The organism is Gilliamella sp. LMG 34359, assembly GCF_984569085.1.
The window spans coordinates 1,268,771-1,499,456 of the sequence record NZ_OZ474906.1 but is presented as its reverse complement, the minus strand read 5'-3'; the positions used below and the strand labels follow the sequence as shown (position 1 = coordinate 1,499,456).

Below are 230,686 nucleotides of genomic sequence, written 5' to 3'. Positions count from 1 at the left end.
ACAAGCGATCCGCTTATAATTTTGTTCAATGAGATAATTGGTGGCTAAAGTAGCACCATATAGAGAATTATCCTTTATCATGTCACAGTGGTCACTAAATGATGCCCAGTCCACCATAACTATGGCAAGTTTAGGATATTTAGTAAATATCTGTTGTGGGATTGGTTGGGTTTCAGTACACATTGTTAGTAAACCATCAACACGTTTTTGCAATAAATGTTCAATATTAGTTAGCATTCGTTGATGGTCACCTTCGGTATGACAGAGTATCAAATTATAACCGAGCCTATAACAGCATCGCTCAACGCCCTGCACTACTTCGGAGAAGAAAGGGTTATTACTTGTTGTGACTACCATACCGATAGTAAATGTTTTATTACTTTTTAAACTTCGAGCAATGGCTGATGGTGTATAATCAAGTTGTTTAATTGCCAATTCCACTTTTTCGCGAACAGCAGGACTAACATAGCGGTCATTATTAATCACATGAGAGACTGTTGATGTCGATACCTTCGCGAAATTAGCGACATCCTTCATAGTTGCCAAGTTGAATCTACCTATTTACTTTGTTGTTATTTACATTGTAGTTATGTACATTGTTGTTCAAGAAACTCTTCTACTTCATTTCGAAATGGTACTGCTGTTTGAGCGCCCGGTTTCGTTACTGATAATGCACCAGCTGCATGGGCATATATAACCGCTTGTTCTAAGGTTTTACCTTCTAATAACCCGGTAACTAGCATACCATTGAAGGTATCCCCGGCACCAATAGTATCAATTGCTTTGACTTTAAATCCAGCAATGATTGTCCCTCGCTGTGCCGAGCTTACCCAGGCACCTTTACTGCCTAAAGTAATAATAACCGTTTCGATACCTTTGTTATGTAAAATCATCGCCGCTTGCTCGGCATCTTGCTCCGTTAAGACTTTAATACCGGTTAAGTATTCAGCTTCTGTTTCATTAGGGGTAATAATATCAATGTGTTTCAGTAAATCATCTGATAATGTTTGCGCAGGCGCTGGATTTAAGATGACTTGCGTCTGATGTTGTTTAGCCAATTTTGCAGCTTGTTCAATTGTTGGCAACGGTGTTTCCAGTTGCATTAAAATGGCATCAGCACTGATAATATCTTCTTTATATTTGAGTAAATACTCTGTTGTAACTTGTGCATTCGCACCGGCATGGATAGCAATTTGATTTTCACCTTGCGCATTCACTAAAATCAAAGCGACCCCAGTATTTTGCCCATCAATACAAGCTACTGAACAGGTATTAATATTATCGTTGTTAAGCTGTTGTTTAATTTTGTTACCTAGTTCATCATTTCCGACCGCGGCAATAAACTGAATATTGGCACCCAATCGACCAGCTGCAACAGCTTGATTGGCTCCTTTACCACCAAAAGAAATTTTATAATTGGATCCTGATAATGTTTCACCCGGTTTCGGAAACTTAGGAACATTTAATATATGATCAACATTAACACTACCTAATACAATCAATTTTTTGCGTTTCATTTATCTCATTCCTAATTAAGTAGGACGCTTAGCACGTCCTAATCTAATCTATTTACTAATTAATTTTAACTCTACAGGGATACTTGGACTAACTTTTTCACCTTTTATAACTTTATCGGCAATTTCGATCCCAATTGCGCCAATTTTTTCAGGTTGTTGTGCCACAGTTGCTGCTAATTTACCGCGTTCTACAGATTTGATGCCATCATCGGTACCATCGAACCCTACGACCATAATATCAGTTCGACCAGCGGTTTGAATCGCTCGCATTGCCCCTAATGCCATTTCATCATTTTCTGCAAAAACAGCTTGAACAGCAGGATAAGCCGTCAATAAATTTTGCATAACGTTCATACCTTTAGCTCGGTCAAAATCCGCAGGTTGTGCTGTTAATATGGTAAAATTATTTTCTTGTTGTGACTGATTAAATCCTTCACCTCTTTCACGTGAAGCTGAAGTACCAACAATTCCTTGTAGTTGAATGACTTTTGCTTGTTTACCTAACTGACTAACAATAAAATCACCGGCCATTTTACCACCAGCCACATTGTCTGATGCTATATGACTAACCACCTCACCTTTAACTGAACCACGGTCAAGGGTAATAACGGGAATATTTGCCTTGTTAGCCGCTAAAACAGCGTTACCAACGGCTTCCGAGTCTGTCGGATTAATTAAAATAATCTTGGTACCTTTAACAATTGTATCTTCAACATTTGCCAACTCTTTGGCGGGATTATTTTGGGAATCTAACACTACTAAATCGTAACCTAGTTCATTAGCTTTTTTTACCGCTCCCTCTTTTAAAGTAACAAAAAATGGATTGTTTAGCGTGGATATTACTAAAGCAATATTCTCTTTTGCCGAAGCATGAAAGACAAATAAAAAACTTATTAATATAGCAATGTACTTATTTAATCTCATAACTTTCTCCTAGTTACTTTTGTTTAAAAAATTACTTATTAGTTTTTTTATCGACTAAAACCGCGAGTAATATAACTACCCCTTTGACTATCATTTGATAATAAGCATCGACCCCTAACATATTTAAGCCATTATTCAAAAAGCCTAGAATTAACGCTCCAATTAGGGTTCCGATAATTTTACCGCGCCCTCCTGACATACTGGTGCCGCCAAGCACTACAGCAGCAATTGCATCCATCTCGTAGCCGGTTCCGGCTGTAGGTTGAGCTGAGGACAACCTTGAAACCTCAATCGTACTGGCAACAGCACACAGCAAACCACTCATTGCATAAACAATAATTTTTACTTTATCAACATTGATACCTGATAATTGTGTTGCGGATTCATTACCACCAAGAGCATAAATATAGCGACCTAAACGGGTATATTTCAATAAATACCATGCTGCGGCAAACACAATAATCATAATGATAATTGGCACAGGAATACCGAATACTCGACCAAATGCGATCCATTCAAACATTTCGGAATTATCATTAGTACCGGTCGAAATTGGACTTCCTTTGGTATATACCTGTGTTGCACCACGTAGGATTAACATCATCACTAATGTTGCAATAAAAGCTTGAAGCTTTCCTTTCGCAATAATGACGCCTGAAAAGGCCCCCAATATTGCACTTAAAATTAAAGCAGCACATATAGCAATAAATGGGGAAATGTCGGCACCAATCATCGATGCCGTCACTGCACCGGCGAGTGCAAATATCGAGCCAACAGCAAGATCAATACCGGATGTTAAAATGACTAAGGTCATTCCAACCGCAATAATGGCGTTGATTGACGTTTGCTGCAAAATATTAAAAATATTATTTAACGTGAAAAAATTATCACTTAAACAAGAAACGATTAGGATTAATACTAGTAACGTTATTAATGACTTCTGCTCAACTAATACGTTTTTGAGCGTTTTATTTTGCAGCATCAGATTTCTCCTGTATTTTTTCCTACGGCAGCCGCCATAAGTTTTTCTTGTGTTGCTTCATTAATAGTAAAATCGCCGGTTATTTTTCCCTCATAAATAACCAAAATACGGTCACTCATGCCAAGAATTTCGGGCATGTCAGATGAAACTAAGATGACACTTAACCCTTGTTGTTTGAATTGATTGATAAGTTGATAAATTTCCTTTTTAGCGCCAACATCAACGCCTCTGGTCGGTTCATCGAGAATTAATATGCTTGGACGAGTCATTAATCCTTTAGCAATAGCGACTTTTTGTTGATTACCACCTGATAATAGCCCTATAGTTTGATTAATTGATGGAGTTTTAATATTGAATAATCCCACATAGTCATCAACCGCTTGTCGTTCATTTTTTAGTTTTAATTGTTTAAATTGATTGACAAAATAACCAAGTGAATTGAGTGTCATATTATCTTTAACTGACATGCCTAAAATTAATCCATCTCTTTTACGATCTTCAGAGATATAAACAATGCCGTTCATTAAACCATCTTTTGGCGAATGCGTTTTAATCGCTTTGCCATTTAAAGTTATTGTTCCTGATTTAGCGGGATTTGCGCCATAAATCATCTTCATCAACTCAGTACGTCCTGCCCCCATAAGACCAGAGATACCTAATATTTCACCGGCATGAAGAGAAAAACTAACATCATTTACACCATCACCAATAAGATGATTAACCTGTAACGTGATACCTCCTCGTTCCATCGCGATGCGTGGATATTGTTCTTCAAGTTTACGACCAACCATCATCTCAATTAAACTATCTTCATCCAATTGCGAAATCATCTTTTCACCTACAAATTGACCATCACGTAATACGGTCACTGCATCGCAAATTTCAAAGATCTCTTTTAGGCGATGAGAGATATAGACAATGCCACAATTTTGTTTTTTAAGTTTATTAATGACTTCAAATAATGAAGCGGTTTCTGTATCGGTGAGAGCATCGGTTGGTTCATCCATAATGATAACTTTGGAATCAAAACTTAACACTTTAGCAATTTCAACCATTTGCTGTTCACCAATCGATAATTCACTAATCAATCTTCGACTGTTATAGTTCAAATGCAATTGTGCTAATAATTTATCGGCTTCAGCATAGGTCTTTTGCCAATCAATACAGCCAAATTTGTTGGTAAATTCTCGACCTAAAAAGATATTTTCGGCGATGGATAATTGCGGTATTAAATTCAATTCTTGGTGAATTATACCTATTCCCGCTAATTGTGAAGCTTTGGGGCCATTGAAGTTAACTTTATTACCTTGATAAATAATTTCACCAGTATCTTTTGTATATATTCCAGTGAGTACTTTCATTAACGTAGATTTACCTGCGCCATTTTCACCAATTAAAGCCATAACTTGACCGGCTTTAACGGTCAAATTAGCACCTGAAAGCGCTTTAACGCCGGGAAAAGATTTAGATATATCGGTAAGCTGTAACAAAATATCACTCATAAAATTCCCATTATTTTAATTTTTTTAAAAAATTACGCCCGACTGTAGAATAATATTCGCATAAGGTGAGCATTCACCGGTTCTAATTACCGCTTTGCATTCACCGGTTTGATGTTTTAACATTTCGTGAGTGACATATTCGATATCAATTTTTTTTTGTTGTGATTCTTCAATTTTTTTAATCTGCCTTAATATTTTTCTATTTATCTCTGGATTATGTTTAAGAATCTCTTCTGCCAAGAGGACTTTTTCAATTTGCATTGATTCAGATACAGATTCTAAAACTTGCATGAATGATGGCACGCCAAAAGTCAACGCCAGATCGATTCTTTCAACATTTTCAGGGATGGGTAAACCTGCATCACCTATAGCAATTTGATCGGTATGTCCCATTTTGGCTAAGGTTTGAACTATTACTGAATTGAACAACTTACTTTTAAACATAATGCTATCCTTAGAATAATAATGAAATTGTTCATCGAAACGTTTCGATGGCGGCATAATTTATCGAAAATTGAAGCATAATGTATCGAAACTAAATGAATTGCAATGGATAAAATATAAACTTGTGATCCGGATCAACATAATTGTTCATTATTAAAATTATAGAAATAAAAAGAGAGATTTTATTACTCACTATCTAATGGAAAAATAGATTGATAATGAACTTTTGCTAAAAGTTTGCTAAAATAGATTGATTTTAAATTATTTAATCTGGAGAATTTTATGGCAGGTCATAGTAAATGGGCCAATACCAAACATCGTAAAGCAGCTCAAGATGCTAAGCGCGGTAAAATCTTTACCAAAATTATTCGCGAACTTGTAACCGCAGCTAAACTTGGTGGTGGCGATCCAGCGTCTAACCCTCGTCTACGGGCTGCAATGGACAAAGCTTTATCTAACAATATGACTCGAGATACCATGAATAGAGCGATTGCTCGTGGTGTTGGCGGTGAAGATGATACTAATATGGAAACTATCATCTATGAAGGTTATGGACCAGCCGGTACTGCAGTAATGGTAGAGTGCTTGAGTGATAATCGTAACCGCACAGTTTCAGAAGTGCGCCACGCGTTTACCAAAACCGGTGGCAACCTAGGTACTGATGGCTCAGTTTCTTATCTATTCACCAAAAAAGGCGTGATCTCATACCCTACTGGAACAGACGAAGACCAAGTTATGGATGCCGCACTTGAAGCAGGTGCTGATGATGTTGTGACTTATGATGATGGTGCAATTGATGTGTTCACAACACCAGAATCGTTTGGTGAAGTTAAAGATGCTCTCGATGCGGCAGGTTTAGTCGCTGAATCAGCTGAAGTGTCAATGATTCCTGCAACTAAAGTTGATTTGGATATTGACTCTGCACCAAAACTACTACGTCTTATCGATATGCTTGAAGATTGTGATGATGTTCAAGAAGTCTATCATAACGGAGAAGTTTCAGACGAAGTTGCAGCTGCACTCTAATGACTATCATTCTGGGTATTGACCCAGGCTCTCGTTTGACGGGTTACGGCGTAATTCGTCAAACTGGACGACAATTGACTTATCTTGGCAGTGGTTGTATCCGTACGGCTGTCGATGACTTACCAACGCGTTTAAAACGTGTCTACGCTGGCGTTAGCGAAATTATTCTACAATTTCAACCCGATATGTTTGCTATAGAACAAGTGTTTATGGCTCGTAATGCTGATTCGGCTTTAAAATTAGGTCAAGCACGCGGTTCTGCTATCGTAGCTGCCGTTAATAATGATTTACCGGTTTTTGAATATGCCGCCCGCTTAGTTAAGCAAAGTGTAGTTGGCACTGGTGCAGCTGACAAAAAACAAGTTCAACACATGGTTAAGCTACTACTGAAACTACCTGCCAGTCCCCAAGCTGATGCGGCTGATGCACTAGCTATAGCAATTACGCATGCGCATATGAGTCAACAATTAATCAAATCGCATCGGTAAGTACTGACTTGATTAAAAAACACCTCTATCAAAACTTATTTATTTAACCCATCCTATTTCATCAATTTAAAACATAATCAAATAAAAAAACTGACTAATTATCAATACAACCTGTAATTAATATTTACATAAAATAGCACCAATATCATTGGTACTGTTAATTGATATCATTTAATCATAGTTAACTATTCATCGATTAGTTTTCTGTTTTACCAGTATAATTACTCGGTAGTACGACTTTATTCTTATCGTTAGTCAACAATTTAGTAATAAACAAGAAGAATAATGGAATATAGAATATCGCCAAGAATGTGGCCGTTAACCTACCACCAATTACTCTGGTTCCTACCGCATTTCAAAAATAAAACTAATTATTATTAAAAACTACAATTTAAAATTTGCATAAAAAAAGCACCAATACTCTTGGTACTGTTAATTGATATTATTTAATCGTAGTTAACTATTCATCGATTAGTCTTCTGTTTTACCAGTATAATTACTCGGTAGTACGACTTTATTCTTATGTTTAGTAAACAATTTAGTAATAAACAAGAAGAATAATGGAATATAGAATATTGCCAAGAATGTGACCGTTAACCTACCACCAATTACCTCGGTTACTACCGCGTTTCAAAAATAAAAACTAATTATTATTAAAAACTACAATTTAAAATTTGCATAAAAAAAAGCACCAATACTCTTGGTACTGTTAATTGATATTATTTAATCATAGTTAACTATTTATCGATTAGTCTTCTGTTTTACCAGTATAGTTACTCGGTAGTACGACTTTATTCTTATGTTTAGTAAATAATTTAGTAATAAACAAGAAGAATAATGGAATATAGAATATTGCCAAGAATGTGGCCGTTAACCTACCACCAATTACTCTGGTTCCTATCTCATTTTAAAAGTCAGACTAATTCTCAATAAAACCTGTAATTAAAATTTGCATAAAAAAAGCACCAATACTCTTGGTACTGTTAATTGATATTATTTAATCGTAGTTAACTATTCATCGATTAGTCTTCTGTTTTACCAGTATAATTACTCGGTAGTACGACTTTATTCTTATGTTTAGTAAACAATTTAGTAATAAACAAGAAGAATAATGGAATATAGAATATTGCCAAGAATGTGGCCGTTAACCTACCACCAATTACTCTGGTTCCTACCGCATTTCAAAAATAAAACTAATTATTATTAAAAACTACAATTTAAAATTTGCATAAAAAAAGCACCAATACTCTTGGTGCTTTTAATTGATATTATTTAATCGTAGTTAACTATTCATCGATTAGTCTTCTGTTTTACCAGTATAATTACTCGGTAGTACGACTTTATTCTTATGTTTAGTAAATAATTTAGTAATAAACAAGAAGAATAATGGAACATAGAATATCGCCAAGAATGTGGCCGTTAACATACCACCGATTACCCCAGTTCCTACCGCATTCTGACTTACAGAACCGGCACCACTACTTGTCGCGAGTGGGTATACACCAAGAATAAAGGCAAATGATGTCATTAAAATTGGACGTAAACGTAGGCGACAAGCTTCTAATGTTGCATCGATTAATGATTTACCTTCTTTTTCTAATGCATCTTTAGCAAATTCTACAATCAGAATAGCATTCTTAGCCGATAGCCCCATGGTGGTTAATAGACCAACGATAAAGTAAATATCGTTATCAAGACCTCTAATCATTGTCGCATATACGGTACCAATAATACCTAATGGGATCACGAATAAGATCGAAATAGGTACCGTCCAACTTTCATATAGAGCAGCCAATGACAAGAACACCACAATTAGAGAAATAATATAAAGTGTTGTTGTTTGTGAACCAGTTTGACGTTCTTGGTAAGAAATATCTGTCCAGTCAAAGGAGAAACCTTTAGGTAAATTTTTAGATAATTCTTCCATTATTGCCATAGCTTGACCAGAACTCATACCCGGCGCAGCTGAACCACTGATACCCATCGCTGCTACACCATCGTAACGAACCAATGATGGTGAACCGTAACTTTTCGTTGTGGTAGCAAACGCATCATAAGGAACCATCTCACCTTTTTGATTTTTTACATGCCAGAAACTAAAGTCATCAGGTAACATTCTATAAGCCGCATCAGATTGTAAATAGACCTTTTTAACACGGTTGTTATACACAAAGTCATCAATATAGGCAGAACCTAATGCAGTTGAAAGTACAGTATTAACACTACTTACAGCAACACCAAGCGCTTGAGCGGTTTCGAAATCCACATTAATTTTATATTGTGGTACATCTAACATACTACCTGGGCGAACTTGTTGTAAGTTTGGATTTTGTGCAGCTTGTCCCAACAGTTGGAAAAATGCCCCCATCAAAGCATCATGTCCAAGACCTGCGGTATCTTTTAACATGTAAGAGAAACCATTAGCCATACCTAGTGACGGTACTGCTGGTACATTAGTAATAATGACGCGGCCTTCAGTTATCGTTGATGCAAATCCAAAACCACTACCCACCAAAGCATCCACTTTTTGATCTGGACGTTTACGCTCATCCCAATCTTTTAATCGGATAAAGCCAAGCCCCATGTTTTGACCACGACCAACCATACTGAAACCAGCAACAGTAAAGATCTCCTTCACTGAATCAGCTTTCTCATTCATATAAAATTGAGAGGTTTTGTTCAAAACACTCATGGTTTGTTCTAATGTCGATCCGGGTGGTAACTCAACCATTACAATTAATACACCCTGATCTTCATTTGGTAAGAAACCAGTTGGTAAACGATTAAAGCCAAAGATTAAGCAAACAACAATCAAACCATAGCAAACAAATGAAATAAGTGGATAACGAATAAATTTAATCACACCTTTTTCATAGGCATGCAGGCTTTTGTTATATAAATTATTGAACTTATTAAAGAACCATTTAGTCCCAATTGAAAGCCAACTAAATGGTGGAACACTTTCAAGTTTTTCACCAATTGTGGTTTTTTTAATTTTGCTTTTAGATGGTGCTTTCAAGATTTGCGCACAAAGTGCTGGTGTTAACACAATTGCCATCAGCACGGACAAAGCCATCGACGTTACAATTGTGATTGAAAATTGACGATAGATTCCCCCTGCTGCACCGCCATAGAATGCCATTGGAACGAATACCGCGGAAAGCACCACAGCTATACCAACTAACGCCGAGGTGATCTGCTCCATCGACTTAACTGTTGCATCATACGGGGATAACCCTTCATCATGCATAATACGTTCAACGTTCTCAATTACCACGATGGCATCATCGACCAGAAGACCGATAGCCAGTACCATAGCAAACATCGATAACGTATTAATGGTAAATCCACAAATATATAAAACCGCAAATGTACCTAACAATACTACTGGTACCGTAATAGTTGGGATAAGTGTAGAACGTAGATTTTGTAAAAAGACATACATAACGATAACAACCAAAATGATTGCTTCGATTAAAGTATGTACCACGTTGTTAATCGATAATTTAACAAATGGTGTTGTATCATAAGGATAGGCAAATTTAATATCTTCAGGGAAAATCTGAGATAACTCTTGAATTTTTTGGTCAACTTTAGCTGATGTGTCCAGTTGGTTGGCACCAGTTGCTAAATAAATACCTAAACCTGCTGATGGTTTACCATCATAGCGTGAAAGAAAGTTGTAGTCAGCAGCACCAATTTCAACATTAGCCACATCTTTTAATAAAATATTGGAACCATCAGTATTAACCCGTAGCAAAATATTTTGAAATTGTTCCGGTGTTTTTAAACGTGATTGAGCAGTGATGGTTGCGTTAAGCTCTTGCCCCTCTGTTGCTGGTAAAGCACCAAGTTGCCCCGCAGTAACCTGCGCATTTTGCGCTTGAATAGCGCCAATAATCTCTTCGATAGATAGATTAAAATAGTTCAGTTTATTGGGATCTAACCAAATACGCATTGCATATTCAGAACCAAATAACTGGGTATCGCCTACCCCTTGAACACGACGGATCTGATCTTGTACCGTTGAATAAATAAAGTCAGCAATATCCGCTTGCGTTTTTTGTGGGTTTGTAGAATAGAAACCGATAACTTTTAAGAAGTTAGTATTATTCTTAGCAACCGACACACCATTTTTTTGCACACTTTCAGGTAGACGTGATTTAATACTCTCTACTTTATTTAAGACTTGTACTTGAGCAAAATCTGGGCTGGTACCAGGTGCAAAAGTCAATGTTGTTTGGACCACACCTTGAGCACTACTGGTTGACTTCATATAAATCAAATTATCTAAACCAGTTAAGTTTTGCTCGATTAATTGCGTAACAGTGTTTTCAATGGTTTGCGCATCAGCACCTGGGTAAACAGCAGAAACAGTAACAGCAGGCGGCGCGATATCAGGATACTGTTCTACAGCGAGTAGCTTAATACATAAGGCTCCCCCCAGCATCATCATGATAGCAATTACCCATGCAAAAACAGGTCTATCAATAAAAAACTTAGCCATAATTAAACCTACCCCTGTTTTATTTCACACTGTTTTTAACGAGATTATCTAACTGCTCTTGAGTTAGTATAGTTGGTTCATTTATTGCTTGAGCTTTCATAGGTTTACCCATTTCTACCGCGGTTAAATTAAGTAGACCAGTTACAATAACTTCTTCACCGATATCAATCCCACTAGTTACCACCCAGTAACCACTTACACCCGTATAAACTTTTATATCTTGACGATAATCAACTGTACCATCTGGTAGTAAAATTTTAGCTGTATATTGACCTTTTTGGTTACTAGTAATGCCTTGTTGCGGAACTAACACCGCATTTTTAATCGTACCTAATGTCAATTGAGGTTTTACAAACATACCTGGTAAGATTTTACCTTCACTATTGGAAAATTGAGAACGTAATGTCACAGTACCAGTAGTCTCATTAACAGTCATATCTGAAAATTTGATACTACCAGGTAGCGCATATTTAGAACCATCATTAAAAAAGAGTTCAACATTATCACCTTTAGCCGGCTCATAAATAATATTTTCATCTTGAAGATATTTATTATAACGAGTAGCCGCTTCGGTCATATCAACATAAATTGGATCAAGTTGTTGTACTAAAGCTAATGGTGTAGCTTGCCCTGCTGATACTAACGCCCCTTCCGTCACACTTGATTTACCGATATAACCATCAATTGGCGAATAGACTTTAGTATAATCCAAGTTAACTTTAGCCGCATGTTCTGCGGCTTGAGCAACTAAAACACTTGCTTCAGCTTGTTTGGCATCAGCCGCCGCTTTATCGTATTCTTGTTGGCTAATGGATTTTGTATTTAATAGACCGGCGTAACGTTTTAAGGTAAGTTGCGCAATATTAGCATTAGCTTTAGCGCTAGCGACACTAGCCGTCGCACTGTCATAATTAGCTTGATAAATGGCAGGATCAATTTGGTAAAGTGATTGACCAGCTTTAACATTCGAGCTTTCTTCAAATTCACGCTTTAATACAATCCCACTAACTTGTGGCCTTATTTCAGCTATTTGTGAGGCAATAACCCGTCCCGGTAGATTTATTTTAAGAGTATAATTTAAAGGTTCAACTTTAAAAACAGTTACCTTCGGTAATTGGCCACTACCATCTTGGGACTGATTATCACAGCTTGTTAACAACAATAGACCAGTTAATGCCATTGGCAGCGTAAATAATAGCTTATTAAATCTCATATAAAAAAGACCTCGGTAACTTGATAATTATTTTTTTAATAAAAAACAATGAATATTATTCAAAAGTGATCGGGGATTTTACAAAAAATATGCATAGATTGTAAGTATCTTAACGTCTTAATAGCACAGAGTTCTAAAAATTTGATAACTTATCGATGATAAAACAAGAATAATAAAAAAATTAGATTGAGAATTATGATTATTCGCAGAAATAAAGTAATATATGCGCTGTAATTGTTAGTGCTGTAATAAATGAGTACGGATTTAGCTTACGAATAAAAAGTAAAAAATTTTATTGTGGTATTTTTTTAACTTTTTTTTTCAGTTATATTATTGAATAATTTAAATCTATATTTAATTTAATTCTGAGATGGGTATTATGGATAATTTACGTACTGTTTTAATTGTTGTTGCGTCCTTGGTCATTATTGCATTATTGATTCATGGGCTCTGGATCAATAAAAAGGAACGTTCTTCTTTATTTAAGTCAGGTAAAAAAGATAATTTGACACCAAATACTCAGCAATTTGAAGACATCTACAGCGATGAGGATGAAGATGATGTGATTTTGCTTCCGCCTAGAAGTAAAACCAATCAGACCACTACTAATAATCCTAGCGAGAAAGTAGTCGTTATGGAAGAAGAGCAAATACCTCGTCAAGAAGATTTGTTTTCAAATGACGATAATGCGACTAACGAGCCAACTATCAATTTTCAACCGGATATATTATCTGATGAGATTGTAACCCCAAAAATCGAGAATAACGTTAGCGAAGCATCCAAATCGACGCAATCACGCGCTGATAAGCCGAGCGAAAAACAAGAAAAATTTAACAAAGAAGATAATGAAGAGCAGGAGACTGATATTATTATCTTAAATGTAACTGGTATAAATAATAAATCATTACAAGGTGATGTACTGTTAGCTAGTATCATGCAATCAGGATTCCAATTTGGCGATATGCGGATTTTCCACCGTCATGTTGATCCAGCCGGTAATGGTCCAGTATTATTTAGTTTAGCCAATATGGTTACCCCTGGTTACTTGGATCCTGAAACCATGCATGAATTTACCACACCGGGGGTGTCAATATTTATGGTTGCGCCAACTCACGGTAATAATCAACAAAATTTTAAACTTATGTTACAAACGGCACAGCGCATAGCTGACGATGTCAATGGTGTAGTTCTTGATGATGAACATCACATGATGACACCACAAAAAATCAATAGCTATAAAGAACGTATTAAAAAAGTTTGTAATGAAATTTAATCCTGAAAACACATTTTTAAGTTATTCCACTAATTAAAGTTAGTGGAATAGCGATGTTATATTGTTTTACCAACAATTTTAACAACATCTATTGTACTAAATCTAGTTACGTACTATTTTATTGCTAATTCTAAAACTTACGTTTTAATTTAAGAGTTAAAAATCATGCCAAATACACATTTAGCAAATCAATCTGAATCTCAACAAAATATAGCAGAACAGATCGCTACTTTACGCAATCTGATAAGACATCATGAATATTGTTATTATGTGCTTGATGCACCAGAAATCCCCGACGTGGAATATGATAAATTAATAAAACAACTACAAAGTCTAGAACACGATCATCCTGAACTCATCACATCAGACTCACCAACACAACGTGTGGGTGGCGTACCATTATCGCAATTTGCTTCGGTCAAACATGAATTACCGATGCTATCACTCGATAATGTTTTTGATGAATTGAGTTTTAACGCTTTCAACAAAAGAGTAAAAGATCGCTTACACCTTAGTGACAGCCAATCGGTTGATTACTGCTGCGAGTTAAAACTTGATGGCTTGGCTGTAAGTTTATTATATGAAAATGGACGATTTATTCGAGCTGCAACGCGTGGCGATGGTACCACTGGAGAAGATATTACCGCGAACGTGAAAACCATAAAAACCATTCCATTGGTATTACAAGGTGAAAACATCCCTACTCGGTTAGAAGTACGTGGTGAAGTCTTTATGACACATAAAGGTTTTGCCAAATTGAATGCTGAAGCAGAAAAACGCAACGAAAGAACTTTCGCTAACCCGCGTAATGCTGCCGCCGGCTCATTAAGACAATTAGATCCTAAAATCACCGCCAAAAGGTCACTCTCTTTCTACTGTTATGGTGTGGGTATTAATGAAGGTACAACCCTACCAGATAATCACTATGACCGTTTAATGCAATTTAAAGCTTGGGGCTTACCGGTAAGTGACAAAGTTCAAATTCGTCAAGGTGCTCAAGAAGCTCTCGCCTATTTTCATGAAATTGGTGAGCAACGAATGTCTCTCGGTTTTGATATCGATGGCGTGGTAATTAAAGTCAACAGTATTGCTCAACAAGAGGAACTGGGTTTCGTTGCTCGAGCACCGCGTTGGGCCACCGCATTTAAATTTCCCGCACAAGAAGAGGTAACCAAGCTCAACAAAGTCGACTTTCAGGTCGGGCGAACTGGAGCCATCACGCCAGTAGCGAGATTAGAGCCAGTTTCTGTCGCCGGTGTGATCGTTAGCAATGCGACATTACATAACAGTGATGAAATCGTCCGCTTAGGTATTCGTGAAGGTGATTATGTAACCGTACGCCGAGCCGGAGATGTAATTCCGCAAATTGTCGCGGTTATTCAAGATCGTCGGCCTGCTGACAGCAAAGAGATCATCTTCCCAACTCATTGCCCTATCTGTGGTTCGCTTATTGTCCGAGATGAAGGCGAAGCGATCTCCCGTTGTGCTGGCGGATTGATTTGTCCAGCACAACGTAAAGAAGCCTTAAAACACTTTGTATCTCGCCGAGCAATGAATGTTGATGGTTTAGGTGATAAACTAATTGAACAACTCGTTGATAAAGATTATGTCAAAACACCAGCTGATCTTTATAAACTCACTTTACCAATGCTATGCTCATTAGATAAAGTTGGGGAAAAATTAGCTAATAATTTAATTAATGCTTTACAACAATCAAAAAGCACCAGCTTAAATCGCTTTATTTTCGCACTTGGCATACCAAATGTAGGCGAAGTTACCGCCGAAAATCTAGTTAACCAATTAGGCAGTTTATCGGCCATCGAAAACGCCTCATTAGAACAGCTTCAAACTGTAAATGATGTTGGTGAAGTAATTGCTGAAAGTATTGTCGACTTCTTTCAAGAACCGCATAATCGCGACGTCATTGAGCAACTAACCAGTGCAGAAATCGGTATACACTGGCCAGATGTCGAAATACAAGCGTTAACGATCGACTCACCATTTACTGGTAAAACCGTAGTATTAACCGGAACATTATCACAACTAACCCGTGATGAAGCTAAAGATAAATTAAAAAAACTTGGTGCGAAAGTCACTGGTAGCGTTTCTAAAAAAACTGACTTAGTGATAGCTGGTGAAGCCGCAGGTTCAAAGCTAACCAAAGCAGAAGAACTTGGAATAAAAGTTATTGATGAACAAGAAATGATAGACTTATTAAATCAATGAATAAAAAATAGTGGAATAAATCAAGCTAATTAATCAAAAAAGCTTGATCACAAACTAAGGAGAATATTATGCCTTTATTAGACAGTTTCAAAGTCGATCATACTAAAATGAAAGCCCCTTTTGTGCGAATTGCTAAAACCATGGCAACGCCTAAAGGTGATGACATTACTGTATTTGATCTTCGCTTTACCATCCCTAATAAAGCACTTTTACCTGAAAAAGGGATTCACACATTAGAACACCTATTTGCCGGCTTTATGCGTGACCACTTAAACAGTGATAAAGTTGAAATTATTGATATTTCACCAATGGGATGCCGCACCGGTTTCTATATGAGCTTAATTGGTAAACCTAACGAATCATTAGTCGTTGATGCTTGGTTAAAATCGATGCATGATGTGCTAAATGTAAGATCACAATCAGAAATTCCTGAATTGAATGAGTACCAATGCGGAACCTACACTATGCACTCATTAGATGAAGCCAAAGCCATTGCCGAAAAAATCATCCAATCAGGTATTGGCATTTGCCATAATCAAGACATTGCATTAACGGATGCACAACTTGCCAACATTAATCACTAGGAGAAATTTATGCCGAATGTAGTTATCGACTTCTTAGAAGGACGTACCATCGAACAAAAACGTGAAATGGCTAAACGAGTAACCGCAGCAATTGTCGAAACACTTAACTGCAAACCAGAAGCGGTACAAATTATTATGCACGAAGTCTCTAAAGACCAAATTGCTAATGGTGGTGTGCTCCGTTGCGATAAAGATTAATTAAATCAATATATAAAAATCAACCTCAATATTAACTATTGAGGTTGAATAATTTAAATCGTGCCAATCAAAAAACTAGTGATTGCCAGGGTGCAAATGCAATAAATGCCCTAATTTATTTGCTTTAGTCGCTAAATAGTGCTCATTATTGGCATTCTCGCCTACTTCCAAAGGAACGCGCTCGGTAACTTTAATGCCTGCTTGCTCAAGTACTTTTATTTTTTCAGGGTTATTAGTCAATAATCGAATTTGTGAAACCCCAAGTAACGTCAACATATCTGCACATAAAGTAAAATCACGTTCATCAGGCGCAAAACCTAGTTGCTCATTGGCTTCAACTGTATCTAAACCTTGATCTTGAAGGGCATAAGCTCTGATCTTATTTAATAATCCAATATTACGTCCTTCTTGACGATGATAAATTAAAATCCCTTTTCCTTCTTTAGCGATTTGCTTTAATGCGGCTTCTAATTGAAAGCCACAATCACAACGCAAACTAAATAATGCATCGCCAGTTAAACATTCTGAATGTACACGGGTCAAAATTGATGTTTGATCATTAACATCTCCAAACACTAATGCCACATGATCCTTACCTGTTGCAATTTCTTCAAAACCAACAATAGTAAAACATCCCCATGGTGTTGGCAGTTTGGCTTGTGCAACACGTTTTAATTGCATTATTATCTCCAAATTCAGTAATAACATGGAAGATTTTATAAAAATAAATCGTGCTTCCATGTTAAAATAAGTCAAATTTTACGCTTAATTGAGTTTCTAAATGGGGTTAGTAATAAAAAAAACAATAGCGGTATTAATAATATTTCTAATTATACCGTTATCTGTAACAGCCGTAAATTGGCAGTGGCAGCCGACGTCAATAAATAGTACATCTGAATATTTTTTTTGGTTAACTGAAACAGCTAGCTTTCCTTGGGCGATCATCACATCGAGTTTGTTGTTTCTATTATTTTGTTTACTATTAGCCAATAAAACTAAAAAAATGGTCTCATTATTATTATTAATTTTAGTCAGTGCGATGTTAGGAGGACAGATTATTAAAAGCCTGATCAAACAACAGACTGCTGAATCAAGACCATACGTTTTATGGCTAGCTAAAGAATATCATTTTAATGATAAACAATTTTATTCACAAACAAGAGCAGAACGAAAAGCCACTATTGAACAATTACTTGCTAATTCAAACACTATTCCAACTTGGTTGGCTCAACATTGGCAAAACGAAACAGGTTACGCTTTTCCTTCTGGACATACATTATTTGCAACAACTTGGGCTTTTTTAGCAATAGCATTATTTGGCTTTAGACGACATTTGATTATTACTGTAACTATGGTTATTTGGGCGTTATTTATTGAAACCAGTCGATTATTACTTGGTATGCACACAGCCTATGATTTAATACTTGGAATAGTGCTAGCGTGGGGAATTTCATTAATCTGCTGTTTTTATGCTAAAAAATGGCATATAGTAGTCAGATAATTTTATAAGCGATGAGTTTTATAAAAAAGTTTTTGGTTAGCAAGACATTTTGAATAAAATAATAAGGTTTAAATTATGAAATTAGTCATATCAATTTTTTTGATAGTTCTCCTATTAGCCATATCGATGACAATAGGCTCAGCTAATAATCAAATAGTAACATTTAACTATTTAATTGCTAAAACCGAGGTTAAGTTGTCGGTATTACTTGCTATTTTATTTGGTTCAGGCTTTTTAGTTGGTTGGGTATTAACAGGTATATTTTTTTTAAAGTCAAAATTCAAACACTCTTCAACTAAACGAAAACTAGATAAATTACAAAAGAAATATGATGAAGATATCGCTAATCATCAAAAAACAAATTTAACCAATACCAATTAAAAATAGGTAATTATGTTTGAATTGTTATTTCTGTTACTCCCGATAGCCGCCGCATATGGTTGGTACATGGGGGATAGAAATGCCAAACAAAAATATTTAAATCAATCAAATCGACTATCTCGGGAATATGTAGATGGTCTGAACTTTCTTTTGTCTAACCAAAAAGATAAAGCGGTTGATCTCTTTCTTGATATGCTTAAAGAAGATGACGGTACACTAGAAGCACATTTAACTCTAGGCAATCTGTTCCGTTCACGCGGTGAAGTTGACCGTGCAATACGTATTCACCAAGCATTAATGGAAAGTCCATCATTGACCTTTGAACAAAGACTTTTAGCCATTCAACAACTTGGTCGAGATTACATGTCTGCAGGATTTTATGACCGTGCAGAAGAGATGTTTTTACAGCTAATCGACGAAGAAGACTTTCAACAATATGCCTTACAACAACTGATAATCATCTATCAATCAACCAGTGAATGGAACAATGCGATTAATGCGGCGAGCAGATTGGTCAAACTTGGCAAAGTTAACTATAAAATCGAGATTGCCCAATTTTATTGTGAACTTGCTGCCATCGCTATCAATAATAATGATTTAGATCAAGCTTATAACTTATTAAAAAAATCTGCGGCTGCTGATAATAACTGTGCTCGAACATCGTTAATGCTAGGACGAGTACTTATGTCGCAAGATAAATGCGAACAAGCAATTGAATGTTTTGAAAGAATCTTATACCAAGACAAAGCTTTCATTGGTGAAGCATTACCACTGTTAAAAGCCTGTTACGCAAAACTTAACCAGCCACAACAATTTAAGCAATTTCTCGAAATTTGTGTCCAACAAGATACCGGAAATGTTGCCGAACTGATGCTTGCAGATATGGTTGAAAAAGATAATGGACTTGATGCGGCGCAATATTATCTTTATCGTGAATTACTAAAACACCCTAATCTAAAAGGGTTTTATCGCTTAATGGATTACCATGTTGCCGATGCCGAACAGGGAAAAGCCAAAGAAAGTTTATTACTACTTCGCAATATGGTCGGTGAACAGATAAAATCGGTTCCCAATTACCGTTGCCAAAAATGTGGATTTACGGTTAATACCCTCTACTGGTTGTGTCCGGGCTGTCGCTCATGGTCAACCATAAAACCAGTTCGTGATTTCGAACATCATTGAAATAATTAAAAAGAGTTAAATATGTTTCTAATTGATTCACACTGTCATTTAAACAGTTTGGACTATACGAATAAAACGCTTGATAGCGTTCTGCAACAAGCACTACACAACGATGTAAAACATTGTCTAAGTGTTGCCACTACATTGTCAGATTATGAGTCGATGAAAACAATGTTAACACCATATAAAAAACAGTGCTCATTTTCTTGTGGGATCCATCCGCTTAATTTGGATGATGAACCCTATGATGCTGACCGTTTTGTTCGCCTTGCTCAAGAAGACAATGTTGTCGCGCTTGGAGAAACCGGTCTTGATTATTACTATCAGCAAGACAACATCGAGTTACAACAAGCCAACTTTATCGAACATATAAAATTAGGCAAACAATTAAAAAAACCGATCATTGTTCACACCCGTAACGCCAAAGAAGATACACTTAAACTTTTAAAAGAAGAGCAGGCTTATTCCGGCGTGTTACATTGCTTCACCGAAGACATTGATACGGCTAACGCATTATTAGATATCGGTTTTTATATCTCATTTTCAGGCATTACCACCTTCAAAAATGCGGAATCTTTACGTGAAGTAGCCAGATTTGTACCTTTAGATCGTATCCTAATTGAAACTGACTCGCCTTATTTAGCGCCAGTCCCTTATCGTGGAAAAGAAAACCAACCAGCTTATGTTCGCGAAGTGGCCAACTACTTAGCCACATTAAAAGGCGTCTCTTTGGAGACCATTGCACAACAAACGACAACCAACTTTTGTCAATTATTTAATTTACAAGGGGCATTTAATGAGTAACAAATTAACCATCGATTGGGATGATTTTTTAAACAATTATTGGCAAAAAAAACCCGTCATTTTACGCGATGCTTTTAGCAATTTTATCGACCCTATCTCCCCTGAAGAACTGGCTGGTCTTGCCATGGAAGAGGAAATTGAAAGCCGAATCGTTACCAACAAAAATGGGATATGGGATGCTAACTACGGACCATTTATTGATTACAGCCACTTAGGTGAGGAAAATTGGAGTCTTCTTGTACAAGCAGTGGACCATTGGCACGAACAAGCAGCAACCTTAGTGGAACCATTTAAATGTATCCCTCAATGGCAGTTTGAAGACCTTATGATCTCCTACGCTACTCAGGGAGCTGGCGTTGGGCCACATATTGATAATTATGATGTATTTATTATCCAAGGCAAAGGTTGTCGTCGATGGCAAGTTGGCGATCGTAATCCTAATTACAAACAGTTTAGTGCCCACAAAGCGCTACTGCATGTAGAAGATTATCTGCCAATTATCGATGAAGAAATCACCGCTGGTGATATTTTATATATTCCAATCGGCTTTCCACATAATGGCGTATCAATTGGTGAATCGCTTAGTTATTCTGTTGGTTTTAGAACCCAAACATCACAAGAACTACTTAGTGGCTTTGCTGATTATGTAATCGATAACTTACCTAATGGCATCTTCTATCAAGACCCTGACTTAAAGTTACCTAGCGATCCGTATCGAATCCAACCATACGAACTTGAAAAGCTAAAAGGGCAAATGATCGACCTCATTAAAAACCCCGCCCTATTCAATGATTGGTTTGGCAAACACATCACCATGCCGATGCATGAGCTCAACATCATCCCTGTCGATCCTGCTTATGACTTAGATGAATTTGAAGAGATATTGCAATCTGGAGCAGAACTATATCGTGTGCCAAGCATACGTATTGTAAAAATAGACGATACCGCATACATCAATGGTAATAAAATACCATTACCAATGGAAACCATCGATCTTTTATGTGAATCGGAAGTACTTTACTACGAACAATTGCAAGATGAACAAACCCTAAACGTCATGCTAGAATTCGTTAATCTGGGTTATTGGTATTTTGACGAAGAGTAACATTTTACACCAAGATTATTAAGTAAAAATTCGAGGGTAAATTGTTCCGATCTGCTGGAATTATCGGCTAATTTGTCTCAAAAATGAGATATTTACCAAAATTAGCCGAATAATTTTGCCAAATCGACAAAAAATAAAATAAAACCGGCCAATTTCGCCTTTTCATTTGGATTTTTCTCACTTTTAAGTATATACTTGCCCCCGCTCCAAACTCCCCCTTAATTTAACAATTTGAAGAAATTTGTTAAATAAGAAACGCTGATCCACTATAAATGACTTGAGGTAAACATGAACATTGACGTGACCAAGCAAAACGAACAAATCACCCCCTACCAAAAACGTACCCTATTTGCATCAACCGTAGGTTATGCATTAGATGGCTTAGATATGATGATTTTAGGTGTCTGTTTCAGTCTAATTGCCACCAGTTTTAATCTAACCAAAGCCGATCTTGGCACTTTAACTTCAGCCACATTGTTAGGTGCCGTATTAGGTGGAATATTTTTTGGTATCCTTGCCGATAAATATGGTCGAGTTAGAGTATTTTCATGGACAATTTTAATCTTCTCATTATTCACGGGTTTTTGTGCAATTTCACCCAACTATGAGTGCTTCCTTATTTTTCGTTTTCTAAGTGGACTTGGCCTAGGTGGTGAATTTGGTATCGGCATGACGCTAGTTTCAGAAAGCTGGCCCAAACATAAACGCTCACGAGCAACCTCAATTGTGGCACTAGGCTTCCAAGTTGGTATAATTCTTGCGGCATTAACGGTTAATTTTATTGGTGAAGTACATGGATGGCGTTGGGCGTTTGCCATGGGCGTATTACCCGCGTTGTTTGTGGCATGGACACGTAAAGGATTAAAAGAACCCGAAATTTGGCAGAATCTAAAAGATCAGAATCAAAATAACATCGCCATTAGCAAACTTTTTAAAAACCCAAGAATCACTGCTACCACTATCGGTTTAACCATTGCCTGTGCCGTACAGAATTTTGGCTTTTATGGCATAATGGTTTGGATGCCAAATATGATTGCCTCTGAATATCATCTACCTTTCAAAAATACCATGTTTTGGACTATCTCAACCACTATCGGCATGTCATTAGGGATCTTAATTTTTGGTTGGCTATGTGACAAATTTGGTCGCCGTCCTTCTTACATCGTATTTTTATTAGTCTCAGCCGTTTCAATATGGTTCTATTTTCAACAAAAAGAGGTCGCCATTCTAATTATTTTTGGATCAGTGATTGGCTTTTTTGTTAACGGTATGATGGGTGGATATGGCGCTTTACTGGCTGAACACTATAGCACTGATGCGCGCTCAAGTGCTGAAAATATCATCTTCAACGTCGGTCGTGGGATTGCCGGCATATCGCAAGTGTTGATTGCGTATTTAGCAACTATATACTCAATCAGCTATGCATTAGCATTACTATCAGGAGCATACCTACTATCGGCAGCAGCCTTTATATTCTTAATTCCAGAAACTAAAGGCAAAGCACTAGAATAACCATAAAAAAACAGGGCTAATTGCCCTGTTTCTTCTTTTTATTTGCCACGGTTTAATTAATCATTACAATCAGCTGGTTTTAATGGAATACTAAAAACTATTTCATCGCCAATATAATAATTGTGAACTGCACCGGCTGGAAAAGCCGCTTTAAAATAATCTAATGAATCATTGTTTTTTAGACAATATAATTGCTTAAGTGCATCTCCAGTCATTTGTTTACTTACATCAACATCCATCTCATCTTTAGCGACATCCATCACATATTTATAGATAATCGCATCTCCCTCTTTATGAATATCCACTACAGTGGAAGTTGCATCAACTTTTTTCGGCAATTGACTTTTTGCTTCATTGATAATCAAATCTTGAGTTTTACTCAAATCAGGTCGGCTAGCGGCTGTAGCATCTGAAGCTTGAGTAGCCGGAGTAGAGGATGTTGAAGACTCAGTTTCTGTTTTACCTTTTGAATTATCACAGCCGAATAATGCCGCACCCATTAATACTAATGCTGAAATTTTTAACCCTTTCATACTAATTCCTTTTTATATAATTTATTAACAACCCAATTAACTTAATAACGGATAAAATTGTAAAGTATTTAACTAAAAAACACACTTATATTTTAGCAAGATAAAAGCAATTAAACTAATGTAATTATCGATAAAAAGGGCTTATAAAAGCCCTTTGTAAAATCATATTTAATGCAGATTAATTGATGTGCATACCACCAGTGACACCATACACTTCGGCAGTAGTATAACTAGATTCTTCTGATGCTAAATGCACATATACGCCAGCTAGTTCTACCGGTTGCCCCGCACGTTTTAATGGAGTTTGTTTACCAAACTCTGGAATCACTTCACTTGGTTGACCACCACAAATTTGTAATGGTGTCCATACTGGACCTGGTGCTACACAATTAACACGAATACCTTTACTACCTAATTGCGCAGCTAAGCCACGAGTGAACGCGATAATCGCCGTTTTGGTTGAAGCATAATCCAATAAGTTACCACTTGGTTGGTAAGCTTGCACCGAAGAAGTGGTAATAATCGTCGAACCTGGTTTTAAATAACCCAATGCCGCTTTGGTTACCCAAAATAGTGAAAACACATTGATTTCAAAGGTTTTGATGATTTGTTCCGTAGTCAATTGCATAATATCTTCTACTGCGGTTTGCTTACCGGCTACTAAGGTTAGATTATCAAGTCCACCTAATTTTTTATGGGCTTCCTCGATTAATTTTTTACAAAATGGCTCAGAACTCAAATCACCAGGAATCAACACCGCCTTTCGTCCTACAGACTCAATCACTTTAGCTACATCTTCAGCATCTTTCTGTTCTGCCGGTAAATAGTTAATTGCAACATCTGCGCCCTCTTTAGCATAAGCAATAGCCGCTGCACGACCTATACCAGAATCACCACCAGTAACCAACATTTTTCGACCTTCTAAACGTTGATGGCCTTGATAACTCTTTTCACCACAATCTGGTACGGGTTTCATCTCATATTGTAAACCAGGAGGATTTTGTTTTTGTTTAGGAAACTTGTCATGATGATATTTAGTTGTGGGATTATAGGTTTGCTTACTCATAATTTTCTCCTAAGTTAAACATGCATTTGAAAACAAATTCAATATAACTTAAATAAAATCAATTAATAATCACAAAATCCTATTGTCGAGTATATTTTATATCTTTAAAATATTTAATTAATTCAATTAATTATATCACTTTTAAAAAATTAAAATCATTGACAACTGAGAAAACAGAAACTTCCTTGAATGGCTTAGCGAGGACAGATACAACAAATGCTAAAACCATAATGGGTGAAAATTTAACATCGAAAGTAGTGTAGCAAATAAATAGATATTAAGCTAGCAATGCTAGCTTAATAATAACTATCTGTTAATTTTGCAATCAGTAGGGATCTTGAGAAGTAAAAGCTTTTGGCCTTCGATATAAAAAATAAATTCGACACCCTCACTAAAATATTTCTTCACGTTTTTCATTTGAGCATTATCTTGGCAATAAATTTCAGTAATAGCTTTACCAATTTTTTTTATATTTTCACTTGTCAGCAAATCCTCTTTAGTTATTCCTTTAACTGCCGTTTTATAAACGAGGACATTACCATCTGTCTCAATATCAAACCAAATTAGATTATCATTAAATTTAATAGGTAATATTTGCTTAAGTATACTGATGGCAGCTTTTTTTTCATCATCTAAATCATAAGGTTTATTATTCTTTAAAGTATTAAATTTTTCATCATCAGCTTCATCGATAAGTTGAAGTAACTTACCTGTTTCTTCAGCTCCAATATTCTCCACAAGCCTATCAATTTTATTTTTTTCTAAGGGGGAGTTATCACAACCAAATTGGAACATAGCCAACACAATAAAACAAATAATCTTCCGCATTCCTAATCCTTAGTTAGCCTATATCTTATAACTATTGTGATAAGTGATCATTTTATCAATTATTATGATTGTCAATCTCAGATAGTTATTTAACTCGACAATCCGTTGGTGTTAATTCAACCACAACAATCTCTTTATTATCAATAAAATAGTGGTAATTAGCTCCATCTGGAAATGCCGTTTTCAACTGTTGCATCTCCTCAGTATTTTCACAATAAGCATTAAAAAGTGCTTGGTGAATTGTATCTAGGGTACTGGGTAACAACAAAGTATGCTCTGGGGTATTTTTAACATCATATTGGTAATTGATGATATTTCGCTCCTTATCCTTATCAACACCAATTAGAGTGGTTAATTCATCAACTTCGATGGGTAACGCTTTCTTCATTGGTTCAATCATCGAATTTTGCACCGCCGTAAGGGAATCATTACTCTTAACCACAGTATTTTTTTTGTTATTATCGCAACTAAATACTAAAAAAATCACCACAAAAAACACAAACGATTTAAATATTTTCATAATGATATCTCTTATTAGTTAATAAAAAATAATTTTCAAAACTTAATTAAATAACGTTGAAGTATTGCTAGGGATAATGTGTGATATTTATACACTAACCTTTCTCAAAATGCCAAAACAATCATTTTTACCCGCTCAAAATCTCATTTGCACAATTTTTTTAACTAAGATAAAAACAAATCGCTGAAGTTTTACAAAAACAACAAAAAAATAGTTGCACTTTTTTTTAAAACGAGTATTTTGGATAAATATTTTAGAAATTGACAAAAAAATTACACAAACATTATGAATTTTTCACTCATCGTCGTCCTCATTAACATTATTGTCAGCGTGGTCATTATTCCTACGCGGGGGCGTCTTTTGAGTTAAATATATGGTTATCATATTTCAAAACCCCCGCCCCAAAAAAGCGGGGGTTTTTTTATGAACAATTTTGACATTAACAATGCATGAGCAAAAGTAAAAAGTGAGGAATGAATGTTAGGAACACAGTGGATAGTAAAAACCTTAAAAGAAAAAGGCATTACCACCGTTTTTGGATATCCTGGTGGTCAAATTATGCCTCTATACGATGCCCTTTATGATGGTGGAATTGAACACGTACTCTGTCGTCATGAACAAGGCGCAGCTATGGCAGCCATTGGTTATGCCCGTGCCACAGGTAAAATCGGCGTTTGTATTGCCACATCAGGTCCCGGCGCAACCAATATCATCACCGGCCTTGCTGATGCATTAATTGACTCCGTACCGGTTATCGCGCTTACCGGACAAGTTCCAACTACACTTATTGGCACAGATGCCTTTCAAGAAGTTGATGTTTTAGGATTATCCTTAGCATGCACTAAGCATAGCTATTTGATTAATGATGCCACCCAGTTACCAAATACCTTACAAGAGGCCTTCAATTTAGCTAATTCGGGCAGGCCGGGACCAATATTAATCGATATCCCGAAAGACATCCAGCTTGCCGACCATGATTACCAAACCTATTTAACGCCATCAACAATAAAAACGCCTTCTGATAACGCTCAATTATATCCAATCTCACTTGACGAGATAAAACAAGCCCAGCAAATGATAAGCCAAGCCCAAAAACCGATACTTTATATTGGTGGCGGAGTTGGACTTTCTGGAGCAATCAACGAGCTGCGTGAGTTTATGGCACTAACCCAAATTCCTAGCGTATCTACCTTAAAAGGACTTGGTGTTGCTGATTTAAACAACCCTTACTATTTAGGGCTCATCGGTATGCATGGTGCCAAAGCGGCCAACTTAGCCGTACAAGAGTGTGACTTACTTATTGCCTTAGGGGTAAGATTTGACGACCGTGTAACCGGCAAACTTAACGAATTTGCTAAACATGCCAAAGTTATCCATGTTGATATTGATCAGTCTGAAATCAACAAATTACGCCAAACTCACTTAGGTTTACAAGGTGATATTAAACACGTTTTACCTTTGTTAAACCAAACCGTATCTATCGCTGATTGGCATAACAAAATAAAACAACTCAAAGCCCAACATCCAACACGTTACGATCATCCGGGAGAGGCCATTTACGCGCCAGCACTACTAAAACGCATTTCTGAGCGTAAACCGGCTAACACGGTGATTACCACCGATGTGGGTCAACACCAAATGTGGACAGCACAGCACATGTCATTTACCCATCCACAGAACTTTATTACTTCAAGTGGGCTTGGAACTATGGGCTTTGGTTTACCGGCTGCTGTCGGCGCCCAAATGTCTAGACCCAATGACATGGTAATTTGCGTATCAGGTGACGGATCGTTCATGATGAACGTACAGGAACTAACTACCATCAAACGTAAAAAACTACCGGTCAAAATTGTCCTCATCGACAACCAACGCCTAGGCATGGTAAGACAATGGCAAGAACTATTTTTTAATGAAAGATATAGCGAAACTAACTTATCGGATAACCCAGACTTTTTAATGTTAGCCAAAGCATTTGATATTCCTGGGCAAACCATCAGTAAAAAAGCGGAAATCGAACCAGCACTCGATAACCTATTCAATTCATCTGGCGCTTATCTACTGCACGTTTGTATTGATGAGCTTGAAAACGTATGGCCACTTGTTCCACCGGGTGCCGCTAACGAAAACATGTTAGATAAAAGTAACAAGGAGTAAGTGATGAATCAAAAAGCGACACACCAATTTACCATAACCGCCAATGATAGATTGGGTTCACTTGAACGTATTTTACGCGTTGTTCGTCATCGCGGTGGTCATATTGAGCAAATGCAGATGCAATCAATTGATAATCAGTTGTTCACCTTAACACTAACATTAACTACCGAACGGACGTTATCGTCATTACAAAACCAAATAACTAAATTGGAAGATGTAATATCGTTAGAATAAGTGTCACTATATTCTTTGGTGAAACAACAAGTTAAATTAAAAAAGTAACAATATTAGCAGTTAAACAAACAGTAAAGTGATGTATAATGCTTTACATTAAATTGATAAAAGCAAAATACATGCTTAACAAAGTTAAATTTAAGAGGAAAACAAAAAATGGGTACTACAGCAAAATCTGATTATATTTGGTTAAATGGTGAAATGATTCCATGGGCAGATGCGAAAATTCACGTTATGTCACATGCACTACATTATGGTACTTCAGTATTTGAAGGTGTTCGTTGCTACGAAACGCACAAAGGCCCAGCCATTTTTCGTCATAAAGAACACGCCCAACGCCTATTAAACTCAGCCAAAATTTATCGTTTTCCTGTCCCTTATTCTCTTGAAGAGATCATGGAAGCAACTCGTCAGGTAATCAAAAAAAATAACCTAAAAAGCGCCTACATCCGTCCATTAGTCTTTATTGGTGATGTTGGCATGGGCGTTATTCCACCAGCCGGTTACCAAACCGATGTTATGATTGCCGCATTCCCGTGGGGGGCTTACCTTGGTGAAGACGCCTTAGAACAAGGTATTGATGCTATGGTATCATCATGGAACCGTTTTGCGCCTAACACTATTCCTGCGGCAGCTAAAGCCGGTGGTAACTATCTGTCATCACTACTCATTGGATCAGAAGCGCGCGCTAATGGCTTCCAAGAAGGGATTGCCTTAGACGTTAACGGTCAGCTTTCTGAAGGTTCAGGTGAAAACCTATTTATCGTTAAAGATGGCATATTATTTACCCCATTACTATCATCATCAGCACTACCGGGGATCACCCGTGATGCTATCATCACCCTTGCACATGATTTAGGCATTGAAGTACGTGAACAAACACTTTCTCGTGAATCACTATACCTTGCAGACGAAGTGTTTATGACAGGTACCGCTGCCGAAATCACGCCAGTACGTAGTGTTGACCGTATCCAAGTTGGTATTGGTCGTTGTGGCCCAATTACCAAAAAAATCCAACAAACATTCTTCGGATTGTTTGATGGCAAAACTGAAGACAAATACGGTTGGTTAGATCCAGTTAAATAAGTAAACCAAACACCGCTGAACTAATCAGCGGTGTGGTAATTATTTAACAATTATTATTCATCGAAAACTCAAATAGGTGCCGAAAGAAATCGGTCGCTTGCATTAAAAAACTTGGGAGCAATAAATGCCTAGATATCGTTCAGCAACCTCGGTTGAAGGTCGCAACATGGCGGGTGCCCGCGCCTTATGGCGTGCAACAGGCGTAAAAAATGAAGACTTTGGTAAACCCATCATTGCGGTGGTTAATTCATTCACCCAATTTGTACCGGGACATGTTCATTTAAAAGATATTGGTCAACTGGTAGCAAAAGAAATTGAAGCCTGCGGTGGCATTGCCAAAGAATTTAATACCATTGCTGTCGATGATGGTATCGCCATGGGACATGGCGGTATGCTTTACTCACTACCATCTCGAGAGCTTATCGCCGACTCAGTAGAATACATGGTTAATGCCCACTGTGCCGACGCTATGATCTGCATCTCAAACTGTGACAAAATCACGCCCGGCATGTTAATGGCCTCACTGCGTTTAAACATTCCAACCGTATTTGTATCAGGCGGGCCGATGGAAGCTGGCAAAACCAAACTATCTGATCAAATCATCAAACTTGACCTAGTCGATGCCATGATCCAAAGTGCCAACCCAAATGTCAGCGATGCCGATAGTGAGGCAATTGAACAATCTGCTTGCCCAACTTGTGGATCATGCTCTGGCATGTTTACCGCTAATTCAATGAACTGTTTAACCGAAGCATTAGGTTTATCCTTACCGGGTAACGGTTCACTCATTGCGACGCATAAACAGCGCGAACAACTCTTTTTAAATGCTGCTAAACGTATTGTTGAAATTACCAAACGCTATTACGAACATGGTGATGAATCCTACTTACCGCGCTCTATCGCAACCAAAGCAGCTTATGAAAATGCCATGTCGCTTGATATCGCTATGGGAGGTTCAACCAACACGGTATTACACTTACTTGCCACTGCTCAGGAAGGTGAAATCGACTTTACCATGTCAGATATTGACCGATTATCTCGTAAAGTCCCTCACCTATGTAAAGTGGCACCTAGTACTGCCATTTACCATATGGAAGATGTGCACCGCGCAGGTGGTGTAGTCTCAATTTTGTCAGAGTTAGACAAAGCAGGATTACTCAATCGCAACGTCCATAACGTGCTTGGTCTTAACTTACAAGAAACTTTTGCTAAATATGACATCACCCAAACCACTGATGAAAGCGTCAAAAAAATGTATCGCAGTGGCCCTGCAGGCATTCGCACCACTAAAGCGTTCTCACAAGATTGCTATTGGGATACGCTGGATGATGATCGGCAAAACGGCTGTATCCGCGACAAAGCTCATGCTTATAGCCAAGATGGTGGATTAGCAACCTTATACGGTAACGTAGCTGAGGATGGCGCTATTGTAAAAACGGCTGGCGTTGCTGAGGAAAACTTAGTCTTCCGCGGTCCGGCCAAAGTCTATGAAAGCCAAGAAGATGCCGTTGATGCAATCTTAGGCGGTAGAGTAGTTAAAGGTGATGTGGTGGTTATCATTTATGAAGGACCAAAAGGCGGCCCTGGCATGCAAGAAATGCTCTATCCAACAAGTTATCTAAAATCAATGGGACTTGGCAAAGCTTGTGCATTAATTACCGATGGTCGATTCTCTGGTGGTTCATCAGGCTTATCTATTGGTCACATCTCGCCCGAAGCTGCTAACGGTGGCGTGATTGGTTTAGTTCGTGATGGTGATATTGTTGATATCGACATCCCAAATCGAAAACTAAACATCATGGTACCGGAGGATGAATTAGAACGTCGCCGCGTGGCAGAACTAACTCGCGGTGATAAAGCCTTTACGCCGCATAACCGTGACCGTTATGTCTCATATGCCCTAAAAGCTTACGCAAGCTTAGCAACCAGTGCCGACAAAGGTGCGGTACGTGATAAAAGTAAATTAGGTGGTTAATGTGAATAATAACAAACTAACCGGCGCTGATTATTTAAAAGCTACCCTATGCAGCGCTGTATACGATGTCGCTCAAGTGACACCACTTGAACATATGGAAAAAATCTCATCTCGGCTAAAAAACCAAGTATTTGTTAAGCGAGAAGATCGCCAGCTCGTTCACAGTTTCAAAATTCGTGGCGCACAAGCCATGATTGCCAGCCTTACCCCGGAAGAACGCCAATGCGGTGTCATTGCCGCATCAGCTGGTAACCATGCCCAAGGTGTGGCATTTTCAGCAACAAAATTAGGCATTAAATCGCTAATTGTTATGCCATTAAATACCGCCGATATCAAAGTCGAAGCGGTAAAAGGCTTTGGTGGTGAAGTCCTGCTTTACGGCGCCAACTTCGACGAAGCCAAAGCCAAAGCAATGGAGCTGGCCAAACAGCAAAACCGCATCTTTATTCCCCCTTTCGATCACCCACTAGTTATCGCCGGTCAAGGCAGTATCGCTATGGAACTGCTGCAACAAAATGCCAAACTTGACCGCATTTTTGTGCCTGTCGGTGGTGGAGGACTTGCCGCGGGCGTTGCCGTACTAATCAAACAAATCATGCCATCAATCAAGGTGATTGCAGTTGAACCAGAAGAAGCAGCCTGCTTAAAAGCGGCATTAGTGGCTGGTCACCCAGTTGATTTAGAGCGAGTCGGCTTATTTGCCGAAGGCGTGGCAGTAAAACGTATTGGTGATGAGACATTTAGGCTCTGTCAACAATATATCGACGACATAATCACGGTGGATAGTGACGAAATTTGCGCCGCCGTTAAAGATCTATTTGACGATGTACGCGCCATTGCCGAACCTTCAGGCGCCGTGGCCTTAGCGGGAATGAAAAAATATGTTGAACAACACAACATTAGTGGCGAAAACTTAGCCCATATTCTATCTGGCGCTAACTTAAATTTTCATAATTTGCGTTATATATCAGAACGTTGTGAATTGGGCGAAAAACGCGAGGTGCTCTTAGCTGTCACCATTCCTGAACAGAAAGGCAGCTTTCTCAAGTTCTGCCAATTGCTCGGTGGTCGCGCGGTAACCGAATTTAACTACCGTTACCACGATGACAAATCAGCTTGCGTGTTTGTTGGCGTTAAAATTGCCAAGAGCAATGAGAAAGAAGAAATCATGCAAGAACTCACTGCTGCCAGTTACCAAGTTGTCGACTTAACAGACGACGAAATGGCTAAACTGCACGTGCGTTATATGATTGGCGGCAAACCATGCAAACCTATTGAAGAACAAGTTTATAGCTTTGAATTCCCTGAATCACAAGGTGCACTTCTCAAGTTCTTACAAACATTAGGTACTAACTGGAATATCTCAATGTTCCACTATCGTAGTCACGGCACCGATTATGGTCGTGTGCTAGCTGCCTTTGAAATTGACAAAGCCAGTCATAGCACCTTTACTAAACACCTAACCGAGTTAGATTACGGTTTTCATAACGAAACGGAGAATCCTTCGCTTAAGTTGTTTTTAACCGCTAAATAATTCAATTGCCTCTAAAAAATTAGAGGCAATTTTCCGCAATATTTTATCTTTCAAGGAGCTTACTATATCTTTATATTATAATAAATATAATTGATTTTTTATTTATTTGATTTATTTAACCATTTAATTTAATTAAAATATCCAGCCAGCATACATTCAACTTCTTCTTTTGATTTTACTTCCATAATATCAAATAATTTTTTATCGCTCTCTGTGGCTGTTCTAATTCGAGTGTCATTTAACCATAATTCATTATCAACTATTCTACGGGCTAAAGTTTGGCTACTTAATTTATTTTCTTTTAACCCAATAGTAAGCCATTGTTCATTTTTGATAGGAGCAAGAGATGTATAAATTAATTTCAAAAATTGATTTGAAAATTCAGGCGCTAATGGAATTTTGCTGATAAAACGAGTGGGTTTATAATAAATACCTAATAAAATTAAGTTATGAAAAATATCAGAAATATAAACCACTTGTGCAGGAATATACAATTTATTTCGAGTTGGTATGGCAATAACCTTACCTAAAAGATTTTGATTGATACTATTCTTTTTGTGGATTGTTTTTTTCTTTAGCTCAACTGAATCCAATCCTATATATTCTACTATACCTTCACCTGTATATACATTCATACGCGTTTTTGAAATGATGATACTCTGTTTTCCAGATTGCCCCGGAATGTGCAATATAAAAATATTTTCTTTTTTATTATCCAATAGAATATCTAATGCCATGTATTGATATAGCTCATGAGGAAATATATATTTCTCTAGTTCTTTAATTGTTATTAAGCGAGCTTTTTCTTGTAAAACATCTAAATTTATCTTTTTCATTTATTAAACGGCCTCCACCTCGGGCTTATCAAGTCACTATCTTTATTAAACATACTTCGATGTCCATATGGATCAGAAAGTCCGCTCTTTTTATTTCTAAAAAATTGGATAATCACTCTATCACCTTGGGACGATATCAAAGAACCATCGGGATGTACATGGCTAGACCAACGCCAACCTTGTTCACCAAGCACTTTCGCTTTATTTATATCTATCGGAATACTGGTAGCATTTCCTCGAACAATTAATCTACGCCCACCTGTGGTAAACATTGCAAACTCTTCCCCTGTTGCGGCACTAAGTGCGACTAAATCATTTTGTCCAAAAAGGCTTTTTTTAACAATAGTGCTTGAACCATAGCTAGGGAGCTCAGCTAAAACTGTTGCTTGAGGAGGGCTTAAACTTTCCACTCCCATCGCAATTGCTCGATAGTTTTGATTTGGAGTAGATATGATAACACCATCAGATAAACCTTTAATTAATCCTAATGGGTCAGACCATTTTACAGGGTTACCACACACATACTGATAGAGGTTCCATCCCCCCGCCAGCTTTATCGGGTCTTGGGTTATATACCGCCCGACAAAGGGGTCGTAATAACGATTTAGGTTGTAGTGTAAACCTGTCTCTTCATCGTAATATTGTCCCTGAAAGCGCAGCGGGTTATCAGGGATAGCTCGATGGCCAACTTCATGGTAGGTTTCATCAATAATTTGTCCATAGCCATTATACTGGCATTCATATAATGTTTCACCAAATCCATCCGTTAACCCTATCGGCGTGCCGAGTTGGTCATTTTGGTACCAGTAGAGTTGGTTTTTGCCTTGTTGGGCATTGCCCTGTACTAACGCCAGTGGCCGGAAGGAGTCGAGCTCATAGAGGTAACTTTGCCAGTGCTTGTCATTGTCGGTTTCGGCAATCAGTTTATGACCTTGCCAGATAAATTCCGTGGTTTTGCCATTTACCGTTTTACTGGTACGGCGGTTAAACGGGTCATAGCTGTAGGTAATAGTTTGACCACTGGGTTTAATCACCTTGATTAGACGATGTCGGCAATCATACTCATAATGCGTCACCAGACTTTGGTTTTTACCACGCTTTTCGGCAATTAAATTACCAAAACGGTCATACTCAAAATGTTTATCACTAAAAAACAGTAGCCGATTGCCACGATTCACTTTCGCTTCAAGCTGCGCTAAAGATTGTTTCTCACTGATTTTATTGCCGGTGGTATCATAACTAAACAGCTCTACTTTTTCCGCATGATGCTCTTCGCGATTCGCTTGGGGATAGCTGACCGTTTGCAGTTGACCTAACTTATCATAACGGTAATGGTGGGCTTGATTACCGTTGATTTGGGCTAGCTGACCATCGGGCTCATATTGGTACTGCTGTTGCCAGACCGGCAGCGGGGTATCATTGAGTTCAACATCAAAACCACGGTAGATTTGGTGTGACGCAAGCTGGCCGAGTTCATCATAGTGATAACGGTTAATTAAGCCATTACCCTGACGCCGCTCGCGCTCTCGTCCAGCTGAGTCATAAAACATGCCTATTAAGGATTGACCCTCTAGCGTCATTCCTCGTAGCTGACCGTTACGGTGATGGTATTCCAACCACTGCCCATCGGGCAGTTTGGTAATTTATGTTCACTTGCGGGTATAAAACATAACCATTACCGTTTGGAATCTGTTGATAGATTCCAAGCGTTATAGCCAAACTGGTAACGCTATGTTTTTTTAAACTATTTTCCGGTTAAATCGCAACTCACACTTTAATTATTAAAAAGAAAATAGATCATATCGGCAACCATTTTTACGAGTAAACCCAAATTGTTTCTTTATAGGGAACATTTGCGCTGAACCCGGGACTTTATCAAAATTTTCTTTTAAATAACGATATAATACTCCTATTTTCTTTTTCTCTTCCGCGGTTAATTCATCGATTAAATCTTCATTTTCAGTCAAAAAAAAGGATTTCTCTTTTCGAATAGTATAAAAACAACCAATATTGTTAAATAAACTCTAGGCATCTAGAACATCTTCCTTAAGTGAACTTAAGTATAATCTAAAATATTTGACCAACAGTTGATAGGGATGTGCTTTATTTTCAAGATAGGACATCATTCCGGTAAAATTAAGTATCTCATTATGATATCCCATATTACCCTCCTCCGGCGAAAAATAGTCACCTTCTCCTTTAAAATAGGCAGTAATTTCATTATTGTTTACTGCTTGTTCAAATTTACCCATTATTATAGCTCCTCCCATTTTTCAAAGTATTTTAATAATTTTTCAATCGAGCCGTTATGTATAAGCTTATGCGACCCCTTTAAAATGGCTTCTCTAATACCACCACTGGTCCAGCCACCCGGTAACCATTTGTCATTAGCCCCAACTTCTTTACCGGTGGACATTCCAAACTTAAAGCGAATATCGTTTAGTTTAATATGAACGACATATATTCGCGAGTTTTTAATCTGCTCTGCATCTAATCCTAATCGTTCGCACAATATTCGCCTATCATTACCGGCTGCTCGGTATTCAGCAAGGATTTTTTCCATATCCGATCTTAAAGCCACAAACTTATCTGGTGCTAAAGTTCTGTGTCCCTTTTCAAAATCTTTAATAAGCCATCTCTCAACCACAATAAAACTGGCACCCTCTTCCTCAAATAAAGCCAGATGTGCATCTACATATTCTTTTGACAAGTATTCAAGGACATTATCTGGTCGTTGATCTTTTTCTAACCCAGCAATTTCCCTAGCTTTTTTCTCGCTTAATGGATTTTGGTTGCCACACCCCGGTATATTTTTAAACCCAAGCGGATCTACCCAATTGACCGGATTAGGGCAGTATTGATAAAAATTGAGACCACCAATCAGCTTTATCGGGTCTTGGGTTATATACCGCCCGACAAAGGGGTCGTAGTAACGATTTAGGTTGTAGTGTAGACCTGTCTCTTCATCGTAGTATTGTCCCTGAAAGCGCAGCGGGTTATCAGGGATAGTACGATTGCCAACTTCATGGTAGGTTTCATCAATAATTTGCCCATAGCCATTATACTGGCATTCATATAATGTTTCACCAAATCCATCCGTTGACCCTATCGGCGTGCCGAGTTGGTCGTTTTGGTACCAGTAGAGTTGGGTTTTGCCTTGTTGGGCATGGCCTTGTACTAACGCCAGTGGCCGGAAGGAGTCGAGCTCATAGAGGTAACTTTGCCAGTGCTTGTCATTGTCGGTTTCGGCAATCAGTTTATGACCTTGCCAGATAAATTCCGTGGTTTTACCATTTACCGTTTTACTGGTTCGGCGGTTAAACGGGTCATAGCTGTAGGTAATGGTTTGACCACTGGGTTTAATCACCTTGATTAGACGATGTCGGCAATCATACTCATAATGCGTCACCAGACTTTGGTTTTTACCACGCTTTTCGGTAATTAAATTACCAAAACGGTCATACTCAAAATGTTTATCACTAAAAAACAGTAGCCGATTACCACGGTTCACTTTTGCTTCAAGCTGCGCTAAAGATTGTTTCTCACTGATTTTATTGCCGGTGGTATCATAACTAAACAGCTCTACTTTTTCCGCATGATGCTCTTCGCGATTCGCTTGCGGGTAGCTGACCGTTTGCAGTTGACCTAACTTATCATAACGGTAATGGCGGGCTTGATTACCGTTGATTTGGGCAAGCTGACCATCGGGCTCATATTGGTACTGCTGTTGCCAGACCAGCAGCGGGGTATCATTGAGTTCAACATCAAAACCGCGGTAGATTTGGTGTGACGCCAGCTGGCCGAGTTCATCATAGTGATAACGGTTAATTAAGCCATTACCCTGACGCCGCTCGCGCTCTCGTCCAGCTGAGTCATAAAACATGCCAATTAAGGATTGCCCCTCTAGCGTCATTCCTCGTAGCTGACCGTTACGGTGATGGTATTCCAACCACTGCCCATCGGGCAGTTGGGTAATTTATGTTCACTTGCGGGTATATAACATAAGCATTACCGTTTGGAATTTGTAATTAGATTCAATACATTATAGCTAAAGCGGTAACGCTATGTTTTTTTTAAACTATTCTCCGGTTAAATAGCAACTCACAACTTAACCATTAAAAAGTTAAAAGTCATAAAGAAAAAAGATCATATGGAAAACCATTTGCTTTTACTATTTTTATCTGCTCATCAAATGGTCTCATATTGGCTGAATCAGGGACTTTATCAAAGTTATCTTTTAAATAACGACATAATACCCCAATTTTCTTTTTCTCTTCCGCTGTTAATTGATCGATTAAGTAATCATTTGGAGTCAAAAAAAAGGAGTTATCGCTTCGAAGAGCATAAAAACAATTAATATTTTTAAATAAACTCCAAGCATCTAGAGCATCTTCCTTAAGTGAACTTAAGTATAATTTAAAATATTTGACCAACTCTTGATAGGGATTTACTCTTTTTTCAAGATAGAACATCATTCCCATAAAATTCATGATATAACTATGAGATGCCTTATACCTTTCCTCTGGCGTAAAATAGTCACCTTCACCTTTAAAATAAGCACTAATTTCATTATTATTTACTGCTTGTTCAAAATCCCCCTTCATGGGAACTCCTTTTTTAAAAAAAGCTGAAATAGCAAAAAAATCACTGTTTATTTTTTTCTTCAATTGATTAAATTTTGCATTGAGGAGTATCATTTCTTCAAAATCCTCCCGCCCAATAAAGAACTCAGCAAAGCCACGCGCCCCTGCTTGGATTGAGTAATAACCATCTCTTGCAGATTCAATAAAATATTCAGCTGAACTTGTATCTTCAATTGCTGATGATATATCTGCAATTGTACGATTAATTGCATATAACCAAGTATCATTTTGTTCAGCAATTAAAATATTTCGAAGTTTAATAAAATCATCTAATAAGGTATTTAATAATAGTGATAACATTCTATTCTCCTTAAGGTAATGGTATTTCCGCTAATACTTTCCGCTCAGGTATTTCCCAAGGTGTGCGTATAAATATTTGCTCGATATTTGGATTACCTAAATAAAATCCTACTTGATAGAGCTTTACCATGGTTATTAAAATTATCAGGATAGATTTGTCCTTATTGTCCTTTTATTTTTATCGTATTTTCCTTTTTTCAGAATAGTTTATCCCTTAAAAAAACTGTACGAATTAGCATAGCCTATCTAGCCTATTTAGCGAGTTTTTACTCCTCCATCACCTTGCAACCTTTAGATATATGGTAAATATTTTTCAGTTTAATTTTATAAGTTTTGTTTCTCTAACAAATCAAAACAATCTTGAGCGTTAAATGGTTGCGTTAAATCTAATGCCATCACAGAATCTATATATTCTTGTGGTGGTTTATAATAATGATCCCTTATATAATGGAGGATAAGACCTGGTGACGCATAATATTGATTATTCACTTGTGATGGAATTAATAATTCGCAAAATCCTAGAGGTAGTTCCATAAGTGCATTCCTCTTCTTATCTACATAAGGTTGTAAAATAGATTCTTTACATAATTTACAAGGAGAATTGCATCTTATCCTATTAAATTTATAATCATAATAATCATCGTTAATTATAATTTCTGTGAGTTTTTCAATGAATTCTGGTTCTGTATCGCCCATTTCATAAAAATGTTCATAAGAAAGCCAACCAATATTGATAATCATTTCTAGCGGTTTGTTCACATAGTAATTATAGTATGTATGATCTTTAAAATACATATCGTCAAAATTGTAACTAAAATGTGTTTGATCTTTAAAATACATATTTTTCACCTCTTATAACTTGTGGATGCTACCCACTGGTACACGGCATTAAACTAAATAGAAAGAGCCTACTTATACTCCGTGCATGCAGCCCATTGGACACACCCCATATTAGGTTTGAGTAAAACTCTCAACTCCGTGGGCTGTGCTACAACCATTGAATTTCTATAAATTATCAATCCTCGAGGAACATCTAAAATATAATTAGGTATTTTTTCCCCAGGTAACCACATTCTCATTCCTTCTATATCAGATTGTATAACAGGTCTAATTTCAGCTAATTTTATTAAACCTTCCCAATCACCTATTTCTATTAACCGACCTGTGATGTCTGCTATTTTAATACCTTCTCTCGGTAAAGTAATCATTGTTCCTTCAGGCACAATAATTTCGCCAGTACCAAATCGATAATATCCATGTCCAGCAAAAGCAGTTCCTGTTCCCCCTTCTAATATTTCTTTTGCGTAATATTGACCGGAATCACTATTAAGCCCTCTAATATAACCTAATGGGTCAATCCAGTTAATCGGATTTCCATTTACATAAGCGTAAAAATTGAGACCACCAATCAGCTTTATTGGGTCTTGGGTTATATACCGCCCGACAAAGGGGTCGTAGTAACGATTTAGGTTGTAGTGTAGACCTGTCTCTTCATCGTAATATTGTCCCTGAAAACGCAGCGGGTTATCAGGAATAGCTCGATTGCCAACTTCATGGTAGGTTTCATCAATAATTTGCCCATAGCCATTATACTGGCATTCATATAATGTTTCACCAAATCCATCGGTTAACCCTATCGGCGTGCCGAGTTGGTCGTTTTGGTACCAGTAGAGTTGGGTTTTGCCTTGTTGGGCATTGCCCTGTACTAACGCCAATGGCCGGAAGGAGTCCTGCTCATAGAGGTAACTTTGCCAGTGCTTGTCATTGTCGGTTTCGGCAATCAGTTTATGACCTTGCCAGATAAATTCCGTGGTTTTGCCATTAACCGTTTTACTGGTACGGCGGTTAAACGGGTCATAGCTGTAGGTAATGGTCTGACCACTGGGTTTAATCACCTTGATTAGACGATGTCGGCAATCATACTCATAATGCGTCACCAGACTTTGGTTTTTACCGCGCTTTTCGGCAATTAAATTACCAAAACGGTCATACTCAAAATGTTTATCACTAAAAAACAGTAGCCGATTGCCACGGTTCACTTTCGCTTCAAGTTGTGCTAAAGATTGTTTCTCACTGATTTTATTGCCGGTGGTATCATAACTAAACAGCTCTACTTTTTCCGCATGATGCTGTTCGCGATTCGCTTGGGGATAGCTAACCGTTTGCAGTTGACCTAACTTATCATAACGGTAATGGCGGGCTTGATTACCGTTGATTTGGGCAAGCTGACCATCAGGCTCATATTGGTACTGCTGTTGCCAGACCGGCAGCGGGGTATCATTGAGTTCAACATCAAAACCACGGTAGATTTGGTGTGACGCGAGCTGGCCGAGTTCATCATAGTGATAACGGTTAATTAAGCCATTACCCTGACGCCGTTCGCGCTCTCGTCCGGCTGAGTCATAAAACATGCCGATTAAGGATTGCCCGTCCAGCGTCATTCCTCGTAGCTGACCGTTACGGTGATGGTATTCCAACCACTGCCCATCGGGGAGTTTGGTGCCGTCGAGCAAACCACTGGTTTTATCATAGCGGTGACGAATCGTTGCCCAGTTTTGATGTTCCGCCGTCATCTGACCATCAAGGTTATATTCCCAAACCAGTATATTTTGACCGTCTTTAACTTTAATCAACTGACCATATGCATCATATTCATACTGCTCAATAACGCCGTCAGCAAAAATTCGCCGAACCAAGCGACCCGTGATATCACGCTGGTACTGTGTCACCAAAGGCTCCGCATCCGGCGTGTTACCATATTCCCTTTTTTCGATAATACGCCCGGCGTTGTCATAATGATAGGTGGTTCTAATGCCATCAAAGCCTATCTCTTCACTTAGCTGCCCGGTCGGGGTATAGTTTAAGTGATACACTTCACCTTTTTGGTTCTCAATCTCACTCATCTGTACGTGAACATTGTCATAGCGAAATTTGAGCCGCTCACCATTAGGTAAGCGTTTTTCCGTTACTAAGTGCAGCGGTGAGGCATACTCATATTCCGTCACCTTGCCCGATTCATCCTTAAACCAAGTCACTTTGCCATAAGCATTATAGCGATATTCCCGCGTAGTCTTGTTCGGGTAGGTCAGTTGGGTAACTTGCCCCAAACTGTCATAGGTGTAGCTTATCGTCTGGTTTTGCCCATCACTGATGGCCGTTATTCGCCCTTGGGCATCATAGGTATAATACTCAATGCGGCCATCCGGATAGGTGGTTTGTGTTCGTTGACCGGCATCATCCCATGCTTGAGTTAATTTAGTACCATCCGGGTAGATAATCGCAATACACTGTCCATCTTCATTGTACTGATATTGCGTCTTTTTCCCTTCTGGCGTAATTTCTTCTATGCGGTCTCCATAACCATTGTAGCGAAACTTCCAATTGCGGTTGCCTTGTATAATCTCACTGATTTGCTCATCCCACCAGTAATAGTAGGTCGATTGCCCGTCGGGGGTGTTAACTTCAGTCAGATTATTAAATTCATTATAGACATAATGGGTCTGACCGCCGAGCGCATCGGTTTTTACGGTCATTTGACCGTTGTCATTATACTCGTAGGTGGTCGTGTCACCATTGGCATTGGTTTCACTAATGAGTTTACCTTGTTGATTATGAATGTAGATTAAGGTCGTGCCATCTGACTGGTAAACGGTCGATTTACGCTGCTGGGTATCCCATTCGTAACGACTTTCAATACCATTAAAGTTGGTGATTTGACGATGACAAACCGCCGATTTCCCTTCACCTTGCCACTGCCAGCTAAATATCGCGCCTCCCGCCAGTTGACGCTGAACAATAAGATGCCCTTCCCCATAACGATAATGCTCGGTTTGATTTAATGCATTACTTGCCGCTATCAGCTCTTGCTGTTCATTGTACTGATAATGCATAATTGGGCGTAGCAGTTGCCATTCCTGTATTGCTGACTGGCGAGTAAACTCACTTACCTCAGTGATAAGTGAAGGGGTTTGCGCTGAGTAAGTCAGTGCTATCCGCTTTAAGCCACCAGCCAGCTCAAGGGCTATCAGTTTACCCTCTGTATCGTAAATCACGGTATGCTCATGACCATATTTATCACTGATAGCCACCAGTTTGGCTGTGCTGGCGGTAGCCGAGTCTCGCTTAAAGTGATAAATACCAAACTCACTGCTAACCAGATAGTGATTCGGTTTTCGACCTAAATAGAGTGCCGCTTCGGATAATAAGTTGACAATCGCCGGCGCTGACTCGGTAGGTTGTGGGAAGCTAATAAGATTGTTTTCGTGGTTTTGCCAAATAACGCGGTCATCCGCGGTAAAGGTTAACGTATGGCAAAGGCTATGACTCCAACCATAACCCAGACCACAATTGAACTCCACCGCACTGGTTCGGTAAAGCCGCTGCCAAACAAAAGGGAACTGGCTAAATAGGGTATCATCAACTAAGGTTAATAGCTCTTCACCGGTTAACATTGATACCGGATCGAGGTTTTTTCTATGTTCTTTTCCTGTTGTATTTTTTTTTCCATTTTGCGTTTTTGGCGGGGTATTTTTTATATTTTTATTGTTGTTTAATGTAAGGATGTTTTCATCTTTGCCAGCATTCGTCACTACGTTAACTGATTTCTTACTTTCATTTTTAACAACCGTTTTTAATCCGGTCGCTTCAGCTGTTGTACCGCCTACCTTTGTCACTGAAGTTTTTAGCTGTTTTTTATTAAAAAACTGGATAAAACGTTCAGGAAGCGAACCAATTATTTCCGCAGTAGTTGCTTTTGCAACCGAAGTTTTGGTTGATATAAAACTCTTGCCTTTTTCCAGTAAATTAGCGGTGGTTCGACTGATTGTTGAAGAAGAGGTTCGTAAAACGCTTGCAGCAATAGGGATAGCTTTTCCCATTACATAGCATTCGGCAAAAAACTGCGCCACATCAACGGCAAAATCAAAAAAATCTTTACCCAATAAATAAGCTTTATCTTTTGGCGACTGTATTTCATACCAATACTCAAGGGCGGCCGTGATAATATACAGATATACTTCATCTTGAACAAAAAAATAGACGTCTTTTATTTCGTTTTCTGTTTTGGGGGGTTCTGATGGCTCTTGAGTTTGGAATAATGACTGACACGATTCCAATAATTTCTTACCGGCAGCTTGCGCAAGAAATGGATTTGTTGGGGTAAGTAGTGAAGCATATATTGCCCCGTGGTCAATCATGAAATCCCATCCATCGATGACGGACTCTATACTTTCACCGGTTTTTTCTACCGCGCGATCCGCAACCCCCTCAAAAAAATCACCACCGACTGCCGTTGCTAATGGGATTTCCTCTGATATGGGATTATCGTAAATTCGTTGAGTGGCTTCAGCCATAGCTTTATCAAAGATTTGCCACCGTTGCTCATGGACATTGTCCCATTCGGATTCTAAAAATTCAGATAAATGTTGAATAATACGTTTATAACCATTTAGCCACTCATCAACTTGTTGTTGATTTGTAAAGGGGTCCATACGAATATAATAACGCTTGCCGGGTTGACAGCCATCAATAACTGCCCGGCCGTTATCATCCAATTCAAATGGGATTGCATTTTCTTCATCGGGAAAATATTCAGTATGGGACATGTTATTTGCGCCCCATTTATTCGGAACGATTTTGGCTAATTGTGGTATAAGTTGCCCTTTCAAGTTACCGACTTTAATAAATCGTTTACCGTCAGGCTGTTGGGCTGCCTCTACAGGGGCATCGGAAAATACAGAGGTTGAGAGTTCAAATCCATATTGAATAATAATCTGTTTATTTAAAGGACACTGCGCGGTTACTCCATTTTTATCCTTATATTCTTCTTGTGGATATCTCCAGGGGGTAAGCCCCTTCCTATTTCCTCCGCCCTTTCTTCCATGGTTTTACTGAGCTTATCATTTAATGCTAATATTTGAATGCTGCTTGCCACACCACTTTCTTGTAACTTCTTTTTATATTTAGCGTGAGCAGAGTAGTCGATATCGTCTAAAATACGAGAGAAACGCGCTAAGACAGACTGTAAAACTTCTTGTTTTCGATTCTTTTTATCCATATTTTACATCCCTGTGAGGTATTGTGTTTTTATAATGTGTATTTAATTAGCTGTTGAACCGCTTTACTTACGCCGTTTTCACCCTTTTCAATAACAAGATGCGATAATAGATGTACTAGCTTTTTATGTATAATCTCCTCATCAAATTGAAAATAGTAAGTTGGATACTCTTCCTGCAAACATTGAATAATATTACCAATTAAAGGCGTCTTATTTTTTTGTGATAGATAATCGATAAGTTCAGCCGGCACTTGCCACCAAGGGGAAACTTGCGCCTCTGCCTGTAGTGGAACAAAAACAGTAAAAGGTTCACCATTGATCCAGTAAAAGGCAAACGCCGGTAATACCTCAGCCCAACTATCGGCCATAAAACGGATTTGTTCAGCCAAATAGGTACCATCCCAGTAGCGAAAAAAGACCGTTTCACCATCCGGCATAATCACTTGGGTTAAACTGCGCAGATGAGCACAAATCGATTCAAAGGGCAAATGTGAACGTGCCAACCACCCCCAATTCTGATATTCAGTTTGGCTGACCCAATTTAAAAACGGACTATTTTCATCAAGTTGGACAATCATTGGCATCACACTATGCCAATTAGTATAGGGCGTACCGGTATAAAGCCCATAAGGAGTTTGCGAGCCATCAGTCACATAATAGTTTTTCACTGACTGCGCATCACTGACATTCGATAACACAGCGTAAAGCGGCATCTTTGCCATGGCTGTTATTTGACTCCAGTCTGATAGTGCAAGCTTAGTCATCTTGACCCCTTAATCAACACCGATAATCGATAATGTTATTGACTTGATTATAGGGGCTTTAAAACCGTAAGGCAATTATATGATTGGTCTAATAGCGAATGAAATTTAAGCTAATTCATCGCATAAATATTGAACAACAAATGCAAATATAGCTGTTTGAGGATATCAAACGTCACCCTCTAGGATAATACCGTTGCTGAAGCGACATTTAAGACAATAAAAACTGAATTTATCAAAAATAAGATATTCACCAATACGAATGAACTACGACAACGTTTTTCTGCTTATGCATATTGGTAAAACAACAATCGGCGGCATTCATCATTAGGTTATTTGACGCCGATGGCATTTAATAAACAGTTACCCCTTAATTTTGTTGTATGAAAAAGTGTGGACATTCCATTAATAACCTTCTTAATACAACAACTATTAAAAATAAAGAATAATAGAAAATTGTTATGATTTAAATTCATTTCGGATTTTATAAAATAGGTTATCTTTTGGAAAAAAAATCAGGGAGTTTATATCATCAATCGATGTTTATTGAATAAAAATATTTACTGAAAAAATATCATTCCTCAAACATTAACCCGCCCAATTAGAGCGGATGGTTCATGCTAACGTTTGAAAATCACTTTTTATCGCTCACTTCGTTAAACCATTGTCAGTTAAAGGCAATTATTCTATAGCTAACTAACTCGATTTTTCCTATCCTAAACACCCGCACCAAAGGATTAAGAGCTAAGAAATAATATAGCTAAGGATAAACACAAGTCATGTTGAGGTCGTATTGTATGGATATGGAATTTCTATCAGCCACTCTACCAGTCCAATAAATGCTATGCAGTTGACCATTTGTTGCCGTATAATAATCATAGTATTCGACAAAGCCAGTATCACTGTATTTGGCGACGGCACCCCACTCCGTGAAGAGCCCTGCACCAATATGACGCTGGAAATAATTACCGGGTGAAGATGGTGTGGCACCCAAATCGTCAAAATTAGCATTAGTTAAATCCTTAACCTCTGGCATACGATAACCAATACTAGTACACAAAGATGGTATTTTAGAAGGACTGTACTTTGTAGTACCCCCATTCACGAACCACTGCTTTAACACAAAACCATACTTGAGGACTTCATTATTATTTTTGTCACGACCTATTAATTCAAATACCTGAGGCAAAGAAGGTTTAGGGATATTTACCGGGTTTTCTAAACTCCATTGCGATTCTTTCACGGATGGACCCGTTAGTGTGACTCGAACACTTTTCCTTGTTGAATTGGTCATCGTCGCCTTAATAACACTATTTGGTGAAACCGCCTCCCACTTTAAAGGGTAAAGAGCACCACCTATATCTAAATCAAAATATAAATTATTAGCACCCGTTGTAGGGAAATTTGAACCATAAGACGATGACGTAAATGACTGCGGAAAAAAACCATTTAAACGATCCCACATGGGAGAACCTTCATATATACCTGAGTTAAAAAACATATCAGGTCTAACATAACAAATCACTGTCTTTACCTTAGGATTAATATAATAAATTGCTACACTCTTACCAAAACGACTTTCATTAGGCACACCATAACGTGTTTTTAATGAGCCTTCAGTATTAGATAATGTTAATTTGTAAGGTGCTTTACAGGGATCTAGTACCGTGTTGCGAGTAACTGCTTCACCATTTCTATCAACAATGGATAAATTTAAACTGCCAGTGGCGGAGATACCATTAATACCCTGACCATCACCATCATCATCACCCCAAAAATTGAAGGGGGGACCAATAATTAAACTTAAGTCAATAGAATCAGTGTTTGTTGGTATTAACATATTGATATCCGCAAAACTCTGACCCAATTCAGGTAACGTAAGAGGATCGTCTAAACTTGAACTATTGGTTTCGGGGGTAAATTTATCTCCATTAGAAAAGGATATCTCAAGCAGGCCTTTGGTGTTTTTCGCTTGAGTACGACCACCGTCGAAGGTCAAATATGGCGCTCGGCCATTAATGACACTTAAAGTGCTTGCCGTTAACGCATGACTTGAATAGGTAGTTATTAACAACAAACAAAAAAGTGATCTTAAAAGGATTTGTCGGGAAAAAAGGGAGCGATATAAAAATCGCCACGCAAAAAATTGCAAAATTCTGTGCAATTTTGATAAAAAATAGATTGGAGCAAAAAATAAAAGTTGGGCGCTTAACTTAACCGAATTTAAATTATAGGTTGTCCAGATTGGGTGTTGGGTGTTGGGTGTTGAAAATTATAATCCATTTCGACGCTCCTGTCAAATAACTTTATGTTTAATTTACATTTTATGACTTTGAGCGACTACACTATCGCCGCTAACTTCCTTTAATGTATTAAGATAGTATAAAGATCAAAAAAAATCCCCGCAACCTATTTTCTTCGTCTATTTGTTAACTTTCGTAAAGAGGATCACTAAAGGCGCTAAAATCGCATCGCCTAAAAGTTATTCTAACTAAAAATACACTCGCTACCTATCCTTATAAACTTAAACGTATTGACGATAAAAAGTTTTGTTTTAGGTAAAAATAGTCGTTTTTATACATTTATACTCGATATTTTGAATTTTTATATCGGATTTTGAACTGTAAAAAATGTTTCCTAAACCTTTTAAGTGTTTTGTTTAATTATTCGACTCAATGCAGTTTTAGTAATTTAATATATAAAATGATAAATTTTGCCAAAAAACACTTTCCTCACATATTTTTAGCCCCAAAAAATATACCTCAAACATAAATCCGCCCAATTAGAGCGGATGGTTCATGCTAACGATTGAAAATCACTTTTTATCGCTCACTTCGTTGACTCATTGTCATTTAAAGGCAATTATTCTATAGCTAACTAACTCGATTTTTCCTATCCTCAACACCTGCACCCAAGGATTAAGAACCAAAAGCTAAGGATAGACGCAAACCCCGTAGCTTTCAGTTCTCCACCCCTTCACCTCACCTGTATGCGCTACAACGATAAAATTCGTTGGATCACTTGTCCAATAGTAATAGTTGACGAAGTTGCCACCCACGTAAGAAGCGGGAATGGACCACTCTGAGAAGAACCCGGCTCCAATGGTACGCTGAAGATGATTGCCCGATGACGAAGGTGTAGCACCTAAATTATTATAATTAGCATTAGTTAAATCTTTAATTTTAGCCAAACGATAACCAATATTAGTACACCAAGATGACATACTAGCATAAGTGTACATTCTATTACCGCGATTTACGAACCACTGCTTTAACACAAAACCATACTTAAGGACTTCATTATTATTACTGTCAAGACCGATTAACTCAATTACCTGAGGCAAAGATGGTTTATCGATATTACCTGGGTTATCTAAACTCCATTGCGACTCTTTTGCGACTGGACCAGTTAATGTGATCCGAACACTATCCCGTTTTGAATTGGTCATCGTTACCTTAATATCACCATTAGCTGAAACCGCCTTCCACATTAAAGGCTGAGCTACACCGCCTATATCTAAATCAAAATATAGATTATTAGCTCCCGTTGTAGGGAAATTTAAACCATAAGACGATGGCGTAACTGACTGGGGAAGAAAACCATTACGAGGGTCCCATATGGAAGCTGGACCTGCATATTTACCTGATGAAAAATTAGCACTCATGATAGGTCTAACAAAACAAATCTCTGGTACTGACTTAGGATTAATATAATAAGTGACATTACTCGCACTAAAACGACTTTCATTAGGCACACCATAACGTGTTTTTAATGAACCACTAGTATTAGATAAGGTTAATTTATAAGGTCCTTTACATATCTCTAACTTCGTGTTGCGAGCAACTGGCTGATTATCTCTATCAACAATGGATAAGCTTAAACTACCGGTAGCAGTAATACCATTAATCCCTTGACCATCACCATCATCATCCCCCCAATAATTATAAGGAGGACCAATAAGTGAACTTAATGCAATAGAGTCTGTGTTCGTTGGTACCAACATATCGATATCCACAAAACTCTGACCTGCAACAGGTAAAACGATAGGATTGTTTTTTGAATTAGGGAATGAGGGAGTAAATGAGCTACCATCAGAAAGAGATATCTCGAGCAGACCATTGGTGTTTTTCGCTTGGGTACGACCACCATCGAAGGTTAAATAAGGCGCATTGCCATTAATTATATTCATTGTTTTAGCAGTTAAGGCAAGGCTAGAATAGGAAGTTATTAACAACAAACAAAAAATTGATCTTAAAAGGATTCGCCGGGAAAAAAGGAAGCGATATAAAAATCGCCGCGCAAAAAATTGCAAAATTCCGTGCAATTTCGACAAAAGATAGATTAGAGCAAAAAATAAAAGTTGGACGCTTAACTTAGCCGAATTTAAATTATAGGTTGTCCAGGTTGGGTGTTGGGTGTTGGGTGTTTTAAATTATAATCCATTTCGACGATCCTGTCAAATAACTTTATGTTTAATTTACATTTTATGACTTTGGGCGACTAAACTATAGCCTCTAACTTCCTTTAAAATATTAGAATAGTATAAAGATGTAAAAAAATCCCCGCAACCTATTTTCTTCGTCTATTTGTTAACTTTCGTAAAGAACTAATTAACAGATGTAATAAACCATATGCTTTTTTTGCTTATGCTATTGCAAAAGAGACATCAACTTTTTGAGATGATGCTATTGAGGATATTTAAGAAACGAAATTTTTACTTGATTTTGTTAAAGTCAATTTATCCATATATAGAGATATGGCGTGATATCTATTTGAATGCCTTCATTGTTCAAAAAAGCGATTACATATTGTTCTAATTTAATTTATAACTTGCTGAGTTGGCTAACCTTATTTTGTTCGCATAGATAGAATATAAAACCCTCATACGAGGGTTTTATTATTTTGTTAGATGTTAGTTTTTATTTTTCTAACTTCATTCTATTATTTAAATCTTCATAAATGATTGATACACCATTATCAAATGCAGATGATACTGAGACATCGGATAATTTAAATGTATTCTCTTTTCCTGCTAATAGTGTGTAAGTCGATATGGTTACTGGTTTGTCATTTAGGTAAACTGAATGTGCCACAATATCAACATTTGAGCTAGTGTCATTTTTTAATTTTACTGTCACAGATGATTGTATTTTAGACATACCAGCCTTGCTAGCTTTATCGATTTTAGATTTTAAGCCTGGAGACATTTTTATCACTAAGCCACCACCAAAATCAGCATTAGCTAATTGGATATCACCGGTAAACTCTTTTCCTCCGACAGTTATAGGAATTTCAAATAATGCTTTTGAGTCCATATTCTCTCTATAACATTCAACATATTTGGCATCACTAAATACGTCAGTTATCCCTTTTTTCGCTTCAATTAAGCTGGATGATTCATTGCGTGAATCTTTATAATCAGTACACGAAGTTACTTCAACAATTAATTTTGATTGGATGGTTTTCGCGGTATCACTATTTATGTCGCTTAAATTAACAGTTGGGGCTAGTTCTACTTTACAACCAGATAATAAAACGACTGACATTAGCGAAATGAGTACTTTTTTCATGTATTACTTCCTTTTATTAAAAAAAATTTTGTTAGAATTATTATATTTTATCTGCAATATTTCAAGTTAACATTATAACGAACAAAAATAATTTATAAGATAATAAATATAACCAAAAGGCAAATAGCAGTTAAGTTTAGTAACTATTGAATTGTTTTTTATAACTGTTTATTCAATCGTAAACATAGTATTTCAATATGATGAAAATAGAGATAAAAAGATTGGTAAAATGTCTGAAAGATTATCACTTTTCAAATTAATCGGTTTTGCTATACTCCATTCTATTTTAGTAACACTTAATTACTGATTTTATGAAACTCCCACTAACCAAGGCAAATTAGAACAAAAGGTGAACAATGATTAAACTTGCAATAATTGGCACCAATTGGATAACTGAAAAGTTTATCGATGCCGCATTGAAATCAAAACAATATCAACTGGTTGCGGTATATTCGCGAGATCTAACTAAAGCTCAAGTATTTGCTGATAAATATCGGGCAAAGATGGTGTTTGATGATTTAACACAATTAGCCAGTGATCGAAATGTCGATGTAATATATATTGCCAGCCCAAATTCATTGCACTTTTCACAAGCTAAATTAATGCTGGAACACGGTAAAGATGTAATTTGTGAAAAACCGTTAACCTCGAATTATCAACAAACTCAAGCGTTGATTAAGATAGCTAAACAAAATCAATGTATTATTTTTGAAGCGTTGAAAACTTTTTATGTACCCAATTATGAATTAATCAAAAGTTATCTTCCCCAATTAGGTAAGTTGCGTAAAGCGCTATTAAATTACTGCCAGTATTCGTCTCGATATGATGGTTATTTAAATGGCCATAATCCCAATACGTTTAATCCTGAGTTTTCTAATGGCTCTTTAATGGATATTGGTGTATACCCACTCAATTTTGGACTTGGTTTGTGGGGAAAACCAAATCAGTTTTATGCCACATCGAGCTTATTGCCGTCTGGTGTTGATGCGCATGGTAGTGTGCTTTGTAATTATGAGGATTTTGATGTGATCATTTGGCATTCAAAGGTAACCAATTCTTATATTCCTAGCGAAATTCAAGGCGAAGATGGTGCGTTGGTTATTGATCATCTTTCGGTATGCGAACAAGTCACCTATTATCCTCGTCAAGGTGAAAAACAAATTATTAGTATCCAACAACAAGGCAATGAGATGTATTACGAGGCGCTTGAGTTTGCCAAGCTTTATCAACAACGAAAAATTGATCATAAAGGTTTGGAGTATACTTTACTATCATCATTCATGTTAACTGAAATAAGGAAACAAATCGGCGTACAATATCCCGCTGATGATTTTTAATGGCAAATAAGATGAAAAAATTTACACTACTTTTAGGCTTTAGCTTATTGCTCAGTTTTTATTCCTATGCTGAACTCAATAGCAACCCAGTTCAATATAATCAGCGTCAGCATTTCGAAAACTTTAACGATTTCTATCAAAGTTTGCCTGTTTTAAATATGCCTTTTGATACCCATAATCTAGCTAAAGGACAATATGTAGATAGCCGATTTTTTCATTTTGCTGATGATGATTTTCGCTACTATGATAAGCCTGTCGTTGCAGAGCAATCCTACTTTACTTTGCAAGACTTAACCGCTGTTGGTCGTTTTACCATCGAGAATACTCGATTTATTCTTTACCATTTTACTTTTGATAGTTTAGGCGAAGGTTTTTATGAGGATTTATATTTACTTAATGCATTTAATCAAGATGGTGAGTATTTAGACGAGTTGATACTTTCGGCACATACCGGTCATGAAGATCATATATTTGACTATTCGGCCTTAGTTTTCGACAATTTGTTTAATGTGCATATCGCAGCTCATTATGAGCTAAATTATATGATTGAGGTGGTCGATAATGTTTATCATGCAGAATCCAACGCCAATATCACCTATCAATTTAGCGATAACCAATTTCAACGCAAACAACACCAACCAGATTGTGGAAAGCTAAATTTAAACAACGATTTAGCTAAGCTCACTAAACAACAATTTGCTATGGCTGAGGATATTGTCGCGTTAGATGATTATTTAGCTTGTTATCCTATTTCAGAAAATCTAAAAATTTATAAAGAGTTAGCATTTTATCTTGAAAAGGGTAATCCAGGTTTTTTCAATTCATCCGAATTTAAAAAATGGGATAATGTGCTTAAAACGATTAAGCAAGATTAACAATGATGAAATATGAACAAAGGCGTTTAAAAAAAACGCTTTCCTCATGTTTTCGGGAAAAGCTATGGAAATAGTTATACCAATTAATACAGAAAAAGATTTTCAATAAGCTCCAGCGTTAATTGAACCTTTTTTGATAAAGCGTATACATAAGTCAGTCCAGAGTCTGATTTTTTTAGAAACTATGGCATTATTGATTGAAAAATAGCAAAGTGAGCACTATCCAATTATATTAGCTGATCTTATTGAGGCCATAAAATTAAGCATGAAACAACAAGAATTAACTGCTAAGAATTTAGCTATGCAATTAATCAACCTAAGCAAATTTATTAAATTTTAAATGGCAAACGTCAACTAACAATGATAAAAAATCTAAATGGTATTGTTAATCTTCCACATGAAAGCTTAATTAAATGATAAAGATTTAAATGAAATTGGGCGTAATCAATTAACAATAATCAGTTTGAAAACGCCCACTAATCATAATTAGTTAGGTAAATCAGATATTAATATGTTCAATATAACCCTTCACAATATTAATACTGTTTGTAAATAGTTCTTTTTCGTTATCGTTAAAGTCGAGTTCAATGACTTTTTTAATACCATGTTGATCAAGGATTGCAGGAACACCAATGGCGACATTTTTATAACCGTATTCGCCATCTAACACACAGCTTAGTGCTAAAGCCCGGTGGCTGTTGGTGAAGATGTGTTGGCAGATTTCAGTAATAGTACTGGCTATGCCGTATTCGGTGCAATGTTTATATTTGACGATTTCGAAGCCTTTGTTTTTGGCTTTTAGCCCAATGTCATTGAAATCAATTTTTTTGCTTTCTAAATCGTTAAGATTGATACCGTAAACCGAGGAGTGAGACCAAACAGGGAATTGCGAATCACCATGTTCGCCAACAATAAATGCATCAATACTTTGTGGACCAATATCCATCTGTTCTCCTAATAGTCGACGTAGACGAACAGTATCCAACCAGACACCAGTCCCAATAACCCGATGACGAGGTAGGCCAGATAATTTCCAGACTTGGTAAGTAATGGCATCACATGGGTTTGTGGCGATTAAGAATATCCCTTTAAATCCGCTTTTCATCATGTTGGGAACAATGCTCGCCATGATTTTAGAGGTGCCGGCCAATTCTTCTGCCCTACTTTTCTGCGCCAATCCCGAGGTAACAGTAATAATCGCAATATCAATATCAGCACAGTCCGTTGATTCGCGCAAGCTGACCTTTATCATGTTTTGTCGATAGGCTGCGGCATCAAGTAAATCTTGCGCATGGCCGTAAGCTAGATCTTTGTTAAGGTCGACCAGTGCGATCTCTTCACAAAAACCACGATTTACCAATGTATAAGCTGTGGTTGAACCAACATTACCTACCCCAATAATCATCACTTTACGTAGTTTCATAATTAATCCTACCTATTTAAGTTGTCAAATTATAGATATCTCTAACAATGTCATTGATTACCTCTCATCATATACCTTTATCCAACATAAACCACAATTGCCTAACTGTTCATATAAGTATCTATATAAATCTTTTAACAATCATTAATTATAATAATGTTAGCGAATATTTTTTGAGCGGTTAGTGTTTATATGTTAGACTTTTTGATTAACTAAGGAAAGAAGGAACAAATCAATGAAGAAAAGAGTACTTATAGGACTATCCCTAGCTACCCCCCTAGCAGTTAACGCGCTGAATTTACAAGGCACACAAACTTTTACTGATGAAGTCAATATTCCAGCTACCCATGATTTTGAAACTTTTGAGAATAAGATTACATCGGGCATAAATATAACTTCTGGAAGTAATACTGTTTTTGAAAAAAACGTATCACTTAACCTCTCTAGAGATCAATTATCGGAAGATGATAATTTTCTTATTAGCGGAATTCAAGGGTTAATATCACCGACTATAACGGCACCATCATCTACCATCTTTGAACAAGATCTCAATATCAAAATGAAAAGTGAAGATGTGTATGCAATATATTTAGCTGATAAAAATATGACCGTAATAATTAATGGGAAAGCAAACTTGAGCGTTGATAGTAGATATTCTGATGATGATGAGACTATTTTCGTAACGGGCGGAAAACTTGTATTTAATGGTGAAACGCATATAGATAATAATTTTGATGCTATCTACTTAGCAGGAGAAGGAACAAATATAATATTTAATGGTGATTCTTACATAAATGGTAACATTGAATCTTATGGAGATGCATTATTAGAAATCAAAAATAAATCCATAATAAAAGGCGATATATGGGCTGATTTTGGTGGAAAGGTAATTCTTGATTTAGCTGCCGGATCTAAAATTGTTGGTGCAGTTATAGCTGATATCCCTGATACTCTTCTTTACCCTAATCAAGATACCACCGGAATTATAAAAATGAATCTCGCCAAAGGCTCTTCTTGGGAAATTATAGGCGATTATTCTTATATTACTGAACTATCAGGTCAAGGAAATATTACCTTCACTAATTTTACCAGAAGTAATAACTTTGGTGAGCTAGTAATTGAGAATTTAAAAGGGGCTTCGACGTTTAATTTACGCACCGATATTGCTTCACATCAAAGTGATAAAATTATTATCTCAAAATCATCTGACACTAACCGAACTGTCTCAGCAGAAGGCACCCATACGATAAACTTAATCAATAATGGTTCTGCGCAAACTACTGGTAATGAAAAGTTAACTTTAGTTGAAATCGATGACAATGCAACAAATACCGCTGAATTTAAAACTAATCATGATATTGAGCTTGGTGGTTATCAATATAGTTTAAATAAAGATGGGAAAGATTATGTGCTAACTGCTAAGCCAATTACTTCATCAGCTATGGCCAGTGCTGGATTTCTAAATGCCAATTATTTAATGAACTATGTTGAAACTCAAACCCTTTTAAAACGTTTAGGTGATATGCGCACTAGTGGTGAATTTGGGGATGTTTGGTTACGAGGTTTTACTGGTAAGTTAGATTCGTTTTCTGGCGGTAAATTAAGCAAATTTGACATGAGTTACCATGGTTTCCAATTTGGTGCAGATAAACAGCTATCTGAAAATTCACCTTTGGTTATTGGGGCTTTTGTCGGGCAAACTTATGGCAATCCTGATTATAAAAATGGTGATGGGTCATTACGTTCATTTAACACCGGGATATATGCAACCTATTTAGATAACAGTGGTTTTTATATTGACAGTGTAGTCAAATATGATCGACAAAAAAATCACTTTAAAGTTAAAGATACCGCTAATAATCGCATTCAAGGTACAGGACATTCTAATGGGCTTGGCTTATCCATGGAATTAGGTCAAAAATTCAAAATTAATGATTTTTATATCGAACCACAAACACAAATCTCTTACAGCCATCAAAATGGTAATTCAATTAATGCATCGAATGGACTTAAAGTTAAATTAGGTAATTACAATTCATTAATTGGCCGAGCATCAGCACTTTTGGGCTATGAATTTAATTCAGATGAAAATAGTATCAATATTTATGCTAAAACCGGAATAGTTAGAGAGTTTGATGGCGATACCTACTATAAACTAAATAACCATAAAGAAAGCCACTCATTCAAAGGTAATTGGTGGAATAATGGTGTTGGCATAAACGCTAATTTCAACCAAAAACATAATATCTATGTGGATCTAGAAAGTTCTCCGGGTAATAAATTTGATTTATTACAGGTTAATGGTGGCTACCGCTATTCTTTCTAATTTATGATTTTATTTAAATCTATTATATCAATCACACGCATATTAATTAAGCGTGTGATTTTTCAGTAATCAGTAAAGTAAACACTCAAGTGACTTTTAATCTAATATGATTTAAAAAATTAACATAAAATTTTTTTAATAATTATTATTCAGCAACCATAATTACTAATACTAGTAACACCTTTCAATATGCTAGGCTGTTTTAGAGTATATAAAAAAGGAAATAGAAAAAGAAAAGGAAAAGGAAAAGGAAAGAGATGAAAAAGAAGAAATTAATTATATTATTATCCCTAGCAATGCCATTAACGGTTAACGCTTTAAAATTACAAGGCTCACAAACTTTTACTGATGAAGTCAATATTCCAATAACTCATGATTTTGAATACTCTGGAACTGAAGTTATATCTGGTATAAGTATAACTCCTGGCAGTAACACCATTTTCAAAAAAAATGTCACAATAAATATATCAAGAGACGATATTCATAATATCGAAAGTGATTTAACTATTGATGGTCTTCGAGCTTTTAATGGTATAGGACCTCAGTCATCTGCAGTTTTTGATGGTGACCTCAACATTAATGTAAAAGGTGAAAACATTGATGCTATTTTTTTACACGATAAAAATTCAACAGTTATCATTAATGGGAAAACATTCTTAAATGTTGATGATCCTGAGGATATTTATGATTCCGGAGCTATTTTTGTATCAGAAGGGAATTTAATATTAAATGGTGAATCAATTATTAACGGTGATATTAATGTTGTTCATCAGGGAATAGTAAAAATAAATAATAAATCGATAATAAAAAGCGATATATTCACAGAATTTGGTGGTACAGTTATTTTAGACCTAGCTGCTGGCTCTAAAATTATCGGTGAGGTTTCAGCATTTGGTGATCCAGATGATCCCGACTACCCTAGTCAAGATACCACCGGAATTATAAAAATGAATCTCGCCAAAGGTTCCTCTTGGGAACTTGAGGGTGACGATTCTTATTTAACTGAACTATCCGGTCAAGGAAATATTACCTTCACTAGTTTTACCAGAAGTAATAACTTTGGTGAGCTAGTAATTGAGAATTTAAAAGGGGCTTCGACGTTTAATTTACGCACCGATATTGCTTCACAACAAAGTGATAAAATTATTATCTCAAAATCATCTGACACTAACCGAACTGTCTCAGCAGAAGGCACCCATACGATAAACTTAATCAATAATGGTTCTGCACAAACTACTGGTAATGAAAAGTTAACTTTAGTTGAAATCGATGACAATGCAACAAATACCGCTGAATTTAAAACTAATCATGATGTTGAGCTTGGTGGTTATCAATATAGTTTAAATAAAGATGGGAAAGATTATGTGCTAACTGCTAAGCCGATTACTTCATCAGCTATGGCTAGTGCTGGTTTTCTTAATGCCAATTATTTAATGAACTATGTTGAAACTCAAACCCTTTTAAAACGTTTAGGTGATATGCGCACTAGTGGTAAGTTTGGGGATGTTTGGTTACGAGGTTTTACTGGTAAGTTAGATTCGTTTTCTGGCGGTAAATTAAGCAAATTTGATATGAGTTACCATGGTTTCCAATTTGGTGCAGATAAACAACTATCTGAAAATTCACCTTTGGTTATTGGGGCTTTTGTCGGGCAAACTTATGGTAATCCTGATTATAAAAATGGTGATGGGTCATTACGTTCATTTAACACCGGGATATATGGAACTTATTTAGATAACAGTGGTTTTTATATTGACGGTGTAGTCAAATATGATCGGCAAAAAAATCACTTTAAAGTTAAAGATACCGCTAATAATCGCATTCAAGGTACAGGACACTCTAATGGACTTGGCTTATCCATGGAATTAGGTCAAAAATTCAAAATTAATGATTTTTATATCGAACCACAAACGCAATTCTCTTACAGTCATCAAAATGGTAATTCAATTAATGCATCGAATGGACTTAAAGTTAAATTAGGTAATTACAATTCATTAATTGGCCGAGCATCAGCACTTTTGGGCTATGAATTTAATTCAGATGAAAATAGTATCAATATTTATGCTAAAACCGGTATCGTTAGAGAGTTTGATGGCGATACCTACTATAAACTAAATAACCATAAAGAAAGCCACTCATTTAAAGGTAATTGGTGGAATAATGGTGTTGGCATAAACGCTAATTTCAACCAAAAACATAATATCTATTTGGATTTAGAAAGTTCTCCGGGTAATAAATTTGATTTATTACAGGTTAATGGTGGATATCGTTACTCTTTTTAATTCATTATTTAGCTTAAATTTTTATCTATTCATCCCACGTTGATTATTTGGCGTGGGAATTTCCAATTATCTCGCCTTTGACACTACATTAACTATCATTCTAATAGATGTATCTATCTACGTTTTTTTTGTATTTTTATTTAATATTGAGTAATAAAAAATTTGACTTTTATTTTATTAATGATAATAATTCTCATTAACATTTAAAACATGATTTTGCATTTTTAAGTATTAGGGAGTGATCAAAAAAGCGATTTCACACATTTTTGATCGTTTTATCTATAACTTATCTTCTGTGTCCGATTAAGTTCGAGCAGATAGTATACAATAAGGACCCATCAATGAAATTCAATTTTTTTAAAAGCCGTAAAACATTATTAAATGCGATTTTAACATCGCTGTTGATTTTGACTGGCTTAGCCAACTCAGCATCGGCTGATGAGAAAAAATTTAAAGTGGTTACCACATTTACCGTTATTCAAGATATAGCTCAAAATGTAGCTGGCGATGCTGCGGTTGTTGAATCAATTACTAAAGTCGGCGCTGAAATTCATGAGTACGATCCTACTCCGCAAGATATTACTAAAGCCCTTTCTGCTGATTTGGTGTTGTGGAATGGTTTGAATTTAGAGCTGTGGTTTGAACGTTTTTTTGAGGATGTCAAAAATGTGCCTTCCGTTGTTGTGACAGAAGGTATTGATCCTATGCCAATTCAAGAAGGTAGTTATAAAGGTAATCCCAATCCACATGCTTGGATGTCACCAACCCTTGCTTTGACTTATGTTGAAAATATTCGTGCCGCTTTGGTTAAATATGATCCAAAAAATGCCGAGATTTATAATAAGAATGCCGCAGAATATGTGGCGAAAATTAAGGCTCTTGATGCTCCACTACGTGAGCGTCTAGCGAAGATCCCCGAATCACAACGTTGGTTAGTCACTAGTGAGGGGGCATTTAGTTATTTAGCCCGTGATTATAATCTTAAAGAAGCATATCTATGGCCAATTAATGCCGAGCAACAAGGAACACCTAAGCAAGTTAAAAATCTTATTGATTTAGTCCGAGCGAATAATATCCCTGTGTTATTTAGTGAAAGTACTATTTCCGATAAGCCTGCTAAGCAAGTAAGTAAAGAAACCGGCGCTAAATATGGTGGTGTGCTTTATGTCGATTCACTCTCGACCAAAGATGGTCCAGTTCCAACTTATATCGATTTATTAAAAGTAACGGTTGAAACAATCGCTAAAGGATTCGAAAAATAATGACACAAATTTGCTTAAATGTTGATGATATTACCGTGACTTATAATAATGGTCACACTGCGATTCATGATGCTAGTTTTCGGCTAAATGGTGGCACAATCTGTGCGCTGGTAGGCGTTAATGGTAGTGGAAAATCAACACTATTTAAAAGCATTATGGGGATGATAAAACCTACTAAAGGTCAGGTGACATTTAATAATATCTCGGTAAAACAGGCATTAAAGCAAAATATTATTGCTTATGTTCCGCAAACCGAGGAGGTCGATTGGGATTTTCCAGTTTTGGTATCGGATGTAGTGATGATGGGTCGTTATGGTCATATGTCTTTTTTACGAATACCGAGTAAAGAAGACAAGAGACAGGTCGATTTAGCACTAGACCGAGTCAATATGTTGGATTTTAAACATCGCCAGATTGGTCAACTTTCTGGCGGTCAAAAAAAGCGGGTCTTTTTGGCAAGAGCTTTAGCTCAACAAGGTAAGGTTTTATTGTTAGATGAGCCATTTACCGGCGTTGACGTTAAAACCGAAAATGCCATTATCGATCTGCTTAAAGCTCTGCGAGATGAAGGTCATTTGATTTTAGTTTCTACCCACAATTTAGGTAGTGTGCCTGAATTTTGTGATCAAGTGGTATTAATCAACCAAACAGTGTTAGCTTTTGGCGAAACCAAAACCACCTTTACACCACAAAATCTAATGACAACGTTTGGTGGTGCACTACGTTATTTAAGTTTATCTGGCGAACAATTGCACCAAGATGAAGATCCTCGCAAAATGTCAATTTTAACCGATGATGAACGTGCCGCAGTATTTTATGGTGAAGGCAGTGATAATTCTGCTCATCAGGATTTACTTGTCGAACCAACGGTTATTGAAACTAAAGGGCAACACTAATGGAACTACTTCTTGAACCATTTACCTATGGCTTTATGTTAAAAGCCATTTGGGTAAGTAGTATTGTTGGTGCCGCATGTGCATTTTTATCGGCATTTTTGATGTTAAAAGGTTGGTCATTAATGGGCGATGCCCTTTCGCACTCTGTCGTGCCGGGTGTGGCCGGTGCTTATGCGCTCGGTTTGCCTTATTCGGTCGGTGCTTTTTTTACTGGATTGTTAGCTGCTTTGTCAATAACGATTGTACGTGCTTTTACTCGCTTAAAAGAAGATGCCATTATTGGGTTTATCTTTTCAACCTTTTTTGCTATTGGACTTTTAATTATTTCCCTAAACCCAACCTCCATTAATGCTCAAACCATTATTTTTGGTAACATTTTGGGAATTGATGATAGTGATATGTGGCAAGTGCAAATCATTATTTTGGTTTCGTTTATTTTGCTTCTCTTTTTTTGGAAAGATCTGTTAGTGGTATTTTTTGACGAAATCCATGCTCGTTCCATCGGCTTAAGGCCATTAGCGTTAAAGATCCTATTTTTTACCATTCTAAGTGCCTGTACTGTGGCAGCATTGCAAACCGTCGGCGCAATCTTAGTTATTGCGATGGTAGTAACCCCAGGCGCAACCGCTTACCTACTTACCGATAGGTTTTCACGGTTATTAATTATTTCGGTAATTATTGGTGCGCTAACCAGTGCCATTGGCGCCTGGATTAGTTACTTTTTAAATGGCGAAACCGGTGGCGTGATAGTGACACTACAAACATTAGTCTTTTTAACCGCCTTCTTATTTGCACCTAAACAAGGTTTGCTTTCCAACCGCCGCCGAATTAGACAAGCAAGACGAGGGGGATCTCTATGACAGTATTATGGGAACTTATCTATCATCCCTTAACCATTCCTTTTGTTCAACGGGCTATTTTGGCCGCTTTAGCTACTGGAATTGTTTGTGCCCTGCTGTCATGCTTTTTAGTATTGAAAGGCTGGTCATTGATGGGAGATGCTATTTCTCACGCCGTATTACCAGGAATTGTACTCGCTTATTTGGCCGGTATCCCACTGATAATAGGTGCGTTTACTTCCGGATTATTTTGTTCTGTCGCTACCGGATACATTAAGGAAAATAGTCGAATAAAAGAGGATACCGTAATGGGAATTGTCTTTTCAGGGATGTTTGCCTTTGGTTTGGTACTATTTTCTAAAGTTGAAACATCACAACATTTGAACCATATTTTATTCGGTAGCGTATTAGGAACAAGTTATCAAGAATTAATACAAATCATCGCCATTGCGAGTATTGTTTCGATTTTAGTTATTATTAAACGACGCGATCTGATGTTGTACTGTTTTGATGCGGTGCAAGCGAAAGTGGTTGGTTTGCCTGTTAAATTATTACATTATGGTTTATTGAGTATATTGGCGTTAACCATTGTTGGCTCACTAAAAGCCGCTGGTGTTATCTTAGTTATTGCAATGCTAATCGCCCCAGGTATTACTGCATTTTTGTTAACCAAACGTTTTGAGAAGATGTTAGTGATTGCGGTGATTGTATCAGCTTTTTCGACGGTAACCGGTACATTAATCAGTTTTCATTTAGATGCCTCAACCAGTGCTTGTATTGTAATTTTACAGGCGTTTATCTTTGTTATGGCTCAGTTTTATCGAGTCTATGTTAATCATAAAGTAAGGCATTAATTGAGCTAGTGTAAATGCTTTGCATTATTCTACATTTACACTAGTTATTATGGCTTAACTATTCATCATCCAAATATTTGCCGGCATCAGCATAATTATCAAACCGTGAGAATTGACCTTGGAATTTTAAGCGTACTTTGCCTATTGGACCATTACGCTGTTTACCTAAAATGATTTCAGCAATACCTTTATGTTCCGATGCTTCGTTATAAACTTCATCACGATAGATAAACATAATCACGTCAGCATCTTGTTCAATAGATCCAGATTCACGTAAGTCTGAGTTAACCGGCCGTTTATCAGCGCGTTGCTCTAAGCTACGGTTAAGCTGTGATAGAGCTACGACGGGGATTTGTAACTCTTTCGCTAAAGCTTTTAATGAACGTGAAATTTCCGCAATCTCAAGCGTTCGGTTCTCGGATATATTTGGCACTCGCATTAGCTGTAAGTAATCGACCATGATCATACTTAAACCTTTATGTTCACGGTAGATTCGTCTTGCGCGTGAACGCAACTCCATAGGTGTTAATCCGGATGAGTCATCGATATAGATATTTTTCTTCTCAAGAAGTAGTCCCATGGTGCTCGATATTCTTGCCCAATCATCATCTTGCAATTGACCAGTACGAATACGAGTTTGGTCAACGCGTGACAACGACGCTAACATACGCATCATAATCTGTTCAGATGGCATCTCTAAACTAAAGATAAGAACTGGTTTTTCTTGCATCATAGCTGCGTTTTCGCAGAGATTCATCGCAAAAGTGGTTTTCCCCATAGATGGACGAGCCGCAATGATAATTAAATCTGAACGCTGTAAACCTGCGGTTTTTTTATCTAAATCAAGAAAGCCGGTTGATACTCCAGTCACCCCATCATGTGGGCGTTGGAATAACTCTTCAATTTTTGCCACAGTTGCTTCTAGCACCTCGGTGATATTTTTCGGGCCTTCACCTTGCGTAGTACGACTTTCGGCAATTTGGAAAATTTTACTTTCTGCCAAATCTAAAATTTCGGTGCTATCTCGACCTTCGGTTGAGTAACAGTTGTCAGCTATTTCATTTGAAGCGCTAATCAGTTCACGCAATATCGCTTGTTGACGAATGATATCCGTATACGCCACCACATTAATGGCGCTAGGGGTGTTTTTGGAAAGCTCTGCTAAATAAGCAAATCCGCCGACATCGACTAGTAGGTCTTTACTTTCTAAGCTTTCGGAAAGTGTGATCAAATCAATCGGCGTACCACGACTGACTAGGGTATGCATTTCTGAAAAGATAAGTTGATGATGACGAGAATAAAAATCACGGTCAGTAATCATTTCAGCAACAACATCCCAACGCTGATTATCTAGCATTAGGCTGCCTAGTACAGCCTGCTCGGCCTCGATAGAGTGAGGCGGCAATTTAATATTTTGTACTTTTGATTTTTTTACGTCTTGATTTTTCAGTTCTTTATTTGAATCATCAGTATTCATTGCATTCATCTTTTTATTTAAATTAATTTAATCGTTAGCTAATTGGCTTACTGTATAAATAATGGTCCTAAAGCACATTTAGGAATTTGATATTCTAATGGATAATCCACCTGAACCAAATATAAACCTTCTGGTTTTGCTGTTGCTGCCGCTTGAGTACGGTCTTTAGCTTTTAATAGCTCATCGATCCACTGCGGTGGTTGATTGCCAGCACCAACCTCTAGCAAACTCCCGACAATATTACGCACCATATGGTGAACAAAGGCATTGGCTTTAATATCGACAATAACATATTCGCCCTGTCTTGTAACTGCAATGTGATGAATATTACGCCAAGGTGTCCGTGATTGACACTGCGCCGCTCTAAACGATGAAAAGTCATTTTCACCTAATAAATATTGTGCTGCTTGATGCATGAGTTGTTCATTTAATGGCAGATAATAGTGTGATACCCCTTTAGCTAAAATCGCCGGCCGATAACGGTGGTTATAAATCACATATCGATAACGGCGAGCTGTTGCGCTAAATCTAGCATGAAAACTATCATCAACACTTTTTGCCCAGCGTACAGCGATATTGTCAGGAAGATGGGAATTGACACCCATTGTCCATGCACCTTGTGCACGCTGAGCAGTGGTTTCAAAATGAATAACTTGCCCTGTTGCATGGACGCCGGCATCAGTTCTTCCGGCGCAAAATACCGTTATGGTTTCATTGGCGATCACTGATAAGGCGGATTCTAATCTTTGTTGGATAGAGTCAACGTGCTGTTGACGTTGCCAACCAAAATAGCCACTGCCATCATACTCGATACCTAATGCAATCTTACAGGTAGTCATTAATTAAGATCTCAAGCGTCTCGATTAACATTAGTCCACCTAAGTAACGGATATTATCCGCCACTGACCAAAATTGAATTTGCTCATAATTGCCATAGCTGTGTCGTAAATTAGCCAGCTTAATGGTTAAGTTGTTTTCAGCTTCGGGGTTTACTTCGGTTACTGGGGTTGGTAAATCTTCACTTTTCACTTCTACCCCAAATTCACTAAAACGAGCCATATCTAATTCAATTGGTAAGCTGCTGGAAACATTCACCGCTTGAGCCAATCCGTAAAATACCGGCACAATAACTGATTCAATAGAGATAGGTAAATCATAATTACTTATCACTTTACGAATTTGGTTAATCTGCGAATGCTCCCCTAAACTTCGGTGATCAGACTCATGAGAAATTGGTAATAGATTAAAAGCCAATTGATTGTCAAACAGCTCATTATCAACTGGCATACCATTAAGTAACCGAGCACTTTGTCCTGCAAGTTCATCAATACCTGGTTTGCCATATAGTGATGATGGAATAAAGCTACTTACATGTAGATTAGTTACCAATTGGATATCAGCTAATGACGCCACACAGCGCAATAATTGAGATACCGTTGGACTAGCTACAGCAATGATGTTTTCATTGCGATATTCGGTCAATACACTGTTATTTACTTTAGGCACAATTAATGGAATATGATCTTGATCAGCAAAAAAGCCACTAGCATCGATAACAATACAACCTGCTTGTGCGGCTGTTTGAGCATATTTTTCGCTGGTTTTACTGCCAGCAACAAAAAAGGCAAAATGGCATTGGCTCCAATCCATTTGTTGACTATCAATCACGGTTAAATTTTTACCCGCAAAGCGTACAACTTCACCGGCGCTGTTGTCGCTACCGACTAAATAGAGATTTTCAATTTCAATAGTTTTTGAGTTATTTAATAACTCAATTAGCGCAGAACCCACTTGTCCTGTCGCACCAACAATGGCGATATTCCATGCAGACATATAATAAACCCGAATTAAAAAATTTAGTGGCAATTATACCACTTTATTGTTAAAGATTTTTGAAAAAAGATATTTTCTAAAATTTGGAATCTTGCTCGAAAAATTGAATTTTTATTAATTACAACTTCGACAATTCTCGCTAAAGTAATTTTATCGATTATTTAATTTTATTGATGATTATGACAAAAACATCATTATCGGTCATAGCCCGAAAGGCGAAGGTTTCAATTGCTACTGTATCAAGAGTATTAAGAACACCAAACTTAACCGCGCCACAAACTCAACTTCTAGTTTACCAAGCGATGAAGGCTTTAAATGTTGATATATCAAAAAATTTAAAAGACTACCAATTAGTTCATCAAAGCAATAAAATTTTAATTATTGATAACCAGCTCATCTCTAAAAGTCTGATTAATTTTGGTATTGAACAAGTGTTACATGAAACTGGATTTCAATGGTTTTATTGGCAATTTTCTTATCATGCCAAAAATGATATTTATCATTTAATTCAATATATTAAACAAAATTGCTTTATTGGTATTATAATTATCAATCAAGCACCCTACTTCAGCCAGTTGTATAATTATAAAAAATCATTACCACCAATCATATTTGTTAATCACTTTAAGAATAACTTTTCGTGTGTTCATTTCGATCACCTGACCATTGGTTTTCAAACCACTCAGCATTTGATTGATCAAGGGCATAATAAAATCGCCATTTTTGTTAATAGCGATAAAAATGCCAACTCCTCCCTTTTTTTACAGGGCTATCAACAGGCATTGCAACGCATTAATATGCCAATCGATACTGATTATATCATTCAAGGTTGCCTAACCTATGAACATGGGCGTGAAGCCGTTAGGAGTTTACTTCAAAGCAATAAGCCACCATCAGCGATTATTTTTGAGGACCTAAGTAGCCTATCTTGTTTTGATTGCGATAGCTATCATGCACAAAATTATTTGTCGAGTTATCGCTCACTTTTTGGGGCATTACACCAAGCTAAAGAGAGTCAATCACAACTGCTACATCCGCTTGCAATTACTTATATTAGCTATTCCAATGATCTTCAATATAATGAGTTAGATCGGCTAAGTAGAGTCAATAAACCTTTATACCAAATGGGTTGTAAATCAGCCCAGTTATTATGTCAAATTCTTAAACAAGATATGACATCATTATCACAATGTCATATTATCGATACCGAAATGTTTTTTGTTAAATAATCGTCTATTTTTTATATCAGATAACCTATTAGTTAGGAGATTGATATCAATCTTTTTGGCGATAATTTATTGAGGATTTGGCTTCCTGCACCAATAAATTGTTGCTCCATATAAATTCTCACTAATGTTTCAACGGGTACAGAGCTTTCAACAGTAACGGTTCTGCCTAATAAGATATCTTTCCCTTGGCTTTCACTCAATACCACTTTTCGGCTCGCTTGTAATGGGCTATCGACAGGCATAAGTAATGGTTCTTTTTCACTGATATTTTGTAACTCATCTAGGCTGATCATTTTATCGACGGGATAATTTGATACCTGCAAGCGTCTTAAATAGATCACATGCGCACCACAGCCAAGTAATTCACCTAAATCATCGATAATGGTTCGAATATAAGTCCCTTTTGAGCAATGGATCTCTAAAGTTAACTCCTGTTTAGCAAAATCGTATTGGATAAACTGATTTTCGTAAACGCTAATCGGTCTGGCTTCTCGCTCAATGACAATACCTTGGCGAGCGTACTCATAAAGTGGTTTGCCCTGATATTTTAAAGCCGAAAAGATGGTAGGCACTTGTAAAATATCACCGCGAAAATGGCTTAAGGCCTCATCGATTTGTGTCTGAGTGACATTGACCGGTTTAGTGCAGATTACTTGACCATCAGCATCAGATGTATCAGTTCGTTGACCCAATTTAGCGATCACGCGATAACGTTTATCAGAATCTAATAAGTATTGTGAAAACTTAGTCGCTTCACCAAAACAGATCGGCAACATTCCGGTTGCTAATGGATCGAGCGCACCAGTGTGTCCTGCTTTTTTAGCATTGAATATTCTTTTCACTTTTTGTAAGGCATCGTTTGATGTCATGCCTTGGGGCTTGTCTAATAACAAAACGCCGTGAACATCACGGCGAGTTTTCTTTATATTCATCATTAATATTTAATCTGAAATGGATCATACTCCTCAATATTTTTTACAACATTGAGTAGTTTTTAGTTATTAATCTTTATGACGCTCGTTGTCTTGTTTGATAACATCCGAGACTAAACTCGACATCTGCATGCCTTTAACCAGCGACTCATCATAGAAGAATTTAATTTCAGGAATAATTCGTAAACGCATCGCCTTACCAATTAGTGTACGAATATACCCTTTTGCATCATTTAAGACATTCAATCCTTGCTCGATAACTTGCGGATCATCATCATTTAAAAACGTCACAAATACTTTTGCGTAAGAGAGGTCACGTGAGATATCTACACCGGAAACAGTTACCATGCCTAAACGTGGATCTTTGATTTCGCGCTGTAAAATAATCGCAATCTCTTTTTGTAATTCATGTCCCACGCGAGATGATCGATTAAATGCTTTTGCCATATCTATTTTCCTTAAAATATGTTTAAGCAAGGCTTAAAAAACCTTGCTTATCACATGTTAACCTATTAATTAACCAATTAATTAAATAGTACGCTTGATTTCGACAGTTTCAAAGACTTCAATAGTATCGCCAACGCGAACATCATTGTAGTTACGAACACCAATACCACACTCCATGCCGTTACGAACTTCGTTAACATCATCTTTGAAGCGACGTAATGATTCAAGTTCGCCTTCATAAATAACCACGTTATCACGTAATACACGAATTGGGTTATGACGTTTAACCACGCCTTCGGTTACCATACAACCAGCGATTGCGCCAAATTTAGGTGATTTAAATACATCACGAACTTCAGCAAGACCAATAATTTCTTGCTTGTATTCTGGAGCAAGCATACCACTCATGGCTTGTTTGACTTCGTCAATTAGGTCATAAATAACCGAATAGTAACGGAGATCTAAGTTTTCTGCTTCGACAACTTTACGCGCTGACGCATCGGCACGAACGTTAAAACCTAGAATGATTGCGTTAGATGCGGCTGCAAGTGATGCATCCGTTTCGGTAATACCACCTACGCCTGAACCAATGATTTTAACTTTAACTTCATCTGTTGATAGTTTAAGTAATGAATCACAAATCGCTTCAACCGAACCTTGTACGTCAGCTTTAAGAACGATATTAAGTTCAGATACGTCACCTTCCGTCATGTTAGTAAACATGTTTTCCAGTTTCGCTTTCTGTTGACGAGCAAGTTTAACATCACGGAATTTACCTTGACGATATAAGGCAACTTCACGGGCTTTCTTTTCATCTCGAACAACAGTGGCTTCATCACCTGCTGACGGTACGCCAGAAAGACCTAAAATTTCCACCGGAATTGAAGGACCTGCTTCAGTCACTTCTTTACCTAATTCGTTACGCATTGCACGAATACGGCCATATTCAAATCCACACAGTACGATATCGCCTTTGCGTAAAGTACCTGATTGAACCAGTACAGTCGCAACCGGACCACGTCCTTTATCAAGGAAGGATTCGATAACCACCCCACTGGCCATACCTGATTCATAAGCTGTAAGTTCAAGGACTTCTGCTTGTAATAGAATTGCTTCAAGTAGTTGGTCAATACCGGTACCTGCTTTCGCTGAAACATGAACGAACTGAGTGTCACCGCCCCAATCTTCTGACATTACGCCATATTGAGCGAGTTCACCTTTAACACGTTCTGGATCGGCTTCTGGTTTATCAATTTTGTTTACCGCAACAACAATTGGCACATTTGCGGCTTTCGCATGTTGAATCGCTTCGATGGTTTGTGGCATCACACCATCATCAGCAGCAACCACTAATACCACGATATCGGTGGCTTTAGCACCACGAGCACGCATTGAGGTAAACGCGGCATGACCCGGAGTATCTAAGAAAGTGATTTCACCGCTAGCAGTTTTAACGTGGTAAGCACCGATGTGCTGAGTAATACCACCTGCTTCGCCTGACGCCACTTTTGCTTTACGAATATAGTCAAGTAATGAGGTTTTACCATGGTCAACGTGTCCCATGATGGTTACAACTGGCGCACGAGAAACTTTTTCCGCACCGGTATCACGGTCACTCATTAATGATTCTTCAAGTTCGTTTTCACGACGAAGTACCACTTTGTGTCCCATTTCTTCAGCAACAAGTTGCGCAGTTTCTTGATCGATAACCTGATTGATGGTTGCCATGGCACCCATTTTCATCATAGTTTTAATCACTTCTGAACCTTTTACTGCCATTTTATTAGCTAGTTCAGCAACTGTGATGGTTTCACCAATAACCACATCGCGATTGATAGCTTGAACTGGTTTTGTGAAGCTTTGTTGTAAAGAACTTTTGCCTTTCTTCTTGTGATTACCACGAGTAACGGCACGAGCTTCTTCACGCTCAGCTTTACCTTCTGATAACTTGCTCGATTTCTTCTGTTTAGTTTGTTTATTACCGCGTCCACGACCACGACCACCTTCAACTTCACGATCGGTATCATCTTCAGCAGCACGAGCATATTTAGAAGTAGTGACATGATAATCGTCATCGTCACTATTATCTGTCTCTTCGCTGTCGCTATATTGTTCAGCAAGTTTACGCGCTTCTTCTGCCATACGTTTGGCATCTTCTTCAAGTTTACGACGGTTTTCTTCTTCCGCTTTACGCTTGATTTCGTTTGCTTCTGCTTCTAAGCGTGCTTTTTCATCTTGTGCTTTTTTGACTTTTGGATCAACAGCTTGTTCCTGAGCAGTTTTAACTTTCTGTTCCTGTATACGTTTTTTAGCTTCAGCTTCAGCCTCAGCTTTAGCTTCTTCTTCACGTTTCTTTTGTTCTTCAGCCGCTAATTTTGCTTTTTCTTCAGCTTCTTTACGCGCTTTTAATTCAGCTTCTTGCTTGGCTTTTTGTTCCGCTTCAAGACGTGCTTTTTCTAACTCAGCGGGATCTTGTTTAACAATCGTACGTTTTTTACGAACTTCAACTTTGATTTCTTTACTCTTACCACCACCGCTAGACACATTGAGTGTTGAATGTGTTTTACGTTGCAAAGTTAATTTTGTTGGGCCTTGCTGAGGTTTTAAATGCGCAAGCAAAGCTTCTTTTTCCTTTTGGGTCACAGTGTCAGATGCAGTTTTTTTCATACCAGCATCAGCAAACTGTTGCAAAAGTGTTTGCACTGGTGTCTTTATTTCTTGAGCCAGTGTTTCGATTGATACTTTGGTCATGTATTACTTTCCCTCAATTATTCATTTGCAAACCAACAAATATTACGGGCAGCCATAATAAAATCGCCAGCTTGTGTGCTTGTTAAACCTTCAATATCTGCAAGGTCATCTGTACCTTGTTCAGCTAAATCTTCTAAAGAGACTATATCATGCTGCGCTAATTGATAGGCTAATTCTTGTGTCATACCTGGTAGATCTAAAAGATCTTGTTCAGGTTGTTTGTTACCACTTTGAGCAAGAGCAATTGTTGTTAATGCATCTTTTGCTCGATTTCTTAATGCTTCAACCAATTCTTCATCAAGTTCTTCAATTTCAAGTAACTCATCAACTGGTACATAAGCAAGTTCTTCCAGTGAAGTAAAGCCTTCTTCGACTAAAAGTTGTGCAAGTTCTTCTTCAATATCTAGATATTTCATTAGATTATTGATGGCTGCAAAAGATTCCGCTTGATGTTTTTCTTGTAAATCTTCAGTACTCATTACGTTTAACGTCCAACCAGTAAGTTGCGATGCTAAACGGATATTTTGGCCATTACGCCCTATAGCTTGCGGTAAGGTATCGGCATTAACGGCAACATCCATAGTGTGTTTGTCTTCATCAACCACGATAGATACTACATCGGCTGGCGCCATCGCATTAATGACATATTGGGCTGGATTATCATCCCATAAAACGATATCAATACGTTCACCACCAAATTCATTCGAAACCGCTTGTACCCGCGCGCCGCGCATACCAACACAGGCACCAACCGGGTCAATACGACGGTCGTTACTGCTAACGGCAATTTTAGCGCGAGAACCTGGGTCACGAGCAACACCTTTGATGTCGATCATCTCTTCACCGATTTCTGGCACTTCAATGCGGAATAGTTCTTCCATCATTTCAGGATTGGAACGACTAACACAGAGTTGCGCTGGTTTATTATCTTGTTCAACAAGATATAAAATGCCGCGCACACGGTCACCAATGCGAAAGTTTTCACGTGGTAACATATCGTGACGAGACATCATCGCATCAGCGTTATTGCCTAAATCAAGGATAACGCTATCACGATTGGTCTTTTTAACAATACCGGTTACGATATCACCAATTCGGTTTCTAAACATGTCAATAACCATAGCACGCTCAGCTTCACGAACTTTTTGTACAATAACTTGTTTAGCCGTTTGCGTCGTGATACGGTCGAATGCGACTGACTCAATTTGTTCTTCAACATAATCACCTATTTTTACATCTGGATCTTCAAACTTTGCTGCTTCCAGTGTGATTTCTTTAGTAGGTTGAGTCACTTCATTAACCACTAACCAACGACGGAAGGTATCATAATCTCCGGTTTTGTGGTCAATTTTTACGGTAACATCAATATCAACAGTATGTTTCTTTTTAGTTGCCGTTGCTAACGCGTTTTCTAGCGCTTCGAAAATCTTATCTCGGGTAAGTGCTTTTTCATTTGATACCGCTTCTACAACAGCTAAAATTTCTTTATTCATCCTTTTACACCCGTACTCTATTTAAGGTTAAAATTAGGTACAATGTTTGCCTTTTGAATATTGCTAAAGGCAAACACTTCATCACTACCATCGACGATTAAAGTAATCATTTCATTATCGATGGCTTTAATCTGTCCTTTCCACTTGCGGCGATTGGCAACCGGAATACGCAAACTGATTGTGACTTCTTCACCAACAAAACGTTGATAATGTTCAAGCGTAAACAAAGGCCGATCCATACCTGGTGACGAAACCTCAAGATTATAAGCATCTTTGATAGGGTCTTCTACATCAAGTACCGCACTAATTTGTCGACTAACATCAGCACAATCATCAACGGTAATACCATTTTCGCTATCAATATATACGCGCAAAACAGGGTAACGACCACGAATGTATTCAATCCCAACTAGTTCAAAACCAAGGGCATTAACAGGCTCTCGAATGATATCGGTCAATTGCTGTTCTAAATTAGCCAAACAAACCTCCACTGCAGAAAATAAAAAAGGGCATAAAGCCCAACATTCCTTTTAAACTCGCGTTTAAATCATAACATATAAAAAAACCTCGACAAGCGAGGCTACATTTAAAACATAATATAATGAAGCCACTTGATTCGAACTTTCAGACAATAAAAATGGGATAGATTAATATGAATGAAAATTTAAGTGGTTGCGGGGGCTGGATTTGAACCAACGACCTTCGGGTTATGAGCCCGACGAGCTACCAAGCTGCTCCACCCCGCGATAGATGGCTGAAGATTATACTGCCTTTTGTAAAAATTGCAACCGAAAATCATAGCATAATTAACAAAAAAACCTTAAAGTTATTGAAAACTAAATTGCTATAATTGTGAATTGTAGACAATCAAGATTAATCTTTAGTTGCGATTAATATGTGTTCAATTGGTCATTTTTCAAGTGAATTAATCCGCTTAATACATATAGCGGATTAATCATTTGGTAAAGTTATTTTGGCGTTGCTGCTTTCATGGTTTTCACAAATGCGGCTAATTCGCTCAGCATTTTTTCTGGATTATCAAGATTGTTCTCAATAATTTTAACTGTTGCTGAACCGGCAATAGCCCCTGCTGCACCTGATTTAATCGCTTCACTGACCTGAGCCGGTTCTGAGATACCAAACCCTTGAATTGCTGGTGGAGCCTTAAATTCAGTCAATTTTTCGAGTAAATGTGTAAGTGGTTTATTAGCTCGATTTTCCGTACCAGTTACCCCTGCTCGCGATACTAAATAAGTATAACCCTTACCATGTTTAGCAATATTTTTGATCACATCATCGTCAGCATTAGGGGGGCAGATGAATATTGGCGCAATACCATGTTGTTCGGCGGCACCAGTAAATTCTTCCGCATATTCAACCGGTAAATCAGCAATTAATACCGAATCCACCCCAGCTTTGGCGCATTTAGCATAGAAGTTATCAATACCATTTTTAAAAACTAAATTAGCATAGATTAATAATCCGATTGGCACATCAGGATTGTTTGTGCGAATTTTGCTTAAGATTTCAAAGCATTTTTCAACATTGATGCCACCATTAAAAGCTCGAATATTGGCGTTTTGTATAGTTGGACCATCTGCCATCGGATCGGAAAAAGGAATGCCTAATTCTAACGCGTCAGCTCCGGCGTCAATCATGGTTTGAATAATTTGGTATGAAAGTTGGGGGTTAGGATCGCCAACAGGAACAAAAGGAACAAATGCACCTCGTTCTTCGACTGTTAAGCGGTCAAACAGTTTTTGATAACGACTCATTCTATTTCTCCTTTTGCTTTTAATACATCGTAAACCGTAAAGATATCTTTATCACCACGACCAGATAGATTGACAATTAGTAGTTGCTCTTTGTTTGGATTTTCTTTAATCATTTTCAGTGCATATGCTAATGCATGTGATGATTCTAAAGCAGGGATGATCCCTTCATGACGTGATAAAGCTTGAAATGCTTCAAGGGCTTCGTCATCAGTGGCAGAGACATATTCTGCTCGCCCAATACTATCTAAATATGCATGTTGTGGGCCTACCGCTGGAAAATCAAGCCCTGCGGAAATCGAATAAGACTCTTCAATTTGCCCTTCGTCGGTTTGCATCATTGGGGTTTTCATACCAAAGTAGATGCCTAGTTTGCCATGTTTAAGTGATGCGCCATGTTCACCACTTTCAATACCATGCCCACCTGGCTCAACACCAATTAATCTGACTGATTTATCATCAATAAAATTAGCAAACATACCAATAGCGTTTGAACCACCACCAACACAAGCAATAACGGCATCTGGTAATCGCCCTTCTTTTTCCAAAATTTGTTGTTTTGCTTCACGGCTAATCATTTGTTGGAATTCACGCACAATAGTCGGGAATGGGTGCGGACCAGCAGCCGTACCTAACATATAGTGTGCGGTTTGGTAACTACCAGACCAATCGCGTAGTGCTTCGTTACAAGCATCTTTTAACGTGGCTGAACCTGTTTCCACCGGAATAACGGTGGCGCCCATCAGTCGCATTCTAAATACATTCGGTGCTTGACGTTTAACATCTTTGGCTCCCATGTAGATTCGGCATTTTAAGCCTAATAATGCACAAGCTAACGCCGAAGCAACACCGTGCTGACCAGCACCCGTTTCGGCAATAATTTCGGTTTTTCCCATTCTTTTAGCCAGCAGCGCTTGGCCTAATACTTGGTTTGTTTTATGCGCACCACCGTGAACTAAATCTTCGCGTTTTAAATAAAGTTTGGTTTTGGTCCCAGCAGTGAGATTTTTACATAGTGTTAAGGCTGTTGGACGACCTGCATAGTTAACCAAAAGATCGTTAAATTCTTTTTGGAAACTCGGATCGTGTATCGCCGATATAAAAGCATCCTCAAGTTGTTCAAGCACTGGCATTAAAATTTGCGGTACATATTGACCGCCAAATTTGCCAAAATAAGGATTTAATTTAGACATAACCATTCCTTCAATATAATTAGTTAAATTTGTTCAAATACTGCTGTAATTTTTTGTTTATCTTTAATGCCGGGTGAAACTTCAACGCCCGAGTTAAGGTCAACACCTATGACATCGGTAGCGAGTGCTTCTCTAACATTTTGCGGATTGATACCACCAGCTAAAATGACGTTACTTAAATCTTTGCCACGTAATAGCGACCAATTAAAACTTTTACCTGTTCCACCGGCGCCATTATCAAATATATACCTTGATACCAATGGATTATCATGATTTGGAATACTATCGCCGATACTTAATGCTTTCCAGATTTGACAGGCTGCCGGCAATTGTTGGCGAAGTGTTTGAATATAATTATCATCCTCATGACCATGCAATTGCACCGCATAAAGTGATAGTTGTTTAGCTATATCACAAACATCTTTAATATCACTATTTTTAAATACACCGACCCAATTGAGCGGAGCTGCTGCTATAACACTACGTGCTTTAGTTGCTGTGATATATCTTGGTGAATTTGGCACAAAGATTAATCCCCCATAAACCGCCCCCGCTTGATAAACGGTGATAGCATCCTGCGCTCTGGTTAAACCACACACTTTATTTTCTCCTAGCATCACTTTACGGATAGCTAAGGTTAAGTTTGGTTCAGACATTAACGCACTACCAATTAAAAAACCGTTAGCATAATGGCTAAGTTCTTTAACTTGATTATGGGTATAAATCCCCGATTCACTGATAATAATCCGATCATCAGGAATAGATTTAGATAATATTTTTACCCGATTTAAATCAACTGATAAATCACGTAAATTACGGTTATTAATACCGATAACTTTAGCACCAAGATGAATGGCTCGCTCAACTTCTTGTTCCGTACTGGCTTCAGTCAAAATTCCCATATTAAGTTGATGAGCAATTTGGCTAAGATGGCGATACTCATCATCATTTACCACCGATAACATTAATAAGATAGCATCCGCCTGATAATATCGCGCTAAGTAAATTTGATATTCATCGATAATAAAATCTTTGCAAAGTACCGGTTGAGTAACTTCATTTCGCACCATTGGTAAAAATTCAAAGCTACCTTGAAAATATTTTTCATCGGTTAAAACTGAAATTGCCGAGGCATAGTCTTTATAAACTTTAGCAATCTTTGCTGGATCAAAATCATCACGAATTAAGCCTTTTGATGGCGATGCTTTTTTACACTCTAAGATAAATACCGTTTTCGGTTGATTTAATGCTTGATAAAAATCACGATCACTCGGTACAACTTTGCTTTTAAAGTTAGCCAGTGGATTTTTAGCTTGCTGTTCAGCCAGCCATAGTTGTTTATCTGCAATAATCTTTTTTAACACTGTTGCCATTTCAACATTTTCGGTTAATGCTGCAATTGCCATTTTATTCTCCACTTATTATCTTGCTGCTAACTTCTGTAAAAGCTCATAGGCTTTGCCACTATGCATCAATTCAATTGCGCGTTGGGCATTTTGTTTTAAATCTGCCTCACCAAATAGACTGATCAACATCGCCACATTTGCGGCAATCGCTGCTTCATGGGCGGGTTTACCCTGTCCTTGTAAAATCGCTAGCAATAAATCGCGATTCATTTCCGGCGTACCACCTTCAATATCTTTTAAGGTGTATTGTTGTAAACCAAAATCTTGTGGTGTCAGGGTGAAATAGCGAATTTCGCCGTTTTTTACTTCTGCAACTTGGGTTTCGCCATGAATCGCGACTTCATCCATACCTGCACCGTGTACCACATAAGCATGAGTATAATTTAACATTTTTAATGTTTCTGCAATCGGTTTTATCAAATCAGGGTGATAAACACCGAGTAAAATACGTTTTGGTCGAGATGGATTAATCAACGGCCCAAGAACATTAAAAATTGTTCGTGTTTTTAATTGCTGACGCACTGGAGCAGCATGACGGAAACCTGAATGATACTGCTGAGCGAACAAGAAGCACACCCCTAATTCATCAAGCGCTTTTCTCGATGCTTCCGCTGACATATTGAGTTTAATACCTAACGCGGATAACACGTCTGATGATCCTGATTTGCTTGATACACCACGATTACCATGCTTGGCCACTTTATACCCTAAAGCTGCAGTAACAAAGGCACTGGCTGTTGAGATATTGATACTGTTAGTACCATCACCACCGGTACCGACAATGTCGGTAAAATCATAATCAGGAACTTCAAAAGCATCGGCATTTTCAAGTAAGGCTTGCGCCGCACCGGCGATTTCATCTGGTTTTTCGCCTCGCACTTTCATACTTATAATCGCAGTTGCCAGCACTGTTGGTTCGATTTTACCTTGAATTATAAGATTAAACAGTATTTTACTCTCTTCTTGAGATAATACCTGTCCTAAATACAATTTATTTAAAATCGGTTGGATATTATATTCTTGCTTATCGACAATTGCCTCTTGTTTTGCTTGCGGTTGTTTTTGAACTGGATTAAGTGCCCATTCAATAGTTTGCTCTAATAATTTTACCCCTTGAATGGTTAAAATCGATTCAGGATGAAATTGAAAACCACAAACCCGATCTTCATCATTACGTACCGCCATAACGATATTATTACACATAGCATTAACGGTTAATGTTTTTGGAATGTTTTCACCTTTTAATGAGTGATAGCGTGCCACCGGTAATGGATTGGGTAAACTTTTAAACATCGCTTGCTCATCATGTTCAATTAATGAGGCTTTACCATGTAAGATATCACCTGCGGGTACAATCATACCACCATAAGATTCGACAATCGCTTGATGTCCAAGGCAGATACCGATGATCGGTAATTTTCCTTTTAAACGTTTAAGTAGTTCCGGCATTGAACCTGCTTCACTTGGCGCTCCCGGCCCTGGGGATAACATTAAAATAGGATTTTGCATTTGTGATAATTTTTCAATGATCACATCGGCTGGAATAGTGTTGCGATAAATTGTCACGTTATGTTGATTATGACGTAACTGATCAACCAAGTTATAAGTAAACGAATCAACATTATCAATAAATAAGATATTAGCCATTAGAATACACCTTCTACATTATGCGCTGCCATAATCGCGCGAACAACAGCACGAGCTTTGTTACGTGATTCATCCGATTCTTCTTGTGGTTCTGAATCTAAAACCACCCCACATCCGGCTTGTACGGTTGCTATACCGTCTTCCACATAGGCACTGCGGATGACGATACAGGTATCAAGATCACCATTAGCAGTAAAATACCCAACAGCCCCACCATAACTTCCTCGTTTTATCTTTTCCGATTCAGCAATTAACTGCATTGCTCTAACTTTTGGTGCGCCAGTTAATGTCCCCATATTCATGGTGGCTTGATAAGCATGCAAGGCATCAAGATCTTGCCTTAACTGACCAACGATTCGCGAAACCAAATGCATAACATAGGAATAACGATCCACTTTTAATAACTCTTTGGTATATCGGCTTCCCGGTTGACAGATTCGGGCTAAATCATTGCGAGCTAAATCAACCAACATTAAATGTTCAGCTAGCTCTTTTTTATCGGTACGCATTTCTAACTCTAATCTACTATCAAGATCATAATCAATTTCGCCATTGGCAGTTAAACCACGAGGACGGGTACCGGCGATAGGATAAATTTCTACTTGATTATTGGCTTTGTTATATTTAAGTGCACTTTCAGGTGAAGCACCAAATAGGGTAAAATCCTTATCTTGCATATAAAACATATACGGACTAGGGTTATTATTTTTTAAAACTTGATAAGCAGATAATGGCTCTGGACAAGGTAATGAAAAACGTCTTGATGGAACCGCTTGAAAGATTTCACCTTGTTGAATCGCATCTTGCATTTTCTTCACCATGGTATTGAAATCTTCATCACTTTTATTGCAAGCGACCTGTATTTCAGGCAATGATTGCGTTTTAATTGGTTGCAAAGGCTGATTGAGTTTATTGTGTAATTCGACCAATCGCTGATTTAAACGGTTAATTTCATTAGGACAAGAAGTAAACGCAGTTGCTTTTAATAATGAGACACGATCTTTGTGATTAATTTCTAGTAACGTTTCGGCCAGATAAAAGCGAAAATCTTGACAACGTTGTTCGGTTGGTAAAATCGGTAAATGTTCAAAACCCGTCACCAAATCATAGGCAAATAATCCACCAACAAAAACAGCATCAGTACTGGCATCTTGAGAAATATTGACGATATTTAATAGAGTTCTTAAAGCATCAAATATCGATAAAGACTTTAAGCGAGAATCTTCATCTTGCAAACTGTCAATCGGTGGAAAAACTAATTTAAGATTATTTTCATCTAATTGGATTTTGCTAACGTTATCGGGAAAAGCTTGTTGCAATAAAGGGAGTAATTTTTGACCGTTACTGGTTAACGCTTGAAAAATCACTTCGTTATTTAGTGCCGAAATCGTCAAAGCACTATCAACGATCATCACACTTTTTATGCCCTGTTTATTATCAATTTCGGCAGATTCAAGCAACAATGTTGCCGTTTTGTTATCACAAAGTTGATAAAATACCCGAGTCGGATCCTGATAATAACCAATGGTCTTGATTATCTGTGTTAATGTAGGCTTATTCATTGTTGACTCTCTTTTATAAAATTATTTTTTATCTTTTTTTAAACTAAAAAAACCCGCACTGAGCGGGTCTTGTGAAAATAGGACATCATCACATCACCCGCAAAAAGTGATGCGCCACCAACCAAAGTGAATGAATTGACAAGTAATCAGATTTAAAAATTGTATTTTCATAATGTTATTGGTATAAATAAATTTTGTACTATTAAACTAGTTCAATGATGCAATGTCAAGTGAATATTTTATGTTCGATAAATAAAAACAATTTTTACAAAAAAAAGCGCGTTGATTAAAGCGCGCTTTTTATGGTTAACGTAATGGCATTTCCGATTGAACTACTTTAATCGGCTTGTTTCTAGTATTAGATTGAGAGGTTCTTACATGGTTGGTGATCCACAATTTATGATGAGGTTGACATTGAGGACCTAAGTAGATCTTTTCAATATAATCTTCTATTTTGCCATAATTAACAAATAGACTATTAGCATAAGCATAATTGGTCGGTGCTTGTATTAGATCATCGGCAATATTGGTAATATAAATCATCCGACACTCATCTTCATCCTCAAAGGCAGCATGCTTGACTAAACATGAGATAGGCATCAATGCTAAAGCAATCAATTGATCTAAATTAGTTATTCTTTTTATCATCTCCTTAAGCTCAGAATTTTTTAATAAATTAACAATCTCTTCGATTTCTTCGGTTTTTTCTATTATTTCCTTTTGCTCAAGATTTTCACAATTTTTTAATAAAAAAATAATTTCTTCGGTTTTTTCTATTATCTCTTTTGGCTCAGGATTTTTAGAATTTTTTAATGAAAAAACAATTTTTTCGATTTTTTCTATTATCTCTTTCGGCTTAGGATTTTTAGGATTATTTAATGAATAAACAATTTCTTCAATTTTTTCTATTATCTCCTTTTGCTGAGGATTTTCAGGATTTTTTAATAAATAAACAATTTTTTCAATTTGATGTAATTTTTCTCTAATTGCATCTATTTTATCTTTTTCTTCTTTTTCTTCTTTTTCTTCTTTTTCTTTCAGAGAGTTTAAATAATTATTCCATTTCGCATCAATATTTTCAGCTGAATCATTTTGATGTTCTAAATAAAAGGAGTACTTGTTACGTTTAGCAATACTAATGTAGTCATTTTTAGGATCAAAGTAGAGACAACGGAATAATGGCAAAAAACCAACAGAAGAGATAATATTTTTTTCAGCAACAGCTTCAGAATTTTTTTGGACTGAATTATCTTTTAAATCATTTATCCCCATAGTTGCAACTATTTTTTTATCTAAAACATTTTGTTGCGTACTTAAACTTTCATATTTGAATAAAGAATTAATACCCTCGGAGTTAATAGTTCGCTTAATATTTTTACCAAAAAATCCCTGATTAAAAACCACACTGATACTTGAACCGACAATATTGTTTTCATTACCATAAAGCCTAAATTGATTTAAAGAATTATGATTAAATGAAAAACTAGCTAAAAAAGTTTTGATTTCATCATTGTTTTCTATATTTACACCTAACCAATCAGTTAAAACTTGGTTTTCTGTCGGGTCATTCATAAAATCAACCACATTTAAACGAAAGTCACTTGGTTTATTTTTTAACAGATTAAATACCACTTCTGGTTTGGTATAATGAGCCACCTGCCGTTCAAATACTTGTCCATCTTTATTTTCAGATTCAATTAAATTAAACTTAACAAGTAATTCCTTTTGTATCTCAATGGTTAATTTTCTAATTTTACTAATTTTGATAACCAAGTCATTTCGTTGTTCCTCTTCAATTATTGATAAATTTTTATTGCTAATCACCGATAACATCATTTGAGCAATAATATAATTTTCAAATGAATCATCTAAATAATCCACATTTTGATAATATTCTTCCGCTGATTTTAATTTATTATTGGTTTTGTTAAAGAAAACATTATCACCTAATCTAAGTTGTGCAAAAGCATATACCATTGAATCATCTTGCTTTTCAATATTTAAATAATAGCGCTCTGCCTGCTCAAGGTTATTTCTTTCTTTTTCGTAAATAACACCTAAATAAAATTGCGCTAGAGCGTATACCCCTGGATTTTCTTCCCTTTCAACCTTTAAGTAATAATGTTCTGCTTGTTCAAAATTTTTATGTTCATATTGGTAAATAACACCTAAATAAAATTGCGCTAGAGCGTATACCCCTGGATTTTCTTCCCTTTCAACCTTTAAGTAATAATGTTCTGCTTGTTCAAAATTTTTATGTTCATATTGGTAAATAACACCTAAATTCAATTGAGCACCAGCGTATATCTTTCGATTATCATCCTTTTCAACCTTTAAGTAATATTGTTCTGCTTGTTTAAAATTTTTATATTCATCTTGGTAAATAATACCTAAATGCAATTGGGTTCGAGCATATAACTCTGGATTTTCTTCCTTTTCAACCTTTAAGTAATATTGTTCTGCTTGTTCAAAATTTTTATATTCATATTGATAAATAATACCTAAACGCAATTGGGCTCGAGCGTATATCTTTGGATTAAACTCCTTTTCAACCTTTAAGTAATATTGCTCTGCCTGTTTAAAATTTTTATATTCATCTTGGTAAATAATACCTAAATTCAATTGCGCTTGAGCATATAACTCTGGATTTTCTTCCTTTTCAACCTCTAAGTAATATTGTTCTGCCTGTTTAAAATTTTTATATTGATATTGGTAAATAATACCAAAATTCAATTGGGTACCAGCGTATATCTTTGGATTATCTTCCTTTTCAACCATTAAGTAATATTGTTCTGCCTGTTTAAAATTTTTATATTGATATTGGTAAATAATACCTAAATTCAATTGGGCACCTGCGTATATCTTTGGATTATCTTCCTTTTCAACCTTTAAGTAATATTGTTCTGCTTGTTTAAAATTTTTATATTGATATTGGTAAATAATACCTAAATGCAATTGGGCACCAGCGTATATCTTTGGATTAAACTCCTTTTCAATCTTTAAGTAATATTGTTCTGCCTGTTTAAAATTTTTATATTCATTTTGGTAAATAATACCTAAATACAATTGAGCTTGAGCATATGACTCTAGATTAACTTCCTTTTCAACCTTTAAGTAATATTGTTCTGCCTGTTTAAAATTTTTATATTCATCTTGGTAAATACTACCTAAATTCAATTGCGCTTGAGCATATAACTCTGGATTTTCTTCCTTTTCAACCTCTAAGTAATATTGTTCTGCCTGTTTAAAATTTTTATATTGATATTGGTAAATAACACCTAAATAAAATTGCGCTAGAGCGTATACCCCTGGATTTTCTTCCCTTTCAACCTTTAAGTAATAATGTTCTGCTTGTTCAAAATTTTTATGTTCATATTGGTAAATAACACCTAAATTCAATTGAGCACCAGCGTATATCTTTCGATTATCATCCTTTTCAACCTTTAAGTAATATTGTTCTGCCTGTTTAAAATTTTTATATTCATCTTGGTAAATACTACCTAAATACAATTGGGCTTGAGCATATACTTCTGGATTATCTTTCTTTTCAACCTTTAAGTAATATTGTTCTGCCTGTTTAAAATTTTTATATTCATATTGGTAAATAATACCTAAATGCAATTGGGCTCGAGCATATACCTTTGGATTATCCTCCTTTTTAATATTAAAAAAATGTTCAATCGCTTTTTGCCAATCTTTTTTATATTTGTAATAAATTTCACCCAATTCATACTGAGCCAGTGCATATTCTTCATCACCATCTTGACCATCATGCCGAGTGATTTTTTTGAGTTGCTCAATTCGTTGTTCGATTTTTGATCCTGTTTTTTGTTGTTCCATTTCAATCCCTTTTTTCATTATTTTTATCTTCAATTAATAGTAGTTAAGGTATTGCACTGTTAATAATATATGGTTATTTTTTGAGTTATTTGATTTTATCAACAGTTAAATAAAATACGAAAATATTTTGTTAATAGATGTTATTTTTAATAACTTTGTTATCAATTTGTTTACGTCCACAAATTGAGTGAATATAAGAAGCTATTTTAATTTCATATAGTTATATCAATTAATAGTTTGTCAAATTACCTCATACCGATTAAAATAATCTTTACATTTAAATTCACAATAAAAATTAGAGATTTTGATTTATGCCTATATTTTATATTCTTATCGGAGTAGTGGTTTTACTCGCCTTAGTCACCGTTTATAAAACCATTACGATTGTTCCTCAAGGTTTTCAATACACTATCGAACGTTTTGGTAAATACACCCACACCCTTGAACCTGGTTTAAATATTATTGTTCCTTTTATGGATGGCGTGGGTCGTAAAATTAATATGATGGAACAAGTACTTGATATTCCATCGCAAGAGGTCATCTCTAAGGATAATGCCAATGTGCAAATTGATGCGGTTTGCTTTATTCAAGTACAAGAAGCAGCAAGAGCCGCTTATCAAGTTAATCAACTTGAACGTGCCGTCATTAACCTAATGATGACAAACATTCGTACCGTACTTGGTAGTATGGAGCTTGATGAGATGTTATCACAACGTGATCATATCAACTCTAAACTGCTTGGTATTGTTGATGATGCAACTAGCCCATGGGGAATTAAAATTACCCGTATCGAAATTCGTGACGTTCGTCCACCAGCAGAACTTATTGCTGCCATGAATGCGCAAATGAAAGCCGAACGTAACAAACGTGCGGAAATTCTTGAAGCTGAAGGTATCCGTCAAGCTGCTATTTTACGTTCTGAAGGTGAAAAACAATCAGAAATTTTAAAAGCAGAAGGTGAAAAACAAGCTGCATTTTTACAAGCGGAAGCGCGTGAACGTGCTGCCGAAGCGGAAGCAAAAGCAACGCAAATGGTTTCTGAAGCGATTGCCGCCGGTAATATTAATGCGATCAACTACTTTGTTGCCCAAAAATATACTGAAGCCTTACAACAGATTGGCGCATCAGAAAACAGTAAAGTTGTGATGATGCCTCTTGATGCCTCTAGCCTTATGGGTAGCATTGGCGGTATTGCTGAATTAATTAAAAATTCTAAGTAATTTGTTTAAGCGAAGTAGATCTTGCTAACTACTCTTTTTATTAGTTAGCAAGATATTGCAAATATATTTTAATGAATAATAGGTAACAACCAATGACTGATTTTTTAACGGTTATTTATGACTATCCTCACTGGGTTTTTATTGCTTTAGGCGGTATTTTACTGATTATTGAATTATTAGGAACTGCTGGATATGGGCTTTGGAGTGGAATTGCAGCCATCGTTGTTGGTTTAATTGCTTGGGTGATACCTTTATCTTGGCCAATTTTATGGATTTTGTTCTCTATTTTTACGCTAATATCCGCTTATCTTTGGTGGTTATGGTTGAAAAAAAGAGGTCAAGATAGAGCAAGTAAGATAGCCATTAACCAACCTCAACAAGAATTAATCGGAACTAAAACTTTTATTACCGATGCCATTATTAATGGTTCTGGACGCGTAAAAATCAAAGACGGTACATGGTCAGCAAAATGTAATCAAGATCTAGAAGTAGGTCATCCCGTTGAAGTTGTGGCAGTCGATGGCATAATACTAACAGTAAAACCCCTCAATAAATAAATGAATTAATAATAAAATACGAGTCAATGACTCGTATTTTATTATTATAAAAATTAATCAATTATATAATTCTTTTTATAGCAAATTAATTTTGATTCTTATCAGTATAAAATCCTTTTGCTTAATTAAGCATTAATAGAAAATTCAAAATGCTTATAACAGTCATTATTCGATTATTAAAAAACTATTGTAAAATCAAACTATAATAATGCATACACTAATTCGATGGATTAGGATTAATACCAATTACTTGCCAATTGTGATTTGATTCATCGGTAATCTTGCCTTTCTTCACATCAGTAATATATTTAATGGTCATGTTACGAATGGTGCCTTCTTCATCACCTAAAGCGGTACGAGAATTCCAAATTGGTTCGACTCTGCGCCCTTCTAAAGGACCACCTTTTTTCACCAACATTTCATAACGATAAGCATTCATACCTAGTTTGAGTTTCATATTATCAGTAATAACTTTACCATTTAATAGGGTTAGATTTTTGATTCGATTTCCTACTGGCTCACTTAAATCAATAATATATTTAACACCACCAAACATATCATAAGTCATATATTTAGATGCACCACGAACAGGATCATATTGATAATTTTTATCAGTTGGTTGTACTTGCGCAAAATATGCCGCTGACCACTCCATATAATCTTTAAGATCCTTGCCGGTAACTTCAAAAATAGAGGTTTCACCGGCTGTATATTGATAATTGTTAGCAATATCTTTGCGAGCGATTGGCCCTTTATTTAATATCGCTTTTTTATTATCAACTAAAACAGCGGTCACATCGGCACCACTGTAATACAGTTGTACAGAATTAAGTAAATTAGTTAAACCACTTTCTTGCAAATAAACTGCAGGTATACCATGTATTATCTCCTGCGGTACCAGATCTTGCTCTGTTTCACCAATAACTTGATTTGAAATTTCTCTTAATTGTTGATGATAAGGCGAATAAATTTTTTCGATTTCAGGATCGGCTGGATAAGCTTTTACTGGCAATGTTTGCGATTTTTTCGCTACTAATGTTTTTTTATTGCCATCCATATCAAATTTAAGATCAACCACCGATACTACCGTACCATAGCGATGAGGCTCAGTAATAACAACATTATTAATAACTTTTTCACTAATATTTTGATGATTATGCCCGGCAATAATTACATCGAGTTCAGGTAACTGCTCAGCCACATCGGCAACGCCAGTACCAGGTTTATTGTTTTCATTATCTAACCCCATGTGGGTAACTAAAACAATGGCATCAACTGATTGTTGTTTGAGATTGGCAATTTGCTTTTTTATTTCCGGTATTGGCATAGTAAATTCCATTTGATTTACGTAGCCTGTTTTATTCTCATATTCTGGAACAAAAGGGGTAGTTGCCCCAATAAAGCCAATCTTAACACCTTCTTTTTCAATAATGGTGGTGGCGGGTAAATAAGGTTTACCGGAATCTTTATAATAAATATTAGCCGCTAAAGATTGACCTTTAAATTGAGAAATTACTTTATCGACAATCGGCATACCGAAATTAAATTCATGATTACCAAGTACCATAATGTCATAATGCATAGCATTTAATGCGGCAATCGCGGGATGATCTTTCACATTATAAAATCGTTCAATTTGATTATCTTGAATAATATCGCCAGCATCAACCATAATGACATTAGCATGCTGAGAACGATACTCCTTTAAAAATGAAGATATCTGCGCGTAAGACCCAGAAGAGTCTGCTTTATCTGTTCCATAATCCCATGGTAACATTCGACCATGCACATCTGATGTGGCTAAAATAGAGACAGCAATTTCTTTTGCATCACTCTGAAAAACACAACCTAATACCAATAAACTACTTAACAAAGCACGGTTTTTACTAATTAACATCCTTATATCCTTTCACTATTATGAAAAATTAACATCCTAATTAATCTAAATCATTTTGATAAAAACAGTTTATTATTCTAAATTATTATTTTTCAATTAAAAACTTTTATTAAAATACTAGATAGTTAATCAGGGATAAAAAAGACCCAACTATAATTACTTTTGTTGGGCAAAATATAAGGAATTAGGAAGTTTTTGTTATAAATTGCAGAATGTTATTTTCATTTAACATTCTGCTTATTGTGATTAATGTGACATGGTTGTTTTAACGCCGCCTTCAGGAATAGGTACATAAGCGGTTTCTTTATCGGTTCTTTGTTTATTATTACGCACTTTAAGTGCAGTTTTAATACCAAAGAAGATAATGCTATACACAACCACTAAGAACAAGATACTTAAACCAGCATTAGTGTAATTATTAATAACAATGTGGTGCATATTATCTATCTGTTTTGCAGTTAGTTCGCTACCTTCGGCAATTCGACGATTATACTCATTAGCCAAATAGAAGAACCCTTCTAAATTTGGATCGTTGCTGAAAAGTTTAAGTGCTAATGCCCAAGTAGTACAAATCAATAACCAAACTGCCGGTATAACGGTTACCCAAATATATTGAGCTCGTTTCATCTTAATTAATACCACAGTTGCTAATACTAACGCTACAGCTGCTAACATTTGGTTGGAAATACCAAATAATGGCCATAAGCTCTTAACACCACCTAATGGGTCTACCACACCTTGGTAAAGTAGATATCCCCATAAACCAACACATCCTAAAGTACCAATAAAGCCAGCAACAAGTGAATCGGTTTTTTTCAAGAATGGTACAAAGTTGCCTAATAAATCTTGCAACATGAAACGTCCAGAACGGGTTCCTGCATCAAGCGCAGTTAAAATAAATAGCGCTTCAAATAAGATACCAAAGTGATACCAAAAGCCCATATTTGCCCCAGGAAGAATTTGATGGAACACATGTGCAATACCAACTGCTAAGGTTGGTGCGCCACCGGCACGATTTAATACTGATGGTTCGCCAATATCTTTGGCGGTTTGTAAAATTTGCTCGGGTGAAATCACAAATCCCCACGAACTCACTGTTGCAGCCGCATGAGCTGTCACATCTTGTAGTTGGGTCATAATCATTGCGGCATCGTCAGTACCTAATTTATGTAAATCAGGCATGGTAATTCCTAACGCCGCCGGTGGCGTATTCATGGCAAAATATAAACCTGGCTCAATAATAGATGCCGCAACTAACGCCATTATAGCCACGAAAGATTCCATTAACATGGCACCATAACCGATAAAACGCGCATCGGTTTCATTAGCAAGTAATTTTGGCGTTGTACCTGATGAAATCAAGGCATGGAAACCAGAAACCGCGCCACAAGCAATAGTAATAAATAAGAATGGGAATAAAGCCCCTTTCCAAACAGGACCTGTGCCATCAACATATTTTGTTACATCTGGCATTTTTAGGTCAGGATTTAAAATAACAATACCGATAGCTAAACCAACGATTACCCCAATTTTTAGGAAAGTGGCTAGATAATCGCGTGGAGCGAGAATTAACCATACCGGCAACATCGCAGAAACTAACGCATAACCAACTAAAGTGAAAGTAATCGTGGTTGCTTTGAAAGTTAATGCTGGTCCCCAATATGGGTCATGAGCAATCACACCACCAAACCAGATAGATAAAACTAGTAATACAATCCCAATTATTGAAACTTCTAAAACACGACCCGGTCTTAAGTATCGCATATAAATCCCCATAAATAAGGCGATTGGCACGGTCGAACAGACTGTAAATACACCCCATGGGCTTTCAGCTAATGCTTTAACAACAATCAAAGCTAATACAGCTAAAATAATTAACATGATTAAGAAACAACCAAACAACGCAATTGTTCCCGGAATTGGCCCCATTTCTTCTTTAATCATTTCACCTAAAGATGAACCATTGCGGCGTGATGATAAAAAGAGCACCATAAAATCTTGTACTGCTCCAGCTAATACCACACCGGCTAATAACCAAAGTGTGCCGGGCAAATAACCTACTTGGGCGGCAAGTACTGGACCTACAAGCGGTCCTGCTCCCGCTATTGCGGCAAAATGGTGGCCAAATAATACATATTTATTGGTTGGCACAAAATTTAAACCATCATTGTTAATCACAGCAGGTGTCGCCCGTGTTGGATCTAACTGCATTACTTTATTGGCGATATACAAACTATAATATCGATAAGCAACTAGATAGACAGACACCGCAGCGGCAATAATCCACAATGCACTAATGTGTTCACCTCGGCGTAGTGCTATGACTGCTAAACAGCATGCACCAACGATGGCCAAAATGACCCAAGGTATATGCTTAAGTATTCTATTATTCATAATAATTCTCTTTATCGCTTTAACATTAATATCATCTTTCTACTTTTCTATCTTTTTAACTTGGTTATTGAGTTACAAAGATAGAAGAAATTGATAGATCTTAACTGCAAATTGTTTTTGAATTTGGTTGTCTTTAATCATGAGATAAAGCTTACTTTATGCTCAAGGATATAGTAATTTTTTAGTTAATTTAATGATATGTGAAATTTGGTTATAGGTTCAAACCACTATATGAGCGGTTAAAAATGGTTGGTGAACGGTATCGTCGAGAAAGTATTCAATAAAATAGTTATAGCCCTAATATCTCTTTAAGCGATTTTAAATAGCGACGACTTACAGGAACAGCTACATCATTATTTAAAATAATATCAACACTACCTGCTTCATTAAAACGAATCTCTTTTAACTTTTTTAAATTGACTAAATATTGTCGATGACAACGAATAAGGGAGGTTTTATCTTCTAATGTCTTTAACGTCAGTTCTGTGAAATATTCACTGTTATCTTGATTAAAAACATAAATACCACTAACTTTAGATGAAATATAAAAAACATCGTCATTGGAGAGCAAATAAATTCGATTATGACCAATACAAGGTATATATTTTAACTGTTGATCGACACCTGCTAATTGGTTTATATCAGCAGCAGGACATTTTTTATGTAAACGATATAATGTTTTATTTAATCTATCTTGTTCAATCGGTTTTAATAGATAATCAAAAGCTTGTTCTTCAAATGCTTTAACGGCAAATTCACTATAGGCAGTTAAAAATACAATATGTGGCATAGTTTGCGGATCTAGCATTGATAACATTTCAAAACCATTTATTTTCGGCATTTGGATATCTAGAAACACAACATCTGGTGCTAATCGATGAATTTCACGAATAGCATCCATGGCATTATTACACTCTGCGACAATATTAATTTGCTCATCCTTATCTAGCAAACAACGTAAATTTTCGCGAGCGAGTAATTCATCATCAACAATAATCACATTTAACATTAAACCACAACATCCTTAATTAAAGGTAAAGATAACATTACTTTAGTGTATTCATCAGGTTTACAGGTTATCTTTATACCATAGTTTTCGCCATAGCGAATCTTAATTCGCTTATCTACTAAATTAAGACCAAGTCCTTTATTATCTTTTTTATTTTCTCGATAATTACCCGCATTATCAATAACCTCTAAAATTAAAATTTGATCATCTGCATGGGCTCTAATGGTTACCTCGCCTTGACTAATTAATTGTGATGTTCCATGTTTAATGGCATTTTCAACAATTGGTTGTAATGAAAATGCGGGTAATTGCGTATCTTCGAGTTGCTGAGGAATATCAAAATTTATACTTAACTGCTCCATAAAACGCATTTTTTCGATCTGTAGGTAGGCATTGACATGCTCCATTTCATCTTTCAGCGTTACTATTTCGTCGGTACGTTTTAAGTTTTTACGAAAAAAGGTTGATAAGTTTTGCACTAATTGTGATGCTTGTTCTTTATCACGCCTAATGATAGCCAATAAAGTATTTAAAGCATTGAATAAGAAGTGGGGATTAACTTGGGCATGTAATAGTTTTATCTCAGTTTTCGATAATAACTGTTTGTAGTACTCGTTTTGACCCGCAAGTATTTGAGCGGATAGTAAGCTAGCAATGCCTTCACCTAATGTTCTATTGATTGAACTAAATAGCGTATTTTTAGCTTCATAGAGTTTAATAGTGCCAACTACATTATTATTCTCACCCCGCAGCGGTATAACTAAAGTTGCCCCTAAACGACAATTTTTATTGATTGAACATTGATAAGGTTGATGTATACCGTCAAGATATTTAACATCGTTTTGTTCAATCGCTTCTAAAGTAATATTTGAAGTAATTTTCGTACCTGGTAAGTGATGATCGTCACCAACCCCAATAAAAGCAAGAATTTTTTCCCGATCGGTTATTGATACAGCGCCGATATCTAATTCTTGATAAATAATTTCTGCAACTTTAGTACTATTTGTCTGATTAAAGCCTTCGCGCAATAGACCTTCGGTACTCACGGCAATTTTAAGCGCTTTGGCGGAAAAAGCTGAGGTATAGCGTTCAAAGATCGCCCTTCTGTCTAGTAAAATTCGCATAAACATGGCAGCACCAATACTATTAGCCACTATCATCGGTGCAGCAATACTACCTACTGCATGTAAAACCACATCAAAAGGTCTGGATATTAATAAGACTTGAATCATTTCTAACGATTCAACCAGAACACCTAATACTCCCACTAAGAATGGATTATAGACTAAGTCAATTCTACCTTTTTTCATTAAGGTATAATGGAATAATCCACTAATTAAACCAGTCAAAATAGTTGATATCATACAACTTTCAGCGGTAATACCTCCTAAGGTATAACGATGAATACCACCAGTTAAGCCAACTAAAAGTCCTACTACCGGACCACCTAGCAACCCACCTAAAATGGCTCCAATAGCACGAGTATTGGCAATAGTGTCTTCAATATGTAAACCAAAATAGCTACCCATAATGCAGAATAATGAAAAAATAAGGTAACAGACTAATTTATGAGGTAAATGGATGGTAACTTGCATTAAGGGAATGACAATCGGAGTTTTGCTTAATAGATAAGCAATAACCAAATACACGCACATCTGTTGTAAAAGCTGTAAAACCAGATCAAACTCAAACATAACTATAACCACGACACCAAACCGTCGAGCCAAATCGACGGAGGCTGCTAACTTTAATTATCCAGTAAAATAAATGATTGCTTACTCTTAGTTGTGGAATCTGAGCCGACAAACACATTAAATTTCCCGGGCTCGGCAACATATTGCATTTTATCATTCCAGAATTTTAATTGGTCATATTGAATAACAAATTTCACTTGGCCTTTTTCGTGAGGTTTAAGTGATATTGATTCAAATCCAATTAACTCTTTTACCGGTCGACTTACTGATGCGGTAACATCTTGCAAGTATAACTGAACAACTTGTGAACCCTGTTTTTCGCCAATATTTTCGACATTGGCAATAACTTCGATTTCGCCATTTGCTGACATTTCATTTTTGGATAATGAAAAATCTATAGCAAAATCAGTATAACTAAGGCCATAACCAAATGGAAATAATGGCTCATTAGGGCTATCAAAATAAGATGTAGTGTATTTACCCATATTAACGGTACCATGTGGTCGACCGGTTTTTAAATGGCTATAGTAAACTGGGATTTGACCAACATTATCAGGGAAAGACATCGGTAATTTACCTGATGGGTTGTAATCTCCAAATAAAACATCGGCAACCGCATTGCCCCCCTCAGTACCTAGGAACCAAGTTTCTAGCATGGCATCAGCTTGTTGATATTCCTCTTTTACGGTAAGAGGACGGCCATTCATTAGTGCAATAATTAGTGGTTTACCGGTCGCTTTTAATGCCTTAATTAACCGTTTTTGGCTAGCAGGTAAATTCAGATCGGTACGGCTTGATGATTCATGTGCCATGCCTTGAGCTTCACCAACAAATAGGACAACAGCATCCGACTGTTTAGCTTGAGCAACGGCTTCAGTAATCATCTCCTCTGGTGGTCTTTGATCAAATTTGTTCATCTCGCCATATAAATTTAAAAATTTATATAGATTAGGATCATCCGAGATATTAGCACCCCATGCATAGCTAACTAATTTGGGATTAACAACCGCATTTTTAATTCCTTCCAACGGTGTTACCGCTAAATTAGCACGACCAGCACCTGACCAACTGCCCAAGATGTCACGTTTTGAATCAGCTAATGGTCCTATCACGGCAATTTTTTTATTTTTATCTAATGGCAGAATGTTATTATCATTTTTTAACAATACGATACTACGACGAGCAACATCTCTAGCCGCAACCCGATGTAGGCGATCATTGGCAAACATGGCTTCAATAGCAAAATTAGGATCTAAATTTCGATGCGGATTTTTAAATAATCCCATATCATATTTGAGCTCTAACACATGGCGACAAGCTTGGTTGACCTGCTCCTCTGCAATGGCACCTTCATTAACTAATTCTGGTAAAAACTGTAAAAAATACTCATCGTTCATACTGATATCAATACCCGCTTGGATTGCAAGACGAACGGCATCTTTAGCATCTTTTGCCACACCATGATTAATCAATTCACGAATAGCGCCGTGATCACTCACCACTACACCATCAAAGTGCCACTGGTTACGTAATACATCAGTTAATAACCAATGATTAGCCGTAGCTGGAATACCATTAACACTAACAAGCGCAACCATAACTGCTCGGCTACCAGCATCCACCGCGGCTTTGTAAGGTACTAGATACTCTTGGAACATTTTTCGTTCACTCATATCTGTACTGTTATATTCACGACCGGCTTCAACCGCGCCATAAAGCGCAAAATGTTTAACGGTTGTCACTAATGATTTTTTATCCTCTAGTGACTGTTTTTGCATTTTTTCGACAAAAATCCGCCCGGCTTCCGACGCTAAATAAGGATCTTCGCCAAAACCTTCCGATACTCGCCCCCACCGCGGATCGCGGGTAATATCAACCATTGGTGCCCAAGTCACATTAAGTCCATCAGATGTTGCTTCATCAGCTGATACTTCAGCCGTTTTAGCAATAGCATTACGATCCCAAGTGGCGGCAATGCCTAAATTAATCGGGAAGACAGTGCGATGGCCGTGAACAATATCAAAACCAAAATAAACGGGAATTTTGTTGGGCGATTTTAATGCTCTTTCTTGCATCCGCGAGAGATCCGGCTCAACTACAGTATTAAAAATGCCACCGATTTCCCCCGCTTCAATTTGATCGAGAACTTTGTCTAGCGTTAAAGCACCACCCACGCTAATTAGCCTCAGTTGCCCCACTTTTTCTTTAATGGTCATTTTTGACATCAAGTCATCAATAAACACTTTTTTTTCTTCATTATTGGGATTTTGTGCTAATAAAGGATATGAAAAAATAGAAAAAACGAAAAATAAAATTAATTTTTTCATCATAATGAGTAATTTTATAGTTAAGAGGATAGATAACTCGATAGCATAACGTATTTAATTAAAAAAATCCTGTTCTTTAAAAATAACCAGCCGAAATATAAAGTCTAAAGCATTTATTCTTAAAAAAAGATCTGAAAAAAGTACGTTTCTAAAGTTATTTGGTGATTGATTGAGAAGAGAGATAAAAATTGCCGAGCAAAGTTTTTCAAATTTTGTTTTCAACACTTTGTTTTTAACACAATGTTTTTAACAGAATGTCTTTAATACTATGTCTTCAAGACAATATTTTTAAAACCATGTCAGCAATAATAATGAATAGCAAAATAGATTAGTCACGGAAATTAGTAAATTGGAAAGGTTGTCCTAATTCACCATTTTTAACTAATGCCATGGTCGCTTGTAAATCATCGCGTGACTTACCAGTGACACGAACCTGCTCGCCTTGTACTTGCGCTTGCACTTTAAGTTTACTATCTTTAATTAGTTTAACTATCTTTTTAGCTAACTCTTTATCGATACCTTGTTTTAGTTTGACAGTAATGCTATAAAATTTTCCGCTATGTTCCATCTCTTCTGGAATCTCTAGCGCACCGCCATCAATACCACGTTTAGCCAGCTTATCGCGTAAAATATCTAATAGCTGTTGGACTTGGAAATCAGATTGGCTAGTTGCCTTGATGGTTTCATTTTTTTCATTGAGTTCAAAAGATGCTTCGACATTTTTAAAATCCCAACGAGTTGCCAATTCACGAGTCGCATTATCGACACCGTTTTTTACTTCTGGCATTTGAATTTCTGACACAATATCAAAAGAAGGCATAAATTTTCCTCTTCTAATCGTTATAAGTATTAATTATTCTAAACAACTCTTTTAGTGGCCGCCACAATATTTACGGCGGCTTTATAATTAAGATTAATCGATAGTACGAAGTAATTCGTTAATGCCAACTTTACCTAAAGTTTTGGCATCTACTTTTTTAACAATTACTGCACAATAGAGGCTGTATTTGACATCTTTAGTTGGTAAGTTACCTGACACCACAACCGAACCTGCTGGTACACGACCGTAATGAACTTCGCCAGTTGCTCGATCATAAATCTTAGTACTTTGACCAATAAATACGCCCATTGAGATGACACTGCCTTCTTCGACAATCACACCCTCAACGATTTCACTACGTGCGCCAATAAAGCAGTTATCTTCGATAATTGTTGGGTTCGCTTGTAGTGGCTCTAATACACCACCGATACCAACACCGCCAGATAAATGAACATTTTTACCAATTTGTGCACATGAGCCAACAGTTACCCATGTATCAACCATGGTACCTTCATCAACATAAGCACCAATATTCACGTAAGATGGCATTAACACTGTATTACGTGCAACGTAAGCACCTTTACGTGCAATCGCAGATGGAACGACGCGGAAGCCTTCTTGTTGGAAGCGGGCTTGATCATAATCAGCAAATTTTAATGGCACTTTGTCATAATAATTGGTTGCACCACCATCTATAAGTTGGTTTTCATTAATACGGAAAGAGAGTAACACAGCTTTTTTTAACCATTGATGAGTCACCCAATCGCCATTAATCTTTTCTGCGACACGCATTTTACCGCTGTCTAATAAAGCGATACATTGATTAATTGCATCACGTGTTACTGTATCAACATTTGAAGGTGTAATTTCAGCACGACGTTCAAATGCTGCCTCAATAATAGTTTGTAATTGTTGCATTTCTCGTTTCCTTTAACTTTAAGTCCGTTAGCAAATTTAATTGGGCAAACAGTATAATATAATATGCGGTTATTTTTAAGAGGTTTATCGTATTATTGCAATTTCTCAAAAACGTTAAATTATTTGGAATAACTTTCACAAAAGCTGAGCAAAATTTAACACACCGTTTTATTTGAAGATAGAGTTTAAGCCTCTTTAAATTTTATAACAAAAAATAATGCAAAACGGTGGATTTTCTTTACTAGAACTTTTATTGGTGATCTGTATTGCCGCTATTTTAGCTTCAATCGGTATACAGCATTGGAAAGATTTACAACTGCGTAATGAACTCTTCACCACCACTAAACAATTAGCCTATTTTTTGGAAGAAGTTCAAACCAAAGCTTACCATGCCAACGAAAACGTTCACGTCTATTATTTTTTAACACCTTGGTGTTTGAGTATCAGTAAAGGCGAAAAACCGGCCACTTGCCAAGAAGGTACCGCCTATTTTATGAAGCCCAACAATTCCGTTGAATTAAGTGATTTAACTGATAAAAAAGCTATTTCCTTTTGGGGCAGGAAAAATATGGCACAAACAGGTACAATCGAATTACACAACGCTATTGGTACCACGCAAATTATCATTTCATATCGTGGACGAATTCGATTTTGTAAGAAGAATAGTTATTTGCCTGGACTACCACAATGTTGAAACAAAATGGATTTTCGCTATTTGAAATGTTGTTAAGTATTAGCATTTCTAGCCTCATTTTCATTGGCACCTCGACATTTTACAGTAAGTTACAATCCGTTTTGCTTCAACAAAATCTTAATATTCATCTCCAAAAAAATATTCACCAAGGAGTGGCTAGTATCGCTAAAGATTTAAAACGTGCGGGATTTATCGCCAATCAACCAGAAAAAATGAAGAAGCTAGCCATTGAAATTAATACTTTCGCTAATTGTTACATTTTCCGCTATGACAGCGAAATTCGTAATGATTGGGTTTATGATCGTCTCAATCCGACTAACTCGGATATCTTCGTCTATCGTTTTTATAAAAATAATCTGGAATATAAGGTAGGTGCAGCTAATTGTGAAGGAAGCAATTGGGAAAAAATATTCGATCCTAACGACATCAAAATAACCCAATTTTCGGTCAAACAACAGAGCAATCATTTTGAGGTAACTATTAGTGCTGAATTGAAAAATAACAATAAAATTAAATATCAAACGGTAACCATTATCAAAAATGAAAATCCACTGTAATCAGACCGCAGCACCGAACGCTGGCTTTAGCACACTGTTGATGGTAATCATCTTAACTATTGTCGGACTACTATTATTAACTGGTTTTCAGGCAACAATTGATTCGTTAAAAAAGAGTTATTTGATTGAAATTCAACACTATCGTCAGTTTAATCAAGCAAGCTCAAGTTTAAGTTGGGCAACTCAGCAGATTTGGCAACTTCCGACCGAAGAGTGGCAATGCTTATCTGATGCGCAATATCATTTAACAGCATGTATAAAAAAATCACGATTAAAAGTAGATAACTATACCTTAGTACGCGCCCAAGCTGATGACTATTATCTTTATATGCTAACGCATTTTGAAGATAACCAACTTATTGTTGAAAAGGGACATTGGTTAGATTATTGTCCTGAAAAGAAGATGATTGATTGTGAATAATAGAATGATAAAGCGCAAAAATAACGCTGGTTTTAGTTTAATTGAAGTTATGTTGTCTTGCTTGCTGTTTGCCATCATTATGCTAGGCTTTAGTGGTTATTTAACCGCAATTATTAGTCAACACCACTATTTCCAAAAACAGTTTAAAGCGGAGCAAATTGCCTTTGCTTTACTTGATAGTTATCCTCATACTGTACCGCAAATCATACCGAATAATTGGCAATATCAAGTTTATAGCCAACCTTATGGTAGGTCTTGTCAGATAGTTTTTGTTAGCGTCACCCCTATTCATCACAAAACGATTAAACAACAACGTTTTTTATGTGATTAATATTCATCTCCAAAAATAAATCGCGCTGTTTATTGTCTATTTTTTTATTCCACGCCACTGCAATATCCCATACCGTTTGCGCTAAATCTAGCGTGATGAGTTTCATGCCTTTAGGTGATAATGGCTATGCATGTTGGTTGATTAAATTTGCCAAACAATCCAACTTATTTTTTAACATTATTGCTTATTGAATCCGACAATTTTTAGTTTTAATTGAGGAAATAAAAATCAGCAACCATCAATTAAGCAATGGTGGTACTAATTAATTTTATTGTTGAAATAACTATAATCAGTCAGCTAACCAATGATATAAATGTTGCAATACTTGCTCTGTTTTTTCTGCATGAACATTATGACCAGCACCTGCTACTGTTTCAATTTGTGCATTAGGAAATTGACTAAAAATGGCAGGATAATCATTATCAGTAATATAGTTAGAGTTTCCCCCACGAATAAATAAAGTAGGTATATCACAAGCTGAAATGGGGTGCCAATCGCAAATATTGTCATATTGTTGGATAATGACATTAGCATTAAATAACCAACGTTGGTGTTTAAAGGATTTAAGCAAAAAAGAAATTATTGCTGGAGTTAAATCACATTGTTGCATAACTTCAGCAATCTGTTCTTTATCGATTAATCCTTGATTAATACATTGGGTTAACGCGTTAATAACAGGCATATTAGCAATTTGACTATAGGTAATCGGCGCAATATCAATGGCACAGATTTTAGCAATTTGTTGTGGAATTAATTGGCTTAGTTGCAAAGCAACTTTCCCCCCCATCGAATGACCAATCAAGACGATATTTGCTAATTGTAGATCATGGCATAACTCGGCAACATCCTCAGCCATAGCTTGATAGTTCATTATATTTGACCAAGGTGATTGCCCATGATTGCGCAAATCAATCTGAATAGTCTGATAATTAATCGACAGATCTTTAGCTAACATATTTAAGTTATCTAAGCTGCCAAATAGCCCATGTAATAACAAAATTGCTTGGTTATCGCCTTGTATTTTGTAATGTAATTTCATAATGTCACTTATTTTTATGGTAATTTAGATTAATAGAAAGTCATTGATCAACAATTCAATAACCCCAACAAGCATAACTATGATAGAATTTAGTCTAAATTTTTCAATTAATATTAAGACCTATGTTTCAAAATAACCCACTATTAGCCCAACTTAAAAAAGAATTATACGAACAAAAACCGCGTGTTGAAGGTATCGTTCGAGCACATGAAAAAGGTTTTGGTTTCCTTGATGTTGATAATAAAACCAATTATTTCATTCCGGTTGCAAAAATGAAGCTGTTATGCAATGGTGATAAAGTATCCGGAACCATCATCACGAATAATGATAAAGAGTTCTTTGAACCTGAAATATTAATTGAAAGTAGTTTACAAAAATTTATTGGAAAAATCGGTTTTTTAGATCGCGCCATGGTCATTTATCCAGAAAATATGCCAACAAATTTTGCCATACGCTGTAAAGTTAATCCGCAAGTTGCACAAAAATTAAAAGAAGGTGATTGGGTTGTTGCTACATTGCAATCACATCCATTAGAAAAAGATAAAAATCATTTTTCTGCTGAAGTAACCAAATTTATCGCCAGTTCTGATTCAATTTATCAATTATGGCTCAAAACTTTGGCGCGTTACGATTTAGAAGATAAAGCGCCTCAAGAGGATGCTTTCACAATATCAGAGTCTGAACAGGAAAATCGTCAAGCGTTAACTGATGTACCATTTTTCACGGTTGATAATGAAAATACCGAAGATATGGATGATGCTATTGCCATTTCCCAAGATGAGATCGGTAACTATCAGCTAATGATCGCCATCGCCGACCCTACAGCGTATATTCCTCAAGATAGTGAAGTCGATAACATCGCTAAAATTCGAAACTTTACCACTTACCTACCAGATTTTAATATTCCTATGTTATCAACACAGTTGGCGGACAATCTATGTTCATTAAAAGCCAATGAAAAACGACCAGCCATGGTTTGTAAAATTAACATTGATAAAAATGGTCAATTTGCTAATGATGATATTAGTTTCACTCCGGCGTGGATTGAATCGAAAGCTAAACTTGCTTACAACAATGTTTCTGATTTCTTAGAAGGTCGAAGTGATTTAAATATCGATGACGCCACGATAAAAAAACAACTTAGATTACTATCAGAACTGGCAAAAGCACGTATAAATTGGCGACAACAAAATGCGTTAGTATTTAAAGCCAATAATGATTATCGATTCGTACTAGATGATAATCGCCAAGTAAAAAATATCATTAAAGAATTACGTGGTATTGGTAATAATATTGTTGAAGAAGTGATGATTATTGCCAATTTAGCTCTAACTATGTATTTGCAAGAAAAAGTAGGCTCGGGGGTGTTTAATACCCATTCAGGTTTTGATAGCAAATACATTGAACAGATCTTAAAAATATTAGCCGATAATGGCATCACTGATTTCGACAAAGAATCACTAATGACATTTGCAGGATATGTCAAATTACGTCGATTAATTGATGATAATGACTTCCTATCGACAAGGTTAAGAAAATTCCAAACTCCAGCGGATTTTTCATTAACGCCAGAACCACACTTTGGCTTAGGATTTACAGCTTATGCAACCTGGACATCACCAATTCGCAAATATGGTGATATGATAAACCATCGTTTACTCAAAGCATCACTAAAAGGGCAAACAATAACGGCACCAACTAACGAGCAATTAAAAAGTATGTCAGATAGACGTAAAAAATTACGCTTAGCTGAACGCGATATTGCTGAAAATCTTTACAGTCAATACTTATCAGATAAGCAAGATCAGACATTTGCAGCGGAAATTGTTGATATCAATCGTGGCGGTGCGCGGGTTCGCTTAACTGATATTGGCGCATTTGCTTTTTTACCACTGTCAATGATTCACAAGGTTCGTGATCAAGTAAACGCCTATCCTGAAGATGGGCTAATTAAAATAAATGATGAGATCGCCTATAAACTCGCAGATGCAATCACTGTCGCAATCTATCAAGTTAAAACTGAAAATCAATCAGTAATTGTTAAATTGAGTGAAACAAACAGCTAATTATTGAAGCAATTTAACGATTTCAAAACTACCGTTTTTACCTCTGATTCTTATCAGGGGTAAAGTATCATCTCTTAATGTTTTTTTTAACATTTAACCTCTTTTTTTTATTAATGATTTCTGTTATCTTGCACCGCTAAAAATTAAAATCAGATTAACCTACTATTGGAAAAGGAAAAATGATGTCTATTCATGGTCACGAAGTGTTAGAAATGATGGATGGAAAAGATTATACCGAATCATCTTTACTCGATGCTATCCATAAAAAATTTGGTACTGATGCTCGATTTCATACCTGTTCTCAATCTGATATGAATGCCGAACAGCTTATTGCCTTTTTAAAAGCTAAAGGAAAATTTAAACCAGCTCTAACCAATGATTCACAACTTACTGTCGACACTCGCAAAATATGTCGGCATTAATGACAAAAAATAAAAGGAATCTTTAGTGCTTTTTTACAAAATGAATATAATCATCTAGTGTTTTTTAAAAGAATAAGAGTATATAATTTCACAAAGTTACGTCACTTAAAAAGTGATAAGTTGCTCATCCTGAAATTACAACTCAAGAATAAGTTCATGGAATTTGATATATGAAAATAGCTAATTTCTTTACATGTGCCATTGTTTCTATTCTTGTTGCAGGCTGTGTAAAAAACAATATGTCTTCAACTAATAGCAAAACTGATATGGATCAGTTAACAAATTTAAAACAGCAAACGGAACAAAATAATCCTTTTGTTGTAGATGCAAAAAAGCAATTACTCCAGCTAGTTGGTGACAAACACTTTGATAGCTATTTAATCAAACACGGGATTTTGGACTGTAAAGATAATAGTAACCAATCTTCCTGTGTGTTAAAATTTTATCTTAACGAATTCTATAAGTTAAAATATGACATTCAGCTCAAAAAAGTAATTGATGAGTACAAAGCCGAACATAATCAAGAGTTGGAAAAAATTACGCCAACTGATGGGAATATTAACAGTTACTGTCAGTGGTCAGCGGATTTTGTTGCCGCAACCTATACTGATGATAACGATAATATAACCAAACGTTATCAACCATTATTTAAAATGTCAGCACAAGATTTGACTGACTTAAAAACCAAAATTCTAAAAGATAATTATTCTCATTTTTTAATTGATGAAAATCCAACGATTCTTCAAGAAATGAAGGCTGATTATATCGAAAAATGCTTAAGCAACCCTAAAGACAATATTATCAATTACTTTAAAATTTTTAGATAATATCCTACTCAAGTGAGTCTTTTATGTACAATTTAACCCCTGTTAGTCGATTTAGTAAAACATTAACTTGCAAGATTATTTGCATCGCATCTCTATCTTGCTTAAGTTTTTCTTCATGGGCTTTTACTTTCAACGATGTCGTGACCAAAGCAGAAAAACTATCAAAAAAAGCTTACGTCCAACCATCTAAAAATCTGCCTAGTGAGTTATCGTCACTGCAATTTGCCGATTATCAAAAAATTTACTTCAAACATGATAAAGCGTATTGGAACGATCGTAAAAGTCGTTTCAAACTCGAATTTTATCATGAAGGCATGTATTTTGACGTGCCAGTTAAAATTAATGAGATTGTTAATAATCAAGTTAATGAAATTAAATATAATCCAGATTACTTTGATTTAAGTCAAATTCATTTAGAAAATTTAGATACTAAAAAACTTGGCTTTGCTGGATTTAAAGTACATTATCCAATTAATAACCCCATGAAAACCGATGACGAAATATTTACGGCATTAGGTGGCAGTTACTTCCGTGCAGTTGGTAAAGATCAACGCTATGGTCTTTCAGCCCGTGGACTTGCGATTGATACTGGTGAGATGTCAGGTGAAGAGTTTCCGCGTTTTAAAGAGTATTGGATTGAACGACCTGAGCCAAATCAAAAACATTTAGTGATTTATGCCTTACTTGATTCTAAGAGTGTAACTGGGGCTTATAAAATTACTTTGGTTCCGAGTATTGATACCACGGTTACTGTTGAAGGGAAAGTATTCTTTCGTGATTCAGTCAAAAAAGTCGGCGTTGCACCATTAACTAGTATGTTCTTATTTGGTCCTAATCAACCATCGCCGATTTTAAACTATCGTCCGGCAATGCATGATTCGAATGGACTCTCGATTGTAGCTAATAACGAGTGGATTTGGCGACCATTAAATAATCCTAAGCGCTTATCTTTCTCATCCTATAGCTTAGATAACCCAAAAGCTTTTGGCTTAATTCAGCGTGACAAAGGTTTTGATGATTATCAAGATCTTGATGATCACTACGAACAACGCCCTAGCGTTTGGGTGGAAATATTAAATAATTGGCACAAAGGCCGGGTTGAACTCGTTGAGATCCCAACTGCTGACGAAACCAATGACAATATTGTTGCGTTCTGGGTTCCAGAGAAACAATATAAAGCTGGTGATAAGCTTGATTTCAAATATCGATTACACTATTCATTAAACGAAAAACAACGCTATCCAAAAAATGTTGCTTTAGCAGAAAGTACTCGTTTATCGTTAGGTGACATCAAACAAGCAAACTTGATTCGCAAACTTGATGGCTCTAATGCTTATGTAATTGATTTTGTCGGCCCAAATTTATCGGATAAAAAACCGGTTAAAGTTATATCTAGTATTACCAACGGTTCAATTGTTAGTAGTGATCTACAATACAATTCTGTAACTCAAGGTTGGCGAGTGATTGTGCGCTTCAATGTTGAAGATAATAAAAAAACGACCGACATTCGTATTCAATTAGCATCATTAACCGGTGAGATCTTGTCCGAAACTTGGAGCGGGCAATTTCCTGCTCAATAATGACAATACCAACATATAATATGAAAAAAGATTATTTTGAAAATCTATCTGACGCCGAAAGTTGGCGTCAGCAATCGGGAAACAATGACTTGCCAACGGATGATATTGAATTTCTAAAATATCGACTCAATCAAGTTGGCAAAACAGAGGATTTTGACGATGAAAGACGACAACAACCAACTTATCCAAAAGTCGAACGTGTTTCTATCCAACCACAAAACTGGAATGAACGTTATAAGGCAAAATTTAAACCCGGTCTGAATATCATCGCAACTATTCGTCGTTTAATTATGTTTGTACTTATTGCCGTACAAACTTATTATGGCACAAGTTACTTAGCAACATTATTACCTTATCAAAGCTGGGAAAAAATTAATTTTATGGCAAATTGGGATATCAACCCCGAACTCGCCATTTACAGTATTATTCCTTATATTATACAAGGTTTTATTATTGCCTTATTTGCTATCCTCTTCAGTTGGATTTCTATCGGTTTCTGGACCAGTGTCATGGGTCTGATTTTAGCAGTGATTAAAAAAGATCGCTTTACAATTGCCATTCCTAACGATCCGGTTAAGCATATCGATACTAAACACCGTACCGCATTAGTCATGCCTATTTGTAATGAGGATGTCTCTCGAGTGTTTGCTGGTCTTGAAGCAACTTATGAATCACTGGTTGAAACAGGCAATGCTCAATACTGCGATTTTTTTATTCTTAGTGATACTAACGACCCCGATCTTTATGTCAATGAATTAAAAGCTTGGGCTGAATTTAACGCCAAGAAAGCTGACAACGGTTGTAATATCTTTTATCGTCATCGTAAACGCCGCGTAAAACGTAAAAGCGGTAATATCGATGACTTTTGCCGTCGTTGGGGACATCAATATGAATATATGATGATTCTTGATGCTGATAGTATTATGACTGGTGATTGTATCTTAAAAATGATTGCCATGATGGAGATGAATCCAACAGCGGGGATCTTACAGTCGCCACCGAAATCGGTCAGAATGACAACTTTATACGGCCGTATTCAACAATTTGCCAATCAAGTTTACAGTGATATTTTTTGCTCAGGCACACACTTCTGGCAATTAAGTGAAGCCCAATATTGGGGCCATAATGCTATGATTCGTTTAAAACCCTTTATCGAACACTGTATTTTATCACCATTGCAAAAGCGTAAAGGGCCTCTGCACATCTTATCGCACGATCTGGTCGAAGCAACCTTAATGCGCCGAGCTGGTTATGGGGTATGGATTGCCTACGATATGCATGGCAGTTATGAAGAGCTACCGGGTAATATGATAGAAGATCTCAAACGTGATAATCGCTGGTGTATGGGTAATTTGATTAATCTTCGATTGATTTTCAAAAGTGGTATTACTTTAACCCATAGAGTGATGTTTTTTACCAGCGGAATGGCCTATATTTCATCATTATTGTGGTTAATCTTCTTGTTTTTCTCCACACTGTTATTATTAGTGTTTAATATTTCCGAACCGCAATACTTCTTCCAACCTAATCAATTTTATCCAACCTGGCCAAGGTGGGACGAACAATTAGCTATTCAGCTGCTTTCTACCACAATGGTATTACTCTTTGCCCCCAAACTGTTTAGTTACGGTATTATAATCGCTCGAACTGGTGCTAAAGACGTCGGGGGGATATTCAAATTAACCTTATCGATTCTGATCGAAATGGTATGGTCGATGATTCTTGCCCCAATCCGCATGATCTTCCACAGTAAATTTGTGATTAAAGCTTGGCTTGGTAGCAAAATTCAATGGAAGTCCCCGGCAAGGAATGATGATGCCTTAACTTGGGGTGAATCATTTTACTTTTGTTGGCCATTATCAATATTAGGAATTATCTGGTTATGTGTGATTATTTGGTTAAATCCCCAATTTACCTATTGGTATATAGCAATATTAATCCCATTAATCATTTCGCCATTAGTGATTCGTGTCTCTGGCTTATCAAGTATTGGTATGCAAGCCAAAAAAGCGGGACTATTCTTAACACCTGAGGAAACCCATCCGTCACGAGCGGTAAAACTAACCGGTGATTATTTAGTCCGAACTGAAGCCGCTTTTGTTGAACATGGTTTTATTATGGCACTTGTCGATCCTATTTATAATGCATTAGCCTGTGCATTATCGACTTCTCGTCATCTAAGCAACTCAAAAAATCAACAGTTGCGCGAACAGCTTATTAACCATTATCAACAAGTTGATCTAGAAAAAATCAATAAAGAACAACAATTAGCGATTTTAGAAGATCCATTTATTCTTGCTGCCCTTCATCGCCATATCTGGCGTCAGCAAGAAAAATACGACAAACTGTTCACATTATGGCAAAATGAATGCCAGTAATAAGAGATAGGGCTAGATGCCCTATTTCTTCCTTTAGTAATTAATCGAATTCCATGGATATTGTTATGACTTGGCAACCTACTGCATCAATTAATAATTTACTTAAGCGCGCTAAAATTGTATCTAAAGTAAGACAGTTTTTCGCAGATCGCTGTATATTAGAAGTCGAGACGCCAACTTTAAGCCAATATGCAGTAACAGATGTTCATCTTAGTTCATTTCATACCTTGTTTTTAAAACCTGGTGAAACCGATGAGCAACAAGGGCAAAAAATGTCACTAATCACCAGTCCGGAATATCATATGAAGCGTTTATTAGCAGCTGGTAGTGGTCCTATTTACCAGATCTGTAAATGTTTTCGTAATCATGAAGAAGTAAGCCGATATCATAATCCTGAATTTACTATGCTTGAATGGTATCGTATTCAATTTGATATGATGCAAATGATCAACGAAGTCGATGATTTATTGCAAACTGTTCTTGATTGTGAACCGGCGGAACGCATCTCTTACCAAAAAGCATTTCAACGTCATCTTAATATCGATCCATTAGAAGCTGATCATGCCACCTTAGTTGAGGCGATAAAACAACTGAATATCGAACTCAATAGCGACGATTATGATCGCGACACCTTATTACAGTGTCTATTTAGTTTTGGTGTCGAACCACATATTGGTCAAGAGAAACCGATTGCGGTTTATAACTTCCCTGCCTCACAAGCGGCTTTAGCGGCGATCAGTCCTGAAGATCACCGTGTGGCAAGCCGTTTTGAATTTTACTATAAAGGCGTTGAACTAGCTAATGGCTTTAAAGAACTAACCAATCCACAAGAACAAAAAATGCGTTTCGAACAAAATAATATCGATCGGGCAAATCAAAATTTACCACCACAAAACATTGATATTGAATTAATCGCCGCAATGGAAGCCGGTTTACCAGATTGTGCTGGCGTTGCCGTTGGTCTTGACCGTTTAATTATGTTGGCACTTGATGCCATGAATTTAGATGATGTGATTTCATTCACTTTTGAAAGGGCTTAATAATGCTAGGAAGTTTAGGCTTAAGTGAATGGCTAGCGATAATGATTGCCATAATCGCCGGCATTTTATTAATTGCTATGCTAAAAGCGCAATTTAAAGCGAGTAATATACAGGCCTTATTTGATGTACAAATTAATCAAAAAAAGCAAGAAAATCAAAATTTATTAATCGAAATATCGCAATTAAAACAAGAGTTAAATCAATACCAACAGCAAAATGTCGCCCAAAATATCAAAATTAGTGAATTAAAAACTCGCTTAGAGGAGATCATTAATGCCGCTCACGAAAAACAGACAGTTTTAGAACAAAGTGAGCAGCGATTAACCACACAATTTGAAAATTTAGCTAATCGAATTTTTGAACACAGTGGCAAAAGAATTGAGCAACAAAATAAACAAAGTTTAGAATTTTTACTCTCGCCACTTAAACAACAATTAGAAGGTTTTAAAAAGCAAGTTCAGGACAGTTTTGGACAAGAAGCCAAAGAGCGACATACCCTAACCCATGAAATTCGAAACTTACAACAGCTCAATGAGCTAATGACAAAAGAGGCCAACAACTTAACCAATGCCTTAAAAGGTAATAACAAAACCCAAGGCAATTGGGGAGAGTTTATTCTTAGTCAAATTTTAGATAATTCCGGATTACGTCAAGGTTATGAATATCACACCCAAGTTAATCTGACTAATGAAGATAATCGCCGTTTGCAACCAGATGTAATTGTACATTTACCACAAGGTGGGGATGTGGTCATTGACTCCAAAGTTACCTTAGTGGCTTATGAACGTTATTTTAATAGTGATGATGAAGAGACCAAAAGCAGAGCCATTTCAGAGCATTTAATTGCCGTGCGTAATCACTTAAGGCAACTTAGCCAAAAAGATTACCATAAGCTAAATGGTATTCAATCATTAGATTATGTTTTAATGTTTATTCCTGTCGAACCGGCGTTTTTATCCGCCATCGATCAAGATCCATCATTGATTAATGATGCATTAAAAAACAATATAATGATTGTTAGCCCAACCACACTATTGGTTGCCTTACGAACCATTCATAATTTATGGCGTTTTGAATACCAGAATCGGAATGCAGAACTTATAGCCGATAGAGCCAGTAAATTATATGATAAAGTTCGCGGTTTTATCGAAGATATGGAAAATCTGGGGAACTGTTTGGATAAAGCCCAACAGACTTATCAAAACTCAATGAACAAACTCGCTAAGGGACGTGGTAACGTTATTGGTCAAATAGAACGCTTTAGAGAATTAGGAATTGAAGTAAAAAAACCGATTAATCCCGATATCGCTCAGCTATCCGTTGATGAACTTGAAAGTGAACCAGAAGAGAACCATTCTTCTACCGAAATTCAATAAATTAACCATTAATTTGCAGATAACAGGTGTTAGTTAAATTAATCATTTAGTTTAAACATAGTTCAAACATAGTTTAAATAGCTTAATTCACCAGCATAAAAAATACGTGTATACTCATTTAACACAAGAAGGAGTACGATATGACAAAAAAACAAGATAAAGAAACCAGTTTTGAAGAAACTATCAAACAACTTGAAGCGATTGTCACTCAACTTGAAAATGGCGATTTACCATTAGATGAAGCATTAAATGAGTTCGAAAAAGGCATCAAATTAGCTCGTTCTGGTCAAAAACAGCTTAATGAAGCCGAACAACGTATCCAAATTTTATTGTCTGAAAATAGTGATGCCCAATTATCTGAATTTGCCATTGATAACAATGAATAGCTTAAAACCATTACAAGAACGCATTGATAACTACTTAGCAACGTATATATCGCAGTTTTCGCCATCTAATTTGCAACAAGCAATGAGCTACAGCCTGCTTGCTGGCGGCAAACGAATACGCCCTATACTGGTCTATTTAACTGGGCAAATGTTCAATTGTCCTTTAATGAAACTTGATTCAGTAGCCGCGGCTATTGAATCAATGCATACTTATTCGTTAATTCATGATGATTTACCGGCAATGGATAATGATAATCTAAGACGAGGAAAACCAACTTGCCACATACAATTTGGCCAAGCAGAGGCTATCCTCGCCGGTGATGCCTTACAATCATTAGCGTTTAGCTTATTATCCGAAAACCAGCATATTGACAACCAAAGTAAAATTAAAATGGTTAGTGAACTGGCAAGAGCCAGTGGCATTGCCGGTATGTGTTTGGGACAATCACTTGACTTACAAGCAGAGCAGCAAAAAGTCACGTTAGAGCATTTACAAAATATCCACAACCATAAAACTGGTGCTTTAATTCAAGCGGCAGTTCGGCTCGGTGCTTATGCCTGTGGAGAGGAAGCTAAACCTTATTACCAAAACTTAGACAACTATGCCCAAGCGATTGGACTAGCATTTCAGATACAAGATGACATCTTAGATGTCATTGGTGAACAAGAATTGATGGGTAAACCGCAAGGCTCCGATATGGCGCAAGAAAAAAGTACTTATCCAGCATTGGTTGGATTACAAAACGCAATCGAAATGACCCAGAAGTTATATCAACAAGCTATCGATAGCCTAACGCAAATACCTTATAATAACCAACCATTAAAAGACCTTGCTGGTTTTATAATTAATCGGAATAGTTAACTTAATAACTAGATGGTAAAAATGAATTTAGACAAATTTCCTCTATTAAAGCAAATCAATTCACCAGCGGATCTTCGGCGCTATCCGCTGTCACAATTGTCAGCAATTAGTCAGGAATTACGACAATTTTTATTAGACAGTGTCAGTCAATCTAGCGGCCATTTAGCATCAGGTCTTGGTGTGGTTGAATTAACCGTGGCGTTACATTACGTCTATCAAACGCCATTTGACAAAATTATCTGGGACGTAGGTCACCAAGCTTACCCACATAAAATTTTAACTGGTCGACGCGATCAGATGTTAACTATTCGCCAAAAAGGGGGATTACACCCTTTTCCGCACCGCAATGAAAGCGAATATGATGTCTTAACTACTGGGCACTCCTCAACCTCAATCAGTGTCGCACTGGGTATAGCTATTGCTGAACAAAAAAAACAATCAGGCCAAAAAGTTGCCGCCATTATTGGTGATGGTGCATTAACTGCTGGCATGGCCTTTGAGGCAATGAACCATGCTGGGCACATCAAACCTGACATGCTAGTTATCGTTAATGACAACGATATGTCCATTTCGGAAAACACCGGTGCTCTTAATCAACATTTAGCACAAATATTATCAAGTAAGGCCTACACCTCACTTCGAGAAAGCGGTAAAAAAGTGCTTTCCAATATTCCACCGTTAAAAGAGTTATTCAAAAAAACCGAAGAGCATCTTAAAGGTCTGGTTACCCCCGCTATTTTATTTGAAGAATTAGGCTTTAACTATATTGGTCCAGTTGATGGACATGATGTTGGAACATTAGTTGCTACCCTACAAAAAGTTAGACAACTGAAGGGGCCACAATTACTACATGTTATCACCCAAAAAGGTAAAGGTTATGCGCCTGCCGAACAAAACCCTACCTTATGGCATGGTGTACCAAAATTTAATCCGAATGAAGGGGTATTACCTAAGGCCAATAAAATTGCCCCAACCTATTCCAAAATATTTGGTGATTGGCTGTGTGAGATAGCCGAACATGATAAACGTTTAATGGCAATTACTCCTGCCATGGGCGAAGGCTCTGGTATGACTGAATTTGCAAAACGCTATCCCAATCAATTTTTCGATGTGGCCATTGCCGAGCAACATGCCGTGACGTTAGCGGCTGGTTTTGCCATTAGTGGATTAAAGCCAGTAGTTGCTATCTATTCGACCTTCTTGCAACGGGCATATGATCAAGTTATCCATGATATTGCCATCCAAAACCTACCTGTTCTAATCGCTATCGATCGTGCAGGTATTGTCGGGGCAGACGGCGAAACCCACCAAGGCGCATTCGATTTAAGCTTCTTACGCTGTATCCCAAACTTGGTCATCATGACACCAAGTGACGAAAACGAATGCCGACAAATGCTCTATACCGGTTATTTGCACAATGGACCAACAGCAGTACGCTATCCACGCGGGGAAGGCATTGGTGCACACTTAGCGCCATTAACAGCCATACCGTTAGGACAAGCCAAACTTTGCCGTACCGGTGAAAGCATTGCTTTACTCAATTTTGGCACATTACTGCCAGAAGTTTTACACGCGGCCGAACAAATCAATGCTACAGTGATAGATATGCGTTTTGTTAAACCGCTTGACGAAAAAGTCCTTTTGCACATTAGCCAAAGCCATAATATACTTGTCACCATCGAAGAAAATAGTATCAAAGGTGGAGCTGGAAGCGCCGTCAATGAATTTTTGTTATCGAAAAAAATAAAATGTGATATTTTAAATATCGGATTGCCTGATGTTTTTATCCCACAAGGCTCGCAACAAGAGATGCGCGACGAACTCGGGTTAAACGCTAAACATATTATTGACAAAATTAACAAATTTAGAAAATTATAGGTTAAATATGGAAAATCAAGCTGTCACTGTTCAGATTTTTGGGCGAACGTTAAAGTTTAATTGCCCAGTCGAGGAAGTTGACGCACTTACAAATGCGGCAAAAGATTTAGATGCGCGCTTAATAAAATTACGTGAAAAATCACCTCAAATTGGTAGCGATCAACTTATCATGACTGCTGCACTAAATTTGTCTTACGAACTAACTAAAGAAAAAGAAAAGAGCGACGAATTTGCCAATCGATTAAAGATGCTACAACAGTTACTAGATTCTGCTTTAAATATCAACAGTTCGTCTGATTTAATGTAAATAATCAACAAATGCTATTGTATGATTTTTAAAATTTTGTATTATAGTAAACATCTCTGAGATGTTCGCGATATGGGTTAGTCCCCTGAGCCGATAATCTTTAATTTAGAATGGTATGCTTTTTAATTGGTGTGTATGCCTAATTGATTTAGGAAACCTAAAAATTAAAACATGCTGTTCACCTTGAACTTCGGGTTCAAGGGTTACGACCCTAACGACATCTTGGAGTCTTTCATCCCGCTTTCTTTCAAAAGAAAAACCATGAATATTCGGCAATCAATCCGTCAAAAAAGACGTGAATTATCACTAGCACAACGCAATAACGCGCAAACCATTATCTATCAAAAAATCAAAAACCATCCAGCCGTAAACCAAGCGCAACATATTGCGATATTTTTATCATTTGATGGTGAAGTCGATACCAAACCGATTATTGAATATCTATGGCAACAAAACAAATCAGTCTATTTACCGATACCGATCGCTGAACAGCAACTACTCTTTTTAAATTACTCGCCGAAGACTCCATTGATAAAAAATAAATTCGGCATTTTACAGCCGGCAATCGATGAAACAAGTAGCATAACGATAGAGCAACTTGATATTGTCTTTACCCCACTGGTGGCATTTGACGAACGCGGTTATCGCATGGGGATGGGTGGCGGCTATTATGACCGAGCATTAGCCAATTACCAAAAGCAGCAAATCTTACCAATTGGATTGGCTTTTGCCTGCCAAAAAGTGGCAAAACTCGATAATCAACCTTGGGACATTAAGCTACCTGAAATTATTTATGCTTAAAGGCTAAAGGTAATTCGTCCTCTATATTTCATTAGGTGATAATCTTTTTCAATTTATTCAATAAGTCAGCATAATTTACTTTGCTAAAATCATCTACATTCACTTCAAACAATATCCCTAATACAAATTTACTATATTGTCTATCATGGCAAATTTGATAAAACTTTTCTTTGGTTATCAAATCATCGGCAAGATTACGATCAGCTAATTCGTCACCATAATGATAGTGGGTCATAATATGCGATAAATGACGTTCTAAAGAGCGATCACGCTTATATCGGCGTTGCCAAAGAATATCAAAATTAGCCACCAAGCGAATGGTTATTACCTGATAATGGTAGCGATTAGCAAAATCGTTTAACTGATTTTTTTGCTTATCGCTAAATGGATATTCCGAAATAATGATCTTCTTGCCAGCGTCCATATACCACTGCAACACCCCGTAATAAAAATGCCAAACTTTTTGTTCTAAGGCATTTTTCTCAGCAAGCGAATTAAACCCCACCGAGTCGGCATACAACTCCTTTGCTTCATCGGGCGTCAACAGCAAACTGTTGGTGAATTGTCGCTGCAATAGATGGATCAAATATGTTTTTCCGGTACAAGGACAACCAGCAAGTAAGATCAGATATTTTGGCATGTAAGATTACCTTAGTTAATACGTTGGTTAACATTGAGAAACAAACTCATTTTATGTTTGACAATATCTTTAACTGCTTGATTAGCAGGAATCACATTATGCCTTAGCGACTTATTAACTTCAGTTTGAGCAAACTGATCTTTAGCTACTTGTGTCCAATTAACTAATAACTCTGTACCAACATTGAATTTACGAATGCCGTTGTTAATCAGCTCAGGGTAATCTTCCTCCTTTACACCGGTACCACCGTGAATAACCAATGGAATATCAACCATTGCATGAATCTCTTTAAGTAACGGGATGTTGACTTCAGTTTTCGATTTAAACTGACCATGATTAGTCCCGATTGCTACCGCTAAAGCATCAATCCCCGTGGCCTGTACAAAGGCCAAAGCATCACTAGGCCGAGTGTAAACTTTATCGTTAACTTCAACGTGAATGCCCTCCTCGGTGCCACCAATAGTACCAAGCTCGCCTTCTACCGACACACCTCGAGCATGGGCATATTCAACCACAGCTCGAGTTTTTAGTATATTCTCTTTAAACGGTAAGGATGAGCCGTCAAACATAACCGAGGTAAATCCACTATCAATCGCCTGTTTGATATCATCAAAATTTTTAGCATGATCAAGGTGCAAAACCGCATCGACAATTTCTTCATCAGCGATGGCTTTTATGGTATTGACCAAGACTTTAAAACCAATATAACGAGCGGTATCAACACTTGTCTGGATAATAATCGGTGCGCCAACCTCTTTCGCTGCTCGAAGCATGTCGGGTAGCATTTCTAAATTATGTGTGTTAAATGCGCCAACAGTAAAATTCAGTTTTGTCGCTAATTCGGTTACTGCCTTAAGTGTAGTGTACATAACTTTTTCCTTTAATTTCGTTGAATTGTAGCTAGTTTGGCAATATTGCGCATTTCATCCATTTTATTCATCCAAAAATCGATGTCGGCAATAGATCCTGATTTTGCTGCCTCTGCACGTTTATGGTTATACAAACTCATTAGGATTTTATATCCTTCACCAATTGATCTCTTTTGTTGCATGCTGGTTTCTAAATACTCTATAGCCAAATCAGCGCGCCCTAACTGGTTATACAGTATTCCTATCTGTTCATTACAACTGGCCAACAATTGAACATCATCGGTATGAGTAAGTTGTTGTTTGCGCTCATTAATCTGATATTCAATTTGCGCAATCTCATCAGCTGCAAGCTCTCTTGGAGCTGATGGTTCTACTTGAACAGGTGGTTTATTCTTTTTAAAAAAGCTAAACATGGTCACCTCTTAATTAAAAATTCTTCAATAATGGGCTCAAAATCCAAGCATAAAGCAAGGCCACCGTAACGGTATCCACATCAGTCGCCGTGGCATTAACAAATCCCATTTGATTAAAAATAGTGACTAACAGCGCGGGTAATAAAGTGATAAATATCCCATGGGCTATTCCACCAATTAAAGCACCACGACGTCCACCTACGGCATTACCAAAGATCCCCGCGGTACCACCAGCAAAAAAGTTAGTTAGCATGCCAGGAAGAATCATCGCTAGGCCAAAGAAAGGTAAAGTTAACATCGCGATTACCGTACCAATGGTGGTCGTAATAAAACCAAGAATAACGGCATTAGGGCTATAGGGAAAAAACACTGGACAATCAAGCGCAGGTATTGCATTAGGAACAATCTTCATGGCGATCCCTCTAAAAGCTGGCACGATTTCACCCAGTAATAACCTAACCCCAGCTAATAACACATAAATACCAACCACGAATATGATTGCTTGAGTAAATGCATAAATGATATAGTTTTGACCGCCAGATAGTGTCGAAGCATATTCTTCGCCCGCAAAAAGCACGGTGATAATATATAAAGGCAGCATCACCACCATAACTGATAAATAGGTATCTTGTAAAAACTCAAACGATTTTGGTAATTTCATATCTTCGATTGAGCGTTTATTTTCTCCTTTTTCACCAACAACATAAGCAACACCCGCCTCGAACAGATAACCAATAGTACAAAAATGTCCAAGTGCGATATCATTCGAACCGGTAACTTTACGAATAATAGGTTGGGCAATCGCTGGCATAAAGACGGCAAAAAGTGCACCAATAACACCACCGACTAAAATCAAGCTCACACCTGAAAGACCTGCGAAACTACCGAATACGGTTGTCATGGTTGCCATCCAAAGGATAGCCTGACCAGTTAAAAAGATATATTTAAAACGGGTAAAACGGGCAATTAAAATATTAAAAATAAATATCATTAAAAAGGTTAAGGCAATATCTCTACCCAAACCTAATTGATTCATGGCTTGACCATTGATTGCCTCAATGGAAGGAATAATGCCTTGCATCTCAAAGCCAGCTGTAAAAATTTGACCAAAATAACTCAAACTACCAACAATAATACTTGAACCAGCATTGAGCACCTGAAAACCAAGTAGGGTTTTTAGCGTTCCTGATATGGTTTGCCCTACCGATTTTTTTTGCAGAATAAGACCAAGCATAGCAATTAAACTAATTGTGATAGATGCTTGAGTTAGAATATTATCAATAATGAAGTTAATTACGTTCATAATGCTCTCCTTTTTGCTAATTAAAGCAATCCTTTCTCTTGCAAGACCGGACTTAATTTTTCATCAATTTCTGACTTCGAAACGATATTTTTTAGGTACACAATCGAGGTGTGGTCACTGATATTAAATTTGGCAAATTGCGAACGGAAATTTTCTGCGGTAATAATAATGTCGACATTCATCGACGCGGCAGAAGAAATATCCGTATGATCTAATTTGGCATCAATACCTTTAGCTTTTAGTACATCTTCAGTTGCCATTTGGGCAGCAAAACTACTACCAAGACCGGCACCACAAACAAATAAAATAGATAACTGACTCATCGGGGATCCTCCTATAGCTTATTAAGTTAAAGCTGGGGTTGGTTCATTAAATAAAATCGCTTTAAATTGCGAGACACAATCACACATTAATAAGCGATCAAGCTTACTTTCATCATTAATCAGTTCGATCAAACTGCGCATAATATTGAGGTGAGAAAAAGAATCGATAGCCGCCAGACAAAATATAATCTTAACTGGCCCCATATCCTGATTACCAAAATCGACAGGATCACGCATGGTCATCACACTAAGTCCTAATTGATTAACACCATCTTCAGGCCTAGCATGCGCTAAAGCCAAATTTTTGCCGATAACGATATACGGACCATATTGTTCAAGCGAGCTAATCATGGCATCGACATAATTTTTTGAAATATAGTTTTTCTGCAAAAGCGGTTGAGCAACAAAAGTGATAGCTTGCTGCCAATTAGAGCAAGTTTGTTGCAATATAATGTCATCATCGGTAAGAATATCTTTCAACATAGGTTGGATTTTCCTTTTATTGATTTTAAGATTATTAATAGCTAAACACTTCTCCAATTGGTTATAAATCGGTGCAGACACCACTCCGCCACTCTCTTCAATTAAATTCACTAAAGCATAAAAAAGATCAGTGGCATCAGTGCAGTGATTAACCATACGTTGGTGATCACGGTTTTTAGCTAAAAAATCTGTAATGATAGAGTGATTTTTTTCTTTTAATATGGGTTCTAACACCAAAACAGGATGTTCATAATGTGATAATGGAAAAGTCGAAAAAATCAAATCGAAATCAAGTTGCTGCAATAAATGCTGATCATTACGAGCCAAAATAGCCAAAATCTCGATATTGAAAAATTCTTTGAGCGATTGAGCTAAAAGATTAGAGGTCGCAATACCGTGATCACAAATGACCACCGCTTTAAAATAGTAACTTCGTTCTTGGTTGATCTCACTGGCGAAAGCAGAAAAATGAATGGTTAAAAAAGCAACTTCGTCTTCAGATACTTTATTGCTTAAAGTGGTCTCAAGATTTAGGATAAATTGTGCAATAGCCGAATAGATAACACCATAGTTCTGTTTAATATTATCTAATAACGGATTAATAATATGGATATTATTGCTCACCCGTGCGATTAACCCGGCTAAATGCTTACATAAATTTTCATATAACTGTTCTTGTTTAATAGAAAACGGAATTTGTGTCTTTTCCTCAACATAATTGACCAATTTAATCGCCAATAATTGTGCATTTAACCAATCGATAGAATTATTGATATCCTTAGTATTAAAGGTCTCTAACATATAAATGATATATTGCTGTTCTTGACGACTAACTTGTAAAGCTGCGTGCTGACAAACCAACCGAATAAATTGATTAATACTGCCGGAATCATTATGAATAAAATCAGATCGAATCTTAGTGAGATGGTGATGTTGTTGATTACGAATAACCCAAATTGCAGTAAAAATAACAATTTGCTGTTTATAAATTTCATCATGGACTTGGCTCATTGTTTGTTCAGCAAGCTCAAATAATTTATTAATCAACATTTGCGGAATGTAACTAAATAACAACTGTTGAATTAAATTTAACTCTTTTAATGGCTGCTCATAATTGAGATTACTGGCATATTGATTTATCACCTCATACATCATCAAACGAATTGAACGTTCTAATCCAACTAATTGCATTCCTAATTTAGGTTGACTCACCAACTCAATATCATATTTTTTTAAACGCAATTTAAGTTTACGAATATCTTCGTCTAACACACTTTTAGAAACATAATAACTACTCTCTTTTTGGCTTAAAATGGTTGGTGTAACTGAAAAAGCAATAGCTAACAATAGATCAAATTGACGTTCTTCTTTGCTTAAAATGGGGGAAACGGGTAATTGTTGTAAGGCAATCTTAACTAATTGCTTTTGTTCATTAGTACCCTTGATAATAAAACCTTTATTACGGATCGAGGAGATAAGCGGCAACGCTCTTTTATGTAAAAAATCATTTATTTCTCGTATCTCATTTCGCATTGTGCGAGTACTTATCTGAAACTCTTCCGACAATGTATCAATAGTTAATGGATAATCAATAGATATGAATTTTCTAAATACTGCAATTGTTCTTGTTCGCATAAAACCATTCACCTATTTACTTCATAAATTTAGTATAAGTGAGTGATAGTGACATACCTAGTTGGTATTTTTGCAAATAATCATTGCAAAAATTAATTATGGATTAGGTAGTTAAAGTTGAGATGGCGGTGTTTTTTTAAACAATAAGGTGATTTAAAGGCAGGAGAATATATCAATAACGGCATACTAACTATGCCATACGGAAGGCAAATCTATGGCAAAAGAATCAAAAAATTATGCATTTGCCACTAAATAAAATTGAATAAATGATAGGCTAAATCATTTTTTCTTTTTCAAAATCACCGCCATCAAAGGACGGTGACAATGATAGATTGTCGCCGGCTTTAACATAATCAACTCTGCCAAAGGTATCGTCCAATCAGGAATGACGGTATTTTCTAAGTGATCAGGATCGATCGTATTATCAATATCAAATAGCTGGGTATTAGCGAATAACGCCTCTTTTTTGGCAATATCGACATCATCACTGTCGCTAAGCATGTTGCAGTTATCTAATATCTCTTGAGCAAATTGTTCTGGCCAATCTTCGGCAAAATGCTTTAATTTAGCTAAGCTTGAAATATGTCTTAACATGTCTCGGAACAACAATAAATAGACCATTTGAACGTTGCGACCTGACAAGTTAGCCAACTGTTCATCGGATAACGTAGTATTGATAACACTTGGACCCCATTTAAAAAATAGCGTAGCTATGTAGAATTTAACGATCCGTTTAATTGGCGCGTATTTTGCTTTAACTAACTTATCAATTTCACGAGATAATTGCATAGTCGGATAACCGACATGATTACGTCCATTCAAATCTCGCTCTGAAAGCGTTGGCTCACTCTGTTTTTTCTTGCCTGATGAAAGTTTTTTCAATAATCCTAACATGTTATAACTCTTACTATCTATTTTTTTGTCTAACTATTTCAAATAAACAAACGCCAGTGGCAACCGACACATTAAGCGAAGAAACAATCCCCGCCATTGGTATACTCACCAACTCATCACAATGCTCTTTGGTTAATCGACGCATACCCTCACCTTCTGCGCCCATTACTAATGCCAGTGGCAAGGCTTTTGAATTTTCATAAAAATCGGTTTGATAAAGTGTACTTGTCGCTTCGCCAGCGGTGCCCACAATCCAAACTTGATATTCATCTTGTAACATCCGCATAGTCCGAGCCAGATTTGTCACTCTAACAACGGGTACACTCTCAGCCGCACCACATGCGACTTTCTGGGCAGTTGAATTAAGTGGTGCTGAGCGATCTTTAGGTACAATAATAAAACTCACGCCTGCAGCGTCAGCTGTGCGAATACACGCACCTAAATTATGCGGATCGGTCACGCCATCTAAAATTAAAATAACCGGATTTGGCTGATGTTCCATCAATAATGGGATATCATTTTCCTGATAACCACGGTTTGGTTTAACCATTGCCAAAATACCTTGATGCACGCCATTTCTGGTTTTTTCATCTAAGTACTGTCTATTGGTCACTTTCACCGCTAAACCCAACTGTTCTAACTCATGAACAAGGGCATTTAGGCGCTTATCTTCTCGGCCTTTAGCGATAAAAACTTCAATAATTCTTTCAGGCGCACGCGTTAACAAAGCTTCAATCGCATGGATACCGTAAACTGTTTCACTCATCTATTTTTTACTCTTTTTTCTCTTATTGCTGGCGGTCGACGCAGATTTAGATGTTTTTTTAGCCGTAGCTTTAGCATCTTTAGGCTTACTGCGTTTTTTTGTTTTTGCCTTTACCGCCTCGCTCGCTTTTTTCTTTTGGCTTTCAGCTCGACTCTTACTTTTGCGTTTTACTGGTAAATCAGCTTCAATATCGGCTTTTTTCGCCTTATCTTTTGCTGTTTTACCTTGACGTTGTGACTTATTATCACTGTCTACCAATGAAAAATCAATTTTACGTTCTTCAGGATTAACATTTTCGACCTTTACTTGAACTTTATCACCCAAACGATATGTAAAGCGAGTATTTTCACCAATTAAACGATTACGCGACGCGTCATAAATATAATAATCATTTTCTAGCGACGAAACATGTACCAGACCATCAATAAACAGATCATCTAATCGAACAAAAAAGCCGAAGTTAACCACACTCGAAATAGTTCCATTAAACACCTCGCCAACATGATCTTGCATATAATCACATTTTAACCAGTCAACCACATCACGAACGGCTTCATCCGCACGGCGCTCAGTCATCGAACAGTGCTCACCAAAATAGAGCATCTCACTAGTGGAATAACGGTGCCCACCGGTTTTACTGGTTTTGTGCTGCTGATCAGCTAACACCCATTTGATCGCGCGATGTAATAACAAATCCGGATAACGACGAATTGGCGAGGTAAAATGTGCATACTCCTCAAGTGCTAGCCCAAAGTGTCCGCGATTTTCAGGATCGTAAATCGCTTGCTTCATCGATCGTAAAATCACCGTCTGCAACATCTCATGGTCAGGCCTTGCTTCAACTTCAACCATTAACATAGCAATATCTTTTGGTTTGGGATTATTACCGCCACCGAGAGATAAACCGAGTTCACTTAAAATACTGCGTAAATTGTTCATGCGATCTTCATCCGGTCTGTCATGTACACGAAATAGCGAAGGAATCTCAGCATTAATTACCAATTTTGCTGCTGCAACATTGGCTAAAATCATACACTCTTCAATAATCTTATGTGCATCGTTTCGCTGCACTAACTCAATGCTCTCAATACGTTTATCCGCATTAAAGATGAATTTTGGCTCTTCCGATTCAAAACCAATGGCACCACGAGCAATTCGGGCATTATCTAACACTTTGTAAAGCCCATAAAGATTTTCAAGATGAGGAACCAACTCATGATAATGTTCACGCAACTCTTTATCGCCCTCTAAAATTTTGGCTACTTTGGTATAAGTTAATCGGGCATGTGAATTCATCACCGCTTCATAGAATTGATAACCAGTTAGACGTCCTTTATTCGACACGGTCATTTCACACACCAAACACAAGCGATCCACTTGCGGATTGAGTGAACAAAGACCATTGGATAACACTTCCGGCAGCATCGGGATCACCCGCGATGGGAAATAGACCGAAGTCCCTCGCAAACAAGCCTCTTTATCTAACCCTTTAGTCGGTCGCACATAATAACTCACATCAGCTATCGCCACCCATAAACGGTAACCACCACCGCGATTCTTTTGGCAATAGACCGCATCATCAAAGTCACGCGCATCTTCACCATCAATGGTTACTAACGGCAACTCGCGTAGATCTTTACGGCCTTTTTTGGCGCTTTCTGGCACTTGTTCACTAAATTTGCTGGCCTCCTTTTCAACCAATTTAGGAAATTCATAAGGGATTTCATGATTACGTAATGAAATATCGATAGCTAAATTGGTTCCCATAATTTCGCCAAGTACTTCCTTAATCACGCCGACCGCTTTTTGACGTCGTTCAGGTCGTTGCTGTAATTCAACCACTACCACCGAGCCCATTCTGACAGTACGATTTGGTTTACCTGCGATCAAAATATCAAAATTCAAGCGACTGTCATCTGGCACCACAAAGCCAACGCCTTGCTCAATAAAATAACGACCAACAATTTGATTAGTGCGGGGTTCTAAAATCCGCACCACGCGCGCTTCGGTCTTACCTCGGTATTGACTGTTGATTGGCTGAGCCAATATAACATCACCTTGTAAAACCTTTTTCATCTGCTCATGTGACAAGAAATAGTCTTCCGGCTTACCTTCAACTCGCAGAAAACCATAGCCATCACGATGTGCAATCACACTACCCTTAACCATATCGAATTTTTCTGGCAAGGCATAGCATTTACGCCGGGTATACACGACCTGACCATCACGTTCCATTGCCCGCAATCTGCGATGTAAAGCCTCTTTTTGCTCATCAGATTTGATTGATACGGCATTAGCTATTTTCTCTAAGCTGGCTGGTTTTGCTTCTTGGGTAAGATAATCCAAAATCAGTTCACGGCTGGCGATCGGCGAGTCATATTTTTGTGCCTCACGATCGTAAAATGGATCTTTTATCATATGGAGCGTCCTGTGATCGAATGTTGAGTTTAGGATAACATAGAGTTGTTTAACTTAAAATCTACATCCCTCCAATTATTAACAATATACATATTATTTTAATTACACTACAATCTTAAATTTATGATTTTCGGAAATTAACTAATTAACATTTTGGTTAAATAATTAGTAATTGTAAATTCAACTAATCAATTGGTTCATTACATGAAGTATATTCTTATTTTTATTACTTTCATTTGGTTAAATAGCTATTTATCAACAGCTATCGCTGCTAATAATCCAAAATCGGTTAATCTCGAACAAAAAAATCAATCATCAGATCCGTATAGCAATAAAAGCAAAATATCTAATACCACAATTAAGAAGATTAAACCCTTAATTAAAGATTGGCTCGATTATTATCACTTAGATATAGCAAATTTTTATACTGGAAATAAAACTTCTTGGCCATTTGATAAAAATTATCAGGGCATTTATACCAAAAGTTTTGAAACTGCTAGTGATGATGTTTACATACCACAAATATATGACTATTCACCTAGTAAACAAAAATATATCAGCTTTTTAGATATTTATCCTGAAACACAATCTGATAAATATATTTTTTATGGCAACTCGGATTGCCAAGAAATTTATTTAATCGATCGTAAAAATAAAACTAAAAGAATCGTGCTTTGGTTAGGTCTGACACAATTTTTAGAAGCCATTTTTTGGCTAGATGAAGATCATTTTATTGCTGTTGGCTATCAAGAAGGTGAGTCTAACGACAGGTACTTTATGTATATATTTAGTCCTGATGATAAAATGGCTGACTATTATTTTGACGCAAAATCAGAAAAACTTAAACCAGATTATTTTTATCAAAACTTAAACAGAAGAGGCGTAATAATTGATTAATAATATTTATAATTTTTTTACGCTATTTCATAAAAACAGATAACTTTAGCAAAATTTCAGACAAACTAAATCAAATTTATTACAAGGAATGCAATTTATTATATCCATATAGCTACCCGACTCATCAGGTAATTTGATGTAAGTAGCATTTAATAAACCATTACAGAGTAGTATTGTTGTATTAAAAAATGTCGATATACCTAATTGACTTAATTAACTCTTTGAATTTTTTATTAAATAAAATCTCATGGCGGTATGGATTTATTAATTGTATTTATAAAAAATATTGAAAATACTTATTTCAAAGGATGTTTAAGAATGTCTATATCAACGATACTTGATAAAGACTTATTCTATAGTTAGAGCAACAATGGCGATTGATATCATTGTTAAATTCTTTAAATCTGATGATATTCACTTCGCTGTTAGCACTTAATTTTCCTAGATTGAGGTTTAAATATTAAAAAATATTACTAACTAAGGAGTTACACAAACAGCTGAAGTTCTTGTTGTACTTTTAGGATACCAACCAATGAAGCCAGATTTTTGATCTACATCAAACTGATAGCTATCGTTGTCAGGGTGAACTTCTTTTACCCAATAATAATAAACGTATTTAAATTCAGCATCATTGTAATTGCTCATAGAACCCCATTCAGTGAATAATCCTGCGCCAATCTGACGTTGATAATTGATACCCGTTGACCAAGGTGTAGCACCCGCGATTTCGTCACGTTTTGCGTTAGTTAAATCTTTTACTCCAGGCATACGGTAACCAATATTTTCACACCACAATTCGTGATCTCCAGGAGTAGCCACACCATTACCACGGCTAACAAACCATTGCTTTAACTTAAATCCATACTTGACGATATCTTTACCGCTATTATCTCTACCAACCAACTCGAACGTCTGAGGTAATATAGGTCTAGATATTGTTTTGATATTGCTTGGATTTCTAGAATGCCATTGTTGAGGTTCTGCGAAAGGACCGGTTAATGTAACTTTAACCTTTGTTCCTGTAGAATCCGGCATCATAGTAGCGGTAATACCACTACGAGTAACAGGAGCCCAATTCAACGGACCACTACCGACTATAATTAAATCAAAATATAAATTATTAGCTCCTGTTGTAGGAAAATTCAAACCATAAGATGACAGATTAGTTGACTGAGTAATAAAACCTTTCTTATCAGCCCATATCGTAGAAGGCCCACGGAAGTCGGGTGTAACATAATTACCGGCGACAATTATTGTTTCATCATTTGAACTATGCTCTATGCTAGGTTTGGCAAAGCAGACCTTTGGAATGAGTTTAGGATTTACATGGTAAGTTACATTACTCGCATTGAAATAACTACTTTTGGGAACACCATAACCAGTACTTAATGTGCCATCCGAACTGGTTAATGTGATTTTATAAGGTGCCTTACAAATATCAAGAACTGCAGTTCGAGATACGGGTTGGTTATCTTTATCGGTTATCTTTAGATTTAAATTACCTGTAACTATAATACCATCACTACCCTGACCATCGCCATCATCATCTCCCCAAAAATTATTAGGCGAACCGATAAGCAAATTTAATGCGATTGAATTATCATCGATTGGCACTAACATACCAATATCAGCAAAACTTTCACCACTATTTGGCAACTCAATGGGGTTGGTTAATGAATTATGTGTTGCCGGGGTAAATTTAGTTCCATCAGACAAGGTTATCCAAAGCAAACTATCAGTATCCGTCACTCGTGTATGACCACCATCAAAGGTTAAATAGGGGGCATTACCATGAATGATATTTGATGTTTTAGCGGTTAACGCTTGACTAGAACAACAAGCCAATAACAGTGAAATAAGCCATATTACTAGAAAAATCTGCCGGAATAACCAAGATCTGTGAAATGATTTTAGCAAAGTGCTTAAAATTTGTTGAAAAAATAGACTAAGGTGAAATAGTAAATATCGATGGTAAAAATTTGACGATTTTAGATTATTGGTTGGGCAGGTTGCGTGTTGCGTGTTGCGTGTTGAAAATTATAATGCATTTCGACATTCCTGTCAATTAAATTTATGTTTTATTTGAATTTATTTTTTATTTCATTGCTTTCTAACTGATTTTCCTTCAGCAGGTAAAATTATAATAGCTCAAAAGATCGATGCAATATATTTTTGCGTTTAAATTGTTAACTTTTGTAAAAATGATCCTTAGTTGTACTTTATACTTTTGATATTAAAAGGGAAATCACCGATTATAGACCGCTAAATTACCAATTAAAATTTGATTTTCGGTTAGATACAGCCAATTTTGTTATTAAAATCACCCTGTTGAGTATCGTTAATTACCTTCATTTAACCCGGCATAAGTAGCTGCAGACCTCTCGGTTTTATTGCATAGTGCATAGAGCCAAACCGTTTAAACCATCCAACTCTACCGATTTGAATGCTCTTTTGTCTACAACTGTTTTCTTATTGCCCTACGTTATTTTTTCTCTCTCAACTATCATACAACAAATAGGATTGTATACTCATCGCCAAACACAGATTACACCGTAACCAGAATGAGGTAAATTGTCACTGACATATCCATTTTCCGAATTCACCCAGAATACTTTTCCTGATGCTTCAATTAACCAATAATCATAGGTTGAGAAATTAGCAGCAGTGTAATATTTCGTAAAGCCCCACTCCGAGAAAAAGCCAGCACCAATTATACGCTTGAAATAATTACCAGATGATAGCGGTTGTGCACCTTCAATATTTTTGCATTGAACAGTTCCGTATGGGCCTTTACAGGTTGAATTAGTAAGATCTTTTACCTGTGGCATAAGATAACCAATTTTTCCACACCAGTCTTTTGCTACACTAGGATCTTTAGTATATTCTTCACCACGATTAACAAACCATCTCTTTAAATTAAAGCCGTACTTGATTACTGCATTTCCATTACGATCTTTACCGATTAACTCAAACATCTGTGGTAATATCGGCTTAGCGATATTATCTGGTGATGCTGATTTATGTTGTTCTGGTGTAGCGGCTGGCCCCTTTAGTGTGATACGAACAAGTGAACCATTAGCATCAGGAGTTATCTCTGCTGTAATACCACCATGTTCGATCTTTTCCTCCCATATCAGAGGTCCTGCTCCACCTATATCTAAATCAAAGTATAAATTGTTAGCACCAGTAGTTGGAAAATTTTGTTCATAGCTTGACTGAGGAATAAAACCCTTTTTTGTATCCCATATATCAGGGGGACCGGCTGAATCAAAAATCCCTCCCCAATCTATCTCTTTACCACTTCCAAAATGGAGATTTAGCTTAATAAAACAAATTAATGGCTGTTGCCCTTTAGGATTAATATAATACGTCTGATTAGTAGCACTAATAACACTACTATTAGGAAAACCATACTGTGTGCTTAATTTTCCTTCTGTAGTACTTAGCGTAACTCTATAAGGTGCTTTACAAATATCGAGAACTTCATTACGAGATATCGGTTGATTATCTTTATCGGTAATAGTTAAATTTAAATTACCAGTAAGTGAAATACCATTATTCCCCAGACCATCGCCATCATTATCGCCCCAAAAATTATTAGTTGAGCCGATAAGCGAATTTAATGCTATTGAATTACTGTCGGTTGGCACTAACATACCGATATCAGCAAAACTTTGACCACTATTTGGCAGCTCAATGGGTTTGATTGAGGAATTATTATTTGCTGGAGTAAATTTAGTTCCATCAGACAAAGTTATCCAAAGAAAACCTTCCGAGCTAGTTTCTGAAGTAAGACCGCCATCAAAGGTTAAATAAGGGGCATTTCCATGAATGATATTCGATGTTTTAGCGGTTAACGCTTGACTAGAACAACAAGCCAATAACAGTGAAATAAGCCATATTACTAGAAAAATCTGCCGGAATAACCAAGATCTGTGAAATGATTTTAGCGAAGCGCTTAAAATTTGTTGAAAAAATAGACTAAAGTGAAATAGTGAATCTTCATAACCAAAAATAAAGGGTCTTAGATTATTGGTTGGGCAGGTTGCGTGTTGCGTGTTGCGTGTTGAAAATTATAATGCATTTCGACATTCCTGTCAATTAAATTTATGTTTTATATGAATTTATTTTTTATTTCGTTGCTTTCTAACTGATTTCCTTCAGCAGGTAAAATTATAATAGCTCAAAAGATCGACGCAATATATTTTAGCGTTTAAATTGTTAACTTTTGTAAAAGTGCTCTTTAGGTATATTTAACTTACTGATATTAAAAATAAAAGTGATCGATTATCCCCTTGCAAATTTCCTGCTAAAATTTGATTCTCGGTTGGATTTAGCCAATTTTGTTATTAAAATCAAACTATTAATTAACATTAATCGCTTATTAGCAAAAATACCACGCATATTCGGTCAAACTTTCGGCATAAATAATGAGTTATTGGTTTTGGGGGTTAATGTTGTTCCGTCTGATAAAGTTATCTAAAGTAAACTTTTAATATTATGCATATGTGTCATGAGCAAAGATTCCATATGATGCTCGACCATAAATTAAATTTGCTAAGAAAATTCTGTAAGGTGAAAACAGAAACTTTAATTACTGAAATTAAGGACGGGAATTTAGATCATCACTTGAACAGTTATTGAAAATTGATTGAATTACCATATTACAATTCGACATCCTTGTCGATTAACCACACGATTTATTGGGTTTTTGTTCTGATAGGTTTTTTATAACCTAATCGTCCTTTAGAACAATAAAAATTATAATAATTAGAAAAAACTAAGCAATGGTTTATAGCATTTAAATTGTTAATTTTTGTAAATTTATTTGTTTGGACGACTGTTTAAAAAACTTATTTGTTAATTTTTTAGCCATTAAAATAGTTTTTTCCAAAAAATTTCTTCAAAAAAAGAACTCTGCACTGCATTTCACCCCAAAATTTCATATAGAAAAATTAACAAAATTAAAGTATTGAATAGCTATTTTGCTCTAGCCAATTACTTGCATTTTTTATTTAACCTCATAACCAAGAAATGAAAATGAAAACTAAGCCTAAGGTAAGGAACAAAAAACATAAAAATCGCTAGATGCATCATACTTATAAAAGTCCCCACCATATGGATACACAATGAATTGATCACTACCAACTGAATCACTAGTCCAATAAAAATAGTCATTTCCAATACCTGCGTTAGGATAAAATACCATGTGACCCCATTCAGTAAAAAAACCAGCACCGATGCGACGCTGGTAATAATTACCAACTGATGATGGTGTAGCTCCAACCGCTCCTTCACAACGAGGCCCACTCCATGCCCCCGTACATGCAGCATTAGTTAAATCTTTTACCTCAGGCATGCGATATCCAATATCACGACACCACAATGCCTGATTTATAGCTGTATCTTTTTTGCTACCACGATTGACAAACCATTGTTTTAATGTAAATCCATATTTGACAACAGCGTTACCATTCCCATCTTTACCGACTAACTCAAAGAGTTGAGGTAATTCAGGTTTAACGATGTTATTGGATCCACTAACCCCCCATTGTGAAGGCGTTGCAACCGGACCAGTTAGGGTTACTCTCACACTAGTACCGGTAGAATTCGGTTCAAGCGTAGCGGTAATTCCCCCATGTTCAATCTGCTCTGGCCATATCAAAGATTGCGCACCACCTATATCTAAATCAAAATATAAATTATTGGCGCCTGTAGTTGGAAAATTTAGATGATAAGAGGATGGATTAGTAGACTGGGGAATAAACCCTTTATTAGAATTCCAAATTGAAACTGGACCACGAAAATCTATACCATTAATTTCAGTATTTGAACCGTATATTAGGTTAGGTTTAGCAAAGCAGACCTTTGGATGTTCATTAGGATTAACATAGTAAGTTGTACTACTAGCACTAAAACTACTACTATTAGGAATCCCATAACGGGTGCGTAATGTACCGTCTGTACTCATTAAAGTTACTTTATAAGGCGCATCACATATTGTTAAGACTTCATTACGTGCTACCTCATTGCCATTTTTATCAACAATAGATAGATTTAAACTACCGGTAGCCGTTATCCCATTAACACCCTGACCATCGCCATCATCATCACCCCAAAAATTATTAGGTGAACCGATAAGCGAATTTAATGCTATAGAATTACTGTCTGTTGGCACTAACATAGCGATATCAGCAAAACTTTGACCACTATATGGCAACTCAATGGGTTTGATTGACGAATTATTATTTGCTGGAGTAAATTTAATCCCATTGGATAAAGTTATCCAAAGAAAACCTTCCGAGCTAGTTACTGAAGTCAGACCACCATCAAAGGTTAAATAGGGAGCATTACCATGAATAATATTTGATGTCTTAGCGGTTAACGCTTGACTACGGCAGGTAGTCAATAACAGTGAAATAAGCCATACCACTAAAAAGATTTGCCGGAATAACCAAGAGCTATAGAATGATTTTAGCGAAGCGCTTAAAATTTGTTGAAAAAATAGACTAAGGTGAAATAGTAAATATCGATGGCAAAAATTAGACGGCTTTAGATTATTGGTTGGGCAGGTTGCGTGTTGCGTGTTGCGTGTTGAAAATTATAATGCATTTTGACATTCCCGTCAATTAAGTTTATGTTTTATTTGGATTTATTTTTTATTTTGTTGCTTTCTAACTGATTTTCCTTCAGCGGGTAAAATTATAATAGCTCAAAAGATCGACGCAATATATTTTAGCGTCTAAATTGTTAACTTTTGTAAAATTCCCATAAAATAACATTTAAAAGCAATCATCTAACAATGCTGACAAGCAAATTTTAAACATTAAAAATGTTTGTTAACAATTGATTTAGGTTGAAGGTAACAGATATTATCGTTTTAAAGTGCTTTTTTCATTTTTTACAATGTTACCGTAGGGATATTAATAATGTTCGCCTGCGAACAGTTTGATGTTATTTTGATTAAAAAAACGGACTGTTATAGTCCGTTTCCTTGTCTAAAGAATAATCTCTCCATGCCTTTTACGACGTTTTTTGACAGTTTTTCGGTTAGTTTTTGTTTACGTTGATAGCTAACCGCAATGATTTTATGGGTGTCTAAATACGATAAGATAAAGTCATCACTGGTACTAATTTCATCGACCAGTCCCTTTTCTTTGGCTTGAGTTGCAAACCAGTGTTCGCCAGTAGCCACCTGTTCTATATCGATATTTGGTCGATACTCTTTTACAAAGTCTTTAAATAATAGATGCGTCTCTTCGAGTTCTTGTTTGAATTTTTGACGACCTTCGTCGGTGTTTTCACCAAACATAGTTAGGGTTCGTTTATATTCTCCCGCTGTTTGTAATTCAATATCAACATCGTGTTTTTTTAGTAATCGGTTAAAGTTAGGGATTTGCGCAACTACACCAATTGAACCGACAATTGCAAACGGCGCTGCAACAATTTTGCTAGCGGTACAGGCCATCATATAGCCACCGCTGGCTGCAACTTTGTCAACCACTGCTGTAAATGGAATATTGCGTGTTCTAAAACGTAATAATTGTGAAGCTGCAAGTCCATAACCATGCACTACCCCTCCTGGGCTTTCAAGTTTTACTACCACTTGATCTTCTGGTTTGATGATGGCGAGTACGGCCGTGATCTCTTGACGTAGCTCTTCAACTTCGTGGGCATCCATACTACCGTTAAATGATAGAACAAATAATTTCGGTTTAGCATCTGATGATTTAGCATTTTCATCAGAGCTGTCTTTCTTTTTAGCAGCTTGTTTAGCTTGTTTTTTTTCGAGTTTTTTTTGTTTTTTAAGTTCTTTATTAAACTGTTTGGCTTCAACTTCATCCATGCTTGACATAAGCATGTCATCTTTGACTTGTTCATACTCTTGACTAATATCTTTTACTGATAAACGTCCAGCGATCGTTGATGATTTTCGCCGTTGACTTAAAATAAAAATTAATACCACTAAAATAGCAATAACAACAGTTGCTGTTTCAGCCAAGAAGAGAGAATACTGTGAAAACCAGTTCATTTAACTAATATCCTTAAGTTGAAAATTTTTGCTATTATAACAAGATAATTAACGATTGTGCCGAAAATCAATAAAGATTAAATTGTTGCTTTATTCGGCATTTTAAATTCTTTATACTGACAACCTAATTTTTTGCAATACGAGAATGAAAATGCCCTTACGCCCAATAACTGAAATCGCTGAAAAATGTAATATTCCTGAACAATACGTACTTCCTTACGGCAAACATGTCGCCAAAATCGACTTATCAATTCTTAACGACAAGCAAAATAGAGCGGATGGTAAATTAGTTTTAGTTACCGCTATTACGCCAACTCCGTTAGGTGAAGGTAAAACAGTTAATACCATTGGTCTGAGTGAAGGTCTTAACTATTTAGGTAAATCTGCTATCGCCTGTATTCGTCAACCTAGCTTAGGACCTGTTTTTGGGGTTAAAGGTGGTGCTGCCGGTGGCGGGCAAGCCGAAGTTTTGCCGATGGAAACATTAAATCTTCATCTTACTGGTGATATTCATGCGATTACCGCTGCCCACGATTTAGCGTCTGCGGCATTAGATTCTCGTCTTTATCATGAAGAGCGCCTTGGTGATGAATTTACAACTCAAACTGGTTTACCACGTTTAAACATCGATGTTAATCGTATTGTTTGGAAACGCGTTATCGATCACAATGATCGCGCTCTGCGTAATATTACTGTCGGTGTTGGCGGTGGCGTCAATGGTATAGAACGCCGTGACGGATTTGAGATCACCGCTGCCTCTGAACTGATGGCAATATTGGCATTGGCATCCGATTTACATGATATGCGAACACGTATTGGTCGTATTACTTTAGCCTATAATACCCAGGGTGAGCCCATTACCGCCGAGCAACTTGAAGTGGCAGGTGCCATGACGGTATTGCTTAAAAATGCCATCAATCCAAACTTGATGCAAACCGTTGAGAACACTCCTGTGTTGATTCATGCCGGACCATTTGCAAATATTGCCCATGGGAACTCATCGGTTATCGCTGACCGCATTGCTTTGCAATTAGCTGACTATGTGATAACCGAAGCCGGATTCGGATCTGACATGGGTATGGAAAAATTCTTTAACATTAAATATCGACAAGCTGGCGTTAAAGCATCCTGTGTGGTTTTAGTCGCAACTGTACGTAGCTTAAAATCCAATAGCGGTAAATATAATATCAAACCAGGGCAAACCATTCCTAAAGAGATCTCAGAGTCTAATGTGGAATTACTAGAAATTGGTGCAGCTAATTTAGCGTGGCATATCAATAATGCTAAAAGTTATGGTTTGCAAGTGATTGTTGCAATCAATCGATTCCCACATGATAGTGAAGAAGAATTAGCATTTTTACAAAAATACGCGATTGAACATGGTGCATTTGCCTGTGAAGTCAGTGAAGTATTTACTCAAGGCGGTAAAGGCGCAGAAAAACTGGCTAAACATGTGATTAAAGCGTGTGATATGCCAAGTGAAATCAAGTTACCTTATCCCGACAGTATGTCATTAATGGATAAGATTCAAACTATGGTAAAAAAATATGGTGCCAATAAAGCCAATTTATCGGAAACTGCGCTTAAAAACATCAAGGAAATTGAAGCGTTAAAGCTCGATCATCTACCACTTTGTATTGCGAAAACACCGATGTCGATTAGTGCCGATGCAAATTTAAAAAATGTACCGACAGACTTTGATGTCGACATCAGCCATTTAGCAATTTCGGCAGGTGCTGGTTTTATTCGTGTTTATGCCGGCAATGTAATGACTATGCCTGGGCTCGGTACCAATCCAGCTTATCGTCATATTGATATTGACAAAGATGGTAATATTGTTGGTTTAAGTTAATTCAAAATTGATTATGCAATATAAAGCCTTTATTGATGAAGAAAATTGTATTGGTTGTGGTAAATGTATTCGCGTTTGCCCTACTGATGCTATTGTTGGTAGCAAACAGGTGCTACATACGATATTACCGCAGTTCTGCACCTCTTGTAGTAATTGTATTAATACCTGTCCAACTGACTGTATTACCTTAACGACCCTTGGCGTTGCCCTAAGTGAGCAAGAAGAGTTATTGTTAACCGAGAAGAAACAACAACGCTTAAGCCGTAATCAGTTAGTTCCACCTACTATTTTATTTCCTAGGTCGATGTCGACAAGTAGTGCGACTACACAGAAAGATCGCAAACAATCGATTGCCGACGCCATCGCCCGAGTTAAAGCCAGAAAAAACCTCGCTAATTAGTGAAGTGACCCCATAAAGTTGGACACTTTTATTAAGCGGCTTATAAGGCCTGATTTCGATATTCAACCGGAGTCAGGCCTTTTAATTTGGCTTTAATCCGTTTGGTGTTGTAGTATTCTATATATTCTTCTATTTTTTCAATCGATCCAAACCACTATTTTCTTCATCTATTTCTTATTTATCCGAACCTAGAAATACATTGGATAATTTAGATATTTACATTTGTTTGCATAATCGGATTAATGTAATTATACTTAAACTATTGCTGCGATATTATCTGTAATGGTATTGACAAATTAGCTGGTTAGAAAACGGATGGATATATTATGGAACCTAATATACAAGAAGCAGTAGCCGTACTAAAAAAATTTATTATCGCAATGAATAAATGGGAAGTATATTATCATGCTATAACTATGGAATACGTTGACAAAGGTGAATATGAAAAGTTAGAACCTTTGGACGCCAAAAAGGGAGAGGAACTTGATGCAATATTTAATACTTATTGTACCTTAAGAGAGCGGAAATATGGTAGGCAAGCTGCGTTAAATACTAGATATCCAGCAGAATATTCTCCCGATGAAGAAATACTGGCAACTGAGGTGTTGAACAAAAATAAAATTGCCATTGAAACCCAAGATCATTCCATCTTGCAATATCGCTATCGTTATACGCTTCACTATAAAAATAAAGAGTGGCGTATCGATAAAAAAGAAGTCTATAGAGACGAAGACGATAAATGGGAAAGATGGATGTTGTAGGTGAGATGTTGTAGGAGATGTTAAATTAAGACATGACGGTTTTAATTTGCAGTAAGTTTTTAAGTCGCAGTTTTAAAATTTTCTGATAAAAAGTAACCGATAACCGCTAATACATAACAGAAGTTGATCGTAAGGGAGTAGAAATGAGCACAATTTCGCTTACTGAGTGGGTTGCGATAACAGCAAGATCTCAAATGCCACTTTATGCTGTTTTATCCAATGTTAGTGATGCCCAAGCTATTAAAAATTATTACCTTCATGATGGTTCGCAAACACCTTATGGACTCTATTCTCAAACACCTTATGAAAATTGGTTTTCGGTCATGCCAATGTTGGTAAGACTTGATGAAAATAGTCCTTTTCTAAAATGGATAGCCGAAACAGAACATAAAGACTGGGGCTGGCTTGCTCGTTCTCATTTACCATTTGAATCGATTTGTTGTCATTTACGCTCGTTGACTCAAGTGATTATGCCAGTCAATGAAGAAACGGTTTTTTTCCGTTATTGGGATGGAAGTTACCTCTCAATTATGCTTGATTACTTTGTCGATAGTTGGCAAGAGATCCTCCCGGCGTTTGCGTTTTATTGGATTAATAATCAACACTATGTAGTTGATATTCCAGTAGAACAACAAGCTCAACAAACCCCTTGGTGGCGGATACCGCAAGAGTTAATAAATACAATAATGAAAGATAATCCAACAACAATAATAACTAATTTATTGTTATGGTTAAAAGAAACCTATCCATCATATTATGAAACTTTGCCGGAAATTCTAATTAAGCAGCGAATATTAGCCTTATGGCAATCGCAATCAGCTAAATATAACGTTATTGATAATCTCATCATAAACAACTTAAAAACAAAATTAGTCGAAGAACTAGAGTTAGTTACCAATCCATTTGAAGAACTGGAGAGTGAATTTTTTAGTTAGTTTTGAATAAAAGGATATTAGCATGTTAACACCAATTGAATTTATTGAAGATGAACTAGAGTTATTTAAAAATAAGCAAATTATCACGACAGAATATAAGCAGTTTTTAGAAAAAGGTTATATTCAATTTGCGAATGGTGCGTTGGATTTTTGGGGGTTACCAACTCTGGAAATGGACAGGGTGACCATTATCAATGATGCAGAATCTAAAAAAGAAAGACTATCAAAAACTAAAAAAACTAATGATTTAGAGAATGACAACTTTTCTTTTGCAAAGTGTGAAAAAGATGGAACGATTAAAGTCGTACTTAAATACGAGTCAGTATTCGATTTACCCATTCCAGACGTTAACGTTGAAGTATTTACTAAAATCAATTATGAACGATATGGCGATGATTTAGTTATATACAAACTTGCGGATCAAGTAGCAAGTGGTACAACTAATGAGAAAGGAGAAGTTGTTTTTTCGGGATTAACTCCCGGAAAAAATTACTATATTCGGGCGACAGATGATAAATTAGTTCAGCATAATCAAGCATTGTACGAGGCTTATGACGATTTAGTACTAACTGTTTATGAACGATTAGCTGCACAGTGGCCAGAACGTAAACAAAAGTGGCTAGATGAACCGTTTAAAGAAGGATTATTAGAGACATTTACTGAGTCAATTTTTAAGGGGTTTATTAGTGTTTGGGATGACGTGATGCTAGCCTATAATCTTCTAACCAATCCTAAAAAATATATAGATAAATTTAACAGTGCAAAAGCAAAATTAGGAGAATTATTAAATGGCATAACTTTTGATTTATCTGAAATCGGGAAGATATTGGAAGAAGATAAACGTAAAGCAGATCAGTTATTAGCCTTAACTCGAGACGAAGCACTGATGTATATTGTTGGTCGCTATTTAGTTTCTGAACTCGTTTCCTATCCCTGGGGTGAGATTTTAAATTTGATTGTCAAAATTGGTGGTTCTTTTATAGGTGAATTATTAAGAGGGATATTATTCGGCGCTCTTTTATCTTTTGTCAATCCGGCCCTGGGTACTATCTTTTTGGCATCACGACTAATACGCACCACTCAAAATGCGATGAAGGTCATTAATGTAATTTGGGCACCCTTAAATGCTCTTATTTCCGGTGCTACCACGGTAATTTTTAATTGTTTTGGTAAAGTGATTGCCACTAATGCAAAACGTTTTCATTTAACCGATTTTCTCCGTGCCAATAGAAAAAATCATAATACTGGACAACAGACAACATCGTTAGGAGTAACTACAACTACAACTACAAATTCCCACTCTTCAACATCTACTACTCAAAATAATTCAAATTCCCAATCTACTAAAAAAACTTCAACTACCGCAGATCCCATCTCAATGGTTACCGGTGAAGAGTTACTGTTACTCGATGATGCCACCTTACTAGGACTATATCCTTTTATCTTCCAACTGTAAATACCCCAAACCTAGTACAAGATTCAAGTAGAAAATCATGCTGCTTGTTTTAGTGTTTTATACTCAATCGGTGTCATGTTATTTAATGCCTCATGCGGTCTTTCGGTATTATAAATCGTTAACCATTCTTCGGTTATTCTCCTTGCTTGTGCTAAGTTGTTAAAAAGATATAAATCGAGTACTTCAGTACGATAGGTACGATTAAATCGTTCAATATAGCCATTTTGATAAGGACTACCGGGCTGGATATAATCAATGGCTATATCATGGGATTTAGCCCAGTTTATAAAGGTTTTTCCTGTAAATTCTGGCCCATTATCGACTCGTATTTTTAATGGATACCCATGATATTCAGCCAATTTATCTAAGTAACGGGTAACTCTCCCTGCTGGTAAGCTTACAGCAATATCAATGCCTAGCGCCTCACGATTAAAGTCATCGATGACATTGAATGTCCTAAAGTGACGTTGATTACAACTACTGTCACTCATAAAATCCATTGACCAACATTCACCTTGTTTATTGGGTGCTGATAGCCTTTCTGGGGTTCGTGGGGGAATGCGTTTTTTACGCTTTACCCTGAGATTAAGCTTTAATTCACAATACACCCGATATACTCGTTTATGATTCCATTTATAGCCGAGCTTTCTGATACGATTAAAGCATTTAGGAAAGCCCCAGCGTAAATGCCGGTCTGTGATAGCATTCAACACCGAAACAATCACCGAATCATCCAGTAACTTAGGTTGATAATAGTAAGCACAACGGCTTAAGCCAACAATGGCACAACTCATAGCAATAGTAATAGAATGATTTTGTTGTAGTTGCTGTGCCCACGTTTTACGTGCTTTTGTGGGCTCTAAAGCTTTTTTATAATTTCTTCCTGAAGCTGGGATTTTAAGCTCAGTTCGGCAAACATCTGCTTAAGCTTACCGTTTTCAGCCTCAAGCTCCTTTAAGCGTTTGATATCCGAAGTTTCCATTCCGCCATATTTTTCCCGCCATTTATAGAAAGTTGAATTACCCATGCCATATTTACGACAGAGCTCTTTGACAGGAATACCCGCTTCAGCTTCTTTTAAAATAGCTACTATTTGATGTTCAGTCATTTTTTTCATAATTAAATCCCCTTTACTTTTATCATAGAGAATTTTCTACTTTTTTGCTGTACTATTTTAGGGGATAGTTACACAACGGCAATATCGTACAACAGCGGTAGAGATAAACTCCGTCTTTGGCTATGGTTGGAGTCACTCTTTACAACACCATTTTTTATTTAACGATGAAGATAACACTATCATTTGGACCGATCATGAGAATTTAATCAATACACTCGATTTACCAAGTAAGGATATGCCCATATCCGCCAATAAACTCGCCATAGCCGCGGTTTGGTTAAGTGAAAAAGAGAATGAATATCTATTTACTGCCGCCTGTTTAAATGGTTGGGTTATGCATGTCAATCGCTTATCGGATAATCATGGGCAGGTCACAGCTTTTTCACAAAACAAGCAAAAATTATTAGTTCATTATGACCCAGAAAGGCAGCTTCCGGTCAAATTGGAAAACACAGCTGGTGCTTCACTCCTATTCTATTATATTGAGACCGAACAGGGCGATAGATTATCTGAAATTCGCTTAGCTCGCCATATCACCATCGCTGGCTCGGAGCCTCAATGCCTAATACGTTATACTTATGACGAACAAGGACAATTAAGTGAAGTGATCAATCCCGTTAACGAAGTCGAACGTTATGAGTACCGTTCCGATTTTGTTTTTACCAAAAGACAACTGGCTGGCGGTGCCGAATTTTATTGGGAATGGATTGGTGAAGGCAAATCGGTTCGAGCACTTCGGCAATGGAGTAATATACCTAATTTAGACGTTAACTATAAATGGGATGCCGCCACTGGCACCTCAGAAGCCATTTATGCAGATGGTAGCAAAGAGATTTGGGTGCATGATAGACAGACCGCCCGTTTAGTTAAAAAAGTTTCAGCCAGTGGCACCACAACCACCCGTCATTATGGCCAAGATGGTGAACTAATCGCGGAGATCGATCCTGCCGGTCAAAAAACTGAATATCAATATGATGATCAGTTACGTTGCACATTGATAAGTCTCCCTGATGGTCAAGTGATAACTAATCGCTATAATCGTGGTTTACTGATGGAGCGCACACATTATAGTGCTGATAGATTAGAGATTAGACGAGAAAAATGGTGTTACGACTATGACGGTAATTTGATAACTTATATCGACCCAATGAAGTTAGAAACCAACTATCGCTGGTCGGAAAATGGCTCACTCTCCACCATTATCTATCCGGATAACACCTCGGAGCGCTATACCTTCAATGCACTCGGTCAATTGCTCGAGCACCAAAATACCAGTGGGGAAGTAATGTACTATCGTTATAATGCACTGGGTCAACTGATTTTTGAAAGTACAACCGATCCTAATTCGACAAATAATATTGACGCTGTGCGGGCAACCCGATGGGTATGGGATGATGTCGGTCGCTTAGTGGCGGTTCACTGGCCAGATGGAACATCACGCAAATTTAGTTATAATCCTTATGGTGGTGTCACGAAAGAGATTGATGAAAAGCAGCGGGTAACACATTTTGAATATCATCAATATACCTCATTGATTAAACGAATTTATTACCCGGATAACAGCTATACGCAGTATGAATATAACAATATTCACGGTGAAATCAGCGATATTATTAATCACAATGGTGACCGTTACCATATTGATTATACGCCAACTGGCAAAGTACAATTGGAGCGATTATTCGATGGCCGTCAAATTTTTTGGGAATATGATGCCAATGACCAGATAATAAAACGCACCGAGTATGGCGATAGCGGACGGCAAGAAACCGCATTAGTCACTCAATATGAACGAGATATCCATGGGCGTTTAACCGCACGAACGCTCCCAGATGGTCAAAAGATAGCCTATCGTTATAACGGTTTTGGTCAGTTGCTCGAAGTAGATGATGGCCAGTGGCCGTTAGTTTGGCAATATGACAAATGTGGTCGCCTAATCCAAGAGCATCAAGGATTTAGTAGTCAATACTTCGATTACGATGCCGTCGGCCGCTTATACCGAATGCGGATGCCAGATGGCAATATACTCGCTTACCATTACCATGGCGATAACGTAAGTCAAATTGACTTAAATGGGCAACCACTTTCAACCCACCGTTGGCAACAAGGTAAAGAAATCGATCGAACACTGGGGCGATTTGGCGAGTTAAATTGGCGCAACCAGTTTGACAGCATGGGCCGATTGCTGCATCAACGCATTACGGTTGGTGACAATATCATAAAACCGATTGAGCGCCACTATCAATACAATCAGGCAGGTGAGCTAACCCAAATTACCGATACATATAAGGGTATCAAAAAATTCACCCATGATTTAAAAAGCCGATTAGCTAGTGCAAACCATAAGCCTTATAACCATAAACAACTGCCTGATGAGTTAAGCTTTAAAGGCTATCATGAGCAGTTTATTTATGATGGTGCCAATAACCTGTTAAGCAGTGACGCGCCACTTGATGCGCTTAAAGGCGATAAACAGTCCAATACCGCCTCGAGCAGCCAAGTTAGCGCCAACCGTTTAAAAATTCAGGGCGATCGACATTATGAATATGATGAATATGGTAATGTGATAAAAGAGTTACGTGGCAAACGGCAACATACCGAACATCAGTTTAAATGGGACTGCCAACACCGATTAATTGAATTTAAAAAAATTCGCCACTATCGGGATAATGATTTTCATCAAGCGGTAGAAACCGTGCACACTTATACTTACGATGCCTTTGGAAGGCGTATCAGTAAAACGGATAAGCAAACCGGGGATAAAACCCTGTTCTTTTGGCAGGGGAATAAATTAATTACTGAATGTCATGCCGACGATGCCGATTTTAGTCCATCGGCGGTTCGCAATCAGGGGAGCAAAGCGGAAGACTACCGCTGTTGCAGCTATATTTACGAGCCGAGTGAGGATAGTTTTATTCCCCTGGCGCAGTTACAGGGGCGGGGGCGCGGTGGTCAGATCTACTACTACCTTACCGATCAACTAGGCACACCGCAAGAACTAATCAGCGCCAATGGAGATATCGTCTGGAGTGGTATTTACAAATCCTACGGTCAAATTGCTATAGCCGCCGGCACAACCGCCCAGAATCTACGATTTCAGGGACAGTATTTTGACCAAGAATCGGGATTACACTATAATCGTAACCGTTACTATGATCCCTATTGTGGTCGCTTCTTTAGCCAAGATCCGATAGGGCTTGCTGGTGGTGAAAATGCCTATTCCTATGTCCCCGATCCACTAGCATGTATAGATCCCTTAGGATTATCTTACTACTGTCCAGGTCAGGCGGTAAACACTATAATACGTCAATTAGATAACGATAAAGTAAAAAATATTAATATTGAGGTAAAGGATCAAAAAGCCGCCGAAGAAGTACTTTTAAAATTTATTACGTGGAACAAGCAACCGGCGGCTTTTTTGAATACAACGAACTATCATCATAATGAAAAGACTTACGGGGTGTTTTTTCCTAAATCTGGATCCAACTGGTGGTTACCTAGACGATCCACATTTAAGGAAGGCACATACCATTGGGATGTATTTAATCCTAATGCAAAAATGGGCGATCATGCAAAATTGGGCCATCATCTACAGATCCATGCATTTAATGGAAAAGTCATAAGGATATTTTTTAGCGGAGAATATAAACCCAACGTGTTTTAAATCAACAGTAATTAGGAAATTGTATAATCATGACAAAGACAACATATAATAATCCTTATCATCCATATCCATATGAGATGCGCGGGCAATTTGCAGAAAAACAGGAGAAAGATAAGACTCGTTTTTTTGAGGTTCATTCATTTAAATATGATGAAGAAGAAATTAAATGGTTAAAAGAAAATGATATGTTTGAATACTCTGGATATGATACATATATCGAACGGTTAAATAGACCAATTACTGATAGTGATAGTGTTTTTTATTTGTACTATATTAAAACTTATTATGCGGATCCTAATCAAGACGATCCTGAATTATTTAATGAAAGCACTTATTGTCATGAACGTTATTATTTTCAAAACATTGATGAATTACTCGAATTTGCTAATCATAAATGGGGATTGGTTTTAAGTGATTTTGTACAGAAACATAAAACCCATATACCATCATATTAAAAACAGTTAACCGCCGGATAGCCATCCGGCTTTTTATAAAATTAATTATTAGTTACATAGCCGTATTCCCCCTATGTTTTGGTACTAGTTAATCACCATTAATCAAATTAGGGGAGACCGTTATTTTTTGTATCTATTTCTAATCTATCCTAACCTAAGTTTAGGTGATTTGTTTGATAAACGGGGTAATTGACGTGAAGTTAAATCATGTAAATCACTATTTTCTTCATCTATTTCTAATTTATTCTAACTGCAATTTAGGCAAGTTGCTTGATAAACGGCATAATTGACATGAAGTTAAATCACCCAAACCACTATTTTCTTCATCTATTTATAATCTATCCTAACCGCAGTTTAGACGATTTACTTGATTCTGTATTTATTTCCAATTTATTCTGACAGTTAACTTAGGAGACTACCCTAACCTAGAAAGGGGTTAGATAATCTAAATAAGTATATTGGTTAGCAAAAGTTGATTAACATACTTGTGTATATTTTAATCTAGCGCTATTGTTTACTATGATAGTTCCAGTTCCCTAGATAAAAGGAAATAACCATAAGGAAATTGTATAAACATGACAAAGACAACATATAATAATCCTTATCATCCATATCCATATGAGATGCGCGGGCAATTTGCAGAAAAACAAGAGAAAGACAAGACTCGGTTTTTTGAGGTTGATTCATATAAATATGATAAAGAAAAAATAAAACGGTTAAAAGAAAATGATTTGTTTGAAAGTTCTTATGCTGCTATGTGTATCGAACAGTTAAATAGACCAATTACTGATAGTGATAGTGTTTTTTATTTGTATAAGATTGCAACTTATTATGCGGATCCTAATCAAGACGATCCTGAATTATTTAATGAAAGCACTTATTGTCATGAACGTTATTATTTTCAAAACATTGATGAATTACTCGAATTTGCTAATCATAAGTGGGGATTGGTTTTAAGTGATTTTGTACAGAAACATAAAACCCATATACCATCATATTAAAAACAGTTAACCGCCGGATAGCATCCGGCTTTTTGTAATATTAGTTGCATAGCCGTATTCCCCCTATGTTTTGGTACTAGTTAATCACCATTAATCAAATCAGGTAGACCGTTATTTTTTGCATCTATTTCTAATCTATCCTAACCGCAGTTTAGGCAAGTTGTTTGATAAACGGGGTAATTGACGTGAAGTTAAATCATGTAAACCATCATTTTCTTCATCTATTTTTAATTTATCCTAACCGCAGTTTAGGCGATTTGTTTGATAAAAGGCGTAATTGACATGAAGTTAAATCATGTAAACCATCATTTTCTTCATCTATTTCTAATCTATCCTAACCGTTAATTTAGACGATTTACTTGATTCTGTATTTATTTTGAATTTATTCTGACAGTTAACTTATGAGACTAGCCTAACCTAGAAAGGGGTTAGATAATCTAAATAAGTATATTGGTTAGCAAAAGTTGATTAACATACTTGTGTATATTTTAATCTAGCGCTATTGTTTACTATGATAGTTCCAGTTCCCTAGATAAAAGGAAATAACCATAAGGAAATTTTATAATCATGACAAAGACAACATATAATAATCCTTATCATCCATATCCATATGAGATGCGCGGACAATGTGCAGAAAAACAGGAGAAAGATAAGACTCGGTTTTTTGAAATTTTTTCAATTAAATATGATGAAGAAGAAATTAAATGGTTAAAAGAAAATGATATGTTTGAACACTCTGGATATGATACGTATATCGAGCGGTTAAATAGACCAATTACTGATAGTGATAATGTTTTTTATTTGTACTATATTGAAACTTATTATGCGGATCCTAATCAAGACGATATTGAACTATTTAATGAAAGCTCTGATTGTTATGAGACTTATTATTTTCAAAACATTGATGAATTACTCGAATTTGCTAATCATAAGTGGGGATTGGTTTTAAGTGATTTTGTACCGAGTTATAAAACCCATATGCCATTATCTTAAAAACAGTTAACCGCCGGATAGCCATCCGGCTTTTTATAAAATTAATTATTAGTTACATAGCCGTATTCCCCCTATGTTTTGGTACTAGTTAATCACCATTAATCAAATCAGGGAGACCGTTATTTCTTGCATCTATTTCTAATCTATCCTAACCTAAGTTTAGGTGATTTGTTTGATAAACGGGGTAATTGACGTGAAGTTAAATCATGTAAATCACTATTTTCTTCATCTATTTCTAATTTATCCTAACCTAGAAGGGGGGTAGATAATCTAAATAAGTATATTGGTTAGCAAAAGTTGATAAACATACTTGTGCATATTTTAATCTAGCGCTATTGTTTACTATGATAGTTCCAGTTCCTTATATTAAAGGAAATAACCATAAGGAAATTTTATAATCATGACAAAGAAAACATATAATAATCCTTATCATCCATATCCATATGAGATGCGCGGGCAATTTGCAGAAAAACAGGAGAAAGATAAGACTCGTTTTTTTGAGGTTCATTCATATAAATATGATGAAGAAGAAATTAAATGGTTAAAAGAAAATGATATGTTTGAACACTCTGGATATGATACGTATATCGAGCGGTTAAATAGACCAATTACTGATAGTGATAATGTTTTTTATTTGTACTATATTGAAACTTATTATGCGGATCCTAATCAAGACGAGATTGAATTATTTAATGAAAGCTCTGATTGTTATGAGACCTATTATTTTCAAAACATTGATGAATTACTCGAATTTGCTAATCATAAGTGGGGATTGGTTTTAAGTGATTTTGTACCGAGTTATGAAACCCATATACCATCATATTAAAAACAGTTAACCGCCGGATAGCCATCCGGCTTTTTATAAAATTAATTATTAGTTACATAGCCGTATTCCCCCTATGTTTTGGTACTAGTTAATCACCATTAATCAAATCAGGTAGACCGTTATTTCTTGCATCTATTTCTAATCTATCCTAACCGTTAATTTAGACGATTTACTTGATTCTGTATTTATTTCCAATTTATTCTGACAGTTAATTTAGGAGACTAACCTAGAAAGGTGTTTGATAATCTAAATAAGTATATTGGTTAGCAAAAGTTGATTAACATACTTGTGTATATTTTAATCTAGCGCTATTGTTTACTATGATAGTTCCAGTTCCCTAGATTAAAGGAAATAACCATAAGGAAATTGTATAAACATGGCAAAGACAACATATAATAATCCTTATCATCCATATCCATATGAGATGCGTGGGCAATGTGCAGAAAGAAAAGAAAATAATAAAACTCGATTTTTTCAGATTTTTTCACTTGAATATGATGAAAAATATATAAAAAGGTTAAAAGAAATTGATGCGCTAGAACACTCAGACTTTGGTAGATACCTTGATTGGCTAAATAGACCAATTACTGATAGTGATAATGTTTTTTATTTGTACAAGTTTGAAACTTATTATGCGGATCCTAATCAAGAGGATCTTTATTTATTTAATAAAAGCATTGATTGTTATGAGGCTTATGTTTTTCAAAATATTGATGAATTATTTGAGTATGCTAATCATAAGTGGGGATTGGTTTTAAGTGATTTTGTACCGATTTATGAAACCCATATCCCAGATTAAGAACAGTTAATTGCCGGATAGCCATCCGGCTTCTTATAAAATTAATTATTAGTTACATAGCCGTATTCCCGTATCTCTCCTCTGTTTTTGTTAACTAGTTAATCACCATTAATCAAATCAGGGATACCGTTATTTTTTGCATCTATTTCTAATCTATCCTAACTGCAGTTTTGGCAAGTTGCTTGATAAACGGCGTGATTAACATGAAATCAAATCATCAAAACCACTATTTTCTTCATCTATCTCTAATCTATCCTAACCGCAGTTTAGGCGATTTGTTTGATAAACGGGGTAATTGACGTGAAGTTAAATCACCCAAACCACTATTTTCTTCATCTATTTCTAATTTATCCTAACCGCAGTTTAGGCAAGTTGCTTGATAAACGGCGTAGTTGACATGAAGTTAAATCATGTAAACCACCATTTTCTTCATCTATTTCTAATTTATCCTAACCGCAGTTTAGGCGATTTGTTTGATAAACGGCATAATTAACATGAAATTAAATCATGTAACGCACTATTTTATGCATCTATTTCTAACCTATTCCATCCGTATCCTAGGCAAAAAGAGTTACGTGGCAAACGGCAACATACCGAACATCAGTTTAAATGGGACTGCCAACACCGATTAATTGAATTTAAAAAAATTCGCCACTATCGAGATAATGATTTTCATCAAGCGGTAGAAACCGTGCACACTTATACTTACGATGCCTTTGGAAGGCGTATCAGTAAAACGGATAAACAAACCGGGGATAAAACCCTGTTCTTTTGGCAGGGGAATAAATTAATTACTGAATGTCATGCCGACGATGCCGATTTTAGTCCATCGGCGGTCCGCAATCAGGATAGCAAAGCGGAAGACTACCGCTGTTGCAGCTATATTTACGAGCCGAGTGAGGATAGTTTTATTCCTCTGGCGCAGTTACAGGGGCGGGGGCGCGGTGGTCAGATCTACTACTACCTAACCGATCAACTAGGCACACCGCAAGAGCTAATCAGCACCAATGGAGATATCGTCTGGAGTGGTATTTACAAATCCTACGGTCAAATTGCTATAGCCGCCGGCACTACCGACCAGAATCTACGATTTCAGGGACAGTACTTTGATCAAGAATCGGGATTACACTATAATTTTAACCGTTACTATGATCCCTATTGTGGGCGCTATTTTAGCCAAGATCCGATAGGGCTATATGGTGGCGAAAATACCTATGCTTATGTGTTTGATCCCCTCGCATGGATTGACCCATTGGGATTAGCCAAAGTACCTAAAATAGAAATAAATGGACAAGATCAAATAATCTCAGCATCCGCAACAGTTACGAAAGCTGATATAGGAACAGGAACGCCAACTAACCAGAAAGCACGTGATTGGGCCCGTTCGAGAGGTGGTACCCAAAAAGATGATACTGGCCATATATTAGGTGCGCTTTTAGGTGGTTCAGGCACTGATACAGATAACATATTCCCTCAATTAAAGAAGATAAATCGTGGTGATTATCGGGTTTTTGAAAGTAAAATTAGAGAATATATAGAAGAGCACGGTACAGTAAATTTAGAGTGGAAATTTGTATACGACAAAGGTGGAACGCGACCTACCCAGATTACTTATATCGTTAAACAAGGAGGTAGGGTGGTAATGAAGGAAGAGTTCGACAATTAATAGAGGATGCATTATGGAACCTAATATACAAGAAGCAGTAGAAGTACTAAAAAAATTTATTATCGCAATGAATAAATGGGAAGTATATTATTATAATTTAACTATGGACTACATGGACCAAGGTAAAAAGTTAACTCCCCTGAGCCCCAAAAAGAGAGAGGACCTTGATGCAATATATAATACTTATCTTACTTTAAGAGAGCGGAAATATGGTAGGCAATCTTCTTTAAGAGTAGGATATCCACCAGAATATTCTCCCGATGAAGAAATATTGGCAACCGAAGTGTTAAAGAAGAATAAAATTGCTATTGAAACCCAAGAGCATTCCGTTATGAAATATCGCTATCGTTATACGCTTCACTATAAAAATAAAGAGTGGCGAATCGATAAAAAAGAAGTCTATAGACGCAGAAACGATAAATGGGAAATATTACCATTATAGTGGGTAGTTAAATTAAAGTTTAGCGATATTAATTTGCAGTAAGTGCAGTAAACTTTTAAATCGCAGTTTTAAATATAGTTCACTCTTAATATACATCGTTGCCATCTTCAATCAGTTAAAACCGGTCAGGTTTTAACTGAACCTTCATATTTTACCTATTTAAAATACAGATACTAGAAGACTAGCCTAATAAACGGCGTAATTGACATGAAATAAAATCATGTAAACCACTATTTTCTTCATCTATTTCTAATTTATCCTAATCGCAGTTTAGGCAAGTTGCTTGATAAACGACGTAATTAACATGAAATCAAATCATGTAAACCACCATTTTCTTCATCTATTTCTAACCTATCCTAACCGTTAATTTAGACGATTTACTTGATTCTGTATTTATTTCCAATTTATTCTGACAGTTAATTTAGGAGACTAACCTAACCTAGAAAGGTGTTTGATAATCTAAATAAGTATATTGGTTAGCAAAAGTTGATAAACATACTTGTGTATATTTTAATCTAGCGCTATTGTTTACTATGATAGTTCCAGTTCTTTAGATTAAAGGAAATAACCATAAGGAAATTTTATAATCATGACAAAGACAACATATAATAATCCTTATCATCCATATCCATATGAGATGCGCGGGCAATGTGTTGAAAGAAAAGAAAATAATAAAACTCGATTTTTTCAGATTTTTTCACTTGAATATGATGAAAAATATATAGAAAGGTTAAAAGAAATTGATGCGCTAGAACACTCAGACTTTGGTAGATACCTTGGTTGGTTAAATAGACCAATTACTGATAGTGATAATGTTTTTTATTTGTACAAGTTTGAAACTTATTATGCGGATCCTAATCAAGAGGATCTTTATTTATTTAATAAAAGCATTGATTGTTATGAGGCTTATGTTTTTCAAAATATTGATGAATTATTTGAGTATGCTAATCATAAGTGGGGATTGGTTTTAAGTGATTTTGTACCGATTTATGAAACCCATATCCCAGATTAAGAACAGTTAATTGCCGGATAGCCATCCGGCTTCTTATAAAATTAATTATTAGTTACATAGCCGTATTCCCGTATTCCCGTATCTCTCCTCTGTTTTTGGTAACTAGTTAATCACCATTAATCAAATCAGGGAGACCGTTATTTTTTGTATCTATTTCTAATCTATCCTAACCTAGAAAAGTGTTTGATAATCTAAATAAGTATATTGGTTAGCAAAAGTTGATAAACATACTTGTGTATATTTTAATCTAGCGCTATTGTTTACTATGATAGTTCCAGTTCCCTAGATTAAAGGAAATAACCATAAGGAAATTGTATAAACATGGCAAAGACAACATATAATAATCCTTATCATCCATATCCCTATGAGATGCGTGGGCAATTTGCAGAAAAACAAGAGAAAGACAAGACTCGGTTTTTTGAGATTGATTCATATAAATATGATAAAGAAAAAATAAAACGTTTAAAAGAAAATGATTTGTTTGAAAGTTCTTATGCTGCTATGTGTATCGAACAGCTAAATAGCCCAATTACTGATAGTGATAATGTTTTTTATTTGTATAAGATTGCAACTTATTATGCGGATCCTAATCAAGACGATCCTGAATTATTTAATGAAAGCACTTATTGTCATGAACGTTATTATTTTCAAAACATTGATGAATTACTCGAATTTGCTAATCATAAGTGGGGATTGGTTTTAAGTGATTTTGTACAGAAACATAAAACTCATATACCATCATATTAAAAACAGTTAACCGCCGGATAGCTGAAGTAACCCCCAATAGTTGGACAACCAATTACTGGGGGTCACTTCAAATTAGCGAGGTTCTATTTTCTTTATTTTAAACCATTGAAGTATGGGAGTATTACTCTTTATTACTTCTAAATGCACGTTTACGGTCGTTTTCGGTTAAATGACGTTTACGTAGACGAACAGATAATGGCGTAACTTCAACTAACTCATCATCATCAATAAACTCTAATGCTTGTTCTAATGACATTTTTACTGGTGGTGATAAGGTAGTTGCTTCATCCGTACCGGATGCTCGCATGTTAGTTAATTTCTTACCAGTTAAGCAGTTTACGGTTAAATCATTTGAGCGAGTATGGATACCAATAATTTGCCCTTCATAAACTTCAGCACCATGACCAAGGAATAATTTACCACGATCTTGTAAGCTATAAAGTGCATAAGCTAACGCTTTACCTGTACCGTTTGAAATCATTACCCCATTAATACGTTGACCGATTTCACCTGGGCGAACATCATCGTAATGGCTAAATGTTGAGTAAAGTAAACCAGTACCAGATGTCATAGTCATAAATTCAGTTCTAAAGCCGATAAGACCACGGCTTGGGATCACATAATCTAAACGTACCCGACCTTTACCATCAGGTAACATATTGGTTAAATCACCTTTACGTAAACCTAAAGCTTCCATCACTGAACCTTGGTGCTGTTCTTCAATATCTAAAGTCACTTGTTCGAAAGGTTCTTGCTTTTTACCGTCAACTTCTCTATAGATAACTTTAGGACGAGATACACCAAGCTCATAACCTTCACGACGCATATTTTCGATAAGCACCGATAAGTGCAACTCACCACGACCTGAAACTTTAAATGCATCTGGATCTGGGGTTTCTTCAACGCGTAATGCCACGTTATGCACCAGTTCTTTATTTAAGCGTTCAAGGATTTGTCGAGAGGTAACATATTTACCTTCTTTACCGGCAAATGGTGAGCTATTAACATTAAAGAACATGGTTACCGTTGGTTCATCGACACTTAATGCTGGTAATGCTTCAACACAGCTGTTATCACAAATCGTATCTGAGATACCAAGTTCACCTAAACCAGTGATAGCAATAATATCGCCAGCTTCGGCAACTTCTGCTTCATAACGTTGTAAGCCTAAGTGACCTAATACTTGACCAACTTTGCCAGTGCGTTTGTTACCCTCGCTATCAACAATAGTGACTTGTTGATTTGGTTTAACGCGACCACGTTTAATACGCCCAATCCCAATAACACCAACATAATTGTTATAATCAAGTTGCGAAATTTGCATTTGGAATGGACCATCTAAATCCACTTTTGGTGGCTCTACATGTTCAACAATTGCTTCAAATAGTGGTGTCATATCTTGCGCCATGTCTTCATGATCAAGACCCGCAATCCCCATTAAAGCTGATGCATAAACAATTGGGAAATCAAGTTGTTCATCAGTTGCGCCAAGATTAACGAATAGGTCGAATACTTGATCGACAACCCAATCAGGACGTGCACCCGGACGGTCAACTTTGTTGATAACCACAATTGGTTTTAAACCATAAGCAAACGCTTTTTGCGTCACGAAACGTGTTTGTGGCATTGGTCCATCCATTGCATCAACAAGCAATAGTACTGAGTCAACCATCGACATTACACGTTCAACTTCACCACCAAAATCGGCATGACCTGGGGTATCTACGATATTAATTCGGTAACCATTCCAATCAATAGCGGTATTTTTAGCTAAAATAGTAATACCACGCTCTTTTTCAAGCGCATTAGAATCCATTATTCTCTCGTTGTCATCGCCACGCAAATTATCAAGCGTACCAGACTGTTTTAAAAGTTTATCAACCAAGGTTGTTTTACCATGGTCAACGTGAGCAATAATGGCTATATTTCTTAAATTTTCAATCACAATTAAAATCCCAATTAGGAGATAGATTCTTTAGGCGCAATATTGTACACCTTTTTAGTAAAAAAGTTGATCTATATCACAAAGTTTCTGCAAAAGAAGTTTAAGACTTGATATTTAACGAAAATAGTGCCTTATTTTTGCAAAATGCTAAGACTGTGAATCAATAAGTGAAACAAATTGCTCGGCGAATTCATCTACTTTAGCCCAATTTGTATACTCAATCACCTCTTTAGTAACATCGGTATCGCCCTTACCTAACCACATAATAAATCGAATCATATTACGATCGAACCAGTTATACTTAGGATAATAAAGCGCACCAGCGAATACCGCTTTGATAGTTGGTTGCCAGGCAATTTTAGCGAGAAACTTTTTGGTGTATAAATTGGTTTCAGGTGTATTTTTATGCGGTTTCCTCGCCACTACATTCACACCGAAGAATCCCGATTTAAGCGTATTTAATTGCGCAAAATTAGCATCAATAAATTTTTTCATGGTTTTACTGTAAAAACCATATCGAATTGAACAACCTATTAAAACCGCTTGATAGCTGCCAAGATCAATCTTACTTCCGGGTAAGAGCTCAAGCAAATCACAATCACATTTACCCACAAGATGCGTTTTTATTCGCTGCATAATTTTAAGGGTTTGCTTTTCGTGAGTGGTGTAAAGCAGTAAGACCTTCATTTAACGTTTCCTATTAGCGTTTATAAATGTACCCGAGGACAACGGATTGTCGCCTAAAATTTGTTTTAAAAGCTATTGCCAAGTTGATTTCACATAAACCTATACTTCGCAATAGACAAATTAAGAAATAAAAATAACAACATATTATATACCAATATTAAAACAGAAAAACGAATGCGTTAATTTTACTTTTTTATTTTTTAAAAAGAAATGACGGCTTTTTTGGTTAAACCAAGAGTAATCGAGATGGAATTGGTTGATGGAATTTTGTGATATAGCTAGCAATTCACAGAAAAAAAGTTTGAAATACCAAATTTATATCTTTATTATAAAGATTAAATCTGCGTTTTAATCTTTTTAGTATTAATTTATTGTCTGTTATAGACATTAAGCACTACAAAAAACTATTTATACATCTGGAGATATCTTATGAAAAATACTGTCGCAATATTGGAAAAACCGGGAAAAATGGTTATCAAAGAGACGCAAATGCCTACCCCTAAAGATGATGAAGTTTTAATTGAAGTAAAATATGTTGGTATCTGCGGTTCAGATGTTCATGGATTCGAACACGGCCCTTATATTCCACCTAAAGACCCAAATCAAATTATTGGTTTGGGTCATGAATGTTCCGGAATTATTAAAAAAATCGGTAAAAATGTTAGAAAATTCAAGGTCGGACAACGAGTATGTATAGAACCTGGAGTACCTTGTTATACCTGTGAGTTTTGTTTATCTGGTCATTACAATGTCTGTCCTAATGTTGACTTTATGGCTACTCAGCCCAATTATCGTGGCGCACTTACTAACTATTTAACCCATCCTGAAGCAATGACCTTCCATCTTCCTGAAAACATGTCACTAATAGAAGGTGCACTTGTTGAACCTGCCGCAGTAGGTATTCATGCAGCTAAAATGGCCGGAGATTTATTAGGGAAAACCGTTGTGATTTTAGGTGCTGGCTGTATTGGTCTGATGACACTGCAAGCATGCAAATTGAAAGGCGCAGCAAAAATTGTAATGATCGATATCTTAGACAATCGGTTAACTAAAGCCATTGAACTAGGTGCAACAGCAACCCTCAAAGGTGACGATCCGCAATTAACTGAGAAAGTTAAAAGTATTGTTGGTGAATACGGTGCCGATGTGGTGCTGGAAACTGCTGGTTCAATTTTCACTGCGGAAAAAGCTTTAGAAGTGGTTAAACGCCGAGGAAAAATTCTAATCGTTGGTTCTATAGCGGGTGTCGTTTCTGTTGAATTTTTGAAAATTAACCGTGAAGTCACTATTCAAACTGTTTTCAGATATGCCAATGATTTTCCGGCAACCATAGATTCTATCGCTAATGGCGACTTTGACGTAGATTCAATCGCCGATCGTTTTTTTAATTACCAAGATACTCAAAAGGCCTTTGAATTTTCAGTTAACAACAAAAAAGAGTTAATTAAAGGCGTAATCAAAGTAGCTGATTAAAAAGGAGTTCGGAAATGAGCAGTGTTGAGGTGATTTGTATTGGTGCAGCAATTGTTGATTTACCTTTATATCCGGTAGGTGAACATATCTTTAAAAATGTTTCTTATCCAGTTGATAATATATCAATGACGATAGGCGGAGATGCAATAAATGAAGCAACAATTATTACAAGACTTGGTCACAAAGTATCATTATTTGCGATGGTTGGTAATGATGTTGCAGGTAAATTTATTAAAGATTTTGCCCAACAAAATAATATTATTACAGACAATTTAATAACCCGAGAAGATATCACCACATCTATAAATGTAGGTTTGGTTCAGGAAGATGGTGAGCGAACTTTTGTCACCAATAGAAATGGTAGTCTTTGGAAGATGTCCTTACAAGACATTGGACTGGCTAATATCAAACAAGCAAAAATCTTATCTTTAGCAAGTATTTTCAATAATCCTAAATTGGATAATCACGCATTAGTTTCAATTTTCAAAAAAGCAAAATCTGAACATATGATTATTTGCGCTGATATGGTTAAGAGTCGGTTAGGTGAAGGTTTAAACGATATAGCTGAAGCATTAAGTTATATTGATTACTTCTTCCCCAATTATGATGAAGCATCTGAGCTCACAGGAAAAACAGAACTGAGTGAGATTGCGGATACTTTCATTGCATTAGGGGTAAAGAACGTGCTTATCAAAATTGGAAAAAAAGGTTGTTACATTAAAAACCAACATCTAAGCAAAATTGCCCCCGCGTTCAAAAAACCTAAAGGCGTCAAAATTGATACTATCGGCGCAGGCGATAACTTTGCATCAGGATTTATTTCTGCCTTATTAAGAGGACAATCAATTGAAGAGTGTGCGGTATTTGGTAATGCAGTAGCTTCAGTATCAATTGAGTCACTAGGGGCAACAACCGGCGTGAAAAGTCGTAAACAAGTAGAAGAGATGATCTCAATTTATGAAAAAAGTAATGGGAGAGTGAGTTGTGAATAAAATGAAATTAGGTAAAACTGGACTTGATATATCAAGAATTGGCTTAGGAACATGGGCAATTGGTGGCGGTCCCGCTTTTGGCAATCAAGATAATAAACAAGTTTCAATAGAAACAATTAGATATGCACTTGAAAAAAATATAAATTTTTTAGATACCGCTCCAGCTTATAATTTTGGCAATAGTGAGGCAATTGTTGGCGAAGCAATTAAAGGAATACGCGACAAATACATCATTATTACCAAATGTGGTATTACATGGGAACGAGAAGGAAGTTTTTTTAATAAAGTTGGCGAACGCTCTCTATTTAAAAATTTATCAAAAGAATCAATTAGATTAGAAGTTGAGAGCAGTTTAAAACGATTACAAACTGATTATATTGATGTTTATATGACTCATTGGCAATCAGTTGAACCTTTTTTTACACCAATTTCAGAAACCGTTGCAGTGTTAAATGAATTGAAAGCAGAAGGCAAAATAAAGGCAATCGGTGCAGCCAATGTAGATATCAACCATGTCAAAGAATATCTAAAATATGGTCAATTAGATATTGTCCAAGCAAAATACAGTGTATTAGATAGGCAAGTTGAGAAAGAGCTGTTACCTTTGTGTAAGGAACATGATATTACTCTACAAGCTTATTCCCCTTTAGAAATGGGCATTTTAACTGGTGCCATTGAAAAAGATTATATTGCCCCTAAAGGTACAGCAAGATTTGGAAAAAAGTGGTTTGAACCTAAAAATTTATCTAATGCTATTGATATGATGAATAAATGGAAACCATTATGTGAAAAATATCACTGTAGTATCGCCAATCTTGCTATCGCTTGGATACTTGCGCAAGGTGATAATATTAATGTGCTTAGTGGTTCCACCACTAAAGCTGAATTAGATGAAAACAGCAAAGCGACAGATATAAACTTATCCGAACAAGATAAAAATTATATTAGAAAACTAGCCGAAGATATTTCATAAAAACAAGGCTCATTCAGCTGACTAATAAACCTACTAAGTTAAGATAATCAAATTAATTTAGTAGGTTATATGGATAGTTATTTACCATAAGTAAAAACAAAAATAACGCTATTTGCTCTCTAACTTATCAAGCTCAATAATTAATATATTAACTCTATGTGGTTAGTTTTGAGATAGGTAATCCACTCTTTACTCGGCTCTTTATCCGTAATAATGGTGGTAATATTAGATAGATTGGTTAAATGAACAAATGCTTTTTTGTTAAATTTTGATGAATCTGCAAGTAGTATCACTTCAGTAGCTTGTGAGATCATGCGCATTTTTAATTTAGCTTCATCTTCGTTGGAATCGGTAATACCTGTAGCTATATCTAATCCTTTACAACTAATAACGGCGGTATCTACATTATAGTTGCAAATCGATTGCTCAGCTAATGTGCCTTGTAGTGAAAGTGATTGCTTATTAAACATACCGCCAGTAGACAAAATATTCACCGATGACAGCATAAGTTCACGCAATGCTTCAGTCGAATTAGTAACAATAGTCAAATCATTGCGATCTTTTAATAATTTTAAGGTTTCCATTACGGTCGAACTAGAATCAGCCGATATGGTCGACCGGTTTTTAAGCAGTTGTACAGTTTTAATTGCGATATTTTGTTTTTGCTCAAAATTCTTTTCAGCTCTTTTATAGAACGGGATGTTGGATACAATCTCTTCCCCATTAAATACTGCACCGCCATAAGTTCTAGTCGCAAAATTTTCAGCTTCAAGTTTTTCTAAATCTCTTCTTATTGTCTCTTCGGTGACTGAAAACTTTTGGCTTAAATCAGACACTAATACTTTTTTGTCATTAAGTAATAATTGCCTAATAGTTGCTAATCGATTTGTTCCTTTCATAGTATTTAGCTCTGAATTTTGGATTTCATTGCATAATATCATATTTTTTTGCAGAAAAAAAAGTTACTTCTACAACGTTATTCTGTGAAAAAAATAAATAAATTCATTTTTTAAATCAAAAACTATAGAAACTAACACTTCTATAGTTTTTGGGTGATTAGCCATTATTGCGGGCTTTTGTCTTCAGCACCAAATAGTGTGATTTTTTCAATCGCTCTATTTTTTACTGCGGCTCGAACACTTCTTTCAAGCTCAAGGAAGGATGCATTAACATTTTTTCGAATTGCATCCATCGCAGCCAAACAAAGTTCCGTATGAATATTGATTTTCGAAATACCTAAAGATATTGAAGTTTTGATATCATGATCGGCAATCCCTGATGCGCCATGAAGAACAATTGGAATATCAACAGCATTTCTTACTTTTTCAAGAACATCAAAAGCAATTTTAGGTTCTGAAGAATAAACACCATGCACATTACCAATAGCTACCGCCAAAGAATCACACTGTGTTCTATCAACAAATTCTGCTGCTTGTGAAGGCTCGGTATAATGATAGCCCGATAACGCTTCTTCATAAATAGTTTCATTCCCCACATGCCCTAATTCAGCTTCAACAGGTACACCTAACGGATGAAAATAATCAACGACTTCTTTGGTTAGTTTAATGTTCTCTTCAAATGGACAAGCAGAAGCATCTCGCATAACCGAATTCATACCATAATTATAGGCATTTTGAACAATCTCCATACTTCGTCCATGATCCCAATGAGTGATAACTGGAACAGAGGCATTTTTAGCCATCGAAACCATCATTGGTGCGAACTCTTCAAATATGGTATTACCGATAAAACCCGTACCAAAAGAGATAATAATTGGCGCTTTAGTTTCTTCAGCGGCATCAATAACGCCCATTAGCATTTCGGCATTCCATACATTAAAATGTGGAATAGCAAAACCGTTCTTTTGTGCAAATTCTTCCCAATATTTTATATTTGCTAACATGTTATCTCCTATTCGTTTTAGTCATTAAAGTCATATGTCAAAATGACTTTAATCGCTTCTTTGTTTGCCATTAACTCAAAACCTTTTTCCCATTCAGATAATCCAAATCTGTGGGTTATCATTGGTTTAACTTTAATTTTTCCATCTGCTAATAATCTAATAGCGTTACGCCAGGTGGTTGAGTCATAAGCCATATGTCCAATAATACTTATTGCCCATGACGTAATATCATTAATTGGATAATTAAAAGGTTTGAAACCCATACCGATTCGAACTACTTCACCATTCGGTCTAAGCATATCTATTGACTGTTTAAGTGCGATATTGGCGCCTGAACACTCCAACACTAGACCTAAATTATCTACGCCACATATTTCCTGACATCGTTTTACAACATCTTCTTTAGAACCATTGACTAAATGCGTTGCACCAAGTTGTTTAGCTACTGCAAAACGTTTCTTGGTATCTTCTTCAAGCCCGACCATGACAATATTTACCGCACCCATTAGTTTTGCCATCTGCACAGAAAACAATCCCAAAGGACCAGTACCAATAACCACCACATCGTTGCCCGGTAAAAAACTTGAACGTTGAGCAATTGCTTTATAAGCATTACAGATTGGGTCAAGTACACAGGCTTCTTCATAATCTAAATTTTCAGGGATTTCCCAAATTGCATGTTTATGAATTCTTAGAATTTCACCGGGGATTAAACAATATTTTGAAAACCCACCTCCCCAACGGTTATTATCAAGACCAAGATTTACTTTTTCTTTGCAGGTTAAAAAATCACCCTTATCACAAGCCGGACATTTACCACAAACATGTCCAGAGTTATCTGAGACAATCCTCTGCCCAACATGCCAATCAGTCACTTTGCTACCAACTTTGACGATCTTTCCTGCAAATTCATGACCTCTGATGGAATTAAATTCATCAGAACCATTTTCAACACGAAAATGTTTCATATCAGCACCACAAATAGCCGCGGCTTTAACTTCAATGACAATATCTTCATCACCACAAACCGGCTCAGGAACATCAATTAAACGATATCCACCAAACTCTTTTCCATATCTTGCTAACGCTTTCATAATTCACTCTCCAAATTAAATTAACTCTCTTTTTTAACAATATTACCAATATCCTCAACGGATGCGCTCCTCGTCTCAATACCAACAATGGCAATGATTAACGCGGTAGCAATAGCCACGCCACCAAGTAGTAAGAACACGCCAACAACACCTGAAGTATTTAAAAAATAGGCAACGCCATATGGTGCAATGATGCCACTCACACGCCCGACAGCATTGGCAAGTCCTGCACCACGCATTTTTGCTGCTGTTGGCCATATTTCTGGCACATAAACAGCTGATGCATAACAAACATACATATAAACAAAGGTAATTAAGAAAAATCCCAAGATAGATATTGTGGTCATATCGCTTTGTAATGAATATATATAGCCTAAGACAGCAATAATAATTAATAGACCAATCCCCATGATTTTTCTTGGAATTTTGTCAATAATGAACATCGCAATAAATATGCCGATTGGTGCACCAAACATACTCATCGTATTTAATAAAACTGAATCTTTTAAATTGATACCTTGTTTCAAGAAGATGGTTGGTAGCCAATTAATTAGGGTGTACTGCACGACATTCATTGCGATAAGAACAAATGATCCTAAAATGACACGTTTTAATAATTCCCCTTGAAACAGTTGTGAATAGGAGATATTGGTTTCTTTAGCATTATCCAGTTTCTCATATGGCGGTAATGGTTTACCTGTTTCGGCAACAACACGTTTTTCAATATCTGAAACTATTTTTTCAGCTTCGGCATATCTACCTTGAGATTCAAGCCATCGAGGCGATTCGGGAAAATGACGATAGGTAACCCAAAAGAGTATAGTCGATAAAAAAGCGGGAACTAAAAGCTGTATACGCCAATTCATTTCCGGGGCGATAGCCGGAGTAATAGCCATGGCAATCAATGAACAAACAGGATAAGACCAATTTCCTATAAACGAAGCACGTGCAGACCATGTTCCCCTTGTTTTACTAGGAACATATTCAGTAAAACCGGCAAATAATGTTACTAGTAAGGCACCGAGGGCAAATCCCATAACAAATCGACAAACAATTAAAAACGTCATATTAGGTGACATAGCACCAATAACCATCGAAATAATATGGATAAAGACAAAAAGCAGGTAGCTTTTTCTTCTGCCAATCCTATCGCCAATAATCCCGCCGATAAAAGCACCAAAAAACATACCAGCTGTAGTTAGCGACGAAAAGATCGCGGTAATGTTATTGTTTGTCCAACCAATTTCTTGCAATTGGGCGAGCATTAAACCACCAATTGCATTACTCCAACTAACCAACAAACCAAAAGCGACTAAACCAAAAATTTTCCATTGATTTTTGCTTGTTGGTAACCTATCTAATCTTGCCCCACAATAGGGTTTTGTTATCTCATTCATTGCTTCCAACCTTATTCAATTAAGCCAAACAACCAAGCGATTAATTATTAATTAACAATCACCTTTTTTTGAAAACAGACAAAATATGACACCATTATTTTTTAAAGTCAACATAAATTCTTTTGTTCAAAGATTTTATGTTGGATTGTGATATTGTTGTTTTCGAATAAGCAAATTGAATAAAATTTAATTATAATCATCGAATTATCCAAATAATTAAAAATTAAAAAACCATATGTATTGATATACCACACCAATAACATTCTGCAAATTTTGTGAAATAGCGCACATAAAAAAGATTTTTTGTTTGAATTAATCATTTTTTCTTGGAATATTACATTATTATTTTGATTAATCATTAGGGATATTAATGATTACTTAATATTTATTGCTATGAGTGAAACGAATTAGCAAAAGCATAGAAAAATTGACAGTTGCAATAGTATTTTATCTTTTTAAAAATTAAATGATTAGGAGCAATAATGAGTAATTTAGCAGCACGACTTGATCGACTCCCGATCAGTTCTTTTCATCGAAATTTACTGATTATTATTGGTGGAGGAATGTTTTTTGACGGTTTTGATAATTATTTGGCTAATTCAGTTTTAAGTATTTTAATTGAGGAAAACTGGTCTACATTACATTTAAATGCCTGTTTTTTATCTGGAACATCATTAGGCATGTTACTTGGCTCAATTATGGCTGGATACCTTGGTGATAAACATGGCCGAAAATCTACCTATCAAATTAATTTGCTAATATTTGGTTTTGCATCAATTGCCTGTGCTTTGACACCTGATATGTACTGGTTAATTTTCTTTAGATTTTTAACCGGTATTGGATTAGGCGCTGAAATTGTTGTCGGTTATGGTTTACTGAGTGAATTTATCCCGCCTTCCCACCGTGGTCGTTGGGGAGCTCTCATGTCATTTATTGGTCAATTTGGTCTATTTTTTGTTACCTTTACTAGCTGGCTAATCATTCCATTAGCCGGCTGGCGAACAATGTTTGTGATTGCTGGTCTTGGTGGATTATTAGTATATATAGCTCGCAAGCAACTACCTGAATCACCTCGATGGTTAAGTAGAAAAGGACGAAAACAAGAAGCGGAAATCATTGTCAGCAATATTGAAAATAAGTATTACCAAGGTAATTTACCGACACCCAATACTGATAACCACTCAAATTTATATATTAAACCTAAAATTAGTGTTTTTGAGCCACGTTTTCGTAAACGAATATTTTTAGGGTCACTAATGATGGTAGTTCAGAGTATTTCTATTTATGGTTTTGTCGCGTGGCTACCGTCCTTAATGGTTAGCCAAGGAATATCGGCTAATCTATCACTAACTATCACTGTACTTATGACCTTAGGGGGACCAACCGGAGCAGTTTTTGCCTATTGCTTAACAGACAAAATAGGACGAAAACCGGCAATAATCTTAGGTTCATTACTTGCAGCATTATCAGGGATTTTATACGCACTTAGTTCATCACAATTATATGCCACACTTTGTGGTTTTGTTACCTTTTCGTTAATCTATTATTTGGTTTCGGTAATCCAAGCCGGTTATATCCCTGAACTTTTTCCAACCGATGTTAGAATGCGGTTATCGGCAATTTGCGTTATTTGTGGTCGTATATCCTCAATTATCATGCCATTCTTTGTCGTCTTGTTGTATAACTATGGCGGTATATTAATGGTAACCTCGTTGATCGCTATTTTGTTATGCATACAAGCTATAGCCGTCTATAGTTTGGGTATTGAGACCTATAACAAAAGCCTAGAGTCAATTTAGTAATAAAATTTCGGCGCAAAGATTAGCGGAATAGATAATCGTAAAACTTTTTTTAGGATAAAAATTAACAATTTCGGGGTGATTTCGTGGAAAACTTTGATTATAGTATTAGCCTTATTTAACCAGACCGGAACTGATTATGGCAATTTCACCTCCAAAGCGCAGTGCTATTATTTTGGCGGCAGGAAAAGGCACACGGATGTATTCCAACCTACCTAAAGTTTTACATAAAATCGGCGGTAAGCCGATGTTACAACATGTTATTGATACCGTTCAACAACTTAATACTGATCGCATCAATATTGTTTATGGTCATGGCAAAAGCGAGCTGGAAAAATCGCTACAAGATCAACCTGTACAACTGGTTTATCAAGCTGAACAGTTGGGTACAGGACATGCTGTTCAACAAGCTATTCCCTTTATTGAAGATGATGAAGATATCTTAATTTTATATGGTGATACACCTCTTATCTCAATTGAAACCTTGCAAAATCTCATCGCCAGTAAACCACAAGAAGGCATTGCCTTATTGACGGTGATTTTAGATGACCCAACTGGCTATGGTCGAATCGAACGTAAAGACGGTAAAGTGGTGGCTATTGTTGAACAAAAAGATGCCAATGCTGAACAGCAAAAAATTACTGAAATTAATACTGGTATCATGCTGGTAACTGGCAAATTACTTAAACAGTGGCTATCGCGCTTAACCAATAACAATGCGCAAAAAGAGTTCTATTTAACCGATATTATCGCCTTTGCTCACCAAGATGGTTATGAAATTTTAACTTCACATCCAATAAAGCAATTCGAAGTTGAAGGTGTTAACAACCGTTTGCAGTTAGCAACTTTAGAGCGCCATTATCAACAGCATCAAGCCGAGCAACTTTTACTTGCTGGCGTTACGTTACTTGACCCTGCACGCTTTGATTTACGCGGTAAGTTAACCCATGGCAAGGATGTCACAATTGATACTAATGTGATTATTCAAGGTGAGGTTAAGTTAGGAAACAATGTCTTTATTGGTGCCGGCTCTATTTTGAAAAACTGCACCATTGCTGATAACAGCGAAATTAGTCCTTACACAGTAATTGAAGACTCCGTCATTGCCGAGCACTGTACTATCGGCCCTTTTGCCCGAATACGACCAGGTAGCCAACTTGATGATCATGCGCATGTGGGTAACTTTGTCGAATTGAAAAAAGCCCATCTTGGTAAGGCCAGCAAAGCGGGACATCTAAGTTATTTAGGTGATAGTGAAATTGGTAGCAACGTCAACATTGGCGCTGGCACAATTACCTGTAACTATGATGGTGCGAACAAATTTAAAACCATAATTGAAGACGATGTATTTGTCGGTTCAGACACTCAACTCATTGCACCAGTCAAAATCGGTAAAGGGGTAACCATTGCCGCGGGGACAACGGTAACCAATGATGTCAATGACAATGAACTTGTAATTAGTCGCGTAAAACAGAAACAACTTGCTGGTTGGAAAAGACCAACTAAATTGAAAGAGGAATAAATAATGTGTGGTATTGTCGGTGCTATCGCCAAGCGTGATGTGGCAGAAATATTATTAGAAGGGTTAAAACGATTAGAATATCGTGGTTATGATTCTGCTGGACTGGCAATTATCTCACCTACTGGTGAGTTACAGCGAGTAAGACGTGTCGGAAAAGTAAAGGCGCTTAAAGATGCACTAGACGAGCATCCAATCAAAGGGTCAACAGGGATTGCGCATACTCGTTGGGCAACGCACGGCGAACCAGTCGAACACAATGCCCACCCACATGTATCGGGCTTTATTGCTGTTGTACATAATGGCATTATCGAAAATTTTGAGCCGCTACGTGAAAAACTCATCGCAAAAGGCTACCAATTTCGTTCAGAAACCGATACTGAAGTTATTGCTCACTTAATTCACGATATTATTACAACCGAAGATTGCTCACTGTTCGAAGCGGTACAAAAAGCAATCCCACAATTACGCGGTGCTTATGGCACTGTGGTAATGGATACTCGCAATCCAGACATTTTAGTCGCTGCCCGTTCAGGTAGCCCATTAGTAATTGGTTGTGGTGTTGGCGAAAACTTTATTGCCTCAGATCAACTAGCGTTATTACCGGTTACACGGCAATTTATCTTTTTAGAAGAAGGTGATATTGCATTAGTCACCCATCGCACAGTAACCATCTTTGACAAAAATTATCAAGAAGTCGATCGCCCTTGTATTGAGTCTGATGCTAAATATGACGCAGGCAGTAAAGCCGGCTTTAACCACTACATGCAGAAAGAGATTTACGAACAACCAAATGCCATCAAAAATACGCTTGAAGGCCGAATGGCACATGGTAAAGTGGATTTATCTGAACTTGGAGCCGATGCTGAAAATATTCTTAAACAAGTTGAACATGTGCAAATCGTCGCTTGTGGTACCGCTTATAATGCTGGTATGGTGGCTCGTTATTGGTTTGAAGCCTTGGCCGGTATTCCTTGTGACGTTGAAATCGCTTCAGAATTCCGCTATCGAAACCCCGCGCGTCGTAAAAATAGTTTATTTATCACCCTATCACAATCAGGTGAAACGGCAGATACCCTTGCGGCATTACGCTTAGCAAAAGAGAATAATTACCTAAGTACCCTTGGCGTCTGTAATGTGGCGGCCTCTACTCTGGTGCGTGAAGCGGATTTGGTGTTATTGACCAAAGCTGGCGTTGAAATTGGTGTTGCTTCAACCAAAGCTTTTACCACCCAATTGACAGTATTATTACTTTTAGTGGCCAAATTAGGGCGACTTAATAACATGGCCGAAATCACCGAACAAGCGATCGTCCATGCCCTGCAAACCTTACCAAATCGCATTGAACAAGTGTTAATGGCCGAACCTATAATCAAAAAACTTGCAGGTCATTTTGTCAATAAACACCATGCACTATTTTTAGGTCGTGGCGACGAGTACCCAATCGCCATGGAAGCGTCATTAAAATTAAAAGAGATCTCCTATATTCATGCCGAAGCTTACGCCGCTGGTGAATTAAAACATGGTCCTTTAGCGTTAATTGATGCCGATATGCCAGTGATTGTTATGGCACCGACCAATGACTTACTCGAAAAACTCAAAGCCAATATTGAAGAAGTGCGTGCCCGTGGTGGTCAACTTTATGTGTTTGCCGAGCAAGATGCAGGTTTTGTCAGTGACGATACTATGCATATTATCAATTTACCACATATTGAAGAACTCACTGCACCAATCTACTACACAGTACCGACGCAGTTGCTTGCTTACCATGTAGCTTTAATCAAAGGTACCGACGTTGATCAACCGCGCAACCTAGCAAAATCGGTAACAGTGGAGTAATTTGTTAGTTAAATGTAAGGACTTAGCCTTGAATAACAAATTTAGGCTAAGTTCTCATATTTACTCAAAAAAACACCTCGCAAAATCATTAAAACCCGCAGAATAAAATCATAATTTTGACTTAACTGCTGTCAAAATAGTGTTCTCATGGTGGCACGCTTGCGCGACATCAGATTATGTGTTGCCGCTAACAATCTTTGAATATGAACACAGTAACAGTAACAGTAACAGTAACAGTAACAGTAACAGTAACAGTAACAGTAACAGTAACAGTAACAGTATGAAACCCTTTTATTATTAAGATAACAACGAATATAATAATTTTGCCGACTTATGTGCCAATATCTGCGAAAATTTTATCGATAAAAAGAGACGACTTAGAGACTTAGAGACTTAGAGACTTAGAGACTTAGAGACTTAGAGACTTAGAGACTTAGAGACTTAGAGACTTAGAGACTTAGAGATTTGATGGTAAACCAAGCATATTGTCAACCACTAACCTAAACCATTAGTGGCTATACATCGATAGTATTTGATGATTTGCTAGTATAAAAATTTGAATTTACTTAATAGCATCCAATCAATTTAAGCAACGCATTGTTTTTTTTAATATGTTTTTAATGATTTGTCTAGTACTATGCATTTGTTTATTTTTTGCCGAAAATTAAAAATAAAATAACCGCAATGAATAGTAATATTATATGGAAGAAAAGAAACATTTGATAACTGCTAATACCAGCTCTATTAGCCATAGCAGCTAACACCGGTGAAAAAAATGCGGTACTGATAATATTAATACCGAATATAGTAGTAGAAATAGTCGGTTGTTTAACAAAAGTAATTAACGCCAATAAACTACATAACATAGCTAAAAGTAAACCTAAAAGTGGAATAAAAACAGATATTATGGCTAAAATTAATCCAAAAATTGAGAGAGCTTTCATTTTACCTCTAACTAATATAATGATTTTTCATCGAATCCATTAAATGAAATATGACAAAACTGGTTTGCATCTATAGCAAGCGCATAATAACAAATTTTCATCCGAGATAAAACTATTCTTAATAATTTCAATAAAATACTGATAATGCATCAATAAATTATCATGTTTACCTTTACTTTACTCTGATAGCCATTAATTCCATTCACTCATACAACGGCCAATGCCCCATTCTTGTAGTTACTCAAGGTAAAAATGTGATCTAAATCACAAAATCAGAAAATACCCCGCTTTTAACAGTGTGACATTCGTCACATTTTTTGATTATTTTTGATGAATCTACTAACTAAATACTTCTACAATAGCTGCATAATGATTATGTCAATCAATAAGGAAAGATTAATATGACAACATCAAACATTAAACTAAAAGTCCAAAATTTTGGGCGTTTTTTAAGCAACATGGTGATGCCCAATATTGGAGCATTTATTGCTTGGGGCTTTATAACCGCTATTTTCATTCCTACCGGCTGGTATCCAAACGAAACTGTAGCAAAATTAGTAGATCCAATGATCACCTATTTACTACCAATATTAATCGGTTATACCGGTGGTAAGCTTGTTCACGGTGAACGCGGAGCCGTTGTGGGAGCAATTACCACTATGGGCGTCGTTGTTGGTTCAACCATTCCAATGTTCTTAGGTGCCATGATAGTCGGTCCTCTTGGTGGTTGGGTAATTAAGCAATTCGATAAAGCGGTTGACGGTAAAATCAAAAGTGGTTTTGAAATGTTAGTGAATAACTTTTCTGCTGGCATTATTGGTATGTTACTCGCTTTATTATCATTCTTTGCTATAGGTCCTTCAGTTGTTGTTGCCTCAAATGTACTGGCTAGTGGTGTTGACTACATGGTTCAACATAATTTACTACCATTAACTTCCATTATTGTTGAACCGGCAAAAATCCTATTTTTAAATAATGCAATTAACCACGGCGTATTTTCACCGTTAGGTATTCAACAAGCTGCTGAACATGCCCAATCAATCTTCTTTTTAATTGAAGCAAACCCTGGTCCTGGGTTAGGGTTATTACTTGCTTATATGTTTTTTGGTAAAGGAGCGGCCAAAGGATCAGCCAGTGGTGCGGCAATTATTCACTTCTTTGGTGGTATTCATGAAATTTACTTCCCATATGTACTAATGAACCCTCGTTTAATTATTGCTATGATTTGCGGTGGGATGACTGGCGTATTTACATTGACTATTTTTGGTGCGGGTTTGAGTTCGCCGGCCTCACCGGGTTCTATCATTGCCGTACTTGCCGTAACCCCAAAAAATTCACTTCTTGGAGTAAGCGCATCCGTCATCGCGGCAACAGCAGTGACTTTCATTATTTCTGCGATTTTATTAAAAACAACTAAAAATGCTGATAAAAGCTTTGAAGATGCCAAATCTGATGTTTCTAACATGAAAAACGAAGCTAAAGGAGTGATCAACGGTAAACTAGACCTTGCTAACGTGAAAAAAATTATCGTTGCTTGTGATGCCGGCATGGGTTCAAGTGCGATGGGCGCCGGTGTACTACGTAAAAAAATAGAAGATACGCATTTAGATATTAACGTGACCAACCTAGCGATTAATAATTTACCAACAGATGCGGATATCATCATCACCCACAAAGACTTAACGGCACGTGCTAAACAATATGCACCTAACGCTTATCATATTTCATTAACTAATTTTTTAGATAGTGATTTATATAATCAATTGGTGAATGATTTAATCAAGGCAAGAGGTCAAGAGATCGCGCCAACTACGCAATCAAAAACAGACAGCCAACAACCGTTATTCAAATTGAATGAAACAAATATCTTTTTAGGTCTAACCGCACAAACTAAAGAAGAAGCTATTCGCTTTGCCGGTCAAAAATTGGTTGAAAAAGGTTATGTGAAACCGACTTATGTCGAAGCCATGTTAGAACGTGAACGTCTGACTTCAACTTACTTAGGCGAATCAATTGCAGTTCCACATGGCACAATTGAGGCTAAGGATGATGTCATTAATACCGGTATCGTATTTTGCCAATACCCAGCAGGTATACAATTTGGTGAAGAGGAGCAAGACAAAGCTAAAATTGTAATTGGTATTGCCGCTCGCAACAATGAACATCTTGATGTTATCGCCAAATTAACCAATGCACTTGATGACGAAAAGATTATTGCTAAACTGGCTACCACTAATAATATTCAAGAAGTTTTAGCAATATTAAGCTAACACAACTTAACTACTTCCTGGTTAGCTAGGAAGTAGTCTAACACATTAAAAATGATTTGAGATTAAGGGTTTTATTATGCAAGCATTACATTTTGGCGCCGGCAATATCGGGCGTGGTTTTATTGGTAAACTATTATCTGATGCCGGTGTCCATGTTACTTTCGCTGATGTTAATCAACAAGTGATTGATGAACTGGCGAGTCGTCATCAATATCCAGTCAATGTGGTGGGTGAACAATCGGTTTGCGAAATTGTTAAGAATGTTGATGCCATCAACAGTACCTCACCTAAAGTCAATGATTACATTGCCAAGGTCGATCTGGTTACAACTGCGGTGGGTCCTCAAATTTTAGCTCGTATTGCGCAGAGTGTTGCACAAGGTATTATCGCCCGCCATGCATCAGGTAACAATGCTCCACTCAATATTATTGCTTGTGAAAACATGGTGCGTGGCACCAGCCAGTTTAAACAAGAAATTGTTAAATATTTACCTGATGATCTACATCAATGGGTTAATGAGCATATTGGCTTTGTTGATTCAGCCGTGGATCGTATCGTACCGCCAGCAACGTCTAAAACAGGTGATATTTTAGAGGTGACGGTTGAAACTTTCTCGGAATGGATTGTCGATAAAACCCAATTTATTGGTGAAATCCCGCAAATCAAAGGTATGGAGCCTGTTGATAACCTAATGGCCTTTGTGGAACGTAAATTATTTACTCTAAATACTGGACATGCTATTACGGCCTATTTAGGTTTCTACAACAATATTGCTACCATCCGTGATGCGATCTTAAATGATAAAATTCGTAAAATTGTTCGTGGCGCTATGGAAGAAAGTGGTCAAGTGCTAATCAAACGCTATCATTTTGATCCTGTCAAACATCAAGCATATATTGAAAAAATCCTAAGCCGTTTTGAAAATCCTTATCTCCACGATGATACCGCCCGAGTAGGTCGTCAACCCCTACGCAAATTAGGCCGGGGCGATCGTTTAATTAAACCATTATTGGGCACCTTTGAATATCAACTTGGTAACCAAAATTTACTTATTGGTATTGCTGCAGCGCTTAACTATCGCAATAATGACGACGAACAAGCTATCGATTTAGCAAATCAAATTGCTAACAGCAGCTTAAAACAAGCATTTTGTAATATTTCTGAAATCGAAAGTGATAATCCAGTTGTTAGCAAAATAGAACAACTTTATACTGCTATGCAAAATCATCAATTTTAAGTGACAATGCCAAAGCAGACATTAGCAGAAGACACCATACTGGAAAAACTCAATCAGCAAGCTGATATCCACGGCTTGCTGAAGGTTGCTATCAAACTAATTAATGACAGCGTAAATCAACTAATTCTAAAAGTTTTTCGTAAAGAGCCTCATGCCATCAAGTTTGTCATTCCATCATTAGTGGGCAAAAACGGCCCACTCAATGACACCTCGGTCTGCTTAAAATTACTCTATGCGCTAGGAATTATTACCCGTGAGGATTATGAAGATATTGAATTGTTAATGGCAATTTTAGACGAGCTTGAACAAGACGATAAAAATTACACCTATCTGGATGACGAAATTTTAGGACCTATCAGCTTATTGCATGATATGATACTCCCGCCTAACTGGAATTATCCTCCAAATAACCTTCAAGAAAATGGTATTGTTGATGCTTTAAAATCGTCAATGTATCAAAACCGTTATCAACAGATGATCCGCTCGGCATTAATTATCGCCATCACGGACTTAACCTTACGAATTGTGAATAAACAGGAAATTGATTATTTTCCGGAATAGTCTTAGTTATTGATAAACTAAGCTAATACCGCTATTAACTTCTACTAAAAATAATATGGTGGATAATGGATATCCGGAAATTTAAGAAAATACTAAAGAACTTAAAAGCTCTCTTTTCAACTTTCTTGCAAAATTTTCAACGCATTTTGCTAATATGATGATATTTGCCTATCTCTTGAAAGCTAATTTTATCAAAATATATTTGTACATTTTTCCTTCTTGCGGTGATAGCTAGTTACCGTTATTATCTATGACTTATGATTCTCGAGGTTAAAATATAAGTAATAAGATAATAATTTATACCAAATAACAATCATATCAATAATAAATCAAAGATAAGTTTTATGATTTTTACTCATTGCAATAGTGGATTTTAAAATCCCCAAATAACTTTCAAGGAATAATAATGGCTAGAAAAAAAAATTCTGATGCTGGTGGCGCGTTATTAATTATATTGTTATGTATTGCCGCAATTTTAATTTTATCGCCTTTAGTAATTATCTTTTATGGTATTTATACTTCATTTAAAATAAATAAATATCAACCAAAACCTAAAAGTATTTCTGACTTTTGGTTAGATCCATCAGAAAAACAACAATTTAAAACTACTCTTCATAATTTACTCATTATTAATAATAAGATAGACGAAGCTCATTTAATGGCTGCAGAACATAATATATCAATAAATAAGGATGGTTCTTATAGTAAACGGAGCAATAAAGGTAAAGAAATATGCGCTATAATAGATAAATATACACCGATGAAAATTATATCTGAACAAGAGATCATTTCCTTACAACAACAACCTTATCGTTCATGGGAGAGTTACACCGATCTTTTATCGCAGTTAAAAAGCTGTTATATTTCAATGATATCATGGATAATTGGTTTTATTGTTATATGTTACTATTATCAACTTGATTCGTTTATGACATTTAAAAATTACGTAACATTTAATTCATCTCATCACATGATATTCATTATTTCTGGTGTTATATCAATCGTTGTCTTTTTTATTTGCAACATATTGATAAAGCATAGAATTATTATTCCGCCCAAACCTCCTATTGTTAGTATTGAAAACTTAGATGACTATTAACAAACTTTTTATTTTTAGTTGATAGCCAAAGGTTTTAAAATTGCCAGAATGATAGAAATTATCAAGTTTGAATTTATCTATCTCATTTAAAATGGTATGTAATAAAAGCGAGAAAGAAACAAGTAACAGATTAATCTTATCTCGCTTATCATTTTAAGTGTTTTAAGATTTAAATTTATCAAGTGAAAATGTCAAATTCGCGATATAACATAAATTTATCAAAAATTTGATTTAATGATTGTTTGATTTCTTCCTGCAATAAAACTATTCGTCATTTTTTTATATTGTTTATTTTTTATTTGATTACATATTGTTTAAGGTGATCATTTCCCACCATTGCAAATAGTCGGTATAATGCCAGCAATTTTATTGTTAAGTGGATTATGCATGAAAACGCTATTTGCCAGCACCTCTCGCGGGCTTGAAGAGTTATTAAAACAAGAGTTAGAAAATATTGGGGTAGTGAATTGTAAAGTAACCCAAGGTGGTGTCTATTACGATGCTGATGCATCAACCATGTACCAATCGCTATTGTGGTCTCGTTTAGCTTCTCGGATTTTATTGCCGATTGCCGAGTTTGATATCTATAGTGACTTAGATCTCTATTCATGTGTGATGAATATCAAATGGAGCGATATTTTTGCGGTCGATAACTCATTTATGATTAACTTTGTTGGTGTTAATGACTTTATTCGCAACAGTCAATATGGCGCACTTAAAATCAAAGATGCTATTGTTGATCACTTTATGCGACAAACCAATGAACGCCCAAATGTTGCTAAGCAACATCCTGATGTGCGTTTACATGCTTATCTCAACAAAAATCGCGTCTCATTATCATTAGATTTAAGTGGTGAAAGCCTGCACCAACGTGGTTATCGCCAACAAACAGGACAAGCGCCATTAAAAGAGAACTTAGCGGCAGCAATTATTCGCCGCTCAGGTTGGCAAACAGATGAACCTCTTATCGATCCAATGTGTGGTTCTGGAACTTTATTAATCGAAGCCGCGATGATAGCGTCTAACATTCCACCGGGACTTCTACGTAAACAGTGGGGATTTTTTGCTTGGCAAGGATTCAACCCAACACTTTGGAATGAGTTACTCTTCGCGGCCAAGCACAATGTAAAAAAAGCGACAACGCCTTTCATTGGTTATGACAATAACCCTGCGGTGTTAGAGCGCGCCAAGCAAAATGCTATCCAAGCTGGAGTTGGTGATTTAATTACTTTTGCTGTGCAGGATGTGACTCAATTAACTAATCCATTTGAGCACCAGATACATGGCATGATCATCAGCAATCCGCCTTATGGTGAACGATTAGAAAGTGAACCTGCATTGGTTGCCCTGCACTCTGCACTTGGTCGTCAAATTAAGCAACAATTTGCTGGGTGGCGACTATCGCTATTTAGTGGTGCGCCACAACTGTTAGATTGTTTGCAAATGCGAGCCGACAAACAGTTTAAAGCTAAAAATGGGCCTTTAGATTGTGTACAAAAAAATTATACCATTGCTGATCGTCAAGTCGATAAGCCGGTTACGTCACCAAATTTACCCGCAACCGATTTTGCCAATCGCCTACGTAAAAATTGCCAAAGATTTGCAAAATGGGCAAGCCAAGAACAACTTGAATGTTATCGCCTTTACGATGCAGATTTACCTGAATATAACGTGGCCATCGATCGTTATAAAGATAAAATTGTGATACAAGAATATGCCGCGCCAAAAAATATTGATCCGCAAAAAACGCGACAACGACTATTTGATATTATTAATGCCACTATGTCGGTACTGGAGTTAACTGCCGACCAATTGGTACTAAAAACTCGCGAAAAGCAAAAAGGCAAACAACAATATCAAAAACTCGGGCAAAAACAGGATTACTTCTTAGTCCATGAATATCCTATTAATCAGCAAAAAACGCAGTTTTGGGTTAATGTGGTCGATTATTTAGATACCGGTTTATTTTTGGATCATCGTCTAGCCAGAAAAATGATCGGCCAGATGAGCGCGGGTAAAGACTTTTTAAATCTATTTGCCTACACAGGTAGCGCAACTGTTTACGCCGGTCTTGGTGGAGCAAAATCAACCACAACCGTTGATATGTCACGCACCTATTTAGAGTGGGCTGATCGTAATTTAAAACAAAATGGGTTAACCGGAAAAAAACACCGATTGATTCAAGCCGACTGCTTGCTCTATTTATCACAGGCAGATGAACAATTTGATTTGATTTTTATCGATCCTCCAACATTTTCCAACTCTAAACGGATGAATGATACCTTTGATGTTCAGCGTGATCATCTTAAATTAATGGATGATTTAAAGCGATTATTGAGACCAAACGGTGTGATTGTCTTCTCAAACAATAAACGAGGCTTCAAAATGGATAGCGACGGTATGCAAAAACTGGGGTTGATATTTCAAGATATCACCGATAAAACCTTATCACTCGATTTTAAACGCAATAAACAGATCCACTGCTGCTTCATCGTTAAACATCAAGCATAAAATACCGCCGAAAGGCGGTAAATTCTTGCATCTTCAATAATAATTGAATCAAATTTATCTTAGCAATTAGCTATCGGTTATTCGGTTTGTTTTTATTTATTTAAATGGTAAAATAGTTAAATAACTAATGAACTATTAAACTGTAAACTCAAATAAGTTAGATACCATATAGCCTAATAGATTAAAAAAACTAAATTAAGGAAATTATTTTGCCCAATATAGCCAAGCAGGAGGTTGACAATATGCAAGAAATAAAGGTTAATTCATCAGCTATCATTATTTTAACTTCTTTAGGATTTTTCATGTCAATGATCGATTCAATGATAGTTACCACAGCCACTACCGCCATAAGAAATGATTTTCAAATATCGGTAAATTTATTACAGTGGTTGTTGAACATTTATAATATAACCATAGCGGCATTACTACTGGTTGGTGTATCACTGGGCGAAAAAATAGGCAGAAAAAAAGTCTATTTGATTGGTATTGCCATTTTCACTATTGCTTCTATATTTTGTGCTTTATCGACTAGTATTACCTTATTAATTATATCTCGAATGATACAGGCTGTTGGTGCTTGTGTTATGACGCCAATGTCCATGGCAATTCTAACACATTCATTACCCGTAGATATACGTGGAAAAGCTTTAGGAATATGGAGTGGCATTGGTGGTTTAGCACTAATTGTCGGGCCAGTTTTAGGTGGATTTATTGTCGCAACTTTATCATGGCAATGGATATTTTGGATTAATTTGCCTGTTGGAATAATAACAATCTATTTTGCTCGTAATTTATTACCTGAAAGTAAAGGTAAGGATGATAAATTGAACTTTATTGATATTTTGCTTATTGCCATCTCTTCCGCCGGGATAATATGGTCATTATCCACCATAACCACAAATACCACACACGTTATAACGATTATTACCGGATTATCTAGCCTCGCACTAGCTATTTTATTTATTGTTAGGCAAAAAATAAGTTCTACCCCTATGATTCCATTAAAACTATTTCGCAACAAGGTATTCACTAGTGGTAACATTGCAACTTTTTTATTATATGCCTCAATGTTTGGCGTGTTATTCTTTTTGCCGCAATTTTTTTTAGTATTAGAAAACGTTAATCCACTCGTGGCGGGATTACAATTATTACCTTGGACAGCAACATTAGTCGTTATCGCACCTTTTGCAGGCAGAGCTGTAGATAGATTTGGCGAAAAGATTATTGCAACATTAGGATTATTCTTACAGGGGATCGGTTATCTATTAATTATTTTTTTATTTAATGCAACTGATTCATATATAGCAATGGCAATACCTTTAATGATCGCCGGTATGGGACTTTCGATGGCAGGACCGGCTCTGCAAAAAGCGGTGTTAAGCGCTGTCGAACCAATATATTTAGGGAAAGCATCAGGAGTATATAATATATTTCGCTTATTTGGTGGCGCAATAGGTACCACAATATGCGTAATTGTATTCAATATTTTCGGCGGAACCACTAATTCAACAGCTTTTGCCGAAGGATTTGATGCCGTTATTATTACGGCTGGTCTGATATCATTATTAGGAATAGTTTTTTCAATAAGGTTAACAGCAAGGGATAAAAAATAATATTTGATAAAATCAAAGCGATAAATTCAACAATAAATCAATATTTGAGTATTTTAAAGATTATCAAAAAACCCGGTAACATATTTATCAAATGTTGATTTATTAAGCCATACATATTTTTCCCTAGCACTCTTTCTTACATTAATTAATTCTGCTTGTTGTAATAACCTAAAATGATAAGTTCCTGAGGGTTTACTAATACCAACTGCTTGACCAATTTCACCACAGATAACCTCTGTTTCTATACTTTTTAAATATTTAATTATTTCTATTCTAACCGGATCAGATAATGCTTTGAAAATAAGCACCATTTTTTCATTTAATTGGTTATCAATTGTACTATTATTCATCATATTTACAGAGTTAATTATAATTAAACATGATTATAACATGTGGTGAATTTATTCACCTAAAAAACTGATACTTCAACTTTTATATGGAACGTTTTTTGTGTCACAAAAATAAACTCAATCTATTGGAAATATAAATGTTTATGTTTCCAATCAAGTTGGATGGGGGTTAGTTAGTGGTTTGGTAAAAGTAGTAACGACTTAGAAACAGGCCTGATATTTGATAAGCTGAAACAGATCGTTACATTAATACCGAACGATGGGGTAAGGTGATCATGCAGTCACTACGCCAGTGGAGAGCACCGTGCGGATAAATTTTCTGGCATAAATTTGATTTTTTTTCAAACAAGCCTGAATAACATAACCAATTAAAATAATTATATATTTATTGGATTTTCATCTGAAATTTTTGTTTCGCAATCTTTTACTGTGAAAACTCCATTAAACAAAATAAATCCGCCGCTATTAGGGCGGATAGTTCACGCATTACTACGTCATAAAATCACTTTAGCTCACCCACTTCGTCAGTTTGGTTGATTTTGCGAGGAGCTTTTATAGAATGAATTAACTCTATTTTTCCTTATTATGCTGTGCCAATCCAAAAATTAAGAAATAAGATCTAAGGATAGACGCAAAGCCCGTTACGGGCGGGCGTAGGACCAGAGCGAACCGAGTTTCCAACAAGCGAGCCTACGATAAATCCTTCACTTGTCCAGTAATATTGACCTCGTGCACCGATACCATTGAAGTCGTAGAAATACATGTCGCCCCACTCAGCAAAGAAACCGGCTCCTATGTGACGTTGGTATAAATTATTTGGTGATGCAGGTATAGCACCGATAACACCTTGACACCAATAACCTGAACTAATATTCTGACAAGTCGCATTAGTTAAATCCTTTACCTTTGGAAGGTTGTATCCAATATTAGCACACCAAGGTGCTAAACTATAATAAGTAAACTCTTTAATACCACGTTTGACGAACCACTGCTTTAGCACAAAACCATACTTAACGACCTCGTTACCATAACTATCACGACCGACTAATTCAAAGGTCTGCGGCAATGTAGGACGATCTATATTGCCTAAACTACTTGGCTCATCTGAATTCACTTGGGCATCGGTGGCTACTGGCCCCTCTAATACAACGCGAACGGTTGTGCCAGAAGTATTTGGCGTCATAATCGCCTTAATATCACCATTAGGTGAAACTGTTTGCCAATTTAACGGACCACTTCCTCCTATATCTAAATCAAAAAATAGACTATGAGCTCCGGTAGTAGGAAAATTTAAATGATAAGATGAAACATTGGTAGACTGTGGAATAAAACCTTTATTTTCGTTCCACATTGTAACTGGACCACGAAAATCAACCTCTTGAGCCCATTGCTCAGGGTCATTATATGCACCATGCTTTAAGCTAGGCTTAGCAAAACAGACCATAGGTGATGTTTTAGGTTTAACATAATAGGTCGCATTACTTGCATTAAAACTACTTTCATCAGGAACCCCGTAATGCGTAGTTAAAGAACCTACTGTACTCGATAAAACTAATTTATATGGTGAATTACAAATATTTAATATTTCACTACGAGCGACAGGTTGATCATTTTTATCAAAAATAGCTAAACTTAAACTTCCTGTTACAGTTATACCATCAGGTCCCTGACCATCACCATCATCATCCCTCCAATAATTATATGGTGGGCCGATAAGTGCCTTTAAATCGATTTCATTAGTATCAATTGGCACAAACATACCAATATCAGCTAAACTCTGGTCAGCGATGGGTAATTCAATTGGATTAGCAAAAGTTGAATTATTGCTTTCAGGGGTAATTTCATCACCATTTGAAAGGGTTATCCCGAGCAGACCGTCGGCATTTGTGGCTCGTGTACGACCGCCATCGAAGGTTAAATATGGCGCATTACCATGAATAATATTCGAAGTTTTAGACGTTAACGCGTAGCTAGTATAGGAAGTTATTAGCAACAAGCTAAACGGTAATCCTAAAAAGATCTGCCGGGATAAAAAGGGTTGAAGAAAGGATCGCGCAAAATTTCGCGAATTTATGTATAACTTCGATAAAAAATAAATTATGGTGAAAAATAAACGTTGAGAACTTAACTTTGACGAAATTAAATTATAGGTTGTACATGTTGCGTGTTGCGTGTTGCGTGTTGAAAATTATAATGCATTTCGACGTTCCTGTCAATTAGACCTTTGATTTATTTTAAATTTGATGCTAATTATTTAGATATTTTCGTTTGCATTAAACGATGCGAAAAGTATAGTGACTGAAAAAACACGATGCAATATTTTTTTACGTTTAATTGTTAACTTTCGTAAAGAGAAGTAAAAAAATATAAAAAAATAGAAGGTTTAATCCTTATTCCAACAGGAAATAGCTTCTTTGGTTACATATCATTCGCTATAGCATATTGACGAGGTAAATTTTGTTTTAGTGGTTGAAATTAGTGGTTATTATTGAGAATGAGATTTTGTTTTTTAAGCACGTTATTAACAACAAAAAGTGCATTACTTAACTTTTTAGCAGTATTGTGTAATCATTTAGATTCAATCAAGTTTTAATAATTTAACCAATTAGCATAATTATAAACTTTAATAAATTGATACCTCTAAAACCGCTTTGCAACTTTTTGCTGTATAGAACCTCTCCCCTAAAATATATTCTCCTAAGTTACGGCAAATAGTTGATACATTACTACGTCATAAAATCACTTTAGCTCACCCACCTCGTCAGTTTGGTTGATTTTGCGAGGAGCTTTTATAGAATGAATTAACTCTATTTTTCCTTATTATGCTGTGCCAATCCAAAAATTAAGAAATAAGATTTAAGGATAGACGCAAAGCCCATTGCGCGGGGACACTAGGCCCATTTTAACCGAGTTACCAACAAGCGAGCCTACGATAAATCCTTCACTTGTCCAGTAATATTGACCTCGTGCACGGATACCATTGAAGTCGTAGAAAAACATGTCGCCCCACTCTGCAAAGAACCCGGCTCCTATGTGACGCTGGTATACATTATTTGGTGATGCAGGTATAGCACCGACTGCACCTTGACAGTCATTAGAAATAGCTCCCTGACAAGATGCATTAGTTAAATCCTTTACTTTAGGCACATGATACCTAATATTAGCACACCAAGGCGCTAAGCTAAAATAAGTAAACTCTTTAATACCACGTTTGACGAACCACTGCTTTAGCACAAAACCATACTTAACGACCTCGTTACCATAACTATCACGACCGACTAATTCAAAGGTCTGCGGCAATGTAGGACTACCTATATTGCCTAAACTACTTGGCTCATCTGAATTCACTTGGGCATCGGTGGCTACTGGCCCCTCTAATACAACACGAACGGTTGTGCCAGAAGCATTTGGCGTCATAATCGCCTTAATATCACCATTAGGTGAAACTGTTTGCCAATTTAACGGACCACTTCCTCCTATATCTAAATCAAAAAATAGACTATGAGCTCCGGTAGTAGGAAAATTTAAATGATAAGATGAAACATTGGTAGACTGTGGAATAAAACCTTTATTTTCGTTCCACATTGTAACTGGACCACGAAAATCAACGCCTTGAGCCCATGGCTCAGGTTCGTCATTTCCACCATGTTTTATGCTAGGCTTAGCAAAACAGACCATAGGTGATGCTTTAGGTTTAACATAATAGGTCGCATTACTTGCATTAAAACTACTTTCATCAGGAACCCCGTAATGCGTAGTTAAAGAACCTACGGTACTCGATAAAACTAATTTATATGGTGAATTACAAATATTTAATATTTCACTACGAGCGACAGGTTGATCATTTTTATCAAAAATAGCTAAACTTAAACTTCCTGTTACAGTTATACCATCAGGTCCCTGACCATCACCATCATCATCCCTCCAATAATTATATGGTGGGCCGATAAGTGCCTTTAAATCGATTTCATTAGTATCAATTGGCACAAACATACCAATATCAGCTAAACTCTGGTCAGCGATGGGTAATTCAATTGGATTAGCAAAAGTTGAATTATTGCTTTCAGGGGTAATTTCATCACCATTTGAAAGGGTTATCCCGAGCAGACCGTCGGCATTTGTGGCTCGTGTACGACCGCCATCGAAGGTTAAATATGGCGCATTACCATGAATAATATTCGAAGTTTTAGACGTTAACGCGTAGCTAGTATAGGAAGTTATTAGCAACAAGCTAAACGGTAATCCTAAAAAGATCTGCCGGGATAAAAAGGGTTGAAGAAAGGATCGCGCAAAATTTCGCGAATTTATGTATAACTTCGATAAAAAACAAATTATGGTGAAAAATAAACGTTGAGAACTTAACTTTGACGAAATTAAATTATAGGTTGTACATGTTGCGTGTTGCGTGTTGCGTGTTGAAAATTATAATGCATTTCGACGTTCCTGTCAATTAGACCTTTGATTTATTTTAAATTTGATGCTAATTATTTAGATATTTTCGTTTGCATTAAACGATACGAAAAGTATAGTGACTGAAAAAACACGATGCAATATTTTTTTACGTTTAATTGTTAACTTTCGTAAAGAGAAACAAAAAAGATATAGAAATAGATTACTTAATATTTATTCTAATTGGAGATAGCTTTTTACATATCCTTTTAAACTTTAGTCTTTTGACGATGAAAACTTTTGTTTTAGTGGTAAAAAATTAGTAGTTATTATTGGGGATGGGAAGTCGATTTTTTAGACGCGCTGTTAACAGCAAAAAGTACAGTCTACAACTTTTTCGAGGTATTATGTAATTATATATTTCAACACAATTTTTAATAAGTTAACCGATTAGTATAATTATAAATTTTAATAAATTTACAGCCGAATAAAAAATATTTCTCAAATTTTTTACGCCATTGAGCTTATTCCTCAAAAATAAACACGCCCCAGTTGGGGGGATAATTAACTCGTTGTTACACCGCAAAATCGCTTTAACTTGTCACATCGTCAAAGTCATTGCCTTTTCAAAGCTACTATTCCCTAGCGAACTAATTATATTTTAACCTTCTATGCTTCCCTAGCCAGAACTAAAAAATAGGATTTAAGGATAGACACAAAGTCCGCTACCTATGCCGTCAAGGCTATTACCACCAATGTGACCATCATTTGAGCCAACGACAAAAACGATACCATGCATCGTATCAATCGTCCAATATCCGGCGCCTGGGGGCCCACTGGCATTAAAATTGGCGCCAGTATAGTCGTACATATAACCCCACTCCGTAAAAAGCCCTGCTCCAATGTGGCGTCGATAAAAATCATTAGGTGATGAAGGTGTAGCACCGACTGAACCTTCACAGAGAGGACTCGAATTAACTCCTTGACAGGAAGCGTTAGTTAAATCCTTTACATTAGGTATACGGTATCCAATATTACTACACCAAGATGATGTGCTAGATAAACTGTAATAAGAAATACCACGGTTGACAAACCATTGCTTTAACTGAAAACCATATTTTACGACAGCTTCACCACTACTATTTCGACCAACTAACTCAAATGTCTGAGGTAATGTCGGATTGGGTATACTTCCTAAACTTCTTGGATTATCAGTGCTCCATTGCAAAGGTTTGGCTACAGGCCCCTTCAAAAGAACGCGGACACTTGTACCAGAGTCATTAGGTGTCATAATCGCAGTAATATCACCATTAGGTGAAACTGGCTCCCAATTTAGTCGACCAATTCCACCTATATCTAAATAAAAGTCCAATCCATCAGCGCCAGTAGTTGGGAAGTTTAAACCATATGAAGAAGGCAAAAATGATTGTGTAAGAAAACCTTTATTAGAATCCCATATGGAAGCAGGGCCAGCATAATCATCCATATTTAAATATAAATTTGGTTTAGCAAAGCAGACCGTAGCTTTTGTTCGAGGATTGATAAAATAAGTAACATTACTGGGACTAAAACTACTGTTTTTAGGTAAACCATAAAGAGTTGTTAATGAACCTGTTGTACTCGATAAAACTAATTTATATGGTGCTTTACAAATATCTAATATCTCGCTACGAGCGACAGATTGATTATTTTTATCAAAGATAGTTAAACTCAAACTTCCTGTAACAGTTATACCATCAAATCCCTGACCATCACCGTCATCATCACCCCAATAATTAAATGGTTGACCGATAAGAACATTTAAACCAATTTCGTTAGTATCAGTTGGTACCATCATATCAATATCGGTAAAACGCTGATAATCCTCAGGCAATTTAATAGGAGTTGATGGACTTGAATTATTCGTTGTTGGAGTATATTTAGTACCATCTGATAAGCTTATCCAAAGAAGCCCATCAGTATCAGTCACTCGAGTTTGACCACCATCAAACGTTAAATATGGCGCATTACCATGTATAGGATTTGATGTTTTAGTCGTTAATGCGTGGCTGGTATAGGAAGTTATTAGCAACAAGCTAAACGATGATCCTAAAAAGATCTGCTGGGATAAAAAGGGTTGAAGAAAGGATCGCGCAAAATTTCGCGAATTTATGTATAACTTCGATAAAAAATAAATTATGGTGAAAAATAAACGTTGAGAACTTAACTTTGACGAAATTAAATTATAGGTTGTACATGTTGCGTGTTGCGTGTTGCGTGTTGAAAATTATAATGCATTTCGACGTTCCTGTCAATTAGACCTTTGATTTATTTTAAATTTAATGCTAATTATTTAAATATTTATCGTTTGCATTAAACGATGCAAAAAGTATAGTGACTGAAAAAACTCTATGCAATATTTTTTTACATTTAATTGTTAACTTTCGTAAAGAGAAACAAAAAAGATATAGAAATAGATTACTTAATATTTATTCTAATTGGAGATAGCTTTTTACATATCCTTATAAATTTTAGTCTTTTGACGATGAAAAAATTTGTTTTAGTAGTTGAAATTAGTGGTTATTAAGAACGAGATTTTGATTTTTTAAGCACGTTATTAACAGCAAAAAGTGCATTACTTAACTTTTTAGCAGTATTGTGTAATTATTTAGATTCAATCAAGTTTTAATAATTTAACCAATTAGCATAATTATAAACTTTAATAAATTGATGCCCACAAAAAGACCTTTTCTCAATTTTTCCCTGACTTTAAGTGGGCAAATATTAACTTAATCGCAATAATTAGCTAGTTCAACAAGGTTTCCATCCGGGTCTCTTAGATAAAGACTTTTGATATTACCTTTAGCACCGTGTCGATCAACGATCCCTTCAACAATCGGATAACCTTTTTTTATAATCTCTTTTTTTACGCTCTCAATATCGTCTTCAACTATTAAACAAAAATCTTGGCTACCATATTCTGGATGTAATGCTGCTGGCCGAAATTCGCCTTTTTTGGCATGAATGTTAATCTTTTGATTACCAAAGACAAAAGCATGGCGACCGTTGCTTTCGACATGTTTCAATCCTAAAATATCTTGATAAAAGGCAATGCTTTTAGTGAGATCATGACTAGTAATGACAAAATGATCGATATTTTTAATTTTCATCAGTATCTATCCTCTGTATCTAATCTAAAAAAGAGTATATATTGAAACTATATTGATTATTTGACTTGCAATAGTTTTATCGATTAAATAATTATTATTCAACTTAATATATAAATTAACAAATTGATCAAACAAGACAAAATTTTTGAATGTTGTCTAGAGCTGTTTCTGATAAAAGAATATTAGTATCAATCCTGATATAAACTCTGAATAATTGTTCACCATTTTCTTCAGATAATGTATACAAAAATGAGGTCTACTCTGTTTATTATCCCTGATAGTTAAATCAAAATATTTTTTTATTATCTGGTTGTGACAATTTTTCAAAACAATTTCAGTAATACCATCTCTATCAAACTTCATTATTATAATATTATTACGAGTAGGTATACCCTATTTTATTGGCATACTAAAAAGGAGCAAAAAATACTTAATTTTTTATTTATTCTATTTATCCATCATAATAGGCTCAAATTGATATTCACTTTTACCCGCTAAAAGTTGATCGATTTTATCCAAAAATTCTGCGACATCTTTATCTTTGCGAGCTGGCGTGTTAGAGCTAAATAAACGACAACCGTAAATTGGACCATCACAAATGGCAATCTTATAGCCCGAACCATCGTACTCTAGCATATTATAATATTCATCATCTCTATCTATTAAATATCTTTCAGGGATTAATTGAAAAAAATCATGATGACCTGTATATTTACTGTAAGGCACATTAACTGTACAATTTCGAACATTCTCGTTTGGGACACAAGTTAATGTTGCGTATTTAACAATATAGTTTTTAGCGATTTCAAAGCGCATTCTTCCAATCGGTGCTTCTGGTGTTGAATCATAGATAATCATTCTTACATAACGAGTATCAAATATTTTTGCATTAACTGCAAAACTTAAAATAAAGAATAACCACCCAAAAAATACTTTTTTTTCATCATTATAACTCTCAGCAACCGAGGTACTCCATATATTACAATGACCATCTGCGAAACAGGCTTCTATTTTGTTTTCATTTTTGATGATAATTACATTAAAATATATTAATTAATCAATTAGTTAGGTGATAAAATAATTTATAAACGCATCTATAATTAATATTAATAATAAACACAACTTATAGTAGATCGTATTGATATGAATTTTAGGTTATTTATTAAGAGTATTAAACGACAAATTATTAACGAGGAGTTATTTGCTCCTCGTTATAGTTTAGAGAATAAATTTAGACACTAACGAACGACTAACACTGATGTTTTTGCACCTCGCACCACACCAGAGGCATTTGATCCCAATAAATGGGTAGAGATATTAGGGCGTCTTGAACCAATGATGATCAAATCTGGCTCAATCTCTTCGGCTAAACGTAAAATTTCATCTCTTGGGTTACCAAAAGTAATGGAAAAAGATAAATTTTCCCGCGGTAAATTAATCGAATCAATTAAGCTATTTAACCACTGTTCCGTTTGTATTGTCGCTTGATCTTTAAACTCATCAAAACCAAATGAGTAGGCATTCACAATAGCTGATGCAACCGGTAAGGTATGAAAGAAGATAACTTGCGCATTGGATAATTTTGCTAAACACTCAACATGAGGGATGACTTTTTGAGTTAATGCATCTTCAAGCACATCAATTGGTACTAATATTTTTTTGTACATAACACCTCCACACAATATTAAAATTTGGCTTTATCATTCTAACTAATAAAGACCAATGCTATTGGTTTAGTATGATACTAATTTCACATTAAATCCAATATTAATATCCTAACGCTAATTTAAAAGATTGAAATATTTTTTTTGCAAAATCATGACGGAAATCAACTATGGCAAATATTATTTTTGACAATGACAGCAAACCAACTATAGAACCCGCGAAGCTATTATCGCGTCGTTATTGGTTAGGAGAACGTAGACCAATAGATGAAAAATCTCGTTTTCAAGTAATATCAGATAATACTAATTTAACCGTTAGTGCATGAAATGGATCGAAGCTAATTACTAATGCTCGCTGTTTAAATAACTTCGTTTTAAGTAACTTCGTTTACATAACTTATTTAACTGATTTGGCGGTTGACGAGGGTTATCAAATTAGATATTGGTGAGCAATTGATAAAAACTATCGAAAAACATATTGATAATCGCTGGGCGATTGGCTTACTTGCAGCACCACAGACAGTTGATTATTACGCTCATATCGGTTTTAATGCTCATCTTTCCGCATGGATTTTAAGAGAACAGTTAAAATGAGAATTATTCTAGCCTCGACATCACTATCACGTAAAAAAGTACTGGATAAATTAGCTATTCCTTTTGAATGTGTGCCACCAATTTGTGATGAAACACCTCTTGCAAATGAGAGTGCAGAGCAGTTAGTGGTGCGATTAGCTAATGCTAAAGCGCAGTCATTAGTGGCAAGCTATCCTGATAGTTTGATTATTGGTTCCGACCAAGTGGGTGTTTTGGATGGGCAGATTGTTTGTAAACCACATACCATTGAAAATGCTAAGCAACAATTAAAACACAGCAGTGGCAAAGCGTTTTATTTTTATACGGGAATGACGGTGATTAATATTCGTAGCGGTCAATCGCAAACAATTTGTGAACCATTTAAGGTCACTTTTCGCCAATTAACTGATGCGGAAATTGAAGCTTATATCGCTAAAGAGATGCCATTACAATGTGCTGGCAGTTTTAAATGTGATGAGTTAGGCATTACGCTATTTGATAAACTCGAAGGTGACGATATTAATTCGTTAGTCGGATTACCATTGATAAAGTTAAATAAAATCATGATTGATATGGGTTGTAATCCGCTATTGTTATAATTACTCAAGATATCATTAGTGCAAACTAATCGATTAATCGACCTGAAGACATTTTTAGCGTTCTTTGGCTATAACCTGCTACATCATTATCATGGGTAACAATTAGTAGCCCTGTGCCTTGTTGGTGAATATCGGCTAATAACGCCATAATTTGTGCTGAGCTTTCTTCATCAAGATCGCTGGTTGGTTCGTCGGCAATCACCAGTTGTGGTTGGCAAATTAGCGCCCGTAAAATAGCAATTCGCCGCATTTCACCGCCCGACATATTGGCTGGGTAAGCATCCTTCAAATAACTGATTTGGGCTTTTTCAAGCAGTTGTAGCGCATAATTTAAACTCGATTGTTTTTCTCGTTTAGTTAGAGAAAACGGTAAGCGAATATTTTCCAGTGCAGTCAAGTTAGGTAATAAGCTACTACCTTGTGGAATATATCCAAGGTATTGATTACGAAATGCCGATACCTGTTTATCATCGAGTTCGAATAAATTAGTACCGTTAATGGTAACTTTACCTTGTGTTGGCGTTAATAGCCCGGCAATCATATTAAGTAGTGTGGTTTTACCACTGCCTGATTTTCCCATAATACTGATAAAGTCGTTTTGAGCCATTGAAAAACTGATATTATTTACCGCCGAGAATTGTTGCGTTGCGCGTTTATAATCTTTACGAAGGTTTTTGACTTCCAATAACATTATTCACCCTCTCTTAATGTTTGATAAGTATCAAATTTGGTCAATGATAATGCCGAATAGATACTTGACAGCGGACCAATAATTAACGTCAGCAAAAATACCAATAATGCATAAATTAAGCCATCTGTTATGGAAATATTTACGCATGGCAAGCCAATTGACTGGCAAATTAATAAGCTAAAAGCATAAATTAAGACGCCGGCAATCACAATGCCCACAATACCACCTAAGGCGCTAATAATCAGTGATTCTCGCAGTAACATTTTAACCAAATCACTACGCGAAGCCCCTAAAATACGTAATAAGCTGATTTCGCGTTTACGTTCATTAAGTGAGGAAGAAAATATCACAAAGATCACAATAATCGCTAGCAGCCAAAATATTGCCGATAAGCTGTAAACAATGGTTGAAAAGCCTTTAAGCCATTTAGAGATATTACTCAACATGCCTTTAGTCATCACAAAATCAATATTGAAGTCGATGGCATATTTCGGCATCATCTGATTAACAACATCTTTAGGTTGATAATCAGGATCGACTTTAACAAAAATTGATGACACATAGTTAACAAAGTGATCAGTATCGCCCTCAATTAAATTGGCTGCTTTCATCAGTGATTGTGCGGCAGGTATGGTCATAAAAACTGAAGTGTCAAACCCCATCCCTGTGCTATCCATTTTAGCGGCAATTTTAAAGGAATGATTAAAAAACTTAATTTCGTCACCCACATTTGAGGTAATTTTGCTACCCACCACAACCTGTTGGTCGGTCAAGGGTTGGCTTAACTGCGTTTGTAACCAAGGCTTGATTACAAAATCACTTTGTTGATCAAAACCAATTAGTTGTACTTTAGACGTACAACAACCAGCACTCAACGAAGCGATAAACAGTTGGGGGGAGACAGCTTCAACCCCTTTGATTACTTTGATTCTATCAATCAAGTCAGCCTTCAGATAAAAGCTACTTGGTTCACCACGTAATAGCGCCACCTCAAGATTTTTTTCATAACCATAAGGCACTACCAGAATATCTGCCCCTAAACGATTAGCCATGCCTGAAATCCCTAAGCTTAGGTTTTTCATTAACACACTACCACCAAATAGCGTAGCGGAAAAAAGCATAATAATGATTATCAAACAACAACTACGAAATGGTCGTCGTTGAATGTTTCGCCATGCTAAATTCGCGATAGTTATTTCTTGCATGTTTTATTTCTCGTTATTGTCTAGTGGATGTTAACGCTGGTTAATGCTCTTTACTAAATGCTATTTACAAATAATAGTTACCAACGTTTAGCTTGTTTATTTAAATACCATACATTGATGATAGCAACAATCGCCAAGACCAAGGACAATAAAACCAATGCCGGTCTAGCCCCCATATTGCAACGCATCATTTCGTTACCACATACACCGATTAAAATGGTTGGAATCGCAGCAGCTAGTACTGCGGTGCAAGCTAATGCCATGCTTAACCCCATACGCACAAGTAGTGATCGACTAAATAACATCAGCAAACCAATAGCTATCACTAAACTACCAATACCAATTTCCGCCCTTGATGCCCAAAAGCATTTCATGATTTTGCCCGGCGTACTGTGCATATGGCCATCACCAACCATTGGGGCTGCGTGCATGGCTTCCGCTGGCATTGCAGAGCTAGTCGGCATCGCTTGTACATCTGGCAGTGGGCAGACAGGTAAAATATAGAGCGGAAATAAAATAAGTAGTAAGCCGATTAACATAAACAATACTGATGTAATAATACGATTTTTCATAAATAGAGACCTTTTAATCATTAATTATTGATAATACTTGCTACTTTTCCATGTTCGAGGACCACCGTGGTTTGCGCATGTTTAGATACTTCAGGTGAATGCGTAACTACGATGATGGTGCTTCCTTCTTCGTGAAGCTGATGTAGTAAGTTCATGACCATTGATTCATTGCTTTCATCTAAATTGCCGGTTGGTTCATCAGCTAAAATCAGTTTTGGATAGTTAATTAATGCTCTAGCGATGCAGACCCGTTGCTGTTCACCACCCGATAATTGGCGCGGTAAGTGTTTAGCCCGTGCGGCGAGCCCCACCCGTTCTAATGCCAGTAAGGCTTCTTTTTCATCCACCATGCTGTGATAATATTGCGCCACCATCACGTTTTCTAATGCAGTTAAATAAGAGACAAGGTGGAACTGTTGGAAGATTAGGCCAATCTTATCACGGCGAATTTCTGTTAATTGTGGTAATGAAAGTTGAGTAATATCTTGTCCATCTAAAATTACCGAACCGAGTGACGGTTTATCCATACAACCGATAATATTCATTAACGTGGTTTTACCACTACCTGATGGCCCCATAATGGATAACCATTTGCCCTCTTCAACCGTTAGGTTAACTTCTGATAAGGCATGTAATGAGCCATAGATTTTAGATACATTATTCACTTCGAGCATATTCATACTTAACTATCCTATTCACCACGTAAAACTAATGCTGGTTCAACTTCAAGCGCACGTTTTACTGGAATCAAACACGCAATAATGGTTACCACCGCCGAAATAACAATCGTTGTAGGTATCAGATAAAATTCAACTACAATTGAGCGCCCAAAAACATTGGCGCTGATCACTTGAGCAAAAATCAGGCCACAAATCACACCGATGACACCACCAATAATACCTAAGATCAGCCCTTCAGCTAAAAACTCTTTGGCAATACTCTTATTGGTTGCGCCGATGGCTTTTTTCAGGCCGATCTCCTTACGCCGTTCCATGACGACAGTCATCATGGTAGTGGCCACACAGATCATCGTCAAAATTAATACCACTAGCGTTACCAGATAAAGTAAAGAGGAGAGTTTACCTAGTACCGACGCTTCAGATTGCGTTACCCATTTTATAAGATGCGGTTCAACCTTGGTGGAGTGATCTTTAATGGTTTGAATATAGCGCTGTAATTCATCTTGTGTTGCCATAATACTGATTTCAACTACTTCGGCTTGATTGCGCTCTTCAAGTAGTGTTTCAAGATCGTTTAGATCAATAAAGATAAAGTTATCCTCAGCACGGCCGGTTTTGACAATACCGGTAATGGTTAACTCTTCATCAAAGCGAGAATTCTCTTTAGATTTTCCTGAAATCGGCATCGTACTACCAATGCTAAGTTTAGCAAATTGGGCGATATCGGTGCCGATCATAATTTCATTTGGATTTTTGGGTAGTTCGCCTTCTATTTTCCAATACGGGCTAGTTTTGCTAACCTGATCAAACTGCGTACCAACGATGGTATACGGTTGTTGATTACTGCGGATGGAATCATAACGAAACGGTGTCACACCTAATACTTTATCTGACGGTAACAGATCAACGGCTTTTTTCACCTCAGTTATTGGCATAGTGGATTGATTATTGGCCGGCATCAACAATAAGTTAGCACCATAAGAACGAAACTCTTGTCCCATTTGTCTTGGAATATCATAGCAAAGCGTTACCATACCTAGTAGTACCGTTGCCCCAATAGCAACACCAAGTAAGGCAATAGCAATCCGAGAACGACGGCGAATTAGCGAGCTAAATAGTGTTTTTAAAATAAAGCGTTGGTTTTTATTCATCATCAGTTAGCCTCACTTACCGACCATGTAATACATCGGTTGGGCGTAAAAACATCATAATACGCAATGCAGGCAAGCTACCTAACAATGTAATCAGACTTACCATAATTAATACCAATGGGACAATAATCATCTTAGGCTCAACGAATGAACCAAATACGGTTTGGCCAATAATTTGCGCAAAGCCAAGACCGATAAAATAACCGACCATTCCCCCCAATAAGGCGATGATTAGTATTTCGGTAAGAATCAACATCGCCACCGAGGTATTGGTGGCGCCTAATGCTTTTAATAAGCCGATTTCAGTACTGCGTTCAATCACATTGGCGGTCACTAGGTTAGAAATTGCGAGTGCCGAACAGATTAACGATAAGATGGTTAACAATAACATTAATAGTTGAGTTTTTTGTAAGATAGATCCTTCAGATTCGGCTACCTGCATTATCGCTTTTACCCGAACATCTGGCATTAACTCCTCTAACTGATAGGCAATCGAACTGATATAAGCGGTGCAGTACCAAGTATCCCATTCGGTTCGTGATAAGCTATTAGGATCTTGCGCCGCCTTTCGGGCTAAATCATTTTCTGGCGTGGTGAGTGCACTCACTTCCACCCGTTCAACCAAACCGGCTTTGTTTGCCAAGTTTTGCGCAACTGGCAATGAAACATAAAGCTCGTTATCTTCAACCCCACCACTATGGAAGATATTATTCACTGTTAGGCTGATTTTTTGGGTGGATGATGTTAACTCAATACTATCACCCAATTTGAGATTCAATTGCTTGGCAATAGTCTCACCTACCATTACACCTTGCAAATTATCATCTTTCATGGTGTTGCCTTCAATTGACCACCACGATTTCATAGCTAACATTCCGGTATCCACTTCGTCACCGGTCGGAATTGTCAAATGTTTATTAAACCAAGTTCCAACTAGCGTGACCGGTTTACCATTAACCATGACTTGGGTTGTTAAATAAGGGGCGAAATCAACGATGTTATACGCCCAGAAGATCATTTTAATCTTCACTAAATCATCTTGTTTAATATATTGAATCGCGTCTTGTTTGTCATCTAGTTGATATAACTCATTCACCAACGCCGCACCTTTTGGCACAATGTTTAAGTTAGCGCCATAAGCTTTTAATTCTTGATTAACTTTATCACCGACATCAAACATGACATTTAACATGGCAGTCGCTAGTGAAACACCCAAAGCAACAGTTAAGGCAATTAAAAATAGCTTCTTTTTTTGACGAACTAACACACTAAGTAACATTCTACGAAACATATTTTCTTCCTTTTTTCACTGTTACTTAAAACGACTCTTTTCAGCTTCAAGATGAGCTGGTCGAATAATCATATTACCGTTTAAAATTTCATATTTAAGTGGCACCGGATTACAACCGCCGGAAAAACCTATCGTCGCAATATTCATCACTACATCACACAAAATACAAACAACCTGATTACCGCGTTGATAATAACCACTGGCACCACAAATATCACAAGCATCAAAACCGACACCGTAAGCATTTTCACTTTTCTTAATCACAATAAATCGAACTAATGTGCCATCGGTCGCTTGATAACCATAACGGTGCAAATTGCCGTCATTGACTCTATCTAATGGAATCACAATCAAACCATCGACATTGGGTGTCACAGGTTCAGCCGGCGTTAATTCCACCCCTTTTTCAAAAATATAACGTGCACGAGTAACGGTATAAGCAGTTATGGCAATGCCAGCCATTAATAATAATGAGGTACGACGATCACGACGTAAACTTGCTTTTAATTTACGTACTTGGGCTGGATTACTGCCAACTAACGAGGTAGTTTTGGATTTGGTGTACAACAAAATACTCAGTAATAACACCAAAACCATGAAGATAAAGGTAAACAAATTGACATGCGCTAAAATAAAAATTACTAATTCCATCATCCATTTTTGTGGCGAGATAAATCGTCTCACAATCAGGATTTGTAGCAAATTAACAGCGTTTTGCGCAGTGAAGATAATAATTGCCAATGTAGTAATGGCAGTAACGAATCGAGTTGAAAATCGAGCACAAAGGCGATAGACAAACAACCCAAGCAAAACACAAACTATTAAAGCAAAACCATAACCCACCCATTTAAACAGATAGTCATTATTGAATATGGATTCCATACCAACATCAAATTCAAATGGATAGAGTAAAATATTTGGTAGGCACTGTGCGGTGATAAGACCAGTGGCAATCACCAGTAATAATGAATTAAGGAATAATGATTTTTTAAACGATAAACAGATAAGCAATGGAATAGCAATGATGCACCAACCAATAATCACACCAAGATCATAAAATTCACGAACAGCAATACCTGTATTTCGTTTTAATATTGCATAAACCAGTGCAGCCATCATCCCCAATACACAACCAGTTACAAGATATTTTTTACTTGATTGAACAAATGCCGCACTGACTAATGCAAACATAATCACTGGTACAAAAGTGTTATCGGTAATATTGATAAGATATTGGAGCATAATGATTGCCTAACGATTACAACGTATATTGGCGAGCTTTTACACCCGCCTTAAGTACAAAATTATTTAATAATTAAATTAATAATTACCATGCACGCGGGATAAAGTCAAAGTCCCAAGAAACTTCGATTGGTTTAGACCAGAAACGACCTTCAACCCCAGTTTCTTTATCAACATGCAATAAATAGCCTTGTTTTTCAGGGTTTTCAATAGTAAAGGTGACTTTATATTTACCAGCACCATCTAATTTAATATTGTTACCATAGTGAGGGCCGTCAGATGCATTCATTGGCATAAAAGTACCTTCAATCGCTTTAGCACTACCTTCTTTTTGGATTTTATATTTTACAGTTAAGTAAGGTACAAAATCACCGGCACCAAAACCTAATTTATTGCCTTCAGCTGCAGAAATATCAGCTTCGATATGCATATCAGATTTAGACGCAGGTAAGCCACCCATACCGGCAGGTTCCATATCAACAGGTTGGAAGTAAACCGCACCGATATGTAAAGGACCAACTGTTACTTCATCACCGATTGGGAACTCTTCAAAACCTTTTTCTTGTCCTGGTGCCGGTGCCGCAGCATAGGCCATAGATGAAAGTGCAAGTATTGATGAAATACCCGCAGAGATTAATAATTTTTTCATTGAAACTCCTTAATTTTATTTTTACAAATAGTTTTATATTTCAATAATTAATCAATAAAATAATGATTAATTAATCACAATTACTACCAAATTTTTAATTACAGTTTGATTTAAGAACGAATCATTTAATGTAATCAATTTAAATTATCTTTTTTATTTTTAATAGTATGTTTTCGGTAATAGATAACTGACAAAATCACCACCACAACCATAAATAATTGTGGAATTAATGTTTCTAAAGTTGGATATATACCCAGAATTTCCACCGAATGAACAAAATCGACCGGGGTAACCGGAATGATATCCGCTTCTTGCAACTCTTTTACTCCGCCACCGGCAAAAGCGATCGCCATCAGATACATTAATGCACTGGTACAAATAAAAAACGGTCTGAGTGGTAATTTAACCGTACCAAAACGGATAATCACAAACACAAAGGCTAAGACAATTGTACCGATACCCAAGCCATACCAAACCATATCCATATGCTCTTTCGCATCGGCTAGCATGGCCTGATAGAAGATAATGGTTTCCGCACCTTCACGAAATACCGCTAAAAAGGCTGCAAATCCTAAAGCAAAACTACTACCAGTAGAAACTGCGCTTTGCACCTTACCTTCTACATAATTCTTCCAAGCCTCAGATTCCGACTTAGACAACATCCAATTACTAATAAAGAATAGCACCACAGTAGCCAATAACATGGCTCCGCCTTCCATAATTTCTTGATTAGCTCCGCTTAACCCCACCACAGTATGTAACGCAATCGCCGCTAAAACACTAGCAAACACTGCAAACAAACTGCTTAAATAAACCACTTTAAGCATCGGTTTATTATTGGAACGCACAAGATAGGCAGAGATAGCGGCAATAACGAGTATCGCCTCCAACCCTTCACGGAAGATAATGATAAACGACGCTAAAAAGACACTCCAACCACTCTCTTTTTTACCATCTAATTCGTTGGCATCTTCATGTAGCATTTTTAAAATAACATCAATTTCGGCGCGTACTGTCTTATTTGGTGAGTTTTGCGTCATTAAACGTTTGATTTTTGCAAATTGATATTCGGTGTCGGTGCCACGTTTACCTGAAATATAAGACATTACTGCTCGCTCAACACCATGTTTTTCATAAAACCCGAAGTAGGCATTGTTCACGCGGGCTTTAGCACCTTCGATGTCTTTCATAAAATAGATATTGTAGGCATCGTTAAGAATGATATCCATTTCATCAATAATTGCATTCCAGCTTTCATATTTTTTTTCGGCCGCATAAGAAGGGGTACTAAAAATCGCTAAACTTGCAATTAGAAGTACAACTAAAGTTAGATACTTTTTCACTTACAGCTCCTTTATTTTCCTAACAACATTATTCCTATTGGTTTGCTGTTTTCTGGCAATTGCAATGATTGATTAATAAATTCAGGATTGATTGAATGGATATAACGTGCGCTAAGTTTTAATGCAGCTGCCGATAAATAAACATTTTGACTCATTGCACCAACGGCAATTTGACTAAAATCATTGGCTTGTTGCGCATCATAATCTTTAAGGCTATCGCCATCAGAGACAAAAATTAAAATATAAGGAGCACGCTTAGTAAAGTTTTGCTTACCAACTTCACCTCGAATATCTTGCTTATTGATTTCACGAAGATAATGACCTTCCCATTCATATACAAAGGTACCCTTCTCGCTGGCAACATATAGGCGAACATAAGGCGGTTTACCGCTTGCCATTGGCACAGTCCAACCGTTTTTACCACGATTTAAGCCACTGGCAGCCCAAAGTACGTTTGAAAGCTCATCGTCCGATAGCATTCCAGTTGGGAATCCACCACCCGGCGTTGAAGTGCGTTTTTTAAGACTATCAAATAAGCCCATACCCTCTTTTTTTTGTGGTGTAGGTAAAGTGACATCTGCATAACAATAGGAAATACAGGATATTAGCAAAAAAACAGCAAATCTACGTAACAACAACATAGCCAAAACCTTTCAGCATTAGAAACTTATTTGTTGTTATCTTATTGCTAATGCTTTCAATTATCAATAACAAACAATAATTATTATCACTAATGCTATCGCAAAAAATCAATTCTCTCCTTAACACTTCTTTAACTAAAATAAATCACTTTGTGGACACTTTGCATCAGTCCAATTTTTATTTTTCGGCTTAAAAAGTATATACTGATGCAATTTACCAACTTTAAGTTAAACTGAGTCTGTTTCGTTATGCCATTATCGACTTTAATTGTATTACCACTATTTATCTTTACTATCACCTTAGCTTCGTTTTTTAAACAAAAAAAATGGCAACTACTTACCATCATCCTAATGACTGTCATCATTGTGATGGAGCTGACCTCAATTTATTTTAGTGGTGGATTTATTGATTATCAGTTTTACGTCAACTTAAATGTAAATGATATTATTGAAGGTTTATTCATCTTCAAACTACAAGCGCTTTTGGTGATTGTCGTCTTTTTAGGATTAGTCTTTATCCTTAGCAAATTAGCCAGCTTATTTCGTAATAAATGTCGATTGCTATGGCGCTTACCATTAGCCGCTATCGCCATTGCCTCTATTAGTTATCATAATGGTCCAATTAGTCGCATTTATGAGATCTATCAAGTCACTTGTGCACCAAAAGCAACCTTTGAACAAGCGTTACAAGCGCTAAACATGAGCGATTATGTTGCAAAATCTCAAATTAACAGCCAACAAGGCAAAAATATTATCGTATTATCATTAGAATCTTTTGAACAAGGATTTTTAGATTTTGCTGATATCACTCCGAATTTAAGACAGCTTAAGCAACAATATACCTTCTTCCCGAATATGCCAATGAGTGCGGGAAGTACTTGGACCACCGCCTCGATGTACACCTATATGACGGGAGTACCATTTTTAATCGGTGAACACTCAACATCCCCCTTAAAAAACGCCAACACCACCCAATTGGTAACCTTAGGTGATGTTCTAAAACAAGCTGGCTACCAAACTCGTTACGTGATGGCAGGTCCTGAATTTGCAGGCATAGGTCATACAGCGGAAGTGCTTGGCATGCAAGTTATATCGGATAAGACCTACCCGGGCAAATACCCGAATGCGCCATTTGGACTATACGACAAAGACATTTTAGAGATCGCCAAACTGCAAATACAAGAGATGAATAAGACCGACAAACCTTTTGCTCTTTTTATCTCGACCGTCTCAACTCATGCACCAAATGGTTTTCATGATGATCGCATGACTGCTGTCATCAGCCCTAAACAAGACAACATGTCTTTTGTGGCTGCATCGCTCGATTACAACTTAGGGCAATTTATCGACCAGCTAAAACAGCAAGGCATGCTAGACAACACGGTGTTCTACATCTTCCCTGACCATCTAATGATGGGTGCGGGCACCGAAACTGTTAAAAAATTATCGGAAAAAGAGCGCAAACTCTACTTATTAACTAATGCGAGTATTGATGATCTTCAAAAATCCCCTAATCAAACCATTTACCAAATCGACTTACCGCGGTTGATTTTAAATGGTGCGCAAATTAAAACCAATGCAAAATTTTTAACCGACTATTTAATTGCTGAACAGGTCGATAAAAAACAGTTTATTGAACAACATAAAGCAAACATCGCCACTTTAAATAATGCCGCACAAGAGCAAAAATGAACGTCGATACCTTAATTTTAGTCATCACCATTAGCTGTTTAGGCATGATATCACCCGGACCGGATTTTTTTCTGGTGTTAAAAAATAGCTTAAGCTACCCGCGAAAAATGGCATTAATAACCTGTTTAGGGGTAATTAGCGCCATCGCCATTCATATGTGTTATTGTGTGGCCGGCATTGCCGTGTTAATCAGTGCCACCCCATGGCTTTATAACGCCTTACGTTATGCCGGCGCTGCTTATTTGTTATGGATAGGTATTAAAGCCTTACTAGCAACGAGTAGTGGCACCACCTATGTCACCAAGCAGACTCAAGAGTTCAATGTCACGGCTAAAAAAGCGTTTATGCAAGGATTGTTATGTAATTTACTAAACCCGAAAGCAACGCTGTTTTTTCTGGCTATCTTCACCCAACTTCTGAATGCTAGCTCAACCATGATGGATAAATTGATGGTTGCGGCTATCATTTGGCTTGAGGCCTTACTTTGGTGGCCATTGGTCGTATTTATCTTCCAGACCCAAGTCGTCCAGCGTCGATATTTTAAGTTGCAAGCGGTTATTGATAAGTTATTAGGGGGGATATTGATTGTACTTGGGGTTAAAGTAGCGTTAGGGTTTTAAGGCGTTGAGAAAAACTGTCGCTCAACTTTTTAGTGACTAGCGTTCTGATATTTAATTCTTTGCTAACTATATTCCCAACTGAGACAACAACAACTGGTACAGAGGGTTTACACAAACCTTCTGTACATATTATCAATATCGTCCTGATACTCATCTGGTCAACACCATCTTTACTATGTACAGCTGTTCAAATTCTTTGCAGAAAAATTTGTCCATGCACTGACCATGCAAAGCAATGCACGCTAGGCTTGTTAAGAAAATAGGAATTTAGCATTTACATTTAGTCGTTATTGGCCAAATTTTGCTGTTCAAAATCCCATTCTTCAAATTATTTATCAAATGGAACTCTGCCTACACGGCATCAATCAGCTGGATGTATATTAATCAACAGGAATTTATTTTCTAAACTGCCTATACGGCATCAATCTTATTTCTCCGACCAGATTCATTAATCCCTGATTTCTAAACTGCCTATACGGCATCAATCGGAAGGATGGCCCTCTAATGTCATACCCCGGATTTCTAAACTGCCTATACGGCATCAATCTAGAAATGCCCAAGGGGCGCGCCCTAGGTAGTTTTCTAAACTGCCTATACGGCATCAATCAACCTAGCGCATGACGTGCGCTATTAGTGATATTTCTAAACTGCCTATACGGCATCAATCTAGAACCAGACATACTATAAATCTTGTTTACAAAAAGGCAAAGAGTAATTTTGGTTATAAAAACCCTTTTTTTAAGTGACTTTTTAATGCATTGATTTTTAATGGCTTTATTTTGTTTCAAAAAAAAGGGTTAACCATAAGGTAATTTTGGTTTTCAAAATGAGAGGGGTCAACTTTTTTGCGCAAGGTGTTTATAGGTTAGTTGATATTACTATATAAGTAGATATTAATTTATTTTTTCTGTGATTTTTCAATCTGGGCAACCAATAATCATCACATTTCATCAATTAAAAATTGTGCCGAATTTATTTATACTACTTCTAGTAAAAACGCTTATCACTTTCTACCCTTTTTCCAATTAATTTTCTAGTTTTTGCTTTTTATTCTAAAAGCCTTTTGAATATTGGATAGTTAATTGTTAGACTAGTTATAATTCGATTAAAAAAATCGGTTGGTCGATTAAAATATTTTAAGTTTTAATTCAATGGGCGATTGAAAAATGGATAAATTGTTACAATACGGTCGAGAGTTACTAGAACTTGAGCTTCATGAGGCACAAAAATTACCGGCTCGGCTTGGCAAAGATTTTGTTAAGGCTTGTCAGTTAATTTTGTCAACCAAAGGCAAAGTTGTAGTATCAGGTATTGGTAAATCGGGGCATATTGGTAAAAAAATAGCTGCATCATTAGCCAGTACGGGTAGCCCCGCATTTTTTATGCATCCCTCCGAGGCATTGCACGGTGATTTAGGCATGGTAACCGAAAACGATGTAGTGATTTTAATTTCTTATTCAGGACGAGCTAAAGAGTTTCAATTTATTTTACCGATCCTTGCCGGGATGAATATTCCGGTTATTGCTATTACTGGCGGGCTTGATTCACCATTAGCCTTAGCTGCACAAGCAGTGCTGGACATTTCAATCGAAAAGGAAGCTTGCCCGATGGGACTAGCACCAACGTCAAGTTCAACCAATACGTTATTAATGGGTGATGCGCTAGCCATTGCGGTTATGCGAGCTCGTGGTTTTAAGGAAGAAGATTTTGCTCGTTCCCATCCTGCTGGCAGTTTAGGCGCAAAATTATTAAATCATGTAAAAGACATTATGCGTAAGGGAGATTTAATTCCTAGCGTTCCACAATCGGCAACGGTACTTGACGCGATGTTAGAATTGAGTCGAACCGGTGTAGGGTTGGTTGCAATATGTAAAGATGGTAATAAAATAGTCGGTGTTTTTACTGATGGAGATTTACGCCGTTTGTTATTAAAACATGGTACACTACAAGATAAGATTATCGATGTGATGACAAGTCCAGGATATCAAATACCGGAAACTTGGAAAGCAGTCGAGGCTTTAAAATCATTTAATGATCATAACATTACAGCTGCACCTGTAGTCAATAACCACGGCGAATTAGTCGGTGCACTGAATATTCATGATCTGCATCAAGCAGGTATTGGTTAAACGATTAATAAATACCTGTTGCAAAAAGGGGCTATCTATTGAGATAATTACCGACCTAAATTTTTGTCGTTAGACGGAGATCCAAGTAAGTTACACAATTCAGTACTGAAATGATTGATTAATCATTTCATTATAAATTGATATTGTGTTGTAAATTTTAACCAAAATTAATAGATGATGAAATTACAATGGCAGAAAAGCGAAATATCTTTCTAATTGGCCCAATGGGGGCAGGAAAAAGCACAATAGGCCGACAAATTGCACAACAGCTAGGCATGGAATTTTTTGACTCTGACCAAGAGATTGAAAAACGTACCGGTGCTGATATAGCATGGATTTTTGATTTAGAAGGTGAAGACGGATTCCGAGCCAGAGAGGAAAAAGTCATTAACGAGTTGACTGAAAAACAAGGAGTAGTACTTGCAACCGGTGGTGGTTCGGTTTTATCTAAAGAGACGCGTAACCGTTTATCAGCACGAGGTATTGTAGTTTACTTAGAAACTACGATTGAAAAACAGATGGCAAGAACCCAAAAAGATAAGCGTCGTCCTTTATTACAAGGTGGTAATACCCCCCGTGAACTTTATGAAGAATTAGCCGAAGAGCGTGATCCTCTTTATGAAGAGATCGCTGATATTACGATTAAGACTGATGAGCAAAGCGCTAAAGGCGTTGCTGGATATATCATTGAAAAAATAGAACAGATCTAAAAGTTTTAATTTTTCAAATCAGCTAACCATAAAGCAATCAACCTTTTGATAGGTTAAGGAGTTAACATGCGTGTAGATAAAGATGATCGTTATATGCCAGAACAATCAAATAAACAGTCTACGCTCTCATTTAACATTTCCACTTTTTTTCAGCAATATTCGAAAAAAAAGTTGATTGTTATGGGGTTAGCTTTGATCATTATTGTTTTATTGCTTAGTTTAATGATATTTCGTTCATTAAAATCTAAAACACCAACACCCTTGACGCCACCTGAAATTAATGGTGTTTCATCAACTGGAGTAGCGGATACAATCAACAATGAGCAAGCAAATGAAGGTATAAACAGTACCCAAATTGCTCAAACACCAAGTAACGCACCTAACAACAGGGGACGAGCACCTATTGATGATGTTAATGGGCAGGCACAGACTAATGGTATAACAAGTATGAGTGGTCATGGTCAAACCCATTTGCCCGCAAAGAGTGCTAAACCAAACTCGCCCACAACTGACATTAGTACGACTCACAGTAGTGGTTCATCTAATAATGATGTCACTACTAACAAACCTCAAGATCTAAATAGCAGTGATCATAAACCTGTTAGATTGAGTTCAGACAATGATGTCAAAACAGGCAAAAATTCAACTTCAATTGCCAATATTAAGGATACTCAATTTGCGATTCAATTAAGTTCATCAAGTTCAATTGATGGCTTAAAAGAATTAGTAAAAAAACATAATTTAACTAATTACCAAATATATGAAACCAAAAGAAATAATGATAAATGGTACATTTTAGTTAATGGTACATATGATTCTGCTGACGAAGCCAGAAAAGCAATTAAATCTTTACCAAGTGAAATGCAAAACAATAAGCCTTGGATTAAATCTGGCGCTACAATTAATAAAGAAAAATCAGCAAAATAGGAGTTTCCTTTGAAGAAGCGACGAGCCTTTTTAAAATGGGCTGGAGGAAAATATGAGCTTGTGGACACAATTAAGCAGTATCTACCAGAAGGAGAGCAACTTATTGAGCCCTTTGTAGGAGCTGGCTCAGTTTTTTTAAACACAAACTTCAAAAGTTATATTTTAGCTGATATCAATCACGACTTAATTGCATTATTTAAGTTGTTGCAATCTAATCCTGAACAGTTTATTAGTGATCTTAAACTGTTATTTAATCATCAGAATAATCAAGCTGAGGCTTTTTATCAACTTCGTGAAGTGTTTAACTACAGTAAAGATCAATATTTACGATCGCTGTTATTTGTTTATTTGAATCGTCACTGTTATAACGGCCTGTGTCGCTATAATAATAGTGGACTTTTTAATGTACCATTTGGTCGTTATAAGACGATCTATTTTCCTGAAAGGGAGCTTTACTATTTTGCTCAAAAAGCGCAAAAAGCTGAGTTTATTTGTACCCCTTATCATGAAGCAATGAAATTAGCGAAGCGTAATTCCGTCATTTATTGTGATCCACCTTATCTTTCACCAAATGAATCAGCGGGTTTTACTGCTTATTATTCCAATAATTTTGGCTATGAAGAGCATATGCGATTGTCACAATTGGCTGAAAGTATTGCTTATAAAAAAGATATTCCAGTACTGGTGTCAAATCATGATACTGAATATACCAGAACGTTATATAATAAAGCGCGCCATCTTTACCGAGCAGAAATGCGACGCTCAATTAGTTGTGCAGGCGAAGGACGCAAAAAAATTGATGAAATATTAGCCTTATACCAAAAATAACCTATTTTGCGTATAAGGTTTTGTTAGTAGAGGTATGTTATGAAAGAGTTTATTATTGCACCATCGATATTATCCGCTAATTTTGCTCGACTTGGTGAAGATACGCAAAAGGTATTAGACGCTGGCGCCGATGTTGTCCATTTTGATGTAATGGATAACCATTTTGTGCCAAACTTAACTATGGGCAGTATGTTTTGTAAAGCGCTTCGCGATTATGGTATTACCGCTCCAATTGATGTCCATTTGATGGTCTCCCCTGTTGAAGATTTAATTACTTCATTTGCCAAAGCTGGCGCCACCAATATCTCAATTCACCCTGAAGCCACTATTCACCTTGATCGTTCCTTGCAGTTAATTAAAGATCAGGGTTGTACGGCAGGGATTGTACTTAACCCAGCAACGCCGTTAGATCATTTAGATTATGTAATGGATAAAGTTGATATTATTTTATTAATGGGCGTGAATCCTGGTTTTGGCGGGCAATCTTTTATACCGACTACGCTTAAAAAATTACAACAAGTTAAGCAACGTATTGTCGACTCTGGAAGAAAAATTCGCTTGGAAATTGATGGCGGGGTTAAAGTTGATAATATCGCAGAAATTGCTAGAGCCGGCGCAGATATGTTTGTTGCAGGTTCAGCGATATTTGGTCAACCTGATTATAAAACTGTCATCGATGCAATGCGTAAAGAATTAGCAGGAGTTAACCATGGCTAAGTTAAATGATATTCAAGCCATCGCCTTTGATTTAGATGGAACTTTAGTTGATAGCGTGCCGGGACTTGCCTTAGCGGCACAAAAAATGTTAGCAGATTTAAAGTTAGCGACCGTAACTAATGAGCAAGTGAAAAATATGGTGGGTAATGGCATCGATGTGATGCTTGAACGAGTTTTCAAAGCGGTTGACACCAATCCAACAAAAGAATATTTTGCTGAAGCTAAACAGATATTTAGCCAGCATTATGATAAGGTTATGGATGAACAGACAACCCTGTTTCCTCATGTAGCACAGACCTTAAAAACTCTTTATGAAAATCATTACCCTTTAGCTTTAGTAACCAATAAGCCAGCGCAATTTTTACCGGCACTATTGACGTCATTAGGTATTAAAGACTATTTTTCATTGGTCCTTGGTGGTGGTGATGTGATTAAGTTAAAACCACACCCTGCCCCACTTTATCAAGTTATGGCGACGTTTGGATTATTTAGCGATCAGTTGCTATTTGTTGGGGATTCAAAGAATGATATCACTGCTGCTAAAAATGCCCATTGCCCAACTGTGGCGTTAAGCTATGGTTATAACTATGGGATCTCAATTGCAACTAGCGAACCAGATTTTTTATTTGACGATTTTAAAGAAATATTAACCCTGTTACCTCAGCCAAAAGCTGATGCAAAAAAATAATGAGTATAAGTTAGGAATAAATTATGAGTAAACCAATTGTATTTAGTGGCGCTCAGCCATCAGGAGAACTAACATTAGGCAACTACTTAGGTGCTTTAAAGAATTGGGTGTCTTTACAAAATGAATATGATTGCGTTTATTGTATCGTCAATCAACATGCGATCACAGTCCGTCAAGATCCCAATAAGTTGCGTAAAGCGACGCTTGATACACTAGCACTTTATTTGGCGTGTGGTATCGATCCACAAAAAAGTACTATTTTTGTTCAGTCACAAGTACCAGCTCACGCTGAATTAGGTTGGGCGTTAAACTGCTATACCTATTTTGGTGAATTGAGCCGTATGACGCAATTTAAAGATAAGTCATCTCGTCATTCTGAAAATATAAACGCTGGACTGTTTGATTATCCGGTGTTGATGGCGGCTGATATTTTGTTATATCAAGCTAATTTAGTTCCTGTTGGTGATGATCAGAAACAACATCTTGAGCTATCGCGTGATATTGCTATGCGCTTCAATGCGCTTTATGGGGATATATTTACCGTTCCTGAACCGTTTATTGCCAAAGTTGGTGCTCGGGTAATGTCATTACAAGATCCAAGCAAAAAAATGTCTAAATCTGATGAGAACCGTAACAATGTTATAGGGTTACTTGAGAATCCAAAAGATGTTGAGAAGAAGATTAAACGAGCGATGACCGATTCAGATGAGCCACCAGTTGTGCGTTATGATTTAAAAAATAAAGCGGGTGTATCGAATTTATTAGATATCTTAACGGGCATCACCGGCAAGCCAATTGCTGAACTTGAAAAAGAGTTTGAAGGTAAAATGTATGGTCATCTAAAAACCGAGGTGGCAACTCAAGTGATTGATATGTTAACTGGTTTACAAGCAAAATATCATCAATATCGTGATGATGAAAATTATCTTCTTTCAATTATGCAAGAAGGTGCACAAAAAGCTCGCGCTAAAGCAGAGCCAACATTGAAGAAAGTTTATGACGCAATCGGTTTTGTATAATCCCAAATAAGATTGCCATTATACGAAATAATATCGATCGGCTTTAATTGATAATTACAGTCACATTTTTGACAATAAATCATATTAAAGCCTTTTTGATTATAATAGGTTAGTTATGAAAATTATTATTCTTGGTGCCGGCCAAACCGGTAGTGCACTTGCTGAATATCTAGTAACTGAAAAACAGAATGATGTAACAGTCGTTGATGAAGATCATGATAAATTGCAATCTTTGCAAGAACGTTTTGATCTCCGAGTCATCTGTGGCAAATCGTCTTATCCGCAAGTGTTAGAGAGCGCAGGAGCTGAATCAGCCGATATGTTAGTTGCTGTGACTAACTCTGATGAAGTAAATATGATGGCTTGTCAGATTGGTCATGTAATGTTCAACATTCCACAAAAAGTCGCCCGAATCCGTGCCCCTGAATATAACGATGAAAAATACCCATTTTTTAATAAAGATTGTATCAATATTGACCATATTATCGCTCCCGAAAACTTAATCACCAATCATATTAGCCAATTAGTACAATATCCTGGCGCACTCCAGTTTGCTTCGTTTTATGATAATCGAGTCTGTTTAGTGGCTGTAACCGCTTATTATGGTGGCGCCTTAGTTGGAAGTGAACTGTCGGAACTGAAAGAGCATTTACCACATGTAGAAGCGCGGGTGGTAGCAATTTATCGTCAAAACCGCTTTATTCGACCGATTGGTTCAACTTTAATTGAAGCTGGGGATATGGTCTATTTTATTACTCCTCCTCTCAATATTAAAGCTGTAACCAGTGAACTACAACGGTTAGAAAAACCTTATAAGCGCATCATCATTAGTGGTGGCGGAGGCATAGCTGTCGCCTTAGCTAAGCGTTTAGAAAACGATTATCAAGTTAAATTAATCGAACGCAATGCTGAAAAAGCCGAATCAATTGCTGAGCAACTTATTAATACAACGGTATTACATGGTGAATCATCAGACCAAGAGTTATTATCGCAAGAGCAAGTCGAACTCACCGATCTGTTTGTGGCAGTCACCAGTGATGATGAAGCCAATATTATGTCATCCATGTTGGCAAAAAGAATGGGGGCGAAAAAAGTCATCGTGCTTATTCAACGCCAAGCCTATTTAGAGTTGATCAACGATAGTGTGATTGATATCGCAATCTCACCACAACATGCCACTATTTCAGAGCTATTAAGTCATGTTAGACAAACCGGTGTGGTTAAAGTGGTCTCACTACGTCAGGGTGAATCAGAAATTGTCGAAGTGGTTGCCAATGGTGAGGCAGAAAATTCAAAATTAGTGGGTAAAAATATCAACAGTCTAAAATTACCTTCAGGTGCGACTATTGGTGCGGTGGTGCGTGGCGAAGATGTGATTATTGTTAACACCGATTTGATGATTGAAAATGGCGATCACTTAATCATTTTCTTAGCTGATAGACGAGCCATTAGTGATATAGAAAGATTATTACAATAGCTTGTTTAAATTATAAACTCAGTTCATAATAAGAGCGTTTTTTACAAATTGGTTTTTGACTCGGGGTGTTTTTTGTTATTGCAAAAAACTGAGATTTTACCCGTTGAACCTGATCTGGATCATACCAGCGTAGGGAAGTCTTAGTCTTAATTGCTCGTTTTGACATATTCTTCCCTTAACATTACTAATTAGATAAGGATAGAATATGTCGGCCATTAAATTATTCCCAAGCCATGATGCCATCCCCTTTATTGAGCAAGTTCGCCTACAACGGCCATTAATCCATTGCATTACTAATGATGTGGTTCAGAATTTTACCGCTAATGTTCTATTGGCGATTGGCGCTTCGCCGGCGATGGTGGTTGCCGAACAGGAAGTTGAAGACTTTGTTGCCGTTGCTAGTAGTTTATTAATTAATATTGGTACGATAGATAGCCAAAGTGCCAAAAGCATGTTATTAGCTGCCGCGAAAGCAAAACAAACACAAACCCCTTGGGTACTTGATCCGGTCGCAGTTGGTTCGGCTCTGAAATACCGCACTGACATTGCCCAACAACTTTTAACCTTTTCACCCTCAGTTATTCGTGGAAATGCTTCCGAAATTCTAGCCTTAAGTGGTCAACAATCATCCTCTAAAGGACCTGATGGGCTTGATTCTACCGATTCGGCATTAAACGCGGCAAAACTATTAGCCGAAAAATATCGAACCATTGTAGCTATAACCGGCGAGATTGATTATGTCACAGATGGCAAACAAATTTATAGCATTGTTGGGGGGGATATCGCCCTAACCCGAGTAACTGGTACAGGTTGCTCATTATCAGCAATGGTGGCCGCATTTATCGCCGCTAGTAAAGATCGTTTAGCCGCAACCGCCTCTGCTTGTTTTATGATGAAGAAAGCCGGTGAACTTGCTAACAAACAGTCAGGTCTAGGCACTTTTGCTATGGCAATAATTGACCAACTTTCGCTATTTAAGCAAAATCACTAATAAGGATATTTGATGAAAAAGCAACTGGATTTAACCCTCTACTTAGTGCTTGATCCGCTATTATGTGGAGGCATAAATGGCATGGTTAATACCACAAAAATTGCTGTCGAAAATGGTGTTACCGCGGTGCAATTACGCTCAGAACAAGATTACTCAGGTAAAAATTGGTATCACGCCGCCCTAGCGTTAAAAGAGGTATTAAGCAATACCCCAGTGCCATTATTGATTAATGATCATGTCGATATTGCTTTAGCCATTGATGCCGATGGTGTTCATGTTGGACAAAGTGATCTACCGGTCGAAGTGACCCGCCGCTTAATTGGTAATGATAAGTGGTTAGGACTTTCGGTTTCTAATCTAGTACAACTGGAGAGTGTTCCTTGGCAATTGGTCGATTATCTGGGCATTGGCCCAATCTTTCCAACCACCACCAAAAAAGATGCCGCAACAGCAACAGGTATTGACCAATTGACTGAACTGGTTAGCACCAAACAATGCCCGGCAGTAGCTATTGGTGGCATAGGAGTAAATAATTTAACCGAAGTGGTACAAACAGGTATTGAAGGTATTGCGGTAGTTTCGGCAATTTGTGGTCAAGCCGATATTGCTAAGGCTACATCTGACCTAATTAAAAAAATAAGACAAGCAAAAGAGGAAATAGGAGTATGACAACAGTTGCATTAACTATAGCCGGTAGTGATCCTAGTGGTGGGGCCGGTATTCAAGCGGATCTAAAAGCATTTTCGGCACTTGGCGCTTATGGTATGTCGGTAATTACCGCATTAACCGCGCAAAGTACCCAGGGTGTTAATGGCGTGCACGCCGTTCCACCTGACTTTGTCGAAGCACAATTTAATACCCTTTATCAAGATATCCATATTGATAGCGTGAAAATTGGCATGTTGATGAATAAAGAGATTGTCAGCTCGGTTGCTCACCTATTAAACGCTAATCCTATTGCCAATATTGTGCTTGATACCGTAATGATTGCTAAAGGTGGCCATCCATTACTAAAAGCAGATGCCATTTCTGCTATTCGAGATCGGTTATTACCATTAGCTACCATCATAACCCCTAACCTTCCTGAAGCTGCTGCTTTGCTTGATTGTCAGGAGGCTAAAAACGAAGATGAAATGCAACGACAGGGTTATAAGTTACTCAAATTAGGCTGTCAGGCAGTATTAATGAAAGGCGGACATTTGCCAAGCCAAGAAAGTCCTGATTATCTAATCACTGACAATAAAATTATCAGAATGACTTCAGCGAGAATCGCCACTAAAAATACCCATGGTACAGGTTGCACGTTATCGGCAGCAATTGCTGCATTGTTACCGAAACATAATCTAGAAGAAGCGGTAAAACAAGCCAAAAACTACCTACAAGGCGCTATTGAGCATGCGGATAGTTTGAAAGTTGGTAAAGGAATTGGACCTACTCACCATTTTTATCAATGGTGGTAACTACAAATGTTCAATTTTAGTAATTAAATAAATTACTAATTAAGTTGTTTTTTAAATGAGATAATGTATTTTTAAACAATTTTAAATTAATTTTTGAGAGGAATTAATTTATACTTTGATAGACATTGAAGAAATATTAAATGGAATTAAAAGTTTATAATAATATGGTTTATATAAAATATCTTATCTCTGTTGTTTTGCTTTTCCCATGCTTGGTATTAGCAATTGATTTAGATGGTCTTAAGGCAAATATCGATAAATATGATGTCGAATTAAATTTTAAAGATGGCGGTGATCTCGATCTTCTTATTGAAAATGAAGAAATTAACAATATAGAGTTATTACAAAAAAGAGCGACAGTTGATTTTTACTTTAAAATGATATTTTCCTATAAAAAAGGTCAAGGATTGAAACCAACTGGTATAAATATTTATAGTAAAAAAAGTGGTCAATTACTTCAAACTATCACTAATTTGCAAGGAATCGACTGGTCAGTATCAGAAATTGACTCTGACTATTTTAAAGCAAATATTGATAAATATGATGTCGATTTAGATTTTTATGATGATGGGTATATCTCTTTTCCTATTAAGAATGAAGAAATTAACAATATAGAGTTATTACAAAAAAGATCGACAGATGATTTTTATTTTAAAATGATACTTTCCTATAAAAAAGGTCAAGGATTGAAACCAACAGGTTTAAATATTTATAGTAAGAAAAGTGGCCAATTATTTCAAACTATCAATAATTTAAAAGGATTTGACTTTTTGGGGGAATATTCAATAGGTGCGGTTAACCATATTGATGATAGCTATCGGTTTGCTCCAGATTATTTTGACCATAATGGAATAGAAATCGACTATAATTTTGATGGTAATTATAATGATTTTTACATAGCCAGAGCAGTTGATGATATGGAAGATGCCCCCATCATTTATCGTTACTATTCTTATGATAAGAAGAAAAATAAGTTCATTTATCTCAATTTAGATGGTCGTTATATCGATTTTGATTCCAATAAAAAAATAGCAAAAAGGAAAAAAATTTGTGAAATTAATAACTATTCCGCAGTTATTTTAAATGAAACTTATCGTTTCAAAGCAGAAAGCAGTAACTATACTTTAACGAATTCAACCTGTACTTATAAAGAATATGAGTCTTTTAGAGGTGTTGAAGGACAAGCTTTTAAAATTTCTCGTCAATGTTCACAGAAAGAAAAAAATTTTTGTATTAAAGAAAACGAACTAGATAAAGATTTTGATTAATTAGTTATAAAATATAACATTAAATTATTTTTATAAACATTACTAAATAGCAAATCGCCTTGCAATATTATTAATATTGAGAGTAATAAGCAGTGGTGTTTTAGCTGAACGCTATATTAACTAAAGACTCATTTATACTTCATCAACAATCCAAATCGATGAAGTATATGAAAAACCGTTTAATATCCTGTTTAATATAGCCAATTTATTGGTTGTGAGCATCATCTAATAGTTAGGCGATCATTATAATCGCCTAACGTTTAGTGATGCTAAATGTCTTTAATATGCAATACCTACAAACTCAAATCCGGCTTCATTGATTGCGGCAATAGCTGCTTCTTGCGAAATAGTACCACCTTCAATATCAACCTCACGCTTGGTCAAATCAACAGTAACTTTCGCTTTAGGATCAATATCATTAATTGCTTTAGTGATGGTTTTAACACAATGTTGGCAACTCATATTATCAACTATTAATTTCATCGTTAACCCCTTTTGGTTATTAAATAATTTCAGATGGTTATGCCGCAAAATTAGGGTATCCCCCTAATTAAAATTGCTTGCTAAGTAAAGTATTTATATTACGCCAATAAACCGACAAAAAAAATAGAAAATCATCATGTCATTGTCCTCCACCCTAAGCTTAGTAACAGGGTCTACATTAGACTTACCGGTAATTGACTGAACGAGATTGGCTTTTTTCCAGCTTTTTCGTAACGGTTTAAAATGAGCAAAACAAGCTGATTATTGAGTAGGAGAATTATTTCCAATCAATAATCAACAAGCTCTCCTCTGGTTATAAAGCGCTAACTAAAGGTTATTTATTGGATAATTTCAATCTGATAGCCAGAGTTAATTTAGATGACTTATCTTTAACTTTTTTAGCGTATTGTTTAAATGATTCTTCTTGTACATCACTAATAGAGTGATCAAATCAGGTTAATTCGAACTCGATTAATATATTCACCATTAAAGAGTGCTAGTTAGAACAATTTGATTTAAACTCTGGCTACGTGGTCAATATTATCGCTAAAGAAGACAAACTAATTTTCGAAATTGCCAATTAGATTACATGATTGATAAGTAATTAGTCCAATTCTACGTTAGAAATAGTAGCAGCCAAAATTGTAATAAACGCTTACCTTAAAAGCATTTCAGGAGTAGCTAGTCCGGTTTCAATATCCAATTCATATAAACCCGTATCCCAACTAATCGCTTTTAATTTATTTTCTTTAATAAGAATATTAACAAAGCCACCTGATACTAAAATTTCTGTATGAACTTTCCATTTTATATACCCGACATTATCCAATAGAAAAATATTATTTGCTGCTAATTCTTTATTTCCCATAAAAATAGGATCAAAATAATCTAATAATACAACAAAATTATGTAAATACCCCAAACCTAGTACAAGATTCAAGTAGAAAATCATGCTGCTTGTTTTAGTGTTTTATACTCAATCGGTGTCATGTTATTTAATGCCTCATGCGGTCTTTCGGTATTATAAATCGTTAACCATTCTTCGGTTATTCTCCTTGCTTGTGCTAAGTTGTTAAAAAGATATAAATCGAGTACTTCAGTACGATAGGTACGATTAAATCGTTCAATATAGCCATTTTGATAAGGACTACCGGGCTGGATATAATCAATGGCTATATCATGGGATTTAGCCCAGTTTATAAAGGTTTTTCCTGTAAATTCTGGCCCATTATCGACTCGTATTTTTAATCGATACCCATGATATTCAGCCAATTTATCTAAGTAACGGGTAACTCTCCCTGCTGGTAAGCTTACAGCAATATCAATGCCTAGCGCCTCACGATTAAAGTCATCGATGACATTGAATGTCCTAAAGTGACGTTGATTACAACTACTGTCACTCATAAAATCCATTGACCAACATTCACCTTGTTTATTGGGTGCTGATAGCCTTTCTGGGGTTCGTGGAGGAATGCGTTTTTTACGCTTTACCCTGAGATTAAGCTTTAATTCACAATACACCCGATATACTCGTTTATGATTCCATTTATAGCCGAGCTTTCTGATACGATTAAAGCATTTAGGAAAGCCCCAGCGTAAATGCCGGTCTGTGATAGCATTCAACACCGAAACAATCACCGAATCATCCAGTAACTTAGGTTGATAATAGTAAGCACAACGGCTTAAGCCAACAATGGCACAACTCATAGCAATAGTAATAGAATGATTTTGTTGTAGTTGCTGTGCCCACGTTTTACGTGCTTTTGTGGGCACTAAAGCTTTTTTATAATTTCTTCCTGAAGCTGGGATTTTAAGCTCAGTTCGGCAAACATCTGCTTAAGCTTACGGTTTTCAGCCTCAAGCTCCTTTAAGCGTTTGATATCCGAAGTTTCCATTCCGCCATATTTTTCCCGCCATTTATAGAAAGTTGAATTACCCATGCCATATTTACGACAGAGCTCTTTGACAGGAATACCCGCTTCAGCTTCTTTTAAAATAGCTACTATTTGATGTTCAGTCATTTTTTTCATAATTAAATCCCCTTTACTTTTATCATAGAGAATTTTCTACTTTTTTGCTGTACTATTTTAGGGGATAGTTACAGCTATATTTTCTCAAGTTATAGACATCTCCAGGATGGACCCGCTGTCATTGGATAAGCAGAGGGAGAGATATTATATGCGCCTGCTATCGGATTTAATCCTGTACCAATATTTAATGTGCCTCCTTGCTCTAGCTGACTTAAATATTTGGATTTTGCCTTCACTCCTTTTATTCCCAGACAAACTTCATTCAGCCCCAAAGAGTCTATCGACTTATTGGGTTAGCAATCCAAAACCAGAACAATAAAACCATGAACAAAACCTAGTTTAAAATTCGGTTACAGCCTCAAATAATGGGTAAACAAATCTCAGACTACAACTGACCATTAAAGACTGGGGGTTGGAAGGCTTAGGCTTTATAATCGGCCAGCAGTCACCATCCATTCATAGCAGAAGCTATTGGTTATCCGACTTGAGAGTTATTATCTAAGTTTGGTAATTTACTAGGGGAAGAAGCTATTGGTTATCCGACTTGAGAGGATGAGCTAAGAGATAAAAACAAGATCCTCAATGTAAGTGGGGATTATTTAACTTACAAGTTAATATTATTCTCTCTTGCAAGTTTACTAAGCGTATTACCAAAATCTAATAATTCTTCTCTTGTCCAACCAGTTAAAGTCGGAATTTCTTCTTTTTTACAAGATATTAGAACGGCTGATTCTAATTCTCGGATCAAATTAAACTCTTTTTCCGTTATTTCTACTAATAAAGAATTATCATTTTTTTCTACAATTTTCATTTTATTATATTTCTACTATTTCAACTGAGGAGTATTTTGTGTTGGCAAGCGATTCAAATAATTATCCCAACCAATATCATAATCGGGCCTGAATGCTATACTTTCGCCTTTATCTGAGTTTCTTATAAAAAGAGGTTCCCCACGAGATGGTAAGGATTACTTAATTTTATAATTTATTTAGCCAATAACAAGATGTATATTATTTATCATTATGAATTTTTTAAAATAAATAGCATATGTACTAGCCAATCTTTGCTTGATGACCATTCATTCGGGTAATAATAATTACAATCAATATCATCTAATATAATTCTTTGTAATTCGTTTTCCTTATATGAAGAGTCAATCAATGATTGAATTTCTTTTATCATTTCTTGTTGTTCTTGGGCTGTTTCTGTTTTTTTATATGACAATAAAGCTTCTTCAGCTCCCCCAAAGATTTCTTCAAAATCTTGATTCAAATAGCATATCAAATAATAAGATAATGCAGGGTATTTTTCTTTTGCAATCATGGTGTTGGGTAATCCGTAATAATTTTATGAAAGGCATTGTAGGGTTTCTTACTAAAATAATTCTGCCTTTTGAGACTTGAGATGCGCTTGTTTGACACTTTGAAATACTAATTCCTATTGGTGACGATAACTTATAATCTATCTCTAAATAATCTTTTGGGTTTCCAAATATATAGTTATTTATCTTAGATTGATTTGCATCAATCGATTTGCTTGTAATAGCTTCAGTTGTAGTTATATCTTAAATGAGGATGCTGTTTTTACATTTACTGTAATTGCCCATCATCAATCTCCGATAAACGCCCGAAACCATCCATAACTAACTTACCTAGAGTTAACTATGGCTAAGGCACATTCTACGCTAAAAACCACCATTACTAAAACCCGAACGGTAAAACCACAGACAAAGCACAGCTTAATGGTCGGTTACAGCCCTAATGGCAGGCAACCTAACCCCAGACCACAGTTGACCATTAAGGGGCGCTAGCTGGAGCTGATAGGCTTTTATGCCGGGCAGGCTGTGATGATTAAACTTGAGCGCAATAAATTAATTATTGAACTTGCTATGCAGATCTAGGAACTTATAAAAATAGGATCCCCGATCAGAGTTACATCGGGGATTTAACAAGTTATTTATTGGGGTTTATATATAAATATCGATTATCTAAATCCAAACCTAATAAATCAACAATATGAAGTACTTTTTGATATTCATCTTCACTAATTTTCACATCAAAATCTGCAATATGATCACATAATGTTTCAAAAGCTAAAACATTTTCTGAATGATTAATGTAATCCAAAGCATAATCTACTAACTCAGGATCTAGCCTATCTTTTATTGAATTACCTAATTCTTTTATATAATCATTAACTAACATAATTATTTGATCCTTTTTTATTTTTTACTTATTGGTTTGTAATTTGGCGGAACTGGTGCACGTTAGGAAATGCCGTTATTATCTTTTGATAATCTCGCTAGTAGATATGGTTTTAATATTCATATTTGATAAGTGTAATTCTAATTGCTTCAATGCATCAGTTGATTGTGAACGATAACGACCTAACTGATTATTTATTAATAATGTTCCATCAGCTCCCATTACTACCGTTCAGCCAGTCATCATCGATGCGCAACAGGGGCTGTTGATTATCAAAATTGAGGGGCAACGCTAGAATGTAATAAAAAACTTCCCACCATAATCCGGAAAGTTTTTAAAATTTACGTCCAGATCTCCTGACCATCTGGGGGAAACCATACCAATCCAGCAGGACATTTGGCTAGAAACCATAAACCGATATCATCAAGATCATCCAGTTCATCCTCAGAAGGATAAGTAGGCCATGTGTCCTTAATTGATTGGAGTTGTTGTGCTATAGTTCCTTGAAGAAAATGCCCATTTAATGCTAATTTGATATGCTCTTCTTTCATTAATTTTTCTAATATTTTAAAAAAAATACCCTTTCTGATTTCGTAGGGTTCATTCATATCTTTCATGCTAACATCAACGCTTTGCCATATATTACCCATCGAATAACCATAAGAGTATTTTAATATTTGATTATATATTTTTTCATAATTTATCATTGAAATTTCATCTCCACAGGGCGTCCTTATCAAAAAACCACCTATCAAAATATTTATATGGTTTTATAATATTAATTGAGTTCATATATTTTTCTTTAATGGAAACATTCGTAAAATATTCATCAGTGCGAAGAGAGTTTTGGCATTAGGAGTCCAAATTGGTAACTTTTCATAACCTATTAATAGAAAATTAGCGTCGTATTTCAAGTTATTATCAGAAATACCGTCTTTTTTAATATCAATTAACTTCTCGATACTATCTAATTTTAATTGATATACACTATTATTATGATAACTAATGACTTTATCTGTTGTTATCGCTGTCCAGCTCGTCTTATTATTTTCGGAAAATAAAAATAATATCTCATCATCAGAGTCCATATACTCTTTGTGTAATTTGTCAAAAAAATTATCACGTTCTTCGCCTTTTAATCTTGTTTCCGAAAGCAACTTAAATTGATTCGCCTTCCAGAGAAGGCGATCTTTATACCATTCTTTTTTAGTCATATATTATTGTAACGCCTGTCGTTTTTGAGTTTCCACGAACTACTTTACCTCCCATGAAAGGTTTACCATCAGCAACTCTCTTTTCCAGAAAATCCATAAGTTTTTCGTTTGCAATATATCCTGTATTAACTTCTACTTTCTGTGCTCCCTTTGCTTTTGCATGCTCAACTAATAGCTTACATCTGAATAATTAATTTCACTTGTAATTTTAATTTCTGTTTTAGCTGTACCATCAATAATATTATTTATATCAACTCCAAGTTTTTTTGCTGACTGAGTTTCCTTTAATACTAGATTAGCTTCACTCGTGCCCTTTCCAGCTTCCGTTCCCGGACAGACTTCATTTAACCCTAAAGGATCTATCCGAGAGATTGGATTAGCCACGTAACTATAGGCATTTTCACCCCCCGCTAAACCAATCGGGTCTTGACTAATGTAACGGGCACAGTGTGGGTCATAGTAACGGTATCGATTATAATGTAACCCCGATTCTTCGTCAAAATATTGCCCCGGTAGTCGCAGCGGTTGGGGTACCGTTTGATAATCAATCGCTAAGTTACCATAAGACTTATATACCGCACTCCATACAATCTCCCCCTGAGCCGTCACTAACTCTTGCGGTGTCCCCAGTTGGTCATTAAAGTAGTAGTAAATCTCACCCCCTCGTCCGCGACCATTAATTTGTGCCAACGGACTAAAGCCATGACCATCAGGTGTATACACATAACTTCGACATCGATAGTTGTTCGCCTTATCACGTTCATTATTGACCACAGACGGGGGGAAATTGGCATCATCAGCATGACATTCAGTAAGTAGTTTATCACCAAGCCAGAAGAATAGGGTTTTATCACCAGTTTGCATATCCGTTTTACTAATCCGCCGTCCAAGGGCATCATAAGTATAACGATAACTACTGACAACCGTTTCATGAAATTGCGGGTCATGTGCATCATGGTAATGACGGATTTTCTTAAACTCAATTAATCGATGCTGACCATCCCAAGTAAAGCAGTGCTCGGTATGTTGGCGTTTACCACGACGCTCACGAATCAGATTCCCAAATTCATCATACTGATAATGCCGGTCTGCCCATAACATTAAACGGTTAGCGTGAATCGCCTTGACCGCCGGTTGACCATCCACATGCTGCGCGTTATCCTCAGGAGTAGGGGCATCATCTTGGCGGGATGTTTTCGTATGTGACACTTCAAATTGTTTAAGACTATCAAGTGGCATATCATGACTAAAGAGATTATCCGCCCCATCAAAGCGGAACTGTTCATCATATCCCCGCTAACCATTCACATCATCATAACTAGGTTTATCCGATAGGGTCAATCCGGTATAAGGTTTATGACTTGCGGTTGCTATCCGACTCTTTAAGTCATACGTAAAGGTCTTAATCCCTTTATAATTATCTGTTATCTGGGTTAGCTCACCAACAACATTATAATCATAACGGCGTTCAATCGGTTTACTTAAGGTCTGATGAAGTTGTAGGGTTTGTTGACGTAATCGTCCGCGCTCGTCAAATTGATGACGACAGGTCAACTCACCAAAACGTCCCATATGGCGACGGATTTCTTGTCCGTGCTCCCATTGATGGCTAGAGCCTTCAATTTTACCAACGGTCAATCGGTAATGATTGATGCCCTGCAAGGCTGTTGGTTATTAAACTTGGAATACTGGCATAGATGTCAAAATAAGATCCTCTAAGTTTTTAGATAATGATCTTACTATTTGCTATGCAGATCTAAAAAATAAAACAAGACCCCCGCTAGTTAGGCGTGGTCTAAATTAAATCTCTAATTTATTTAATTCTTTTTTTATCCATAAATTATGATTTGATATGATTTTTAGATAGTTTTCATCAGAATAGTACTTATTCGGAGTCATGGTATTATTAACACCTTGAATTATATTTGGACTATTATTGGATTCACCCCACTCATTCCAAAAATTGTTTAGCTCCAATAACCCATACAAACTATCTTCTGGTAAATGATTCATAAATTCTTTTATGGCAAATACAACCCATTTTTTCTTTGAAAGAGTTAAATCAACACTATTCAAATCACAGAGGTTACTAATCATATCAATAACCTCACCGTTCATTTCTGTACAATAACACAATTCAGAAACGGATATAAAAGAAGCATCATTCAACTCTATAATAGCTAACTGTTCACATGCAAAATCACTAACGTTATTTGGTGATAATGTGCCTATAGGGAGGCCTTTACAGCCTAAATAGATCACTCCCCAATCAACTATTTTGAACTTTTCAAGTTCATTAAATATTTTATTTATCATGGCTTAGATGAGATTCCATTAATTGTTTCATTTGGTGGAAACATACGATGGCTTACACCTCCTAACTTAGGATCTACTATCCATTCAAATCTACCAGAAACACCATTCAGGCTTCCTTCTAATTGATGTAGTGTTGCCCTATTGTTGAAGTTTGTTTTTATATTGACTACTAACCCCTTGATACTCCAGCGTAATACGACCACATTTATCATATTGCCACACCAATGGCCATTGTCCATCTCCGATAAACGCCCGAAACCATCCATAAACTAACTTACCAGAAGTTAACTATGGCTAAGACGTATTCTATGCTAAAAACCACCATTACAAAACTAGAATGGTAAAACCTCGGTTAAAGCACAGCTTAACGGTCGTCTACACCCTCAATGGCGAGCAACCTAACCTAAGACCGCAACTGACCATTAAGACCACTGGTTGGAATACTTCTGCTTTACCACCGGTCAACCAGTCATCTAAAAGCTATCTAGTTAATCGAAGTACGTTAAATGCTCCACACTTATCACATAACATCTGGCGCTCAACTTCAGAAGGATTATTTTCATTTGGAATATTTCTTACTTTCAAATGAACTTTTTGACAAACAGGACAAAGTACTTTTACACTTGGGTCAGTAGCAATACTTTTTCCTGCACCAATCCATCTCATAACTCTTTTATTACTCATATTATTTACTTCCCCAAAACACTAAATACTTTTTATGCAAAATCGAACGCTGCTTTCGTCTCCTTTGTACCTAAAGAACTGGATACACCGCTTGCCAAAGATGATGTATTTAATCGGTATAATTCATGTAGTATTGTTTTTTGCAATTCAGCTTGAGACTTAAATGCGTCCTTACCAATAAGCCCTCTCATTTTCGCCATACATTGTCATTCCTGAGGTAGTAGATTAGGCTCGTATTGTATGGTACGACCATTAATAACCCCTGTAACAGGTTGACCTGACGCGTGAACTTACTGAATTTGAGACATTTCTTTTGGCTCTAAAATACCCCGAGCTCCATTAATAATCTTAGTCTCTGTTTGATCAAACCCTTTGTCTTCATCAAAATATTGTCTCGGTAGTCGCAGCGGTTGAGGTACCGTTTGATAATTATTTGCTTTGCGAAAACCATTTTTTATATTTTTCACTGGATAATCAATATAAAAAATCGTTACCCTTAGCATCGATAATATCATGGATACATGTTGGCGCTTTTGGGCGGTTTTATTTATGATATTGCTATTTCAGTCGAAAAATCAAACCCCAATAAGTTGGCGTCTTCAACGCGTTGTTTAAATTTATCTGTCACGAAGATAAAGCCGATATCTTCTTCAATCGAGAATAAATAGTCATCGGTAATATTTTCGGCAATTAAAAATAGTTTTCTGATTATTAAACCATTTGGCCATTCTTCATAAACTGATTTTTCCTTGTCAAAACAACCAGATAAAGGGTTGGTAGGATAATAACCAAAGAATTTTTTACATTTACTCGCCGTGATAACCGGTAACAACTGCCCGCGTGGCTCTAAAATATCTGCCAGTGCCGTTAATGCCGATTCACTAAACACTAAAAATGGACCCAAAAAACCGCTGAAATCAAACTGATAATTCTTCTTACCCGAATCACTTCGCACTAAATCAAGTCTAATGGGCTGATAGTCGTCACCAAATGGTTTCCAGTGTTGATCCATAGCCCTTCCCTGAATGCTTTGTTCACCCTTAGGATAATTTTGAATAAATATGCAAGTATTTTCTGATGTTGTTCTTAGTAAATATATTTTTTTCATAATAATCTTGTATACCCTGTTGAGTTTTGTTTTGATTGACGAAGACTATTTGTTCTTGTCTTCGGCGCTTTAATAACACCTATTTTTCTCGTTGAATAATTAGCGCCATTTTATATCATCAGGCGCTTAGTATTGATTATAATATCATGGGTAACTGTTGGCGCTTTTAGGCGGTTTTATTTATGATATTGCTATTTCAGTCGAAAAATCAAACCCCAATAAGTTGGCGTCTTCAACGCGTTGTTTAAATTTATCTGTTACAAACACACGGCTAATAGATTCTTCAATCGAGAATAAATAGTCATCGGTAATATTTTTGGCAATTAAAAATGTTTTCTCGATCTTTAAACCATTTGGCCATTCTTCATAGACTGATTTTTCCTTGTCAAAACAACCGGATAACGGGTTGGTAGGATAATAACCAAAGAACTGTTTACGTTTACTCTCCGTGATAACCGGTAATAGTTGCCCGCGTGGCTCTAAAATATCAGCCAGTGCCGTTAATGCCGATTCACTAAACACTAAAAATGGACCCAAAAAACCGCTAAAGTCAAACTGATAATTCTTTTTACCCAATTCATTTCGCCTTAATTCAAGTTTAATCGGCTGGTAATTGTCATCAAATGGTTTCCAGCGTTGACGCACCGCCCTTTGCATAATGCCTCTCTCTTCTTCAGGACAATCTTGAATAAAAAAGCAATTATCTCTTAATGCTGATTCCAATAAATATATTTTTTTCATAATAATCTTGTATACCCAGTTGAGTTTTGTTTTGCTTGACGAAGACTATTTGTTCTTGTCTTCGGTGCTTTAATAACACCTATTATTTTTATTGTTAGCTAAAAAACGCCATTACCGGTGCTGTTTATATCACTACCATACATTGATATTTCCCATTGATTAGCGCCATTTTATATCATCAGGCGCTTAGTATCGGTGTTGATTATAATATCATGGGTAACTGTTGGCGCTTTTAGGCGGTTTTATTTATGATGTTGGTATTTCAATAGAAAAATCAAACCCCAATAAGTTAGCGTCTTCAACGCGTTGTTTAAATTTATCTGTCACAAACACACGTCGCATATCTTCTTCAACCGAGAATAAATAGTCATCGGTAATATTTTGCGCAATCAAAAATGGTTTTCTGATCATTAAACCATTTGGCCATTCTTCATAGATTGATTTTTCCTTGTCAAAACAACCGGATAACGGATTGGTAGGATAATAACCATAGAATTTTTTACGTTTACTCTCCGTGATAACCGGTAACAACTGCCCGCGTGGCTCTAAAATATCTGCCAGTGCCGTTAATGCCGATTCACTAAATATAAAAAATGGATTTAAAAAATCGCTGAAATCAAACTGATAATTCTTCTTACCAAAATCATTTCGTATTAATTCAAGTTTAATCGGCTGGTAATTGTCACCAAATGGTTTCCAGCGCTGATCCATCGCCCTTCCCTTAATGCCTTCCTCTTCTTCAGGATAATCTTGAATAAATGCGCAATTATCTCTTAATGCTGATTCCAATAAATATATTTTTTTCATAATAATCTTATATACCCAGTTGAGTTTTAATTTGCTTGACGAAGACCATTTGTTCTCGTCTTTGGCATTTTAATAACACCTATTATTTTTATTGTTAGCTAAAAAACACCATTACCGGCGCTGTTTATATCACTACCATACATTGATATTTCCCATTGATTGATTAGCGCCGTTTTATATCATCAGGCGCTTAGTATCGGTGTTGATTATAGTATTATGGCTAGCTGTTGGCGCTTTTGAGTGGTTTTATTTATGATATTGCTATTTCAGTCGAAAAATCAAACCCCAATAAGTTGGCGTCTTCAACGCGTTGTTTAAATTTATCTGTCACAAACACACGTCGCATATCTTCTTCAACCGAGAATAAATAGTCATCGGTAATATTTTTGGCAATTAAAAATGTTTTCTCTATCATAAGAGCATTTGGGCATTCTTCATAGATTGATTTTTCCTTGTCAAAACAACCGGATAACGGGTTGGTAGGATAATAGCCATAGAATTTTTTACGTTTACTCTCCGTGATAACCGGTAATAGTTGCCCGCGCGGCTCTAAAATATCTGCCAGTGCCGTTAATGCCGATTCACTAAACACTAAAAATGGATTTAAAGCACTACTAAAATCAAACCGATAATTCTTCTTACCAAAATCATTTCGTACTAATTCAAGTTTAATGGGCTGATAGTCGTCACCAAATGGTTTCCAGCGTTGATCCATCGCCCTTCCCTTAATGCCTTCCTCTTCTTCTGGACAATCTTGAATAAAGAAGCAACTATCACTGAATGTTGTTTTCAATAAATATATTTTTTTCATAATAATCTTGTATACCCAGTGGAGTTTTAATTTGCTTGACGAAGACTATTTGTTCTCGTCTTTGGCGTTATAATAACACCTATTATTTTTATTGTTAGCTAAAAAACACCATTACCGGCGCTGTTTATATCACTACCATACATTGATATTTCCCATTGATTAGCGCCATTTTATATCATCAGGCGCTTAGTATCGGTGTTGATTATAGTATTATGGCTAGCTGTTGGCGCTTTTGAGTGGTTTTATTTATGATATTGCTATTTCAGTAGAAAAATCAAATCCCAATAAGTTGGCGTCTTCAACGCGTTGTTTAAATTTATCTGTCACGAAGATAAAGCCGATATCTTCTTCAATCGAGAATAAATAGTCATCGGTAATATTTTCGGCAATTAAAAATAGTTTTCTGATTATTAAACCATTTGGCCATTCTTCATAAACTGATTTTTCCTTGTCAAAACAACCGGATAAAGGGTTGGTAGGATAATAACCAAAGAATTTTTTACGTTTACTCGCCGTGATAACCGGTAATAGTTGCCCGCGTGGCTCTAAAATATCTGCCAGTGCCGTTAATGCCGATTCACTAAACACTAAAAATGGATTTAAAGCACTACTAAAATCAAACCGATAATTCTTCTTACCAAAATCATTTCGTACTAATTCAAGTTTAATGGGCTGATAGTCGTCACCAAATGGTTTCCAGCGTTGATCCATCGCCCTTCCCTTAATGCCTTCCTCTTCTTCTGGACAATCTTGAATAAAGAAGCAACTATCACTGAATGTTGTTTTCAATAAATATATTTTTTTCATAATAATCTTGTATACCCAGTGGAGTTTTAATTTGCTTGACGAAGACTATTTGTTCTCGTCTTTGGCGTTATAATAACACCTATTATTTTTATTGTTAGCTAAAAAACACCATTACCGGCGCTGTTTATATCACTACCATACATTGATATTTCCCATTGATTAGCGCCATTTTATATCATCAGGCGCTTAGTATCGGTGTTGATTATAGTATTATGGCTAGCTGTTGGCGCTTTGGGGTGGTTGTATTTATGATATTGCTATTTCAGTCGAAAAATCAAGACCCAATAAGTTAGCATCTTCAACGCGTTGTTTAAATTTATCTGTCACAAACACACGACTAATATCTTCTTCAACCGAGAATAAATACTCATCGGTAATATTTTGGGCAATTAAAAATGGTTTTCTGATCATTAAACCATTTGGGCATTCTTCATAAACTGATTTTTCCTTGTCAAAACAACCGGATAACGGGTTGGTAGGATAATAACCGAAGAACTGTTTACGTCTACTCTCCGTGATAACCGGTAATAACTGCCCGCGTGGCTCTAAAATATCTGCCAGTGCCGTTAATGCCGATTCACTAATCACTAAAAATGGACCCAAAAAACCGCTGAAATCAAACTGATAATTCTTCTTACCCAACTCATTTCGTCTTAATTCAAGTTTAATGGGCTGGTAGTCGTCACCAAATGGTTTCCAGCGTTGACGCACCGCCCTTCGCATAATGCCTACCTCTTCTTCAGGACAATCTTGAATAAAGAAGCAATTATCTCTTAATGCTGATTTCAATAAATATATTTTTTTCATAATAATCTTGTATACCCAGTTGAGTTTTAATTTGCTTGACGAAGACTATTTGTTCTTGTCTTTGGCGTTTTAATAACACCTATTTTCCCCTATCAATTGATTAAATCTACCTCGCTACTTCAAACAAGGACGTTTTTCCTCAACTGCGGTCACTTTATTGATTAGGCTGAGTTATCTTTTTTAGTTTTATTATTGTTCAATGATTGATACAGTTATTCTATCAGGCTTAATAGTAATAAAATCCTTCTCAAAATAAGAAAAATCATAGAATAATTCATCTTCAAAAATCAAATTTGATAATACTAATTTATCTTCAAATAAGTAGCCATTTATAATATGTTGAAATGTATTTCTTTCTCTTTTAATAAAAAAATGTTTATCTTTCGATGTTTCAATTTGCATATCATCGTTAAACCATAAACCCAGTTCTACTAAATAAATGTTTCCCACGCGAAGCGGTACGGGAGAATAGTCAATAAAACAACAAATGTTATATTCTCCAAAAGCGAAAATAACTTCTTCTTCAACATTTTCATCTATAGATATTAACTTTGCATAATATTTCATTTAATAATCAACCTAAATTATTTATATCCCTAAATACTACGAAAATTCATAAAACAATTAAATATTGACCTTTAGAGTTGCTAACTTTTCATATATTTCATAAATATCATGTTTTAATCTCAATACCTCATCTTTTTTAATACCATGAATTGTTCCAAATTCTTCAGCATCAACACAAACTCCAGCATATATTTCGCCAATAATTGAGCGAATGATGTAAAGCTCAGCCTTTGATAATACAATTGTTGATTGTTCATTACTTAATTCAATTAATTTCATTCTATATAATCTTTATTAATTCAAAGCATCTAAATATTGGCGTCCATCTGAAGGTTTAAAACGCCGTTCCGCCATTGTTTGCTTTTGGATCTCTTATGACAACTATTTTTGAAGATTGTTCCCAATATGCCAAGCTATTTGGCCAATATTCCCTCATCTGTTTGAGTATAGCGGTTTCCAATTATCTTATTCTCATCGGATAGCATATTAATTCTAGTTTTTGCAGAAACCGCCAATATTTTACCATTTTGTAAATTATTGAGCATGGTCAGCGTTCGACCACCAATCTCTCTGACTAGCCTTGTTTGGACAATAATGCTTTGCTCTTTGTCGCAGAACTGAGTTTAGGTTAGATATTCTTATTAAATTGATGAAAAACTATTTATTTTTTGAATATCAATTAATAACTCACTACTTAATAATGATTTATCTATTTTATTTATAATCATATTAATCTCATTAAAATTAAATGAACATTTTTCTATATCACCTTTAGTTAAAGTGGCTAATGATGAGATTAATTGACCATCATATGTGTCTCCGGCTAAAGGATCTGAAGAAAGAATATTTAAAGCATAGGGTAGAATTTCACAAATAAAAACTTGTTGTCTTATTAATCGTGCAATATCTCCAACTAATAGTTTAGATAATGGAACATCGATGATTTCATTAAACCATTCGTCAAGATAAGACATATTTTGTTTTTTATATTCAATATTTTTTTTATTTAATAACGATCTTAAAGTTATCATATTCCATGTCCTTTTATTGCGGATTCGATTCGTTCAATTGCCTCTAATGCTTTTTGTCTGGCAACTTGATCTGATGGATTATTTACATCTTCGGTTAACTCGCTGGCATCTTTACCACCATAAAGGGTGTTGATAATTACTTTACTCGCTAGCTCTCCGCTTACTGCACCAACAACTCCTGACAATGCTGAGTTGTCTTGCAGCTCATCCATTACCGCTCTAAGTATTGCATGGGCAATTAATCGGTTTCCCATTATACCGTTGGCTATCATCCTAACCTTGGTAAAGGTGTTACCGACACACCGCTTATCATTAAAGGCAATTGGCTGAATGAATTTGGATTCACAACAGGACAAACTGTCACTATTACCACTTAAAAAGAAAAGTTAATGATGCACATTCGATAGCACAGCTTTCCATATGGACATTTTAAATTTTTCAATTCAAGTTGATAAAACTGCTTTATATTTTATGCCAAGCTAAATTATCAAGTTCTGAAAAAATTAATTATAATTTTATTCACAGATGATTTCATAAAGTGTATTAGGTGGATTCTGATATTTTGCAAAATCAGCATGAATAACGTCTCGCATTTCAGCGAACTTTATTTTTTTTATGGTTTCTATTTGATTACACTGAGTCATTGAGACAACCATTTTTGACGTATTTGTAATGTTGATCATGTCAATTAATGTATTAATAAGAATATCTAAACGCTCTTTAGGATTTGTAGGGAAATCAATATCAGTATCTAGAGCAAACTCACTATAATCTATTAGATATTCGGCATTAATAGAATTTGGACCATCGGCAATATCAAATATAAACGATTCATTATTTGGTATTAAGTTCGGTGGATAATTGAAGAGTTCTCTTTTATTAATGTCTCGAATATTAAGGCTGCTAGATTTTATGTAATTATTAAATGTACTTTTATAATCTAATTTAGTATTAAGTAATATATAACCATAAACGTCGTTTGACAAAATAACTCCTATTTTTTATCTTCAATCCAAGACCTTATTGGCTTACCATCTTTATCAATTTCTCTATAATAGTCTTTATTTTTATATATGTTACCATTGTAATTTATTGATATTAGGATATGAATAAAGTGGTCATAGTTTTCGGCAATTATGTGTAAAAGAGTTAATTATGACTAAGGCACATTCTAAGCTAAAAACCACCATTACTAAAACCAGAACGGTACTCCCCTGCCAATGCGCTGCTTAACGGTCGGTTACAGCCCTAACGGCGGGTCCTCCAAGACCGCAATTGACCATTAAAGACTGCTAGCTGGAAGCGTTCGGCTTTATCATCGATCAGCCAGTCATCATTAATGCGCAACAGGGAGGATTATTAGTATTGAGGAGCTGAGATAGGAGTTAAAAGCTAAAATAAAATCCCCACCGATTAGGTGGGGATCGTAAATCTAATTAGATAGGTACAGCTTCCTTGGTTCTTAACCATGAGCCTTTTAGTTCATTACATAAATGAGCATCAATAATTTTTTCTATCTCCTGCAAATACTGAATTTTTTCGGGAGCTTCCTTTATTACAAGAGGAACTAATTGATACCAAGCATGTAGTATCCAATCAGGGTTTGTTTCAGCTACTTTTTTAATGTGCTGAAGTAATTTTTTATAACCTAATCCAGATACCGTCGCTTTAATCCAAGGCTTAGCCCCAGAGACATTTTTTTTTTCTAATCCCATGTCTAAAAACTTTATCAACACACTACGATCCCTAATAACGCGCGGGATCAATCTTAGTGAGGATTCTCTAACTACATCAGAATTATGTTTTAACAAAATTTCCATCAAAGCTGAACTTTCATGCTCGGGTAGTTTTCTTAAATAATGAGCCAACTCATTTTCAGCTCTTCCATCAGGAAGCTTATTTATAATATTATTTAGCATTAGGATGCTCCTTAAATTTATCCAATGGTAACCCAGATTGATGAGCATTTTCAGTTTTAGCTTTATAATGATCAGAAGAATTATCAAACTCTTTTAATACACCTCTGGTTCCATCACTCTAGCCAAATCTAATTGAATCTGCATAGTCAACTTGTTGTGCGCCTCTTGATATATCAAAATGGCCTGCACGTTCTTTTGAAGATGTTCTGGAGACATATGTTTTTCCATTTGTTGATAAATGATTAGTTCAGTTCTGCGATAAAAATCGCAAAATTGAACTAATCTTTCCAACCATAGTCATCTTTCATTATTTTATAAAATGCATCACATACATCACTTTCAGAATCATATTCTCCAATATAATTTTTACTGCTCCTTTCAACATAAATTAATTTCCATTTATTGTTTTCGGGTACGATACATAAGCTCATTCCATTTCTAAATCCATTTAAGCTATAAGATATTGATGGTACTTTTTTTTCAATTAAGATTTTTTCTAATGTTTTCAAATCCATTGTTTTATTACCTCTTTTATATAACCATTATCTACATACCATTTTATAGCTTTTGATAACTTACATTGCCTTCCCTGACCTAACTGAACCACGATAAAGCTTTACTTTGTGATATATCTTCTAGTGGTTTTATTATTTCATAGACTTCAAAAGGTTTCTCTAATGAAGATGAAGGTATTGCTCGATATTCAAAAGTTGTACCTTCTGAGGATGTATAGTAACCCGTATCATATCCATATCTATCAATCGTTACTTCTGGTTTAAGTGTGTCTTTTTCAACTGGTCCATAAGCTCAACTATTTGGCGGTCATATACCTAAAACTTCTTGAAC

206 protein-coding genes, 1 tRNA gene, 1 other RNA gene, 2 pseudogenes, 1 CRISPR repeat array and 1 riboswitch (1 of these 212 only partly in view) are annotated in these 230,686 nt (G+C 36.4%); of the genes and pseudogenes, 92 read left to right on the top strand and 118 right to left on the bottom strand.

Annotated features, from left to right (window positions below; translation table 11 throughout):
* The 6 genes in view from AC5LXV_RS06955 to rbsD are tightly spaced (at most 48 nt apart) and all read right to left on the bottom strand, a layout consistent with a single transcriptional unit that may run on beyond the window.
* A protein-coding gene (locus AC5LXV_RS06955) for a substrate-binding domain-containing protein (RefSeq protein WP_493467780.1) crosses the window boundary here: on the bottom strand, positions 1–546 show its 5' portion. The gene continues 447 nt to the left of window position 1, outside the view; 546 of the gene's 993 nt are visible here — the first part of the coding sequence; its start codon is at positions 544–546; its stop codon lies beyond the left edge, outside the window.
* Positions 547–587: 41 nt separating this feature from the next.
* Positions 588–1,517, bottom strand: coding sequence for a ribokinase (gene rbsK, locus AC5LXV_RS06950; RefSeq protein ID WP_493452883.1), 930 nt, complete (start codon positions 1,515–1,517; stop codon positions 588–590).
* 48 nt (positions 1,518–1,565) lie between these two features.
* Complete coding sequence (gene rbsB, locus AC5LXV_RS06945) at positions 1,566–2,441, bottom strand: ribose ABC transporter substrate-binding protein RbsB (RefSeq protein WP_110434153.1); 876 nt, start codon at positions 2,439–2,441, stop codon at positions 1,566–1,568.
* A 31-nt stretch (positions 2,442–2,472) separates the two neighbouring features.
* Complete coding sequence (rbsC, locus tag AC5LXV_RS06940) at positions 2,473–3,423, bottom strand: ribose ABC transporter permease (RefSeq protein ID WP_110434154.1); 951 nt, start codon at positions 3,421–3,423, stop codon at positions 2,473–2,475.
* Entirely contained in the window at positions 3,423–4,925 is a 1,503-nt protein-coding gene (gene rbsA, locus AC5LXV_RS06935) for a ribose ABC transporter ATP-binding protein RbsA (protein WP_493467779.1), read from the bottom strand. The genes rbsC and rbsA overlap by 1 nt, the downstream gene beginning before the upstream one ends.
* A 24-nt stretch (positions 4,926–4,949) precedes the next feature.
* Positions 4,950–5,369 (bottom strand): D-ribose pyranase, encoded by a 420-nt coding sequence (rbsD, locus tag AC5LXV_RS06930; RefSeq protein WP_493467778.1) that lies wholly within the window; start codon positions 5,367–5,369, stop codon positions 4,950–4,952.
* A gap of 282 nt (positions 5,370–5,651) precedes the next feature.
* Between rbsD and AC5LXV_RS06925 the strand changes: the two genes are divergently transcribed.
* On the top strand, positions 5,652–6,395 hold the full coding sequence (locus tag AC5LXV_RS06925) for a YebC/PmpR family DNA-binding transcriptional regulator (protein WP_034883630.1): 744 nt from the start codon (positions 5,652–5,654) through the stop codon (positions 6,393–6,395).
* Positions 6,395–6,883, top strand: coding sequence for a crossover junction endodeoxyribonuclease RuvC (gene ruvC, locus AC5LXV_RS06920; protein WP_034883631.1), 489 nt, complete (start codon positions 6,395–6,397; stop codon positions 6,881–6,883). Before AC5LXV_RS06925 ends, ruvC begins: the two co-directional genes overlap by 1 nt.
* 1,297 nt (positions 6,884–8,180) lie before the next feature.
* Here ruvC and AC5LXV_RS06915 read toward each other — a convergent pair.
* Together AC5LXV_RS06915 and AC5LXV_RS06910 are read right to left on the bottom strand one after the other, a co-directional pair.
* On the bottom strand, positions 8,181–11,390 hold the full coding sequence (locus tag AC5LXV_RS06915) for an efflux RND transporter permease subunit (RefSeq protein ID WP_110434158.1): 3,210 nt from the start codon (positions 11,388–11,390) through the stop codon (positions 8,181–8,183).
* Between the two features lie 19 nt (positions 11,391–11,409).
* The gene (locus AC5LXV_RS06910; RefSeq protein WP_110434159.1) at positions 11,410–12,603 is read right to left on the bottom strand and encodes an efflux RND transporter periplasmic adaptor subunit; all 1,194 of its coding nucleotides are present in this window, start codon (positions 12,601–12,603) and stop codon (positions 11,410–11,412) included.
* Between the two features lie 376 nt (positions 12,604–12,979).
* Between AC5LXV_RS06910 and zipA the strand changes: the two genes are divergently transcribed.
* From zipA to thmT, 4 genes are all read left to right on the top strand, one after another.
* On the top strand, positions 12,980–13,876 hold the full coding sequence (zipA, locus tag AC5LXV_RS06905; RefSeq protein WP_493452902.1) for a cell division protein ZipA: 897 nt from the start codon (positions 12,980–12,982) through the stop codon (positions 13,874–13,876).
* Between the two features lie 165 nt (positions 13,877–14,041).
* Positions 14,042–16,102, top strand: coding sequence for an NAD-dependent DNA ligase LigA (gene ligA / locus AC5LXV_RS06900; RefSeq protein ID WP_493467777.1), 2,061 nt, complete (start codon positions 14,042–14,044; stop codon positions 16,100–16,102).
* Between the two features lie 68 nt (positions 16,103–16,170).
* Positions 16,171–16,686 (top strand): S-ribosylhomocysteine lyase, encoded by a 516-nt coding sequence (luxS, locus tag AC5LXV_RS06895; RefSeq protein WP_493446188.1) that lies wholly within the window; start codon positions 16,171–16,173, stop codon positions 16,684–16,686.
* A gap of 9 nt (positions 16,687–16,695) precedes the next feature.
* Positions 16,696–16,884 (top strand): 2-hydroxymuconate tautomerase, encoded by a 189-nt coding sequence (thmT, locus tag AC5LXV_RS06890; protein ID WP_034884944.1) that lies wholly within the window; start codon positions 16,696–16,698, stop codon positions 16,882–16,884.
* A gap of 75 nt (positions 16,885–16,959) precedes the next feature.
* Here thmT and ribA read toward each other — a convergent pair whose 3' ends face one another.
* Positions 16,960–17,565 carry a GTP cyclohydrolase II gene (gene ribA, locus AC5LXV_RS06885; protein WP_110434163.1) on the bottom strand — a complete coding sequence of 202 codons (606 nt, stop codon included), beginning with the start codon at positions 17,563–17,565 and terminating at the stop codon, positions 16,960–16,962.
* 100 nt (positions 17,566–17,665) lie between these two features.
* Between ribA and AC5LXV_RS06880 the strand changes: the two genes are divergently transcribed.
* From AC5LXV_RS06880 to AC5LXV_RS06855, 6 genes are all read left to right on the top strand, one after another.
* Positions 17,666–18,385, top strand: a complete 720-nt coding sequence (locus tag AC5LXV_RS06880; protein ID WP_493467776.1) for a phosphatase PAP2 family protein — start codon at positions 17,666–17,668, stop codon at positions 18,383–18,385.
* 75 nt (positions 18,386–18,460) lie between these two features.
* Positions 18,461–18,766: a LapA family protein gene (locus tag AC5LXV_RS06875; protein ID WP_493461158.1), complete on the top strand. Its 306-nt coding sequence runs from the start codon at positions 18,461–18,463 to the stop codon at positions 18,764–18,766.
* A 12-nt stretch (positions 18,767–18,778) separates the two neighbouring features.
* A complete protein-coding gene (gene lapB, locus AC5LXV_RS06870; protein ID WP_493467775.1) occupies positions 18,779–19,948 on the top strand; it encodes a lipopolysaccharide assembly protein LapB in 1,170 nt (389 codons plus the stop codon).
* A 21-nt stretch (positions 19,949–19,969) separates the two neighbouring features.
* Positions 19,970–20,752: a YchF/TatD family DNA exonuclease gene (locus AC5LXV_RS06865; protein WP_493467774.1), complete on the top strand. Its 783-nt coding sequence runs from the start codon at positions 19,970–19,972 to the stop codon at positions 20,750–20,752.
* Complete coding sequence (locus tag AC5LXV_RS06860; RefSeq protein ID WP_493467773.1) at positions 20,745–21,857, top strand: ribosomal protein uL16 3-hydroxylase; 1,113 nt, start codon at positions 20,745–20,747, stop codon at positions 21,855–21,857. The genes AC5LXV_RS06865 and AC5LXV_RS06860 overlap by 8 nt, the downstream gene beginning before the upstream one ends.
* A gap of 288 nt (positions 21,858–22,145) precedes the next feature.
* The gene (locus tag AC5LXV_RS06855; protein ID WP_110434169.1) at positions 22,146–23,369 is read left to right on the top strand and encodes an MFS transporter; all 1,224 of its coding nucleotides are present in this window, start codon (positions 22,146–22,148) and stop codon (positions 23,367–23,369) included.
* A 56-nt stretch (positions 23,370–23,425) separates the two neighbouring features.
* On the opposite strand, the gene AC5LXV_RS06850 is transcribed toward AC5LXV_RS06855, so the two are convergent.
* The 4 genes from AC5LXV_RS06850 to AC5LXV_RS06835 all read right to left on the bottom strand — a co-directional run bounded on the left by AC5LXV_RS06850 (position 23,426) and on the right by AC5LXV_RS06835 (position 26,316).
* Positions 23,426–23,902, bottom strand: coding sequence for a hypothetical protein (locus tag AC5LXV_RS06850; RefSeq protein ID WP_493461161.1), 477 nt, complete (start codon positions 23,900–23,902; stop codon positions 23,426–23,428).
* A 178-nt stretch (positions 23,903–24,080) separates the two neighbouring features.
* Entirely contained in the window at positions 24,081–24,968 is an 888-nt protein-coding gene (locus tag AC5LXV_RS06845; RefSeq protein ID WP_110423889.1) for an SDR family oxidoreductase, read from the bottom strand.
* A 306-nt stretch (positions 24,969–25,274) separates the two neighbouring features.
* On the bottom strand, positions 25,275–25,796 hold the full coding sequence (locus AC5LXV_RS06840; protein WP_493467772.1) for a hypothetical protein: 522 nt from the start codon (positions 25,794–25,796) through the stop codon (positions 25,275–25,277).
* Positions 25,797–25,881: 85 nt separating this feature from the next.
* A complete protein-coding gene (locus AC5LXV_RS06835; protein WP_110434172.1) occupies positions 25,882–26,316 on the bottom strand; it encodes a hypothetical protein in 435 nt (144 codons plus the stop codon).
* Positions 26,317–26,793: 477 nt separating this feature from the next.
* Between AC5LXV_RS06835 and ilvG the strand changes: the two genes are divergently transcribed.
* The 5 genes from ilvG (at position 26,794) to ilvA (ending at position 33,299) form a co-directional block, all read left to right on the top strand.
* Positions 26,794–28,470 carry an acetolactate synthase 2 catalytic subunit gene (gene ilvG / locus AC5LXV_RS06830; RefSeq protein ID WP_493467771.1) on the top strand — a complete coding sequence of 559 codons (1,677 nt, stop codon included), beginning with the start codon at positions 26,794–26,796 and terminating at the stop codon, positions 28,468–28,470.
* Positions 28,471–28,473: 3 nt separating this feature from the next.
* On the top strand, positions 28,474–28,704 hold the full coding sequence (gene ilvM, locus AC5LXV_RS06825) for an acetolactate synthase 2 small subunit (RefSeq protein WP_110434174.1): 231 nt from the start codon (positions 28,474–28,476) through the stop codon (positions 28,702–28,704).
* A gap of 156 nt (positions 28,705–28,860) precedes the next feature.
* Positions 28,861–29,790, top strand: coding sequence for a branched-chain amino acid transaminase (locus AC5LXV_RS06820; RefSeq protein ID WP_493461164.1), 930 nt, complete (start codon positions 28,861–28,863; stop codon positions 29,788–29,790).
* Positions 29,791–29,914: 124 nt separating this feature from the next.
* Entirely contained in the window at positions 29,915–31,765 is a 1,851-nt protein-coding gene (ilvD, locus tag AC5LXV_RS06815) for a dihydroxy-acid dehydratase (protein ID WP_493467770.1), read from the top strand.
* Between the two features lies 1 nt (position 31,766).
* Positions 31,767–33,299: a threonine ammonia-lyase, biosynthetic gene (gene ilvA / locus AC5LXV_RS06810; protein ID WP_493467769.1), complete on the top strand. Its 1,533-nt coding sequence runs from the start codon at positions 31,767–31,769 to the stop codon at positions 33,297–33,299.
* Between the two features lie 128 nt (positions 33,300–33,427).
* Here the strand turns inward: ilvA and AC5LXV_RS06805 are convergent, their stop codons facing one another.
* The 13 genes from AC5LXV_RS06805 to AC5LXV_RS06745 all read right to left on the bottom strand — a co-directional run bounded on the left by AC5LXV_RS06805 (position 33,428) and on the right by AC5LXV_RS06745 (position 51,464).
* Positions 33,428–34,135, bottom strand: a complete 708-nt coding sequence (locus tag AC5LXV_RS06805) for a hypothetical protein (protein ID WP_493467768.1) — start codon at positions 34,133–34,135, stop codon at positions 33,428–33,430.
* Entirely contained in the window at positions 34,132–35,751 is a 1,620-nt protein-coding gene (locus AC5LXV_RS06800) for an RHS repeat domain-containing protein (protein ID WP_493467767.1), read from the bottom strand. The genes AC5LXV_RS06805 and AC5LXV_RS06800 overlap by 4 nt, the downstream gene beginning before the upstream one ends.
* 165 nt (positions 35,752–35,916) lie before the next feature.
* Positions 35,917–36,102: a hypothetical protein gene (locus tag AC5LXV_RS06795; protein ID WP_493467766.1), complete on the bottom strand. Its 186-nt coding sequence runs from the start codon at positions 36,100–36,102 to the stop codon at positions 35,917–35,919.
* 57 nt (positions 36,103–36,159) lie between these two features.
* Positions 36,160–36,387 carry a hypothetical protein gene (locus AC5LXV_RS06790; RefSeq protein ID WP_493467765.1) on the bottom strand — a complete coding sequence of 76 codons (228 nt, stop codon included), beginning with the start codon at positions 36,385–36,387 and terminating at the stop codon, positions 36,160–36,162.
* Between the two features lie 2 nt (positions 36,388–36,389).
* Complete coding sequence (locus tag AC5LXV_RS06785; protein ID WP_493467764.1) at positions 36,390–38,084, bottom strand: RHS repeat domain-containing protein; 1,695 nt, start codon at positions 38,082–38,084, stop codon at positions 36,390–36,392.
* A 181-nt stretch (positions 38,085–38,265) separates the two neighbouring features.
* Positions 38,266–39,078: a hypothetical protein gene (locus tag AC5LXV_RS06780; RefSeq protein ID WP_493467763.1), complete on the bottom strand. Its 813-nt coding sequence runs from the start codon at positions 39,076–39,078 to the stop codon at positions 38,266–38,268.
* Between the two features lie 324 nt (positions 39,079–39,402).
* The gene (locus tag AC5LXV_RS06775; RefSeq protein ID WP_493467762.1) at positions 39,403–39,918 is read right to left on the bottom strand and encodes a DUF7919 family protein; all 516 of its coding nucleotides are present in this window, start codon (positions 39,916–39,918) and stop codon (positions 39,403–39,405) included.
* Between the two features lie 68 nt (positions 39,919–39,986).
* Positions 39,987–44,744, bottom strand: coding sequence for an RHS repeat-associated core domain-containing protein (locus AC5LXV_RS06770; protein WP_493467761.1), 4,758 nt, complete (start codon positions 44,742–44,744; stop codon positions 39,987–39,989).
* 131 nt (positions 44,745–44,875) lie between these two features.
* Positions 44,876–45,133: a hypothetical protein gene (locus AC5LXV_RS06765; protein WP_493466187.1), complete on the bottom strand. Its 258-nt coding sequence runs from the start codon at positions 45,131–45,133 to the stop codon at positions 44,876–44,878.
* A 29-nt stretch (positions 45,134–45,162) separates the two neighbouring features.
* Entirely contained in the window at positions 45,163–45,897 is a 735-nt protein-coding gene (locus AC5LXV_RS06760) for a DUF4123 domain-containing protein (protein WP_493467760.1), read from the bottom strand.
* Between the two features lie 757 nt (positions 45,898–46,654).
* Positions 46,655–47,971 (bottom strand): hypothetical protein, encoded by a 1,317-nt coding sequence (locus AC5LXV_RS06755; RefSeq protein WP_493467759.1) that lies wholly within the window; start codon positions 47,969–47,971, stop codon positions 46,655–46,657.
* Positions 47,972–48,826: 855 nt separating this feature from the next.
* Complete coding sequence (locus AC5LXV_RS06750; RefSeq protein ID WP_493467758.1) at positions 48,827–50,083, bottom strand: hypothetical protein; 1,257 nt, start codon at positions 50,081–50,083, stop codon at positions 48,827–48,829.
* 730 nt (positions 50,084–50,813) lie between these two features.
* A complete protein-coding gene (locus tag AC5LXV_RS06745) occupies positions 50,814–51,464 on the bottom strand; it encodes a DUF7424 family protein (RefSeq protein WP_493467757.1) in 651 nt (216 codons plus the stop codon).
* A gap of 356 nt (positions 51,465–51,820) precedes the next feature.
* Here AC5LXV_RS06745 and AC5LXV_RS06740 point away from each other — a divergent pair, with 356 nt between their 5' ends.
* The gene (locus tag AC5LXV_RS06740) at positions 51,821–52,801 is read left to right on the top strand and encodes a Gfo/Idh/MocA family protein (RefSeq protein WP_493467756.1); all 981 of its coding nucleotides are present in this window, start codon (positions 51,821–51,823) and stop codon (positions 52,799–52,801) included.
* 11 nt (positions 52,802–52,812) lie between these two features.
* A complete protein-coding gene (locus AC5LXV_RS06735) occupies positions 52,813–53,676 on the top strand; it encodes a hypothetical protein (RefSeq protein WP_493467755.1) in 864 nt (287 codons plus the stop codon).
* Between the two features lie 499 nt (positions 53,677–54,175).
* Here the strand turns inward: AC5LXV_RS06735 and AC5LXV_RS06730 are convergent, their stop codons facing one another.
* Positions 54,176–55,099 (bottom strand): L-lactate dehydrogenase, encoded by a 924-nt coding sequence (locus AC5LXV_RS06730; RefSeq protein WP_493467754.1) that lies wholly within the window; start codon positions 55,097–55,099, stop codon positions 54,176–54,178.
* 235 nt (positions 55,100–55,334) lie between these two features.
* On the opposite strand from AC5LXV_RS06730, the gene AC5LXV_RS06725 reads away from it, so the two are divergent.
* From AC5LXV_RS06725 to AC5LXV_RS06700, 6 genes are all read left to right on the top strand, one after another.
* A complete protein-coding gene (locus AC5LXV_RS06725) occupies positions 55,335–57,425 on the top strand; it encodes an autotransporter outer membrane beta-barrel domain-containing protein (RefSeq protein ID WP_493467753.1) in 2,091 nt (696 codons plus the stop codon).
* A 257-nt stretch (positions 57,426–57,682) separates the two neighbouring features.
* Positions 57,683–59,707, top strand: coding sequence for an autotransporter outer membrane beta-barrel domain-containing protein (locus tag AC5LXV_RS06720; protein ID WP_493467752.1), 2,025 nt, complete (start codon positions 57,683–57,685; stop codon positions 59,705–59,707).
* Between the two features lie 341 nt (positions 59,708–60,048).
* The gene (locus AC5LXV_RS06715) at positions 60,049–60,969 is read left to right on the top strand and encodes a metal ABC transporter substrate-binding protein (protein WP_493467751.1); all 921 of its coding nucleotides are present in this window, start codon (positions 60,049–60,051) and stop codon (positions 60,967–60,969) included.
* Positions 60,969–61,865, top strand: a complete 897-nt coding sequence (locus tag AC5LXV_RS06710; protein ID WP_110434188.1) for a manganese/iron ABC transporter ATP-binding protein — start codon at positions 60,969–60,971, stop codon at positions 61,863–61,865. Before AC5LXV_RS06715 ends, AC5LXV_RS06710 begins: the two co-directional genes overlap by 1 nt.
* Positions 61,865–62,725, top strand: a complete 861-nt coding sequence (locus tag AC5LXV_RS06705; RefSeq protein WP_493467750.1) for a metal ABC transporter permease — start codon at positions 61,865–61,867, stop codon at positions 62,723–62,725. Before AC5LXV_RS06710 ends, AC5LXV_RS06705 begins: the two co-directional genes overlap by 1 nt.
* Complete coding sequence (locus AC5LXV_RS06700; RefSeq protein WP_493452833.1) at positions 62,722–63,558, top strand: metal ABC transporter permease; 837 nt, start codon at positions 62,722–62,724, stop codon at positions 63,556–63,558. Before AC5LXV_RS06705 ends, AC5LXV_RS06700 begins: the two co-directional genes overlap by 4 nt.
* Positions 63,559–63,616: 58 nt before the next feature.
* Here the strand turns inward: AC5LXV_RS06700 and dnaB are convergent, their stop codons facing one another.
* From dnaB to AC5LXV_RS06685, 3 genes are read right to left on the bottom strand one after another with little or no spacing between them, the layout of a single operon-like run.
* Positions 63,617–65,035, bottom strand: coding sequence for a replicative DNA helicase (gene dnaB, locus AC5LXV_RS06695; protein ID WP_493467749.1), 1,419 nt, complete (start codon positions 65,033–65,035; stop codon positions 63,617–63,619).
* A 47-nt stretch (positions 65,036–65,082) separates the two neighbouring features.
* On the bottom strand, positions 65,083–65,874 hold the full coding sequence (truA, locus tag AC5LXV_RS06690) for a tRNA pseudouridine(38-40) synthase TruA (protein WP_110434192.1): 792 nt from the start codon (positions 65,872–65,874) through the stop codon (positions 65,083–65,085).
* Positions 65,861–66,868: an aspartate-semialdehyde dehydrogenase gene (locus AC5LXV_RS06685; RefSeq protein ID WP_493467748.1), complete on the bottom strand. Its 1,008-nt coding sequence runs from the start codon at positions 66,866–66,868 to the stop codon at positions 65,861–65,863. Before AC5LXV_RS06685 ends, truA begins: the two co-directional genes overlap by 14 nt.
* Before the next feature lie 179 nt (positions 66,869–67,047).
* Here AC5LXV_RS06685 and AC5LXV_RS06680 point away from each other — a divergent pair, with 179 nt between their 5' ends.
* Positions 67,048–68,097, top strand: a complete 1,050-nt coding sequence (locus tag AC5LXV_RS06680; protein WP_493467747.1) for a LacI family DNA-binding transcriptional regulator — start codon at positions 67,048–67,050, stop codon at positions 68,095–68,097.
* A gap of 32 nt (positions 68,098–68,129) precedes the next feature.
* On the opposite strand, the gene truB is transcribed toward AC5LXV_RS06680, so the two are convergent.
* From truB to AC5LXV_RS06620, 12 genes are all read right to left on the bottom strand, one after another.
* Positions 68,130–69,032 carry a tRNA pseudouridine(55) synthase TruB gene (gene truB / locus AC5LXV_RS06675; RefSeq protein ID WP_493467746.1) on the bottom strand — a complete coding sequence of 301 codons (903 nt, stop codon included), beginning with the start codon at positions 69,030–69,032 and terminating at the stop codon, positions 68,130–68,132.
* A 66-nt stretch (positions 69,033–69,098) separates the two neighbouring features.
* Positions 69,099–69,476 (bottom strand): 30S ribosome-binding factor RbfA, encoded by a 378-nt coding sequence (gene rbfA / locus AC5LXV_RS06670; RefSeq protein ID WP_034882735.1) that lies wholly within the window; start codon positions 69,474–69,476, stop codon positions 69,099–69,101.
* An 81-nt stretch (positions 69,477–69,557) separates the two neighbouring features.
* Positions 69,558–72,227: a translation initiation factor IF-2 gene (gene infB / locus AC5LXV_RS06665; RefSeq protein WP_493467745.1), complete on the bottom strand. Its 2,670-nt coding sequence runs from the start codon at positions 72,225–72,227 to the stop codon at positions 69,558–69,560.
* 17 nt (positions 72,228–72,244) lie between these two features.
* Complete coding sequence (gene nusA, locus AC5LXV_RS06660) at positions 72,245–73,720, bottom strand: transcription termination factor NusA (RefSeq protein WP_110434197.1); 1,476 nt, start codon at positions 73,718–73,720, stop codon at positions 72,245–72,247.
* Between the two features lie 17 nt (positions 73,721–73,737).
* Complete coding sequence (gene rimP, locus AC5LXV_RS06655; protein WP_110434198.1) at positions 73,738–74,199, bottom strand: ribosome maturation factor RimP; 462 nt, start codon at positions 74,197–74,199, stop codon at positions 73,738–73,740.
* Positions 74,200–74,389: 190 nt separating this feature from the next.
* Positions 74,390–74,466: transfer RNA gene (locus tag AC5LXV_RS06650), tRNA-Met, on the bottom strand.
* Between the two features lie 222 nt (positions 74,467–74,688).
* Positions 74,689–75,495: a tryptophan synthase subunit alpha gene (trpA, locus tag AC5LXV_RS06645; RefSeq protein ID WP_493467744.1), complete on the bottom strand. Its 807-nt coding sequence runs from the start codon at positions 75,493–75,495 to the stop codon at positions 74,689–74,691.
* Positions 75,492–76,685 (bottom strand): tryptophan synthase subunit beta, encoded by a 1,194-nt coding sequence (trpB, locus tag AC5LXV_RS06640; RefSeq protein ID WP_034882724.1) that lies wholly within the window; start codon positions 76,683–76,685, stop codon positions 75,492–75,494. The genes trpA and trpB overlap by 4 nt, the downstream gene beginning before the upstream one ends.
* Positions 76,686–76,708: 23 nt before the next feature.
* Positions 76,709–78,091: a bifunctional indole-3-glycerol-phosphate synthase TrpC/phosphoribosylanthranilate isomerase TrpF gene (gene trpCF / locus AC5LXV_RS06635; RefSeq protein WP_493467743.1), complete on the bottom strand. Its 1,383-nt coding sequence runs from the start codon at positions 78,089–78,091 to the stop codon at positions 76,709–76,711.
* A gap of 15 nt (positions 78,092–78,106) precedes the next feature.
* Positions 78,107–79,738 (bottom strand): bifunctional anthranilate synthase glutamate amidotransferase component TrpG/anthranilate phosphoribosyltransferase TrpD, encoded by a 1,632-nt coding sequence (gene trpD / locus AC5LXV_RS06630; protein WP_493467742.1) that lies wholly within the window; start codon positions 79,736–79,738, stop codon positions 78,107–78,109.
* Positions 79,738–81,300, bottom strand: a complete 1,563-nt coding sequence (locus AC5LXV_RS06625) for an anthranilate synthase component 1 (protein WP_493467741.1) — start codon at positions 81,298–81,300, stop codon at positions 79,738–79,740. Before AC5LXV_RS06625 ends, trpD begins: the two co-directional genes overlap by 1 nt.
* Positions 81,301–81,606: 306 nt before the next feature.
* Positions 81,607–85,158: a hypothetical protein gene (locus tag AC5LXV_RS06620; RefSeq protein ID WP_493467740.1), complete on the bottom strand. Its 3,552-nt coding sequence runs from the start codon at positions 85,156–85,158 to the stop codon at positions 81,607–81,609.
* Between the two features lie 293 nt (positions 85,159–85,451).
* Here AC5LXV_RS06620 and AC5LXV_RS06615 point away from each other — a divergent pair, with 293 nt between their 5' ends.
* Together AC5LXV_RS06615 and AC5LXV_RS06610 are read left to right on the top strand one after the other, a co-directional pair.
* Positions 85,452–86,360, top strand: coding sequence for an SPFH domain-containing protein (locus AC5LXV_RS06615; RefSeq protein WP_034882720.1), 909 nt, complete (start codon positions 85,452–85,454; stop codon positions 86,358–86,360).
* A 92-nt stretch (positions 86,361–86,452) separates the two neighbouring features.
* Positions 86,453–86,917: an NfeD family protein gene (locus AC5LXV_RS06610; RefSeq protein WP_493467739.1), complete on the top strand. Its 465-nt coding sequence runs from the start codon at positions 86,453–86,455 to the stop codon at positions 86,915–86,917.
* Between the two features lie 217 nt (positions 86,918–87,134).
* On the opposite strand, the gene AC5LXV_RS06605 is transcribed toward AC5LXV_RS06610, so the two are convergent.
* From AC5LXV_RS06605 to dapD, 7 genes are all read right to left on the bottom strand, one after another.
* Positions 87,135–88,814: a bifunctional metallophosphatase/5'-nucleotidase gene (locus AC5LXV_RS06605; protein ID WP_493467738.1), complete on the bottom strand. Its 1,680-nt coding sequence runs from the start codon at positions 88,812–88,814 to the stop codon at positions 87,135–87,137.
* 246 nt (positions 88,815–89,060) lie between these two features.
* Positions 89,061–91,208: a carbon starvation CstA family protein gene (locus tag AC5LXV_RS06600; RefSeq protein WP_375334987.1), complete on the bottom strand. Its 2,148-nt coding sequence runs from the start codon at positions 91,206–91,208 to the stop codon at positions 89,061–89,063.
* A 289-nt stretch (positions 91,209–91,497) separates the two neighbouring features.
* Positions 91,498–92,217 carry a two-component system response regulator BtsR gene (gene btsR / locus AC5LXV_RS06595; RefSeq protein WP_493467737.1) on the bottom strand — a complete coding sequence of 240 codons (720 nt, stop codon included), beginning with the start codon at positions 92,215–92,217 and terminating at the stop codon, positions 91,498–91,500.
* Positions 92,217–93,911, bottom strand: a complete 1,695-nt coding sequence (locus AC5LXV_RS06590; protein WP_110434207.1) for a sensor histidine kinase — start codon at positions 93,909–93,911, stop codon at positions 92,217–92,219. Before AC5LXV_RS06590 ends, btsR begins: the two co-directional genes overlap by 1 nt.
* A gap of 53 nt (positions 93,912–93,964) precedes the next feature.
* Positions 93,965–96,241: a beta-glucosidase BglX gene (bglX, locus tag AC5LXV_RS06585; RefSeq protein ID WP_493467736.1), complete on the bottom strand. Its 2,277-nt coding sequence runs from the start codon at positions 96,239–96,241 to the stop codon at positions 93,965–93,967.
* Positions 96,242–96,566: 325 nt separating this feature from the next.
* On the bottom strand, positions 96,567–97,058 hold the full coding sequence (locus AC5LXV_RS06580; RefSeq protein ID WP_034882710.1) for a YajQ family cyclic di-GMP-binding protein: 492 nt from the start codon (positions 97,056–97,058) through the stop codon (positions 96,567–96,569).
* Between the two features lie 93 nt (positions 97,059–97,151).
* Entirely contained in the window at positions 97,152–97,976 is an 825-nt protein-coding gene (gene dapD, locus AC5LXV_RS06575; protein WP_493467735.1) for a 2,3,4,5-tetrahydropyridine-2,6-dicarboxylate N-succinyltransferase, read from the bottom strand.
* Positions 97,977–98,193: 217 nt separating this feature from the next.
* Here dapD and AC5LXV_RS06570 point away from each other — a divergent pair, with 217 nt between their 5' ends.
* The 4 genes from AC5LXV_RS06570 to AC5LXV_RS06555 are packed head-to-tail and all read left to right on the top strand — an operon-like array spanning position 98,194 to position 99,979.
* Positions 98,194–98,670: a prepilin-type N-terminal cleavage/methylation domain-containing protein gene (locus AC5LXV_RS06570; protein ID WP_493467734.1), complete on the top strand. Its 477-nt coding sequence runs from the start codon at positions 98,194–98,196 to the stop codon at positions 98,668–98,670.
* Positions 98,664–99,227: a prepilin peptidase-dependent protein gene (locus tag AC5LXV_RS06565; protein ID WP_110423934.1), complete on the top strand. Its 564-nt coding sequence runs from the start codon at positions 98,664–98,666 to the stop codon at positions 99,225–99,227. Before AC5LXV_RS06570 ends, AC5LXV_RS06565 begins: the two co-directional genes overlap by 7 nt.
* Positions 99,211–99,648, top strand: coding sequence for a DUF2509 family protein (locus AC5LXV_RS06560; protein WP_493467733.1), 438 nt, complete (start codon positions 99,211–99,213; stop codon positions 99,646–99,648). The genes AC5LXV_RS06565 and AC5LXV_RS06560 overlap by 17 nt, the downstream gene beginning before the upstream one ends.
* A gap of 4 nt (positions 99,649–99,652) precedes the next feature.
* A complete protein-coding gene (locus AC5LXV_RS06555; RefSeq protein ID WP_493467732.1) occupies positions 99,653–99,979 on the top strand; it encodes a type IV pilus modification PilV family protein in 327 nt (108 codons plus the stop codon).
* Positions 99,980–100,268: 289 nt separating this feature from the next.
* On the opposite strand, the gene AC5LXV_RS06550 is transcribed toward AC5LXV_RS06555, so the two are convergent.
* Positions 100,269–101,018: an alpha/beta fold hydrolase gene (locus AC5LXV_RS06550; protein WP_493467731.1), complete on the bottom strand. Its 750-nt coding sequence runs from the start codon at positions 101,016–101,018 to the stop codon at positions 100,269–100,271.
* Positions 101,019–101,140: 122 nt separating this feature from the next.
* Here AC5LXV_RS06550 and AC5LXV_RS06545 point away from each other — a divergent pair, with 122 nt between their 5' ends.
* The 13 genes from AC5LXV_RS06545 to AC5LXV_RS06485 all read left to right on the top strand — a co-directional run bounded on the left by AC5LXV_RS06545 (position 101,141) and on the right by AC5LXV_RS06485 (position 114,941).
* Entirely contained in the window at positions 101,141–103,084 is a 1,944-nt protein-coding gene (locus AC5LXV_RS06545; RefSeq protein WP_493467730.1) for an exoribonuclease II, read from the top strand.
* A 182-nt stretch (positions 103,085–103,266) separates the two neighbouring features.
* The gene (locus AC5LXV_RS06540; protein ID WP_493467729.1) at positions 103,267–103,506 is read left to right on the top strand and encodes a YecH family metal-binding protein; all 240 of its coding nucleotides are present in this window, start codon (positions 103,267–103,269) and stop codon (positions 103,504–103,506) included.
* A 170-nt stretch (positions 103,507–103,676) separates the two neighbouring features.
* Positions 103,677–104,333 (top strand): hypothetical protein, encoded by a 657-nt coding sequence (locus AC5LXV_RS06535; protein ID WP_493467728.1) that lies wholly within the window; start codon positions 103,677–103,679, stop codon positions 104,331–104,333.
* A gap of 23 nt (positions 104,334–104,356) precedes the next feature.
* Positions 104,357–105,913 carry a glucan biosynthesis protein G gene (locus tag AC5LXV_RS06530; protein ID WP_110434221.1) on the top strand — a complete coding sequence of 519 codons (1,557 nt, stop codon included), beginning with the start codon at positions 104,357–104,359 and terminating at the stop codon, positions 105,911–105,913.
* A gap of 20 nt (positions 105,914–105,933) precedes the next feature.
* Entirely contained in the window at positions 105,934–108,291 is a 2,358-nt protein-coding gene (gene mdoH / locus AC5LXV_RS06525; protein WP_493467727.1) for a glucans biosynthesis glucosyltransferase MdoH, read from the top strand.
* A 53-nt stretch (positions 108,292–108,344) separates the two neighbouring features.
* Positions 108,345–109,331, top strand: a complete 987-nt coding sequence (gene epmA / locus AC5LXV_RS06520; RefSeq protein WP_493467726.1) for an elongation factor P--(R)-beta-lysine ligase — start codon at positions 108,345–108,347, stop codon at positions 109,329–109,331.
* Positions 109,332–109,333: 2 nt separating this feature from the next.
* The gene (gene rmuC, locus AC5LXV_RS06515; RefSeq protein WP_493467725.1) at positions 109,334–110,707 is read left to right on the top strand and encodes a DNA recombination protein RmuC; all 1,374 of its coding nucleotides are present in this window, start codon (positions 109,334–109,336) and stop codon (positions 110,705–110,707) included.
* Between the two features lie 140 nt (positions 110,708–110,847).
* On the top strand, positions 110,848–111,093 hold the full coding sequence (gene xseB, locus AC5LXV_RS06510; protein WP_034882697.1) for an exodeoxyribonuclease VII small subunit: 246 nt from the start codon (positions 110,848–110,850) through the stop codon (positions 111,091–111,093).
* Complete coding sequence (gene ispA / locus AC5LXV_RS06505) at positions 111,086–111,955, top strand: (2E,6E)-farnesyl diphosphate synthase (RefSeq protein WP_493467724.1); 870 nt, start codon at positions 111,086–111,088, stop codon at positions 111,953–111,955. Before xseB ends, ispA begins: the two co-directional genes overlap by 8 nt.
* Before the next feature lie 12 nt (positions 111,956–111,967).
* The gene (dxs, locus tag AC5LXV_RS06500) at positions 111,968–113,833 is read left to right on the top strand and encodes a 1-deoxy-D-xylulose-5-phosphate synthase (protein ID WP_493467723.1); all 1,866 of its coding nucleotides are present in this window, start codon (positions 111,968–111,970) and stop codon (positions 113,831–113,833) included.
* A 7-nt stretch (positions 113,834–113,840) separates the two neighbouring features.
* The gene (zapA, locus tag AC5LXV_RS06495) at positions 113,841–114,140 is read left to right on the top strand and encodes a cell division protein ZapA (RefSeq protein ID WP_110434227.1); all 300 of its coding nucleotides are present in this window, start codon (positions 113,841–113,843) and stop codon (positions 114,138–114,140) included.
* A 50-nt stretch (positions 114,141–114,190) separates the two neighbouring features.
* Positions 114,191–114,373, top strand: a non-coding RNA gene (ssrS, locus tag AC5LXV_RS06490) — 6S RNA.
* A gap of 28 nt (positions 114,374–114,401) precedes the next feature.
* Positions 114,402–114,941, top strand: coding sequence for a 5-formyltetrahydrofolate cyclo-ligase (locus AC5LXV_RS06485; RefSeq protein WP_493467722.1), 540 nt, complete (start codon positions 114,402–114,404; stop codon positions 114,939–114,941).
* A gap of 31 nt (positions 114,942–114,972) precedes the next feature.
* Here the strand turns inward: AC5LXV_RS06485 and AC5LXV_RS06480 are convergent, their stop codons facing one another.
* The 9 genes from AC5LXV_RS06480 to rnr all read right to left on the bottom strand — a co-directional run bounded on the left by AC5LXV_RS06480 (position 114,973) and on the right by rnr (position 124,685).
* Positions 114,973–115,581, bottom strand: a complete 609-nt coding sequence (locus tag AC5LXV_RS06480) for a zeta toxin family protein (RefSeq protein ID WP_493467721.1) — start codon at positions 115,579–115,581, stop codon at positions 114,973–114,975.
* An 11-nt stretch (positions 115,582–115,592) separates the two neighbouring features.
* Positions 115,593–116,450 carry a class II fructose-bisphosphate aldolase gene (locus AC5LXV_RS06475; protein ID WP_065578474.1) on the bottom strand — a complete coding sequence of 286 codons (858 nt, stop codon included), beginning with the start codon at positions 116,448–116,450 and terminating at the stop codon, positions 115,593–115,595.
* A gap of 11 nt (positions 116,451–116,461) precedes the next feature.
* Positions 116,462–116,863, bottom strand: coding sequence for a tetratricopeptide repeat protein (locus AC5LXV_RS06470; RefSeq protein WP_493467720.1), 402 nt, complete (start codon positions 116,861–116,863; stop codon positions 116,462–116,464).
* 13 nt (positions 116,864–116,876) lie between these two features.
* Positions 116,877–118,166 (bottom strand): PTS sugar transporter subunit IIC, encoded by a 1,290-nt coding sequence (locus AC5LXV_RS06465; RefSeq protein ID WP_110434231.1) that lies wholly within the window; start codon positions 118,164–118,166, stop codon positions 116,877–116,879.
* A gap of 20 nt (positions 118,167–118,186) precedes the next feature.
* Entirely contained in the window at positions 118,187–118,489 is a 303-nt protein-coding gene (locus AC5LXV_RS06460) for a PTS sugar transporter subunit IIB (RefSeq protein WP_034882681.1), read from the bottom strand.
* 21 nt (positions 118,490–118,510) lie between these two features.
* On the bottom strand, positions 118,511–120,607 hold the full coding sequence (locus tag AC5LXV_RS06455; RefSeq protein WP_493467719.1) for a BglG family transcription antiterminator: 2,097 nt from the start codon (positions 120,605–120,607) through the stop codon (positions 118,511–118,513).
* Positions 120,608–120,886: 279 nt separating this feature from the next.
* Positions 120,887–121,501: a hypothetical protein gene (locus tag AC5LXV_RS06450; protein WP_493467718.1), complete on the bottom strand. Its 615-nt coding sequence runs from the start codon at positions 121,499–121,501 to the stop codon at positions 120,887–120,889.
* A gap of 13 nt (positions 121,502–121,514) precedes the next feature.
* Positions 121,515–122,267: a 23S rRNA (guanosine(2251)-2'-O)-methyltransferase RlmB gene (gene rlmB / locus AC5LXV_RS06445; protein ID WP_493467717.1), complete on the bottom strand. Its 753-nt coding sequence runs from the start codon at positions 122,265–122,267 to the stop codon at positions 121,515–121,517.
* Positions 122,268–124,685, bottom strand: coding sequence for a ribonuclease R (rnr, locus tag AC5LXV_RS06440; protein WP_493467716.1), 2,418 nt, complete (start codon positions 124,683–124,685; stop codon positions 122,268–122,270). It lies immediately after the preceding gene.
* A gap of 204 nt (positions 124,686–124,889) precedes the next feature.
* On the opposite strand from rnr, the gene AC5LXV_RS06435 reads away from it, so the two are divergent.
* Positions 124,890–125,582 carry a hypothetical protein gene (locus AC5LXV_RS06435; RefSeq protein WP_493467715.1) on the top strand — a complete coding sequence of 231 codons (693 nt, stop codon included), beginning with the start codon at positions 124,890–124,892 and terminating at the stop codon, positions 125,580–125,582.
* A 477-nt stretch (positions 125,583–126,059) separates the two neighbouring features.
* Here AC5LXV_RS06435 and AC5LXV_RS06430 read toward each other — a convergent pair whose 3' ends face one another.
* The 4 genes from AC5LXV_RS06430 to sohB form a co-directional block, all read right to left on the bottom strand.
* Positions 126,060–127,427 (bottom strand): hypothetical protein, encoded by a 1,368-nt coding sequence (locus tag AC5LXV_RS06430; RefSeq protein ID WP_493467714.1) that lies wholly within the window; start codon positions 127,425–127,427, stop codon positions 126,060–126,062.
* 683 nt (positions 127,428–128,110) lie between these two features.
* Positions 128,111–129,463 (bottom strand): hypothetical protein, encoded by a 1,353-nt coding sequence (locus AC5LXV_RS06425; RefSeq protein WP_493467713.1) that lies wholly within the window; start codon positions 129,461–129,463, stop codon positions 128,111–128,113.
* 1,172 nt (positions 129,464–130,635) lie between these two features.
* A complete protein-coding gene (locus AC5LXV_RS06420; protein WP_493467712.1) occupies positions 130,636–132,015 on the bottom strand; it encodes a hypothetical protein in 1,380 nt (459 codons plus the stop codon).
* A 546-nt stretch (positions 132,016–132,561) separates the two neighbouring features.
* Positions 132,562–133,614, bottom strand: a complete 1,053-nt coding sequence (gene sohB, locus AC5LXV_RS06415; RefSeq protein WP_493446124.1) for a protease SohB — start codon at positions 133,612–133,614, stop codon at positions 132,562–132,564.
* Positions 133,615–133,759: 145 nt separating this feature from the next.
* Here sohB and AC5LXV_RS06410 point away from each other — a divergent pair, with 145 nt between their 5' ends.
* Both AC5LXV_RS06410 and AC5LXV_RS06405 read left to right on the top strand, forming a co-directional pair.
* Positions 133,760–135,466 carry a formate--tetrahydrofolate ligase gene (locus tag AC5LXV_RS06410; RefSeq protein ID WP_493467711.1) on the top strand — a complete coding sequence of 569 codons (1,707 nt, stop codon included), beginning with the start codon at positions 133,760–133,762 and terminating at the stop codon, positions 135,464–135,466.
* Positions 135,467–135,479: 13 nt separating this feature from the next.
* Positions 135,480–135,866 (top strand): RnfABCDGE type electron transport complex subunit B, encoded by a 387-nt coding sequence (locus tag AC5LXV_RS06405; protein ID WP_034885086.1) that lies wholly within the window; start codon positions 135,480–135,482, stop codon positions 135,864–135,866.
* A 40-nt stretch (positions 135,867–135,906) separates the two neighbouring features.
* Here AC5LXV_RS06405 and AC5LXV_RS06400 read toward each other — a convergent pair.
* Positions 135,907–135,999, bottom strand: a pseudogene (locus AC5LXV_RS06400) (IS3 family transposase); the annotation flags it as partial.
* A gap of 193 nt (positions 136,000–136,192) precedes the next feature.
* On the opposite strand from AC5LXV_RS06400, the gene AC5LXV_RS06395 reads away from it, so the two are divergent.
* The 3 genes from AC5LXV_RS06395 (at position 136,193) to AC5LXV_RS06385 (ending at position 139,018) form a co-directional block, all read left to right on the top strand.
* Complete coding sequence (locus tag AC5LXV_RS06395) at positions 136,193–136,627, top strand: NTF2 fold immunity protein (protein ID WP_493467710.1); 435 nt, start codon at positions 136,193–136,195, stop codon at positions 136,625–136,627.
* 143 nt (positions 136,628–136,770) lie between these two features.
* Positions 136,771–137,562, top strand: a complete 792-nt coding sequence (locus AC5LXV_RS06390; protein WP_493466763.1) for a DUF4123 domain-containing protein — start codon at positions 136,771–136,773, stop codon at positions 137,560–137,562.
* Between the two features lie 22 nt (positions 137,563–137,584).
* On the top strand, positions 137,585–139,018 hold the full coding sequence (locus AC5LXV_RS06385) for a hypothetical protein (protein ID WP_493467709.1): 1,434 nt from the start codon (positions 137,585–137,587) through the stop codon (positions 139,016–139,018).
* A gap of 35 nt (positions 139,019–139,053) precedes the next feature.
* On the opposite strand, the gene AC5LXV_RS06380 is transcribed toward AC5LXV_RS06385, so the two are convergent.
* Positions 139,054–140,135, bottom strand: a protein-coding gene (locus tag AC5LXV_RS06380; protein ID WP_493466188.1) for an IS3 family transposase whose coding sequence is annotated in 2 segments (ribosomal slippage) — positions 139,054–139,892 and positions 139,892–140,135 — 1,083 coding nt in all. Because the reading frame shifts where the segments join, the coding sequence is not laid out codon by codon here.
* 235 nt (positions 140,136–140,370) lie between these two features.
* Between AC5LXV_RS06380 and AC5LXV_RS06375 the strand changes: the two genes are divergently transcribed.
* From AC5LXV_RS06375 to AC5LXV_RS06330, 10 genes are all read left to right on the top strand, one after another.
* Positions 140,371–143,799 carry an RHS repeat-associated core domain-containing protein gene (locus tag AC5LXV_RS06375; protein WP_493467708.1) on the top strand — a complete coding sequence of 1,143 codons (3,429 nt, stop codon included), beginning with the start codon at positions 140,371–140,373 and terminating at the stop codon, positions 143,797–143,799.
* A gap of 29 nt (positions 143,800–143,828) precedes the next feature.
* Positions 143,829–144,254, top strand: coding sequence for a hypothetical protein (locus tag AC5LXV_RS06370; protein WP_493467707.1), 426 nt, complete (start codon positions 143,829–143,831; stop codon positions 144,252–144,254).
* A 575-nt stretch (positions 144,255–144,829) separates the two neighbouring features.
* Positions 144,830–145,255: a hypothetical protein gene (locus AC5LXV_RS06365; protein WP_493451192.1), complete on the top strand. Its 426-nt coding sequence runs from the start codon at positions 144,830–144,832 to the stop codon at positions 145,253–145,255.
* A 567-nt stretch (positions 145,256–145,822) separates the two neighbouring features.
* Complete coding sequence (locus tag AC5LXV_RS06360; protein ID WP_493466759.1) at positions 145,823–146,248, top strand: hypothetical protein; 426 nt, start codon at positions 145,823–145,825, stop codon at positions 146,246–146,248.
* 400 nt (positions 146,249–146,648) lie between these two features.
* On the top strand, positions 146,649–147,074 hold the full coding sequence (locus AC5LXV_RS06355) for a hypothetical protein (RefSeq protein ID WP_493467706.1): 426 nt from the start codon (positions 146,649–146,651) through the stop codon (positions 147,072–147,074).
* Positions 147,075–147,450: 376 nt separating this feature from the next.
* Positions 147,451–147,873 (top strand): hypothetical protein, encoded by a 423-nt coding sequence (locus AC5LXV_RS06350; protein ID WP_493467705.1) that lies wholly within the window; start codon positions 147,451–147,453, stop codon positions 147,871–147,873.
* Positions 147,874–148,564: 691 nt separating this feature from the next.
* Complete coding sequence (locus AC5LXV_RS06345; protein ID WP_493467704.1) at positions 148,565–149,539, top strand: RHS repeat-associated core domain-containing protein; 975 nt, start codon at positions 148,565–148,567, stop codon at positions 149,537–149,539.
* Positions 149,540–149,552: 13 nt separating this feature from the next.
* The gene (locus AC5LXV_RS06340) at positions 149,553–149,981 is read left to right on the top strand and encodes an NTF2 fold immunity protein (protein ID WP_493467703.1); all 429 of its coding nucleotides are present in this window, start codon (positions 149,553–149,555) and stop codon (positions 149,979–149,981) included.
* A 589-nt stretch (positions 149,982–150,570) separates the two neighbouring features.
* Positions 150,571–150,993 (top strand): hypothetical protein, encoded by a 423-nt coding sequence (locus tag AC5LXV_RS06335; protein ID WP_110434949.1) that lies wholly within the window; start codon positions 150,571–150,573, stop codon positions 150,991–150,993.
* Positions 150,994–151,314: 321 nt separating this feature from the next.
* Positions 151,315–151,740, top strand: a complete 426-nt coding sequence (locus tag AC5LXV_RS06330) for a hypothetical protein (protein ID WP_110434945.1) — start codon at positions 151,315–151,317, stop codon at positions 151,738–151,740.
* Between the two features lie 121 nt (positions 151,741–151,861).
* Here AC5LXV_RS06330 and typA read toward each other — a convergent pair whose 3' ends face one another.
* Together typA and hemG are read right to left on the bottom strand one after the other, a co-directional pair.
* Positions 151,862–153,685, bottom strand: a complete 1,824-nt coding sequence (typA, locus tag AC5LXV_RS06325) for a ribosome-dependent GTPase TypA (protein ID WP_110423962.1) — start codon at positions 153,683–153,685, stop codon at positions 151,862–151,864.
* A gap of 147 nt (positions 153,686–153,832) precedes the next feature.
* On the bottom strand, positions 153,833–154,372 hold the full coding sequence (gene hemG / locus AC5LXV_RS06320; protein ID WP_493467702.1) for a menaquinone-dependent protoporphyrinogen IX dehydrogenase: 540 nt from the start codon (positions 154,370–154,372) through the stop codon (positions 153,833–153,835).
* 429 nt (positions 154,373–154,801) lie between these two features.
* On the opposite strand from hemG, the gene AC5LXV_RS06315 reads away from it, so the two are divergent.
* Genes AC5LXV_RS06315 through AC5LXV_RS06305 form a run of 3 tightly spaced genes read left to right on the top strand, consistent with a single transcriptional unit; the run spans position 154,802 to position 157,810 of the window.
* Positions 154,802–155,845: an NAD(P)-dependent alcohol dehydrogenase gene (locus tag AC5LXV_RS06315; protein WP_493467701.1), complete on the top strand. Its 1,044-nt coding sequence runs from the start codon at positions 154,802–154,804 to the stop codon at positions 155,843–155,845.
* Between the two features lie 14 nt (positions 155,846–155,859).
* On the top strand, positions 155,860–156,837 hold the full coding sequence (locus AC5LXV_RS06310; protein ID WP_493467700.1) for a carbohydrate kinase family protein: 978 nt from the start codon (positions 155,860–155,862) through the stop codon (positions 156,835–156,837).
* Positions 156,830–157,810 (top strand): aldo/keto reductase, encoded by a 981-nt coding sequence (locus AC5LXV_RS06305; RefSeq protein WP_493467699.1) that lies wholly within the window; start codon positions 156,830–156,832, stop codon positions 157,808–157,810. Before AC5LXV_RS06310 ends, AC5LXV_RS06305 begins: the two co-directional genes overlap by 8 nt.
* Positions 157,811–157,950: 140 nt before the next feature.
* On the opposite strand, the gene AC5LXV_RS06300 is transcribed toward AC5LXV_RS06305, so the two are convergent.
* The 4 genes from AC5LXV_RS06300 to AC5LXV_RS06285 all read right to left on the bottom strand — a co-directional run bounded on the left by AC5LXV_RS06300 (position 157,951) and on the right by AC5LXV_RS06285 (position 162,204).
* A complete protein-coding gene (locus AC5LXV_RS06300; RefSeq protein ID WP_493467698.1) occupies positions 157,951–158,709 on the bottom strand; it encodes a DeoR/GlpR family DNA-binding transcription regulator in 759 nt (252 codons plus the stop codon).
* A gap of 164 nt (positions 158,710–158,873) precedes the next feature.
* A complete protein-coding gene (locus AC5LXV_RS06295; RefSeq protein ID WP_493467697.1) occupies positions 158,874–159,713 on the bottom strand; it encodes a class II fructose-bisphosphate aldolase in 840 nt (279 codons plus the stop codon).
* A 17-nt stretch (positions 159,714–159,730) separates the two neighbouring features.
* On the bottom strand, positions 159,731–160,807 hold the full coding sequence (locus AC5LXV_RS06290; protein WP_086359557.1) for a zinc-binding dehydrogenase: 1,077 nt from the start codon (positions 160,805–160,807) through the stop codon (positions 159,731–159,733).
* 20 nt (positions 160,808–160,827) lie between these two features.
* The gene (locus tag AC5LXV_RS06285) at positions 160,828–162,204 is read right to left on the bottom strand and encodes an MFS transporter (protein ID WP_493467696.1); all 1,377 of its coding nucleotides are present in this window, start codon (positions 162,202–162,204) and stop codon (positions 160,828–160,830) included.
* 482 nt (positions 162,205–162,686) lie between these two features.
* On the opposite strand from AC5LXV_RS06285, the gene AC5LXV_RS06280 reads away from it, so the two are divergent.
* The 3 genes from AC5LXV_RS06280 to glmS all read left to right on the top strand — a co-directional run bounded on the left by AC5LXV_RS06280 (position 162,687) and on the right by glmS (position 167,361).
* On the top strand, positions 162,687–164,003 hold the full coding sequence (locus AC5LXV_RS06280; RefSeq protein ID WP_110423969.1) for an MFS transporter: 1,317 nt from the start codon (positions 162,687–162,689) through the stop codon (positions 164,001–164,003).
* A 139-nt stretch (positions 164,004–164,142) separates the two neighbouring features.
* Complete coding sequence (gene glmU / locus AC5LXV_RS06275; RefSeq protein ID WP_493467695.1) at positions 164,143–165,525, top strand: bifunctional UDP-N-acetylglucosamine diphosphorylase/glucosamine-1-phosphate N-acetyltransferase GlmU; 1,383 nt, start codon at positions 164,143–164,145, stop codon at positions 165,523–165,525.
* A 3-nt stretch (positions 165,526–165,528) separates the two neighbouring features.
* Positions 165,529–167,361, top strand: a complete 1,833-nt coding sequence (glmS, locus tag AC5LXV_RS06270; RefSeq protein WP_493467694.1) for a glutamine--fructose-6-phosphate transaminase (isomerizing) — start codon at positions 165,529–165,531, stop codon at positions 167,359–167,361.
* Positions 167,362–168,008: 647 nt separating this feature from the next.
* On the opposite strand, the gene AC5LXV_RS06265 is transcribed toward glmS, so the two are convergent.
* On the bottom strand, positions 168,009–168,305 hold the full coding sequence (locus AC5LXV_RS06265) for a hypothetical protein (protein WP_493467693.1): 297 nt from the start codon (positions 168,303–168,305) through the stop codon (positions 168,009–168,011).
* Between the two features lie 401 nt (positions 168,306–168,706).
* On the opposite strand from AC5LXV_RS06265, the gene AC5LXV_RS06260 reads away from it, so the two are divergent.
* The 6 genes from AC5LXV_RS06260 (at position 168,707) to AC5LXV_RS06235 (ending at position 177,596) form a co-directional block, all read left to right on the top strand.
* Entirely contained in the window at positions 168,707–170,575 is a 1,869-nt protein-coding gene (locus AC5LXV_RS06260) for a PTS mannitol transporter subunit IICBA (RefSeq protein ID WP_493467692.1), read from the top strand.
* Positions 170,576–170,651: 76 nt separating this feature from the next.
* Positions 170,652–171,812: a mannitol-1-phosphate 5-dehydrogenase gene (locus tag AC5LXV_RS06255; RefSeq protein WP_493467691.1), complete on the top strand. Its 1,161-nt coding sequence runs from the start codon at positions 170,652–170,654 to the stop codon at positions 171,810–171,812.
* A 6-nt stretch (positions 171,813–171,818) separates the two neighbouring features.
* Positions 171,819–172,373 carry an MltR family transcriptional regulator gene (locus tag AC5LXV_RS06250; RefSeq protein ID WP_493467690.1) on the top strand — a complete coding sequence of 185 codons (555 nt, stop codon included), beginning with the start codon at positions 171,819–171,821 and terminating at the stop codon, positions 172,371–172,373.
* Positions 172,374–172,779: 406 nt separating this feature from the next.
* Positions 172,780–173,472 (top strand): hypothetical protein, encoded by a 693-nt coding sequence (locus tag AC5LXV_RS06245; RefSeq protein ID WP_493467689.1) that lies wholly within the window; start codon positions 172,780–172,782, stop codon positions 173,470–173,472.
* A gap of 387 nt (positions 173,473–173,859) precedes the next feature.
* On the top strand, positions 173,860–175,983 hold the full coding sequence (rlmKL, locus tag AC5LXV_RS06240) for a bifunctional 23S rRNA (guanine(2069)-N(7))-methyltransferase RlmK/23S rRNA (guanine(2445)-N(2))-methyltransferase RlmL (protein WP_493467688.1): 2,124 nt from the start codon (positions 173,860–173,862) through the stop codon (positions 175,981–175,983).
* Between the two features lie 242 nt (positions 175,984–176,225).
* Positions 176,226–177,596 (top strand): MFS transporter, encoded by a 1,371-nt coding sequence (locus tag AC5LXV_RS06235; RefSeq protein ID WP_493467687.1) that lies wholly within the window; start codon positions 176,226–176,228, stop codon positions 177,594–177,596.
* Positions 177,597–177,649: 53 nt separating this feature from the next.
* On the opposite strand, the gene AC5LXV_RS06230 is transcribed toward AC5LXV_RS06235, so the two are convergent.
* The 7 genes from AC5LXV_RS06230 to AC5LXV_RS06200 all read right to left on the bottom strand — a co-directional run bounded on the left by AC5LXV_RS06230 (position 177,650) and on the right by AC5LXV_RS06200 (position 187,151).
* A complete protein-coding gene (locus tag AC5LXV_RS06230; RefSeq protein ID WP_034901766.1) occupies positions 177,650–177,946 on the bottom strand; it encodes an ArsR/SmtB family transcription factor in 297 nt (98 codons plus the stop codon).
* A 619-nt stretch (positions 177,947–178,565) separates the two neighbouring features.
* On the bottom strand, positions 178,566–179,942 hold the full coding sequence (locus tag AC5LXV_RS06225) for a hypothetical protein (RefSeq protein ID WP_493467686.1): 1,377 nt from the start codon (positions 179,940–179,942) through the stop codon (positions 178,566–178,568).
* A gap of 860 nt (positions 179,943–180,802) precedes the next feature.
* On the bottom strand, positions 180,803–182,176 hold the full coding sequence (locus tag AC5LXV_RS06220; RefSeq protein ID WP_493467685.1) for a hypothetical protein: 1,374 nt from the start codon (positions 182,174–182,176) through the stop codon (positions 180,803–180,805).
* Positions 182,177–183,038: 862 nt separating this feature from the next.
* The gene (locus AC5LXV_RS06215) at positions 183,039–184,409 is read right to left on the bottom strand and encodes a hypothetical protein (RefSeq protein ID WP_493467684.1); all 1,371 of its coding nucleotides are present in this window, start codon (positions 184,407–184,409) and stop codon (positions 183,039–183,041) included.
* A 694-nt stretch (positions 184,410–185,103) separates the two neighbouring features.
* The gene (locus AC5LXV_RS06210; protein ID WP_493467683.1) at positions 185,104–185,484 is read right to left on the bottom strand and encodes a VOC family protein; all 381 of its coding nucleotides are present in this window, start codon (positions 185,482–185,484) and stop codon (positions 185,104–185,106) included.
* 447 nt (positions 185,485–185,931) lie between these two features.
* On the bottom strand, positions 185,932–186,342 hold the full coding sequence (locus tag AC5LXV_RS06205; protein ID WP_493467682.1) for a hypothetical protein: 411 nt from the start codon (positions 186,340–186,342) through the stop codon (positions 185,932–185,934).
* 380 nt (positions 186,343–186,722) lie between these two features.
* The gene (locus AC5LXV_RS06200; protein ID WP_110434260.1) at positions 186,723–187,151 is read right to left on the bottom strand and encodes a universal stress protein; all 429 of its coding nucleotides are present in this window, start codon (positions 187,149–187,151) and stop codon (positions 186,723–186,725) included.
* 167 nt (positions 187,152–187,318) lie between these two features.
* Here AC5LXV_RS06200 and AC5LXV_RS06195 point away from each other — a divergent pair, with 167 nt between their 5' ends.
* From AC5LXV_RS06195 to AC5LXV_RS06185, 3 genes are all read left to right on the top strand, one after another.
* The gene (locus tag AC5LXV_RS06195; protein ID WP_493467681.1) at positions 187,319–187,474 is read left to right on the top strand and encodes a hypothetical protein; all 156 of its coding nucleotides are present in this window, start codon (positions 187,319–187,321) and stop codon (positions 187,472–187,474) included.
* Between the two features lie 91 nt (positions 187,475–187,565).
* Positions 187,566–187,742 (top strand): hypothetical protein, encoded by a 177-nt coding sequence (locus tag AC5LXV_RS06190; protein ID WP_493467680.1) that lies wholly within the window; start codon positions 187,566–187,568, stop codon positions 187,740–187,742.
* A complete protein-coding gene (locus AC5LXV_RS06185) occupies positions 187,739–188,320 on the top strand; it encodes a Maf family protein (protein WP_493467679.1) in 582 nt (193 codons plus the stop codon). The genes AC5LXV_RS06190 and AC5LXV_RS06185 overlap by 4 nt, the downstream gene beginning before the upstream one ends.
* A gap of 25 nt (positions 188,321–188,345) precedes the next feature.
* Here the strand turns inward: AC5LXV_RS06185 and AC5LXV_RS06180 are convergent, their stop codons facing one another.
* From AC5LXV_RS06180 to AC5LXV_RS06135, 10 genes are all read right to left on the bottom strand, one after another.
* The gene (locus AC5LXV_RS06180) at positions 188,346–189,011 is read right to left on the bottom strand and encodes an ABC transporter ATP-binding protein (RefSeq protein WP_493467678.1); all 666 of its coding nucleotides are present in this window, start codon (positions 189,009–189,011) and stop codon (positions 188,346–188,348) included.
* Complete coding sequence (locus AC5LXV_RS06175; protein WP_493467677.1) at positions 189,011–190,216, bottom strand: ABC transporter permease; 1,206 nt, start codon at positions 190,214–190,216, stop codon at positions 189,011–189,013. Before AC5LXV_RS06175 ends, AC5LXV_RS06180 begins: the two co-directional genes overlap by 1 nt.
* Positions 190,217–190,293: 77 nt before the next feature.
* Positions 190,294–190,788 carry a DUF4418 family protein gene (locus AC5LXV_RS06170; protein WP_493467676.1) on the bottom strand — a complete coding sequence of 165 codons (495 nt, stop codon included), beginning with the start codon at positions 190,786–190,788 and terminating at the stop codon, positions 190,294–190,296.
* 20 nt (positions 190,789–190,808) lie between these two features.
* Positions 190,809–191,468 (bottom strand): ABC transporter ATP-binding protein, encoded by a 660-nt coding sequence (locus AC5LXV_RS06165; protein ID WP_493467675.1) that lies wholly within the window; start codon positions 191,466–191,468, stop codon positions 190,809–190,811.
* A gap of 11 nt (positions 191,469–191,479) precedes the next feature.
* Positions 191,480–192,619, bottom strand: coding sequence for an ABC transporter permease (locus tag AC5LXV_RS06160; RefSeq protein ID WP_493467674.1), 1,140 nt, complete (start codon positions 192,617–192,619; stop codon positions 191,480–191,482).
* A 16-nt stretch (positions 192,620–192,635) separates the two neighbouring features.
* Positions 192,636–193,910: an ABC transporter permease gene (locus AC5LXV_RS06155; RefSeq protein ID WP_493467673.1), complete on the bottom strand. Its 1,275-nt coding sequence runs from the start codon at positions 193,908–193,910 to the stop codon at positions 192,636–192,638.
* Positions 193,911–193,931: 21 nt separating this feature from the next.
* The gene (locus AC5LXV_RS06150; protein WP_493467672.1) at positions 193,932–195,152 is read right to left on the bottom strand and encodes a Fe-S-containing protein; all 1,221 of its coding nucleotides are present in this window, start codon (positions 195,150–195,152) and stop codon (positions 193,932–193,934) included.
* A gap of 85 nt (positions 195,153–195,237) precedes the next feature.
* A complete protein-coding gene (locus AC5LXV_RS06145) occupies positions 195,238–195,801 on the bottom strand; it encodes an iron transporter (protein ID WP_493467671.1) in 564 nt (187 codons plus the stop codon).
* A gap of 134 nt (positions 195,802–195,935) precedes the next feature.
* Positions 195,936–197,144, bottom strand: a complete 1,209-nt coding sequence (locus AC5LXV_RS06140; RefSeq protein ID WP_493467670.1) for an FTR1 family iron permease — start codon at positions 197,142–197,144, stop codon at positions 195,936–195,938.
* Positions 197,145–197,155: 11 nt separating this feature from the next.
* Positions 197,156–197,785, bottom strand: a complete 630-nt coding sequence (locus AC5LXV_RS06135) for a nitroreductase family protein (RefSeq protein ID WP_493467669.1) — start codon at positions 197,783–197,785, stop codon at positions 197,156–197,158.
* Positions 197,786–198,034: 249 nt separating this feature from the next.
* Here AC5LXV_RS06135 and AC5LXV_RS06130 point away from each other — a divergent pair, with 249 nt between their 5' ends.
* The 14 genes from AC5LXV_RS06130 to AC5LXV_RS06065 all read left to right on the top strand — a co-directional run bounded on the left by AC5LXV_RS06130 (position 198,035) and on the right by AC5LXV_RS06065 (position 212,311).
* Positions 198,035–199,477, top strand: a complete 1,443-nt coding sequence (locus tag AC5LXV_RS06130; protein ID WP_493452762.1) for an LTA synthase family protein — start codon at positions 198,035–198,037, stop codon at positions 199,475–199,477.
* Positions 199,474–200,097 carry a LysE family transporter gene (locus AC5LXV_RS06125; protein ID WP_493467668.1) on the top strand — a complete coding sequence of 208 codons (624 nt, stop codon included), beginning with the start codon at positions 199,474–199,476 and terminating at the stop codon, positions 200,095–200,097. The genes AC5LXV_RS06130 and AC5LXV_RS06125 overlap by 4 nt, the downstream gene beginning before the upstream one ends.
* 399 nt (positions 200,098–200,496) lie before the next feature.
* A CRISPR array of direct repeats spans positions 200,497–200,764; the repeat unit is 28 nt; unit sequence TTTCTAAACTGCCTATACGGCATCAATC.
* A 499-nt stretch (positions 200,765–201,263) separates the two neighbouring features.
* Positions 201,264–202,226, top strand: a complete 963-nt coding sequence (gene gutQ, locus AC5LXV_RS06120; RefSeq protein ID WP_110434273.1) for an arabinose-5-phosphate isomerase GutQ — start codon at positions 201,264–201,266, stop codon at positions 202,224–202,226.
* 188 nt (positions 202,227–202,414) lie between these two features.
* On the top strand, positions 202,415–202,936 hold the full coding sequence (aroK, locus tag AC5LXV_RS06115; protein ID WP_034883898.1) for a shikimate kinase AroK: 522 nt from the start codon (positions 202,415–202,417) through the stop codon (positions 202,934–202,936).
* A gap of 66 nt (positions 202,937–203,002) precedes the next feature.
* On the top strand, positions 203,003–203,863 hold the full coding sequence (locus tag AC5LXV_RS06110) for an SPOR domain-containing protein (protein WP_110434274.1): 861 nt from the start codon (positions 203,003–203,005) through the stop codon (positions 203,861–203,863).
* Between the two features lie 9 nt (positions 203,864–203,872).
* Positions 203,873–204,691 carry a Dam family site-specific DNA-(adenine-N6)-methyltransferase gene (locus AC5LXV_RS06105; protein ID WP_110434275.1) on the top strand — a complete coding sequence of 273 codons (819 nt, stop codon included), beginning with the start codon at positions 203,873–203,875 and terminating at the stop codon, positions 204,689–204,691.
* A gap of 39 nt (positions 204,692–204,730) precedes the next feature.
* Positions 204,731–205,408 carry a ribulose-phosphate 3-epimerase gene (rpe, locus tag AC5LXV_RS06100; protein WP_493452767.1) on the top strand — a complete coding sequence of 226 codons (678 nt, stop codon included), beginning with the start codon at positions 204,731–204,733 and terminating at the stop codon, positions 205,406–205,408.
* Positions 205,401–206,096, top strand: coding sequence for a phosphoglycolate phosphatase (locus AC5LXV_RS06095; protein WP_493461047.1), 696 nt, complete (start codon positions 205,401–205,403; stop codon positions 206,094–206,096). The genes rpe and AC5LXV_RS06095 overlap by 8 nt, the downstream gene beginning before the upstream one ends.
* A 23-nt stretch (positions 206,097–206,119) precedes the next feature.
* Positions 206,120–207,115, top strand: coding sequence for a tryptophan--tRNA ligase (gene trpS / locus AC5LXV_RS06090; protein WP_110434278.1), 996 nt, complete (start codon positions 206,120–206,122; stop codon positions 207,113–207,115).
* Positions 207,116–207,230: 115 nt separating this feature from the next.
* Complete coding sequence (gene trkA, locus AC5LXV_RS06085; RefSeq protein ID WP_493467667.1) at positions 207,231–208,592, top strand: Trk system potassium transporter TrkA; 1,362 nt, start codon at positions 207,231–207,233, stop codon at positions 208,590–208,592.
* 51 nt (positions 208,593–208,643) lie between these two features.
* Positions 208,644–208,745, top strand: a riboswitch (TPP riboswitch).
* 52 nt (positions 208,746–208,797) lie between these two features.
* Positions 208,798–209,583: a hydroxyethylthiazole kinase gene (thiM, locus tag AC5LXV_RS06080; protein ID WP_493467666.1), complete on the top strand. Its 786-nt coding sequence runs from the start codon at positions 208,798–208,800 to the stop codon at positions 209,581–209,583.
* Between the two features lie 12 nt (positions 209,584–209,595).
* Positions 209,596–210,252, top strand: coding sequence for a thiamine phosphate synthase (gene thiE, locus AC5LXV_RS06075; protein WP_493467665.1), 657 nt, complete (start codon positions 209,596–209,598; stop codon positions 210,250–210,252).
* A complete protein-coding gene (gene thiD, locus AC5LXV_RS06070) occupies positions 210,249–211,043 on the top strand; it encodes a bifunctional hydroxymethylpyrimidine kinase/phosphomethylpyrimidine kinase (protein WP_493467664.1) in 795 nt (264 codons plus the stop codon). Before thiE ends, thiD begins: the two co-directional genes overlap by 4 nt.
* A gap of 140 nt (positions 211,044–211,183) precedes the next feature.
* Positions 211,184–212,311 carry a hypothetical protein gene (locus AC5LXV_RS06065; RefSeq protein WP_493467663.1) on the top strand — a complete coding sequence of 376 codons (1,128 nt, stop codon included), beginning with the start codon at positions 211,184–211,186 and terminating at the stop codon, positions 212,309–212,311.
* Positions 212,312–212,590: 279 nt separating this feature from the next.
* On the opposite strand, the gene AC5LXV_RS06060 is transcribed toward AC5LXV_RS06065, so the two are convergent.
* The 6 genes from AC5LXV_RS06060 to AC5LXV_RS06035 form a co-directional block, all read right to left on the bottom strand.
* The gene (locus tag AC5LXV_RS06060; protein WP_110434295.1) at positions 212,591–212,794 is read right to left on the bottom strand and encodes a heavy-metal-associated domain-containing protein; all 204 of its coding nucleotides are present in this window, start codon (positions 212,792–212,794) and stop codon (positions 212,591–212,593) included.
* A gap of 655 nt (positions 212,795–213,449) precedes the next feature.
* Positions 213,450–213,734: a hypothetical protein gene (locus AC5LXV_RS06055; protein WP_493467662.1), complete on the bottom strand. Its 285-nt coding sequence runs from the start codon at positions 213,732–213,734 to the stop codon at positions 213,450–213,452.
* A gap of 8 nt (positions 213,735–213,742) precedes the next feature.
* Positions 213,743–214,824 (bottom strand): IS3 family transposase gene (locus AC5LXV_RS06050; RefSeq protein ID WP_493467661.1). Its coding sequence is split into 2 segments (ribosomal slippage): positions 213,743–214,584 and positions 214,584–214,824, totalling 1,083 coding nucleotides; the frame shifts between segments, so codons are not numbered across the junction.
* 604 nt (positions 214,825–215,428) lie between these two features.
* A complete protein-coding gene (locus tag AC5LXV_RS06045; protein ID WP_110434303.1) occupies positions 215,429–215,635 on the bottom strand; it encodes a hypothetical protein in 207 nt (68 codons plus the stop codon).
* 209 nt (positions 215,636–215,844) lie between these two features.
* On the bottom strand, positions 215,845–216,147 hold the full coding sequence (locus tag AC5LXV_RS06040) for a contact-dependent growth inhibition system immunity protein (RefSeq protein WP_493467660.1): 303 nt from the start codon (positions 216,145–216,147) through the stop codon (positions 215,845–215,847).
* Positions 216,080–216,385, bottom strand: coding sequence for an RNase A-like domain-containing protein (locus AC5LXV_RS06035; protein ID WP_493467972.1), 306 nt, complete (start codon positions 216,383–216,385; stop codon positions 216,080–216,082). Before AC5LXV_RS06035 ends, AC5LXV_RS06040 begins: the two co-directional genes overlap by 68 nt.
* Positions 216,386–216,487: 102 nt before the next feature.
* Here AC5LXV_RS06035 and AC5LXV_RS06030 point away from each other — a divergent pair, with 102 nt between their 5' ends.
* Positions 216,488–216,634 (top strand): hypothetical protein, encoded by a 147-nt coding sequence (locus AC5LXV_RS06030; protein ID WP_493467659.1) that lies wholly within the window; start codon positions 216,488–216,490, stop codon positions 216,632–216,634.
* Positions 216,635–216,776: 142 nt separating this feature from the next.
* Here the strand turns inward: AC5LXV_RS06030 and AC5LXV_RS06025 are convergent, their stop codons facing one another.
* The 19 genes from AC5LXV_RS06025 to AC5LXV_RS05935 form a co-directional block, all read right to left on the bottom strand.
* A complete protein-coding gene (locus tag AC5LXV_RS06025) occupies positions 216,777–217,028 on the bottom strand; it encodes a MafI family immunity protein (protein WP_110433818.1) in 252 nt (83 codons plus the stop codon).
* A gap of 78 nt (positions 217,029–217,106) precedes the next feature.
* On the bottom strand, positions 217,107–217,250 hold the full coding sequence (locus AC5LXV_RS06020) for a hypothetical protein (protein WP_493467658.1): 144 nt from the start codon (positions 217,248–217,250) through the stop codon (positions 217,107–217,109).
* A 119-nt stretch (positions 217,251–217,369) separates the two neighbouring features.
* Positions 217,370–217,768 (bottom strand): DUF596 domain-containing protein, encoded by a 399-nt coding sequence (locus AC5LXV_RS06015; protein WP_493467657.1) that lies wholly within the window; start codon positions 217,766–217,768, stop codon positions 217,370–217,372.
* 48 nt (positions 217,769–217,816) lie between these two features.
* Positions 217,817–218,242 carry a hypothetical protein gene (locus AC5LXV_RS06010; protein WP_493452787.1) on the bottom strand — a complete coding sequence of 142 codons (426 nt, stop codon included), beginning with the start codon at positions 218,240–218,242 and terminating at the stop codon, positions 217,817–217,819.
* 168 nt (positions 218,243–218,410) lie between these two features.
* On the bottom strand, positions 218,411–219,481 hold the full coding sequence (locus AC5LXV_RS06005; RefSeq protein ID WP_493467656.1) for an RHS repeat-associated core domain-containing protein: 1,071 nt from the start codon (positions 219,479–219,481) through the stop codon (positions 218,411–218,413).
* A gap of 57 nt (positions 219,482–219,538) precedes the next feature.
* Positions 219,539–219,904 (bottom strand): hypothetical protein, encoded by a 366-nt coding sequence (locus tag AC5LXV_RS06000; RefSeq protein WP_493467655.1) that lies wholly within the window; start codon positions 219,902–219,904, stop codon positions 219,539–219,541.
* 138 nt (positions 219,905–220,042) lie between these two features.
* On the bottom strand, positions 220,043–220,558 hold the full coding sequence (locus AC5LXV_RS05995) for a DUF2247 family protein (RefSeq protein WP_493467654.1): 516 nt from the start codon (positions 220,556–220,558) through the stop codon (positions 220,043–220,045).
* A 480-nt stretch (positions 220,559–221,038) separates the two neighbouring features.
* Positions 221,039–221,224: a hypothetical protein gene (locus AC5LXV_RS05990; protein WP_493467653.1), complete on the bottom strand. Its 186-nt coding sequence runs from the start codon at positions 221,222–221,224 to the stop codon at positions 221,039–221,041.
* Between the two features lie 308 nt (positions 221,225–221,532).
* Positions 221,533–221,709 carry a hypothetical protein gene (locus AC5LXV_RS05985; RefSeq protein WP_493467652.1) on the bottom strand — a complete coding sequence of 59 codons (177 nt, stop codon included), beginning with the start codon at positions 221,707–221,709 and terminating at the stop codon, positions 221,533–221,535.
* Between the two features lie 80 nt (positions 221,710–221,789).
* The gene (locus tag AC5LXV_RS05980) at positions 221,790–222,350 is read right to left on the bottom strand and encodes a hypothetical protein (RefSeq protein WP_493467651.1); all 561 of its coding nucleotides are present in this window, start codon (positions 222,348–222,350) and stop codon (positions 221,790–221,792) included.
* Between the two features lie 180 nt (positions 222,351–222,530).
* A complete protein-coding gene (locus tag AC5LXV_RS05975) occupies positions 222,531–223,091 on the bottom strand; it encodes a hypothetical protein (RefSeq protein WP_493467650.1) in 561 nt (186 codons plus the stop codon).
* Between the two features lie 246 nt (positions 223,092–223,337).
* Entirely contained in the window at positions 223,338–223,898 is a 561-nt protein-coding gene (locus AC5LXV_RS05970) for a hypothetical protein (protein ID WP_493467649.1), read from the bottom strand.
* A gap of 250 nt (positions 223,899–224,148) precedes the next feature.
* Positions 224,149–224,709 carry a hypothetical protein gene (locus AC5LXV_RS05965; RefSeq protein WP_493467648.1) on the bottom strand — a complete coding sequence of 187 codons (561 nt, stop codon included), beginning with the start codon at positions 224,707–224,709 and terminating at the stop codon, positions 224,149–224,151.
* A 246-nt stretch (positions 224,710–224,955) separates the two neighbouring features.
* Positions 224,956–225,516 carry a hypothetical protein gene (locus AC5LXV_RS05960; RefSeq protein WP_493467647.1) on the bottom strand — a complete coding sequence of 187 codons (561 nt, stop codon included), beginning with the start codon at positions 225,514–225,516 and terminating at the stop codon, positions 224,956–224,958.
* 246 nt (positions 225,517–225,762) lie between these two features.
* On the bottom strand, positions 225,763–226,323 hold the full coding sequence (locus tag AC5LXV_RS05955; RefSeq protein WP_493467646.1) for a hypothetical protein: 561 nt from the start codon (positions 226,321–226,323) through the stop codon (positions 225,763–225,765).
* Positions 226,324–226,512: 189 nt separating this feature from the next.
* A complete protein-coding gene (locus AC5LXV_RS05950; RefSeq protein WP_493467645.1) occupies positions 226,513–226,890 on the bottom strand; it encodes a UCP019853 family protein in 378 nt (125 codons plus the stop codon).
* Positions 226,891–226,947: 57 nt separating this feature from the next.
* A complete protein-coding gene (locus AC5LXV_RS05945; protein ID WP_493467644.1) occupies positions 226,948–227,169 on the bottom strand; it encodes a hypothetical protein in 222 nt (73 codons plus the stop codon).
* Between the two features lie 362 nt (positions 227,170–227,531).
* Entirely contained in the window at positions 227,532–227,921 is a 390-nt protein-coding gene (locus AC5LXV_RS05940) for a contact-dependent growth inhibition system immunity protein (protein ID WP_493467643.1), read from the bottom strand.
* Entirely contained in the window at positions 227,918–228,193 is a 276-nt protein-coding gene (locus AC5LXV_RS05935) for a hypothetical protein (RefSeq protein ID WP_493467642.1), read from the bottom strand. Before AC5LXV_RS05935 ends, AC5LXV_RS05940 begins: the two co-directional genes overlap by 4 nt.
* A 36-nt stretch (positions 228,194–228,229) precedes the next feature.
* Here AC5LXV_RS05935 and AC5LXV_RS05930 point away from each other — a divergent pair, with 36 nt between their 5' ends.
* Positions 228,230–228,298, top strand: a complete 69-nt coding sequence (locus AC5LXV_RS05930) for a hypothetical protein (RefSeq protein WP_375334981.1) — start codon at positions 228,230–228,232, stop codon at positions 228,296–228,298.
* Between the two features lie 138 nt (positions 228,299–228,436).
* Here AC5LXV_RS05930 and AC5LXV_RS05925 read toward each other — a convergent pair whose 3' ends face one another.
* The 4 genes and pseudogenes from AC5LXV_RS05925 to AC5LXV_RS05910 all read right to left on the bottom strand — a co-directional run.
* Positions 228,437–228,907 carry a hypothetical protein gene (locus AC5LXV_RS05925; RefSeq protein WP_493467641.1) on the bottom strand — a complete coding sequence of 157 codons (471 nt, stop codon included), beginning with the start codon at positions 228,905–228,907 and terminating at the stop codon, positions 228,437–228,439.
* 450 nt (positions 228,908–229,357) lie between these two features.
* Complete coding sequence (locus tag AC5LXV_RS05920) at positions 229,358–229,840, bottom strand: hypothetical protein (RefSeq protein ID WP_493467640.1); 483 nt, start codon at positions 229,838–229,840, stop codon at positions 229,358–229,360.
* Between the two features lie 278 nt (positions 229,841–230,118).
* A complete protein-coding gene (locus AC5LXV_RS05915) occupies positions 230,119–230,355 on the bottom strand; it encodes a hypothetical protein (RefSeq protein ID WP_493467639.1) in 237 nt (78 codons plus the stop codon).
* A gap of 79 nt (positions 230,356–230,434) precedes the next feature.
* Positions 230,435–230,611, bottom strand: a pseudogene (locus tag AC5LXV_RS05910) (TNT domain-containing protein); the annotation flags it as partial.
* Positions 230,612–230,686: the final 75 nt, after the last annotated feature.

Coding starts and splice junctions, on each gene's coding strand:
- rbsK (WP_493452883.1), bottom strand. CDS start 1,517: ATGAAACGCAAAAAATTGATTGTATTAGGTAGTGTTAATGTTGATCAT.
- rbsB (WP_110434153.1), bottom strand. CDS start 2,441: ATGAGATTAAATAAGTACATTGCTATATTAATAAGTTTTTTATTTGTC.
- rbsC (WP_110434154.1), bottom strand. CDS start 3,423: ATGCTGCAAAATAAAACGCTCAAAAACGTATTAGTTGAGCAGAAGTCA.
- rbsA (WP_493467779.1), bottom strand. CDS start 4,925: ATGAGTGATATTTTGTTACAGCTTACCGATATATCTAAATCTTTTCCC.
- rbsD (WP_493467778.1), bottom strand. CDS start 5,369: ATGTTTAAAAGTAAGTTGTTCAATTCAGTAATAGTTCAAACCTTAGCC.
- AC5LXV_RS06925 (WP_034883630.1), top strand. CDS start 5,652: ATGGCAGGTCATAGTAAATGGGCCAATACCAAACATCGTAAAGCAGCT.
- ruvC (WP_034883631.1), top strand. CDS start 6,395: ATGACTATCATTCTGGGTATTGACCCAGGCTCTCGTTTGACGGGTTAC.
- AC5LXV_RS06915 (WP_110434158.1), bottom strand. CDS start 11,390: ATGGCTAAGTTTTTTATTGATAGACCTGTTTTTGCATGGGTAATTGCT.
- AC5LXV_RS06910 (WP_110434159.1), bottom strand. CDS start 12,603: ATGAGATTTAATAAGCTATTATTTACGCTGCCAATGGCATTAACTGGT.
- ligA (WP_493467777.1), top strand. CDS start 14,042: ATGCCAAATACACATTTAGCAAATCAATCTGAATCTCAACAAAATATA.
- luxS (WP_493446188.1), top strand. CDS start 16,171: ATGCCTTTATTAGACAGTTTCAAAGTCGATCATACTAAAATGAAAGCC.
- thmT (WP_034884944.1), top strand. CDS start 16,696: ATGCCGAATGTAGTTATCGACTTCTTAGAAGGACGTACCATCGAACAA.
- ribA (WP_110434163.1), bottom strand. CDS start 17,565: ATGCAATTAAAACGTGTTGCACAAGCCAAACTGCCAACACCATGGGGA.
- AC5LXV_RS06880 (WP_493467776.1), top strand. CDS start 17,666: ATGGGGTTAGTAATAAAAAAAACAATAGCGGTATTAATAATATTTCTA.
- AC5LXV_RS06875 (WP_493461158.1), top strand. CDS start 18,461: ATGAAATTAGTCATATCAATTTTTTTGATAGTTCTCCTATTAGCCATA.
- lapB (WP_493467775.1), top strand. CDS start 18,779: ATGTTTGAATTGTTATTTCTGTTACTCCCGATAGCCGCCGCATATGGT.
- AC5LXV_RS06865 (WP_493467774.1), top strand. CDS start 19,970: ATGTTTCTAATTGATTCACACTGTCATTTAAACAGTTTGGACTATACG.
- AC5LXV_RS06860 (WP_493467773.1), top strand. CDS start 20,745: ATGAGTAACAAATTAACCATCGATTGGGATGATTTTTTAAACAATTAT.
- AC5LXV_RS06855 (WP_110434169.1), top strand. CDS start 22,146: ATGAACATTGACGTGACCAAGCAAAACGAACAAATCACCCCCTACCAA.
- AC5LXV_RS06850 (WP_493461161.1), bottom strand. CDS start 23,902: ATGAAAGGGTTAAAAATTTCAGCATTAGTATTAATGGGTGCGGCATTA.
- AC5LXV_RS06845 (WP_110423889.1), bottom strand. CDS start 24,968: ATGAGTAAGCAAACCTATAATCCCACAACTAAATATCATCATGACAAG.
- AC5LXV_RS06840 (WP_493467772.1), bottom strand. CDS start 25,796: ATGCGGAAGATTATTTGTTTTATTGTGTTGGCTATGTTCCAATTTGGT.
- AC5LXV_RS06835 (WP_110434172.1), bottom strand. CDS start 26,316: ATGAAAATATTTAAATCGTTTGTGTTTTTTGTGGTGATTTTTTTAGTA.
- ilvG (WP_493467771.1), top strand. CDS start 26,794: ATGTTAGGAACACAGTGGATAGTAAAAACCTTAAAAGAAAAAGGCATT.
- ilvM (WP_110434174.1), top strand. CDS start 28,474: ATGAATCAAAAAGCGACACACCAATTTACCATAACCGCCAATGATAGA.
- AC5LXV_RS06820 (WP_493461164.1), top strand. CDS start 28,861: ATGGGTACTACAGCAAAATCTGATTATATTTGGTTAAATGGTGAAATG.
- ilvD (WP_493467770.1), top strand. CDS start 29,915: ATGCCTAGATATCGTTCAGCAACCTCGGTTGAAGGTCGCAACATGGCG.
- AC5LXV_RS06805 (WP_493467768.1), bottom strand. CDS start 34,135: ATGAAAAAGATAAATTTAGATGTTTTACAAGAAAAAGCTCGCTTAATA.
- AC5LXV_RS06790 (WP_493467765.1), bottom strand. CDS start 36,387: ATGGGTAAATTTGAACAAGCAGTAAACAATAATGAAATTACTGCCTAT.
- AC5LXV_RS06780 (WP_493467763.1), bottom strand. CDS start 39,078: ATGTTATCACTATTATTAAATACCTTATTAGATGATTTTATTAAACTT.
- AC5LXV_RS06775 (WP_493467762.1), bottom strand. CDS start 39,918: ATGTATTTTAAAGATCAAACACATTTTAGTTACAATTTTGACGATATG.
- AC5LXV_RS06765 (WP_493466187.1), bottom strand. CDS start 45,133: ATGGATAAAAAGAATCGAAAACAAGAAGTTTTACAGTCTGTCTTAGCG.
- AC5LXV_RS06760 (WP_493467760.1), bottom strand. CDS start 45,897: ATGACTAAGCTTGCACTATCAGACTGGAGTCAAATAACAGCCATGGCA.
- AC5LXV_RS06750 (WP_493467758.1), bottom strand. CDS start 50,083: ATGAATATAATTAATGGCAATGCGCCTTATTTAACCTTCGATGGTGGT.
- AC5LXV_RS06745 (WP_493467757.1), bottom strand. CDS start 51,464: ATGAAAAAAGTACTCATTTCGCTAATGTCAGTCGTTTTATTATCTGGT.
- AC5LXV_RS06740 (WP_493467756.1), top strand. CDS start 51,821: ATGATTAAACTTGCAATAATTGGCACCAATTGGATAACTGAAAAGTTT.
- AC5LXV_RS06735 (WP_493467755.1), top strand. CDS start 52,813: ATGAAAAAATTTACACTACTTTTAGGCTTTAGCTTATTGCTCAGTTTT.
- AC5LXV_RS06730 (WP_493467754.1), bottom strand. CDS start 55,099: ATGAAACTACGTAAAGTGATGATTATTGGGGTAGGTAATGTTGGTTCA.
- AC5LXV_RS06725 (WP_493467753.1), top strand. CDS start 55,335: ATGAAGAAAAGAGTACTTATAGGACTATCCCTAGCTACCCCCCTAGCA.
- AC5LXV_RS06720 (WP_493467752.1), top strand. CDS start 57,683: ATGAAAAAGAAGAAATTAATTATATTATTATCCCTAGCAATGCCATTA.
- AC5LXV_RS06715 (WP_493467751.1), top strand. CDS start 60,049: ATGAAATTCAATTTTTTTAAAAGCCGTAAAACATTATTAAATGCGATT.
- AC5LXV_RS06710 (WP_110434188.1), top strand. CDS start 60,969: ATGACACAAATTTGCTTAAATGTTGATGATATTACCGTGACTTATAAT.
- AC5LXV_RS06705 (WP_493467750.1), top strand. CDS start 61,865: ATGGAACTACTTCTTGAACCATTTACCTATGGCTTTATGTTAAAAGCC.
- AC5LXV_RS06700 (WP_493452833.1), top strand. CDS start 62,722: ATGACAGTATTATGGGAACTTATCTATCATCCCTTAACCATTCCTTTT.
- dnaB (WP_493467749.1), bottom strand. CDS start 65,035: ATGAATACTGATGATTCAAATAAAGAACTGAAAAATCAAGACGTAAAA.
- truA (WP_110434192.1), bottom strand. CDS start 65,874: ATGACTACCTGTAAGATTGCATTAGGTATCGAGTATGATGGCAGTGGC.
- AC5LXV_RS06685 (WP_493467748.1), bottom strand. CDS start 66,868: ATGTCTGCATGGAATATCGCCATTGTTGGTGCGACAGGACAAGTGGGT.
- AC5LXV_RS06680 (WP_493467747.1), top strand. CDS start 67,048: ATGACAAAAACATCATTATCGGTCATAGCCCGAAAGGCGAAGGTTTCA.
- truB (WP_493467746.1), bottom strand. CDS start 69,032: ATGATGAATATAAAGAAAACTCGCCGTGATGTTCACGGCGTTTTGTTA.
- rbfA (WP_034882735.1), bottom strand. CDS start 69,476: ATGGCAAAAGCATTTAATCGATCATCTCGCGTGGGACATGAATTACAA.
- infB (WP_493467745.1), bottom strand. CDS start 72,227: ATGACCAAAGTATCAATCGAAACACTGGCTCAAGAAATAAAGACACCA.
- nusA (WP_110434197.1), bottom strand. CDS start 73,720: ATGAATAAAGAAATTTTAGCTGTTGTAGAAGCGGTATCAAATGAAAAA.
- trpA (WP_493467744.1), bottom strand. CDS start 75,495: ATGAGTCGTTATCAAAAACTGTTTGACCGCTTAACAGTCGAAGAACGA.
- trpB (WP_034882724.1), bottom strand. CDS start 76,685: ATGTCTAAATTAAATCCTTATTTTGGCAAATTTGGCGGTCAATATGTA.
- trpCF (WP_493467743.1), bottom strand. CDS start 78,091: ATGGCAATTGCAGCATTAACCGAAAATGTTGAAATGGCAACAGTGTTA.
- trpD (WP_493467742.1), bottom strand. CDS start 79,738: ATGGCTAATATCTTATTTATTGATAATGTTGATTCGTTTACTTATAAC.
- AC5LXV_RS06625 (WP_493467741.1), bottom strand. CDS start 81,300: ATGAATAAGCCTACATTAACACAGATAATCAAGACCATTGGTTATTAT.
- AC5LXV_RS06620 (WP_493467740.1), bottom strand. CDS start 85,158: ATGAAAAAAGGGATTGAAATGGAACAACAAAAAACAGGATCAAAAATC.
- AC5LXV_RS06615 (WP_034882720.1), top strand. CDS start 85,452: ATGCCTATATTTTATATTCTTATCGGAGTAGTGGTTTTACTCGCCTTA.
- AC5LXV_RS06610 (WP_493467739.1), top strand. CDS start 86,453: ATGACTGATTTTTTAACGGTTATTTATGACTATCCTCACTGGGTTTTT.
- AC5LXV_RS06605 (WP_493467738.1), bottom strand. CDS start 88,814: ATGTTAATTAGTAAAAACCGTGCTTTGTTAAGTAGTTTATTGGTATTA.
- AC5LXV_RS06600 (WP_375334987.1), bottom strand. CDS start 91,208: ATGAATAATAGAATACTTAAGCATATACCTTGGGTCATTTTGGCCATC.
- btsR (WP_493467737.1), bottom strand. CDS start 92,217: ATGTTAAATGTGATTATTGTTGATGATGAATTACTCGCTCGCGAAAAT.
- AC5LXV_RS06590 (WP_110434207.1), bottom strand. CDS start 93,911: ATGTTTGAGTTTGATCTGGTTTTACAGCTTTTACAACAGATGTGCGTG.
- bglX (WP_493467736.1), bottom strand. CDS start 96,241: ATGATGAAAAAATTAATTTTATTTTTCGTTTTTTCTATTTTTTCATAT.
- AC5LXV_RS06580 (WP_034882710.1), bottom strand. CDS start 97,058: ATGCCTTCTTTTGATATTGTGTCAGAAATTCAAATGCCAGAAGTAAAA.
- dapD (WP_493467735.1), bottom strand. CDS start 97,976: ATGCAACAATTACAAACTATTATTGAGGCAGCATTTGAACGTCGTGCT.
- AC5LXV_RS06570 (WP_493467734.1), top strand. CDS start 98,194: ATGCAAAACGGTGGATTTTCTTTACTAGAACTTTTATTGGTGATCTGT.
- AC5LXV_RS06565 (WP_110423934.1), top strand. CDS start 98,664: ATGTTGAAACAAAATGGATTTTCGCTATTTGAAATGTTGTTAAGTATT.
- AC5LXV_RS06560 (WP_493467733.1), top strand. CDS start 99,211: ATGAAAATCCACTGTAATCAGACCGCAGCACCGAACGCTGGCTTTAGC.
- AC5LXV_RS06555 (WP_493467732.1), top strand. CDS start 99,653: ATGATAAAGCGCAAAAATAACGCTGGTTTTAGTTTAATTGAAGTTATG.
- AC5LXV_RS06550 (WP_493467731.1), bottom strand. CDS start 101,018: ATGAAATTACATTACAAAATACAAGGCGATAACCAAGCAATTTTGTTA.
- AC5LXV_RS06545 (WP_493467730.1), top strand. CDS start 101,141: ATGTTTCAAAATAACCCACTATTAGCCCAACTTAAAAAAGAATTATAC.
- AC5LXV_RS06540 (WP_493467729.1), top strand. CDS start 103,267: ATGTCTATTCATGGTCACGAAGTGTTAGAAATGATGGATGGAAAAGAT.
- AC5LXV_RS06535 (WP_493467728.1), top strand. CDS start 103,677: ATGAAAATAGCTAATTTCTTTACATGTGCCATTGTTTCTATTCTTGTT.
- AC5LXV_RS06530 (WP_110434221.1), top strand. CDS start 104,357: ATGTACAATTTAACCCCTGTTAGTCGATTTAGTAAAACATTAACTTGC.
- mdoH (WP_493467727.1), top strand. CDS start 105,934: ATGAAAAAAGATTATTTTGAAAATCTATCTGACGCCGAAAGTTGGCGT.
- epmA (WP_493467726.1), top strand. CDS start 108,345: ATGGATATTGTTATGACTTGGCAACCTACTGCATCAATTAATAATTTA.
- rmuC (WP_493467725.1), top strand. CDS start 109,334: ATGCTAGGAAGTTTAGGCTTAAGTGAATGGCTAGCGATAATGATTGCC.
- xseB (WP_034882697.1), top strand. CDS start 110,848: ATGACAAAAAAACAAGATAAAGAAACCAGTTTTGAAGAAACTATCAAA.
- ispA (WP_493467724.1), top strand. CDS start 111,086: ATGAATAGCTTAAAACCATTACAAGAACGCATTGATAACTACTTAGCA.
- dxs (WP_493467723.1), top strand. CDS start 111,968: ATGGTAAAAATGAATTTAGACAAATTTCCTCTATTAAAGCAAATCAAT.
- zapA (WP_110434227.1), top strand. CDS start 113,841: ATGGAAAATCAAGCTGTCACTGTTCAGATTTTTGGGCGAACGTTAAAG.
- AC5LXV_RS06485 (WP_493467722.1), top strand. CDS start 114,402: ATGAATATTCGGCAATCAATCCGTCAAAAAAGACGTGAATTATCACTA.
- AC5LXV_RS06480 (WP_493467721.1), bottom strand. CDS start 115,581: ATGCCAAAATATCTGATCTTACTTGCTGGTTGTCCTTGTACCGGAAAA.
- AC5LXV_RS06475 (WP_065578474.1), bottom strand. CDS start 116,450: ATGTACACTACACTTAAGGCAGTAACCGAATTAGCGACAAAACTGAAT.
- AC5LXV_RS06470 (WP_493467720.1), bottom strand. CDS start 116,863: ATGTTTAGCTTTTTTAAAAAGAATAAACCACCTGTTCAAGTAGAACCA.
- AC5LXV_RS06465 (WP_110434231.1), bottom strand. CDS start 118,166: ATGAACGTAATTAACTTCATTATTGATAATATTCTAACTCAAGCATCT.
- AC5LXV_RS06460 (WP_034882681.1), bottom strand. CDS start 118,489: ATGAGTCAGTTATCTATTTTATTTGTTTGTGGTGCCGGTCTTGGTAGT.
- AC5LXV_RS06455 (WP_493467719.1), bottom strand. CDS start 120,607: ATGCGAACAAGAACAATTGCAGTATTTAGAAAATTCATATCTATTGAT.
- AC5LXV_RS06450 (WP_493467718.1), bottom strand. CDS start 121,501: ATGTTAGGATTATTGAAAAAACTTTCATCAGGCAAGAAAAAACAGAGT.
- rlmB (WP_493467717.1), bottom strand. CDS start 122,267: ATGAGTGAAACAGTTTACGGTATCCATGCGATTGAAGCTTTGTTAACG.
- rnr (WP_493467716.1), bottom strand. CDS start 124,685: ATGATAAAAGATCCATTTTACGATCGTGAGGCACAAAAATATGACTCG.
- AC5LXV_RS06435 (WP_493467715.1), top strand. CDS start 124,890: ATGAAGTATATTCTTATTTTTATTACTTTCATTTGGTTAAATAGCTAT.
- sohB (WP_493446124.1), bottom strand. CDS start 133,614: ATGAACTGGTTTTCACAGTATTCTCTCTTCTTGGCTGAAACAGCAACT.
- AC5LXV_RS06410 (WP_493467711.1), top strand. CDS start 133,760: ATGAAAATGCCCTTACGCCCAATAACTGAAATCGCTGAAAAATGTAAT.
- AC5LXV_RS06405 (WP_034885086.1), top strand. CDS start 135,480: ATGCAATATAAAGCCTTTATTGATGAAGAAAATTGTATTGGTTGTGGT.
- AC5LXV_RS06395 (WP_493467710.1), top strand. CDS start 136,193: ATGGAACCTAATATACAAGAAGCAGTAGCCGTACTAAAAAAATTTATT.
- AC5LXV_RS06390 (WP_493466763.1), top strand. CDS start 136,771: ATGAGCACAATTTCGCTTACTGAGTGGGTTGCGATAACAGCAAGATCT.
- AC5LXV_RS06385 (WP_493467709.1), top strand. CDS start 137,585: ATGTTAACACCAATTGAATTTATTGAAGATGAACTAGAGTTATTTAAA.
- AC5LXV_RS06375 (WP_493467708.1), top strand. CDS start 140,371: ATGCCCATATCCGCCAATAAACTCGCCATAGCCGCGGTTTGGTTAAGT.
- AC5LXV_RS06370 (WP_493467707.1), top strand. CDS start 143,829: ATGACAAAGACAACATATAATAATCCTTATCATCCATATCCATATGAG.
- AC5LXV_RS06365 (WP_493451192.1), top strand. CDS start 144,830: ATGACAAAGACAACATATAATAATCCTTATCATCCATATCCATATGAG.
- AC5LXV_RS06360 (WP_493466759.1), top strand. CDS start 145,823: ATGACAAAGACAACATATAATAATCCTTATCATCCATATCCATATGAG.
- AC5LXV_RS06355 (WP_493467706.1), top strand. CDS start 146,649: ATGACAAAGAAAACATATAATAATCCTTATCATCCATATCCATATGAG.
- AC5LXV_RS06350 (WP_493467705.1), top strand. CDS start 147,451: ATGGCAAAGACAACATATAATAATCCTTATCATCCATATCCATATGAG.
- AC5LXV_RS06340 (WP_493467703.1), top strand. CDS start 149,553: ATGGAACCTAATATACAAGAAGCAGTAGAAGTACTAAAAAAATTTATT.
- AC5LXV_RS06335 (WP_110434949.1), top strand. CDS start 150,571: ATGACAAAGACAACATATAATAATCCTTATCATCCATATCCATATGAG.
- AC5LXV_RS06330 (WP_110434945.1), top strand. CDS start 151,315: ATGGCAAAGACAACATATAATAATCCTTATCATCCATATCCCTATGAG.
- hemG (WP_493467702.1), bottom strand. CDS start 154,372: ATGAAGGTCTTACTGCTTTACACCACTCACGAAAAGCAAACCCTTAAA.
- AC5LXV_RS06315 (WP_493467701.1), top strand. CDS start 154,802: ATGAAAAATACTGTCGCAATATTGGAAAAACCGGGAAAAATGGTTATC.
- AC5LXV_RS06310 (WP_493467700.1), top strand. CDS start 155,860: ATGAGCAGTGTTGAGGTGATTTGTATTGGTGCAGCAATTGTTGATTTA.
- AC5LXV_RS06300 (WP_493467698.1), bottom strand. CDS start 158,709: ATGAAAGGAACAAATCGATTAGCAACTATTAGGCAATTATTACTTAAT.
- AC5LXV_RS06295 (WP_493467697.1), bottom strand. CDS start 159,713: ATGTTAGCAAATATAAAATATTGGGAAGAATTTGCACAAAAGAACGGT.
- AC5LXV_RS06290 (WP_086359557.1), bottom strand. CDS start 160,807: ATGAAAGCGTTAGCAAGATATGGAAAAGAGTTTGGTGGATATCGTTTA.
- AC5LXV_RS06285 (WP_493467696.1), bottom strand. CDS start 162,204: ATGAATGAGATAACAAAACCCTATTGTGGGGCAAGATTAGATAGGTTA.
- AC5LXV_RS06280 (WP_110423969.1), top strand. CDS start 162,687: ATGAGTAATTTAGCAGCACGACTTGATCGACTCCCGATCAGTTCTTTT.
- glmU (WP_493467695.1), top strand. CDS start 164,143: ATGGCAATTTCACCTCCAAAGCGCAGTGCTATTATTTTGGCGGCAGGA.
- glmS (WP_493467694.1), top strand. CDS start 165,529: ATGTGTGGTATTGTCGGTGCTATCGCCAAGCGTGATGTGGCAGAAATA.
- AC5LXV_RS06265 (WP_493467693.1), bottom strand. CDS start 168,305: ATGAAAGCTCTCTCAATTTTTGGATTAATTTTAGCCATAATATCTGTT.
- AC5LXV_RS06260 (WP_493467692.1), top strand. CDS start 168,707: ATGACAACATCAAACATTAAACTAAAAGTCCAAAATTTTGGGCGTTTT.
- AC5LXV_RS06255 (WP_493467691.1), top strand. CDS start 170,652: ATGCAAGCATTACATTTTGGCGCCGGCAATATCGGGCGTGGTTTTATT.
- AC5LXV_RS06250 (WP_493467690.1), top strand. CDS start 171,819: ATGCCAAAGCAGACATTAGCAGAAGACACCATACTGGAAAAACTCAAT.
- AC5LXV_RS06245 (WP_493467689.1), top strand. CDS start 172,780: ATGGCTAGAAAAAAAAATTCTGATGCTGGTGGCGCGTTATTAATTATA.
- rlmKL (WP_493467688.1), top strand. CDS start 173,860: ATGAAAACGCTATTTGCCAGCACCTCTCGCGGGCTTGAAGAGTTATTA.
- AC5LXV_RS06235 (WP_493467687.1), top strand. CDS start 176,226: ATGCAAGAAATAAAGGTTAATTCATCAGCTATCATTATTTTAACTTCT.
- AC5LXV_RS06230 (WP_034901766.1), bottom strand. CDS start 177,946: ATGAATAATAGTACAATTGATAACCAATTAAATGAAAAAATGGTGCTT.
- AC5LXV_RS06210 (WP_493467683.1), bottom strand. CDS start 185,484: ATGAAAATTAAAAATATCGATCATTTTGTCATTACTAGTCATGATCTC.
- AC5LXV_RS06205 (WP_493467682.1), bottom strand. CDS start 186,342: ATGATTATCTATGATTCAACACCAGAAGCACCGATTGGAAGAATGCGC.
- AC5LXV_RS06200 (WP_110434260.1), bottom strand. CDS start 187,151: ATGTACAAAAAAATATTAGTACCAATTGATGTGCTTGAAGATGCATTA.
- AC5LXV_RS06195 (WP_493467681.1), top strand. CDS start 187,319: ATGGCAAATATTATTTTTGACAATGACAGCAAACCAACTATAGAACCC.
- AC5LXV_RS06185 (WP_493467679.1), top strand. CDS start 187,739: ATGAGAATTATTCTAGCCTCGACATCACTATCACGTAAAAAAGTACTG.
- AC5LXV_RS06180 (WP_493467678.1), bottom strand. CDS start 189,011: ATGTTATTGGAAGTCAAAAACCTTCGTAAAGATTATAAACGCGCAACG.
- AC5LXV_RS06175 (WP_493467677.1), bottom strand. CDS start 190,216: ATGCAAGAAATAACTATCGCGAATTTAGCATGGCGAAACATTCAACGA.
- AC5LXV_RS06170 (WP_493467676.1), bottom strand. CDS start 190,788: ATGAAAAATCGTATTATTACATCAGTATTGTTTATGTTAATCGGCTTA.
- AC5LXV_RS06165 (WP_493467675.1), bottom strand. CDS start 191,468: ATGAATATGCTCGAAGTGAATAATGTATCTAAAATCTATGGCTCATTA.
- AC5LXV_RS06160 (WP_493467674.1), bottom strand. CDS start 192,619: ATGAATAAAAACCAACGCTTTATTTTAAAAACACTATTTAGCTCGCTA.
- AC5LXV_RS06155 (WP_493467673.1), bottom strand. CDS start 193,910: ATGTTTCGTAGAATGTTACTTAGTGTGTTAGTTCGTCAAAAAAAGAAG.
- AC5LXV_RS06150 (WP_493467672.1), bottom strand. CDS start 195,152: ATGCTCCAATATCTTATCAATATTACCGATAACACTTTTGTACCAGTG.
- AC5LXV_RS06145 (WP_493467671.1), bottom strand. CDS start 195,801: ATGAAAAAATTATTAATCTCTGCGGGTATTTCATCAATACTTGCACTT.
- AC5LXV_RS06135 (WP_493467669.1), bottom strand. CDS start 197,785: ATGTTGTTGTTACGTAGATTTGCTGTTTTTTTGCTAATATCCTGTATT.
- AC5LXV_RS06130 (WP_493452762.1), top strand. CDS start 198,035: ATGCCATTATCGACTTTAATTGTATTACCACTATTTATCTTTACTATC.
- AC5LXV_RS06125 (WP_493467668.1), top strand. CDS start 199,474: ATGAACGTCGATACCTTAATTTTAGTCATCACCATTAGCTGTTTAGGC.
- gutQ (WP_110434273.1), top strand. CDS start 201,264: ATGGATAAATTGTTACAATACGGTCGAGAGTTACTAGAACTTGAGCTT.
- aroK (WP_034883898.1), top strand. CDS start 202,415: ATGGCAGAAAAGCGAAATATCTTTCTAATTGGCCCAATGGGGGCAGGA.
- AC5LXV_RS06110 (WP_110434274.1), top strand. CDS start 203,003: ATGCGTGTAGATAAAGATGATCGTTATATGCCAGAACAATCAAATAAA.
- rpe (WP_493452767.1), top strand. CDS start 204,731: ATGAAAGAGTTTATTATTGCACCATCGATATTATCCGCTAATTTTGCT.
- AC5LXV_RS06095 (WP_493461047.1), top strand. CDS start 205,401: ATGGCTAAGTTAAATGATATTCAAGCCATCGCCTTTGATTTAGATGGA.
- trpS (WP_110434278.1), top strand. CDS start 206,120: ATGAGTAAACCAATTGTATTTAGTGGCGCTCAGCCATCAGGAGAACTA.
- trkA (WP_493467667.1), top strand. CDS start 207,231: ATGAAAATTATTATTCTTGGTGCCGGCCAAACCGGTAGTGCACTTGCT.
- thiM (WP_493467666.1), top strand. CDS start 208,798: ATGTCGGCCATTAAATTATTCCCAAGCCATGATGCCATCCCCTTTATT.
- thiE (WP_493467665.1), top strand. CDS start 209,596: ATGAAAAAGCAACTGGATTTAACCCTCTACTTAGTGCTTGATCCGCTA.
- thiD (WP_493467664.1), top strand. CDS start 210,249: ATGACAACAGTTGCATTAACTATAGCCGGTAGTGATCCTAGTGGTGGG.
- AC5LXV_RS06065 (WP_493467663.1), top strand. CDS start 211,184: ATGGAATTAAAAGTTTATAATAATATGGTTTATATAAAATATCTTATC.
- AC5LXV_RS06060 (WP_110434295.1), bottom strand. CDS start 212,794: ATGAAATTAATAGTTGATAATATGAGTTGCCAACATTGTGTTAAAACC.
- AC5LXV_RS06045 (WP_110434303.1), bottom strand. CDS start 215,635: ATGAAAATTGTAGAAAAAAATGATAATTCTTTATTAGTAGAAATAACG.
- AC5LXV_RS06040 (WP_493467660.1), bottom strand. CDS start 216,147: ATGATTGCAAAAGAAAAATACCCTGCATTATCTTATTATTTGATATGC.
- AC5LXV_RS06030 (WP_493467659.1), top strand. CDS start 216,488: ATGGCTAAGGCACATTCTACGCTAAAAACCACCATTACTAAAACCCGA.
- AC5LXV_RS06025 (WP_110433818.1), bottom strand. CDS start 217,028: ATGTTAGTTAATGATTATATAAAAGAATTAGGTAATTCAATAAAAGAT.
- AC5LXV_RS06020 (WP_493467658.1), bottom strand. CDS start 217,250: ATGGGAGCTGATGGAACATTATTAATAAATAATCAGTTAGGTCGTTAT.
- AC5LXV_RS06010 (WP_493452787.1), bottom strand. CDS start 218,242: ATGACTAAAAAAGAATGGTATAAAGATCGCCTTCTCTGGAAGGCGAAT.
- AC5LXV_RS06005 (WP_493467656.1), bottom strand. CDS start 219,481: ATGCCACTTGATAGTCTTAAACAATTTGAAGTGTCACATACGAAAACA.
- AC5LXV_RS05995 (WP_493467654.1), bottom strand. CDS start 220,558: ATGATAAATAAAATATTTAATGAACTTGAAAAGTTCAAAATAGTTGAT.
- AC5LXV_RS05990 (WP_493467653.1), bottom strand. CDS start 221,224: ATGAGATGGATTGGTGCAGGAAAAAGTATTGCTACTGACCCAAGTGTA.
- AC5LXV_RS05980 (WP_493467651.1), bottom strand. CDS start 222,350: ATGAAAAAAATATATTTACTAAGAACAACATCAGAAAATACTTGCATA.
- AC5LXV_RS05975 (WP_493467650.1), bottom strand. CDS start 223,091: ATGAAAAAAATATATTTATTGGAATCAGCATTAAGAGATAATTGCTTT.
- AC5LXV_RS05970 (WP_493467649.1), bottom strand. CDS start 223,898: ATGAAAAAAATATATTTATTGGAATCAGCATTAAGAGATAATTGCGCA.
- AC5LXV_RS05965 (WP_493467648.1), bottom strand. CDS start 224,709: ATGAAAAAAATATATTTATTGAAAACAACATTCAGTGATAGTTGCTTC.
- AC5LXV_RS05960 (WP_493467647.1), bottom strand. CDS start 225,516: ATGAAAAAAATATATTTATTGAAAACAACATTCAGTGATAGTTGCTTC.
- AC5LXV_RS05955 (WP_493467646.1), bottom strand. CDS start 226,323: ATGAAAAAAATATATTTATTGAAATCAGCATTAAGAGATAATTGCTTC.
- AC5LXV_RS05950 (WP_493467645.1), bottom strand. CDS start 226,890: ATGAAATATTATGCAAAGTTAATATCTATAGATGAAAATGTTGAAGAA.
- AC5LXV_RS05945 (WP_493467644.1), bottom strand. CDS start 227,169: ATGAAATTAATTGAATTAAGTAATGAACAATCAACAATTGTATTATCA.
- AC5LXV_RS05940 (WP_493467643.1), bottom strand. CDS start 227,921: ATGATAACTTTAAGATCGTTATTAAATAAAAAAAATATTGAATATAAA.
- AC5LXV_RS05935 (WP_493467642.1), bottom strand. CDS start 228,193: ATGATAGCCAACGGTATAATGGGAAACCGATTAATTGCCCATGCAATA.
- AC5LXV_RS05920 (WP_493467640.1), bottom strand. CDS start 229,840: ATGCTAAATAATATTATAAATAAGCTTCCTGATGGAAGAGCTGAAAAT.
- AC5LXV_RS05915 (WP_493467639.1), bottom strand. CDS start 230,355: ATGGATTTGAAAACATTAGAAAAAATCTTAATTGAAAAAAAAGTACCA.